Below are 199,785 nucleotides of genomic sequence, written 5' to 3'. Positions count from 1 at the left end.
ACAATAGCAAGAGTGAACCACCTGATCCCTTCCCGAACTCAGAAGTGAAACCTCTTTGCGCTGATGGTAGTGTGGGGTTACCCATGTGAGAGTAAGTCATCGCCAGCTCATTATTCGAAACACCCCCTGCATGAGCAGGGGGTGTTTTTTTGTGTATTTAAAATAATCAAGTTATTATTTAAATCTCAAGCTTTTCAAAAAATGATTGAGATATGTTCAAGTTTAGCTATTAAGATAGTTAGAATAGGACTAAGTGCTAGGTCTTTATTTAATAAATCCTGTGACAACTTTCTTAGGTGTTACTGGCATGATTTAGATATTAGAATAGAAATTGTTAGAGTAATTGATAAAGATAACTGATTATTTGCTGAGAGCAGTTCGGTATCGTTCAGATATTCATTAGCGAGTGAGTCTTTTCATAACATTTGGTGATTTCAGCGTCGTGGATATTCGTTTTAGTCGTTGGCCTAAAGCAGGTGTGTGGCAGAGAGTCTTTGAAGTGCTGTCACATGACAGTGACAATGAATAGCCATGTTCGACTCCACCATTGTGCTCATCAACACAGCGCTGGGGAAGAAATCAGGCGATCGGACGGAGGAAAGATAACTTAAGCACCAAAATGCGTGCTCATAATGATGTCTTAGGCAATCCAATAAAATTTTATCTTACTGTTGCTGGGCAAGTTCATGATTTAAATGTTGCTGATATATTGCTGGACTTATTATTCAGTCAAACTTAGCCCATAGGTAACCCCTAAAAGTCTAAAGATCGAATAATTGTTCCAATCCATAAAATTAATGCTTAAGGCGTGATACCCTCTAAAAATAACGCTATGAGTCAAGGTGATTATAAACCGATATCTTTATAAAGCACGATATTTGATCGGGAACTTTTTTTGCCAAGCTCAAGCAGTATCGTATTATTACCATACGTTATGATAAATTAGTTCAAAACTTTTTGTCAGCAATTTATCTTGCCTTAACAATAATTTGGCTTAATTGATGACAGATCATAGTTTCATAAATATAAATAGGATATAGCATTTAAAACCTAAATTTTAATTTTATATGCTGCAATATCAGTGCTAGCTTTTTTGGTTGCGTACAGTAGCTGACCCAGTAAAACTTCTTTGGAAGAAAGAATGACTATAAGCATTGGCTTTGTTGCACAAAGCTATTCTTGAGGGCTTCTTTAGCAATATAATTTCCAGATGAAGAAGCCTGCACCTAAAACTTACCGTACAACCAATTGGTCCTCGTATAACCAAGCTTTAATCAAGCGAGGAAATATTTCAATCTGGTTTGATCCTAAGACCCAATGGTATGCACAACCACAAGGCAAGCACGGACGAAATCAAACTTATTCCGATACAGCGATTCAATGCTGTTTAATGATCAAATCTCTATTCCGTCTTTCTTTACGTATGGTCACTGGCTTTGCTCAAAGCCTGATTAAACTCTGTGGCTGAGCAGCCCCGAATATCAGTGATATTCGTACTCCACCCTCTGTAGACGACAAAAGCATATTGATATTGCGATAAGCTATCAGAAAAGTCGTGATGGGTTACACCTACTCGTAGACTCTACGGGTTTAAAATTTTTAGGTGAAGGTGAATGGAAGCGTAAGAAACATCAGCCTGAATACCGTCGGCAATGGCGTAAACTGCATATTGGTATAGATGCTGAAACACTTCAAATACGTGCCGTTCAGCTTACGACAAATAATGTCAGTGATTCACAAGTACTAGGTGATTTACTGGATCAAATCCCACCAAATGAGCGAATAGATTCTGTCTATACCGATGGGGCGTACGACACGAAGTGCTGCAGACAAGTGATTTCAGATCGTCAAGCACATGCAGTAATTCCACCCAGGAAGAATGCCAAGCCCTGGAAAGATTCTAAAATCAGTTCAATAGAACGAAATGAGTTACTTCAAACGGTTAAGCATTTAGGCAGAACCCTATGGAAAAAATGGTCTGGTTATCACCGTCGAAGTTTGGTTGAAACCAAGATGCATTGCATCAAATTATTAGGAGATAAGCTGACGGCAAGACATTTTCAAAGTCAGGTCAATGAAGTTCATGCACGCATGGCAGTCTTGAATAAATTCACAGAATTAGGTCGCCCTCATACCCAAGTTGTCTCTTAAATTTGAGTAGCTTAAGGGAACTCAGCCTTTCAAACCTTTATGCAACAAAGCCGTTTTAAACTGATTCAAGCATTATGTTAAAGATAAATTAAATTACATTCTTCAGATCTTTTTTATGCTGTTTCACTTGTTGTGCATAACGTTTGCCTTGCTTACGCATTTTACGGTTTTTCTCATAGGCAGTCGGACCTACATTATAATAGCCCAGTGCTTTTTCTAAGCTGCCACTGGATTCATGATAACGAGAAAGAATATGGCTACCACATGAAATATTTATAGCTTCATTATATAAATCATCACCACAAGTCGCTTGCCAATATCTTGGCATAATTTGCATGAGGCCAACAGCTCCAGCATGTGAAGCCACTTGGCTACGATAAGTTGACTCCTGACGAATTACGGCTGCTACAAGTAATGGATCCAGACGATTTTTTTCTGCATTCTGAATAATCAAAGGTGAAACGCGAGTTGCGGTGGTTGCTGGAACACCGTAGGCTGTCTGAATTCCTTTAGACAGTTGAGCAGAACGTTTTTCTAAAGAATTGCCGCTAAGAGAAGAACAGGCACTAAAAAACACGGTACTTAGACCAAGCAGCCCAATTTTAAAAATTGTGCTATTGAATACTGGTAATAATAAGTTTTTTCTAACAGAAAATTTGCCTAACAACTTTCAGCTTCCATGTATTTTTAAAATTAAACTGATCTTAGGAAGATGTATAAAAATCGTCAAGAAATTATATGATTTGTTTACAAAGTCAAAGTAGATCTACTTGAATCATGGATGATTTATGAAGAGATGATCAAAGAAAAGCCGGTTGGAATAGATATTTATTTAAGGCTTTTCTTGGCGTTATGGATAAGATGAGGATCGACATCGATTAGGCTAGGTTTTTAAGCATCCAGACTTCACAGGCTTGACTATGGCCAGTGTCGCCTTCAGGCCGATCCAGATGCTCAAAACCTAAGTTCTCGTACAGCTTCACCGCTTGCCAAAGATTTTTGGTAGTTTCGAGATAAATCCGTTCAAATTTATGTTGTCGGGCAAAATCAAAGGCCAAATTCAAAATCTGTTTTGCAAAGCCATATCTACGAATGGCTGGTAGAAAATACATTTTCTGTATTTCTAGAATATTGTGGTCACCTTGTAGTGGAGCAATACCACCACCGCCATAAACCTGATCCTGTTCATCAACAATGACCCAATAGGCAGAATTTGGCTGTTGATATACGTCATACAGGTGATCCAGAATTGAATCACCTACAGCGAAACCGGACTCCGCTGCCAGACCAAACTCCATGGAAACGTCACGAATAATCTTGGCAATTTGAGCATTATCTTGAGGCTGAAGGGGACGAATAGAATACATAGCACATGACATAAAAGAAGATGGAATTTTTATAGTCCGAAAACTTTAAAAAATCCATCTTTTTCCTTCAATTTTTCTTCGATAAAGTTTTATTTTAGCTCACTCGAAGATTTACCCAGTTCGCGTCGAGCGATAATCAGTTGCTGAATCTGCTGGGTACCTTCAAAAATATCCAGAATCTTGGAATCACGTGCCCATTTTTCTAACAGTTCAGTTTCGTTATAGCCTACCGCAGCTGCCAATTCTACACATTTTAAGGTGATTTCATTCCCCATACGTCCAGCTTTGGCCTTTGCAATAGATGCTTCACGTGAATTCGGTTTATGATTATCTGCCATCCACGCCGCTTTGAGCATCAGCAAGCGCGCAGCTTCCCATTCTGCTTCCATACGATAGATTTGTGCAGCGATATTGGAGCTTTGTAAATAGGGCGTGACATAACTGGAATCCAGTTGATCCTTAAAAATTTCCTTGATACGTTCCAGCGAGGCTTTGGCACAGCCAATTGCCATGGCAGCGACCAATGGCCGGGTATTATCAAAGGTTTCCATTACACCGGCAAAGCCCTTGGCAACATCGATTTCTGCATGACCGAGCAAGTTTGCCGCAGGTACTCGACAATTGATCAGGCGAATCGTGGCAGTATCCGAAGCTTTAATTCCTAACTTATGTTCCAGTCGTTCAACCTTCATTCCGGGCGTACCTTTGGTCACCACAAATGATTTAATTGCCGATCGTCCCAGTTTTTTATCTAATGTTGCCCAGACCACAACCGCATCGGCACGTTCCCCAGAGGTCACAAAAATCTTCTCACCATTTAAAATATAGTCATCACCATCTTTGGTCGCAGTGGTGCGAATTGCAGCGGAATCTGAGCCGAAACCTGGTTCGGTAATCGCCATGGCTGCCCAAGTCCCATGAAAACGTTGTCGCTGTTCTTCATTTGCCACCGCTGCAATGGCTGAATTTCCTAAACCTTGACGTGGCATAGACAGCAATAAACCCGTATCGCCATAGCACATTTCAATAATACTCAGGGCAGTAGACATATTAATACCATTTTTATTGCTGCTGTCGGTCTCGCCCCGTTTATTCACTGCTGCGCCCGCATTCATACCTTCACTGCCTTGGTTCATACCATCTACGATGGAGGCCAGCATATCCAGCTCTTTAGGATAAGTGTGTTCAGCCTTATCATATTTACGCGAAATAGGGCGGAGTACATTGAGTGCAACTTCATGCGCTTGATCAATCAGGAGTCTGAATTTTTTTGGATTTTGTAGATTCATGATAGTTCTCTTTATTCTCCGATCAGGCATGTAGGCCAGAATGAACAATCGCAGTGGCTCTGAGGTCTCGATACCATCGTTCGACCGGGTGTTCTTTTGTAAAGCCATGACCACCCAAAATCTGCACGCCATCTGTACCGATTTTCATGGATTTTTCTGCGCAGAGTAAACGTGCCAGATAAGCTTCACGATGAAAAGGTTGGCCGGATTCAGCCAGACTGGCAGCATTGAAAATCAGCATCTGCATGGCATCAATTTCAATCGCCATATCGGCAATCATAAAAGCGACACTCTGACGATGGGAAATGGGCTCGCCAAAGGCAGTCCGTTCATTGGCATATTGTATGCAGTATTTTTTCATGGCCTCACAAGTACCGACGGCCATAGCACCCCACATCAAATTGCCTAAATCAACGAAAGTATGATAATCAAAATCATCATCACCCAAACGCTGCGCTGGTGTATTTTTAAATTGAAGTGTGACGCTTTCAGTTGCTTTTAGACCCATGGCAGGGGATTTTTTTGCAGTAATGCTATGGTCACGTTGTACCACAAAGACCTCAGGTGTTCCGTCTAGATCGGCACTGACCAGATAAAGATCCGCATTTTCTCCGAGCATGACCAAGGTCTTTTCACCACTAATCAGATAATGCGCCTGATGAGCAATCGCTTGAGTTTTTAGTTGATACGGATTAAATGCGGCGGTTTCTTCCTGTACCGCAAAGCTTGCTTTCAGCTCTGGATTTTCTGCGAAAGCACCAAGATATTTTGCCTGAATCTGCTCTGAACCCCAGCGGGTAATGGCATTGATCACACTAAAGCTAGACAGTAAACCGGCAGTCAAACTGAAATCTCCCCGAGCCAAATGTTGCGCAATTAAAATATTACTGACAATATTCTGTTCGGAGGCGACACCCCCTAACGCTTCAGGCAAGGCATAGAAATTCAGGCCGAGATCGGTGCTATATTGCCACAGTTCATGCGGAAATATTTCATGCTGATCGGCAGCATGCGCCAATGGATAAAGTACCTCTTGAGCAAATTTCTGCATCGCATCGCAGGTCAGTTGCTGTTCTGCAGACAGGTTTAGATCAAACAGTGCTTTAGATTGAGGGGGGAGACGCTGTTTTTGAATGTTCTGGCCAGATTTCAGGATTTTCTGGGTTTGACTCAGGGTTTTAAATCCTGCTTTGGAACTTTGATACAGGAATTTTTCTATAAATTTACGCAGCTTTAATTGATCTAATATTTCACTACCCGCAATTTTGGTCAGCATGGACAAGCCAAATCCTTGAGCTTTGTTCACCATATTATTCATTTTGATTATCCTATGGGTGTTGTCACGTTATTTTATTCATGCTGACATGCACGCCAAGAAAAAACCATGTCATCGCTGACATGAATGATTGACAATTTTTAAGTTATTAAAAGTTAACAAATGGTAAGCTAAGTTTATGAAAATATAATTAAAAACAAGAAGAGAGAAAATTATTTTTGAATAAAAATTGACCCGGATGACAAAATCATCCGGGTTTCTATGTAGCGTCTATTGGGGTATCAAAGGTGATTTTTGATCATGGCACGCATATTGGTTTTGGCATCAATCACGGTCATAAAGGTATATGCACCGATGAATTTACGGCTAATAAACATAAATTCCTTGGGTGGAACACTGAAATAACGTGAAGCCATAGATCTTGAAGCCTGTTGCATGACACGGCTATGCAATTGGCTTTTTTTCCAGTCATAACGATTATGTTGATCCATCACATTAGCTGGCAGCTCCTGATTATTCAACGGTGAGCTAAAAGCCTCAGTGGCCAGTAAAAAGACCTTGGCCATATCCGGCTTGATGCTTTGCGGAATTGAATCAAAAAACTCATAACCGGTCATGGCTTTGACCATCATGTCTGAGTCGTGATGATAACCGGCCTGAATCAGATTGCGCGCGACGCTGAGCAAATGCTGGTCAAACTGACGGATGGCACCAAAGTCGAGCAGGACAATCTTGTCAGGAATATCTTCGCCATTGCCCAGACGAACCAGATAATTCCCAAAGTTCGGATCGGTCTGCATTTCACCCCATTCAAAAATTTCACGTACGGCAATTTCTAACGATGCTTCACCCAACTGGTTGCGGCGTTCTTGTGGCAGAGACAACATTACTGGGCTATTGATCGGCACACCGCGTTCGAAAGTCATGCACAGCACGCGATCAGAGCAATACTCATCAATAATCATCGGCACGATATAGCGCGGATCGTCTTTTAAACGTGCCGCAAAACGCCGTGTGGTATCTGCTTCAATCTGATAGTCCACTTCACGATGCATCATCTCACGGACTTCATCGAACCACTGGTCGAACTCGCGGGTTTGCGGCACCAGACGCGTCAGTTTGAGCATGTTTTTAAATAGGCTCATATCTGAATCAATGGCTTCTGCCACACCGGGATACTGAATTTTTAAGACCAGTTCCATGCCATCAGATTTGCGGGTGGCGCGATGGACTTGGGCTAAAGATGCAGTGCCCAAAGGCTCATGATCAATGGTGAGATCATTCAGCTTTGCACCGAGCTGCTGCTGTAATTGTGTCTTGATCGCTGGCCAAGCCAGTGCCACGGTCTGGTTGTTGAGCGTATTTAAAGCCTGTGTGACTTCTTCTGGCAAAAAGTGTTCGCCATACAGCGCCATCATCTGGCCGATTTTAACGATTGAACCTTTGAGCTTACCAATTTCTGCAACCAGATAATCCGCCTGCTCTTTCATGGCCTTTTTACGTTTCTTTTCTTTTTCTTCTTCACTCGAAAATATGGAGCCTGCACTGGAAGCCGCCCAACGCGTGCCTGCCAGCAAGGATGCCTTTGCGATCGATAAGCGTCGATCCATAGAGGAGGTTTTCAGTTGTTTAAGCTTATCGTTCTGATCTGACATGTAAACTCAATCCTTTCATCATCAGCATGAAGCAGAATAAATCATTGTAGGGGATATTAGCGCTTCTGCACGTATTAAAAAAGTTTAAGCCGCTGAATTCATAGTAAAAGCTAGGCAAGCTTTCATTTATTCACCAGCCTGTATCAGTTTAGACAGGGCATTATGCCATTTGAAATTGGATTTTTAATTCAGATCGTTGTTGTAACTGTTGTTTATTTGTTTGAATATGTTGATGAATCAGGTGCTGGACACTGTCGTGCATAAAGCCCAAAGCATAGCCTTTTACAATCACAATACTTGGCAAACCAAAAAACAGATATTTGGCATCGTCCAGTGTGGCACTGCTAAATACACCATGCTGGATTAAAGTTGACTGCAAAAATACTTTTTCTTGCTGCACCTGACCGGAAACCTGGTCATTCCAGTAATTTTGGCGCATCGCCATAAGATTATTGTGCTTATAGCTCATAGGACCGGGCTCGTTTGAAGATTTAATTCGGATTATATGTGGGTGATAGGCTAGTTTTCAATTGCACAACTGTTTAATTTGCTGCCGGAGAAATACATAGGATTATTGCAAGGACTGCGTTAATATTCATGGATAATTTAAACAATATTGATTGTTAAACATTTATTGGAATTATACCAGTTTAGGTAAAGGGGATTTTATGCGTCTTGCATGGTTTTTGGTTGCAGTTTTTGCGGGTAGTGCAGTTCAGACTCAGGCTGCTGTAGGATATTCCAAGGAATATTCGCAGTGTATGAACTTTAGTTATGGTAATACCGCTAAAGCAGAGAAATGCCTAAAGAAAGAGCTGAAACTACACAACAAACGTCTGAAGAAAAGCTATAAAAATTATCTAAAGCTGAATCCGAATCAGACCGCGGCCATCCGCAGTCAGCATGTGCTTTGGGAACGTAAACTGTCGCAGCAATGTAATTTAAGAGTGTCTGGAAAATATGCCAAACAGCAACAAGGTCAATGTATGCTGGCCTTGATTATGGATCAGGCAAATCTTTATCAATCCCGCTCCTATGCACCAGGTTCACGATAAATCACCACATGAGGCATAGTTTGAATTGTCTGAACTTGCTCTGAAAAAACTAGAATGACAGGTTGAGGATTGGGTAAAAAAACACGAATTTTATCATTTTTATGAGCCTAGAGAATTCGTGTTTTTCATACTTTTAGCATTATAAAAGCAGGCAAAACAAGGTATCATAAGGCGTTTAAAAAAATGACCTTGGAGACGCCCTACGTGGATCGACCGACTATTAGCCCTGAACATATTCAGGAAGCCGCTGAAAACCTAAGCACAATTCGTGATTTTATCCGCTTTGGTGTGACAGCATTACGTCAATATGATGCGCACTTAGGCCAAGGTACAGAAGATTATTTTGCTGAAAGTTCAGCATTGGTATTACAAAGTATGTCATTGGAATGGAAAGCGGATGCTGAAATTCTCGAGGCAAAATTACTCCCAAGTGAAAAAGCTGAATTTTTAGGATTGTTGGAGCGCCGTATCAATGAGCGTATGCCAACTTCATATTTATTGAATTTAGCCTACTTTGACGATAAACCTTATTACGTGGATGAGCGTGTACTGATTCCACGTTCACCGATTGCTGAACTGATTCAAAATCGTTTTGCACCTTACTGTCTGGATGAAAATTATCAGGCGCGTGAAGGGGTAAACAATCTACCTGAAAATCCAGATCCAAAAATGCCTCGCCGTATTTTAGATATGTGTACAGGTTCAGGTTGTATCGCGATTGCTCTGGCTTATGCTTTTCCGGAAGCCGAAGTCGATGCCACTGATTTATCTAAGGATGCTTTAGAAGTAGCACAAATTAACTGTGAACATCATAACCAACAGTTTAATGTGGCCTTGCTTGAGTCTGACCTGTTTGAAAAAATTCCTGCTGAAAATCAATATGATTTAATCGTATCGAACCCACCATATGTGGATGCAGAAGATATGGCTGATCTTCCCGATGAGTTCCATCACGAACCTGAAATGGCATTGGCTGCGGGTCAGGATGGTTTGGACCTTGTACGTAAAATGTTGGCACAAGCTGCAGATTACCTGACTGAAGACGGTCTTATTGTCATTGAAGTCGGTAACTCGGAATGGGCGATGAAACAGAACTTCAATTCAGTCGATTTCTACTGGTTACAATTCCAGAAAGGTGGTTCAGGTATCTTTGCACTCACTGCACAGCAATGCCGTACTTACCGCGATTTATTCATTCAGTCTATTCAAGCATAAGGAGTCGTGTGACATGGCAGGTAATAGTATAGGGCAACTGTTCCGTGTGACGACTTGTGGTGAATCTCACGGTGTGGGCCTGATGGCCATCGTTGATGGGGTTCCACCGGGTATTGAGCTGTGTGAAGCCGATTTGCAAAAAGATTTGGACCGTCGTAAGCCGGGTACATCGAAATTTGCCACCCAGCGTAAAGAGCCGGATGAAGTAGAAATTATTTCTGGTGTGTTTGAGGGTAAAACCACTGGAACATCGATCGGGCTCTTGATTCGTAATACGGATCAGAAATCGAAAGATTATGGCAATATCGCGCAAACTTTCCGTCCGGGTCATGCAGACTATACCTATACCCAGAAGTACGGTTTCCGTGATTATCGTGGTGGTGGCCGCTCAAGCGCGCGTGAAACAGCGATGCGTGTGGCAGCGGGTGCCATTGCCAAGAAATTCCTGTTAGAGAAATTTGGCATTGAAATTCGTGGCCATGTCACACAAATTGGTACTGAAAAAGCAGAAAAACTGGACTGGAATGAAGTGCCAAATAATCCATTCTTCTGTGGTGATGCTGATGCCGTGCCACGTTTTGAAGCGCTCGTGACTTCACTACGTGAACAAGGCACCAGCTGCGGTGCAAAACTTGAAATTATTGCGTCTAAAGTACCTGTGGGTTGGGGTGAACCGGTCTTCGATCGTTTAGATGCAGATATTGCGCATGCCATGATGTCGATTAACGCGGTCAAAGGCGTTGAAATTGGCGATGGTTTTAGCGTCGCTGAGCAATTTGGTCATGAAACACGTGATGAGTTAACAACAGACGGTTTTCTGGCAAACCATGCCGGTGGTATTTTAGGCGGTATTTCTAGTGGTCAGGACATTCGTGTCGCGATTGCACTGAAACCAACGGCTTCAATCACTACTCCGGGTAAAACCATTAATATCGATCGTGAAGATACAGACGTGTTGACCAAAGGCCGTCATGATCCTTGCGTGGGCGTGCGTGCGACACCAATTGCAGAAGCGATGCTGGCGATTGTGCTAATGGATCACTTTATGCGTCATCGTGCGCAAAATGCCGATGTAGTTACGCCTTTTGAGCCGATTGAACCAAAATAATTCGCTTTTCATCTGAAGCGGATACGATTAGAGTCGGACTTCGGTCTGGCTTTTTTTATATTTATATAATGAAAAATAACAATATTCGCTTGGCAAAAACTACAGATATCCAGAACATTGTTGTATTGATCAATACAGCTTATCGTTCCAATCGTGGCTGGACACATGAACATAAGATGGTTGCTGGTCAACGGATTAATTGTGATCAGGTAATGATTCTCTTGGCACAGACTAATGTTAAGCTTTTTGTATTAGAGAATCATGATCAGATCATTGGCTGTATTGGGCTGACTGAATTCGATGACTCTATCGAAATTGGAAGTTTTGCCATTGATCCAGACCAACAAAACTCGGGTTATGGAAAGCAGTTACTAGATTTTGCCGAGTTTTATATTATTGATACGTATCAGAAGAAAGTGATTCGAATGTCAGTATTGAATGTCCGTACAGAATTGATTGCTTATTATCAGCGCCGTGGCTATCTATTGACTGAAAAAATTGAAGCATATCCACTAGATCAAAATGTCGGAGAGCCTTTGATTCCGTTACATTTACTGATTTTAGAAAAAATGATCAGATCAATATAATGAGTTGATGAAAATTCAAGCATTTTACTTCTTAAATTAATTGGTGAAACAGCCACTAAATATGCTAGTTTTTGTGCACCGTCTAAAGGGTATTGAAAAATAGACGGGAAACAGACCAGGATGGCACATGCTGCAAATTATTTTAACTTCTTTATTTCCTCTTATTGGCTTGATCAGCTTTGGCTATCTGCTTAAGCATGGGCAATGGTTGAGTGAAGACTTTTGGCGCGGTGCAGAAAAGTTAAATTATTATGCACTGTTTCCAGTGATGTTATTTTTAAATCTGGCCACTGCCAAGATTCAGATGAATGTGATTCAGGATGTGGTACTGGTGGTATTTAGTATCATGATCGTGGTCAGTATCGCACTGTATATGTTGCGCCATATGTACCAGATATCTTATGCGCGTTTTGGCGTCTATGTTCAGGGTTTGTTGCGCTTCAATACCTATATCGGACTTGCTGCGGTCAGTAGCTTATTTCATCAGCAGGGCATGACCATCTTCGCTGTGATCATGGTGTTGTGTATTCCTTTGGTGAATATCTTGTCGGTGCTGGCATTTACCCGCAGTCACGATATGCAGCTGAAAAAAATCATTCTGGATTTATCTAAAAATCCATTAATTTTAGGCTGTATTGTGGGTGGTGTGTTTAATCTTTCCGGTTTGGCACTCTGGGCCGGAGCAGAGCAATTTCTTAAACAGATTGCACTATGCAGTTTGCCACTCGGTCTGATGTGTGTAGGAGCAGCCTTAAAGTTTCAGGGCTTTCAGCGAGATGTATTGCCACTCAGTCTGATGACCTTTGGTCGCCTGTTTGGAATGCCGCTGATTGCATTTTTAGTCTGTAAAATTTTCCAGATTGATGCATTCACCACGCAAGTATTGGTATTGTTCTTTGCCTTACCTACCGCCTCAGCGTCTTATGTGTTAACCCGGGTATATGGCGGCGATAGCCAGTTAATGGCGAGCATTATTAGTGTACAAACCGTCGTAGCGGCGGGAAGCTTAATATTGGTACTTTCCTGGATTATTTAAAATTCCTTGATTCTCAAATAGATGATATAAGAACTAAATCCTGAATTTAAACTCTCTATGCTTTGAACCATTAAAATAGCCTAAGCAATAAAGGTTCTATTTAAGCGCCAAAATCAAATCAATCCTAAAATCTTATAAAGTTTAGAATCTGTTGTATCTCGCTGAATAGAGCAAAAGTGAAATCTAAAAATTTGGTAGATGGGCAATATCAGTCAGCAGCAATAACTCAGTTTAATTCGGAACAGTAATTACAAATTGATTCACGTGAACTCACATAAATAAAAACTGTCTTATTGAATAAAATGGTATATAAATTGCTCATGATAATAAAACATTATTGCAGGAGAGAAATGCTTCTGCATTCGCCGAAGGAGCAAGTTCCCAGGAAACTCTCAGGCAAAAGGACTGTGATAATGGATAAAAACTCTGGAGAGAAGTGTTCAATCACTCACCGAAGGGGAAGGTGCTCGCATTGATGTGCAATGCAGCGACCGAAGCTCTCAGGTACACATGACAGATGGGAAAAGACATCAATATAATCAAGGAGGTGTCTATGCGTCATGTCGTGGTGATTGGGGCGGGTATTACTGGGGTAACCACAGCGTATGAGCTTGCTTTGGCAGGCTATCAGGTGACTGTGATAGATCGACATCTCTATCCGGCCATGGAAACTTCTTTTGCCAATGGCGGCCAGCTTTCAGCCTGCAATGCCGAAGTATGGAACCAGAAAGCTACGGTACTCAAAGGTATCAAATGGATGTCTCAAAAAACTGCACCACTTTTGCTCAATCCTTCTTTTAGTGTGCATAAATATAGTTGGCTCATGGAATTTTTGGGAAATATCAAACATTATGAAGCCAATACCCGAGAGACTGTACGTTTGGCTTTATTGGCCAGAGCACGTTTGTATGAAATTGCCCAAACAGAACAGATTGATTTTGATCTGGAAAAACGCGGCATTTTACATTTTTATCATAACAAGACGGATTACGATGTCGCGATCAAGGTCAATGACCTGTTGTGTAGCGGCGGACTGGAGCGCAATGCCATTTCCAATGCGGAAATCAAGCAGATCGAACCTGCATTAACAGGCGATTACTATGCCGGATTTTACTGCCAGAGCGATGCGACCGGAGATATTCATAAATTCAGTACAGGACTGGCCAAAGCCTGCATGCAAAAAGGCGTGAAATTTGAATTTGGCCAAGATGTCTTTGCCGTCGATCATCAGGCTCAACATATTCGGGTGAAATGCAAACCCAGTACTGAAAATGTACATCATTCTACAGATGACATTCTGGAAATTAATGCAGATGCCATTGTGGTGTGTGCGGGTGTGGGCAGTTATCAATTGGCCGAGATTTTAGAGGAACGAGTCAATGTTTATCCGGTCAAAGGTTATTCAATTACCGTGCAGCTGAATGATGAACAGAGCCAAAACAATGCACCATGGGTCAGCTTGCTCGATGAAAGTGCCAAAATTGTCTTGTCACGTCTGGGTAAGGATCGTTTACGAGTCGCAGGAACCGCCGAGTTTAATGGCTATAACCGGGATATTCGTGCAGACCGGATTCAACCACTGATTGACTGGAGCAATCGTAACTTTGATCTGTGTACCGAGCATGTCGTACCTTGGGCTGGCTTACGCCCGATGATGCCAAATATGATGCCTGTGGTGCGCCGTGGTAAACATGAGCGGGTATTTTATAATACCGGCCATGGTCATCTGGGCTGGACCTTGTCGGCTGCAACGGCTGCACTGATTAGCAAGGAAATTGCTCAATACTATCCTGCTTAAATTGATGGCCCGCATGCGGGCTATTTTTTACATCAAATTTCTCATTTTATATAAGGTTAAGTTTTTAATATTTTTTAAATTGAATCAATCATATAAGCGATAAACCCCAGTAAAACGTTCACAACCTTTTTGCTGAGTGTTGACGGCTAGAATCGCTTTACTATAGTTAAACTCATAGCGGCAGTCATTTTCATTATCCATGATCTGTTCTTTTGCTGCAGGCGTGGTATAGGCTAAAAATGGAACAGTCTGCGTTTCGGCCCGGTTATTGGGATTGCGATAGGCCAGACCTTCAATCTTGATACGGTCTTTAGTCAGTTGATGAATCTTGATATGCACAGGCTGTTTGGCCATTTGTCCCTGCTCGAACTTAATATAATGCTGAGTTAGGCTTTGATTCAGTGAAATATAGATATTTAAATCATCGAGGCGCCATTCAAACTGCTGTTTAAAACAGTCCAGCGTTTTGCATTGCTGTAACCGATTTGCCCATAACTGTTGGGTGTCTTGCAATAAGCGAACGGGGGCATCAGTAATTAAAAAAGCGGTCAAGTATTGGTCAGCGAGTTTTTCCCGAGCTTCGGACAGCGCTACTGAGCAGACTTTATTCATGGCCGCTGTTTTTTTGCTGTCGTTGTTACAGTCGAGTGGGTTCGCTGAACTACCCGCAGATATCATCCCCAGGCCGAGCATCAGGCCAATTATTTTCAACATATTTATATCAGTTTTCAGTAGCATGATCGCTTATACTTTCACTGTGTTACGCTTGGTCTAACTATAGCGAAATAGAAAGCAAGTGTACAAGATTTCAATGGGCTATTTCTAAAGGATGTATAAGGTGATCGCACAAATTCGTATTGGTCAGGGTCTGGATGTGCACGCATTTGAAGAGGGTGAGTTTGTCACTTTGGCCGGCATTCAAATTCCGCATACGCACGGTCTGAAAGCACATTCGGATGGTGATGTGATTCTGCATGCACTCTGTGATGCATTGTTGGGCGCGTTGGCACTTGGAGATATTGGCCAGCATTTTCCGGATACCGATCCGGATTTTAAAGGTGCGGATAGCCGGGTATTGTTGAAGCAGGTTTATCAGTTAATTCTGGATCGTGGCTATCAGCTGAACAATGCTGATATTACCGTCGCCTGTGAACGTCCAAAACTGGCGAAACACAATCTGGCCATGCGTCAAAGTATCGCGGATGTGCTCAATGTCGATGTCACTCAAATCAGTATTAAAGCCACTACCACTGAGCAGCTCGGTTTTACCGGTCGTCAGGAAGGTATTTTATCTATGGCAACCGTGCTGTTGAGCCATAATAAATAGGCTCAGACAAAATAATTTGGATTAATCAGGGATCGTTCCAGTTCCTGGGTTGCTTTACGGCCTTGCAGCTGTAGGGCAACTGCATGCATGAGACCTGTCCAGGTTTCATTCGGTTCCCAGATTTGATGCAAATGTTCATGCGCCGTAGGAAGATCCACGTCCATATAGTATTGACGATATAAATACATGAGACAGCTGACATGATAGTTTTGTGAACAGTGTACCCAGACCATCTGTTCCTTAATCAGGTGATTGATCAGCTCGAGTACCAGTAAACATTGATTGTCTGAAGGGGTTTCCCATGAAATCGGTAACTGGATATAGTTCAGGCCCAGCTCAAGGCAAATTTTATCTTCATGTGGCAGATATTGGTCGTTATCTGTTAATGCTACATTGATGACCGTAGACACACCGTATTCTTTAATCAGCTGCAGCTGCTCAGTTGTCGGTTGACCGGATGTAAATAAATGGTCATGTATAAACTGAAAATTATCAATCTGGCTTAATGCTGTTTCAATATCATTCATCAGATAAAATTTCCTTGTTCAGAAATGCAAACGCCATCTTGGCGATGGCGTTTGTCAGATCATTTAACGATTAGCTAAAGTATCTTTTAATGCCTCATGCATGTCGAGTAAGACTTTTTCAGTCGTTTCCCAGTCGATACAGCCATCAGTGACTGATTGGCCATACTCCATATCACAAAGGTTCGTAGGAATGTCCTGACGACCGCCTTTAAGATGACTTTCTACCATAATACCAACAATTGACTTGTTTCCATCAAGAATTTGTTCGGAAATATTTTTGAGTACAAGCGGTTGCAGGTACGGGTCTTTGTTTGAGTTGGCATGGCTGGCATCAATCATGATTTTGGTGCTGACTTTGGCCTTGGCTAATGCGGCTTCCGCATCTGCGACCGAGCCGGCATCATAGTTAGGCTTGCCATTACCGCCACGCAGTACCACGTGGGCATACGGGTTGCCTGAAGTACGGATCACAGCGACCTGACCTTGATCATTTAGACCCAGGAAGCTATGACCATGTCTCACTGATTGCATCGCATTGGTGGCAACAGTCAAACCGCCATCAGTCCCATTTTTAAAACCGACCGGTGACGAAAGGCCTGAAGACATTTCACGGTGGGTTTGGCTCTCGGTAGTACGTGCACCGATGGCTGACCATGAAATCAGGTCTTGGTAATATTGCGGCGAGTTCGGATCAAGTGCTTCTGTGGCACATGGCAGCCCCATTTCATTCAGTTCAAGCAACAGCTTGCGACCGATACGCAGACCTTTTTCGATATTGAACGAGTCGTTCATATCCGGATCGTTGATCAGGCCTTTCCAGCCCACTGTGGTACGTGGTTTTTCAAAATAAACCCGCATCACGATGTATAAGCTGTCTTTAACTTTTTCGCTTAACGCTTTTAAGCGTTCAGCATATTCGTGGGCAGCCGCAGGATCATGAATAGAACAGGGGCCGATGACAACGAACAGGCGTTTGTCTTCACCATCCAGGATTTTACGAATCGTTTCACGACCATGCAGTACGGTTTGATAAGCAGTTTCAGTCAAAGGTAATTCTGCTTTAAGCTCAGCAGGGGTTACCAAAGGAATCATGCTGTGGATATTCACGTCATCAATATCTGATGCTGAAATGGGATTTGACTGTTGTGTATTCATTGCCGTCACTGGTTCGATCATACAAAAGGTTGTTTAATAGCCCGAATATAACATGAATGATGCGTCACTTTGTTATAAAAAAGATGAATACTTCTTTGAAAAAAAAGTGATGAATCGCATAGTTAAATTAAACGGACTGGGAATTCTGGCTCATGACTACCATCGCTGTTTCGGCAGGTTGAGCCGGTTTTGATTTTACAGGGTTAAGCATGAAATTCAGGCCGAGCCCAAATAAGGTAATGCCTAAAATTTTGCGAATCAGTTTTTCTGGCATCCGTGAACTGAGTAAAGTGCCGACAATAATCGCTGGAATAGAACCCACCAATAACCACATGAGCAGCATGAAATCGACATTGCCTGATGACATATGCCCCAAGCCTGCAACCAGCGTCAGTAACACCGCATGCACCACGTCTGAGCCAATGATACGAATCATCGGCAGATTCGGAAACATCACCACTAAAGCCATGATGCCAAATGCACCTGCACCGACTGAAGATAAGGTGACAAAAATACCCAAGATAACGCCCATAATCATGATGGCGATGCGCTTTTCCTTGGCTTGCAGTTTTACTTTTTCCAGATCCTGCGTCATATCTGGCAGTTCTTGTTTTCGGTATTTGTTGAAAAGATTTTCGATCTGGGTGCGAAACAGAATAGACAAGCCGGTAATGGTCAGCATAAAGCCCAATACCATGGTCAGGACGGCCTTGTAATGTGTCGATTGGCTTAAATAGTTGTCGAGTACCCAATGCGTGGCAAAAGATGCTGGAATACTGCCTACTGCCAGCCAGATCACAATTGGCCAGACAATATTCATTTTTTTGGCATGCACAAAAGAACCGCAGAATTTTGAAATCGCGGCATAGAGCAGATCCGTACCAATTGCAATGTGGGGTTCAATCCGGAATAGGCTGATCAGAATGGGTGTCATCAATGAGCCACCACCGACACCGGTTACTCCAACACAAAAACCTACCAACACACCTGCTAAAATAAACTCAATCGGACCAAACATGCATATATGCCAAAATCAAAAAACGTGGATATCTTATGACTTTTGGATATAAGTCGTTGTCTTGATTATTGATTTACTTATGCATAAAAAAGATAAAGCACTGGGCTTAAAATTAAATGAAGTTTCATGTTCATCCTCTCTATAGAAAATAACGTGAAAGACCGGTCACTTATTTTAAAGGACACTTTGATCTGCCTGAAAATGAAGATGAATCAGGAAAACCACTTCAATAGAAAAAATCATCAGGGAAGATCAGACGTCGGCTAAGTAATTCTAAAGCATACCTTTCTTAAAATATAAGATGCTCACTGCTTATTCAGGCATAAACCCAGCTTTATGTTAGAATTACGATTAAATACAGTTCAATACGGATCTGAGAGGGAACTCACTTGCTAAATCGAAAACTAAAAATTGGAATCGTGGTCGGTGAGGTCTCTGGAGATACGCTTGGCGCAAAGTTGATTCGCCGTTTTCGTGAGCAAGGGATTGATGCCGAATTTGAAGGCATCGGTGGTCCACAAATGATCGCAGAAGGCTTTAAAAGCTATTATCCGATGGATGTTTTATCGGTGATGGGCATTGTTGAAGTTCTCAAGGATATTAAAAAACTCTTTGCTGTACGTGATGGGCTGGTCGAAACTTGGACTAAAAACCCTGTCGATATTTTTATTGGTATAGATGCACCTGATTTTAACCTGCGCCTGTCGAAAACCATTAAACAAAAACAGTTGCCGATGAAGACCGTGCAATATGTCAGTCCTTCCGTCTGGGCATGGCGTCAGGGACGTGTGCATGGTATTAAGGCCAACATTGATCTTGTGCTGTGTTTATTCCCATTCGAAAAAACCTTCTTTAAAAAATGGGATGTGCCAGCCGCTTTTGTTGGTCATCCTCTGGCCAGTCAGTTGCCGCTTGAAAATCCGATTATCGATGCTAAACAAGAACTGAATCTTGATCCGAATCAGAAGCATATTGCACTATTACCGGGAAGTCGCCGCGGTGAGATTGAACGTTTGGGGCCTTTGGTTCTGGATGCAGCCAAGATTCTGCATCAGAAATATCCGGACTATACTTTCCTGATTCCGGCAATTAATGAGGCGCGCAAGCAACAGATAGAACGCTTGCTGGCGACTTATCCTGAAAGTCTAAAGGTTCAAATCCGCTTAATGGAAAACAGCGGTACCGAGTCAAAAATCGGCCGTCAGGTCATGAATGCCTCCAATATTATTGCGCTGGCGTCAGGTACTGCGACATTGGAAGCGATGTTATTACATCGTCCGATGGTGACTTTCTATAAACTGAATTGGTTGACTTATCATGTGGTGAAATTTCTCATCAAAATTCCTTATTATTCGCTACCAAATATCATTGCCGGCAAAAAAGTCATTCAGGAGCTGATTCAAGCCGATGCTACGCCTGAAAAGCTGGCGGCTGAAATTGAAAAACTGATGAATATTGAAACTGCACAAATTCAGGTGATGCAGCATATCACCATGCATAAGCAGCTATTGTCTGGTAATAGCGAAGACCCGGTCAAAGCCGTGCTCGCGCTAATCCAGTAATTTGACATTATTGTTCTGACAATTCAGCCGGTACTGGGTGGGCGTCTGTTCAAACTGTTTTTTAAAACTTTGACTGAAGGCCGTCTCGGATGAATAACCAACGCCATGTGCGATCTGCTGAATGCTAAATCCGCTATTTCGCAAATATTGTGCCGCCAGCCGAAGGCGATGCTGTTGCAAATAAGCCAGTGGCGGCTCACCGACAATCTGGGTAAAGAGCTGGGCAAATTTGGAACGTGACATATGACATTGCTCAGCCAGACTTTCTACGGTCCAGAACTGCTCAGGTTTGCCATGAATTGCAGCGAGTGCATTGGACAGTTCCGGATGCGAGAGCGCATTCAGCCAGCTCGAGGAATTTTCCAGATTTAAAATATAATCTCGCACACATTCAATCAGTAAAATACTGACCAGATGATCCAGAATCTTGTCACGTCCCGGCCGCATCTGCTGGGTTTCCAGCGCCAGAAACTGTAAACCGACCTGTAACCATTCCGGTGCGGTGTCGCCCAGAATATGCTGAATATGCAGGTATTTAGGTAAGGCACTTAGCAGAGGCTTTGCCATCTGCATATCCAGGCTGGAACGAATAGCCAGTATGAAACTATGCTCCGCCGAATTTTCCCGATTGAGATCAACACATTGCTGTGCATTGCTCTGAAAATAAGGATTAATCGCATGGTGCTCAGAAAAATCGGCATTGTCTGGGCAGGAAACATGATGGGCGGAACCAGCGGGTAATAGCACCAGATCACCTTGTTGTAGCTCGAGCAGATCACCATTCATGAACTTTAATTGCGCCTGTCCTTGTAATAGGATATAGGCCAACATAAAGGGTTCATGCTGATAGTCAAAGCCGCCCGGATGAAACACATTCAGATAAAGATATTCTGATTTTTCCAGATGAATATCATCAAAAATTTTACTTAAAGCATCCATGCCTAACTCTATTCTTCTGTTTTATTTCATTTAATTGACTATAAATTTTTTAACTTTGTGATTTTAGGCCAGAATTTGGCAGCATGTGCCAAAGACGCTGACATAGCTTTTCTGGACGTTGAATACTGTTCGCTACTGCTGAAATATTCAACTATAAGTGCAGAGTAACATAAAAAAGGAAGGTCGCAATGAATGCCCCTGCACAAATCCAGAAAGCGCAGTTTACGCAGGAAGCGTACGCACCAAAAGGTGTAAAGCTGGATAAAAAACGTTTTGGCTGGTTGCTCAGCCCAGGTCTGCCTGTGATCGGAATGGGAATTCTGGCCGGTTATCATTTTGGTCCCAAAGCCACTCAAAAAATCTTTGCGATGGGCGGGCCTTTATTACTGCATGTGATTATTCCGACATTAGATGCCCTGATTGGCGATGATGCCAATAATCCAAATGATGAGCAGATCAAGGCACTGGTTAACGATCCTTATTATGACCGCATTGTAAAAGCATTTATTCCCTTGCAAATGGCAGCCAATGCCTTTGCTGGCTATGTCGTAAGCCGACCAAATGTGTCTTTGCTGGATCAGGTACTGCTTGGAATTTCTATGGGTGCGATTAATGGTGTGGGCGTAAATACCGCACATGAACTCAGCCATCGTCCGCAGAAAAAAGACCATTACTGGTCTCATGCCAGCCTGATGCCTTTGGGCTATAACCATTTCCGGATTGAACATCCTTATGGACACCATAAACGGGTAGCCACGCCTGAAGATCCGGCATCTTCGAAAATGGGTGAATCTTTTTACCGCTTCTGGCCACGTACCGTAATAGGCGGATTAAAATCTGCAATCCAGATTGAAAAAAGACGGCTCGAGCGTAAGGGACTGAAATTCTTTAGTCAGGAAAATGAACTGTTTCATGGTTGGGCCATGAGTGCCGGCTATCATGCCTTGATGCTAAAGGCGTATGGCAAGAAAATTATTCCTTATACACTGACACAGGCATTTTATGGCGTCAGCCTGTTTGAGATTGTGAATTATATCGAGCACTACGGACTAAAACGCGGACAGAAAGCGGATGGCAGTTATGAGCGAACCTTGCCGGAACATAGCTGGAATAACAACAATATCGTGACCAATCTGTTTTTGTATCAGTTACAACGCCATTCCGATCATCATGCCTTTCCAAGCCGGCCATTTCAGGCGCTACGGCATTTTGATGAAGCGCCAGAATTACCGAGCGGTTATGCGACCATGTTGATTCCAGCCCTGATTCCACCTTTATGGTACAAAATCATGGATCAGCGAGTCTATCAGCATTATCAGGGCGATTTAAGCAAGGCCAATATCTTGCCTTCCAAGCGTGCCAAGCTTTTAAAAAAAATTGGTGTAAAAGACTCTGCAGCTTAATGAATTAAAAAATAAAAATGCGCCGATAAAGGCGCATTTTTTGATGAATTCTGCCTAGAACCAGTCGCCTTGCATATTCAGGCAAGTATCATCCAGATTCATCAGTAATTTGGCCTGATGTTCAATTTCAGGGAGTTCCCAGCGAATAAAATATTGAGCTGCCTGAAACTTGCCCGCCAAAAAGTCCTGATCTTCTTTTTGATCGGAATTGCCAAATTTAAGTTGTGCCTGCTGCGCCATGTCTAAGCAGAGCCAGGCAATCATGGTTTTTCCCATCATGTCTAAATAAAGCCCAGAGTTGGCTAATGCTTCATTGATTTGGCCTTGATGCAGAGCCTGACCTAAAACCTGGGTGGTTTTTTGCACGGTAGCCAGATGTTGTTGAAAGCTTTCTGCCAGTGCGACTAACTTGGGATTCTGAATCTCTGACAAGGTCTTCTGGATGCGCTGCATGAGCAGATTTAGCCCTTTGCCATTATGCTGCCAGAGTTTACGTCCCAGCAGATCCAGAGATTGAATGCCGTAAGTTCCTTCATGAATCGGATTGAGCCGGTTATCACGGTAACATTGCTCCACCGGATATTCACGGGTATAACCCGCGCCGCCCAAGACTTGAATGGCCAGATCATTGGCTTTCGGACCATAGGCGGAAGGGAAGGATTTCACCACCGGTGTGATCAGATCCAGCAAGAGGGCACTGTTCTCATCATGTGCTGCCTGATGTTCATCAATCAGACGCGCCGCAAATAAACACAGGGCCAGTGATCCTTCGACATAAGCTTTTTGTGCCAGCAGCATACGTTTGACATCACTATGCTCAATAATATTGACCGGTTTGGAATCAGGCGATTTTTCATGTGCAAGACGACCTTGCGGACGGTTTTTGGCATAGTTTAAGGATTCCAGATAACCGCGATAGCCAATCATGGCTGCGCCCAAGCCTACGCCGACACGCGCCTCATTCATCATTTTAAACATATATTTTAAGCCATGACCTGCTTCACCAATCAAATAGCCTAAGCAAGCATCATTTTCGCCAAAGCTTAAAACCGTTGAAGTCGTTCCTCTATAACCCATTTTGTGCAGTAAACCAGCCAGCTGTACATCATTGGATTCACCTATAGAGCCATCTGGATTGGTTTTAAATTTCGGCACAATGAACAGGGAAATACCTTTGACCCCTTGCGGTGCATCCTGAATCCGCGCCAGAACCAGATGAATAATATTTTCGGTAATATCCTGATCACCACCAGAAATAAACATTTTCTGGCCTTTAATGTTATAAGTTCCATCTGCCAGAGGAATAGCTTTGGTCGTTAGATCACCCAGAGAAGAACCGACATTCGGCTCGGTCATGGCCATAGTGCCGGCAAAGCGGCCGCTCAACATATGCGGTAAAAATAGCTGTTTTTGTTCTGGTGAAGCAAAGGCTTGAATCAGATTTGCCGCCGCCGCAGTCAGAAAAGAATAGGCAACAGTTGAAGGATTGGCCGCCATAAAATAGGCATTGCAGGCCATATTTAATAAAGTCGGGAGTTGCATACCGCCATGTTCATAATCATGCTGGGCACAGAGCAGGCCGGCCTCGGCAAACTGCTGCCACGCCGTTTTGACTTCAGCAATGGTTTTGACCTGCTTCCCATCAAAGCTCGGTTCATGCTGATCGGCTTTGGCATTATGCGGGGCAAAGTAATCGGTCGCGATACCCTTGGCTGTATCTAAAATACTGTCAAAGGTATTTTTATCATGCTCCTGATAACGTTCCAGTTTTGTCAGAGCTTCAAGTTTGAATACGTCATAAAGCTGGAAATGAAGATCTTTATCATTAATCAGTTGGGTCACGGTACTATCCTGAGTGTGCAATCCTTGAGATAGCATCAAGACTAGCAGTTGCTTTTATTGAGGAGGATTGTCAATAATGACATGAATCGGGTGAAAAGTGACAAATAGAAAAATATGCAACAGGTGGTGATTTTAGGCTTTGATGGGGCTCTGGCTTCAGCCATTACGGGCGTGGTCGATTTATTTGCCATGGCTGGCGTAAGCTGGAACCGGATTCAGCAGCAGGATGTACAACGCCTGTTTAAGGTCAGTATCGCCAGTCCAGATGGACACCCGATTCGTTGTATTAATGGTCTGGAATTACAGGTACATTGTTCCTATCAAGAGATTCAAACCGCAGATATTGTGGTGGTGCCCACCATCGCTGCACCGATTCAGGATGTATTGCAACAGAATCCAGAACTGATTCATTTTTTAAAATCTGCACATGCAGATGCGACCTTAATTGCTGGAAATTGCACCGGAAATTTCTTTCTGGCAGAAGCCGGTATTTTAGATAATCGCGTGGCAACGACGCATTGGGGCTTTCAAGATATTTTCCGGACGTATTATCCGCAGGTCAAATTGAATGCCGATCTGATGATTAGCCGCGACCAGAATATCTATTGCGCGGGTGGTGGCCTGGCCTGGTTCGACTTAGGTTTGCATCTGATTGAACGTTTTTATGGCTTTGAGGTGGCCATGCAATCGGCCAAATCTTTTGTGATTGATTATCGACGCGATAGCCAGCTGTCTTATTCCTTACTCAAGATTGGACAACCGCATCATGATGAACTGGTGCAAAATGTCCAGAACTGGCTGGAGCAGCATTTTCATGAGTCTTTTAGCTTGGATGATATCGCAACACGTTTTAATGTCACCACGCGTACCTTGATTCGCCATTTTAAACAGGCACTGGACTTGCCGCCGAATCAGTATCTGCAAGCGATCCGGATTGAAGCTGCACGCAAACGTCTGGAAGAAACCGATCAGGCGGTGGATGTGATCATGCAAAATATTGGTTATCAGGACCCAAGTTCATTTCGCCGTTTATTTCATAGAAAAACTGGCTTGACGCCGTTGGAATATCGGCGCCGCTTTAGCCGTCGCTTTTAGAAGTGTTTAATAAGAAGGTTGTATTTCCCCCGCTTTACGGCCATGCAACAGGTAATACCAGATCAGACAGCTGATGGTCAGTACAGCAGAGTACAGGTAAAGCTGACGATAACCGATCTGATCCAGAAGCATGCCGAGGAAATAAGGTCCAAAACCCAAACCTGCATCTAGCGCAATAAAGAAGGTTGAAGTCGCCAGCCCCATACGCTGCAAACTGGTACTTTTTACCGCAATGGTCTGACAGACGGACTGGAGATTACCAAAGCCAAAACCAAGCAGTGCGGCGCTGGCCAATAACATCGTAGCATTATGGGCCTGACTGAGTAATAAAATTCCTAAGGCCATAATCACAATGGCCGGATAGATGATGATGTTTTCACCTTTACGATCCATTAGCGGGCCGGTAAATGGACGTGAAAGCAAAATCGCAATGGCATACATCAGAAAGAAAAAAGAAGCCGTTTCGACTAAATTAATCTCTTTGGCATAGAAATGAATAAAAGATAAGACGCCGGAATAGCAGGTTGCCACAATCAGAACAATCATCGAAATCGGCAAAGCCTTGGGTTCAATATATTGCGCCAGTCTGCTAGATGATTGATTTTCTATATGATTGACTGGATTCGTTATTTTAATCTGTGGCGGCTGAATAAACAGGCTGCAAATCAGGCAGCTGAGTGCGACTACACTGGTAAAAACAAAAATCACCTGATAGTTAAAATTTGACATTAGCCAGATGCCTAAGAAGGGGCCAATCGCTGTGCCAAGTGTGCTGCTCATACTAAAATAACCAATGCCTTCACCACGTCGAGTCGCAGGAATGGTCTGGGCAATCACGGTGCCTAATACCGTTGAGGCCACACCCATCATAAAACCGTGCATCAGACGGATGCCCAGTAAAATTTCCAGCTTGGCCGGAATCAGATAGAGGCCAGAAAAAAGCAGAAAACCTGTCAGACCGGCCACAAGCGTAATTTTTAGGCCCAAACGGTTTAGCAGTTTCCCGATAATAAGACGGCCGAATAAGGTACCGACAATAAACAAGCCAGAAACCAGCCCTGCCTGTGCCGTGGTTGCACCTAATTCTGCTACCGAGTAGCCGACAATCACAATCACCAGCAAATAAAACACCAGCACCAACTGGAAATTCACCAGACTGATCAAAATAAAATTGGGAGTCCATAAAGGCGTTTGTTCTTGGCTCATTAAAGTCGATCCTGCGAAGCGGGTTGTAACTGCTGAATGATCTGCATCAAGATATTTTTACTACTTTCAATATCATCTGAGGCAATTTGCTCAAGCAACTGCTTTTCAAATGCCTCAATCTGTGTGGAACCCAGGGCAAAAGTCTCGACTCCTTGCTCACTCAGTGTGAATAGCTTCTGACGCTTGTCTGCAGTTTCGAGTTGGCTAATTAGACCGAGTTCCACTAAATTCTGGATACGTTTACTGATGCTGGGTTTAGATACGTTCAAATAATGAGAAATATCCATCAGGGTACATTGCTGATGCGTCTGAATCACATACAGCACTTGCCATAAGGAATAATTTAACTGTGAAGATAATAAAATCGTATTGATTTCATCACTGAGTAACCGTGCACAGCGTAATAACAAGGCGCGAAATGGAAGAGAGGCATAAGGCATATAGTTAACCTAGCTAACTAATTTAGAGCCAATTTACGCCTATTTGGGGGATTACACAAGTGGTCACCGTTCAATTAAATATTCACTTGCATATTTAATTAAATAGCGCTTACACATTGTTAACTTGAGTAAAAAATAACCGACAAAAGTCTACATATTGCTAAGCCAAATTAAGCCTAAGCTAAGACCAAGAAAAAACACTTCACTAATAAATCTAAGCAAGGCTCCTACAAATAATTATATATAGGTGAAATGTATGACCCTGGGTTTAACCGCATTAGAGTTAGCGCGAATACAATTCGCCTTTACTGTCTCTTTTCATATTATTTTTCCTGCAATCTCAATCGGATTGGCCAGCTTTTTGGCGATTCTGGAATGGCGCTGGCTCAAAACCCAAGACCCGATTTATCGGGATCTGTTTAAGTTTTGGGTGAAAATCTTCGCTGTAGCATTTGGGATGGGCGTGGTCTCTGGCGTGGTCATGAGCTATCAGTTCGGCACCAACTGGAGTGAATTCTCCCGGATTGCAGGTGGCGTGACTGGCCCATTACTGGCCTATGAAGTTCTTACCGCCTTTTTTCTGGAAGCGGGCTTTTTGGGAATTATGCTCTTCGGCTGGGGACGGGTGGGGCCACGTGCACACTTTTTCTCGACCTTGATGGTCGCGGTAGGCACCTGTATCTCGATGTTCTGGATTTTATCCTCCAATAGCTGGATGCAAACGCCGCAAGGCTTTGCCATCGAAAATGGTCTGTTTGTCCCCAAAGACTGGATCGCCATCGTATTTAACCCGTCATTTCCCTACCGTTTGGCGCATATGGCCATTGCTGCCTTTTTGGTTTCTGCATTGCTGGTGGCAGCCACAGCAGCCTGGCATCTTATTCAGGGCCGTCGTGATGCCTTGGTCAAAACTTCATTTTCCATGGCAATGTGGCTGATTCTGGTACTTGCGCCGCTACAGGTTTTGGTGGGTGATGTACATGGTCTAAATACGCTTGAACATCAACCCGCCAAACTGGCGGCAATGGAAGGTCATTGGGAAACCAATCATGATGGCGGCATGCCTTTATATCTGTTTGGACTGCCAGATATGCAGGCTGAGGAAACCAAATATGCCATCGCCATTCCTAATCTGGGCAGCTTGATCCTGACACATTCCATGGACGGTACTGTCACCGGCTTAAAGGATTTTGCACCTGAAGACCGTCCTAATTCGGCAATCGTGTTCTGGAGTTTTCGGATCATGGTCGGGCTAGGAATGTTGATGCTACTGCTGGCAATCTGGGGAGCATGGTCACGTAAAAAAGGCCGCTTTTATGAATCCCGAGGATTACATCGGTTTGCCCTGATTATGGGGCCTTCCGGTTTTATTGCCATGCTGGCGGGGTGGTTTACGACGGAGGTTGGCCGTCAACCCTGGGTGGTGTATGGCATCATGCGTACCAAAGACGCCCTATCGCCGGTATCGGCAGAGCAGGTAGGCTTGACCCTGATTATCTTTGTCGTGGTCTACTGTGTGGTCTTTGGCGCCGGTATTTATTATATGTTACGACTCATGCACAAAGGCCCGGAATTTATTCATTCTACACCCTCACATGAAATTGATAGTGATGTGATTCAGGCATCTCGCCGGCCATTGAGCAGTATTCGCGAGAGTATTGAGGATGGGGCCGATAATGCAGATCAGGAGAATAAAAAATGATTGATTTGTCATTGATTTGGGTGGTGATCATCGCCGTTGGTGTCCTGATCTATGTCATTCTGGATGGTTTTGATCTGGGCATTGGCATTCTATTTCCGTTTTTTCCGCATCAGGATGACCGTGATGTGATGATGAATACTGTTGCGCCTGTCTGGGATGGCAATGAAACCTGGATGGTATTGGGTGGCGCAGGTTTATTTGCAGCATTTCCGCTGGTCTATTCCACCGTATTATCTGCACTGTATATGCCGATCATCCTGATGGTGATTGCGCTGATCTTCCGTGGTGTTGCTTTTGAATTCCGTTTTAAGGCCAATCGCAGTAAACATTGGTGGGACAAAGCCTTTATTGGTGGTTCTGCGCTGACCAGCTTCCTGCAAGGGGTGATTTTAGGCGCTTATATTCAGGGAATTGAAACCCGAAATGGCATTTATGCGGGCGGCGGGCTGGACTGGTTGACACCATTTAGCCTGTTTACCGGTCTGAGTGTCATGGTGCTGTATGCTGCCTTAGGCTGTGGCTGGCTGATTTTTAGAACGGCCGATCAGTTACAAGACCGTATGTATCAGCTGATGCCAAAAATGATTATCGCCTTATTGATTATCCTGGGCGCTGTCAGTATTTATACGCCGCTGACTCATCCGCAGATTGCGGAACGCTGGTTTAGTCAGCCACAATTTATGTATCTCATGCCCGTGCCGATCTTAGTCCTGTTATTTACCTGGCTGGCTTTACGTGCCTGCAAACAACGTAAGGAACTTAGCCCATTCATGTACATGCTGGTGCTGGTTTTTCTGGCCTATACCGGATTTCTGATCAGTCTCTGGCCTTATATCATTCCACCGTCAGTGACCATCTGGGAGGCGGCAGCGCCAGAAAGTAGTCAATTATTTACCTTAATTGGTGCTTTATTACTTATTCCAATCATTCTGATTTATACCGGCGTGTCGTACTGGGTATTCCGCCATAAAGTGCGGGTCGGGGATGATGGCTATCATTAAGGAGCAACAATGAAAGGGAAGCAGATATTATGGTTTGTGGGCCTATGGATTTTAGGCTTCGTTACTCTGGCTTTAATTGCAGGCGCATTCAGGTTTTTTGTCCATCTGGCGTATTAATTTAAAAATTAAAAAGTGATCTGGCGAGCCGGATCACTTTTTAATAGCGAAGAGAAATCAGCAAAGATTAGGATTTTACCTGTTTTCGATACACACTTGGGCGTACAGGTCGGCTACTTTTCCAGAGTCCTTTTTTCTGTTTTTTGGCTTTGTTTTGCAAGTCCAGCATATAGCGTAAATGGTTTTTATCTTTAATATAATCTTCGTAGACCCATGCTGCGCCGCGTTTCACGATTTCTTCATTGATATTTTTACGATAGCGGTAAACGACGCCGACGCAGCGACCATAACGGTCAATATCTGTAATTTTCACGCGAACTATTTTGTTTTTCACCATGCTTTTAACTAGACGCTGTGACTCTTTGCCATAGCTTTGGCTGGATTCTGGCGCATCCACATAGGCAAAACGTAGTCTGGTTTCAGAACGTCTAATATTGAAACGGTAGCAGGTGAGGGTATCCCCATCGCTAACCGCCTTAACACGACACCAGTATTTCTGTCCTTTTTTAAAGGGACGAAATATATCCTTGAGGTAAATGGTGAGTTTGTGCAGCAAATAATAGGAAAAGCATAAGGCAAATAAACCCAGCACAATTTGCCAGGTGGGAGAAAGAGGCAACAAGCTAAAATCCAGATCATCAAAAGAAGCTGTAGAAGAACAACAGCAAGCAGATGCATGATTGTAGAGGAAAGCCCCAAGCACTAGAGTTCAAAAGCTAAACAGTCAGTGTTTCATTTTGTATTTATAAATAGCCTAAGCAATTTAGGTTGAGCCTGACATTTCAGGCTACAATACCAACCATTAGAATAGCCTAAGCAAAATTCATATCTACTTAAAATAGCCTAAGTAAAAATGTTATTAATTTCGCTTCGCAAAAATTGATGTCTCTTATTTTCCTGTAAATCTTTGTGCCAATACATTCCCATATTAATCTTAGGCAGTTGCACAGGCACTTCAAAAAAATTCAGAATTTTGGCTATCTGTAAATGTTCTAAGATATTGCGTGGCATAGTCAACATCGCTTGGGGATATTGCTCCAAAATTTGCAACGCAGTTGAATAATGCTGACAGCGTAAAAAAATCTGTCTTGAAAGCTGCTTACGGCTCAAATACAGATCTTCAATTAAGATACCTGTACGGCGAGACGATACGCCTATATGTGGGGAGGAAAGATAGGATTGTTCTGAAATTTTATTTTGCTGCGTACAGACGACAAATTCATCTTGTACTAAGGGTTCAAACTGAATTTTATCTCCCAGTTTTTGCTCAAGATCCATGACAAAATCGACCTGCTGCGCCGCCAGGTCAGCACTGATATTTTTACGATCCAGCTTGATGCTACTAAACTGAATATCCAGATTCATTTTCTGAAAATGTGCCACCAACTTTGGAAAAATCATTGGTTCAATTTCATCATGTACGGCAATTTTTAAACTTTGCACCATATTTGGTTGAAATTGTTGATGCTGAATAGAAATACTTTGAATCGTCATCAGGGCATTTTTAATGGCGGGATAAATCTGTTCAGCAAACGGCGTGGGTTGCATTTTTGCACCAAAACGTACGAACAGATCATCCTGCAACTGATTTCTGAGCCGCTGCAAAGCGTGACTAGCAGCAGATTGGGTGATACATAATCGCTGTGCTGCTTTAGAAATACTGTTCTGTTCAAAAATAGCGACAAAAAGTGGATATAAATTGATATCTATACGATGGAAAACACTCATATCCATCAGTGTTTTATTATGAATGCTATGCATGATGAGCTATGGATTAAAATCATTTTATTCATAATAGTTTTTAAGTTAAGGTCTTGTAAAGCAGAATACAAAATATCCAGAGGGAAATAGCCATGTTTGAGTTATCCGCACGCGCGCAAGACTATGTTGAACGAACTAAAAAATTTATTAAAGATGAAATCGAAGCTGTTGAAGCCGATTTTTGGCAGCAAGTGCATGAGTTAAATCAAGGCAGTGACTGGACCAAATGGCAATGGCCGACTGAACTGGAAACTTTAAAAGCCAAAGCCAAAGCAGCAGGGCTGTGGAATATGTTTCTGCCATGTCCTGAACTGGGCCAAGGTTTATCAGTCAATGAATATGCTCATATTGCCGAGCTTTCGGGCCGTAGCCTGATTGCACCGACCGTATTTAACTGTAATGCGCCAGACAGCGGCAATATGGAAGTCCTCTGGCGTTATGGCTCTGAAGAACAGAAACAGCAATGGCTTCTGCCATTACTTGAAGGCAAAATCCGTTCTGTATTTTGTATGACTGAACCGGCGGTGGCTTCTAGTGACGCGACCAATATGCAAGCAACGGCGGTCATCGAAGGCGATGAAATTGTTCTAAATGGCCGTAAATGGTGGTCATCAGGTCTGGGCGATCCTAATGCCAAAGTCATTATTTTTATGGCGCATACGCCAGATGAAAGCAAAGACCGTCATCATCAGCATTCCATGGTTCTGGTTCCTGTCGATACGGCGGGTGTGAAAATCGAAAGAATGTTATCGGTATTTGGCGACTATGATGCACCGCATGGTCATGGTGAAGTCAGTTTTGAAAATGTCCGCGTTCCAGTTGCCAGTTTTATTGGTGGTGCCGGTCAAGGCTTTGAAATTGCTCAAGGTCGTCTCGGGCCAGGCCGTATTCACCACTGTATGCGTTGTATCGGTGCTGCGGAAAAATCTTTGGAGCTGATGATTGACCGCGGTATGAGCCGGACTGCCTTTGGTAAAGAAATTTTAAAACTGGGTGGTAATCTGGAACGTGTTGCTGAAGCACGGGTCGCGATTGATCAGGCACGTCTTTTAACCTTGTATGCAGCCTATAAAATGGATACTTTAGGGAATATGGCGGCTTTGACTGAAATCTCGGCCATTAAAGTGGTTGCGCCAAGTGTATTAGAAAAAGTAGTGGACATGGCCATACAAATTCACGGTGGTGCTGGTGTCTCCCGTGATACGCCACTCACCGGATTCTTTGCTCAGGCACGTGCCCTACGTTTGGCGGATGGACCAGATGAAGTGCATAAAGGTATGATCGCAAAACTGGAACTGGCTAAACGTGGTTACAGTACACGCCATAAAAAATAAGCTTAAACACGATATAAAGTTTGAAGACATTTGAAAAAGAATTGAAGGAAAAATTATGGCAGTTATTGATGTCGGTGGATCGGTTCGTGCAGGTGAGGAACTGGATGTTCAGGCTGTAGGAAACTGGCTGATTGGGCAGGGAGTTCAACTTGAAGGTCCGGTCGAAGTTACTCAATATTCGGGTGGCGCATCGAACTGGACTTATCGTCTGAAATATACCAATGCCGATCTAATTCTGCGTCGTCCACCCAAAGGTACCAAAGCCAAATCTGCCCACGACATGGCCCGTGAATTTAAGGTTCAGCACGCACTTTCCGAGTTTTATCCGGTATTACCAGAGATGGTGGCACTTTGTCAGGATGAATCCGTGATTGGCTGCGACTTCTATGTGATGAAACGCATTGAAGGCATTATTCCACGCGCCAATTTACCCAGAGAACTGAATTTTAATGAAGCTCAGGTACGTGAACTGTGTATTAACGTCATTGATAAGCTGATTGAGTTGCATCAGGTGCCTTATGTGGGTACTGAACTGGAGAAATTAGGCAAAGGCGAGGGCTATTGTCATCGTCAGGTAGATGGTTGGGATGCACGTTATGCCAAAGCCAAGACCTTGAATGTGCCATCTTTCAGATATGTCCGTCAGTGGCTTAAAGACAATACCCCAGTGGATGCTAAAACCTGTCTGATTCACAATGACTGGCGTTTTGATAATGTCATTTTAGATCCAAACGATCCGACTCAAGTCATTGGCGTTCTGGATTGGGAAATGGCGACACTCGGTGATCCATTGATGGATCTGGGTTCAGCTTTGGCTTACTGGGTTGAAGATACGGATAATGCAATTTTTAAAGCCACACGTCGTCAACCCACCAACTTAAAAGGCATGTTTAGCCGTAAAGAAGTGGTGGATTATTATCTGGAAAAAACCGGATTAACCCCTGAAAACTGGACCTTCTATGAAGTCTTTGGAATTTTCCGTTTAGCGGTGATCGCGCAGCAAATTTATTATCGCTATTATCATAAACAGACCAATAATCCAGCATTTAAGGATTTCTGGATTGTGATTCATGCCTTGCATATTCGTGCCTTAAAACTGATTGGCCGCCAGAAAATTGAGGCCAATGATATTGCACAGAAATATATGACCAAATTTAAGGAGTTCATGCCGAAATGACGACGATTTATTTAATCCGCCATGGACAGGCGTCTTTCGGTGCAGAAAGCTATGACAAACTTTCTCCAAATGGTGAATTACAAGCCAAATTATTGGGCCGCTATTTTGATGAAATTTTAAAAGAAGCACCTTATGTGGTGGCAGGCTCCATGCAGCGTCATCAACAAACGGCGCAATTGGCCTTGGCTGAATGTTTTCCTGAAAGTGAGCCAGTTACAGATTCAGCTTGGAACGAATTTAATCATCAACAAGTCTTTGCTCAATATGAGCCACGCTTTAATCAGCCAGAACTGCTGAAAGAAGATGTATCGCAGCATGCCAATCCACGCGCCTATTTAAGTAAAATTTTTGAAGGTGCAATTGAGCGCTGGACTGGCGGTGACTATCACCATGAATATGAAGAATCCTGGCCAGATTTCAAACATCGGGTGGAAACGGCATTGCAGCATTTGTGTGATGATCTGGCTGAAAAGAAACCGCGCTATGCTGTAGTGTTTACGTCGGGCGGAGTCATTTCGGTTGCTGCGGGCAAAATTCTCGGTTTGTCTCCGAATAAAACTTTTGCTTTAAACTGGGCAATTACCAATACCAGCATGACCACGCTACGTCTGGTAGGCAACCAACCCCAGCTATTAAGCCTAAATGAACATCATTATATTAAAGCGCAACGTCCGGATTTATTGACCTGGATTTAAATCTATATTGCAAATCTGATTGCTTAGAAAAATAAAGGAATAAGGTAAAACACATGGCAAAAACAATTTTAATTACTGGTGCAAGTTCAGGAATTGGTGCAGGTATGGCACGCGAATTTGCTCAGAAAGGCTATAACCTGGCCATCTGCGCGCGTCGCCTGGATCGTTTGGAAATACTTAAACAAGAGTTGGAGAGTCAATACGGCATTCAAGTAATTGCTAAAACTTTAGATGTCACTAATTATGATCAGGTCTTTGACGTATTTCGTGCTTTTAAACAAGATTTTGGCACGATTGACCGAGTGATTGTCAATGCCGGAGTCGGTGAAGGCCGTCGTATTGGCAAGGGCAACTTTGCCATTAATAAGGCCACAGTTGAAACCAATTTCATTTCGGCCTTGGCACAATGTGAAGCAGCAGTAGAGATTTTCCGGGCGCAAAATTCAGGCCATCTGGTCATGATTTCTTCAATGAGTGCCATGCGCGGTATGCCTAAACATTTAACCGCTTATGGTGCAAGTAAGGCAGGTGTTGCACATCTGGCCGAAGGGATTCGTGCCGAACTGATTGATACACCAATCAAAGTCACCACAATTTTCCCGGGCTATATTCGTACCGAACTTAATGAAGGCGCCAAGAAACTGCCATTTGAAGTGGATGAAAAAACCGGATCGCGTTTACTTGCTGCTGAAATTGAAAAAGCGCCAGTAAAGGCTTATGTGCCAAAATGGCCATGGCTGCCATTGGGTCTGGCGATGAAAATATTGCCGCTGAAATTGGTGAATAAATTAGGCTAAGGTTTAAAATCTAAAAGCTCCATAAGGGGCTTTTTACTTTTCTAGAACTTCAGAACTTTTTTTGCTGGTAATTTCACTTGAAAAAATTGCTTTGCAAAGTCAACGCTAATGCTAGCGTTAGCAAAGTTGCAGATAAAAATGTGCCAAATACATGCACTATCCTGTGTAAAGAAAACAAAGCTCGTTAATTCGATTAATCAGGATCAGGTAGTTTGATAAGCTTTTAATAATGAAATATTTATTATTTCAAGGCAAACCAAGTTTAATTAATATAGAGATAAATTGCTGTTAAAAAACAGATTTTTTAGAGACTGAATCTCATAAAAAATTACGCATGATCTCCCTGTATTTTTATTCATCTTAGAAAAAGTGCCAAAATTGTCCAAAACTTGGACATACTCGCTCGGACAGTCAAAAGATCACTTCTCTTTTTTTTAATTTCCTTTAATGTGCAACTGTCCAGAAATTAAAGGTTCTCTATATGTCTACATCTTCAGAGATGACAGACCAGCAGCGTATCTCCAAAGTTAGAACTGTGGTGACACAGGCAGGTGAAGATTTACGTAACCGTTATCCAATATTGAAACATCAAAATTTTATTGGTGCCAGTATTCTCGGTTTTGCCTGGATCGGTATGGTTTTATGCGCATTGGCCTATGCCTATGGCTATCTTTCTGTATGGCTGACGATTCCTTTAATTGCAATTTTTGCTTCATTAACGCATGAATTAGAGCATGACTTAATTCATTATATGTATTTCAAAAAAACGCCCTGGGCACATCACTTGATGCTGGCTTTGGTGTGGTTGGCGCGTCCAAATACCATTAGTCCGTGGGCACGTCGTCGTTTACACCTGCATCATCATAAATATTCTGGAACTGAACATGATCTGGAAGAACGTGGAATCAGTAATGGTATGCCGTGGGGAATTCGCCGGATTTTGATCATCAGTGATCAATTGATGTCGGTTTATCTGCGTCCTTTTCAGATGTTTAAAATGATCCATCTTTTTCTGGAAAAACAGCCTGAAAAAGAACGTAAAATTGCCATGATTTCCCAGCTATTGGGCTTTGTGCCATTAAGCATTCTTTATTATGGCTTATTTTATTTATTTGTCGTGTTCCATGTTTCAAATGCAATCGTGCCTTTATTTGGCTATGAGATGCGCTGGTCGCAAGTCGTAATCGAAGCAATGCCAATCATTAATTTTATTGCAGTCATCTGGCTGATTCCCAATTTTATCCGTTCATTTAGCCTGCAATTTGTCAGCTCGAATATGCATTATTATGGCGATATTGATCCGAGGGATGTCATCAAGCAAACACAAGTACTGACGCCTTGGTGGATGATGCCATTTCAGTTGTTTTGCTGCAATTTTGGGGCCACGCATGCGATTCATCACTTTGTCGTTAAAGAGCCTTTTTATATTCGTCAAATGACCTCGAAAACGGCGCATAAAGTGATGAAAGAAGTGGGCGTACGTTTTAATGACCTGGGCACATTTAAACGTTTAAACCGCTGGAATGATATTCAAACAAAATAAAACTAAATTAAAAAAATCCTGCAAATGCAGGATTTTTTTATCTACTCTTTGGAATTTGCAAAGAAGTGCAGCAAAGCATCTTGCAATATCACCTGCCAAATTGCATAGGAATGTGCGCCTTCATAAACCTGATATCTGACCTCATGCCCTTTGGATTTTAAAGCTTGTGCCACGATGGGTGACGTTTCCAGAATACTTAAGTCATTGTTGGTACGCGAAGATTCATAACGATTCGCTGAAATATGAAAATACTGTTGAGGCTGATTCTTTAAGTTATGAATCAATTGATTCATACCATTAATTTTTGAGTGTGGTTCAGGTGACCACCAGAACGAGCCGGATAAAGGCACAGCATGACTAATGTGCTGCGGATTTTCCAAGGCAAGATAAGCTGCACTCAGCCCTCCCAAACTGGAACCGAGAAGAACTGTTTTTTGCTTATCACGTACAATTTTCTGATCGAGCCAAGGCAAAAATTCCTGATTAAAAAAACCTGAAAATTTCGGGTTTGGTGTCAGCTCTTTAGGACGAAGTTCACTATTCGGTGCATGTAAAAAAACCGCTTGAATCGGTGGAAGTTTGCCTTGTTCCACCAGAATATCCAGCACTTTTGGCACATCAACCAAATGGGCATATTCATTTCCATCAAAGAAAATAGCCGTGATATAAGATTGTTGTGCAGTTTTTTTAGATTGATAGATTTCAACGCGACGTTGATTTTTTAAAAACTGGCTGGATAGCTGATAACGTTTTAGTTCAGGCTGCGGATGATCTGGATAGCGTTTAGGATCGATAAAGGGAGGGGCTTGATCCAGGGCGATAATATTTTCATTCCTCAGTTTAGAGGCAGTATTTTCTTTAAGCCAGCGTTTTGGATTCAATGGATCAAGTTGTAATACCTGCAATACAGCACGGCGCTGCGCCCGGGGTTCTTTGAGTTCTGGGTTTAAATGTGCACAGTAATTCGATAGATAACCCTCCAAATTTGGTAAATCCACTGCAAAACTATAACTGCCGATATAGCGACGGTTCACAATATTTTCCTTAAACCAGATCTCGGTATCGGGCAGGCGAGTCAACCATTCATGATCATTACTCGGGCCACCGACCAGACGCACATTATGTTTGGCTGCTTTCCATAAAAAAATCAGTCGAACATGATCCTGATCAAGTGGCTCAATAATCGGTGTAGTTTGATTTTGCACTTTATCCCAGAATTGTTGGATTAATCCGGCTCGGTTTTCAGGAGACTGCTTTAATTGCTGCTGTAAACTTTTTAACAGGTCGCTTTCGGGTTGAACTGCTTCACACGCTGCAGCATAAGGTGCTTGCTCTATTGAAGAAGGTGAATCTGCCAAACTATGTAATGATAGTGCGCTTAGTAAGAGTGTGCTTAAGTATAAGTAGTTCAAATCATCCCCAATTAATTTTAAAAAATAGTAATGATAATTATTATCAATTATAAATACAGATTTGTCTTTCAATTATTTTTATATATTTATTCAATTATTTACATGATGTTTTATCAAAACTCATAGCATGACAGGTTACAATAAAGTTCTAATTCATTGTTTTATATTTAAAGTATAGATTTATGTGGCTGAAAATATCGACTCTTGCATTAATTCCAGTATTGGTAATTCAGGGCAATCGCGTCAAAAAAAACACTGTGCAACTCCCAGAACCGGAGGGTGAACGTGAAGGAACGTGCGGTCAAGGCCAGCCGCTTTCTATACTGATTGTCGGCGATTCTGCGGCTGCCGGCGTTGGGGTAGAGCATCAGGATGATGCATTGCTGGGCGCCATTTTAAAAGATTTGCAGCATGACTTTAAAATTCAATGGAAATTGCATGCAAAAACAGGGGATAGCACAGCTAAAGTGATTTGTGCCATAGAACAACTGGAGACAGAACATTTTGATGTGGTCATTAGCTCGGTTGGTGTAAATGATGTAACCAAGCTCATGCCGGCTGATATCTGGATTCAAAAACAGAAAAAACTATATGCCATGATTCAACAAAAATTCAGTCCTGAATTGGTCATTGCAGCAGGTGTGCCACCCATGAATATGTTCCCGGCATTACCAAATCCTTTGGCCTGGTTATTTGGACAATATGCCAAAAAAATGAATCAGCAACTGGCGAAATTCGTAGCAAGCCAAGACACCATGCAATGGATTGAATATGATATTGAAAAATATCGTGCCATGAATTTAGAAATGGCTGCAGATGGTTTTCATCCGAGTAAGGAAGTTTATACACTTTGGGGACAAGAAGTGGCTAGCAAGATTCGGCAGACACTCTAAAATAGTTGAAAGTTCTCAATTTAAGGAATTCTATGTCTGATATTGAAACGCATCCATTACCGCCTTTTTTACCGCCAAATGCCAAATTACTGATGTTGGGTAGTTTTCCACCACCAGCAACTCGCTGGAAAATGAATTTTTATTATCCAAATTATCAAAACGATATGTGGCGGATTTTTGGTTTAATTTTCTTTCAAAATAAAGATTACTTTCTGGATATTGAGAATAAAAAATTTCAGGAATCATTGATCCGTGAATTTCTATTGGAGACTGGAATTGCGATTTTTGATAGTGCCTCTCAGATCAGACGGCTGACGGGCAATGCTTCAGATAAGTTTCTGGAAATTGTGGTACCGACCAATTTAAAGGATTTATTGCTACAGATCCCAGAATGTACCTACATTATGACCACCGGTGATAAAGCCACCGATACCATGATGCTGTCTATGCCTGAAGATGCAGAAAAGCCCAAAATTGGAGAGCCGACGCAAACCAACCTGGAAGGACGCGAACTGCATTTATATCGAATGCCTTCATCTTCTCGAGCATATCCGGTTTCTCTGGAGAAAAAAGCCGAAAGTTACCGGATGATGTTTGAGCATGTGGGTTTGGTTTAATATTTAATCTAATAATCAGATAAAAAATGGTTAAAGAGGTTTTAGGTTGTAGATAAGAAATAAACTTACTATTTGTAAGTTAGTGGCTTTATTCATTCACATATTTGGATATTTGACCCAGCGATAGCTATTGATTTTAATCTCCCGGACATGATGAAAGCTGGACCAGATTAACTGGCTACCTTTGGTCCATTTTAAAGCTCGAATACGAGACTCCACCTGCTGTATTTCCTCTGGCGAGGCCGGACGTAAAGGGCCAATTTCTGCATATAAGCGTACTCCTGGATAACGCTTAAATTTACCTTTAAGCAACGAATGAATCCAAAACAGTTTGCTACTGTTGACGGCCTGTATGCAGGCCATGGGTTGATGCTGTAAATTTTCAGAAAAAGTAGTGGAATAAGTATCAAAAAAGAAACCCGCACTGGTCTTTTTGTTGAGAAATATGGTTCCAATCGGAGTAATACTAGGAAAACCTTTGCAATTGACTGTTGCAATAGAGCAATGCATGGCAGCCCGTTGTGCATCAGCGACCACTTGGCGTATCTGATGCCATTCATTATCAGAAATCATGTCTTGATTCTCTTATTATTTTTTATAAATTTTATAACAACTTACTTAGCTTGGCATTGTCTGAAAAAATTGAAGATAGGGCAATTAAATCAATCTAAAATGCTATTTACATCATAAAAAAAGAGCCACATGAGCTCTTTAAAAAATAGAAAACTCGGCGATTAACCATCATATTCCACATAGTCCCACAGGTTTAAACGGGTTTTAATTTCCTGACGGATCTCTGGCAACATCGGCAATAACGTCCCATCAATCCATAAACTGAGCGCCTGTGCAGAGAGCAATTGCTGTTGTTCATCGACTAGTTGTGCGCCTTTTAAGATCACGCAGGTTTCTTCAAGCGCTTCAGTTTCGACACCTTTGAATAATACCTGTAAATCATGACCGCTATCGTGAATCAACCACTCTAACTCGAGCTGTATATTTTCACTGGATTTTAGAACAACTTGACCCTGAATAATATCGGATTCAGACAGACAATCATGTTCTACCCGAATTTTGGCCAAATACCATTCTTGCTGAGATAAATCATGGAGAGTTTTTACAGGCGTCAGAATATCACTGAATTTAAACTGACGGCTTAAATCAAAAAATTGCATGGGAGTAGAGGGCGAAAAAATCGCAAAATATTGGAAAAGTTGAATTTTAAAGCAAGGCTAATCGCCTGTAAAACCCTTTAAGCGATGATAGCGCCAGATGACTTGACGCTACCATGCCCGGAAAATAGATTCTGTACGTTGTGTAATGCCAAATTAATTACAATGTCATTACATCAGCCATTCCCCGGGGAATTTTGTCACCAGATTCATCATAAAACGCTGAAATTTTGTGGTTTCAGGGTCATGTACATGCTGAATAGTACGGCCATCTTTTTGGTGCTCTAACCAGATTATTTCATCTTTTTCATTTAGTTTGAGCTGATAGGCCACACGCGGTAAAAATTGATTCATCGCATTAGAGATTTCCTTTTGAAAATCTTCCGATTTAACCACCAAACCGACTTCGGTGTTCAGATAAGCTGAACGCGGATCAAAATTAAATGAACCCACAAACACCATACCATCCAGATCAAAAAATTTGGCATGTAGACTCGAACTGTTTTTATTTTTGGCCGGGATGATGTCACCAGTCATAATTTCATACCAAGTCCGTTCTGGCCGGACTATATACGGTTTAAACTCCCAGAGTTCGATGCCATTTTTCAAGAGCTGCTGACGATATTGCTGATAATAAGCATGTACCACAGCTACATCATTGGCCTGAAAAGAATTGGTCAGGATTCTAATTTTGACACCCTGTTGTGCACGCATACTTAAATAATCTGTGCCTTTTTGTGTGGGAATAAAATACGAGGAGACCAGTTCCAGATGATTTTTCGGCTCGCCCATCAGTTCAAGCATATGGGTATAAATATAATCGCCATTTTTTGCATGAGGATGTGCTTTTGCGGGTGTATCCGCGACAAAATAAGCCTGTGCCCAGTAAATGGGTTGTTTCTTTAAGTGCTCTGCAACTTGTTTTTCGGCAATGCCTACTCGGCGTTTTAATTCAGTTTCATCCACTTCTTCGCGCGCAAAATCAGCTCTTAGCCTTTTTAACATTTCCGGATGACCTGAATCATTCAGAATCTGCCGAACATCATAACTCAGCTTATCATTCCAGAAGTTGATGAAGGTCTGATTGGCATTTTCTACGGCTTGACCTGCAAAGAAAATATCGACATCGGTAAACTGGAAATTTTCGCTGGCATCAAAGTATTCACTGCTGATATTACGGCCACCAGTGACAGCTGCGGTACCGTCTGCAATGATCAGTTTATTGTGCATGCGATGATTAATCTGTTTCATTCTAAAGCCATAATCCAGCGCACGTAAATGACGGAATTTATAAGGATTAAAAATCCGCACTTCAAAGTTTGGGTGTTGGCTTAAGGCCAGCAGTTTATCATCAAGCTGGGTGCCATTTTGGTCATCAATCTGCACTCGCACCTTGACACCACGATCTGCGGCTTTTAACAGCTGGGCCAGCATTATGTTGCCGATAAAATCATCCTTCCAGATGTAATATTGCAGATCCAGATGATATTGGGCTTTATTGATCAGGTGCAAACGTGCGGCCATACTCATAAAACCATCATAGAGCGGTAAAAAAGCGGTTTTTCCTTCATTCATCTGCTGTTTTGAAATTTGATTATCAATCCAGTGCGCAGGTCGAACCGGCGTGATTTCTGCTTGTTCAGCAGTATTTGCAGCCAGTTCGCAGCCAGAAAGAATCATGCTCAAAGTTAAAATGTTCAAACAAACAAAAGGTGAAGGGTTAGTCATTGATGTTCCATTGATTATAGGATTTTTTATTCCTTATCTTCTGATGTTAATAGTTGAATCTCCGAATAGAAAGAGGTTACTGTTAGTCATCTGTAAATCAGCAAAAAAGGATAGTTTTACATGAAATCACGTGCAGCGGTTGCGTTTGGTCCAGGTCAGCCCTTAAAGATCGTGGAAGTAGATGTTGCTCCACCCAAAGCAGGTGAAGTATTGGTAAAAATTAGCCATACCGGAGTGTGTCATACCGATGCATTCACGTTGTCTGGTGAAGATCCTGAAGGCGTATTTCCGGCGATTTTAGGCCATGAAGGCGCAGGTGTGGTGGTCGAAGTTGGTGAAGGTGTCACTAGTCTGAAACCGGGCGATCACGTAATTCCGCTTTATACTGCTGAATGTGGCGAATGCTTGTTCTGTCAATCTGGCAAAACCAACTTGTGTGTGGCTGTGCGTGCAACTCAAGGTAAGGGTGTCATGCCGGATGGAACCACACGTTTTTCTTATAATGGTGAGCCGATTTATCATTATATGGGCTGCTCAACCTTTTCTGAATATACCGTGGTTGCTGAAGTTTCCCTGGCAAAAATCAATCCTGAAGCCAATCATGAGCATGTCTGCCTGCTCGGCTGTGGCGTAACCACTGGTATTGGTGCGGTGCATAACACGGCTAAAGTCCAAGAAGGCGATAGTGTTGCAGTATTCGGTTTAGGCGGTATCGGTCTGGCTGTGGTACAAGGTGCACGTCAGGCCAAAGCAGGTCGTATTATTGTGGTAGATACCAATCCGGATAAATTTGAACTGGCAAAACAGTTTGGTGCCACAGATTTCTTAAATCCAAAAGAATTTGATCAGCCAATCCAGCAGGTAATTGTAGAAATGACGGGTTGGGGCGTAGACCATTCATTTGAATGTATCGGTAATGTTGATGTAATGCGTTCAGCGCTTGAATGTGCGCACCGTGGCTGGGGTCAGTCGGTGATTATTGGAGTCGCTGGAGCAGGTAAAGAAATTTCCACCCGTCCATTCCAGTTAGTCACAGGCCGTAAATGGATGGGGACTGCATTTGGTGGAGTGAAGGGTCGTTCACAATTACCAGACATGGTAGAACAATCCATGAAAGGTGAAATTCAACTTGAACCTTTTGTGACGCATACCATGCCGCTTGAACAGATCAATGATGCTTTTGACCTGATGCATGAAGGCAAATCAATTCGTACCGTTATTCATTTTGAATAAGTGAGCGTTTGATTTTGAAAAGACTGGTTTAATACCGGTCTTTTCTATGTGCGTTTCACTTAATTCAGGATACATTAGTGCATGAAAGCGTCACAGAGAATCACTTAAACAACACAAGCCTGCTAATGTCATTACATTCGAGATGCTTATATTAAATAGAGCGTATCAAAATACGTGATTAAACCATTTTAAAGAATAAGGATAAGCGCTATGTCGAATGATAATTTTGATCGTGATGTAATAAAAAACTCTCCTAAAGATGTGCGTGATGATTTAAATGCCGATCCAATTACCGGTGAACCGGGCGCACACCCTGTTGGTACAGGTGTAGGCGCTGCAGGTGGCGCAGCGGCAGGTGTAGCCATTGGTGCAGCAGGTGGCCCTGTAGGTGCAGCTGTGGGTGGGGTTGTTGGTGCTGTGGTCGGCGGTCTGGCAGGTAAGGGTGTCGGCGAAGCGATGAACCCAACAGAAGAACAAGCTTATTGGCGTGATAATTCCATTAATACACCATACTATTCAGAGGCTCGTACCACCTATAGCGATCTGGATTATGACCGTGATTATGATACGGCGTATCGGGTCGGTTATGAAAACCGCGGCAGCTATGATGCCAATACCCGTTTTGAAGATGTTGAACCTGAGCTTAGAGTAAAATGGGAACAGATGAAGGGCCAATCGCGTTTAAACTGGGAACAGGCGAAATATGCGGTACGTGATGCCTGGAATCGCGTTACACACTAATTTTTAATCTGTGTATTGAAACAAGTTTGATTGGCAAGACCTATATTAAATTTACAGGTTTTGCCAATTTTATCGATATTCAACACTATTCAGTAAATTGATAAATAAAAGTAGAAAAGTTAATAAATATTTTTTTATATTTAATGCTTGTCAAATGCGCAGAGACCGCGTATTTTAATTTTAGATTCACATTTTATGAAAGACATAACATGTTAAAGCAACCTATCATTTCAAACGCATATTTTTATTTCTGGCAGTTTAGATAATTGCCTGAATGCGTTTGGGCAATGAACAGGTTGCCCACCAGTTTATACCTGATCGGCAACCCTGATCAGGTTTTTTTATGCTTATCATTTTTACAAAACTTTGGAGACAGCCATGACAAACTTTAACTATTCATATTTTAACAACTTTTATTGGTCTTACTTTAGTCAGCTCATGACACTCTCGACCTCGTTAATTAGACCCATAACGCTCAAATAAAAGTTTGGACTGATTGCCAGTCCCAGGATTAAAGTCATGAATACCTTAAATACATCACAACAACATCACGCTGAAACCATTTTAACTTTACCTCAGCAACTGAAACAGCAATTGCCCCTGTCTGCGCAATTGGCTCATCAAGTCGCTGAACAACGTCAAACCATTCAAAATATATTAGAAGGCAAGGACCATCGTTTAATGGTGGTTACAGGCCCGTGTTCCATTCATGACGAAGCCTCGGCTCTAGAATATGCAGAAAAATTAAAACAGCTACAAGCCCAGGTGTCTGATCAAATTTTTCTGGTCATGCGTGCTTATATCGAAAAACCACGCACGACCGTGGGCTGGAAAGGTTTTCTTTACGATCCGAACCTCGATGGTTCTTCCAATATGCAATTGGGCCTGGAAAAATCCCGTGCTTTATACCTTAAAATTATTGAAATGGGCTTGCCAATTGCATCTGAAATTTTAAGTCCGATGGCAACTGCTTATTTTGATGATCTACTGGCTTGGGGTGCCATTGGCGCACGCACCAGTGAATCGCAAATTCACCGTGAAATCTCAAGTCACATGCCCTACAGCATCGGTTTCAAAAACGGCACTGACGGTTCAATCCAGATTGCTCTGGATGCAATCCAGTCTGCCTCTCATCCGCATCAATTCCTAGGCATGAGTCAGTCCGGTTTACCCTGTATTTTAAACTCTCAGGGCAATCCTAAAGCACATTTGATTTTACGTGGCTCAAACAGTGGGCCGAATTACCAGTGCTCAGAAATCGAGAAAATCAAAGCGAAACACTCAGCAGAATTGCCAGCACTGGTGATTGACTGTAGTCATGGCAACAGTGCAAAAAATCCAATGCTGCAAGCTAAAGTGCTGGAGCAAATCGTCGCAGAACGCCTGCAGACCAATGTTCGCGGCGTAATGCTGGAAAGTCACTTGGTGGATGGCAACCAGAAAATTTCTGCAGAGATGGTGTATGGTCAATCAGTTACTGATGGATGTCTGGGCTGGGTAAAAACTGAACAGTTGTTGCTTGGCATTGCTCAGCATTTATCGCTTCGCTGTCTAAAACGCAGTGCATAAAGCTTTAAAAGCACTTTCTCTGAACAGGTTTGGTGAAAGTGCATTTTATTTTAGAAGCTTAAAGTGCTTCCCAGTAAATTGACTTAACATGAAATACATCACACAAATAAGATGATAAATTTTATAAAATAAATAAAATCTGTTTGTGTCCTCTTATAAATCCCTACACAATTAAAAGACAATATATCCATTTGAATATATAACCTTTTTTTCAATAATTTAATGTCATGGCAGGTTGTTTGGGGATCTTGATGTTTGCAACAGAGCTCTTAGAAGAAGCACGAAAATTCATGCACCACATGCTGACCAAAGTGGTCGAATATGGTGGTTCAGATTTATTTATTACCGCCGACTTTCCACCGAGTATTAAACATCAGGGTTTAATGAAGCCTTTTGGACAGCAAGAACTGACGGCTGAAAAAACCAAGCTGTTTGCCTATAGCCTGATGAATGAAAAGCAGCGCAAGGAATTTGAAACGGAACTGGAGTGCAACTTTGCTATCACTGTGCCGGGTGTTTCGCGTTTTCGGGTCAACGTGTTCCAGCAACAACTCAATGTTGGCATGGTGATTCGTACTATTACCGCAGAAATTCCAAATTTCCAGAAGCTCAAACTTCCTGATTCACTTAAACATGTGATTATGGAGAAACGTGGTCTGGTGCTGGTGGTCGGGGGAACCGGCTCAGGAAAGTCAACCTCGCTCGCTGCGATGATTGACTACCGCAATGAAAATTCAGCCGGGCATATTATTACCGTGGAAGATCCGGTGGAGTATGTACATAAACATAAAAAATCCATGATTACGCATCGTGAAGTCGGCGTGGACTGTCATTCCTGGCACAATGCGCTGAAAAATACCTTGCGTCAGGCACCCGATGTGATTCTGATCGGGGAAATTCGTGATACTGAAACCATGGAACATGCGATTGCTTTTGCCGAAACCGGGCATCTTTGTCTGGGAACTTTGCACTCCAACAATGCCAATCAGACTTTAGACCGGATTATTAACTTCTTCCCGGAAGAGCGCCGCAATCAGTTATTGATGGATTTATCCTCGAATATGAAGGCGATTATTTCCCAGCGTCTGATTCGGACGCAGGATGGTAAAGGCCGTCGTGCAGCGATTGAAATCATGTTAAATACGCCATTGATTTCCGACCTGATTTTGAAAGGTGAGTTTCATGAGCTGAAAGCGATTATGGCAAAATCCCGTGAATTGGGGATGCAAACCTTTGACCAGGCCTTATTTGAATTGTATAACCAGGGCGAAATTTCTTATGAGGAAGCGTTACGCAATGCCGACTCCACCAATGAATTACGCTTACAGATCAAGCTAAAAAGTAATCGTCAGGATAATGCAGCAGTCGGAGAAAGTACGCAGTTTTCTATGCTACAAAAACCAAAACCTGAAGAAAAATCAGCAGAAAATCAAGCTGTAGCTGAATAAAGACTGTCTTGGGAAACAATCAAAACAGGTAGATTTGAATTCTGCCTGTTTTGGGTTAGCTATTTTTGACTGCTTTAGCCTGAACCACCAGATGAAAATATCCCATACTACTTAGGGTCAAGACGGCACAAATCACAAAAGCAGTTTGATAACTATAAGCGGCAATGATAGCACCGATCAGGACTGAGCCAATGGCAATACCCAGATCATAGCAGGTATAAAAAGTCGAAGTTGCGTAGCCAATCCGGTGTTTTGGTGCACGTTGAATGGCTAAGGTTTGAATGCACGGTTGCACACTACCAAAACCGACTCCGACCAGAACCGCAGCCAGCATAAATCCCCATAAAGTCTGAATCTGGCTCAGTAAAAACAGACCTAGACTAAAAGCCAGCAGTGCCGGATAAATCACGTATTGTGGACCTTTGCGGTCATAAATTTTTCCAGTGATCGGACGCAGGCTCATCATGGAAATTGCAAATACCACAAAGAATAAACCGGCATAGGCCATTAAATCCTTACTGGCTGCAAATGGCGCGATAAAAGACATGATGCTGGCATAAGAAAAGGAAATCAGCATGGCAAGTCCTGCCACAGGCAGTGCTTTCTTTTCGACAAAATCAGTCAGCCCTAGTGATGTTTTCTTGTCGGTGTGGTCGATCATTTTTTCAGGCTCTTTGACCGGAATCAGTAAACAGAAGATAAAGCCGATAAAAACCAAAGCGATCAACAAGGTGCTGACCTGAAAATAAGACCAGTATTCAATTAAACTCAGACCAATTAAAGGCCCCAGGACAATTCCCAGATTGACAGACATGACAAAATAACCCATGCCTTCGCCTTTACGCTGTTCTGGAATAAACTGGTTGACCACCGGCACACAGGCTGTGGTCAGAATACTAAACCAGATGCCATGCAAGAAACGGATGATAAACAGAATCGTGAGCTGATCAGCGAGCAGGTAAGCTAAGGAAAAAAGACTGAAAAATATTTCTGAGACAATTAAAGTTTTGCGTATGCCGAATTTTTCGATAATTAAGCCACTAAAAGGACGTACTGCAATGGCAGAGACCATAAATAAGGTCATGGCCAGACCAGCTTGGGTCAGATTACCACCTAATTCTTTTAAGATATAAATCGGCAAAATTGTGGTTTGCGCAAAATAGAAAATAAATAAAAACAGGTTGTTGGCCAGACACAGTACAAATGACTTGGTCCATAACGGCGCTACAATGGCATTCATGATTATCCTAAAATGATGGGTGATGAGACGCTGGTCTTAGAATGGAAAATTATTGTTATAAATAAGTGTGGCATATTCAGGAGTGCAGCGCGCCCTGTTCAGTACTTTAGGAAATATACGTGAAAAATACAATAATATTTTAATATGAATATATGTAATTGAAGCCGATTGGGAAAGCTGAACAATATCTATGGCATAAAAAAAATCAGCCCGCAGGCTGATTTTCTAAATATAAGCGGGTTTATAGGCCAGCTTCATATGCTGTATTGGAGAGCAGGTGTTCAACATCTGACATATTGTCTGGTTTGATTTTATAGATCCAGCCTTTGCCATAGGGATCGTCATTAATAAAATCAGGATCATCTTCAAGATCAGGATTGATTTCAACGACAATACCAGAAACAGGTGCATGAATATCAGACGCAGTTTTGACCGATTCAACTACACCGGCTTGCTGACCCGCAGTGATGTGTGAATCAAGATCTGGTGCCTCTACATAGACCAAATCACCTAATGCATCCTGTGCATGGTCGGAAATACCGGTCACAACAAGATCACCCTCAATGCGTACCCATTCATGCGTACTTGCGTACTTTAATTCTGAAGGATGATTCATTGATAACTCCTTAAAAATCTTTAGATCATTTTTGACATGTTTTATACATTCTTTTTGGCCAAAACAAAAGGCTTATGACCCTTTATAAATAAGGATCTTTGCGCCAGTTGCTCGGGCTGCGACCACTCCAGCGTTTAAATGCCCGGCTAAAATTGGCGACATCACTATAACCAAGTTCATCAGCAATCTGTTCCAAGCTAAAGTCGGTCCGGGACAATAACGACGTCGCATGCCGGTAGCGTACTTCATCGACCAGCGTAGAAAAAGAGGTACCTTCAGCCGCCAGCTGGCGTTTTAGGGTGCGGTCGGACATATGCAGACGATCTGCCACACTTTCAATACTCAGATAATGCTGCTCGGAATGGGTTAGAATATCACGGACCCGCATCGCAATCCGGTGGCGTTCCCCCAAGGCCGAGAGTTCAGTTTCACACTGGTTAATTGCAATCTGGCTGGCAATCGGGTCGGCATGTACCAACTTGTTCATCAGGTAGCTCTTATCAAAGCTCAAGATCAAATGCGGCTGTTCAAAGCGAAACTGATGATGTGGAAATTTGGCCATAAAGCGTTCAAAGCCTTCCGGTTTTTTGAAATCAAAATCGATTTCTCCAGCGGCATAATCAATTCCGGTAATGGCCTTGGCCATACTGATCATGCCAAAAATCAGTGCAATCGAGATTTCGGTGCGTAAGGGTTCTAACTGAATATCGGTTTGCAACTGGACTGTGGCTTTGGCACCAAAGGTCGAAAAGAATAGCTGTAAAAAGGGCATACGCAGCTGGATGAAACGGTTGGCCAGTACTAATGCATCGGTAATATCCTTGGCCGTCATGATTGCATAGCCAATAAAACCATGAATAGAAATCCGCATCTGGGTACCCAGATGATAACCAAGTGTCGGTTCACCGCTCAGCTTGAGGGCATGTTTGACCAGTTCATTGGCCACAGGTGTCGGGATGCGAAAATCAGGATCCGCCAGCTGCTCCGTACTCAGACCAAAGGACTTGAACAACGATTCGTCATTATATCCCCAGCGGGAAATGACATCGAGCAGCAAAAGAGCGTATACACCTGGAATTCCCTGATCTTGGCGTGGAGCAATTGTTTTCATGCGCGATCCGTTGCACTCACTTAAATTTTTTTATTTATGGTCTGATATTGGCATAAAACTGCCATTTTTTTCATTAAAATTGTTGGACAAAGTTTTGGCTATTGCCACAATCATTGTGGCAGATTAGCCTGAATTTCGCCTAAAAATCAATTTAAACCGGAGAAAATCCTCGTTTAAATACCACAATTTTAGTGGTTGAACTAAAAATCATTTTATGATGCTGGTCAAATGCCTGCGTCTGGTAGCTAACGATCCCACGATCAGTTTTGCTTCTGGAGGGCTGAATATCCATGATTTCGACTTCGACGTGAATTTCATCCCCGGGGCGGGTCGGACAAGGCCAACGCAGATGCGACTCTGAACCAATGAGCCCATAAGCCACAGGAAAACATTCAGTCCACAAGCGCATAACCACTGCCGCAGTATGCCAACCACTGGCGGCAATTCCCTGAAATACCGGATGGGCTGCAGCTTGCTGTTCATCAGTATGAAAGACTTGTGGGTCATAAGCCCGGGCAAAATTTTGAATTTCTTCCAGTCCCATATGATATTTACGGCTGCTAAAGCGGTCAGCGATATTCAAATCTTCCAAATACAGCATTATTCACGATCCTTCGTTGCTTTGATCTGTTGTTGTATCAGTAATCCGCCCGTTTGACGCTGCCAAAGCTGGGCGTAGATTCCATTTAATGCTACCAGTTCATCATGGGTACCTTGCTCGGCAATTTTGCCTTGATCCATTACAATCAGGCGATCCATCTGGGCAATTGTCGATAAACGATGCGCAATGGCAATTACGGTTTTGCCTTGCATCAGATCATCGAGGCTGTTTTGAATGGCCGCTTCGACTTCAGAATCCAGCGCACTGGTGGCTTCATCCAGAATCAAAATGGGTGCATCTTTTAGAAATACCCGTGCGATTGCAACACGTTGACGTTGACCACCAGAAAGTTTTACACCACGCTCACCGACATAAGCCTCATAGCCTCTTTTGCCGCGTAAGTCGGTCAGATGAGGAATAAACTCTTCTGCTTTGGCTTTACGTACCGCTTCATACATCTCTTGATCGGTTGCATCAGGACGACCATATTTGATGTTCTCTGCAACGGTACGATGCAGCAGCGAAGTGTCTTGAGTCACTAAAGCAATGTTCTTACGCAAACTGTCCTGCGTCACATCTTCAATGTTCTGCCCATCGATTAAAATACGACCTTGGTCAAGATGATAAAAATGCAGCAATAACTGAATCAGGGTCGATTTACCTGCGCCTGAACGTCCCACAATCCCGATTTTTTCACCCGGGCGAATGGTCAGGTTAAACTGGTCAATGACATTTTTATCATTATAGGCAAAGCTGACATTGTCGAATTTAATTTCACCATGCTGAAGCTGTAGCTCTTTGGCATTGGGTTTATCTTCAATGGCAATCTTGCGGCCTAAAGTTTTCATACCATCCTGAATGGTCCCGACATTTTCAAACAGGGCAGAGGTCTGCCACATCATAAACTCGGCAATACTGTTCAGTTTGAGTATCATGGCCGTGGTGGCTGCAATAATGCCCAATTCGGCCTGTCCTTCCATCCATAGCCAGATGGCCGTACCCAACACACCGCCATAGAGAATAATGCTCAGAAATAAAATACTGATTTCATACTGAGCCCCCAGACGCATCTGTTTGTAAACCGTGACCATAAATTCCTGCATGGAGGTTTTAGCATACTGGCTTTCCCGGCCAGCATGGGCAAACAGCTTGACAGTCTGGATATTGGTATAGGCATCGGTGACACGGCCGGTCATGACGGCACGCGCATCGGCCTGTGACTTGGAAATCTTGCTTAAACGCGGAATAAAGTACCAGGCCGCACAGATAAATAGTAGTAGCCACACCATCAAAGGGATAACTAAATAGGGAGAAATATTGCCTAAAACGATATTGATGGTGACGAAATAAATCAGCACATAGGCCAGCATATCTCCCAAAATGACCCAGAATTCCCGGATGGCCAGCGCCGTTTGCATGACTTTGGCAGATAGACGTCCGGCAAAATCATTATGGAAAAAATCCAGACTTTGTTTCATCAGTAAATTATGAAAGCGCCAGCGTAACCGCATCGGAAAGTTGCTATACAAAATCTGGTGCTTGATCAGGGATTGGGCACTGGCAAAGAAAATATTGGCCAGCAGGATAATGCTCAGCAAGGTTAGGTTGCTGGCATGTTGTTCCAGAAAAGTATCTGGCTGGCTTTTGCTGAGCCAATTTACCAGATCGCCAATTTTTGAGTAGAGTAAGGCTTCAAAGCTGGCAGCACCGGCCGTACACAGCACCAGAATCAGCAAATAACGGCGCACACCGTAGGCTGCCTGCCAGACAAATGGAAAAAACTTGGTCGGTAAAGGTTGATTCAGGTTTTTGGTGGGATAGGGATCAACCAGTCTTTCAAGCCATCGAAACATTATCGTACTCTTATCATGCATTTTGCTTTGTAGTGATTATAAAGGATTGAATTTTTTTAAGCCTAGGATTAGATGAAATAGCCACAAAATTATTATCCAAATCAGACTTTACTTTTCATGCCAGATACGTAATTCTAAATCCATAATTATATTAAGGTTTAAACCATTTTTCCTCATAAAAAGAATCAAAAACGAGAGAGCTTAAAGATGAGTATTTGGGTAGTGGCCAGCCGTAAACGAGGCTCAGGAAAAACCACGATTGCGATGTATATCACTGAGTTATTACGTGGGCAAGGCGCGACCTTGCTCATTGATGCCAATCTGGAACCGTATGGTTATGAATGGGCAAATCTGAAAAATAAACAATTTTCTTTCGAGCATCTGGATATCTTAAAACAAGATGGTCGTAGTCTGGATCATCGTCTGGAGATACTGAAACAGCAGTTCGCCTATATTATTGTTGATATTGACGGGCAGGATACATCTGCCTTGCGTTCAGTCCTGAAACATGCAGATAAGCTGATTATTCCCAGTTCCATCAATCCAGAAGATATCCGGCTTGAAACCGAACTGGTGCAATTGGCGATTGGGATCGCACAATATAATACTCAATTAAAAATTTATACGGTATTGAATAAGATTCCTGAACAGCAGCAACTTGCAGAAATGAAACAGACACAGCATCTGCTCAAGCATATGCCCGGTGCACAGTTTCTAAACACGGTGATTTATGAACATCAAAGCTATCATCATTTATTATTAAACGGCGAAAGGATCTGTGAAGAGCAGTTCGACTCAGAACATGATTTTTATAAAATGCTACAAGAACTGATGCAGCTGCAAGCGTCTGCAATCTCAGCCTGAGCATCTCAATACCCAATCTAATATTTGTTTAAGTTGTCGATTTTTATATTTTTATTTAATTAGACCAATTAAAAAGCCTGAAACTGTAGCCAGTTTCAGGCTTTTATTTTATTTGAAGATTGTCGCAGCTTTTCAGGAAACGCTAAAAGATTCCTTGAGGTCGAAACCTGAAGGTGCCTGATACACTTTTAGGCCAAATTCAGGAATAATCGCCAACAGGTGATCCAGAATATCCGACTGGATATTTTCATACTCGACCCAGACCGTGGTATTGGTAAATGCATAAATTTCCAGAGGCAAACCTTCACTGGTCGGTTGTAACTGACGAACCATCAGCGAGTGATTTTTACTAATTCCCGGATGCTGTTGCAGATAAAATTCCACATAGGCACGGAAAGTCCCCAGATTGGTCAGACGGCGTTGGTTATATTGCGAATGATGGCTGAGCTGCAAGTTAAATTGCTGCAGTTCTTCAGTTTTGGTATTTAGATATTGATCCAGCAGAATAAATTCTTTCAGCTTGTTCTGTTCCTCAGCTGACATGAAATGCACGCTGCTCTGATCGACATGAATGGAACGTTTAATCCGGCGCGCACCGGCTTCCTGCATGCCACGCCAGTTTTTAAAGGTATCCGTCACCAGTTTATTGGTCGGAATGGTGGTGACTGTTTTATCAAAGTTCTGCACGGTAATGGTGTGTAATGACATATCAATGACATCGCCGTCCGCATTTAAAGATGGCATTTCAATCCAGTCACCAATACGCACCATGTCATAAGAGGAAATCTGTACCGAAGCCACCAGCGATAGGATGGTATTTTGGAACACCAGCATCAGTACCGCAGCCATGGCACCAAAACCGGCCAGCAAGGTAAAGACATCTTTCTTGAGGAAAGTCCCCAGAATCATCAAACCACAAACGATGAAGATGATCAGCTTGACCAGTTGCAAATAGCCTTTAATCGGCTTGTTACGCGATTTCGGATTGCGCTGATAAATCAGGTTAAAAATATTCAGCAATTCGCCAATCGCCAGGGCAATGGTCAGGAAGATAAAGGCCTGCGCACCCATCTGGATAAAGGTCTCGACCTTGTCTGATAAATGCGGAACGGTGGTAATTCCATTCATAATCACAATGGCCGGCACAATATTGGCAATACGGCGGATCACGCTATGCTCAGCAATGATTTCATTATGTGCAAAAGGCATTTTGGAAATCAGTTTACGAATTCCGCGAACAACGACTTGTTTGGCAAATAAATTTGCAATAATTGCCAGTAAAATCACAATGCTCAATGAAGAGAGCATTTCTAGCCAGGGATATTGATCTGCCCACACTTGTATATTCTGGACAAGCTTAAACTGTTCCAACTTATCTTTTCTCACACTGTTAAAATTGTGAAAGAGTTTATAGCTTTAAGCTGAGTTTTTTAATTTTAATTAAACTTTTAATACATATCTTTAGAAAGTGTTTACCTGAAATAGCTTTTAGACTGTGATCTGATATAAAAAAACCGGCCTAAGCCGGTTTAGTATGATATCAAATACTAATAATAACTTACCACATCAGGTCATCCGGAATGACATAGGCTGCATACGGATCTTCTTCATCGGTAATTTGTTCATTTTTCTCTGAATTATTCACAATGATAAAGCCTTGCATCTTGGCATTAATACGATCTCCCAAAGCCTTAGGCAAGAACACATAACTGTCATTTTCACGTGCAATCACCAGACTGCCTGCCACCAGTGCATTATAGATCTGCTGGTTCAGGTAAACCTTCTTGATCTTGCTGTCATCAATAAACTGATACACCGCATCACCATCCGTATCGCGGATTTTGTGCTGGTTAATCATCTGGATGATCGCGGCTTTCAGTTCTTTTTCCTGTAAGGCCGCTTTTTTCTCTAACTCGATGGCTTGGTCTTTGGCCAGTTTCTGCTGCTTGTCTTGCTCAATTTTCGCCTTGATTTCAGCCTCGGTGCTATCACCGGTGCGTTTTTCATGTACAGCCTGTTTAGACAGTTTTTTGGCTTTTTTATTATCGACCAAACCTGCCTTTAACAATTGTGCCTGCAATGCATTTTTAACCATGAGAATGTCCAGAAATTAATCGTGTTGATGTCGATAACGTAAATAAATCACCCAGTAAATCAGACTGAGCATCAGGCTCAGCCCTGCCGGGATCAGGAATGCATTTAATTTTAAATAAGGATAAAGCCAGCTGGCAAGAATACCACCGCTTAAAAAACCGAGCAAAATAAGTATATGTAAAACGACTCGGCGTGGTTCTACATCTAAGCCGCGTAAACGGTAACCCATGGCCAAGCCAAGGTCGGTCAGTACACCAGATAAATGCGTGGTGCGAATAATGGCACCTTTATAATGGCTGACCATGGCATTCTGCAGACCCATCGCGACACAGGCCCATAACAGGGCATAACGCGGGAAATAGGGCAATAATAACCAGCAGATCAGAATAAAAAAAGCCACCAGGCTTAAAGGATAACCATAAAGTCGCCCCAAGCGAAAGTGACTATTTCCTAGAATCAGCCCGCTATACAGAGAACCAATGACATAGCAGATTGTGACCAGAAGCAGATATAGCATCATGTCTGGCTGCCAGTCCAGCAGCGCCATGGCCAGCATACTGACATTACCGGTCATATGTGAAACAGACTGGTGTAATACCGTCACCAGACCCAGGACGTTAATCATGCCGGCATTCACCGCAAGAAAGAACGCTCCTAATTGTATCCAGGTAGGTAAACGCTGTAATGGCATAACAACATCATTGGCAAAAAATATTGATTATTCAATATAAAATCAATTTGATGCGCGGTCTACTGCTGTGGTAAATAAAACATCCGTAGACGAGTTTAAAGCAGTTTCAGTAGAATCCTGCAATACACTGATTACCATACCAATCGCGACCACTTGCATAGCGATATCCGAAGAAATACCAAACAGACCACAGGCCAAAGGAATCAACAATAATGAACCACCGGCCACACCTGAAGCACCACAGGCCGAGATGGTTGCTACTACGGAAAGAATTAGCATGGTGGTGAAATCTACGCTAATGCCCAAGGTATTTACCGTTGCCAGTGACAATACGGTAATGGTGACCGATGCCCCAGCCATATTGATCGCAGCACCGAGAGGAATCGCGATACTTGCGGTTGATTCTTTGACGCCTAGACGTTTTGCCAGATCCAGATTGACGGGAATGTTGGCTGCCGAACTACGGGTAAAGAAGGCGGTAATGCCACTTTCACGCAAGCAGGTAAAGACGAGTGGATAGGGGTTGTGACGCGTCACTAAAGCCACCAACATTGGGTTAATTACCAGTGCAACAAAAGCCATCGTACCTAATAGTACCGCAAGTAAATGTGCATAACTGGTCAGCGTATCCAGACCGGATTCAGCAAAAGTCACTGCAACCAGACCAAAAATACCCACAGGTGCAAAACTGATCACTAAACGAATCACATAATTAACCGCAAAGGCGGCATCATTCAAAAGGGTCTTGGTGGTATCCGATGCATGACGGAAGGCGATGCCCAATGCCACAGACCAGGCCAGAACGCCAATGAAATTTGCTTCAGCAATAGCAACGACCGGGTTGGCGACAAAGCTAAGCAGCAGATTCTTCAGGATTTCTACCAGACTGCCAGGTGGCTGTAAGTCCGCTTGTGCAGCAATATCCAGAAACAGCGTACTTGGAAATAACATACTCGAAACGACAGCACTGAGTGCAGCAAGGAACATACCTACCGCATACATCATCATAATCGGTTTAATGGCGGTGTTGGATTGCCCCACTTTAAAATTTGCGATAGAAGCTAAAACTAAAATGAAAACCAGAATCGGTGCAACAGATTTCAAGGCTTTAATAAACAGGTCGCCCAATAGGCTTAATGAGGGAGTAGCTTCGGGAAATACCACAGCCACACCTACACCTAAAATAATGGCGATGATGATTCGAGAGACTAGGCTCATACGCATAAGGGCAGAAAACATAAGATTGCCTTGTGAAAATTACGAGGGCTAAATTTGGGAAAAAGTTGCGCTATTTTATACTTAATTTAAACAAGGCTTGAAATATATTTTTATATAAAAAACAAGTTATTGATATAATTGATTTATTCTAAAATTAATCAATATAAAAGAATACTTTTATTTGAAAAAACAATCTAAAGATGCTGAATAAATCATCTCTTTTAAAGTTATATTCATGAAATAAATATCAAAGTTAAATCGATAAATTCAAATTATATTTGAAAATTTAAAAAAGTTTGGCGTCATGACCGGTTTGAATCTCCGGCCATAAGTTTAACGATCTGCTGTCCTAAATCGTATAGTCTTTATGCTGCTCAAAGATTTCTGGAGCCAAGTCCCGAATTGCCTGAAAATGAGTCAGATAAATGTGGCCACTCAGATGAATCATCAGCTTCGAGGCTTGTAGCTTGTCCATCACCGGGCCTTTCACTTCGGCAAAATGCAGTCGAATGTTCAGTTTGGCCAATTCCGCATTTAAATCCTCCAGCATTTCCAAAGCGCTTAAATCAATGGCACTGATACTGGAGCAATTTAAAATCACATGTTGCAACTTGTCATTCAGGCTCATCTGATTGATCAGATAACCTTTGAAGCTATTGGCATTCAGAAAAGTCAGATTTTCATCAATCCGCAGTGACAGCACCCGATCGGAGGTACTGACTTGATGACGCTGAATATTACGAAAATGCTGTGTACCTTCGACCAGTCCGAGCACTGCAATATGCGGACGACTGATTCGCCATAACATCAGGATAAACGTCGATATGATCCCAATAATCAGGCCAGTGGAAATATCAATCAGCACCACACCCAGAAAGGTAATCCACATGGCAATACCATCGGCTTTAGAATAACGCCAGGCATCAAAGAAAGGCCGAAAATCGACCAGTTTCCAGATGGAAACAATAATCGTGGCGGCCAGAATGGTCAGGGGCAGATCTTCAAAAAATCCGGTAAAGAACAGGCTGACGAAAATAATCAGAATGGAGGACAAAACTCCTGCCATGGGGGATTTGGCACCGGCATCGGCATTGACCACGGTACGCGACAGACTGCCAGTAACCGGAAAGGCTGAACTGACGCCTGCACTGATATTGGCAATCCCCAAGGCAATCAATTCCTGATTACTGTTTAAATGACTGCGTTGTTGCAAGGCTGTGGCTTGAGCAATTGACAGTGATTCCACAAAGCTGATCATGGCGATCATGCTGGCACCCGGTAACAAGGTCATGACCAGTTCCCAGTTCCAGTGCGGAAAAGACAAGGGCGGAAAACCGGACGGGATTGCACCCACTGTTTTAATGCCTTGCCCCTTTAAATTCAGAAATACGATCGCTGCAATCCCGAGACATACCAGAATGAGAGGCACAGCCCGTACCAGAAAATCTGTAGAGCCGATCCGGCTTTGTACTGCCTGAGATTTTAGCAACTTGGGCAGATAGATCAGTAAAGCCATCGACAACAGGCCAAATAACAGGCTTGGTAAATGCAGGAGCGGCAGATACTCCAGAAGACTTGTTGTAAATTCTGGAATGTTATTGGCTTTTAAGGGTAGGTCGACCAAGAACTTCAATTGTCCAAAAGCAATTAATAATGCCGAGGCAATAATAAAGCTCTGAATGACCGGATGACTGATCAGCTGAATTAAGAAACCGAAACGGAATAATCCCAAGAGCAGGGAAATAATACCGACCATGAGTGCTAATAAGGTCGCAGCTTCGATATAGACCGGTGAGCCGACTTCAAACAGTGGATTGAGCGTGGCAAAAGTCATCATTGAAATGATCGCCACCGGGCCAATCGATAAAGTCGAACTGCCACCGAGCAACGCATAAATGATCATTGGCAGGATGCTGGCATATAAGCCCATGATCGGCGGTAAACCGGCCAGCATGGCATAAGCCATCCCCTGAGGAACCAGCATCGCCACGACAATCAGTGCGGCCAGCACATCGGATTTAAATTTGACCGGCGTATAGTCGCTTAACCATACCCAGGCAGGCAGTCTATGCAGAAGTTTAGACTTGGAATTTGGCATAAAAAGGTCTAAATCATAAATATAGATATATTATGCACAAATTCTGCTAAGAAATCTTAAGGGGTCGAATTTGTGATGATTTATGTTTTTAAAATAAATCAGCTAGGTCTGGCCTCCATTTTCTTGAAGCAGCTATAGCGATTTTCTACAAAGTCGTTATTTCTGCCAGATCAATGGGGTAGAGAAGTGTGTTTTGGCGTTAAATAGTGTTTAAAAATAAACTATTTAATTTGATTCGCACAATACAGCTGATAAAGCGTAGTCAATACCACAATCAAATTTTGATCTTTAATTGAATAATAGATCTGTTTACCATCCCGACGGGTATTCACTACATCACTTTTGCGCAGCATCATCAGTTGCTGGGAAAGCGTCGGTTGTTTAATGTCGGTAATATCTTCAATTTGTGAAACATTCAGTTCCGCTTGAGAGAGATGGCATAAAATAAGGAGACGGTCAGTATTGGCCAGAGATTTTAAAATGCCGACGACCTGTTCTGCTGAATCGCGCATAGTCGTGATTTCAAAATCGGTTTTCATCTCATATGTCCATTATAAAATTACAGCCCGCACATTATAAGGGGCTCGATGATTAATACATTGATATAATATTTAAATATTATCGGGTTTTAATCAGGTTAAACATTAGTTAAAGTTATATTTTAAACGTTGATAAATAATATAAAATCATCGAATTATTTAAAAAATATTTTGGTTTAAATTACTGCGATCAAGTGCAAATTCCATCAAACATCTACAAACGAAAAAAATGCTTGTATGATGTTTAAATGACTTGAACCAATAACATCAGGGATATCATCATGAGTACAGATTCAGCTTTTCCAACACTAAATAATTTAGGGATAGCGGTTTATAGTAATAATGCAGACGCAATTGGAAATACACCGCTAGTTCGTATTAATCGTGTAATTTCAGCTCCGGTAACTGTACTTGCTAAAATTGAAAGCCGTAATCCGGCCTTTTCAGTCAAATGTCGTATTGGTGCAGCATTAATTAACGATGCAGAAAAATCTGGAAAACTCAAACCCGGTATGCACATCGTTGAACCCACCAGTGGCAATACCGGCATTGCATTGGCCTTTGTGGCAGCCGCTAAAGGTTATGAACTGACGCTCACCATGCCTTCAAGCATGAGTATTGAACGCCGTAAAGTAGTCAAAGCTTTAGGAGCCAATCTGGTCTTGACCGATCCGGCCAAAGGCATGAAAGGGGCGATTGAAGCAGCCGAGAGTCTGTTGAATGAGAACCCGGAGCAGTATTTCCTGCCACAACAGTTTGAAAACCCAGCCAATCCTAAAATTCATGAAGAAACCACCGGCCCAGAAATCTGGGAAGCTACGGCGGGTAACGTCGATATTCTGGTCGCAGGTGTCGGAACAGGCGGAACCATTACCGGTATTTCGCGTTACTTTGAGAAAGTTAAAAATAAGCCTCTATATTCGGTGGCGGTGGAACCTGCTGAATCTGCAATTATTGGTCAGGCCAAACGCGGCGAAACGCTGACACCGGGACCACACAAAATTCAAGGTATCGGAGCCAACTTTATTCCGAGCAACCTGGATTTAGATCTGGTCGATGAAGTGATTGCCATTAATAGCGCAGAGGCAATCGAGTGGGCACGCAAAACTGCAGCTCAGGAAGGTATTTTGGTCGGCATTTCAAGTGGTGCGGCCATGGCGGCAGCGGCACAACTGGCTGCACGCCCTGAAAATGCCGGTAAAAATATTGTGGTGATTTTGCCAGATGGCGGTGAACGCTACCTGTCTTCGGTTCTGTTTGAAGATATTTCTGCCGAATAAAATTGATGCATTCAATATTTTAAACACTGCTATAAAAGCCCGAAGTCATCTTCGGGCTTTTATTTGGTTCTTGGATGAGCATCCAATCGCAATACCGCTTTATCTTTCCTAAAATATTTAAATGAAAGACTTGACCTTGCCATGCTGGGAATGTTTAAGCTATAGCATCGGCAGCAAGTTGATGCATGGAGATGGGCATGGCAGAACAAGACAGCATCCGGCTATATGAACAGCAGGTGCAGATTGGCGGTATGACCTGTGCATCCTGCGTGGCTCGGGTCGAAAAAGCCTTGAAAAAAATTGAGGGCGTGGTTGAGGCATCTGTCAACCTGTCGACTGAAAAAGCTTTTATTAAAAGCCAGCAGCCGATTGCTGCCGCTGTGCTAGTTCAAGCAATTGAAAAAACTGGCTTTGATGTACCGACGCAACAGTTTGCTTTGAATATTGAAGGCATGACCTGTGCATCCTGTGTGGCTCGCGTAGAAAAAGCCCTAAAAAAAGTAGAAGGTGTACTGGATGCACAGGTCAATCTGGCCACTGAAAAGGCGCATGTGAGTCTAATCAATTCTGTGCCATTGTCCAAGTTGACTCAGGCGGTACAAAAAGCCGGGTTTGATCTTCAGGCTGACCGGATTGAACTGGCTATTGAGGGCATGACTTGTGCCTCTTGTGTGGCTCGGGTGGAAAAAGCCTTATTAAAAGTCGATGGTGTCAGTACAGCACAAGTGAATCTGGCGACAGAAACCGCTTGGGTAAATGCATCACATCGTCAGCTTCCAGCCTTGATTGCAGCAGTGGAAAAAGCAGGTTTTAAGGCCACCGAGAAATCGAATAGCCAGCTTTCAGCCGATAACCAGCAGGCATTTCAGGACAAGAAAGCCGCTGAAACGGTGCAATTAAAACGTGACTTATGGCTGGTACTAATACTGGCGCTACCGGTATTCATTCTGGAAATGGGGTCGCATCTGATTCCGGCCTTTCACCATTTTATTGCGCATACACTGGGCACACAAAATAGCTGGTATCTGCAATTTGTGCTGACCACGCTGGTCTTGCTCTTCCCGGGACGTCGTTTTTACCAGCACGGGATTCCGGCATTATTCCGTTTCGCTCCGGATATGAACTCGCTGGTGGCAGTCGGCACCATTGCAGCTTATGGTTTTTCCTGTATTGCGACCTTTTTTCCGCAGCTGTTACCCCAGTCCACCGTCCATGTATATTTTGAAGCGGCAGCTGTCATTGTTGCGCTGATTTTACTGGGGCGGTATCTGGAAGCCAAAGCCAAAGGTAAAACCTCAGAAGCGATTCAGTATCTGGTCGGCTTGCAACCGAAAACCGCACGGGTACAGCAAAATGGCGCTTGGGTCGATCTGGACATTGCCGATGTACAGCAAGGTATGCTGATTGAAATTCGTCCGGGTGAGAAAGTCGCTGTAGATGGTGAAGTGATCAGCGGACAAAGCTATATTGATGAAGCCATGATCAGTGGTGAACCTTTACCTGTAGCCAAACAGGCAGGCGACCAAGTGGTTGGCGGTACAGTCAACCAGAATGGTACTTTGCAAATCAAGGCAACTGCGGTAGGTCAGAATTCCGTTTTGGCACAAATCATTCAGATGGTGGAGCAGGCACAAGGCTCGAAACTACCGATTCAGGCGGTGGTGGATAAAGTGACTTTATGGTTTGTACCTGCCGTCATGGCACTGGCGGCCTTGACCTTCATGGTCTGGTTCCTGTTTGGGCCTGAACCCAATCTGACCTATGCATTGGTCAACGCCGTGGCGGTGCTGATTATTGCCTGTCCGTGTGCGATGGGGCTGGCAACGCCGACCTCAATTATGGTCGGAACTGGGCGTGCCGCTGAACTGGGCGTGCTGTTTCGTAAGGGTGAAGCTTTACAGTTATTGCAGCAAACCCAAGTCGTCGCACTTGATAAAACCGGAACCTTGACTGAAGGAAAACCGTTGCTGACGGACTTTGAAGTCACAGCAGATTTTAATCAGCAGACTGTATTGCAACTGGTGGCTTCGGTTGAAGCCAAGTCAGAACATCCGATTGCCCATGCCATTGTTCAGGCAGCTCATGAGCAACAACTGGAACTGAGTGAAGTCACAGATTTTGATTCGATCACCGGCGCAGGGGTCAAGGCACAGGTAGCTGGTCAGCAGCTGCATATTGGGGCTGAACGTCTGATGCAGAACTTAGGTCTAAATGTCGATCTGTTTCGGTCTACTGCACAAAAACTCGGTGATCAGGGCCGTAGTCCCTTATATGTGGCGATCAATCAAAAGCTGGCGGCGATTATTGCCGTCGCGGATCCGATTAAAGCAACTACCTATAGTGCGATTCAGGCCTTGCATGAGCAGGGTCTAAAAGTAGCGATGATCACCGGTGACAATCAGCATACCGCGCAGGCCATTGCCAAACAGCTGAAAATTGATCAGGTAATTGCGGAAGTTTTACCGCATGAGAAAGTGGATGCGGTACGTCAACTCCAGCAGCAATATGGCGTACTCACTTTTGTCGGAGACGGAATCAATGATGCCCCGGCACTGGCACAGGCTGATGTTGGCATGGCGATTGGTACAGGCACCGATGTTGCGATTGAGGCAGCCGATGTGGTGTTGATGTCAGGTAATTTACAGCATGTGGCCACCGGAATTGGTCTGAGTCAGGCCACCATGCGCAATATCCGGCAGAACCTGTTTTGGGCCTTTGTCTATAATATTGCTTTAATCCCGATTGCTGCCGGTGTGCTCTATCCATTCTGGGGCATCTTGTTATCGCCGATGTTTGCCGCAGGTGCGATGGCATTGTCTTCCGTGTTTGTTGTCACTAATGCTTTGAGATTAAAAGCCTACAAATCGGTACAGTTCAAGGAGCAAGCAGGATGAATATTGGTCAGGCGGCAAAACGTTCCGGCATCTCTGCAAAAATGATTCGTTATTATGAAGACATCGGGTTGTTGCCTGCTGCGAAACGAAGCGATGCAGGTTATCGGGTTTATACTGATGCGGACATTAAAACCTTAAGTTTTATTCAACATGCACGCGAACTCGGCTTTTCTTCAGAGCAAATGAAAGAATTACTCGGCCTGTGGCTAAACAGCTCACGTCAGAGTAGCGAGGTGAAACAGCTGGCCGAAAAACATATCCAGTTTTTACAACAGAAAATTGCCGATATGCAGCATATGCTGGTGATATTACAGCAATCGGTGGAGCAGTGTGCCGGCAATGAACAGTCCGATTGCCAGATTTTAAAACAGATTGAACAGGGTGTCGTCCCTGAGCAGCACTGAGCTGATCTGCAGCTCAGGTTAAATATAGTCTACCCAATCACATTAATTGTTAAAGCGATCCTATGGAGCCAAATATGAAATTCCGTATTGAAAATATGACCTGTGGTGGCTGTGCACGCAGTGTGACTGCTACGATTAAAGATCTGGATGAAAATGCCACCGTTCATATAGATGTGGCGACTAAGCTGGTCGAAGTTGAATCGACAGTCACTGAGTCCGAGATTGTCGCGGCTTTAACCGAAGACGGATTTCCGCCAATTGCTGCTTGATATTTGTTAAGTCATTCAATTGAAATAAAATGCCGGATTCAATCCGGCATTTTTTATTATAGGGCTTAGACTGACGAGATTTTATCCGGGGTCATCAGCGCCTGATTAATATACAGTTTAATCAGACGTTCACGCGAACCAATCGCTTTTTGATAATTGGTTGAATTTAATAATAGTGAAGCTCCATAAGTCACGGTCCAGATATAAGACAAATAATCCCGAATCGACATGGCACTTTCTAAAGCCACCAGATAATCATGGGTCATGTCTTTAATCCGGATAATCCGTTCTTCGCGAATCCGATAAAGCTCCTGAAATAAATCTTTCAGGTTTTTTTCATTATTGGTTAAACGCTCTTCAATCACATGCAACAGGATGGTGCGATTGGAATTGAGCATGTGATAGAGCATATATTGCGAAACATAATTTTTAATATCGTTATTATATTTTTTTGATATTTCCAGGATTCTTTTTTCATTCAGAATAATTAGTTCTAAATATAACTGGTTCTTGCTTTTGAAATGCTTGTAGATCGTTCCTTTCGCGATGTCCAGTTCACTGGCAAGTTCACTCAGGGTAATGTCCTGATTATTGTCCAGTAGCAGGCTTTCAGCCATGCTCAGGATCTTCTCTTTACGAAGAAGGAAGTTCTGCTGTCTTACAGTCGTCATCTTCTTGGTCCATATTTTTCGAAAAAGAACCTTTCAAGAATATTCAATTTTACCCAAGATAGCTATAAAACTAAGGTCGTGATATTTATCTAATTTTGTATATTTATGCAGCAACTGCTGACAATGAAAAATATATATGGTGTCAGTCTGGAAATATTGTCAAGAAAACTGAACCCTAGAGATCAACTTTGCTAAATAAAATTCCATTTTCAGCATAATTATTTTATTGTTTCAGCACATCAAGTGAAATCATTATTCGGTTTAAGACCGTCCTGGCAAAGGATTATAGTGGTGAATAAAGAATCATTTTAAGCCTGCTTGGTTCAGTAAATAACGGTGACATAAAGCTTGGGTTTTTAAATTTTATGTCGCTTATTTAGTTGAATGAGATTTACTGCTGGATTAATTCGAGATGATGATTTTCGATTGATATGCATTGATTGAAGTAAAATCATAAAAAAGATTTTCATGAATCAATGATTATAAAACGCTCAGCAACAGAATTGAGTATCACCAGTTAAGGAATGTAAGAATGCCTATTTATAATGCGCCGCTAAAAGACATGGAATTTATTTTAAATGATGTGTTTCAAGCTGAACAATTTTGGCAAGGTAATGAAAATCTTGCACATTTAGATATGGCAACTGCAAATGCAATTCTGGAAGAGATGGCCAAATTTTCCAAGAATGTCATTCTTGACCTGAATCGTCCTGCGGATGAAGAAGGTGGTGCTCAGTTTAAACATGGTGAAGTGACCACACCTACAGGCTTTAAAGATGCCTTTAAGCAGTTTGCTGAAGGTGGCTGGGTAGGTTTAGGTGCCAGTGAAGAATGGGGCGGGCAGAATATGCCAAAAATGCTGACCGTGCTGGCCGATGAAATGATCTGGAGTACTAATCCATCATTTATGCTTTACCCGCTGTTAACCGTGGGTGCAGGCATGGCGATCAATGATCGTGCTTCACAAGAACAGAAAGAAACCTATTTACCAAAATTCTATACAGGCGAATGGTCGGGCACCATGTGTCTGACTGAGCCACATTCAGGTACTGATCTTGGCATAATCAAAACCAAGGCTGAACCCAATGAAGATGGCAGCTATAACATCAGCGGTACCAAAATCTTTATTACCAGCGGTGAACATGACCTGAGTGAAAATATCATTCATCTGGTGCTGGCAAAAACACCAAATGCACCCGCCGGTTCACGTGGCATTTCCCTGTTTATTGTGCCGAAATTTCTGGTGAATGCAGATGGTTCACTCGGTGAACGTAATGCAGTATCTGCGGGTTCAATCGAACATAAGATGGGAATTAAAGGCTCAGCGACCTGCGTCATGAACTTTGATGGTGCCAAAGCTTATATGGTCGGTAACGAAAATGAAGGACTGGCCGGCATGTTCGTGATGATGAACTACGAACGTCTGTCGATGGGAATTCAGGGCATTGGCGCGGCAGAATTTGCTTATCAGAATGCGGCACAATATGCGACAGACCGTTTACAGGGACGCGCCTCGACCGGTGCGAAATCACCGGAAAAACCAGCCGATTCGATTCTGGTACATGGTGATGTGCGCCGGATGTTGCTGAATGTGCGCGCCAACAATGAAGCATCTCGTGCCTTTGCTGTCTATGTCGGTCAGCAGCTGGATATCACCAAATATTCGACCGATGCTGAAGCGGTGCGTAAAGCGACCGACCGTGTGGCTCTGTTAACCCCAATTGCCAAAGCATATCTGACTGATAAAGCATTAGATTCTGCACTGGAAGCGCAAATGTGCTTCGGTGGTCATGGTTATATCCGTGAATGGGGTATGGAACAATGTATTCGCGATCTGCGCATTTCACAAATTTATGAAGGCACCAATGGTGTGCAGGCAATTGACCTGATTGGCCGTAAAACTACCAAATGTAAAGGTGCTTATATTGCAGAGTATATCGCTGAAATCCGCGAGTTCGCCCAAGGTCTGGATGATTCATTGACGATTAAAACGGCGACATTAGAGACCTGTCAGCAACTGGAAGACATCACCAGCTTTATCGTCGAGCAGTCTCAACTGAATCCGGACTTTGCTAACTCGATTGCGGTCGATTATCTGCATGCGGTGGGTCTGCTCAGTTTTGTGTATATGTATGCGCGTATCAGCAAAGCTGCAGCAACGAAAGACGATAGCTATTTCCAGAACAAATTGGTACTGGCGAATTATTATGTCGCCAAAGTTCTCCCGGATTTGAGTGCCCGAATTCAACGTATTCAGGCAGGTACAGAACTGGTCATGCAATTACCTGAAGACTATTTCACTGCACAGGCTTAAACCGGCAAGTATTGCGAAGGACAAACACTGCAGAGCTTCTGCTGTGCGGTGTTAAATAACAATGATGAAAAAGGATGAGATTAGAATGATTGTAATTGTAGAAGCTGTACGTACCGCAATGGGCGGTTTTCAAGGCTCACTTTCAAGCTGTACGGCGCCTGATTTGGGTGCTGTGGCGATCAAGGAAGCTGTAGCTCGTGCAGGTTTAACTGCAAACGATATTGATGAAGTCATTATGGGCTGTGTACTGCCGGCGGGTTTAAAACAGGGCCCGGCACGTCAGGCCATGCGTCAAGCCGGCTTACCGGATTCAACAGGTGCCACCACGATCAATAAAATCTGTGGCTCAGGCATGAAAGCGGTGATGCAGGCAGCAGATGCAATCAAAGCGGGTTCGGCTGAAATTGTGGTCGCAGGTGGCATGGAATCTATGTCTAATGCGCCATATTTGATGGACAAGGCACGTGCCGGTTTCCGTATGGGACATGGCAAAGTCACGGATCACATGTTCCAGGAAGGTCTGGAAGATGCAGAAACAGGTCTGTCGATGGGAATTCTGGCACAGGAAATGGCAGATAAAAAAGGTTATACACGCGAACAGCAGGACGATTATGCCATTGGCTCATTAAACAAAGCGGTGACGGCTGTTCAGCAAGGCTTCTTTAAAGATGAAATCGTAGCAGTCACTGTCAGTAACCGTAAAGGCGATGTAGTGGTTGAGCAGGATGAACAACCTTTAAATGCCAAAGCAGACAAAATTCCAAGCTTGCGTCCAGCCTTCAAAAAAGACGGAACCATTACCGCAGCAAATGCCAGTTCAATTTCAGACGGTGCTTCAGCACTGGTGGTCACCTCTAGTGAAATTGCTGCACAGCGTAACTTAAAACCGCTGGCTAATATTCTGGCCTATGCCAGCCATTCGCAGCATCCTTCGGAATTCACCATTGCACCTGTCGGTGCGATTGAAAAAGTCCTGAAAAAAACCGGTTGGGATACCGCCGATGTGGACCTCTGGGAAATCAATGAGGCTTTTGCCATGGTGACGATGCTAGCCATTGATGGCTTTGAACTGGATACTGCAAAAGTCAACATCAACGGTGGCGCATGTGCGCTCGGTCATCCACTGGGGTCTTCTGGTTCCCGTATTATTGTGACCTTGATTCATGCCTTAAAACGTACTGGTGGCAAGAAAGGCATTGCCGCACTGTGTATCGGGGGCGGTGAAGCAACTGCGATTGCAGTGGAACTGGTTTAAGTCCAGCCAAAATTCAATGCTCGAATTAGCAAAATTAATTATTGATTGATTTAGACGCTAATGCTCTTGGTTCACCAGGAGCAGATGCCTCTTTATTTTATATTTTTGAGATTTTTTATGAACGGTTTAGAGCGCATTCGTTTGCTCCCATTACAAGATAAAGTCGTATCTGTCGAAAAAGCACTACAACTGATTCAAGATGGCGATGTAGTTGGTTTAAGTGGTTTTGGGGGGGCAGGTGAAGCGAAAACTGTGCCTTTGGCCTTGGCTGAATATGCACAGAAGTATCCAATTCATATTACCTTGGCGACAGGTGCAAGTCTGGGGAACCGGATTGATGGAAAACTCAATGAAGCACATGTCATAACCCGCCGTTATCCTTATCAGGCAGATCCTTCTTTACGTAAAGCGATTAATGCCGGTGAAGTGATGTATGTCGATCAGCATCTCTCTGAACTGGCCGATAATATCCGTCATAAAAACCTGCCAGCGATTAATGTGGCTGTAATTGCTGCAACTGCGATTACTGAAGACGGTCAGATTATTCCGACAGGCTCTTGTGGAAATTCTGCAAATTTCATCGAAATGGCAGATTGGGTCATTATTGAAATTGATATGACGATTAATCCCGTGCTAGAAGGTGTTCACGATATCTATGTACCTCAAGCGCGTCCAAACCGCGGGCCAATTCCTCTAACCCAAGCCAGTGGCAAAATTGGAACAATCGGGATTCATGTTGCACCTGAAAAAATTTCTGCGATTGTCATCAATGAGATTCCAGACACGTCCTTTGGCATGGACGAACCGGATCAAGAAACGCTGGCGATTGCCAGTCACCTGATTCATTTCTTTGAACAGGAAGTGGCAGCAGGGCGTTTACCTGAAAATCTGGGGCCGCTGCAATCAGGTGTGGGCTCCGTGGCCAATGCGGTCTTTGCCGGCTTTGAACATTCCAATTTCAATAATCTGGAAATGTATTCTGAAGTCTTGCAGGATTGCACTTTCCAGCTTATCGATTCAGGCAAGATGACCTTTGCTTCAGGTTGCTCCATGACCCTGACCGATGACTGTGCCGCACGAGTGATGAACAATTTTGATCGATACAAAGATAAAATTGTCTTGCGTCCACAGGAACTTTCCAATAATCCTGAACTGATTCGCCGTCTTGGGATTATTGCGATTAATACAGCACTTGAGTTTGATATTTACGGAAATGTGAATTCAACCCATGTTACTGGAACCAAGATGATGAACGGTATTGGAGGCTCGGGAGATTTTACCCGTCATGCGCATATTGCCATCTTTGTGACCAAATCCTGTGCCAAAGGTGGTGCGATTTCTTCAGTCGTTCCCCTAGTCAGCCATACCGACCATACCGATCATGACGTTGATATTCTGGTGACTGAGCAAGGTTTAGCAGATCTGCGTGGTTTGGCACCGCGTGAACGTGCCCGCAAGATTATCGATATCTGTGCTCATCCAGATTACCGCGAAAGTTTAAATCATTATTTTGAGCGTGCCTGTGCGCGTGGTGGTCAGACACCGCATTTATTGAATGAAGCTTTGTCTTGGCATGCCCAATTTGAAGAAACCGGTTCAATGAAAACCGCTTAATACGTTTAATCACATTGATCGTCAAATAAAGCCCGTCGTATACGGGCTTTATTCATTTTATTACATTCAGTTTTTTGTCGTTTAGAGATCATTTGGATGATTTAAAAACTTTTTCCAGTACATGCCGATGTATAAATCGAAGCTTGTCTTTTACCGCTTCGGTCAGCTTGAATGGGTAGGCGTCTTCCAGACCCATACAACGGTTCAAGGCATTTAAATTAAAGGTTAAGGTAACCCAGTTTGCAAGAATATGTTCAACATCCTGTCCGCCAATTGGACATTCTTTAAAATCCATGCTGGCCAGATAGCCACCATTGCCAATAACGCGGATTCCAGCATAGTAAGCAGTTTCCAGTGTTTCCATCATATGCAGATAATGCGCCCAGGTTTCTGCCCAGTCTTCCCAGGGATGTGCGGTGGCATAAGCACTAATATAGTTTTCCTGCCAGTTGATCGGGGCGCCGTCATTATAATAAGTTTGCAGCGCCTCACTGTAATTTTGCCGCTCATCGCCAAAATAATGACGAAACTCTTCAATCAGTTCCGGATGTAAGTGTTGCATCAGTGCAAAATAGTAATGTCCGCTTTCATGGCGAAAATGGCCCAATAAAGTCCGGTAATTTTCTCCCATATTCACGCGTGTTGTTTCACGATACACCACATCCGCTTCAATCGCATTTAAAGTAATCACACCATTGGCATGACCAATCAAAACCGGCTGATCATCTTCAGGCAGTAAAAAATCAAAACGCAGGCCAAATGGATCATCTTCAGATTTTTTGGGGCGTGGCATCATGTTCATACGCTGCGCCAAATAAAGGAAGCGGCGTTTGGCCTCTTCCAGTCGAAACCAGTAAATCAGGTTCTCTGAATTTTCCAGATCAGGAATCACATGAGTGAGTTGACAGGACTCACAAAAATCTTCATCTTCATTACTGGGAATCATCCAGTTACATACCTGATAGTGCGTATAGTTATGACAGGGTTTATAACTGGCATGCTGATAACTTTTGGAGACTGGAATCCATTGATCAGCACTCTGCTTTTTAAATGCGCACAATTCTTTTTCCGAAGCGACATAGCCGATTGGTGACATACAATGATCACAGACTGATTTGTAAAAAAATAGCTGTTGCTGGCAGACGGCGCATTCAAAATGTTTCATCTAAACTCCCTGTAGGGAAGCAAACTGTCTAGAATATTTATCAGAAATAGATATAAGATCAGTCCAGAATGCCTACCTAAATTTCATCCTATTGTAATCACATCATAAAAATTTTAATAAAAACTCTATATGGCTGAATTGTAAATGGAGGATGCTTGGCATTATATTGTGAGCTAAATAACTCGTTATTTTTAATAGAAAAAGATTGCTTAGAGGAATACAAATTGACAGATGATCTGTTTTTGCAACAAAGCCAGGTTAAGGTGAAATTTAAAATAATATGAACATTAGAAAAGCTACTGTTCAGGATACATCTGCTATCGTAGAAGTCATTGCACCATTTGTAGAGGCTGTCACTACGGCAGAAGAGGGACGCTTACGTTTTAAAGCTGAAGCGATTCAAACCATTTTTGAACGGCCAGATATTTATTATTATGTGGCTGAAATTGACCGCAGAATAGTCGGTGTTGTGGCTTATATAGCGCCGGCACATTTCATGCATTTTTTCTTGAATAAGGCTTATCAAGGTCAAGGTTACGGTCGCCAAATGTGGCGCTTTTTAGAAAAACATATTCGTAGCCAAGGTCATCAATCTATTACTGTAAAATCCAGTTTATATGCTTTGGATATTTATAAACGCTTCGGTTTTGTTGAAATGGGCGAATACACTGAGGAAAATGGCATTCGTTTTATTCCCATGCGAAAAGACTACTTAGCTGAAATTTAAACCATCTAAAAACAATCCAAACTTTCCGCTATTCACCTTCACTCCATTTTTAATTAGTCATGCCTTTTACTTAGGCATAGAATTGGTTCACTTTTGTTATATATGCAAATCATTTTATGGCAATCAGCTGGATCTTTTTCACCTTAATGGCTGCATTTATGCAGGCATGGCGTAATGCATTTCAAAAACAGCTGAGCACTACGGTCGATGTTTGGGGGGTCACGCTGGCACGGTTTATCTTTGCCTTGCCCTTTGCAATAATCTATCTGTCCAGTCTTTATCACTTCAAGCCCGTTGAAAATATTATCCATTTTACTCCCAGGTTTTGGGTCTATATTGTGATTGCTGGTTCAAGCCAGATTTTAGCAACTGCATTGATGGTGAAGCTGTTTCAACAAAAAAATTATGCGATTGGGGTCGGTTTGGCTAAAAGTGAAGCCATTCTTGCCGCCGTCATTGGTGTCGTGTTTTTAGCCGATCATTTATCGGTACTGGCCTGGATCGGTGTGGTACTCGGTGCTTATGCTGTATTCCTGCTGAGTAAAGGCCAGCAGATCAGCGGATTTTCTGCCCAGACCTTAGCGATTGGAATCGGCAGCGGCTTAAGTTTTGCGATTACCTCACTCTTGGTCAGGGAGGCGAGTCTGGAGCTAAGCACATTGCCAACTGTCCATCGTGCTGCATGGGTACTGCTGATGGTCATCAGTTTTCAATGCATCAGTATGCTGATCTATCTGAGTCTATTTAGCCGCCAGACTTTAGTGGCCATGTGGCAACGCTTGAGATTAACCTTTAAAGTCAGCGTGTGCAGCTTTATGGCATCGCTGGGCTGGTTTACTGCCATGAGCATGATGAGTGTGCCCGTTGTCAAAACACTAGGTCAAATCGAGATTTTATTTAGTATGCTGATTTCTGCATATTTCTTTAAGGAGAAACTGGCACGTGCCGAGCATTGGGGGCTGGGCTTGGTGGTGATCGCTGCGATTTTGGTCATTTGGGCTTAATGCTGACTCCATCTTGATAAAAAAAAGCCACTGATGATGATCAGTGGCTTTTTTCTTTTTTTGAGCAGTTTAAGCTGCAATAAATGCCTGAACTGCCTGATTGAACGCTTCAGGTTGCTCGACATTGGAAATATGCGATGCATTGATTTCAAACAGTTGGCTATTGGCAATGCTGGCTTGCATCGACTGACCATCAGCAACAGTCGTTACAGGATCTTGCTGACCTGCCACAATCAATACAGGAACTGAAATTGTCTTTAACTGTTCACGTAAATCCGCTTTAGCCAAAGCTTCACAGCAACTCGCATAACCTTCCGGGCTGCCAGCTCCAAGGTCGTTTGAAAGTTCTGCAACAATTGCTGCGTTGCTTTGAATAAAGGGTTCGGTAAACCAGCGTGATGCTGCGGTCGATGCAATCGGTGCCAAGCCTTGCTCACGCACCAGTGCAGCACGTTCCAGCCAGGCCTGTTCCTGACCGATTTTGGCTGCCGTATTACACACAATCACTTGGTTAAAGCGTTCTGGGCGGTTAATTGCCAGCCATTGACCAGTCAGACCCCCCATGGAAATGCCACAGAAAGCAGCTTTCTGGATATTTAAATGATCCAGTAGATTCACTACATCTTGACCCAGTTGATCCAGGGTATATGGCCCTTGTGGTGCGCTCGAGCCACCGTGACCACGGGTGTCATAACACACCACGAAATAATCTTTCTGGAAAAATTCAATTTGTGGCTGCCACATGCTGAATTTGGTGCCCAATGAATTGGAGAACACAATTGCAGGCTTAGAGGTATCCCCAAAAGTCTGGTAATTAATTTGTGCATCGTTAGATGTAAATGTTGGCATTAAAATCCCTCCCGACCTCCCTTTAAAAAAGGGAGGGGAAATTTTTATTAAGTGATCGTGCTTTTAGACGCGTTCGATAATCAAAGCAATACCTTGACCGACACCAATACACATTGAACATAGTGCATATTGACCGCCAGTTTGTTCCAGCTGGTTCAAGGCAGTGGTCACCAGACGTGCACCAGAGGCGCCGAGTGGATGACCCAATGCAATTGCGCCACCGTTCGGATTGACTTTTTCTGAGCCGTCTTCAATGCCTAGATCACGGGTACATGCCAGTGCTTGGGCCGCAAAAGCTTCATTCAGTTCGATCACATCCATCTGCTCTAGCGTTAAGCCGGTTTGAGCAAGTAGCTTTTTGATGGCAGGTGCCGGACCAAAGCCCATGATGCGCGGCTCAACACCCACAACTGTTGAGCCAATAATTTTGGCACGTGGTTTTAAACCGTATTGCGCAATCGCTTCATCAGACGCGATCAGTAGGGCGGCAGCACCATCGTTAATGCCTGAAGCATTACCGGCTGTAACTGTACCATCTGCTTTGACCACAGGTTTCAGTTTTGCCAGAGCTTCTGCTGTTGTAGAGGCACGTGGATGTTCATCTTTATCTACGACCACCGGATCGCCTTTACGTTGTGGAATCACCACCGGAATGATTTCTTTATCAAAGAAACCTTTGGCTTGTGCTGCTGCTGTACGTTGCTGGCTGCTCAGGGCAAATTTGTCCTGATCTTCACGGTTAATCCCAAACTGTTCAGCGACATTTTCAGCCGTTTGCGGCATGGTTTCTACACCGTACATGTCTTTGAGTTTCGGGTTAATGAAACGCCAGCCCATGGTGGTATCTTCGATTTTCTGACTACGGCCATAGGCGGTTTCTGATTTGCCCATGACAAAGGGTGCACGAGACATTGACTCGACACCACCGGCAATGATCAGATGGGCTTCACCCGCTTTAATCGCACGCGCAGCCATGGAGATAGTATCTAGCGATGAACCACATAGGCGGTTGACTGTAGTTGCAGGCACTTGATAAGGCACACCTGCAAGCAGCGCTGACATGCGGCCAACGTTACGGTTATCTTCACCGGCCTGGTTGGCACAGCCATAGATCACATCATCGACCTGTTCCCAGTTCACCGATGGATTACGTTCTATTAAGGCCTTGATTGGAAGTGCACCGAGATCATCAGTACGAACAGGAGCGAGGCCACCGGCATAACGGCCGAATGGGGTACGGATGGCATCGATAATATATGCGTTTTTCATGTTTTTACTTTCCAAATCTTTGAATCCCTCCCAACCTCCCTTTACTAAAGGGAGGCGTTTTTCCCGGAATTTAAAGGGTGAAAGTCCCTCCTTTAATAAAGGAGGGATTTAGGGAGGATTTATGAATTAGTTTTGAGTCGCATCAATCAGCTTGGCGCCAGTCAATGACTGCAATTCTTCGAATGACAGACCTTCGACTTTCTCAATCACTTTCATGCCTTCGCTGGTGATATCAATCACACACAGGTCGGTATAGATACGATCCACACATTTCAAACCAGTCGCCGGATAAGACAGTTCAGCCACAATTTTTGGCTCGCCTTTCTTCGTGACGTGATCGGTGGTGATGAAAACTTTCTTGGCACCCACAGCCAAATCCATTGCACCGCCCACAGCCGGAATCGCATCCGGTGCGCCAGTATGCCAGTTGGCCAGATCACCATTTTCAGCAATCTGGAAGGCACCCAATACCGCGATGTCTAAATGACCGCCACGCATCATCGCGAAGGAATCACCGTGATGAAAGAAAGAACCGCCTTCCAGTAAGGTTACGAATTCTTTGCCGGCATTGATCAGCTCAGGATCGCGGTCTTCTTCAGCAGGAGGAGGACCGAATGCCAACAGGCCATTTTCAGAATGCAGGAATACATCTTTATCTGAAGGCAGGTAGCTGGAAATTTTGGTTGGCAAGCCGATGCCCAGGTTGACATAAGCACCATCAGGAATGTCTTGTGCCACACGTTCAGCGATCTGGTCACGGGTCAGTTTGGTATAGCTCATTATTTATCTCCGATGCCAATTATTGTGCAGGTTTAACTTGAACAACGTGTTGAACAAAAATTCCCGGGGTGATGATGTGCTCTGGATCCAGTGCACCGAGTTCCACGACTTCAGACACCTGAGCAATGGTGATATCTGCGGCCATCGCCATGATCGGGCCAAAGTTACGGGCAGATTTGCGATATACCAGATTGCCCCAACGGTCGCCTTTAGAGGCTTTAATCAAAGCAAAGTCCGCTTTAATTGGATTTTCTAAAACGAAGTCTTTGCCTTCGTAATTTAAAGTCGGTTTGCCTTCAGCCAGCAAGGTACCAAAACCGGTAGGCGTGTAGATTGGACCTAGACCCATACCAGCGGCCTGGATACGGCAAGCCAAATTACCTTGCGGCACCAGTTCCAGTTCGATCTTACCTGCACGGTAAAGTTCATCGAATACCCAGGAATCAGACTGACGCGGGAAAGAACAAATGATTTTACGTACAGCCCCGGCTTTCAGCAGTTTCGCCAAACCGTAGTCGCCATTGCCGGCATTGTTATTGACGATAATTAAGTCTTTGATACCCAATTCGATCAGACCATCAATCAGTTCAGCAGGCTGACCCGCTGTACCGAAACCACCAATCATGATGGTTGAACCATCTTTGATCTGGGAGAGTGCTTCTTTCAATGATAATGAACTTTTATCTATCATAATCTGGTCCTTTCATATCCTAAACTGATGGATGTCTTTAAACTCATTTTGAATCTGATGCTGCAAGCGGAACAGCATTACGGTCTTTCTGTGACAATACAAAGTGCGCCACCAAACCAATACAAATCCCCCAAAAGACTGAGCTCAGTCCCAGGAACTGCATACCAGATGCAGTCGCCAAAAATGTGATCAGGGCAGCATCACGTTGTGATTCTTTGCCCATGGCCACGGAAATATTGGTGGCAATTGCACCGAGCAATGCCAGTCCGGCCAAAGCCGCAATTAATTCTTTAGGCATCAGGCTAAAGAGCATAACGATGCTGCCGGCAAATAAACCGCCTAAAATATAGAAAATCCCATTCGCGATACCGGCGATATAACGTTTTTCTTTCAGCTCATGTGCGTCTTTACCCAAACATAAAGCAGCCGTGATTGAGGCCAGTACAATGGTAATACCGCCTACACAGGCCACCGCAAGCGAAGCAATACTGGTCACACTAATAATAGGTTTGGCCGGCATGTCATAACCGCTGAGCTTGATAATGCTCATGCCTGGTAAAAACTGGCCAGAAAGACTGACTAAAATCAACGGTAGTGCCAGATTCAAGGTAGAGTTCCAGGTCCATTCCGGGGCAATAAATTGTGGAATCGCCAAGCTAAAATCAGCGTTCACCGGGTTAATTTTACCCAGTAACAGACTTAAAACCACACCTGCCACCAATACCCAAACCATGGCATAGCGTGGGCTGAAACGCTTGGCCAGTAAAAATACTGCCAGCATGCCAAACACAATGTAGGGCATGGTATCGGTTGCCGTAAACAGACCTAAACCAAACTGCAATAAAATCCCGGCCATCATTCCGGCAGCCACTTCCTGAGGAATCCAGGACAGCAATTTGTCGAAATAACCGGTGATCCCAATGAAAAAAATCACCACGGCAGAGGTGATATAGGCAGCAACCGCTTCATTGAGCGAAATATCAGGAAAAAGCGTGACTAATAAAGCCGTTCCGGGTGCAGACCAGGCAGTCACCACCGGTATTTTGTATTTAATCGATAAGAAAATACCGGCAAGTGCAGCACCAATAGAAATTCCCCAAATCCATGAAATCATCATGTCTGGGGAAACTTGGGCTTGTTGAGCAGCCTGGAAAAAAATGATTAGTGGGCCTGAATAGGAAATCAGTACTGCTAAAAATCCTGCAACAGTTGCTGAAATTGACCAATCATTTTTTAATGTCTGAAACAGGGTGTTCATTGGTGATGTGCCTCCTTGCGTCAAACCATGATCCTGTTAAAAAAAAGTCATGATCAGGATTTAGCCCTGATCACCACCACCGACCGGTACGACGGTACCAGTCATGTACGATGATTCATCCGAAGCCAGGAATACAATGGCATTCACCTGTTCCTGAATCGTACCGTAGCGACCCATAAAAGTACGGTCAATGGTCTGATCAACCACTTGCTGCATCCAGTCTTTTTCTGATTCAGTCAGCGGATTGGCATTGCGTGGCACTTTACGCGGTGGTGCTTCGGTACCGCCAGTTGCAATCGCATTGACACGAATTCCATCTTTGGCATGTTCAAAGGCGAGGGAAGCGGTCAAACCGTTCACACCACCTTTAGATGCTGAATATGGAACACGGTTAATACCACGTGTGGCAATAGAAGATACGTTTACAATTGTACCTTTCTGATTTTTAATCATTTCTGGAAGAACTGCACGGCAGCACCACAGCGTTGGGAACAGTGAGCGGTTCACCTCCTTGATAATTTCCTCTTCAGAAAATTCTTCAAAAGGTTTCATCCAAATCGCGCCGCCAACATTGTTGATCAGGACATCGACACGGCCATAAGTTTGCAGCGCTTTGGCGACAACAGATTCTGCGCCGGCAAAGGTTTCCAGATTGGCTTTGACAGTAATCGCATCACCGCCAGTGGCTTCAATTTCAGCCAGAACTTCCTCTACAAAAGGGGAAAGATCCGCCATGACGACTTGTGCGCCTTCGTTTGCCACTTGCAGCGCCACACCGCGCCCGATGCCTTGGGCAGCACCGGTCACGATCACGACTTTATTTTCAAATCTTTTTGAACGGTTCATTCTATTCTCCGGTTCAGTCTGAACTTAGTTTGCAGAGAATTTTTCAAACAGGAAGTTTGCAGGTTTAACGCCTTCAGCATCTAACCAGCCGCGAACTGCTTCAACCATTGGCACAGGACCACACAGATAAATATCCACATCACCCGCATTGAGCCATTCTTTTTCGATATGACCGGTCACATAGCCTTTACGCTCATGATTAGATTCTGGATTCGCAATCACAGTACGGTATTCGAACCAAGGGAATTTATCCTGCAGCTCATTTAGTTTTTCAATCGCCACCAGGTCAAAATCATTGGTCACACCAAACACCAGACGCACTGGATGTTCTGAACCTTTTTCTTCTAAGACTTGCAGCATCGACATAAACGGCGCGATCCCTGTACCACCCGCCAGCATCAGCACTGGACGGGTCACATTACGCAGGTAGAAGCTACCAAATGGACCCGTGAAAGTCATTTTGTCGCCAGCTTTGGCATTGACGCTTAAAAATTCACTCATTTTACCGTTTGGCACGTTACGTACCACAAACCCGGTTAAACGGTTACCTGGTTTTGAACTGAATGAATAAGAACGGGTTTCAGTCGTTCCCGGGATACCGACATTGACATATTGACCTGCCAGGAAATGAATATCCGGTTGACCTTCATCTAACTGGATGTCAAAAGTAATGGTCGAGTCAGACAGGTTTTCGACACGCGCCAAAGTACCTTGGAAAGCGTGAATTTCAGTTTTGCAGACTTCTGAAGACGCCTGAATCTGGAACACTGCATCTGAAGTTGGTTTACATTGGCAAGCCAGAATAAAGCCTTCAGCGGCTTCTTCAGGCGTTAAAGCATCTTCAATATAAGTTTCTTCAGGCATGTCAAATGAACCTGATTCACAAAACGCACGACACGTTCCACAAGCACCATCACGGCAGTCCAAAGGAATATTGATCTTTTGACGGTAAGCTGCATCCGACAGTGTTTCACCATCTGAAACAGAAATAAAACGTGTAACGCCATCTTCAAATTGAAGTGCAACATTGTGGTTTGACATGGCTGAATATCCTATATAAATCTTTGTAACTGAGCCTTTCAGCCAATTTTCCATCTGACCGAAAGGCATAACCTAGCTGTAAAAACAGTCTTAGAGGTGATAAATGTCGATAACCTGGTTGATGTAATCGTTTTTCAGTACCACGTATTTGCTTAAAATTTGTGGTTTATCGCCTGAGAAATCGATTTCATAACGAGACATACCGAAATAGCTGTAGCTGTTTTTGTAACGGAAACTCAAAGTGTTCCAGTTAAAACGTACAGTCACTTTGTCACCCTCACGTTCTACAATTTCAATATTGCTGAGGTTATGGCAGGTACGTGTGTCCGGCATGGTTGCAGACGAACGTTCAGTCTTGATACGGAACACACGGTCTTCAAGTCCTTGACGGTCCGGGTAGTAAATCAACGAGATTTCAGACTGTGGATCTGTGGTCAGTTTGTCGTCATCATCCCAGGCTGGCATCCAGAAAGACGCAGTAGGGGCATAACAAGTTAACCAGTCATCCCATTGCTCATCATCTAAAAAGCGTGCTTCCTGATACAGGAACTGCGCAATATTTTCTAAAGTGATGTCGCTCATGCGTTTTCTCCTTCAGTCGATGCTGCAATTTCTTTCTCGGACGCAATACCTTTCTTGATCAGTTCTAACCAGTATTGATGCTGAGCCAGATACAGACCTTCATCTTCAGTTTTAATACCAGACAGTTTTGGTTTTAAACCGATTTCGTTCGCTGCATCGTCCGGACCATGGATCCAGTGTTTTGAACCGCGACACATATCGTTCCATTCCAGCGCGATACCGGCATAACCGGCCTGACAGGCACGGAATTCTTCAAGATCGTCTGGCGTTGCCATACCTGATGCGTTAAAGAAATCCTCATACTGACGGATACGACGTGTACGCGCTTCAGGCTCTTCACCGACAGGCGCGATACAGTAGATGGTCACTTCAGTCTTATCGACAGAAATCGGGCGCAGTACACGAATTTGTGAACCGAACTGATCCATGAAGTAAACGTTTGGATAGATACACAGGTTACGTGAACGTTCGATCATCCATTTCGCCATGGCTTCGCCATATTGCTCGGTGTATTCATCTTTCTTGGCAAAGTTAGGGCGGTCTTCCGGGTTGGCCCATTGCGTCCAAAGTAGCATGTGACCATGTTCAAAGCCGTAAGAACCACCGCCTTGTTTACCCCATGAACCTGCGCTCATGGCACGGATATTGTCACCCGCTTCTTTTTCTTTACGTTGCTGAGTCGTGGCAGCATAGTTCCAGTGTACAGCAGACACGTGATAACCATCGGCACCGTTTTCAGCAGTTAACTTCCAGTTGCCTTCATAGGTATAAGTTGAAGAACCACGTAATACTTCCAGACCTTGCTCAGACTGACCCACGATCATGTCAATGATTTTGGTTGCTTCACCCAGGTATTCTTCCAGAGAAGGAACATCCGGATTCAAACTACCAAACAGGAAGCCTTTATAGTTTTCAAAGCGCGCTACTTTTTTCAGGTCATGTGAACCGTCTTTATTAAAACAGTCTGAATAACCTGCCTCAGCCGGGTCTTTAACCTTTAATAACTTACCGGAGTTATTGAAAGTCCAGCCATGGAATGGGCAAGTATAGGTCGCTTTATTGCCTTTCTTGTTACGGCACAACTGTGCACCGCGATGCGAACAGGCATTAATCATTGCATTCAGTTCACCTTGACGGTTACGTGCAATGATAATGGGTTGACGACCCATATAAGTGGTATAGAAATCGTTGTTGTTTGGAATCTGGCTTTCATGTGCCAGATAAACCCAGTTGCTTTCAAAGATGTATTTCATCTCTAGGTCAAACAGGGCTTGATCTGTGAATACTGAACGGTGCAGTTTAAATTCACCAGATTCAAAATCATCCACCAGCAATTCGTCAATGCGATCTAAATGGCTGGTGTTAATTACGGGAATACGAGGCATGTCCTTTCTCCGACTTTCCTGGGGGGAAGTCAGCGGGATATATCTTTGAAACATACCCCGCTTCTATAGTTGTATTAAGCGCTAGCGCGGCGACGATCAACTTCAGTCGTTGGTGCAGCAGCTTGTTCTTTGACAAGTTCAATATCGAACTGGATGTGTTTGAAAGGACCTTTTAAGCCACGTTTTGCAATTTCAGCTTCATCAGTCACATCCACCGCAGTTGCCACCAGGCCTTCACGGGTTGCGAATGCAAAGTCATCCCACAGGTACTGGTCGCCTTCGATGTTGAATTGAGTGGTCAGCTTGCGGTAGCCCGGTGCAGATACGAAGTAATGCACATGCGATGGACGGTTACCGTGACGGCCTAATTTGTCCAGTACAAACTGAGTTGTACCTTCTGGAGGGCAGCCATAACCGACCGGCATTGTTGTGAGTGCAACGTATTTGCCGTCTTGGTCACTGAAGATAGAGCGACGTAAGTTGAAATCAGACTGTGACTTATCAAAGAATGAATAGTTCCCTAGGCTGTTGGCATGCCAAATTTCAACTTTAGCGCCTTCGATGATATTGCCTTCAGTATCCGTCACTGTCCCTTCAATGATCAACGTTGGGATTTTGTCTGATTCAGAACCATCATCCATACGTGCAAAGCCAACTGACTCTGGTGCACCTGAGACATAAAGTGGGCCTTCAATGGTACGTGGTGTACCACCGCTAATTCCTGCTTTTGCATCTGCTTCATCAGCACGTAGGTCCAAGTAATGCTCTAGACCCAAACCTGCAGCCAATAGACCTAGCTCGTTTGCTTGGCCTGCATCAGTAAAGTATTCAAGACCTTTCCACAATTCAGTTTGTGAAATATCAAGATCTTCGATCGCCTGGAAAAGATCACCGAGTAAACGTACAGTAATTTGCTGTACACGCTCATCTACAGGACCTGTCGCAGTGTCGACATTCATTTGTTTTACTAATGCATCAATTTCTTGGCGATTCATACTATTACTCCTCAGTATATCTACATTCTTTTATGTGGCGCGCTGTTTAGCTTGCTCTGGCTGGCTAAATCTTGCTGGCCACAATCCTTGTTTGGTTACCCTCTGGTCTTGCTGTGGGAAGGGGAATAACGTTATTCCCCAATTCCCATATTCTTAATTAGCTGTCGTCATCACGAATAGAAGAAGGGTGACGATTCAATGCCATCACTTCGATCTTCATATAGGGATAGAGTGGCAGGCCCTGAAGCAGGCTGTGCAATTCTTCATTGCTTTCAACATCAAAAATACTGATGTTTGAATACTGGCCAGTGATTCGCCAGATATGGCGCCATTTACCCTGACGTTGCAAGTCGTGGGAATAGGCTTTTTCAATGGCCTTGATTTCATTGGCCTGTTCCACTGGCATATCCTGTGGAATGTTCACGTCCATCCGTACATGGAAAAGCATGGGTATCTCCTCGAATTATTGACGACGCAAGTTGTCAATCTTGTTTTCATCCAACTCAATCCCCAGACCAGATCCTTTCGGAATCTCAAGTTCAAAGTTTTGATAGTTGAGTGGGGTTTTCAAAATATCTTCAGTCAGTAGCAAAGGACCAAACAGTTCAGTACCAAAAGCTAATGTTTCAAAGGTTGAAAATACATGTGCCGAAGCAATCGTGCCGACCGGACCTTCCAGCATGGTGCCGCCGTACAGATCGATTCCTGCAAGTTTGGCAATATTTCCGACTTCACAACCTTCGATCAGACCACCTGACTGGGCAACTTTCACTGCAAAAACAGATGAACCGTTTTGTTTTGCAATTTCATAGGCTGAATGTGGGCCCATTAAAGATTCGTCTGCCATGATGGCAATATCAAAACGTCGGGTGAGACGGCGCATTGCATCGAGGTTATCAATCGCACATGGCTGCTCAATCAGATCAACACCGCCGTCTTGCAGCAACTGAATTCCTTTAATGGCGTCTAATTCTGACCAGGCACGGTTGACATCGACACGAATCGAAATGTCTTTGCCCAGGGCTTTTTTAATCGCCAGCACATGCTCAACATCTTCTTCAACTGGACGGGAACCAATTTTGAGTTTGAAAATGTTATGGCGTTTTGCTGCAATCATTTTTTCTGCTTCAGCAATATCTTTTTCTGTATTGCCTGAAGCCAAGACCCAAAGCACTGGAATACTGTCACGTAAGCGGCCACCTAAGACTTCACTGAGCGGCTGCTGCATGCGCTGTGCCTGAATATCTAGCAGGGCAGTCTGAATCGCGCATTTGGCAAAACGGTTACCATTAATATTCTTTTTGATCGCTTGTAATGTTTGTGCAACATTTAAACCGGATAATGTCTTTAAAAGGGGGGCGAAATAAGTTTCAATATTGACTTTAACGCTTTCCGGGCTTTCATCACCATAACCTAAGCCGCCGATCGTCGTTGCCTCACCCCAACCGATATAACCATCTTCAGTGGTGATTTTAACTAAGACCAGGGTCTGGGTTTGCATCGTCGCCACAGCCATCTTGTGAGGGCGAATGGTCGGGATTTCTACCAGCAAGGTTTCAACTGACTTATACATAATACGGATTCACATTCTTGCTTTAATGCTTCGATTTGATATACCTTAAAAGAATAATGTTGATTGGTCTAAGATCGATTTAGCATTTTTTTATACTTTAAAGGTATTCTAGATCATGGAACTTAGACATTTACGCTATTTTGTTGCAGTGGTAGAAGAGCAAAGTTTTACTAAAGCGGCAGAAAAACTATTTATTGCTCAGCCTCCTTTAAGCAGACAGATCCAAAACCTTGAAGCAGAGCTGGATATTCAGTTATTTGAGCGTGGTAGCCGTCCATTGAAGACCACAGAAGCAGGTCAGTTCTTCTATCAGCACGCTGTTAAACTTTTGTCTAATGCGGAAGAGATTAAGTCGATGACCAAGCGCATCGGCATTGCAGATCGCACCATTACCATCGGTTTTGTTGGTTCTTTATTGTTCGGTTTGCTGTCGCGTATTCTGTTTTTGTTTAAACAGCAGCATCCTTATCTCAAAATCGAGATGATGGAAATGAATACTTATGAACAGATTCAGGCCCTCAAAGAAGGCCGTATAGATGTCGGTTTTGGCCGCTTAAGAATCTCGGATCCGGCCATAAAGCGGGTGTTGTTGCGTGAAGAGCGTCTAGTGGTGGCAGCGCATGCCAGTCATGTATTGGCTCAACGTGAGAGCCTACATTTATCTGAACTGGTCGATCAGCAGTTGTTTTTATATCCGAATACGGGAAAGGCTAATTTTGCCACCCAGGTGCGCGGCATATTTTCTGAGTATGGATTAGAGCCTAAAAATCTGCGGATTGTACGCGAATTGCAGCTGGCACTCGGTTTTGTAGCGGCGGGAGAGGGTGTTTGTATCGCGCCGGAAAGTGCACAAAATATTAAATTGGCCCATCTCAACTTTATACCTTTAGCAGATGCATTTGCTGTGAGTCCTGTATTTATGGCCATGCGTAATATGGATGAAAGTGAATATATCCGCTACCTATTTGATGCTGTCTATCAAGTCTATGATCTTGAAGCATTAAAGTATGATCGTTCGGTGTTTTAAGTCCAATCAATCCTCTCAAGAGGAACAGCAATCAGCAGCTCTTGGCAAGTTTATCGGCCTATGTTAAAAAATATTCCACGATTCAATAATATATTTTTTAATTAATTTAAATGCTTAGCCTGAATCAGACTTTATAGGTATAAAGGCATGCCTATTGAGTTTTGGACATTCTGCTGCATCTTCTTCATTGTGGCATTCATTGAATGAACTTCACAATATGGAGGTGGAGATGTCTACAAATAAGGTGAATATAAATACGCTGATTGATGAAGCTAAATTCACTCCCTTTCATTGGGGCGTCCTAATCTGGTGTCTGCTGATCATTATTTTTGATGGTTATGACTTGGTGATCTATGGCGTCGCATTGCCTCTGTTGATGCAAGAATGGGGCTTAAGTGCAGTACAAGCAGGTCTGTTGGCCAGTACCGCACTTTTTGGCATGATGTTTGGTGCCATGACTTTTGGAACCTTGTCCGATAAGTTAGGTCGTAAAAAAACCATTATGATCTGTGTGGCTATTTTTAGCGGATTCACTTTTATTGGGGCGTTTGCGACCTCTCCGGTTGAATTTGGGATTTTACGTTTCTTGGCGGGCTTAGGTATTGGCGGGGTGATGCCAAACGTGGTCGCACTGATGACCGAATATGCGCCTAAACGTATCCGTAGTACCCTAGTGGCTTTAATGTTTAGTGGTTATGCGATTGGTGGAATGACGTCGGCACTCTTAGGTGCATGGCTGGTGCCACAATTTGGCTGGAAAATCATGTTCTTGCTTGCTGGTATTCCATTATTGCTTTTACCGCTTCTATGGAAATATTTGCCAGAATCGCTGATGTACCTGACCAACAAAAATCAGACCTCCCAAGCGCACGATATTATTCAAAAAATATCTCCGGAACAGGTCATTACCCATGATACTCAATTTGTACTGAATGAAGTGCAGAAAGGTGATGAAGCGCCATTAAAAGCACTTTTCCAACAGGGCCGCAGTTTCAGTACGTTCATGTTCTGGCTAGCGTTCTTTATGTGCCTGTTAATGGTATACGCATTGGGCAGCTGGTTGCCAAAACTGATGATTCAGGCCGGTTACTCGCTTGGTGCCAGCATGATCTTCCTGTTTGCCTTAAATATTGGTGGCATGATCGGTGCAATCGGTGGTGGATATCTGGCAGATCGCTTCCATATCAAGAAAGTACTGACCATCATGTTCTTATGTGGTGCGCTGGCCCTGATTCTGCTTGGCTTTAACAGTCCGCAATTCGTCCTATACACCCTGATTGCTGTGGCGGGTGCTGCAACAATTGGCTCGCAAATTCTACTCTATACCTTTGTTGCACAATATTATCCATCGACTGTACGTTCTACAGGCATGGGCTGGGCATCAGGTATTGGACGTATTGGTGCGATTGTTGGTCCGGTATTGACTGGTGCTTTATTAACCATGAATTTACCGCATCAAATGAACTTCTTTGCTATTGCGATTCCTGGTGTGATTGCTGCACTTGCGATTTTCCTGGTCAACTTAAAGACCTCAGTAGATGCGCAAGCCCTTGCAAGATCTAGCATGAAGCCAAATCCTGTGGCTGAGAACGCGACCCAATAAGTTAAACTTCAATTAATCAATATAATATCGTCAATGATATAGATCGCCATCGTAACGGGTGGTGATCTGTTGCTAGAATCTAGTCGAACAATAAAAAGCGAGTTTAGGATGAACACGACACTATTCACCACAACAATCAATAAGCCAACACGAAAACACACGCTTTTGATGAGCATGATTGCAATCAGTATGGGGAGCATGAGCTTATCGGTTCAAGCACAAACCACGCAAAGCAGTCAGCAGGAAATTGAACAACTGCGCCAAGAAGTTCAGGCTCTACGCGCACTGGTTGAGCAACAGCAAAGACAGACGGCTGTGGTCACTGCACATGTTGCAGCAACACCTGCTCCAGCTAGCAAACCTGTCATGAAAATTGCCAGTGGTGCCGAATTTAATCTTTATGGAAATATTCGTGCCGATGCCTCTTATCAGGCTGAAGGCGGTTCATCTGCACGTATGTATAACCAGATTAATACTGTTCCACTTGAAGGTGTAGGCGAGCGCAGTGATGAGTTCAAATCAACACTTTCTGCTACCCGTTTAGGCATGGACTTTAAAGCACCGGTTGGTGCTGGTGACAAAGCCCTGAGCGGTAAAATTGAGGTAGATTTCCTTGGTGGTGATAAATTTGATAATTTACGTATCCGTCATGCTTATATGAGCTATGCCAACTGGTTAATTGGTCAAACCTGGTCAAACTTTGCAGTGCCGGATTATTTGCCAGAAACTGTCGATGCTTTGGCTTATGCTGGGGGTTCGATTAAACGTACGCCGCAGGTTCGTTATACCAGCACATTCAGTCCAGCAACCAATCTGGTACTGGCAGTAGAAGATCCAAAAGATGCAACCATTACGGGTATTAAACAGCGTTTGCCTGCTTTAACAGCGCGTTTAAATCATAAATTTGCGGATAATCTGAGCGTCAGCGCCCGTGCGATGGGGAATGAAAAGCGCGTGAATGAAGATGAAGAAATGGCGTGGGGCGTGGGGCTGGGGGCGAAATATGACATTGTGCCGGGGACGACTTTAAAAGCCGACTACTATCATGTCAAAGGCGATAGTAGCTTTATCTCGAATGCCAATACGGGTGTAATTACAGCTGTAAATGGTGATCTGTTACAAAGTGAATTCGATTCGATTTCGGTGGGCTTAACCCAGCAATTTAATGACAAGTTGCGCGGTACTTTAGGCTATGGTTATATGAGTTTTGATGATGATCAACGTTATACCGATGCGCTTATTGCTTCGACGCCAGCTGATGCAGCGCAATCTAATGCAACTAGAGCCAACAAAGACCTCTGGCAAGCGTGGGCAAACGTGTTCTATAGCCCAACCAAGCCACTCAGTTTTGGTCTGGAATATGTCTATGGTGAACGTACAGCTTTAGCTCCAGCTACAAATGGCAGTGACAAAGGTGAAGACAACCGAATCAATGCGGTTGCCATTTACAACTTCTAAGATGCTTGTAAATTCGGGTATCTTGACCTAAAAAAAGCGTGGATGAACTCATTCACGCTTTTCTATTTCTGCTGAATGGTATCTGCTAAAAGATTCACTGCATTTTCTATCTCGGCGGTCCATTCAAAAGAACAATTCAGGCGCATATAATGCTGACTGGCATGATCCGGTTTAAACAGCAGTGCAGGGGCAATTGAAATATGCTGCAGCAGCAACTGTTCATAGAGCGCCTGGGCATCCAGTTGTTTCGGCAATTCAATCCAGAGAAAATAACCACTAGAATAATAGTAAATTTCACAGATGCTTCCCAAACGTGCTTTAAGTTCCTGATAAAATTTCTTTTTATATTTTTCCAGATTATATCTTAGCTGTCGTAAATGTTTTTCATAATGATGATGCGAAATAAATTCTACCAGCGTGTTCTGGAGTAAGGGACTGACCGTTAAAGTGCTCATGAGCTGCAAATGCTGAATGGCATCGGAAAATGGACCGGCATAGACCCAACCGACGCGTGCGCCCATGCCTAGTGTTTTGGAAAATGAAGCACAGTGCAGCACCATCTGATGCTGGTCAAAATATTTAACCGGTAGCGGTTTGGATGAACCATAATTCAATTCCTGATAAACATCATCTTCGATTAAATAGACCTGATATTCATACAAAAGTTCAGCAATTCTCTGTTTAATTTCCGAACTAACAGTAAAGCCAATCGGATTATGCGCGTTCAGCATTAGCCAGCACACCTTGATCGGATACTGTTTCAAAGCCTGTTCAAATGATGCTAGATCAAAACCGAATTGCGGATGCTCAGGGATAGTAATCACCTGTAGCCCCAAACGCTCGGCTGCCTGCCAGGCCCCATAAAATATGGTTTGTTGCAGCAGGATAAAATCACCGAGTTGGGTCAATGCCTGTAAAGACAGATTCAGTGCTTCTAATGCTCCAGATGTAATGACAATGTCATCTGCATGGCAAGCAATGCCTTGTAACTGGTAACGATTAGCAATCAGTTGGCGTAAATCCTGATTGCCAGGCGGCATATGATTCTGGTTGTTATAACTGCTTTTTCTTTTGGCCTGCTGCGCCAGAATCTGCATAAATTTGGCGTTATATAACAGCTCTGCATTGGGAAATGCGGAACCAAAAGGCACAATTTCTGCTGCTTGGATCGATTTTAAATAATTAAATACCACAGAGTTGATTTGAACTTTTGGGCTTAAACTAATCTGGATTGGTTGTTTGCTGTTGACCAGATCTGTAGAACGCTCTGCAACGTAATAGCCGGATTTATCTCTGGCATAAACCAGACCTTGCGCTTCAAGTTCCTGATAAGCATTGAGTACCGTCATCAGGCTATAGCCAGACAATTGGGTCTGTTCGCGGAGTGAAGGTAATTTTTCATGTACCCTCCATACGCCGTTTTCAATCATCTGACGGATATTCTGCGCCAGTTTTTCAGACTTATACATACACTTGCTTGAACTAAGACTGTTCTAATTATTTTGATTTATAGCATATTTCAAGATGCTCAATATAACAAATTAAGGTTAATGTGGTTGTCAGTCTATTTTCAAGCTGGCGTTCTATCGATCTGCTGTACTGTTCTTCTAAGATCAGTATCCAAGTAAATATTTCCATTCAAATGGGATGGTTGTATTAATCGGGTCGACATGAACTCAATACATGATCATTAAATTGAATATCAGGTCTCAACCTTTCTAGGGAAATTCTCTACCTCTCCATCAATCGTATTCTAATTTTTATACGCCTGAGTCACTTCTCTTAATTTGTCACAATTCGATACTTACAAATTCAGATTTACTTGCTAAATTCAGTCCACATGATGATAAAAACTATGTCACGGTCTTAGACCGAACCATCATGTATATATAACAACGATACGAATACACGGACCAATAACAAGCACAAAGGAGTGGACAATGCTCGGAAATATGATGTTTCAGCCTTTACTGATCAGCAGCATGATTGAACATGCAGGACGCTATCATGCCGATACCGAGGTAATTTCCAAAAATACCGACACCAGCATTAAGGTGACCAACTGGGGCGAAATTCATCAAAACTCGAAACGTTTTGCCAAGGTATTGCAACAACTCGGCTTGGAACAGGGAGATCGGGTTGCCACCATTGCCTGGAATAATCATCGCCATTTAGAGTCCTGGTATGCTATTTCTGGCAGCGGTCTGGTCTGTCATACCATTAATCCGCGCCTGTTTCCGGAGCAGCTGATTTTTATTATGAATGATGCGGCAGATCGTGTGGTCATCTTTGATAAAACATTTGTACCTTTAATCAAAGCGGTAAAACCGCTGCTGACCTCAGTCGAGCATTTTATCTGTCTGGATGCTGCCGATCCGAGCGTCACTGAAGCCATTCCAGAAGTACAATTTTATGATGATCTGATTTCCAGTCAACACACAGAATTTGAATGGCCAATCATTGATGAAAACTCAGCCAGTTCACTGTGCTATACATCAGGAACCACGGGCAACCCTAAAGGCGTGCTATATAGTCATCGCTCTACTGTATTACATAGCTATGCCATCATTTTACCGGACTCACTAAATGTCTCGGCTGCCGATATTATGTTGCCAGTGGTGCCGATGTTCCATGTGAATGCATGGGGCACGCCATACGCGGCGGCCATGGTGGGATGTACGCTGGTACTGCCGGGGCCAGGTCTTGATGGTGTTAGTCTGGTGAATCTGATTGATACGTATAAAGTTTCAGTGGCGCTTGGCGTGCCAACCATCTGGCAGGGTTTGATTGCCGCAGCAAACCAGTCAGGTTCCAAGCTGGAAAGTCTGAAACGTAATGTAATCGGAGGATCGGCCTGTCCACCGGCAATGTTACGAACTTTCAAAGAGCAGTTTAACTGTGAAACAATTCATGCTTGGGGCATGACGGAAACAGGTCCAGTGGCTACTGCCAATCAGCTCAAAGCCAAACATTTGCAGCTATCAGATGAAGAAAAACAGCAGATTCGTCTGTCTCAAGGCCGACCGCCATTTGGGGTTAGTGTACGTTTAACTGATGTAGAAAAATGTACGCATGAAATTGAACGAGATGGTGAAACTATCGGAAGTTTACAGGTGAAAGGGCACTGGGTTATTAATAAGTATTTCGGTAAGCAAGAATCTCCATTGACTGAGGATGGTTGGTTAGATACAGGGGATATTGGCACGCTGAATCAAGATGGTTTTGTAAAACTCAGTGACCGTTCCAAAGATTTAATCAAGTCTGGCGGCGAATGGATTTCATCGGTGGATCTGGAAAATATTGCCATGGGCCATCCGGAAATTGCGATGGCGGCGGTGATTGCCGCCCAGCATCCAAAGTGGGATGAACGTCCGGTATTGATTGCCATCAAGAAACCAGAGAGTCAAATTAGTGAAGCTGATCTTCTTGATTATTATCATGATAAAGTCGCTAAATGGCAGGTTCCAGACAGAGTGGTTTTTGTAGACTCAATTCCACTAAGTGGAACTGGAAAGATGCTGAAAAAAGATTTGCGGGAACTCTATGGCGCTATTCTCATGGAACAAGCAGCAGGCTAGAGTTTTACATTGAATCTGATAATCAAAGTGAATGATTGAAACTGACTTCTATACAGGAGTCAGTTTTTTATATAGAGTTAGCAGAATTAACAGATATAAAAATCCCTTTTTCTAAAAAACTACAGTTTCAGCAGATGCTTTTGCTTCATATTGTCCGACAAAAAGCTCTATTATGTTTGATAAGCACATAATTTGACCTGTATTGATATGGTCTGAATTATAAAACGCTTTATGCTGACAATATAATAAATAGACAGTTGTACATTAATATTACTGTCTGCGGATAAGGGGATAAAAATGACAAGTATGCCGACCTATCAGCCGCATTGGGTTCGTGAAGATTTCATTGATTTTATTGGTGAAAAAATCCATCCAACCTGGGCGTTTAAAAAAGTTAAAGCGGCCATTATGGGCATTCAGGCCATTAGTCCTGACTTTTTCAAGATTCACTTGCGCCCGAATCATAATTTTAAAGCCAGGTCATTTCAGGCTGGCCAGCATATTGCAGTAACAATAAGACTCGATGGTGTACGTCATCAGCGATATTATTCTGTGGTGACGGTATTAAAAAATGGTGATTTGATTATTGCGGTGAAACAGCAAGGCAAAGTGTCACGCGCCTTGAGCCAGATGCAAATCGGGGCTGTCATTGAAATTTCGCAGCCGCAAGGTGACTTTATACTGCAAAACTCTAGCCAGCCCACTTTATTTCTGGCATCCGGCAGTGGTATTACTGCAATATATTCCTTGCTGCAAAAAGCAGTGATCCAGTCCCTGGAACAGATCGACCTGATTTATTTTACTCGCGATGATGCCTTTCATGCTGAATTGAAAACCCTGGCTTTAATGCATCCAAACTTGAAATATCATCATTTTAATACACGGGAACAGCAACAGCATCTGAATCAAAGATTATTGCAAAAACTGGTGCCAGATGTTGCAGAACGAAAAATATATGCCTGTGGCTCTGCTGGGATGATGAAGGCTGCACTTAGAATTGTAGAAAAACTGGATTTGAAATCCAATTTTCATTCGGAATATTTCCAGATTGTGGTCGATGAAAAAATTAAGGCGCAGCCAGTACAGTTTTTAAGATCGCAGCAAGTGTTTCAGGCTCAGTCCAACTTGCTGGAAAGCGCTGAAAATTCAGGCCTGCGTCCTGCTCATGGTTGCCGGATGGGAATCTGTAATACCTGTTCCTGTACCAAAGTCAGTGGCTCGGTGCGTAATGTCCTGACCGGTGAGGTTGATCATGGCAATAACACCCAGATTAAACTTTGTATTTCCCAGGCGATGAGTCCAGTCGTTATTAATTTATAAGCCAGTATTAAACGAATAAAAAGGTGCTCCCATGAATATGCAAATTGATTTTAAACGACACAGTAAGTCGCAATTTCTCAGTCCGGAACAGATTGAGGAGTTTGGTGCTAAAGTCGATGCGATCCGCCGCGAGGTCATGGACGATCTGGGTGAAAAAGACGCCAATTATATTTATAAAATCCGTAATTTTGTCCGTTATAGCGAAATTGCATCCCGAGGCATGTTGATGTTTGCTGGCTGGTTGCCACCGGTATGGCTGGCAGGGACAGGTCTGCTCGGTCTTTCCAAAATCGTGGAAAATATGGAACTCGGCCACAATGTCATGCATGGCCAGTTCGACTGGATGAATGATCCGAGTCTGAACGGAGCGACCTATGACTGGGATACGATTTCAACCGGCGATGACTGGAAATACACGCACAACTATATTCATCATACTTATACCAATATTGTCGGGATGGATCATGATGTGGGTTATGGGCTGATTCGAGTCAGTGAATCGCAAAAGTGGGAACCACGCTTTCTGTTCAATATTCCACTGGGCATTCAGTTAATGGTATTTTTCGAATGGTATGTTGGCCTGCAACGCCTGCATCTGGAAGATGTGATTGCCTATAAAACCAAGACCTGGAAAGAAGTCTGGGAAGAAGCAGCACCTTTACGCCAGAAAATGCGACGTCAGGTGTTAAAAGATTATGTATTTTTCCCGCTCATTGCCGGCCCAAACGCCATTCCGGTATTTACCGGAAATGCTGTAGCCAATGTAATTCGTAGTCTGTGGGCGTCTGCGGTGATTTTTAATGGTCATTTTACGGAAGATGCTGAAACTTTTGAGATGGACAATACCGACAATGAAACCCGTGCTGAGTGGTATTTACGCCAGGTTCGTGGTTCGAGTAATTTTACCGGGACGGACTGGCTGCATATTTTGAGTGGTAATTTGAGCCATCAGATTGAACATCATCTATTTCCGGACATGCCAGCCAATCGCTATGCGCAGGTGGCGCCGAAAGTAAAAGCGCTGTGTGCTGAATATGGCATTCATTATAATGAAGCGAGCTTTATAAAACAGTTTTCTACTGTTTGGGTGCGTCTGGCCAAATGTTCATTGCCGAATCACTGGACTGCACAGATTATTGAAAAAACCCACTCTGCTAAATCTGTATTGAGCCACTTTAAATCTAAAATCATGCCCTAATTTTTAATGTGTGGTATTCACCCGTTTGCTACGCCTCAATAGATTTACATGGTCTATTGGGGACTTTTTTGCTTTTTTGTCGTTTTAGTAGAAATTGAATCATCCATTTTTATGAATGAAGTATGGAGAGATATTTCAAAAAAATCACCAAAGAAAAACAGATACGGTACTGCTGAAACGCTTTGCCTACAACAACCTGCTTAAGCTCTAGAGGGTTGTCCCTATAATGGCCGCGTTGTCACAATCAAGGTCTCAGTTTTGAAATATCTTCAATTTTTTTCAGGCATCTCATTATTACTGCTTTTAACTGCTTGTAACCTCACAGAAGCACCAGCTCCAGATTATCAAGGAAACTGGAAAAATACGCTGGAAAATCCAAAACTTGAAAATGTATTGGTCATTTCGAAAAATGGTGAAAATTACTTCATTACTAACACCATAAAAGACAAAGAAACTGGTAAAACCGAAGAGAAAAATCCGATGCCGGCAGCAGTGAGCAAAAATGGCTTACTTCAGTTAAATGCAGGTGCAGGTATGGTTGATTTTGCAATCGATGAAAAAACAGGAAATCTGGTCGGTTCAGGCTCAGTCTATGAGAAAGCCAAATAACGTTTTCTTCTCAGGTCAGAGATCTGCAGAAAAAAATGTCATGAAATACAATGATTCATGGCATTTTTTTTATTGGGCTAAACTTAATAACTCAGTAAAATCTTCTGCAAAATAATTTGCTTGGACCTTGATCAAATCTATTTCATGAACAGAGTATTGATCATAAACTGCAATCACATCGATTCCTGCATTGTTGGCCGCTTCAACGCCAATTAATGAATCCTCAATAATCAGGCAATCTGCGGCTTGCACCTGAAAATGCTGAAGGGCATTGAAATAGACTTCAGGATGCGGCTTGATGTTCTGCACATTTTCACGGGTCAAGAGCAGGGCAAAGTCATCATTAAAGCTGATTTTTTTGTTAATGTTTTGATTATTGTCCTGATAACGCTGCACATTGAACAAACTGGTGGTTGTGGTCAGGGCGATCTGAATCCCTTGTTGTTTCAGGGCTTGAATGAACCGTTCAGCATGTGGTTTTAGCTCGACCACATGATCGAGAAAATGCCGTGAAATTGCATAACGGCGGTTTTTTACTTCTTCTTTATTCGGCGCAAATCCATAAAGCGCTTTTAAATAAGCACAATATTCCAGATAGGGATCCGGCCGATGTTTAAATTTTTTGAGCTGAAGATCGCGCTGTTGCTGGATCTGACTTAAGTCGACTTCAATATTTGCCAACTCCTGAATCAGCGCAGCATCGACCTGATTCCAGACTCCCACAGAATCAATCAAGGTGCCATCCAAATCAAAACACACCAACTTTTTGCCTTGGAACATATGATATTTCTCTTAATTTGCATCGTTAATTCTGTGGGCTTGAGTATATAGCATGAAGCTTGCGTGTTTAAGTTGACCAAGGAAAAACAGAAGTGCATATTTACAACAGAACTACTTGTAACGAGGCTCCACATCAGAGAAAAGTAATTTTTAACACCACATGGAAATTGACTGATCCTAGAAATCGTTGCAAAGTGTTATATTTGAACATTGGCAATTGATAAAATGATGTCGATGATATCTTCGTCAAAATTATTAGAAAGTTAAAGGAAATGTGTTTCTGTGTTTGAACTTGACTGTAAATTGCTCAGTATTTTTTATTATGTCTATAAATTTAAAAACGTATCTCAGGCAGCTGATCATTTAGACATGAGCCAGCCAGCGGTGAGCAATCTGCTGAATAAAATTCGCCAGCATTATGGTGATCCTTTATTTTTACGTATTGGCAATGAAATGCTGCCGACAGATTTATCTAAGCAGTTGTTTCCCTTGGTCAGTGAAGCACTCAGTAAAGTTGAAGCGATTAATAATTTCACCATCAATTTTGATCAGGTCACTTCACAGCAACGTTTTACACTGGCGATGACCGATGTATCGCATCTGGTGTTATTGCCAAAAATTTCACAGTATCTCAAGCAGCATGCATCACATATCCGCCTGAATGTGCGTCCGATTACCTCGGAAACCAGTTATCAGATGGCCAATGGCGAGATTGATCTGGCTTTGGGCTTCTTGCCAAATCTGGAGAATGGCTTTTATCAGCAGAAACTGTTTGAACAGTATTATGTGGTGATCGCAGCGAAAGACCATCCGCGACTAACGGGTGACAGCATCACGACCGAAGAGTATTTACGTGAAACCCATATCGATATTGATGCCGGGATGGGGCATTACCATATTGAAAATGAATTGCTGAATCTGGAACTCAAGCGCGACATTCTAATGCGTCTGCCCAGCTATTTAGGCGTGGGACTGGTGGTACAGGAAACCGATGCGATTGCGACCGTGCCTTATTATTTGAGTGAAGTCCTGTTATCACGTGGCAATCTCAAGATTTTTGGGGCACCGATTGCTTTCCCGACCTATTCTGTAAAGCAGTATTGGCATATGTCCTGTCATCATAAAACCAGTCATCAATGGCTACGCAATATGTTGCATGAAATCTTAAGCAAATAGCATTTCAGCATACATGCATTGTGCTGCAATCTGCTTTTTCTCTATCTCAGAGATTTCGACACCATCCCATTTTTCAATCTGCTCGATTAACCAGATAAAATCGGCAAGCTGCGGTTTCGCACTTGCACCAACAAGATTGCGGATGATGTTTTGAATTTTATGATAGTCACAGACATGACGCTGTGCAGAGCATTCAAACTGGATAATCTGATAATCAACCAGCATGTCCCAAACTTGGGACAGATCAGCACGCTGTTTTAAATCCGTTTGGGCTTTCTGGACAGCATTGACTAAAGCCTTCACCGTGCATGGATGTAATTCTGCCCATTCCTGAGTCATGGCCAGAACCTTGTCGGCAACTTTAGGAATGACATTCTGGCTTGCAGCGACAATTAAACTATAGCCTTCAAGCTTGGCCTGAATATTCCAGGGTTCTCCCACACAAAAGCCATCAAAGACCTGTTCCGAGATTCCTTTTACCATCGAAGCTGGTGGTGAGGTCATGAGCTGAATCTTGTGGGCAATATTGAAATCTGTCAGGGCCAACCATTCTTTTATACAGTAATGATGAATTGAATGCTTATAGACATAGGCAAGATTCACTTTCTGATGATGTTGCAAGGCCCGCACCAATTTCTGAGAACTGCTTTTTTCATCATCTTCTGCATCAATTCCCAATTCATAACATAGATCTTGACGCAGGCTGATATAAGCCTGATTGATACTCAGCACCAAAGGGGTTTGCAAAGCCACCTGTAACTGGTCTGTGCCCAGGGCAGCAGCAGGCAGCATGGCAGACAAGCAATGTGCAGTATCCAGAAAACCGTAGGCCAGACGGTCACGCAAACTTGACCAGGAGGCTTCACGGATTAAATTGATTTTTAATCCCTGTTCGGCAAAGTAGCCCTGTTTTTCGGCCCAGAGAATGGCCACACAATCAAGCAAAGGAATATAACCAATATTGAGTTCAGTTTTTTCTAATGTGGACATATGCTTTTCCTTATTGGCCCAATAACAGCTTCTGTGCATCCAGTAAGCGTCTGGCCATTTCACCAATGGTGATCCGGTGACTCATGGCATTTTTACGTAATAAAGCAAAAGCCTGTTCTTCTGTTAAGGCATGTAGCTGGATGAGCAGGGCTTTAGCTTTATCGATATCTTTACGGTCAATGAGCTTGTCTTGGGTTTCTTTTAAATCATTTAGCAGCTTTTTATGCTTACGGAACTGTTCAATCGAAATTTCCAGAATGCTTTCTAGTTTGGTGGGATCAATACCATCGACGATATAAGCCGTGATTCCGGCATCAATGGCACTTTTGATGGTGTCTTTATTGGAGTTTTGGGTAAACAACACGGTGGGAAGTTCATATTGGCTGACACAGCTTTCAATAATATCCCGATGCGGATGATCCATATTCAGCAGGATCACATCTGCATGAATACCCTTAACATGTACCATATTCAGGTCATTCAGGATTAAACAGGCCACCACCTGAAAATCATGTGAAAGTAAGGATTCCTGGATGAATTGGGCGCGCTCCAGATCATCATCAATAAGAGCAATTCGTAATTTGGACATGGAATATTTTCAAGTAAGGCCTAAGGAATATTCAAGCAGGAGTAAAGCAAAAAACATGCCATTAAATTGGTGCATAAAATTCTATTTTTCTGTTCAATTTGGTGCATAGCTTTAGGGATTTCAGCTGATAGCTGATCAAAATGAAGCATTTAGGTAGATCATCTGCCTGGAATAAGGCGTTTTCTTGTTGGAAAAGTTGGCACGATTTCTGCATTTATTAAATCGTCAAAGATGACTTTCAATACTAACAACGGCCAACGATGTCCGTTCTGATCGTAATTGCACTTTCAAGGAGTGTGATTGGTATTTCGTTCAGCACAGGATAAATGACATGGTCAGTTGTTCAGCAATACAAAACGCACAAGCGTTTCAACCCTTCCTCCAGCATTACAAAGCGCTGGGTTGCGGTATTTACAACATATTCAATCAGCAGACATATCAATGCCTAGACGTGATATGCGGCTTTTTATCATCTTTAAAAAAACAATAGTTGGAGTGCAGATATGAAAATTCTCATGATTGGGCATGGCATGGTGGGGCATAAATTCATCGAATCTGTACTGGAACAGGCCGGTGATGACATTGAGCTGACCATTTTGGCAGAAGAGCCACATTTAGCTTATGACCGGGTACATTTGACTGAATATTTCAGCGGCAAGTCGGTCAAGGATCTGAGCCTATGCCGTAGTGATTTTGCCGATGCCTATGGCATTGATTTGCGTCTTAATACCAAAGCAGTTGAAATTGATCAGCTGAATAAAACGGTAACGACTAATCACGGTGATGTGCTGAGTTTTGACAAGTTGATTCTTGCCACCGGCTCTTATGCCTTTGTACCGCCAATCCCGGGCAATGACCGTCAGAATTGCTTTGTTTATCGTACCATTGAAGATCTGGACGCGATTCGTGCCGCCAGCCTGAATGCAAAAACCGGTGTGGTGATTGGTGGCGGCTTGCTCGGACTGGAAGCAGCGAAGGCATTACGAGATCTGAATCTAGACACCCATGTCGTAGAATTTGCTCCGCGTCTGATGGCGGTGCAGATTGATGATCTGGGCGGCCGGGTACTGCGCTCTAAAATTGAAGACCTTGGTGTCAAGGTACATACTCAAAAGGCCACGTCAAGTATTGAAGATGGTGACAGCACTCAGCATGTAATGAAGTTCGGAGATGGTTCGGTGCTTGAAACCGATATCATCCTGTTCTCGGCCGGCATTCGTCCGCGTGATGAACTGGCGCGCCAAAGTGGTTTACTGATTGGTGAGCGTGGCGGCATCATCATTAATGATTATTGCCAGACCTCACATCCGGACATTTATGCCATTGGTGAATGTGCACTTTGGGACAATAAAATTTATGGTCTGGTTGCACCGGGCTATGACATGGCGCGTATCGCGGCAAAACATGTACTGGACCAAGAGAGCCATACATTCGCTGGTGCCGACATGAGCACCAAGCTCAAACTGATGGGAGTGGATGTTGCTTCTATTGGTGACGCACATGCCATGTCACCTGGTGCCTTGAGTTATTTCTATGCTGATGAAGCCGCGCAGGTTTATAAAAAAATCGTGGTGTCAGCAGATAAGATCAAGCTGCTGGGCGCGGTGCTGGTGGGCTGTGCCAAAGAATATAGCGATCTTTTACAAATGATGCTGAATGGTCTGGCGGTACCGGAGCAACCGGAAAGCCTGATCATGCCGGGTTTTGATCAGGCAACTTCCAAATCAGGTGGCAGTGGCATCGATTTATTGCCTGACAGTGCGACCATCTGTTCCTGTAATAACGTTTCCAAAGCTGATATCTGTTCAGCCATTGATGGCGGTGCAACTTCATTGGGTGCACTGAAAAAATGCACGCAGGCTGCAACGGCGTGCGGTGGCTGTGCGCCACTGGTGACGCAGGTTCTCAAATCCGAATTACAGCGTCAGGGTGTCACGGTGAACAATCACCTGTGCGAACATTTTGCCTATTCGCGTCAGGAACTGTATCACCTGGTACGCGTGCATGAAATCAAGACTTTCTCTGACCTGATTCAGCAACATGGTCATGGGATGGGCTGTGATATCTGCAAACCGACTGTGGCCAATATTCTGGCATCCTGCTGGAATGATTTTGTTCTGAAACCAAGTCATGCCGGTTTGCAGGACAGCAATGACTATTATCTGGGCAATATCCAGAAAGATGGTTCCTATTCGATTGTGCCACGTGTGGCAGGCGGCGAGATCACCCCGGATGGCCTGATTAGCATCGGTCAGATTGCCAAAGATTATGGCTTATATACGAAAATCACGGGTGGACAACGGATTGACATGTTTGGTGCGCAGGTACATCAATTACCAGAAATCTGGGGAAAACTGATCAATGCCGGTTTCGAGTCCGGACATGCCTACGGCAAATCCTTACGTACCGTGAAATCTTGTGTGGGCAGTACCTGGTGCCGTTTTGGCGTCGATGATTCTGTCGGCTTGGCGATTTTTCTGGAAAACCGTTACAAGGGCCTGCGTTCACCGCATAAAACCAAAATGGCCGTATCCGGCTGTACCCGTGAATGTGCCGAAGCACAAAGCAAGGATGTGGGGGTGATTGCCACGGAAAAAGGCTGGAATTTATATGTCTGCGGCAATGGCGGTATGAAGCCGCACCATGCAGAACTGCTGGCTTCAGATCTGGATACTTCCACACTCATCAAATATATCGACCGCTTCTTTATGTTCTATATCCAGACGGCGGATCGTCTACAGCGCACCAGTGTATGGCGTGACAATATGGAAGGTGGGCTGGATTATCTGAAAGATGTCATTGTGCACGATTCGCTTGGCATTGCGGCTGAACTGGAAAGCCGTATGCAGCATGTGATTGGCACTTATCAGGATGAATGGTGCACCGCGATTGAAGATCCAGAAGTACGCAAACGCTTTAAAACCTTTATCAACGCCAAAGCAGCCGAGCAGAATGACCCACATATTCAGTTTGCACCTGTACGTGGTCAGATCCGGCCAAAGACTGACGCTGAACGTGATCTCAACCGTATTCCAGTGGTTGAAGCCTAAACACCACAGTCAGGGAGAATGAAAATGACAATTTTAAAAGACATGAACGAACTGAACTGGTACGAAGTCTGTCATCTGGATGAGATCACCCCGAATACTGGTGTTGCAGCTTTGATTGAAGATCAACAGATTGCAATTTTTCGCGTGGGTCAGGAACAGCGGGTGTATGCGCTCAGCAATCAGGATCCGTTTAGTCTGGCCAATGTCATGGCACGTGGCATTCTGGGCGATCTGCAAGGTGAGCGTGTAGTCGCATCCCCAATTTACAAGCAGCATTTCAGTCTGGTGACCGGCCGTTGTCTGGAAGAGCAAGATCAGAAATTACTGGTATTTCCAACCCGAATTGAAAATGGCACAGTCTTTATCAGCCCAACTGCACAAAAGACCTATATTTCCAGTAATGGTCAAAACACAGAGCGTTTAAAACTGGTATTGGTCGGGAATGGGCTGGCGGGTATGCGCTGTCTGGAAGACTTGCTGGATATGGCGCCAGATCGTTATGACATTACCGTGATTGGGGAAGAGCCATGGGGCAATTACAACCGCATCATGTTGTCACCGGTATTATCTGGTGAGAAAAGTTTTGCCGAAATTATGTTGCATTCAGTCGACTGGTATACTGAAAAAGGTATCCGTTTTATTGGCGGAGATGCAGCACTCTCTATCGACCGCTCACGCAAACAGGTGCATACCGGAAAAGGCGAAATGGTTGCTTATGATCGTCTGATCCTCGCCACTGGTTCCAAACCCTTTATACCGCCAATTCCAGGTGCTGAACTTGAAGGCGTGATGAGCTTCCGGGATATTCAGGATGTTAACCGCATGCTGGATTACTGCAAAACCAAGCAAAATGCCGTCGTCATTGGCGGTGGTCTGTTAGGACTGGAAGCCGCATATGGCTTAAAACAGCGAGGGATGAATGTAACGGTGCTACATCTGATAGACCGTATTATGGATCGTCAGCTGGACATGAAAGCCAGTCAAATGCTGAAGAAATCAATTGAAGAAAAAGGTATTAGGATTATCACCGAAGCCAATACCGAAGAACTACTCGGTAGTGATGGTCACGTGACTCAACTGCGCTTAAAAGACGGGACAATGCTGGATGCTGATTTGGTGGTATTCGCCGTCGGGATTCGACCAAATAAAAGTCTGGCCGAACAGTCTGGCCTGCGCTGTAACCGCGGCGTGCTGGTGAATGACACCATGCAGACCTATGATCCGAGTATTTATGCAGTGGGTGAATGTATTGAGCATCGTGGTCAGACCTTTGGATTGGTTGAGCCATTATGGGGACAGGCCTTTATCTGTGCGACTCATCTGGCTGAACATGGCCGACTGACCTTTAAGGCACCGACTGTTCCGACCCAGCTTAAGGTCAGCGGATGTGACGTATTCTCGGCAGGTAATTTTGAACCGACTAATGATTTTGAAGATATCGTGCTGAATGATGAGAAGCGTCAGATTTATAAACGGATCATCATTCAACAGGACAAAGTCATCGGTGCGGTGTTGTTTGGCGATACTGAAGATGGGGCATGGTATGCCGAACTGATTGCAGATCAGACACCAATTAGTAATATCCGCAGCAAGCTGCTTTTTGGTCGGGATTTTGCATTAAGGAAAGTAGGCTAATCGGATAAAGCTCTCCAGCCCTTCTTTAGCAAAGGAGGGTTGGGGAGGATTAAATTTTAGGCTTGCTCATTCAGAAATTATATTGCTGGATAAGCCTTCAATTGTAGGTTGGTGCAACAAAGCCAATTACATTTAAAAATATGGCATGCTATTTGCTTTTCTATTAGATAAATATGGCAACGGCGCCATGACACGATTGATCTGTTTGAATGAAACAAGGCAAAGATGCCTAAGGTTGAAATAGACCTTAGGCATCTTTTTATTTCATAACAGTTAAAAAGTTTTATATAAAGGGGATATAAATATGGCTTATCTTGCTCCTGCAGAATTTGCAAAAAAAGTAGTCGATGCTGGTGAAGCAAAACTGCATATGGCAACACGGGATGTTTTAATTCGTGCGTTTATGGCCGGCGCGATTCTGGCACTGGCAGCAGTATTTGCGGTGACGATTGCCGTACAAACAGGGGTGCCTCTGATCGGTGCGCTGTTATTTCCAGTCGGTTTTTGCATGTTGTATCTACTGGGTTATGACCTGCTGACCGGGGTGTTTGTCTTGACGCCTTTGGCCTGGTTAGACAAACGTCCGGGAGTAACATGGGCGCGTATTTTAAAAAACTGGGGGCTGGTTTTTTTAGGTAACTTTGCCGGATGTTTAACTGTCGCAGTGTTGATGGCCGCGGTCTATACCATGGGTTTCGCTGCTGAGCCGAATGCAGTCGGAGTGAAAATTGCCCATATTGGTGAAGACCGGACTTTGGGCTATGCTGAATATGGCTTTGCTGGCTGGATGACGATCTTTATTCGCGGCATGCTATGTAACTGGATGGTCTCACTCGGTGTCATTGGTGCCATGATGTCGACCACAGTCAGCGGAAAATTCATCGCAATGTGGATGCCGATCATGCTGTTCTTTGCCATGGGCTTTGAGCATTCCGTCGTAAATATGTTCCTGTTCCCATTTGCCATGATGATGGGCGGTGACTTCTCGATTAGCGACTATTTTTTGTGGAATGAACTACCGGTAGCACTGGGCAATCTGGTGGGTGGTTTAGCTTTGACAGGTCTAGCGCTATACACCACGCATGTACGCACTGGCGACAAAAAAGAATTTTAATTTGAGCATGATATTTATGTCTTGAAATTGAAGGGATCGATTCGATCCCTTTTCGAGTGTCTACAATGAATAAAAAATTAAAAATCAGTATCGGACAATATTCTTCCGCCGGAATCAAAGCACAAAATCAGGATTTTCATGGCATTTATATTCCTGAAGGCCATGCGCTGAGCAGCAAAGGTATTGCCTGTGCCATTGCAGACGGGATTAGCAGCAGCAATGTCAGCCATATTGCGGCAGAAACGGCGGTCAGTAGTTTTTTATCCGATTATTATTCAACTTCGGATGCATGGAGTACCCAAACTTCAGCTGCTCGGGTGATTCGTGCGACCAACTCCTGGCTGTATGCGCAAACCCAACAGAGTCAGGGACGCTTTGATAAAGATCATGGTTATGTCTGCACCTTGAGTGCACTGATTTTGAAACAAAACAGGGCACATATTTTTCATGCAGGTGATGGCCGTGTTTATCGCATTCAAGCCCAAAGCATTGAACAGCTGACCATTGATCATCGGGTTCGTTTATCTTCAACCGAGCATTATTTAAGTCGTGCTTTAGGTGTAGATCATCGGATTGAAGTCGATTATCAACAACTTGAATTATGTGAAGATGATTTGTTTCTCTTGATGACCGATGGTGTCTATGAATTTATCGATATACAGCAGATCTCGGATATGCTGCAGCAAAAACAAAATCTGGATACTATTGCCCAATCTATCGTCGAACTGGCCTTAAAGCGCGGCAGCGATGACAATCTCACCATTCAAATCATCCGAATTGATGCATTAGCTCAAGAGAAAAGCTTTCAGATTCAGGAAAATATTTTATTTCCACAGCAACTCAGTCATGGTGATTTGTTTGAAGGTTATCGCATTCATAAAATCCTGCACCAAAATCATCGCAGTAGCCTTTATTTGGCGCAGGATGCAGCCACACAAGCTCAGCTGGTCATTAAAACCTTGTCTGTCGATTTGCAGGATGACCTGAAAGCAGTGGAACAATTCCAGCTGGAAGACTGGGTATCCAAGCGTTTAAAACATGAAAACCTGATGCACTACTATCCGCATACAGGCAGTAAAAAGTTTTTATTTCAAAGTTATGAATACTTGCAAGGGGAAAGCTTAAACCGATGGCTACATCGTCAAAAAACTGCTTTAAGTTTAAAACAACTGATTCCGATTATTGAACAGGTGGCCAAAGCACTGAATGCCATGCATCGACTTGAAATGCTGCATCAGGATGTACGGCCAGAAAATGTCATGCTGCTTGAACCGATTGATGCTTTGAAAGTAAAACTGATTGATTATGGATCGACGGCAGTTAGAGGGCTGGTCGAACTGAATCCTAAACATGCAGATGTGCCTTTGGGAACGTTGGCATTTATGGCACCAGAGTATTTTATAGGGCGCTCACCCTCGGTAAAATCAGATCAGTTTTCACTGGCAGTGATGAGCTATTATTTATTGACCCGGCAATTGCCTTATGGGACAGAGCTGGCGCGCTGCAAGACCGAAAAAAAATTAAAAAAGGTACGCTATCATTCACTGTCTGAATATCGTCCGGATTTGCCCAAGGGTTTGGATGCGATTTTTAAAAAAGCACTGTCAATTCGTCCAGAGCAACGTTATGAGGCACTTTCAGCATTTATGTATGACTTGAAACAGCCTGATCTTGAATTAAAAAAATCTGTTTCACGTCCTGTGATTGAGCGTCATCCCCTGACATTCTGGAAATGCTGCACCGCGATTCTGTTTATCTTATTGCTCTTGGTCTTTTCCTTATATTTTATGAAATAAAGCTCTTTAACAGGATTTGAATTATATTTTTTGGATTGTTAGCAACAAGTTCGGGAATGTTTGGCATATTATTCAGTCCAAATATCTGCTTATTCTATGTGCAGGTTTTAATGAAACAGTTGCTGTTTGCATCACTTTATGTTCACGCGGTTTTCACCCTTTTTCTGCTCAATGAGTGAATAATTTTTGAATATGAGTCAGGTTGAGTCTGATCCAAAATTTATCCTTTAGCCCAGATCCAAGACCCAGTGCTCAGTAATTTTCTCAAAATATATAAACGACTGTGGGCTCGATCCAAGACGATGCTATGAGCTAATTCAAATCGATATGCTACTCAATTTCAGTGAGCTTTGAATATGAAGTAACTGGTTTAGTCCACTATGAATTTAACGCAGTATTACATTATGCCAACTGGAAATACATGTGTGCAGAATTAAATAGCATATTATTTAATATCAAATACTTAATTATTAAGTTCTTGGAACTTGTGAGGATGTGGTGGCTATCTTGCAAGTTGTATAATCAAAAAATACCAAAATTACATCAAAAAATATACGCTGATCAGTCAGTTTTTTGGCAGAAAATAATGCCTTGATTCGGCATTGTTCATTTATGCTACAGCATAATTTTTAAAACCAGAATCCCTCTAGGATTAGGATCATGTATACAGGATTGTATAAACCCGATATGAGCACGAGAACAATTCCGCTGAACAAAAAACCGCTAAGCTTGATGATCCTTTCAGTTCTTTCCAGTGCTGTCTATGCTGAAACATCTCGCAGCCAGCATCCTGTGCAACAACTCAACACCATCGTGGTCAGTGCTGAACAGACAGATCCGCAGCAGCAATACCAGACCGAGCTTGCGCAAACCTCAGGTGGAACCAATTTTATTCCAGCCCAGCAGCTTGAACATCAACATATTGCAAATAATGCCGATGTATTTCGTCTGCAACCCGGTATCTATGCTCAATCCCCGGGCAATGAAGGCGCCAAAGTGTCTATCCGTGGCTCGGGTATTAACCGGACATCAGGTGCGCATGCCTCTGGTACCTTTGTGCTGATTGATGACATTCCATTTACCGGGCCGGGCGGCACCGCTTATGAATTACTAGAGCCTTGGTGGATTGATCATGTTGGCGTCTATCGCGGTGCAAACGGTTTTAAACAGGGGGCGCTGGCGCTAGGCGGAGCGATTAACTATAAAAGCAAGACTGGTGCCGAGCAGAATGGTTCTGAACTGAAGTATGAGGCAGGCAGTCATGGTTATCAAAAATATCAGTTCAGTACCGGCCGTAAACTGGATCAGCTGGATTATTATCTGGCGCTAACAGGTAACCAGTTTGACGGAATTCAGGATCATGCCAAAGGTGATGGCAAAGGCCTGGCTTTTAATCTCGGCTACCAGATTAGCCCGAACATTGAAACCCGTTTTTATGCCCGTTACCGCGAAAGCAAACATCTGACACCGGGGCGTATTACCCAGGAACAATTAAAAAACAATCCTGAAGTAGCTGATCCTAATTTTGTAGGAATTGATGCCAAACGTATCCAGCCGGGCAGTACCTGGCTCGCCAACACCACCACCTGGAATTTGCAGGATGATGCAAAATTGACTGCTAGTCTGGCATATCATCATTATCCGTTAGACTTACGTGAAAGTCGCTATCGTACCAATGTCGATTATGAAGATATTACTGCACGTATTCAGTATGAAAAGCCCTATCAATTGTTAGGTCTGGAACATCAGGGGCGTATTGCCTTACGCAGTACCACCCATCGTCCAAACAGTGGTGTAACGGAAACTTTAAGATTTAATACAGAAATTGGTAATCAAACATATCCGGCAGATACGGTCACACGCCGTTATACCTATCGTGGTTCAGACAATGTATTGCAATTTGATCAGCAGACGGCGCTCAATGACCAGCTCTCCCTAGATCTGGGGCTTGCAGCAGTCTATGCCCATCGTGAAAGTGAAGTGACTTATCCAGTTGCCAGTTCTAAGATCAATCAGTATGAGTGGGATTTTGCCCCACGTCTCGGGATGACTTATCAACCGAATGAGTCTGTGCAGTGGTTTGCCAATTTAAGCCGCAGCATTGAACCGGCTCATCCTTGGGCGATGGCATGGTCATCTCCCTATTATTTTGATGAAGGAATTGCTTCAGGTCGGGTACGTGCTCCGATTCAATTAAAAACCCAGACTGCAAATACATTGGAATTGGGTGGACGTGGCCAATCAGGCTTTGGCGATTGGGCGCTCAGCTATTATTATTCTAAAGTTAAAAATGAACTTTTAACGTCTGAAATGATTAAGGATTATGGAGAGGGTTCAAGCAAAAATGAAAGAATCAGTGTAGAAGCAAATGCCACGCCAACCATTCATCAAGGTGTCGAACTCGGTTTTGATACACCATTGCATGAATTTAAACACGGTGAGTTACGCTTGCAACAAGCTTATACACTGAGTGATTTCCAATACAAAAATGATCCACTTTTTGGCGAAAATCAGTTGCCGGGAATTCCAAAACATTTGTATCAGGCACAGCTCAGTTATGCCATGCATAATGGTTTCTATATTGGTTTGAATACCGAATATGCGTCCAAAATGCCGCATGATTATGCCAATAGCCGCTTTAGTGATGATTACCAGATCTGGGGCATTGATCTGGGTTATGCACCTGAACACCAGTCCTGGAAAACCTGGATCAACTTCAAAAATATCACCGATGAAAAATATGCTGCTGTGGTGATTCCCGGTCTAAATGATCAAGGAAAGGATGTGGCGCGATCTTCACCAGGCGAAGGATTCTCGACTTATGCTGGCGTATCTTTCAAGTTTTAAACTTGAAACTGTTACAAGCGTAAAGAAAAGAGCGGAGATTAGTCCGCTCTTTTTTATATATGATTAATTCAACCATTAACTTTGGATAATTCCATTGACGCCCGTGACGATCATGTCTATCGCAATGGTACCGATCAGCAGCGCAGCAACACGGCCAACAATATCCACATATAAATCTATGTAGTTGGAGTATTTATGCTGTAAATGATCATGCAGATATTTCATTAGAATCAGCAGGCTGCAGGTCAAAAACAGGGTAAGAAAAATCACCAGCATGGTTTGCCATAAACTGAGCTGAATTCCGGTAATCACCGCCGCTGAAATGGTGCCCGGGCCAATCATAAATGGCATGGCAATGGTGCCTGCCAGATGATGAGGCGCCCCACGCATCACGCCAATGGTATCGGCGCCTTCAAAGACATAGCGATAACCAATCACCAGAAAAATGATACCGCCAAAAATCTGGAAAGATTCAAAGCGTACATGCAGCACTTCCTGAAAGAAGGCTTCACCAGTCTTGGCAAAAATGATAAAGACGATAAAACTGATCAGGCTGCCCTGAATCAATGCCATATTAAAGACTTTGGCCTCGGAATTACGGATAATTCCGAGCATATAAATACTCATCAAAAATGGATTGAGTAAAGAGAAGAACAGGGCAAAGGCATGTAAGCTTTCTGACATTATCGATTCCTTCTAGGGCCTTGGACGGTATTAATTTTCACGGTCTGGAAACAGCGGGCGTGTACCCGGACTGATACGGTTAATATGCAGATACATCATATGACGTTCATATTTATCCAGAATGTCGTTAATGACCTGTTCCTTGCTATAACCGACCAGATCATTGCCTTGCGAACCTTCAAACAGATAGCTTTCCAGACGATAGTAATAACGTTTGGCACGTTTCCCGCGCGAACTGAAGTTTGGGGTGTCATAACGCACCGGCCAGATTTCATAAACAAAATTTTCTTCTTCATCGAGCTGAATAATCAAATCCAGATGATAGAGTTCCGGTTCATCCTCTACCGGTTTTTCCTGTACATCAACATGCACACCTTTAGTGATGAGTTCGGCTGCAACAGCCTCGATAGCCGGTTTGCACACCTCATTTAGCATGCTTCGGGTCTGGGACAGGCTTGGATGTAACATCACCCGACTCAGCCGTTTTTTCCAGTTAAAGATGTCCACGTTTCCGACCACAGGTGCCGCATTCATACTGGTACTGGCCTGACGGAAATCTTCCAGACGCAGGGATTTATACAGGCCCGCCATGACAAAGAAAATCACAAAGCTAAAAGGCAGTCCCATAATAATGGTGGTGTTTTGCAAGGCTGTAACACCGTTGGCCATCAGCATCGCCAAAGTCAGCAAGCCAATCGCAATGGCCCAGAAAATACTCAGCCAGCGCGGTGAATCATGCTCAATATTGGTAAATTTAGTGGTGAAATTCCCCAGTACCAAAGCGCCAGAATCCGCAGAAGTGACATAGAACAACAAACCGGTAATGGTCGCGATCCCTGCGATAAAGCTAAAGCCAGGATATTGCGCCAGCAAGTCATAGAAACCATGTGCCGGATTTTCCAGGACTGTGGTCGCCAGTTGAGTATTGCCATCAAACATGACGCTATGGAGTGCACTATTACCAAAAATAGATAACCAGGTCAGGGTAAATAATAGGGGAATAATCAAGGTGCCGGCGACAAACTCACGGATGGTTCGTCCACGTGAAATACGCGCCAGAAACAGCCCGACAAAAGGAGACCAGGCAATCCACCAGGCCCAGAAGAACAAAGTCCAGCTATTCATCCATTCTTTAGGTTGCTCAAATGGAAAACTGGTTAAGGACAGCTTTGGAAACTGACTGATATAGTCACCAAAGTTCTGAATCAGGGCGGCCAGCAAGAATTCGGTATTGCCCATCATTAAAATAAACAGTAACAGGCCAATCGAGACATAAATATTAATTTCTGAAAGGACGCGGATGCCTTTATTGACACCGGATGCAACAGAAATAATGGTAATAATCACCGCGACGGCGATTAATCCGGTCTGTACCCACAGGTTTTCCGGTAAATCAAACAGCACATGCAGGCCGTAATTGAGCTGGACCACACCAATACCGCAGGTGGTCGCAATACCGAAAATCGTGCCGAGTACTGCCGCAGTATCGACCGTATGCCCAATCGGACCATGAATCTTTTTACCAAAAATCGGATAGAGTGCTGAACGGATGGTCAGTGGCAGGTTATAACGATAACTGAAATAGCCCAGGGCCACACCTATCAGTGCATACATGCTCCAGCCAGTTAAACCATAGTGGAACAGGGTCCAGACCATGGACTGGCGAGCCGCCTCGAAAGTCTGGCCTTCACCGACGGGTGGATTCATATAATGCGAGAGAGGTTCCGCCACCGAGAAGAACATCAGGTCAATCCCGATTCCGGCAGAAAACAACATGGCTGACCAGCTTAATAAACTAAATTCAGGCTTGGAATGTTTAGGCCCTAATTTAATTTCCCCATAACGTGAACAGGCAATAAAAATAATAAACACCAGATACAAAGTGGCAGCCAGCAGGTAATACCAGCTAAATGTACGACTGACCCAGTTCAGAATATTGGTGATGACCAGATTGGCCTGTTGATTGAATAAAATCGTGACGAGAGAAAAAAGCAGAATAAGTGTTGCTGAAACATAAAACACCACTTTATTCAGACTATCCTGCACTTGTTCAGTTTTCTTTTGCATAAATCTGTGACCGTAGTTTTATTGTCATGTGATTTACAGCGCAGTTCGATTTGACACAGGGTTCGACACTTAAAGAGTCAAAGTCGAATCAATTACAAACATTTGCAAATCCAAAACAAACTGCGCTGTACATCTGAGGTTGCTAGGCACTATAATTTTTATTAATTGATCGTTCAATTAAAAAAACGTTTTTTAATGTTACCTCATTCTGCTATTGCAGCATGAGTCCGATTTATAGATTCGTTATTCAGGTTAGTCTTATGCCAAAAGTTGGTATGCAACCGATCCGCCGTCAACAGCTTATTGACGCGACCCTAGCTGCTGTAAATGAACTAGGTTTTGCAGAAACCTCAATCAGCCAGATTGCACAACGTGCCGGTGTTTCGACCGGCATCATAAGCCATTATTTTGGCGGGAAAAATGGCCTCATTGAAGCAACAATGCGTTATTTATTGCAGCAGTTAGGTAAAACCGTGGCAGAGATGCAGACCCAGGTGAATGCCACATCTGAGCAACGTTTGCTTGCCATTGTACGGGGTAATTTTGCTGCACCTCAAACCAATAAGGCCGCTATGAAAGTCTGGCTGGCATTTTGGGCGAGCAGCTTGCATCAACCGGACTTGCATCGGTTGCAACAGGTTAACCATTACCGCTTACATTCCAATCTCAAGCACGAATTTATGAAAGTGCTGTCCAAATCAGAAGCAGAAAAAGCGGCACAAGGGCTAGCTGCACTGATCGACGGATTCTGGTTACGCGGCGCACTGATCAGTGGCGAGATTGATCCAGAAATGCCGATCGAACTGTGTAGCCAGTTTATCCAGCAGCAATTGAAATCACACAAATAGGCGAGGGAATTACAGTGACTACCTATCATTTACAGCGTCCTTATATTCACGGCCAATATGTCGATGCAACATCGCATCGCAGCTTTGAAAGCATCAACCCTGCAACTGGTGAGATCCTGGCGGAAATCCAGATCTGCAGCAAAGAAGACATTGATCGTGCCGTCGAATCTGCACAAAAAGGGCAGAAGGTCTGGGCTGCAATGACGGCGATCGAGCGCTCCCGGATTTTAAATAAAGCAGTCGCTATTTTACGCGAACGTAGTGATGAACTGGCGCGTATTGAAAGTCTCGACAGCGGTAAAGCCTGGAGTGAAACCTCTACGGTAGATATTGCGACTGGTGCAGATGTCCTCGAATATTATGCCGGCATCTTGCCAGCCCTCGAAGGACAGCAGATTCCACTGCGAGAGACTTCATTTATTTATACCCGTCGTGAGCCTTTGGGTGTTGTGGCCGGCATCGGGGCCTGGAATTATCCAATCCAGATTGCATTATGGAAATCTGCACCAGCACTGGCGGCAGGCAATGCCATGATTTTTAAGGCCAGTGAAACCACGCCTTTGACCGCACTGAAACTGGCTGAAATCTATACCGAAGCCGGTGTGCCGCACGGGGTATTTAATGTCGTGACTGGCAGTGGCGAGATTGGCGCTTATTTAACTGCACATCGGGATATTGCTAAAGTCTCGTTTACCGGTGGTGTTGCCACGGGTAAAAAAGTCATGGCGCAAGCCGCAGATTCCAGCCTGAAAGAAGTCACCATGGAACTCGGTGGGAAATCTCCCCTGATTATCTGTGAAGATGCCGATCTTGATCTTGCCGCTGACATTGCCATGATGGCCAATTTTTACAGCTCAGGTCAGGTCTGTACCAACGGCACCCGGGTATTCATTCCCTATACCTTAAAAGCGGCTTTTGAAGAAAAAATCTTGCAGCGTATTCCTCATATCCGTATAGGCGATCCGCTTGATCCGGAAACCAATTTTGGGCCAGTTTCCAGCTTTGCGCATATGGAAAAAGTATTGAAATTCATTGAGCAGGGCAAAACCGAAGGTGCACGTTTACTGTGTGGCGGTGGTCGTGCCACACAAGCCGATTTAGCCCAGGGTGCCTATGTTTTGCCGACAGTATTTAGTGACTGCCGGGACGACATGACTATGGTTCAGCATGAAATTTTTGGGCCAGTCATGAGTATTTTAAGCTATGACACTGAAGAAGAAGTCATTCGCCGTGCCAATGCGACCGAATATGGGCTGGCTGCAGGTGTGGTGACTCCTGATCTTGCCCGCGCGCATCGTATCATTCACCAGATTGAAGCCGGAATTTGCTGGATTAATACCTGGGGCGAATCTCCAGCGGAAATGCCGGTCGGTGGTTATAAACACTCGGGCGTAGGGCGTGAAAACGGAATTATGACCTTGCAGCAATATACCCAGACCAAATCGGTTCAGGTGGAATTGAGCCCATTCCAGTCCGTGTTTAGCGCATAAGGAGGTCTCCGCTTGATGAATTACGATTATATTATTATCGGGGCAGGCTCGGCCGGAAATGTGCTGGCTGCTCGATTGACTGAGGATCCGGATACCAAAGTCTTGCTATTAGAGGCGGGCGGGCCGGATTATCGTCTGGATTTTAGAACCCAGATGCCGGCAGCCTTGGCTTATCCTTTACAGGGACGCCGTTATAACTGGGCCTATCTGACCGATCCTGAACCACATATGAATAATCGCCGCATGGAATGCGGACGTGGTAAAGGCCTTGGTGGCTCATCGCTGATTAATGGCATGTGTTATATCCGCGGCAATGCCATGGATCTGGAACAGTGGGCCAGCTTGAAAGGTCTGGAACACTGGAGCTATGCAGAATGTCTGCCCTATTATAAAAAGGCGGAAACACGCGATATTGGCGGCAATGACTATCATGGCGATGCCGGGCCAGTTTCAGTCGCAACACCAAAAAATGATAATAATGAGCTGTTTCATGCCATGATCGAAGCTGGTGTACAGGCCGGTTATCCACGAACAGATGATTTAAATGGCTATCAGCAGGAAGGCTTTGGCCCGATGGATCGTACCGTGACGCCAAAAGGTCGTCGTTCCAGTACCGCGCGCGGTTATCTGGATATGGCCAAAGGGCGCGATAATCTCACCATTATTACCCATGCCATGACCAATAGAATTCTGTTTAGCCAGAAGCAGGCGATTGGCGTGGAATATTTTGAAGGGCAAAATGCCTTACAACCCATTCAGGTCTTTGCCGATAAAGAAGTTCTGCTGTGTGCCGGGACGATTGCTTCCCCGCAAATTTTGCAGCGTTCAGGTGTGGGTCCTGCCGCATTATTAAAAAGTCTGGACATTCCGGTCGTTCAGGACTTGCCGGGTGTGGGCGAAAACTTGCAGGATCATCTGGAAATGTACCTGCAATACCAGTGTAAAAAACCGGTCAGTCTCTATCCCGCCTTAAAGTGGTATAACCAGCCGATGATTGGTGCTGAATGGTTATTTCTAGGCACAGGTATTGGTGCCAGTAATCAGTTTGAAGCAGGTGGCTTTATCCGCTCCTCCGACGAGTTCGACTGGCCCAATATCCAGTATCATTTCCTGCCGATTGCAATTAACTATAATGGAACCAATGCCATTCATGAGCATGGTTTTCAGGCGCATGTCGGTTCGATGCGTTCACCCTCCCGCGGGCGTATACAACTCAAATCCAAAGATCCGTTTGAGCATCCAAGTATTTTATTTAACTATATGAGTACCGAGCAGGATTGGCGCGAATTCCGGGATGCCATCCGGATTACCCGGGAAATTATGCACCAGCCGGCACTTGATCCTTATCGGGGTGAAGAAATCAGTCCGGGTCAAACTGTACAGACAGATGCCCAGATTGACGAGTTTGTGCGTAATCATGCTGAAACCGCCTATCACCCATCTTCTAGCTGTAAAATGGGCGAGGATGATATGGCAGTTGTGGACGGTTATGGCCGGGTACATGAAATGCAGGGTCTCAGAGTCATTGACGCTTCCATCATGCCCTTAATTATTACCGGAAATTTGAATGCCACCACCATCATGATGGCCGAAAAACTGGCAGATCATATTCGGGGAAATCCGGCTTTAGCTGCATCGACTGCGCCGTTTTATCAGGCAGCTCGAGTCTCAAGCCAAGCTTGAAATTTCTATTTTACAGGTGGAAATAGGCATAAACTTATATTAATTATGCGTTAAAATAAGCTGTATATTTTGATATTAATCAATCTTTAAGTAGGGCTGCATCATGTGTTCAGCCCTTTTATTTACCTAAAAAGAATTTTATATTTTATGAGAATCTTAAATCAAACCTTGCTCTTCGGCTGTGTCACATTTTCCAGTATTTGTAGTTTTGCAAATGACGTTCAAAACAATCAAATACAAGCAAGTGGCAACCTGAGCGTGGTGTCTAAATATGTATCACGCGGTTTAAGCAATGCACCGGAAGACGATAATATTGCACTACAAGCAGGGTTGAATTTGGCCTATGGCAACTTTTATGTGGGCTATTGGGGTTCCACATTGGGTTATTCCTATGCTGAGGTACAAGGACGCAGAGGGCATAGCACCGATAAATTCGAGCATGATTTTCTGGTCGGTTATACGCACAGCTCGGAACATTATGATTGGGATTTCTGGAATGCCACCTACTATTATCCAGGGGGTGAAAACACCACCGGTAATGAGTTGGGTTTAAATGTCAGCCGTACGCTGAATGAAAAAACCAGTATTGGCGCGAGCGTATCGACCTATCTTTATGATGTGGCCTATGCCAATCAGGGCGATACCTTTTATACGCTGAATCTGAACCATCAATTGAATGATCGTGTGAATGCCAGTCTGACTGCTGCAGGTAGCTATTTTAATGATGAAGGCAAATATGAAGGTGGAGAACTGGGCGATACCCAAAAACAGCATGCCTTCCGTTATGCGTCTGCCGGACTGAGTTATGCAATCTTGCCTCAATTAAGTGTGTCAGGCGAATATCTGCTGGGGGGCTATGACCGCTACGGTGACAAGCAGCGAAATCTGGCTTTATTCGGTTTAAGCTATGATTTTTAAGGCCTTAAAGCTTAGAAGATGAAATTATTGTTAATCTGTCTATACATATTTTAAAGCTACATCAGAAGCGCTCATTCGATATTAAAAGCAACACATGGATCGTCACAAATTTTAAATGTGTTGATTCATGTTGTTCCTATTTCTTAGCTTTATAGAAAATATCGCGGAAAAACTCACAAACGTTATCAATTTCATCAAATGACTCTATAATAGCGCCCATTCTTAAAGGGTTCGCCGTAGTCTCATGACTACGTTATTACCCTGATTTATTTTTAAGTCAAGTTCTCCTGCGTGATTCGGCTTGTACATTCAGATTCAGCATCTTATCTGTCCATGCGGCACATAAGAACATTTAGGTGTCCACATGGAAATCAAGGTCAATTATCTCGACAATCTCCGCCAAGAAGCCAAATTTGATGACTTCACGGTAATTGCCGATCAACCGATTCGCTACAAAGGCGATGGTTCCGCTCCCGGCCCATTCGATTATTTTCTGGCCTCATCGGCGCTTTGTGCAGCTTACTTTGTCAAAGTATATTGTGCAGCACGTGATATTCCGACCGAAAATATTCGCCTGTCACAAAACAATATTGTCGATCCTGAAAACCGTTATAAACAGATTTTTAAAATTCAGGTTGAGCTGCCGGCTGATATTTCAGAAAAAGACCGTCAAGGCATTTTGCGCTCGATTGATCGCTGTACCGTCAAGAAAGTGATCCAGACTGGCCCTGAGTTTGTGATTGAAGAAGTCGAAAGCATTGATGCCGATGCGCAAGCCTTGTTAATGCCAAGTCTGGCCTCTGAAAACAGCACTTTTATTCCGGGCAAAGATCTGCCTTTGGAAGAAACCATTGCCAATATGTCTGCCATTCTGGCCGGTCTGGGCATGAAGATTGAAATCGCATCATGGCGCAACATCGTACCAAATGTATGGTCATTGCATATTCGTGATGCACAGTCGCCAATGTGCTTTACCAATGGTAAAGGGTCAACCAAGGAAAGTGCGCTGGCATCTGCACTGGGCGAGTTCATCGAGCGCTTGAACTGTAACTTTTTCTATAATGACCAGTTCTGGGGTGAAGACATTGCCAATGCAGAATTTGTACATTATCCGGATGAAAAATGGTTTAAGCCGGGTCCAAATGGCGAACTTCCGCAGGAAGTCTTAGACGAATATACGCTTGAAATTTATGATCCTGAAGATGAGTTATTGGGTACGCATCTTTATGACACCAACTCGGGCAATACTGAACGTGGTATCTGTTCACTGCCATTTGTACGTCACTCCGATGGTGAAACGGTTTATTTCCCATCGAATCTGATTGAAAATCTATACTTGAGTAACGGGATGAGTGCAGGGAATACCTTGCCTGAAGCTCAGGTGCAATGTCTGTCTGAAATCTTTGAACGTGCAGTCAAGCGTGAAATTATTGAAGGTGAACTGGCTTTACCAGATGTACCTGAACAGGTGCTGGCGAAATATCCAAAAATCGTTGAAGGTATTAAAGGTTTAGAGGAACAGGGCTTCCCGGTGCTGGTCAAAGATGCCTCATTAGGCGGTCAATTCCCAGTAATGTGTGTGACCTTGATGAACCCGCGTACTGGCGGTGTGTTTGCATCTTTTGGCGCGCATCCAAATTTTGAAGTGGCACTTGAACGCAGTCTGACTGAATTGCTGCAAGGTCGTAGCTTCGAAGGTCTGAATGACCTGCCGAAGCCAACTTTTAGCTCAAATGCCGTGACTGAACCGAACAACTATGTCGAACACTTTATCGATTCGAGCGGTGTGGTGTCTTGGCGTTTCTTTAGTGCCAAAGCAGATCATGAATTTGTGGAATGGGATTTCACCAACCATGGTCAAAACTCCAATGCAGATGAAGCTGCAGCTTTATTCGGCATTCTGGAAGAGCTCGGTCATGAAGCCTATATGGCGGTTTATCAACATTTAGGTGCAACGGCTTGTCGTATCCTGGTGCCAGGCTATTCTGAAATCTATCTGGTCGAAGATCTGATCTGGGATAATACCAACAAGGCTTTGGCATTCCGTGAAGATATCCTGAACTTGCATCGTCTGGATGAAGAACAGCTTGAGGCGCTGGTAGAGCGTCTGGAAGAATGTGAGCTGGATGATTATACCGAAATCAAAACCCTGATCGGGGTTGAATTCGATGAAAATACCGAATGGGGCCAATTAACGATTTTAGAATTAAAATTGTTAATTTATCTTGCGCTGCAACAATTTGAAGAAGCCAAAGATCTGGTTGAGCAGTTCTTGCAGTTCAATACCAATACCGTTGAACGTGGCCTGTTCTACCAGTGCATGAATGTCGTACTTGAAGTATTGCTTGATGACGAGATGGAACTGGAAGATTATGCACATAACTTCCGCCGTATGTTTGGTGATGCACGTATGGACGCGGTTATGGCTTCAGTTGAAGGCACAGTACGTTTCCATGGTTTGAGCGAAACCAGTATGAAGCTTGAAGGTCTGGATCGTCATTTACGCCTGATTGATAGCTATAAAAAACTGCATGCTGCGCGTGCCAAGTTTGTGGCTCAGCAATAATCCATAGATGAATGACTAAAATTTTTCGTCATTTGTTTTAAATCTTAAAGATGGCTTACTCGGTTTCGAGTAGGCCATTTTTATCTCTGACCCTATATGCAATCTTTTCTATCTTTCTATCTTTCTATCTTTCTATCTTTCTATCTTTCTATCTTTCTATTTTGAAAATTTATTAATCCCAGCTCCCTCGGGAACTGGAATTACCTAAAAAATTAAAGTGAAGAGTTAGTACGAACTGCTTCAAGATTGGGTAAGTGAATCAGAGAAATAGATATATTTTTTTAATTCACAAGAACTATCCAAATTACATATTTGGATAGTTTGGACCACCGCCACCTTCCGGTGTTACCCAGGTGATGTTCTGAGACGGATCTTTAATATCACAGGTCTTGCAGTGCACACAGTTGGCTGCATTGATCTGGAAACGCTTGGAACCGTCATTATTTTCCATGATTTCGTATACACCTGCCGGGCAGTAACGCTGTGCCGGCTCATCCCATTTCGGTAAGTTCACTTCCACCAGAATCGAAGCATCAGTCAGCTTTAAATGCGCAGGTTGATTTTCTTCATGTACGGTATTCGATACGAATACTGAAGACAAACGGTCAAAGGTCAGCTTGCCATCCGGTTTTGGATAGTTTGGTTTGAAGTTTACTGCATCCACGGTTTTCAGAGTTTTGAAGTCTGGCACCAAGTCATGTAACGTAAACGGCACTTTAAATACGTTCTGGTCGATGAAGTTAAATGCACCACCCATCCATTGACCGAACTTGTGCATTGCCGGGCCAAAGTTACGCGAGCTGTACAGCTCTTCTTTCAGCCAGCTATGGTTGAACTTGTCGGTATAAGCAGTCAATTCTTTAACAAAGAAATCTTCGCCTTCCACTACACGTGCAACCGCCAGATCACCACCTTGTTGTACACCGGCAGCAATCGCCTCAAAGACCGCTTCACCGCAGAGCATGCCGGATTTCATCGCAGTATGTGAGCCTTTAATCTTGGCAAAGTTCAGGAAGCCTGCATCATCACCAATTAAAGAGCCACCCGGGAAAGTAAACTTTGGCAGCGAGTTAAAACCACCTTTGGTCACGGCACGGGCGCCATAAGAAATACGCTTGCCACCTTCCAGATACTGCTTGATTAAAGGATGGGTTTTCCAGCGCTGCATTTCCATAAATGGATACATGTGCGGGTTAGTGTAAGACAGATCCACGATCATGCCCAAGGTTACCTGGTTGTTTTCAGCGTGATATAACCACCAGCCGCCTGAAGAACTGGTTTCAGAAAGCGGCCAGCCGGCACCGTGCATCACCAGACCTGGTTTGTGCTTGGCAGGATCGATTTCCCAAAGCTCTTTAATGCCGATACCGTAATGTTGTGGATCCGCATCCTTGTCCAGGTTGAACTTCTGGATCAGACGTTTACCTAAATGACCACGACAGCCTTCAGCAAAAATCGTGTATTTGGCATGTAATTCATAACCCGGGGTAAAGTTATGCGTTGGTTCGCCATCTTTACCGATACCCATATCACCAGTCTGGATGCCTTTTACTGAACCATCTTCATGATAGAGGATTTCAGCTGCAGCAAAGCCTGGGAAGATCGACACTTCCAGTTCTTCGGCTTTCTGGCCTAACCAGCGCACCACGTTGCCGAGCGAGATGACATAGTTGCCATCGTTATGCATGCTTTTAGGCACCATCCAGTGGGGTGCTTCCTGTGATTTTTCATCTGACAGCAGGAAGAAGGTTTTATCTTCAGTCACCGGGACATTCAGCGGGGCACTCTGTTCTTTCCAGTCCGGGAACAGCTCGTTCATGGCACGTGGTTCAAGCACAGCACCAGACAGAATATGTGCACCGACTTCGGAGCCTTTTTCTACGACACAAACAGACAGATCGTTTAGGTTGTTTTCAATTGCAAGCTGACGGATTTTGATCGCAGCAGAAAGACCCGCAGGGCCTGCGCCTACGATCACAACGTCAAATTCCATTGATTCTCTAGCAATATCTTCCATAATAAGAAATCCTGTTTCGCTTAGCGGTATTTTACCACAGTGAAAAAGTTTTTAAATAAAAAATTGACAATTGATTATGAAAAAAGCCTCCGAAGAGGCTTTTTAAAGAGAAATTATGATTTTTGTGGATCGTACTGTTTTTCTTTGATGAACAGGGAAGGAATTACACCACAGATGAAGTAAGCTGCACCCATTACCACGAAGCCCATACCGATTGAGCCACCTGTAGCCAAATAGCCGATTATCGCTGGGGCGATCGCTGCACCGAGACGACCAACGTTATATGCGCCACCGATTGCTGTACCACGTACTGATGTCGGGAAGCTCTCTGTCATATAGGTTGCATTTACACCATATGGAATACCATATAGGAAACCGAAGACCACTAACAGGTACAAAATGTTTTCTGGTGAGTTGTAGAAGACAATTAATGGGAGGAAAATTGCAGTACCGATCGCACCAAAAGCGTAGGTGAAACGGCGGCCCATTTTGTCAGCCATGTAACCGGCAAGTACTTTACCTAGAATCATCGCGGTATACGTACCGACCATATAGGCAGTCATTTCTTTAAACTTCATACCGAGTTCGCTTTCCAGGTATGAAGGCATCCAGTTATTTACACCATAGTAGCCAAACTGAAGGAAGCCAGCGGTCAATGCCCATAAGATAAACATATTGCGGTTGCGCTTATCTTTGAAAATCATTTTCCAAGTAGATTCAGACTTGGCAATGGCTTCCGCCTCAAGTTTCTTGTGACGGTTTTCTTGCCATGCAGCTGGTTCAGGTACCAGATAGTGCATTAAGATTGCCATACCAATTGGAAGAGCAGCCACGTAGAACAGCATACGCCAGCCGTGATCTGGAATTAACCAACCCGCAAGCAGGGTAGCCACAATATAACCTACAGTCCAACCGGCCTGAAGCGTACCCAAGATTGTAGTACGGTATTGAGTCGGTACGTATTCTGCCATTAATGTATTACAAGCAATATAGAGTGAACCCAGACCCAGTGCTGCCAGAAAACGTAAAATACCAAATTCCCAGAATGAGTTTGTAAAACCTAGACCACAGGTTAAAACCGAGAATAATAAAATTGAAATTACTACGGTGCGCACACGACCAAACTTGTCACATGCCCAACCCCCATATATACCCCCAATCGCCATACCCGCAAGAGTAAAGCTGCCGAGCATCCCAGCTTCGACTGGTGTCAGACCAAATTCAGCTTTAATACTATTTAAGCTGTAGGAAAGCAGCATTAAATCTGCACCATCGACCAATAAGGCGAGGAATGCAAAAATAAATGCAATTTTCCAGGTGTTTGGGCCAATTTTAGAAATTGTATTCGTTATAGCCATAATCCATTACCTATAAAAAAGGCTTGACCGCAAGGAGATTGGATCAAGCCAAACTTGTTATTGAGTCGCTTCGCGAATCATATTGCGGGCAATAATGACTTGCTGGATCTGCGTAGTACCTTCGTAAAGACGGAATAAACGCACATCGCGGTAGAAGCGCTCAATTGCATATTCACTGATATAGCCTGCGCCACCGTGGATTTGCACACCACGGTCTGCTACACGACCACACATTTCTGTTGCAAACATTTTTGCGCAAGATGCTTCAGTACTTACGTTCTGACCGGCATCACGACGACGCGCTGCATCAAGCACCATACATTTCGCTGCATAAATTTCAGCTTTAGAGTCTGCCAGCATGCCTTGGATTAACTGGAAGTTGGCAATGGCCTGACCGAACTGCTTACGTTCAACCGCATATTTCAGCGAGTCATCCAACATACGGGTTGCAGCACCAACACTGAGTGCAGCAATGTGGATGCGGCCTTTATCCAGAACTTTCATCGCTGTTTTAAAGCCAACACCTTCCACACCACCAATTAGAGCTGAGGCAGGGATACGGCAGTTTTCAAAGATCACGTCACAGGTATGCGCGCCTTTCTGGCCCATTTTCTTGTCACGTTTACCTAGTGAAATACCCGGCAGTTTGCTATCGACAATAAATGCAGAAATAGCTGCAGAACCTTTGAGTTGAGGATTAGTACGAGCCATCACTGTGAATACACCTGCATGTGGTGCATTGGTGATAAAACGCTTGGTACCATTCAGGATGTACTCATCACCATCTTTTACTGCAGTTGTTTTAAGTGATGCAGCATCAGAACCAGAATCCGGTTCAGTCAGACAGAAAGAGCCAATGATTTCACCGCTAGCAAGTTTTGGCAGGAAATGCTGTTTTTGCTCTTCTGTACCATCGATGATCAGGCCAGATGCACCGATGCCGTTGTTGGTACCAATCAATGAACGGAATGCAGGAGAGGTACGGCCTAGTTCAAAGGCGATATAAACCTCTTCCTCCATGGTCAGGCCAAGACCCTCATATTCTTCAGGAATGGTTAAACCAAATAAGCCCAACTCTTTCATTTGTTGCACGATTTCTGCAGGAATTTCATCCGTTTCTGCAACAGTTTCTTCATTTGGGATTAATACGCCTTCTACGAACTGGCGAATCATATCCACCAACTGGTCCAAGGTTTCCTGATCACGAATCATGTCCTAACTCCGTATCTAGGATTTCGTTCCGTCCACATCTTGTCCAATGTGAATAAAAACTCATCACTAAGCTAAATTTATGCGGATACTAATTAAAATTAAAATCATGATCAATATATACGAAAGTATATTTCGCTGTGCGGTATTAATGTTTTACATTAAAATTGGATTTAAATAGTTGATTTAACTTGATTAATGCTGTTTATAGGATGTTGGAAAATATTTTTTGCACAAATTTGAATAGTTTACTTTGAGTGAAATCTATGTATATTGTTAACTAAATACCGCTGTGCGAAATGAGAAGATTATGGAAAGCACTGAAATTTTAAAATTGACTATACAGGAAGATGGGGTAGCGATTGTTGAAATCCATCGCCCGGAAGCACGTAATGCCTTGAACCTGGAATTACGTCAACAACTCTCTGAAGCATTTCAATACCTTTCAAAATTAGATGCTGTAAAAGCGATTGTTTTGACCGGCGGTGAAAAAGTTTTTGCTGCGGGTGCAGATATCAAAGATTTTACAACAGCAACTACTGCTCAAATGTATTTGCGCCATACTGAGCAGTACTGGCAGAGCATTACTGACTGCCCAAAACCGATTATTGCCGCAGTCAATGGCTATGCACTCGGTGGTGGTTGTGAACTGGCCATGCATGCCGACATCATCATTGCAGGTGAAAATGCCAAATTTGGTCAACCTGAAGTGAAACTAGGCTTGATGCCAGGTGCGGGTGGAACACAACGTTTACTGCGTGCGATTGGTAAATACCAAACTATGCTCTGGGTGTTGACCGGTAAGCTGGTGAAAGCTACTGAAGCTGAACGCATGGGTCTAGTATCTGAAGTGGTGGAAGATGAAAACACAATTAACCATGCCATTGAAATTGCGAAAACGATTGCTTCTTTCTCTCCAATCGCAGTTCAGCAAATCAAGGAAGTGACCAACCTTGGCCAAGATCAAAGCTTACAAGGTGCTTTAGCACTTGAGCGTAAAGCCTTTCAGATTCTGTTTGATACCAAAGACCAGAAAGAAGGCGTGAACGCGTTCTTTGAAAAACGTCCTGCACAGTACACTGGAGAATAAGACATGACCATTCAATCTATGGCGCTGATCGGTACTGGTGTAATGGGCATGGGCATCGCGCAAATCGCAGCGCAAGCGGGTCTGGAAGTTCGTTTATTTGATGCTAAAGCAGGTGCTGCTGAAGCTGGTCTGGCTAAACTCAAAGCTACCTTAGAAAAACTGCAAGCAAAAGGTAAGTTTACTGAAGCAGTGCTGCATGAAACTTTGGCACGCTTTAAGATTCTAAATAGTATTGAAGAAGTGGCTGGTGTTGATCTGGTCGTTGAAGCCATCATTGAAAACCTGGACATCAAGCAAAGCCTGTTCAAACAACTTGAAGGCATTGTTTCACCAAAAACTATTCTAGCAACCAATACATCTTCACTTTCAGTGACTGCGATTGCATCCAATCTTGAGCATCAAGGTCGTATGGCAGGTTTTCACTTCTTTAACCCTGTGCCACTGATGAAAATTGTCGAAGTGATTGCTGGCCTTGCAACTGATGAACAGGTGGTTGCGGATCTGTTAGAACTTGCACAGCGTATGGGGCACTTTGGGGTACGTACCAAAGACACACCAGGATTCATCGTCAATCATGCCGGACGTGCTTACGGTACTGAAGCGCTAAAAGTCTTAGGTGAAGGTGTTACATCAGTTTCTGAAATCGACCGTATTCTGCGTGAAGGTGCCGGTTTCCGTATGGGTCCGCTGGAATTATTCGACCTGACTGCACTCGATGTTTCTCATCCAGTGATGGAATCGATTTTTAATCAGTACTATCAAGAAGATCGCTACCGTCCAAGCACTTTAACCCGTCAAATGCTAGCTGGTAAGAAAGTCGGCCGTAAAGTCGGTGAAGGCTTCTATAAATATCAGGATGGTCAAAAGACCAATGAAGCACCAGCACAAGTTACGCCTGAAGTAACTGAATTCAGCCCAATCTGGATCAAGGCAGACCATGAAGCTGATGCGATCATCCTGCGTGACTATATCCGTGAGCAAGGCTTGGTTATCGACAGTGCTGAAACTCCAGCGGCTGACAGTCTGATTCTATTGGCCACTTATGGTGAAGACACCACAACAGCTGCATTACGTTTTGATGTGGATGCGGCTCGTGCTATCAGCATCGATATGCTGACTGACTTTGCCAAGCACCGGACCATCATGCCATCAATTGCAACTCAAAAAGCATATATTGATCAGGCACATGCATTGTTTGCTAAAAATGGTCATGGCGTATCGGTGATTGCTGAAAGTATTGGCTTTGTTGCACAGCGTGTATTGGCGATGGTCGTGAATCTGGCCTGTGATATTGCCCAGCAGCAAATCGCAACCGCAGCCGATATCGATAAAGCAGTGAAACTCGGTTTGGGCTATCCGCATGGTCCAATTTCATGGGGCGATGTTTTAGGTGCAGAACGTATCTTGCTGATCCTGGAACGTATCCTGGCGAATACTGGTGATCAACGTTACCGCCCAAGTCCGTGGTTACAACGCCGCGCCCGTTTAAAACTTTCTCTTCTTCACACTGCTGCAGTTTAAGGAACCTGACTCATGTTAAATGCATATATTTATGATGGATTACGTACGCCATTTGGCCGTCATGCAGGAAGCCTGGCGAAGATCCGTCCAGACGATTTAGCTGCACATGTGATTAAGGCATTGGTAGCAAAGAATAATCTGCCTGCTGATATTTTTGATGATGTAATTTTGGGTAATACCAACCAGGCCGGTGAAGACAGCCGTAACATTGCACGTCATGCAACATTACTTGCAGGTTTAGATGTCAAAACACCGGCACAAACCGTGAACCGTTTATGTGCTTCAGGTTTGGCTGCGGTGATTGATGCGGCGCGTGCCATCACTTGTAACGAAGGCGATATTTTCCTTGCAGGTGGTGTCGAGTCGATGTCTCGTGCACCGTTTGTGTTTGCCAAATCTGAAACGCCATTTAGCCGTGATTTTAAAGTATTCGACTCAACCATTGGTGCACGATTCCCGAACCCACTGATTGAAAAGCAATTTGGCAATGACACCATGCCACAAACCGGTGACAACGTTGCAGTAGCATATGGCGTAACTCGTGAAGATGCAGACCAGTTTGCTGCAGCATCTCAAGCGAAATATGAAGCTGCTAAACAAGCTGGTTTCTTTGCAGACGAGATCATCGGTGTTGAAGTGCCACAAGGCCGTAAGTTACCACCAAAACTGGTAGATCAGGATGAACATCCACGTCCATCTTCTAACTTGGAAGCCCTACAAAAACTTCGTCCACTGTTTGAAGGTGGTGTGGTCACTGCAGGTAATGCATCAGGTGTGAATGATGGTGCTGCAGCTTTAATTATTGGTTCCGAAGCTGCTCAGGAAAAACTGGGCATCCAGCCAATGGCGAAAATTATTGCTTCTGCAGCTGCGGGTATTGAACCGCGCATCATGGGTGCAGGTCCGGTTGATGCAATTAAATTGGCATTAAAACGCGCCGACCTGACTTTGGATGACATGGACATCATTGAAATCAATGAAGCTTTTGCATCTCAAGTATTGGCTTGTTTGAAAGGTCTGGATGTGGCATTTGATGATGCACGTGTCAATCCAAATGGTGGCGCGATTGCAGTGGGTCATCCACTCGGCGCATCAGGTGCTCGTTTAGTGCTCAGTACTGCTCGTGAATTGCAGCGCAGCGGCAAAAAATATGCTGTGATTAGTTTGTGTATCGGTGTTGGACAAGGTCTAGCATTGGTCATCGAACGCGTATAACAAAGGAAAAACACATGGGTGCATTAGAGGGTATTCGCGTACTGGATTTAAGTCGCGTACTTGCAGGTCCTTGGTGTGGTCAAATCCTCGCGGATTTAGGCGCTGAAGTGATTAAGGTTGAACGTCCTAAAACGGGTGATGACACCCGTATGTGGGGACCACCTTGGATGAAGAATGACCAGGGTGAAAATACACGTGAAGCGGCGTATTACCAGTCAGCCAACCGTAATAAAATGTCAGTGGCGATTGATATTTCGACACCTGAAGGCCAGGAGCTGGTGAAAGCACTGGCAGCTGATTCAGATGTGGTGATTGAAAACTACAAAGCTGGTTCATTGAAAAAATACGGTCTGGATTATGAAAGCCTGAGCGCGATCAATCCAGAACTGGTGTATTGCTCGATTACTGGCTTTGGTCAAACAGGCCCTCGTGCACCTGAACCGGGTTATGATTTTATCATTCAGGGGATGGGTGGTTTAATGTCTGTCACTGGTGAAAAAGATGATCTACCGGGCGGTGGACCACAAAAAGTCGGTGTGGCTTTTGCGGACTTGACCACTGGTCTATATTCTACGATTGCCATTCAGGCAGCCTTGCTAAATCGTCATGTGACAGGTTTAGGTCAGCATATTGATATGGCATTATTAGATGTCCAGGTTGCATTACTGGCAAACCAGGGTATGAACTACCTGGCTTCAGGTAAAGTCCCAGGTCGTTATGGTAATGCACATGCCAATATTGTGCCTTATCAAGTATTCCGTGCTGCCGATCAGGACTTTATTATTGCTTGTGGCAATGATAAACAGTTTATCGCATTAAGTGCTGCCATTGGTTTGCCTGATCTACCACAAGATCCACGTTTCATGACCAATGCGCTGCGTATTCAGCATCGTGCAGAGATCACAGAGCTGTTGGCGAAGCACTTCCTGAGCAATACTGCAAAGCACTGGGTTGAAGCAATTCATGCAGTGAAAGTGCCGGTAGGCTTGATCAATAACCTTGAGCAAGCTTTCCAGGAACCACAAGTGCAAGCGCGTAATATGCTGGTGGAAATTCCACATCCGTTAAAAGAAAAATTAACGGTAATTGGTTCGCCAATTAAATTATCGCGTACACCGGTTGAATACCGTAAAGCACCACCTATGCTGGGTGAGCATACGAATGAGATTCTTTCGCGTGTCGTAGATGAAGAAAAACTGGAAACGTTAAAAGCCCAAGGTATTGTTGGTTAATAAACAAGAAAACCCATAAGTCCAATAAAGAAGCAACTTAATCAAAGTTGCTTCTTTGCTATATACAAGATAATTATTTATAATTTCGCAATGCGAAACACATATTATGAAATTGAAGGACGGTGAAGACATGTCTGATGATGTACCTGAAACCGATCAGTCGGAAGAAAAGTTAATTGCGCCTTTGCGTCATGAGTTATTGCATCCAATTGAAGACATGCAGGATGAAAATGACCGTCAATTTATTACTGCTTTGGCACGTGGTTTAGAGTTACTGCGTTGTTTTAGTCCAAAGCATCAGCACTTAGGGAATCAGGAACTGTCACAAATGACAGGCTTGCCTAAACCAACCATTACCCGTTTAACCCATACCTTGTCCCGTTTAGGATATTTAAAGCAGGTTCCGAATTCGAGCAAGTTTCAGCTCTCAGTCGGCGTACTGTCTTTTGGTTATTCGATGCTGTCGAATTTATCCTTACGATCGGTTGCTCATCCATTAATGAAAAATCTGGCGGACTATGCTGAAGCTGCTGTTGCCATGGCGACCCGTGACCGCCTGAACATGATTTATCTGGATGTCGTGCAGGGCAAGGGCAATGTCACCATGCGTCGCCAAGTCGGAACACATTTGCCAATCCATCTTAGCTCAATGGGACGTGCATGTTTGGCTGCTATGCCTGAAGATGAACGTGATTTTCTGCTGGATGCAATTCGCCGTAAACATGCTGAAGAATGGCTGAAAATCAAAGAAGAACTAGAACAGGCATTTAAAGACTATCAGGATTATGGCTACTGTTTCTCAATGGGTGAATGGCATAAGGATGTCAATTCGGTAGCGGTGCCTTTTGTGCATGAGCAATATGGTCTGTTGGTCTTTAACTGTGGTGGACCAAGCTTCCTGCTAAATCAAGAAAAAATCCAGAATGATATTGCACCGCGTTTACTACATATGGTGAACAATATCAGAAATGAGCTAGGCTAAAATTCAAAACCAATATTTGATTTGATTAAAATCAAAAAAGAGCGACTTAATGTCGCTCTGATGATTAATTTTTTATATGTTATTGAGATTCATCGCAATATTATTCACCATGTGAATCAGACGTGGTCCAATTTCATTTTCCAGTTTTTCTTGGTTTAACAGATAACTTGGAGCACCACAGTTAAATGTTAAAATTCCATGTTTGGGATGAACTAGTGGAACTGCCACGGAATTCACATCTTTTGCCCAGTCACCTAGAGACAGACAGTAGCCATAATCCTGATAATCACGGATTGCACGTTCCAGATTACGCTTGATGGTTAGCCACTGACCTTCGTTTCTTTTCTTGATCGCGTCAAATAAATATTCGCGTTCCTTTACATCCATCGCTGCCAGACAGGCGCGTCCCATGGCACTGCTATGAATCGGTAAAGTCGAACCGACAGGGCGGCGCATGGTCAGCGTCGATTCTGTATGTACCACTTCCAGATAAATCATGCTCAAACGGTCACGGGTAGCCATTGCCACAGGGGCTTGGGAATAGCGTGACATTTCTTCCATAAACGGATAAGCCTGAGTCCGTGCAGAAATATTACTCAAAGCTGCATAGCCTAAAGCCAATACGCCAACATCCAATAGATATTTCGTGGTATTTGGCAGTTGTTTTAAATAACCTAAAGAAACCAGGGTGCTGGTAATACGCGCTACAGTCGGCTTGGGCAAGTTGGTTAATTGTGCAATTTCCTGATTACCAAGCAATTGATTGGTCGCAGAAAAGCATCTTAGAATCTCAAGGCCACGCGCAATAGACGCAATAAATTGGGGATTGTTTTCGCGATGAATATGCGAGATTGGATCTAAGCGAATTTCATCAAAATTAGGTATTTCACCTGTTTTATTTTTAGTCATGGTCTACATAAATAGAGAAGTAAATTAATGAATATCATAGCAACTTAGTTTCACGATACAAAATAAAACAATTTAAATTGTAGATGAATTATATGAGTAACGACTAAATATTATTCTATCTCATGTCTAAATGCTGCTATACATAATAAATAACTGCAAAAAATAGTGGAGCTATTTTTAAAATAAAGCCTTTAAATAAACAATAAACTTTATCACTTTTTAAGCTTTCATCTCTGGTCAGCTCCTTATAGAAAGCAGCGTTAGTAAAGCGAAATTTAAAAAGCAATAATTTCGTATTGTGAAATATTATTCTATATTAAATCCATTTTAAAGCCAGATAAATTTCGTTTTTTTATAAAAAATAAATTTTTTGACGAATTTGCTTGCTGAATTTTTATTTTTATGGTTATTTATTTCGTAATACGAAACTAAAAATAAAACGGTAAAGGAATTTACCCAGACCATATACATGGAGATTCATATGATTCGCGATCCGGAAATGCTCGATCAACTTCTGTCTACGATTCGAGATTTTGTAAAAAATGAACTGGTTCCTCTCGAACATGAAGTAGAAGAGAACAATGCCATTCCTGAACATATTGTGGAACAGATGAAAGAGCTGGGTTTGTTTGGTCTGACGATTCCAGAAGAATACGGCGGTTTAGGCATTACCATGGAAGAGGAAATTCTGGTTGCGATGGAATTGGGCCGAACATCGGCTGCATTCCGTTCTCTAATCGGGACCAACAACGGTATTGGTTCAAGTGGCATCGTCATTGATGGTACAGAAGAGCAAAAACAGAAATATTTACCGCGTTATGCAACCGGCGAAATCATTGGTTCTTTCTGTTTGACTGAGCCAGATTCCGGTTCAGATGCTGCATCTTTAAAAACCAATGCGGTAAAAGATGGCGATTATTATGTTTTAAATGGCACCAAACGTTTTATTACCAATGCGCCACGTGCAACGACATTTACAGTCATGGCACGCACCAATCCAGAAATCAAAGGCGCCAGTGGCATTTCAGCATTTCTGGTAGAAGCGGGCACACCAGGCTTGAGCCTAGGCAAAATTGATAAAAAAATGGGTCAACATGGTTCTTATACCTGCGATGTTATTTTCGATAATTGCCGGGTGCATAAAGACCAGCTGATTGGTGGTGTTGAAGGCGTTGGTTTCAAGACGGCCATGCGCGTTCTGGACAAAGGCCGTTTACATATTGCCGGCTATAGCGTGGGTATGGCAGAGCGTATGCTGGAAGATGCCTTAAACTATGCGGTAGAACGCAAGCAGTTTGGTCAGGCTATTGCAAATTTTCAGCTGATTCAGGGCATGTTGGCTGACTCTAAAGCTGAAATTTATGCAGCCAAATGTATGGTACTGGATGCAGCCCGACTGCGTGATGCCGGTCAGAATGTGACGACGGAAGCCTCTTGCGCCAAAATGTTTGCCACTGAAATGTGTGGTCGTGTCGCTGACCGCTGTTTACAGATTCATGGTGGAGCAGGCTATATCAGTGAATATTCAATTGAACGTTTTTACCGTGATGTGCGTTTGTTCCGTTTATATGAAGGAACGACACAAATCCAGCAAATTATTATTGCACGTGAAATGATTAAACAGGCCACAGCCTAAACATATATTTTTTAAAATAGGGAAATATTAAAATGACGACAAAAATTAGATTTGATTGGCAAGACCCATTTTTAATCGAACAGCAATTGACCTCAGAAGAGCGCATGATTCGTGATGCTGCAGCTGCTTATTGTCAGGATAAGCTGATGCCGCGTGTATTGGAACAGTTCCGTCATGAAAAAACCGATCCGGCTATTTTCCGTGAAATGGGTGAACTCGGTTTGCTGGGCCCAACCATTCCTGAACAGTACGGCGGTGCCGGTTTAAATTATGTTAGCTATGGTCTGATTGCGCGTGAAGTCGAGCGTGTCGATTCAGGTTACCGTTCGATGGCCAGCGTACAAAGCTCCTTGGTGATGGTGCCGATTAATGAATTCGGTTCTGAAGAGCAAAAACAAAAGTATTTACCAAAATTAGCCACCGGTGAATATATTGGCTGTTTCGGTCTGACTGAGCCAGATCATGGTTCTGATCCAGGCAGCATGATTAGCCGTGCCAAAAAAGTCGATGGTGGTTACCGTTTAACTGGCGCAAAAATGTGGATTACCAATAGTCCAATAGCCGATGTATTTGTGGTCTGGGCTAAAGAAGTCTCTGCTGAGGGTAATGTCGGTGACATTCGCGGATTTATTCTGGAAAAAGGCTGGGAAGGGCTGTCTGCACCTGCGATCCATGGCAAAGTCGGTTTACGTGCCTCGATCACCGGTGAAATTGTGATGGATAACGTCTTTGTACCGGAAGAAAATGCATTTCCAGAAGTGCGTGGCTTGAAAGGTCCATTTACCTGCCTGAACAGTGCCCGTTACGGGATTGCCTGGGGTGCCATGGGCGCAGCAGAATTTTGCTGGCATACCGCACATCAATACACCATGGACCGTAAACAGTTTGGCCGTCCATTGGCAGCAAACCAGCTGATTCAGAAAAAACTGGCCGATATGCAAACTGAAATTGCCCTTGGTTTACAGGTAGCATTACGTTTTGGTCGCATGAAAGATGAAGGTATCGCGTCAGTTGAAGGGACTTCACTGATCAAGCGCAATAACTGTGGTAAGGCCCTGGATATTGCACGTCTAGCACGTGACATGATGGGCGGTAACGGGATTTCTGATGAATTTGGTGTAGCCCGTCATCTGGTTAATCTGGAAGTCGTGAATACCTATGAAGGTACTCATGATGTACATGCCCTGATTTTAGGACGTGCACAAACCGGCATCGCTGCATTTTGTAACTAAGTCTAGCTATAACATCTAGCCAGCACATGCTGGCTAGAGCGCCGACTATTTGTTGCCGTTTGTTTACAAATACCAGGTTTTCAATAAGATACCCAATTAAAAATCAAGTGGAAACATGCACATAAATTAAATACCCGATAGGCAGATGATAGGATTATCACCCTGGTTCACTATATCTTTCATATAAATAATTACGTGAAAGATAAAAGTTATAAAAGCACCGGAATGCTCAAAAATATTTTAAGGACGCCATGAATACGATCAGTGCGCAACACCCTCATTTGGAAAATGATAACCAACCCAAGAAAAAAGTCTGGATTCTGGCCTTTGTGTTCTCATTTTTGGCATTACTGGTCGATGGAGCAGATATTGCGTTATTGGCCTACAGTCTGACCAGTCTGAAACAGGAATTTTCATTAAGCAGTATGCAGGCAGGGGCGCTAGGCAGCTGGACATTGGCAGGTATGGCGATTGGTGGATTTTTTGGTGGCTGGGCCTGTGACCGGTTCGGGCGGGTTCGAGTCATCGTGATCGCCATTGCACTGTTTTCTTCATTGACTTTCTGGCTAGGATTTGCCGAAAGCTATGATCAGTTTAAGTGGCTGCGTTTTACTTCTGCGATTGGTCTAGGCGCCTTGTATATTGCCTGTAATACCCTGATGGCGGAATATGTGCCAACCAAGTATCGCTCGACAGTATTGGCCACACTGATGACCGGTTGGACCCTGGGCTCGGTCGTCGCCACTGTTTTGGCAGGCTGGTTATTGCCCGAATTTGGCTGGCGATATCTGTATTATATTGCGATTATTCCTATTGTACTTTCTGTCGCAATGTACTTTTTAGTGCCTGAACCCAAAGCCTGGTTAGATGCACGTCAAGCGCGCCTCGATGCCAAAGCCAGCGGGATTGTTCAGGAAAAACCTAAAAACACTTTTAAAATGGTTTTTGAAGATGCACTTAGCCGTCGCATGTTCATTCTCTGGTCATTCAGTACCGCATTTTTACAGTTTGGATATTACGGCGTCAGTAACTGGTTACCTGCCTATCTAGAGTCGGATCTGGGCATCAAGTTTAAAGAAATGACCATGTATATGATTGGTACTTTCCTGATCATGATGTGTACCAAAGTCATTGCCGGTTTTATTGCCGACCGTATTGGCCGTCGTGCAGTGTTCGCATTTGGCACCATGGGCACCGCAATTTTTATTCCGGTGATTGTGTTTGGTAATACCCCGGACAATATTCTCTGGCTGATGCTGTTTTTCGGATTTCTTTACGGTATTCCCTATGGCATTAATGCCACCTACATGACGGAAAGTTTCTCGACCAAAGTACGTGGAACTGCGGTTGGTGGTGCATATAACGTGGGCCGTTTAGGTGCTGTTTTTGCCCCACTGACGATTGGTTATTTTGCTCAGGGTGGATCTATTGGAACCGGTTTATTGATCATGGGAATTGCCTATTTTCTTTGTGGCTTGATTCCGGCTTTCTTTATTAAAGACCGCTTATTTGATCCGCAAAAAGCCGATTGATCTACCAATCAAAATATATAGAAAAGATGCTAGGAAGCAATATGATGAATAAAATCACGCAGGATATCGAAACAGTTCTCAAACAGATTCCTGATGGTGCACACATTATGACCAGTGGTTTCGGTCTGGCAGGCCAACCGGTGGAACTGATCGAAGCACTGATTGATCTGGGCCCGAAAGATTTAACCATTATCAATAATAATGCAGCCTCTGGAGATCGTGGACTTACCAATTTACTGTTATCGGGACTGGTCAAAAAAATGATCTGTTCCTTTCCACGCGCCAATAACTCTACTGTATTTGAAGACCTGTACAAGGCTGGAAAAATTGAACTGGAACTGGTTCCGCAGGGCAATCTGGCCTGCCGTATTCAGGCAGCAGGTGCCGGCTTAGGGGCAGTTTTCACGCCGACTGGCTTCGGCACCAAAATTGCTGAAGGCAAAGAAACGCGCCACATTAATGGCAAGGATTATGTGCTGGAATATCCGATTCATGCCGATTATGCCTTGATCTATGCCAATCAGGCAGACCGCTGGGGCAATTTGACCTACCGCAAGGCAGCGCGTAATTTTGGTCCGATCATGGCCAAAGCGGCGACAACCACTATCGCTCAGGTACATCAGATTGTGGAGCTGGGAGATCTTGATCCAGAGATTATCGTAACGCCGGGCATTTTTGTACAGCATGTGGTTCAGGTCGGAGATATCAAATAATGACTATTCAAAAACGTACTCGTGAACAGATTGTGGCAAAAGTCGCGCAAGATATTCCAAGCGGTTCTTTTGTCAATCTGGGCATCGGTTTACCGACCCGTGTGGCAGGTCATTTAAAACCGGAACAGAACGTGATCCTGCACTCTGAAAATGGTGTTTTGGGTTTTGCGGCCTTGAATGATCCTGAACAGGCAGATGATGACCTGATTAATGCCGGCAAGGAACTGGTGAGCATGCTGGAAGGCGGCAGTTTTATGAACTCTGCAGATTCCTTCGATATCATGCGCGGTGGGCATCTGGATATTTGCGTCATGGGGGCCTTTCAAGTGGCGATTAATGGTGATCTGGCCAACTGGCATACCGGTAATGCCGCTGCTGTACCTGCCGTAGGCGGCGCCATGGATCTGGCCGTCGGTGCCCGTTGTGTTTATGTCTGTATGGAACATGTCACCAAAAACGGTGCAGCCAAAATTGTTGAAGAGCTGACTTATCCGATTACCGGCAAGCACTGTGTAAACCGTATTTATACCGATTTGTGTGTGATTGAGCTCAAAGACCAGCAGGCCCGGGTCATTGAGATGGTGGAGGGGTTAAGCTTTGAGGAACTGCAACAGCAGACCGGATGTAAATTGCTGGATCATCGGCAGCAGTAGACAGCGCAGAGCTTCACCTTGTATAAATTACAGTATGCCTGTAACTTGTAAATCGTAGCTTAGGCTGCGATTTACGCATGTTTAAATGCTGAGTATTACATATAGATTTTGAATATCTGGAATAAGGCCGATCTTTACGCAATTTGAAGATATAAATACAAATTTTTGCTAGGGCGTGTCATCAATTAAGCCAAATGATTGTTGAAGCCAGGTAGATCGCTGATAAGAAGTTTTGAGCCAATTTATCATAGCGTGTGGCAATAGCACGATACTGCTTGAGCTTGGCAAAAAAGTTCTCGATCAGATGTCTTGCCTTGTAGAGATTTCGATCATAATCACGCTGATCAATAGAATTACTTTTCGCTGGCATCACAACTTGACCCTTCGCCTCTAAAATTGGATCAATGACTCGATCCCTGGAGTTGTAGGCTTTATCCATAAGCCAGGTCTGGCTCAACGATAAGTCCAGCAACACATCTGAACCGTTTAAGTCATGGACCTGCCCATCAGTGAGATAAAATCCTGTTGGGTTGCCTAAAGCATCAGTACGGGCATGAATTTTGGTGCTTAAGCCCCCTTTACTGCGTCCAATCGCCTGATTTTTTCCCCCCAGCGCTGTGTTGATGAGCACGTACAATGGTGGAGTCTAACATGGCATATTCATTATCACTGTCATGTGACAGTACTTCAAAGACTCTCTGCCACACACCTGTTTTAGCCCAACGACTAAAACGAGTATGCACGACTCTAAAATCACCAAAGCGTTCGGGTAAGTCTCGCCACGGGATACCTGAACGATACCGATACAATACCGCTTCAACAAATAGTCGGTTATCTTTGGCCGTTACTCCAACAGTACCCATTCGTCCAGGTAACAGATCTTTAATCTGTTCCCACTGCTCATCTTTTAATGCATAGCGTTTAGTCATAAAAGTATAATGGGGACAAGGCGGTTTTCCTCAAGCTAATTGATGACACGCCCTAATTGTTTAGTCCCAGCTTTTTATCGTGGATGAATACAAGATTCATTTAAGTGCCAGTATTGGTATTGTTGCAGATGACAGTTCGATTCAGCATTCTTCTGAGCTGATTTATCAGTCTGTTCTGGCGATGCAGGAAGCCAAAAGACAAGGCCGAAATATCTGGCAATGGTATGAAAAAACCAATATGAAACCTGCACCAGAAATAGATTATGCAAATCTGCGTATGGAACTGATGCAAGCGATCAACCAGAAACAGTTTAATCTTTTCTATCAACCGATTATTAATCCTGCAAATGGTCAGGTGACTGGCGTAGAAGCTCTGATTCGCTGGCAGCACCCGCAGCAGGGTTATATTTCTCCTGCGGTTTTCATTCCGCTTGCAGAACGAACAGGGCAAATTATCGGTGTAGGCCAGTGGGTTCTGGAAAAAGCCTGCGTAGATATTGCTGCATGGAACAAGCAGCACAATCGTCAGATCACCGTATCGGTCAATATTTCTCCGCTCCAATTCCGCAGGGCAGGTTTCCTGCAAATACTTAAACATGTCCTTGCAAGCAGTCAATTGCCTCCGGAACTGCTCAAAATTGAGATTACCGAAGGGGTGATTATTAATGGCGCAGATCGCACCATTGAAATTTTGAAAACGGTACGTGCTTTAGGTGTTCAAGTCGCGATTGATGACTTTGGGACCGGCTATTCAAGCCTGAGTTATCTACGGCGCCTGCCGATCAACCAGATCAAGCTAGATCGGAGTTTTATCGAGGAACTGACACTGGATGATCAGAATGCTGCAATTGTTCAATCCATCATTCATCTGGCCCATCAGCTTGATTTAGATGTTGTGGCTGAAGGTGTGGAAACCTTGAATCAAGCCCAATTACTTTATCAACAAGGCTGTGATTTACTACAAGGCTTTTTTTATGCGAAACCTGCGCCTTTAACTGAATTAAAGCCTCTTTATTTATCCATGGAATCTGATCATCCGCAAAGAAATTAAAAATTCAAGGTGAAAGTACAGTGATTAAGGTCTGGGCTGGATATTCACCAAATTGTGTTTTTGATTCAGGTCATAATAATTAATTACAAACATCAGCAAGGCAAATAGAAAACCGAGTGCTACACAGGCCGGCCAGCCATAGATTTTCCATAAACTTAAAGACAGAAATGCACCAAGCCCGGCACCAGAAAAATAACAGGTCATGTAGATGGCATTAATACGCGAGCGGGCTTGGACTGAAAGCCGATAGACCAGATTCTGGTTGAGTACATGTAAAGATGAAATGCCAAAATAGGCAATCATCAGGCCCAGAATATATAACCATAAACTGCGCTGTGCAAAAGCCAGAGGAATCCAGGCCAAAATCAGTCCAGCTGTCGCGAGCTGTGCCAGCCACTTCTCCCGATGGCGGCCAATCATTTTCCCCGTCCATTGTGAAGACCAGATCCCGATTACCCCCACGACGCCCATCAGACCAATCTGGAAGTCATTAAAATGGTAGGGTGCTTCTGCCAGAATAAAAGTCATGGTGGTAAAAATGATGCTCAGCATTCCAAAACCCAGACCGCCGATAAGACTCCGTCGCATCAACATCGGTTCGGTCTTGGCAAAGGTAAATAAGGAATAATAGATCTGTAAAATGCTCATCTGTAACTGGCTTTTCGCTTTGGGTAACTGATACCACATCGCAATACTTAAAAGTAAAATGGCGCAACCACTTAATAAGTACACGGCATGCCAGGACCATAAGGTAGAAATCATTCCTGATACAGTTCGGGCAAACAGGATGCCGACCAATACACCACTCATCAGCAGACCGACCACTTCAGAACTTTTTTCTCGCTGAGACAGGTTGGCAGCAAAAGGAATCAGAATCTGGGTGCTAATAGAACAAAATGAGGCAAGCAGGGTAAAGCCATACAGCATCTGCAAATTACTGCTGGCAGACAGTCCGATCAGTGCCAGGCCGGTACAGCACATCAGGCTACAGATATATAAACGCTTTTCAAATAAATCACCCAGAGGCACAAACAAAAACAGACCGGCTGCATAGCCAATCTGAGTCAGGACCACTGTCCAGCCAGACTGCGCCACACTTATATTTAAGTCCTGGGCAATCGAATAAATTAGTGGCTGATTAAAATAGTTACAACCCGCGCAAAGTGCGCAGGTCATAGCCATCATAAACATAAATTTTCTTGAAATTTGCCCTTGGGCTGACATCCTTGTCTCCTAAGGCTTTAGAAACTATAAGTCGCTGATAAATTTACACGAGAAACGTCTGCTTCTTGATTATCAAAAGTTTCACGCTTGCCTTGATGATATTCAGCACCCAGATTGATATTTGGCACTGGAGAATAAATCACGTTAGCAACATAATCCGTTAAACGTTTATTGGTTGCGGGATTTGCACGTGCATAATCACTAGAATCATCAAAATCAACAATGCTGGCATTAATGCTACTACGCAGTTTTGGTGTGAATTTATGCGTGAAGCCGATATTTAGACTATTAAACTCATTCAGTAAAAGTTCATTGTTTGTTGGATCGACAGAATAGTCTCCACCCAAAGCTGAACCATCAGCAGTTGAACCTTGGATTAAAAAGGCTGCAATACGTTGGTCACCGACCATATGGAAATAGTTACCCTGGATCGAGTTTTGATCATCGAAACGGTAGCGGCCACCTAGACCCACACCCCAACCTACTTTGTCGATATCACCCGCTGTATCAGTTTGCGCCTGCTTTTGATTGACAAAGCCTTGAGCTAATACATGCAGCGGACCTGATTGATGAACATATTTAGTGGTTAAAGCAGGCAAGGCAGAAGAACGATCACCACCGGCCATGTACTCCAGACCGACATTCCAGGTATTTTCCGGATCAAGTTTGAAAGCATAGCTGACTTGAGGCGTACGTAGAACTGATCCACCTAGCAATAAACTGTAGTCGACAGCTTCAGTACTAATTTCCGGTGTCGACATTAATGACCAGGCCTGACCAAAAGTCCAGTTATAATATTTTAAATGGGCATGACGAACACGTAATCCACCGTCACCTTTACCATTGCCGGTCCAGAAGTCAGCTTCTAAACGAGCTGAAACATTAGGATTGCCACCTAGATCTTTGGCCAGGAAACCGATACGGCTGGCTGCTGCAGTAAAATCGGAACGTACAGAGCCTGAATCAACAAGATCTTTATTAATTTGGTTAATGGTACGGCCACGATCTTTGGTAGTACTCTTAAAGTCAATCGCACCATCAAGACGGATCAAGCCATAAACATCGACATTATCCACCATCGAACTCAAGGTTTTAGAGTCTTGTGCTTTGGCTTCTTCCTGCTGGTTCTTTAAGGCAAGTTGCGCTGCTTTTTGCTGTTCCAGTTCGGCCTGGATTTGCTTTAACTGTGATTCTAAAAACTGCATCCGGTCTTCAGATGCTTCTGCTGAAAATGTCTGTGCTGAAGCAATGCCACATAGTGTCGCTAAAACTAATTTTTTCATTTCTTAATCCCTAAAGAAATTTTCTGATATCTAAAAAGGAAAATCTTTCCTTGTCGTTGCTCTTATTGCTAAATGCAGAAATTTTGACTTTTAAATAGTGAATACGCGATCAGTTCAACCCGACACATCCTGATCAGATCAAAGCATATGGATTCGATATTAAAGTCATGAAATTTGGATTCAGGAGAGCCGTAAATACACAGCTCTCCTGATTTAAAACTTATTCTGCTTTTTGCGGATCGTATAAACGGTCTTTAATAAACAGGGCTGGAATCAAGCCGCACAGGAAGTATGCTGCACCCATCACCATCAAGCCTGTACCAATCGAACCTTGCATCGCCAGATAGCCAATGGTAATTGGCGCGAAGATCGCACCGATACGGCCAATGTTGAACGCACCGCCTACGGCAGTACCACGAACGCCAGTCGGGAAGCTTTCAGTTAAATACGTTGCATTAATGGCATAAGGAATACCATACAGGAAGCCGAAGATCAGCATGAGAACGCCAATGTTATCGGCGGTATGCATATACACTACGACAGGAATAAATAGCGCTGTTCCCATGGTGCCGAAAGCAAATACGATACGGCGACCAATTTTGTCAGCCACATAGCCTGCAATGATTTTGGCGAACATCATGGTGATAAAGGTACCTACCATGTATAACGCCATTTCTTTAAACTTGATGCCTAGTTCAGCTTCAAGATAACTTGGCAACCAGTTACTTACACCGAAGTAACCGAATAGCAGGAACCCGGAGCTGAAAGACCAAAGGATGAACATCTTGCCATGGGTTTTATCTTTAAGAATGGTGATATATGGATTGCCTTTTTTGGCATCATTATCCACGATCTGACCAGTTCTTTTCATTTCACGGACACGTTTCCATGACTCTGGTTCTGGTACCATGAAATGCATGAGGATACCTAAAGCCAATGGAGCAATCGTGATCCAGTACAGCATACGCCAGCCGAATTCAGGAATAATCCAGCCTGAAAGCATGGTGATGACCAGAGAACCTAAAGTGAAACCGGTCATTAATGTTGCCAGTACGGTGGTACGGTATTTAGTCGGTACGTATTCTGACATCAGGGTATTACAGGCAATATATAAACAGCCTAAACCCAAGCAAGAAAGGGTACGTAGAATTGAGAATTCGGTATAAGACTGAGCAAAACCTGAATAGGCAGATAAAATTGAGAAGGAGATGGTTGCTAATACGATGACACGTACGCGACCGAACTTGTCACAGGCCCATCCACCGACAAAGCCACCAATTCCCATACCCAAAAGAGAATAACTTCCCAAGGTGCCAGCCTGTACAGAAGTCAATCCCCATTCCGCTTTCAGACTGGTCAAACTAAAAGCCAGAATACCAATGTCTGCACCGTCACATAGTAAAATCAAAAAAGCAAAGACAAAGGCTGTCATCCACAGGCGTTTAGGTGCCTGTTTGACAGTGCCGTCGGAGGAGACTCCCGTTTTAGTTTCCTCAGCTACGATGGTATCGCTTGTCATTCTTATATCCTCTATAAATTAAAAGTAGCATTTCCTCTGCTACCGCTAAATCCATTTTTCTTCCTCTCGGAAAAGTGTTTTTCCTGATCTAAAGTGTCCGTTTCTGTTCGGTTCAGCCAACTCAACAATCAGGTTAAATCTGATTTTTCAGTCCTATACGGGTAAAAAATCATTGAACGACGAAGTATCTTTATTACGTAAATTAATTTTTAGTTTCGCTATAAGGTTAATAATTACTTAAATGAATAGCCAAATTTAGCCTTAAATAATTAATTCCGTATTGCGAAATCAATTAATCATAAAATAACCAACTGAACAAGAGTTTTTACTCTATTTTTAGTAAAAAATAACTTTTTTGAATTTTGGAGTTAAAAATCCTTGATTTATGCCCTTAGAAACCGTAGTTTTATATAAAATAAAATTTCGCTATACAAAATAAATGGAGATTTTAATGGAACAGGTAGTTCAAGTAGAGCAAATCTCGACACATGTGGCGATGGTCAAGATCCATCGTCCAGAAGCTAAAAATGCCCTGAATACAGAAGTACGTCAGAAACTGGCTGCGGCTTTTCTGCAATTGAATGACGATGAAAATATCCGTGCCATTATTCTCACTGGTGGTGAAACCGATTTTGCTGCAGGTGCTGACCTTAAAGAATTAGCCAATGCAGAAACTATCCAGATGATGCAGCGTCGTACTGAGCGTTACTGGCAAGCCATTGCACAGTGTTCAAAGCCGGTGATTGCAGCAGTAAACGGTTATGCATTGGGTGGTGGCTGTGAACTGGCAATGCATGCAGACATTATCATTGCCGGAAAAAGTGCCCAGTTCGGTCAACCTGAAGTCAAAGTAGGGGTGATGCCAGGTGCTGGTGGTACACAGCGTTTATTCCGTGCCGTGGGTAAATTCCATGCGATGCGTATCATCATGACGGGTTGCCTGGTTCCTGCGCCAGAAGCTTATCAGATTGGCCTGGTGTCTCAAGTAACTGAAGACAGCGAAACCCTTGCAACAGCAATCAATATGGCTGAAGGTTTGGCAAAAATGCCGCCAATCGCGCTTGAACAAATCAAGGAAGTGGCTTTACTGGCTGAAGATGTGCCACTCAATGCCGGCTTAATGCTAGAACGTAAATCCTTCCAGATGCTGTTCTCTTCAGAAGATCAAAAAGAAGGTATGCAAGCCTTTATTGAAAAACGTAAACCAAATTATCAGGGACGATAAGCATGAGCATTCAAATTCAGAAAATCGGTATTATTGGCGTAGGTACCATGGGTGCAGGCATTGCCCAGATCGCAATTCAGTCCGGCCATGATGTGGTGTTGTTTGATGCCAAAGCGGGTGCTGCTGAACAGGCACAGGAAAAGCTGGCTAAAACATTAAATACCCTGGCTGATAAAGGTAAATTCAGCCATGAAAAAGCTGCTGAAGATCTTGCTCATTTATCCATTGCTCATCAGATCGAAGACCTGAAAGATTGCGATTTAATCGTTGAAGCGATTATTGAAAATCTGGAAATCAAGCAAAAACTGATGCAGCAACTGGAAGGTATCGTAAAACCGGAAGCAATTCTGGCATCCAATACATCTTCACTGTCAATCAGTGCGATTGCTGCCAATTGCAGTCAGCCGGAACGCGTTGCCGGTTATCACTTCTTTAACCCGGTTCCACTGATGAAAGTGGTTGAGGTCATTGAAGGCTTTAATACCCGTGCTGATATTGTGGATGCGCTCACTCAGTTATCTACGAAAATGGGACATCGCCCGGTAAAAGCCAAAGATACCCCAGGGTTTATTATCAACCATGCTGGCCGTGCTTTTGGTAGTGAAGCGTATGCGATTCTAAATGAAAATGTCACGCCATTTTATGACATTGACCGTATTTACCGTGACGGGATCGGTTTCAAGATGGGACCATTCGAGTTAGGCGATCTGACCGGCATGGATGTATCGCATCCAGTAAGTGAATCGATTTATCACCAATATTATGAAGAAGCGCGTTACCGCCCAAGTGTGATTACCCGCCAGCGTTTTATTGCCAAACAATTAGGCCGTAAAACTGGTAAAGGTTTTTATGATTATACCTCGGGTAGCAAAGTAGGTGATGTCGCTCCAACACTGGTTGAAAAACTGGATCAATATCCATCGGTTTGGCTAGGTACAGAATATAGCGAAGACCGTCAAGCGCTTGAGCAATATCTACAGCAGTTCAACATCCAGATCGAGCAGACTGACGCACCTTCAGCAGATGCTTTAATTTTAATTGCGACTTATGGTGAAGATGCCACTTCAGCCGCAGTCCGTTATCAAGTGTCTCCGCAGCAAGTAGTCTGCATTGATCTGCTTTACGGCTTAAATAAACACCGTACTTTGATGCCAACGTTTGTGACCAAAGCTGAACTGGTTCATGCAGCACAATCGATTTTCAATCTGGATGGTGTGACCGCGAGCACAATTCAGGAAAGCGTCGGCTTTGTGGCCCAACGTGCTTTGGCTATGATTGTGAATCTTGGCTGTGATATCGCCCAGCAAGGTGTAGCAACCGTAGAAGACATTAATGTTGCCGTGAAATTAGGCCTTGGTTATCCATACGGCCCAATTGAATGGGGCGATGTATTAGGCGCTGAAAAAATTCTGAAAATTTTAGACCGCATGACTGCGATTACTCGTGACCAGCGTTACCGTCCAAGTCCTTGGTTGCGCCGCCGCGTTCAGCTCGGTTTACCTCTTGTTCATACTACACATTAATTAAAAAGTTAAAGGAATAACACTCATGTTAAATGCCTATATTTATGATGGTTTACGTTCTCCAATCGGTCGCCATGCAGGAAGCCTGGCAACTGTACGTCCAGATGATCTGGCAGCAACAGTCATTAAAAATCTGCTAGAAAAAACCGGTATTCCGGCAGCAGATGTAGAAGATGTGATCTTTGGTAGCACCAACCAAGCCGGTGAAGACAGCCGTAATGTGGCTCGTTTTGCAGCATTGCTTGCAGGTATGCCAGTGACCGTTCCAGGTCAAACTGTAAACCGTCTTTGTGCTTCAGGCCTGGGTGCTGTGATCGATTCAGCACGTGCCATTACCGCAGGTGAAGGCGAACTGTATATTGCAGGTGGTGTAGAAAGCATGACGCGTGCACCGTTTGTAATGGGTAAAGCTGAAAGTGCGTATTCACGTGATGCCAAAATTTATGACACCACCATTGGTACACGTTTCCCGAACCGTAAATTCACCGATCAGTTTGGCGCGCACAGCATGCCAGAAACAGGTGATAACGTCGCTGAAGAGTTTGGCATTACGCGTGAACAGGCAGATACTTTTGCTGCTGCATCACAAGCGAAATATCAAGCTGCAAAAGAAGCAGGTTTCTTTGAGGGTGAAATTACCCCGATTGAAGTTTCACAAGGGCGTAAATTACCGCCTAAATTAGTGACTGAAGATGAACATCCACGTCCATCTTCGACATTTGAAGCATTATCCAAGTTAAAACCGCTTTTCGAAGGTGGTGTTGTGACTGCAGGTAATGCATCAGGTATCAATGACGGCGCTGCAGCACTGATTATCGGCAGTGAAAAAGTTCAGGAACAGTATGGTTTAAAACCTTTAGCACGTATCCTGTCTTCTGCAGCCGCTGGCATTGAGCCACGCATCATGGGTGCGGGTCCAATTGAAGCGATCAAAAAAGCCGTAAAACGTGCGGGTTTGACGCTAGATGATATGGACATTATCGAGATCAATGAAGCATTTGCTAGCCAGGTATTATCTTGCCTGAAAGGTCTGGATGTGGCTTTTGATGATCCGCGTGTGAATCCAAACGGTGGTGGTATTGCGATTGGCCATCCATTGGGCTGTTCAGGGGCGCGTTTGGCCTTAACCGTTGCGCGTCAATTACAGCGTACTGGTAAAAAATATGCTGTGATCAGTCTGTGTATCGGTCTGGGTCAAGGCCTGGCGATGGTGATTGAAAACCCTGAAGCTGCATAACAGCTTTAGTCATCGTATTAATGCCATGTATAGATGATATGCATGGCATTTTTTATTGGCTATTTATATAGAAATAAAAATCCCTGCAAGTGCAGGGATTAATTTAATCAGCTTAAGGATTATTTACGGCTAGTGACCAATAAAGTTGCGGAGCCAAAAGCATAAATTTTACCGTCTTTATCGACAATTCGTCCTTCTGAGGTTAGCACATTGCGTCCGATCCGGATTACTTCACCAATGGCAGTATAAGTTTCACCATTTTTCATGGCTTTGAGCATTTTGACGTTCAGGTCAATAGTGGAAAAACTCACGCCAGCATCAACTGTGGTATGCACTGCTGCACCGGTTACGCTGTCCAGAACAGTGGCGCAGAATCCACCATGAATACCACCTTGCAGGTTGAAATGACGTTCATCTGGATAAACTTCATATTCCACATAGTTTTCACGGACTACACTGAGTTTCATGGGAATGAGTTGTCCCATCGCTGAGCCAGGTAATTCGCCATTTTTAATTGCGGTTAGATATTCAAGTCCATTCATTTGTGCTGTAGTCATATAGCTTCCCTTTAATAAAATATTTCGCTTTATGAAATAATATTCTGTTTTTCTAAAATTATGATATAACAGATAGTGATCGAAATGCTATATTTTTCCAGGATGGAATGATGACAATAAAAAATCTCGTTACAGCTGCTGAATGGCAGGCACGCTGTGAACTGGCTGCGCTTTATCGCATTATTGCGCATTATCGGATGACCGACTTGATTGATACCCACATCAGTTTAAGAGTCCCAGATCAACCAGACTGCTTTCTGATTAATCAATATGGTGTCGCATTTGAAAAAATGCGTGCCTCAACGCTGGTAAAGATTAATCATGAAGGGCAAGTGGTAGAAAGCTATGAACAAGACAAGCCAGTCAATATGGCGGGATTCGTGATTCACTCTGCAATTCATGAAACACATCCTCATCTGAACTGTGTCATTCATACGCATACCGCGGATGGAATTGCTGTTTCTGCACAGAAACATGGACTTCTCCCAATTTCCCAGCACGCCATGAAGTTTTATCAGCATGTGGCCTATCACGAATATGAAGGCGTTGCGCTTTCAACTGATGAGCAGGAGCGTCTGATTCAGGACTTAGGCAGCCATCGCGCCATGATTTTACGTAATCATGGCCTGTTAACGGCTGGGGAAACCATTGCACGAGCTTTTCATGAAATCTATTTCCTGGAACGCGCCTGTCAGGCACAGGTCAAGGCCTTAAGTGGCGGTGCTGAATTGCATTATCCAGCAGAAGAAGTCCGAATTAAAACAGCTAAGCAGTTCGCCAGTCCTCTTATTGAACCGATTTTACAGCGTGCCTGGCAGGCCGCTTTGTCCCTGATTGAGCATCAATATACGGAGTATGCATCATGATTGTTATTTCCAGTTCTGTACCAAATATTGAAGCCATTCTGGTCAAGTCTTTTCAAAAATATGCGCCTGCTGGAAGTTTCTGTACAGTGGACAGCCCTGAAGCTGAACAGGCAACCACAGTTGCTGCCTGGTTTCCAGATCTGGAAAAAGTGCAGCAGCTACCAAAGCTTGGCCTGATTCATTCGATTGCTGCTGGGGTAGAACATTTAAACTTAAATGCTGTACGCCCGGATCAAGCCGTTTGCCGGGTACTGGATCCGCATCATCAAAAAGGCATGTTTGATTATCTGCTTTGGGGCGTGCTGTATTTTCAGCGTTATTTTGACCGCATGATCCAGCAGCAAAAGCAGCAGCTATGGAAGCAGTATCGCCAAAGCTATAGCCATCATATCCAGGTCGGGATTATGGGACTGGGGCATATGGGCGGATACGTAGCAGAACGCTTTGCTGACATGGGCTATCAAGTCTCTGGTTGGTCGAATTCCCCAAAAGATATTAATCAAGTTAAAAGTTATGTGGGCCAAGAACAACTTTCCGAGTTCCTGGCTCAAAGTCAGATTCTAATTAACCTGCTACCACTCACCGAAGAAAATGCCGGGATTCTTTCTGCTGAATTATTTCAGCAACTACCTGAACAGGCAGCTTTGATTCATGTCGGGCGTGGCCAGCATTTAATTGAACAGGATTTATTGAATGCACTGGATTCTAGTCATCTGCGTGGTGCAATTGTTGATGTCTTTGAGCAGGAACCATTACCTGCTGACCATCCATTCTGGCAGCATGAAAAAATTGTGGTGACACCACATGTTGCCTCACATGCCCCAATGTCTGTGGTGGTAGAGCAGATTCTGGAAAATGACCGCCGCTTAAATCAAGGCCTGGATTTGTGTCATCAAGTGGATGTCAATAAAGGCTATTAATTGTAGGGATACAGACAAAAAAATAAGGAAATTGATGATGTGGGAAATGATTCAAACCCAGATTCAGCAAGGCGTCGCGACTTTAAGTTTTAACCGTCCAGATTCACTGAATAGTTTCAACCGGCAAATGCATGAGGAAGTCCAGCAAGTACTGAAAAGCTGGAATACGGATTCAGGTATTCGGGTGATTGTGATTCGGGGTAATGGCCGGGCATTTTCAGCAGGACAGGATTTAAAAGAACGTGCCGGACAGCTCGGCAATGTACCTTTGCCTCCCGAAGGTTCGCTAGCCAAATATTATAATCCTTTGATTAATCTGATTCGTAAAAGTCCCAAACCGGTGATTGCAGCGGTAAATGGTGTGGCTGCCGGTGCAGGGGCCAATATCGCACTGGCTTGCGATCTGGTCATTGCCAAGGAAAGTGCCAAATTTATTCAAGCCTTTTCAAAAATTGGCTTAATTCCCGATGCCGGCGGTACCTGGATGTTGCCGCGTTTAATTGGTTATGCACGCGCTATGGCATTAACCTTACTCGGTGAACCTGTGCATGCCAAAGAAGCAGCTGAAATGGGCATGATCTGGAAAATGATCCCTGATGCAGAATTTGATGCTTATATCGATGAACTGGCACAGCGACTGGCACAACAGCCGACCTATGCACTGGCCTTAACCAAACAGGCTTTGCAACGCAGTGCTGAAAATAGCATGGATCAGCAACTGGAGCTTGAACAAAATCTGCAATACTTGGCCTTGAGTAGCCAAGACTACAAAGAAGGTGTGCAGGCCTTTGTCGAAAAACGCCCCGCACAATTTACCGGACGCTAAGGAGAGCATTCATGAACATTCAAACACGTATTACCGAGCTTTTAGGCATTCGCTATCCGATTATTCAAGGCGGCATGATGTGGGTCGGTACCGCAGAAATGGCCAGTGCAGTCTCCAATGCGGGTGGCTTGGGAACACTGACTGCATTGACTCAGCCCACACCTGAAGCGCTGACCAAGGAAATTGCACGTTGCCAAGAAATGACCGATCAGCCTTTTGCGGTGAATCTGACTTTATTACCCGCTGTAAACCCACCGCCGTATGCTGAATATCGACAGGCCATTATTGAAAGTGGGATCAAGATAGTAGAAACGGCAGGCAACAAGCCGCATGAACATATTGAAGCCTTTAAACAACACGGCATCATCGTGATTCATAAATGTACCTCGGTCCGTCATGCACTTTCAGCACAAAGAATCGGTGCGGATGTGATCTCGATTGATGGTTTTGAATGTGCTGGTCATCCGGGTGAAGATGATATTCCTGGGTTAATCCTGATTCCTGCAGCCGCTGATCAACTTACTGTACCGATTGTGGCCAGTGGCGGTTTTGCTGATGGACGCGGTCTGGTGGCAGCACTTGCTTTAGGTGCTGAAGGCATCAATATGGGGACACGCTTTTGTGCTACTCAGGAAGCGCCGATCCATCCAAACATTAAGCAGTTTTATGTCGATAATGATGAACGGGCAACGCATCTGCTTTATCGTCAGTTCAGGAATACGGCCCGTGTTGCGAAGAATACCGTATCTGATCTCGTCGTTAAAATGAGTGAAAATCCAAATCTGGAATTTGAGCAGATTCGCCCTTATGTCAGTGGCTTAAAAGGCAAGCTGGCTTTGGAAAATGGTGATATAGATGCTGGTGTACTGACTGCAGGTCAAGTGATGGGGTTGATCCATGACATTCCAACCTGTCAAACGCTGATTGACAATATCATGCAAGAAGCAGAACAGATAGTTCAGCAACGTTTGGCTCAGTTTTTCCCGCGCTAGATCGATTTATTTTGATCATTTAATAAAAAGCCATTCATTACCGAATGGCTTTTTTATACCAAAGTTTTAATTTTTTAAATGTGATTTTTTATGTCATGACTAGATTTTATCCATGAACTTATATTATATTTGACCTAAAACATAATTTCGTATTATGAAATTAATTGTCATAAATACACAAATTAGAACTCATACAAGGGAATTACGATGAGAAATTATATTGCGCCATTAAAAGACATGAAGTTTGTCCTGAAAGATCTGCTCAATGTTGAACAGAAATACGAAGGCTATGCAAAGTTCGCAGACAAAGTTTCTATGGATATTATGGAACAATATCTGGAAGTCGCTGCGGACTTTTGCCAAAACGAACTTCTACCAATTAATGCCACAGGCGACCAGCAGGGCTGCCGTTTGCAAGATGGCGTCGTAACTACACCGGATGGTTTTAAAGCTGCTTATGACAAATATGTAGAACTTGGCTTTACCTCATTAACTGGTGATGAAAAATATGGTGGCCAAGGCTTCCCGACTTTATACCGTATTGCCATTTCAGAAATTATTACCGCGACCAACTGGTCTTGGGGCATGTATCCAGGACTGTCTCATGGTGCGATGCGTACCTTAGAGCATCATGGTAGCGACGAACAGAAACAGAAATTCCTGGTACCTTTAATTGCAGGTCGCTGGACCGGAACCATGTGTTTAACTGAATCACATGCCGGTTCTGATCTGGGCCTGATCCGTACTAAAGCGGTGCCAAATGAAGATGGCAGCTATAGCATTAGCGGTGAGAAAATCTTTATTTCTGCAGGTGAACATGACCTGGCTGAAAATATCGTGCATATTGTATTAGCACGTTTACCGGATGCGCCTGCCGGCACCAAAGGTATTTCACTATTTATCGTGCCTAAATACAATCTGGATGAAGCTGGAAATGTGGCTTCTCGCAATGGCGTGGTGTGTAGCGCGATTGAACACAAGATGGGTATTCATGGCAATGCGACCTGTGTACTGAATTTTGACAATGCTAAGGGTTTCCTGATCGGGCCTGAAAACCGCGGCTTGAACTGCATGTTTACCTTCATGAACTCTGCGCGAATTGGTACAGCCATTCAAGGTTTGGCTGCAGCTGAATCTTCTTATCAGGGTGCACTGGCTTATGCCAAAGATCGTCTGGCGATGCGTTCACTAGAAGGTGCGAAAGAGCCAAACCTGCCTGCAGATCCAATCATTGTGCATCCAGCAGTGCGTAATATGCTACTGACTCAAAAGGTATTTGCAGAAGGTTCACGTGCCTTGGCTTATTATCTGGCGACTTATGCTGATATTGCTGAAGCAACAGATAATCCTGAAGAGAAAAAAGCCGCAGAAGACCGTCTGGCATTATTAACCCCAATTGCCAAAGCCTTAATGACCGAAACAGGTGTAGAAGCAGCTAAACACGGTATGCAGGTCTTTGGTGGTCACGGTTACATTGCTGAACATGGCATGGAACAGATTGCTCGTGATGCACGTATTGCCAGCCTCTATGAAGGCACCACTGAAATTCAATCAATCGATTTACTGGCGCGTAAAGTGCTGGGTTCGAAATTAGGTTTGTTGACTGCCTTAACTGATGAAATTCAAGGTTTTGTGAAAGAGCATCAGCAACATGCCCAGTTTAACCAGCAGGTTGCACAAGTGAGCCAGCTGACTGAGCAATGGTTAGAATTAACCAAAACCATTCAGGCCCAGGCACAACAGTCTGCCAATGAAATCGGTGCGGCATCTGTCGATTACCTATATTTCTCTGGTTATGTAGTGTCTTCATATTTATGGCTGAAAATGGCAATTACGGCGCAGCAAAAAATTGAAGAAGGCAATACTGATCCCTTCTATGCAGCGAAGATCAAAACGGCACAATTCTTCTTTGCACGTGTTTTGCCAAGAACTTCAACTCACGTTGCCAATATTCAGGCCGGTGGTGAGAGCCTGTTCTTGCTTGCACCAGAAGAGTTTAAATTCGATTAATCCTTTTACCCACGATCAATCTCTCGATCGTGGGTCTTTTTAAATTTCTACTTTTTTATCCTGCACAATATTCAATATCGATGGGTACTTTTCAGTATTGCATCGGCCATAAAACAACAAGATCAGGAGTCTATATGGATTTAGACACGATTACTCGACAATGTCCTTATGGTGATCTACAACTGCCTTATCATGAAGTTGGACAGAAATCCTTATATCCCACCATTATTCTGATTCATGGTACGGGTGGAAATACCGACAAGCATTTCAGCTATATTTTCCCCATGCTCGGTATTCATCAGCGGGTTTTATCAATTGATTTACATACTCCAGATAAAACCGATCTGGCAGTGACTGATTTTAGTCAGCAAGTTGAAGCACTGATCCAGCATGCAGTAGCAGCTGATGAAGCGATTACTGTGGTGGGTTATTCACTCGGTGCCGTAATTGCTGCACAAGTAGCCGCGAGTCTCAAACAGCGTGTAGCACGTTTAATCCTGTTGGCCGGTTGGGCAAAAACCAGTTCGGTGCAACAACTACGGACCACGATCTGGCAACAGTTATTTAATGATCAATCTGCGGCATTGCCACATTTTGTGAATTATTGCCTGTATAGCGATGACTATCTGTCAGCCCGTTCTGAAAAACAGGTGCTCGATCTGGCACGCTTTGTAAAGCTTTCCCAAGATGCAGCCAAACAGCGTGAACTGAATTATCGCATTGATATCACTGCCATCCTGCCGGATATTTCTGCGGAGACTTTGATTGTGGCTTGCCGTGAAGACCGTATGGTGCCTTTAGCCCAAGCAAAATTACTCTTTGCTTCGATTCAGAACAGCCGCTATATCGAAATTTCTTCAGGACATGCAATTCATATTGAAGCACCAGCGGAAGTGGTGCAATTGATCAACCAGTTTAGCCAGCATCCAGAACAGTATCCAGCGAATCAAAAAATCCAGCCCATGATGCCTTAAAAAGGAGAAAAATAATGCAAGCTCAAGGACAGCGCAGCAAGATTTTAATTGTAGGCAGCGGTTTTGGTGGCCTAGGAATGGCGATCCGTCTTAAACAGCAGGGCATTCACGATTTTAAAATCATTGAACGTGCCGCAGAAGTGGGCGGAACTTGGCGTGATAATACCTATCCCGGCGTCGCCTGTGATGTACCGTCACATTTATATTCTTTCTCTTTCATTAAAAATCCCAACTGGTCTCGTGTCTTTCCGCAAGGGGCAGAAATTCAGCGTTATTTGATTCAATGCTGCGATCAGGAAAATATTCGGCCACATATCGATTTTCAGACTCAACTGGAAAAAGCTAGCTGGAATACCGAAAAACGTAGCTGGAATATTCAGACCTCTAAAGGTGTTTATGAAGCGGAATTTTTAATTACAGCAACCGGGCATCTGGCAGATGAACATCTTCCGCAAATTCCAGGACTGGAAGAATTTCAAGGTCAGGTGATGCATTCTGCACGTTGGAATCACGAAGTTAATCTGGATAATCAGCGCGTGGTTGTCGTAGGTTCAGGCGCTTCTGCTATCCAGCTTGTACCGGAAATTGCCAAAATAGCAAAAAATCTGACAGTTTTGCAACGCAGTGCACCGTATATTTTGCCGCGACCAGACCGACCTTATTCTGAGTCAGAAAAACAGCTTTTCCGCAAAGATCCGGACAGTATGTCAACCTTAAGACATTCCTTGTTTTGGGGTAATGAATACAATTTTGCCCAGCGCCGTAATCTGAAAAGCCAGATTGAGCGGGTCAAGAAAAACTGCCTGCAATTCTTAAAACATCAGATTTCAGATCCTGAATTACAGCGCAAACTTACGCCGGATTATGAACCTGGTTGTAAGCGCTTATTGCTTTCTAATGATTATTATCCGACTTTTCTAAAACCAAATGTCACACTTGAAGACTCAGCATTGGCAGAAGTTACGAAAGACGGGGTATTAAGTCAGGATGGAAATAGATTTTTTGCAGATATCATCGTATTTGCCACCGGATTTGAAGCGGCGCGTCCACCCTATGCCGCAAAGGTAGTCGGTAAACAGGGTTTAAGTCTGGAACAGCAATGGTCCAGCGGTATGCAGGGTTATCAGTCAACGACCGTACACAACTTTCCAAACTTGTTTATCCTGAATGGTCCCAACACCGGAAGTGGGCATAATTCAGCGCTTTATTTTCTGGAAACCCAGTTTGATTTGATTCTAGATGCCTTGCAGTTTTTTGAGCAGGAACAGATTCAGGTCTTTGAAGCGGATCAGAATGCTGAAAATAGCTATATGCAGGAGCTACAGCAGCTTTCCCAAGGTAGTGTCTGGTTATCGGAAAGCTGTAAAAGCTGGTATCTGGACCCGGTCAGTCGCAAGCTGACTTTGGTCTGGCCGGATTATGCTCATTCATTTAGGGATAAAAATCAGCATTTTATTCGTAGCGGTTATCACTACCAGTATGTTGAATCGAGACAGCAGAAAGTGGTTTAAAATATTTAATTAAAATCAAAATCTTATGGTTTAAATGATACAAAATAAATGTAAATCCAGGATAGGAGTATAGTCATGAGCAGTCAGCCATGGATGGAAGAATATAAAAAGTGGAATATCAATCCGGAGTTTACCCGGCCAGATCCTGAGAAAACCCTGAGCACGACAATTGCTGAGAATTTGGTAAAATTTCAGGATAAAACCGCATTTATCTATCTGGATCGTAAATTCAGCTATCACGATATCGATGTGTATAGCCAGAAACTGGCAAGCTATTTACAGAGCCTTGGGCTGACTGCTGGCAGCCGTATTGCGGTGATGCTGCCTAATATTATTCAATATCCAATTGCTACTTTTGCCATTATTCGTGCGGGTTATGTGCTGGTCAATGTCAATCCCATGTACACCCAGCGCGAGCTCTATCATCAACTACAGGATTCAGGTGCAGAAGCCTTGATTATCCTGGGACAGACTTTAGAGCAATTAACAGCACTAGATGAATGTCCTGAACTCAAATATGTCATTTCGACGCATCCGCTGGATTTTATTCAAGAGCAGCCAAGTGCTATTTATAGTCAGGCAGCACAATATCCAGATAAACAGTTTTCTGACTTTAAACAGGCAATAAATCAGGTAGAGATTATTGAGTTTGAACCGCCTGTACAGCATCAGGAAGATACGGTCATTCTGCAATACACGGGAGGAACCACAGGTGTTTCTAAAGGTGCTGAACTGAGTCACCGTAATATTCTATTTAATATTGCCCAAAACAGTACCGTATTTATCAGCCATTTTGGTGACCGCTATGCCGCTGAAAATGAATATGTATTCTGTGCTTTGCCACTGTATCACATTTATGGATTTACCATCTGCCTGTTCAGTTATGGTTTAAGCCGTGGTTTTGCCAATGTCTTGATTCCAAATCCGAGAGATCTGGATGCTTTGGTGGATCAATACCAGAAACATCCACCGACCGTTTTTCCGGGTGTGAATACCATGTTTAATGCCTTGGCCCATCATTCACGTTTCCGTGAGCTGGATCATTCACGCCTGAAAACTACAACGGGCGGAGGGGCATCTATTCTGAAAAATACGGCAGAGTTATGGCATGAGGTCACAGGCTGCCAGATTTATGAAGGCTACGGACTTTCTGAAACCTCACCAACTGCAACTTTTAACCCGCCTTTAAGCCGGCGATTTAGTGGCACGATTGGCTTGCCATTGGCAGGAACTGAAATTCTGATTCTGAATGATGAAGGAAAACCTGTAGAGCTTAATCAGGCTGGAGAAATAGCCATACGTGGTCCACAGGTGATGAAAGGATACTGGCAGCAACCCGAAGCAACAGCACAGGTATTTACCAAAGATGGATTCTTCTTGACAGGTGATATCGGTTGTATGGATGAGCAAGGCTATATCACCATTCTGGATCGCAAAAAAGACATGATTCTGGTGTCCGGATTTAATGTTTATCCCAATGAGCTGGAAGGCGTACTGTCCAAACATCCTAAAATACTGGAATGTGCAGTGATTGGTATTGATGATGAAAAATCTGGACAGGTACCCAAGGCATTCATTGTGAAACAGGATGCCAGCCTCACCCAAGATGAAGTCTTGACTTATCTAAAGCAGCAACTGACCAGTTATAAACTGCCCAAATATATTGAGTTTGTGCCTGGATTACCAAAGTCTGCGGTAGGTAAAATTCTACGCCGTGAGTTGCCTCGTACTGTTCAGTCGAGTGCAAAAGCCTGCTAAGGAATGATCTAATGCATTAGATTTAAAAAAAGTGGTGGTTCAATTGGCCTAGGCTTCCTGATTATGGGCGGTGCCTATTTCTTATGTGGAGCAGTGTCCGGGATTTTCATTAAAGACCGCCAATACGATCCACAAAAGGCATAATTTCAACTTCAAAAAAAGAGCCTGAATACAGGCTCTTTTTTTATATTCATCAATTAAAGTTGTATTTCTATTTGTTTATTCCTGATCTGTTTCTTTATGCAGATGAATACTTTTTAAACCATCATTTACTTTATTGAGCAGATGAATCAGGGTAATCACATCATCAAAGGCCAGCTTATTTAAGGCTTGACCATAAAAATCAAAGAAATCAGCTTGCAAGTTGTCCCATGTTTCCAAGCCTTCAGCCGTCAGCGCAACAATTTTAGCGCGGCGGTCCTGTTCACTAATGACCCGCTCTACCAGACCATCACGTTCCAGACGTTTTAATACTGCGTCCAGGTTTTGCCGACTCACGCCCATTTAGCACGTGTAGTCGGTGAGAAAAAAGCCCGTGAAATCTGGTATATGTGCCGTCGCTATACGGGCCAAGAAGCGGTTGCAATGGGTCTTGCCAATAAATGTGTACCCGCCGATCAACTTGATGCTGAAGTACAGGCTTGGGCCGAAGAAATCTGTCGGCGTAGTCCGACAGCCATCGCCATTGCCAAACGTAGCTTCAATATGGATACCGCACATCAGGCGGGGATTGCCGGCATGGGCATGTATGCACTGAAACTGTATTACGACACCGAAGAATCACGTGAAGGCGTGAATGCACTCAAAGAAAAACGTCAGCCTGAATTCCGTAAATTTTATAAATAAGGAGCATAGATCATGTCAAAAAATCCTTATATCACCGAAGATTTAGAATTCTTAGCTGAAACCGTTGAAAAGTTTGCACAAAAATATATTGCTCCCGGTTTTTTAGAGCGTGATCAAAGCCGCGTCTTTGACCGCGAGCTGGTCAAGAAAATGGGGGAGATGGGCTTTATTGCACCGGAACTTCCAGAACAATACGGCGGCCAAGGCATGGGACGTCTGGCTGCGGGGGTGATTCATGAAGCGGTGGCCAAAGCAGATTTAAGTTTCTCCTACATTAATTTGCTGGCTTCTTTAAATGGTCAGATTCTGGCAGAACATGGCCAACCGGACGTGGTTGAGCCTTGGCTCAGAAAACTGACCGCGGGTGAAGCCATTTTTTCAATCGCACTGACCGAGCCACGTGGCGGTTCAGATGCAGCCAATTTACGTTTAAAAATCGAACGTGATGGTGATGAATATGTCATTAATGGCGAAAAGACGTCCATTTCTGCGGCAGATCAGGCCGATGCGTCGGTGGTGTTCGGTCGTACCGGTTCAATTGAAGATGGTGCACATGGCGTAACGGCTTTACTGGTACCGATGAATTTACCAGGCATTAGTACCACACGTTTTGACTGTCATGGGCAGCGTGCGATTGGTCGCGGTTCAATTTTCTTTGATAATGTTCGTGTTCCGGTTAATCACCGTCTGGGTGATGAAAACAAAGGTTTTGTGCAAGTCATGCAAGGTTTTGACTTTTCACGTGCCCTGATTGGTTTGCAGGTTTTAGCCGTGGCACGTGTCAGTCTGGATGAATCCTGGGAATATGCAGCACAGCGTGAAGCTTTTGGTCAGCCACTTAGCGCATTTCAAGGGGTGTCACATCCCCTGGCCGAATATGAAACCCAGGTTGAAGCCGCGCGTTTACTCTGTCTGCAAACCTTATGGCTCAAAGACAACCATTTGCCGCATACCTCTGAAGCTGGCATGTGTAAATGGTGGGGGCCAAAACTGGCCTATGATGTGATTCATCAATGTTTACTGACCTTTGGTCATGCTGGTTATGACCGTGGTGTAATGGAACAGCGTATGCGAGATGTACTGGGCTTCCAGATTGGTGACGGAACAGCTCAGATCATGAAAACCATTATTGCGCGTAAAAAGGCCGGACGTAAAGCCGTTCCTACCTGATGTAAACAGATCATGTGGGTGCGTGATCAATCGTGCAGATGATTCAAATAGAATTTTGTGTCATCTGCATCGCAGAATTTAGATCTGCAATGTTTGAGTTGATGACTAGTGTTCGGTCTGACCAAAAGAACAGGTAGATAATGATAAAATTGGAGTTATGGAATGGATTTCGATGCGGTTCTTTTACCCCCACGCCGGGAAAAAATGTTGCAACAAGGTTATTGGTTAAATAAGACCATTCTTCAATCATTGAATGAAGCTGTACATCAACATCCTGATAAAGTGGCCTTGGTCAGTTATAAAACTGAAGATCAGTCTGAAACAAGCTTTAGCTACCGGGAAATGCTGCATACAGCCAATAAAATCTCTTTGGGACTGAAGCGTTTAGGCGTGCAGAAACAGGATATCGTTTCTTGCCAGTTACCCAATTGGTGGGAGTTTACGCTATTGTATATTGCGTGTCGCCGGATTGGTGCCATCCTGAATCCGCTGATGCCGATTTTCCGAGAGCGTGAGCTTTCATTCATGCTGAAACATACGGAAAGTAAGGTCTTTATCGTACCGAAAGTATTTCGTAAGTTTGACCATGAAAAACTGGCCGATCAATTACAGAAAAATATTGAGAGCCTGGAACAGATTATTGTCGTCGGTGGTGAAGGCGAGAACAGTTTTGAAAACTTATTGCTTAACCACGGACTGGATCAAGATCCACAAATCCTGAATACCCTGAATGATGTCACCATCACAGCTGATGATATTGCTCAACTGGTGTTTACCTCCGGTACCACTGGCGAACCCAAAGGGGTGATGCATACTGCGAATACCTTATTTTCCAATATCGTGCCTTATGCCAAGCGTTTGCATTTAAACCAGAATGATGTGATTTTCATGGGATCACCGATGGCGCATCAAACCGGTTTTATGTATGGCCTGATTATGCCTGTGCTGTTAAAAGCCAAAGCGGTATTGCTGGATGTCTGGGAGGTCAATACGGCCATCGAGCTGATGCATAAGCATCAGGCGACTTTCACTATGGCTTCGACACCATTTTTAAATGACTTGTCTGAAGCGGTACTCAATAGTCACAAATCTTTAGATAGTCTGAAAATATTCCTGTGTGCCGGTGCACCTATTCCAAGCACGCTGGTGCAAAAAGCACGTCAAAACATCGGTGTGAAAGTGATTTCCGCTTGGGGGATGACCGAGTGTGGTGCGGTGACTACAACTCGTCCGGAAGATGATGATGAGCGTTCATTTAATACTGACGGTCTGCCGCTGCCTGGCGTTGAAGTCAAAGTGGTAGGCGATGATGGCGAGGAATTGGCACCACATCAATCCGGCACGCTAATGATCCGGAGCTGTTCGAATTTTGGTGGTTATCTGAAACGCCCACATTTAAACGAAACCAGTGAGGATGACTGGTTTGATACCGGTGATATTGCTTATGTAGATGAGCAGGGTTATATCCGGATTGCCGGGCGTAAAAAAGATGTGGTTATTCGCGGTGGTGAAAATATTCCGGTGGCCGAAGTTGAATCTTTGATCTATCTGCATCCAGATGTGGCAACCGTGGCCTTAATTCCTTATGCAGATGAACGACTGGGTGAAAAAGCCTGTGCCATTGTGAAGCTGAAAGAAGGTGCGCCGCACATGGCATTAAAGGATCTGGTCGATTTCCTGAAAGCCCATAATCTGGCAATCCAGTATATTCCGGAACGTTTAGAGGTCTGGGAAGAAATTCCGATGACCCCATCCGGGAAAATCCAGAAATTTAAACTTCGGGAACTGCTGGCTCAACATATTGCTTCCGCCAGTTAAATCTCATTTCTCTCAACATAAACTCCTGAAAAATCCATTCAGGAGTTTATTGGTTTTATTCCATTTAGACATCAACGATTAAGAGGGCGTTTAGCTGTTATTTCGCGAATTTCAGTAAGGCTTTTGCGGTTGCAGCAGAAGATGCCGGATTTTGTCCCGTAATCAATAAACCATCTTGCTGGACATGCACCTGCCAATCCTCCGCTTTAGAGTATTGGCTGCCATGTTCTTTCAGCATGTCTTCCACCAGAAAAGGTACAATATCCGTCAAGCCAACCGCATCTTCTTCGCTATTACTAAAACCGGTCACGGACTTGCCTTTGACCAGCGGCTGACCATTATGGCCTTTTACATGTCGTAGCACACCGGGTGCATGACAGACCAAAGCCACCGGTTTATTGGCCTGTAAACTTTGCTCGATCAGCGCAATTGAATCTCTGTCTTCGGCCAGATCCCATAAGGGTCCATGACCACCCGGATAAAATACCGCATCAAAATCGGCAATCGAAACTTCACTCAGCTTTCGGGTCTGAGACAGATCCTGCATCGCTGAGGTATCTGATTTAAAACGCTCGGTCGCTTTGGTCTGGGCATCCGCTTCATTACTTTTTGGATCTAACGGTGGCTGGCCACCTTTGGGAGAGGCCAAGGTGACTTCAGCACCTGCATCGACAAACGTATAATAAGGGGCGGCCAGTTCTTCCAGCCAGAAACCGGTTTTCTTGCCTGTGTCGCCCAAGCTGTCATGTGAGGTCAGCACGATCAGAATTTTCATATGATTTTCCTAAATTGTTCTAAAATTATTCGACTCATCGGCTGTTAATTTAACAAGGGTCTAGGGAAAATAATGTTGTGATACGTTCATTTGCTGTATCGATACGTGTTTAGCTCAAAGAAGTGATCTAAATCTAAGCGCCCATTAACAGCTCTTGCTGGACATCGGCCTGTTTGCGCAGAAAGTCCCAGACCAGTTTGATTTTTGGTTCATGCTGTAAATCGACCAGCGTGAGCATCCAGAAAGTATGGGTAAAATTCACCTGATCACTCAAGACTTCTTCCAGCTCAGTTTTATCATGCACCAGAAATCTCGGTAATATCGCCAGTCCGGCACCGGCACTGACCGCAATCTGCTGGGCCAGAATACTGTTACTGCGAAAACAGGCCGTCACTTGCAACGGCAAACGTTCCAGCGAATACAGGGCCGAGCTATAGACCAGATCATCAATATAATCGACAAAACGGTGCTGCTTGAGGTCTTCCAGTTTTTTAATTTGCGGATTTTTCTGTAAATAATGCTGACTGCCATACAGTTTTAGACAGTAATTCGACAGACGGGTAATGATATAGGGGCCCGATTTGGGCCGGTCAATCGCAATTACAATATCGGCTTCACGATGCGAAAGTTTGATCGCTTTCGGCACCGGAATCAGGTCAATGGTCAGTAAAGGGTAGTGCTGGGAGAACTCGGCCAGTAAGCGCGCTAAAAATGCCGTACCAAAACCTTCTGGCGCACCAATCCGCACCCGGCCTTGCAAGGGATCGTTGCGTTTGTCAATCTGGATAAAGGATTGTTCCATCAGTTCCACACGCGGCACCAATGCCAGACCTTCCGAGGTCAGCTCATACCCTGTCGCTTCGCGTTTAAACAGTTGAGTACCCAAGGTGTTTTCCAGCGCCTGAATCCGCCGTGCCACGGTACTGTGTTCCACCCCAATCAAGCGTGCTGCATTGGTGAGCGTTTTGGCACGTGCCAAAACCAAAAAGAAACGTAAATGATCCCAATCTACTTTCATCTTCTATTTAACATCCTGTTAAATCCCTGTGCATATTTGCACATCTATCGTGCATCAATTTCTATTGGTGGTCAAAGTGTTCTTTGTTAGTCTACTGAAACAGCGTAAAAATAATACGTTTAAAACAGCCAGTAAAGGCAGACACAACGACAATAACAAACCAGCACGGAGCGACCATGAACGCCATTCATCATCCACAGCAAAGTACCGGATTCACCACCGCAAAACTCCTCATTAATGGTGAATTTGTCGAATCAAAAACCAGTCATTGGCAAGATATTATCAACCCTGCCACTCAAGAAGTTTTGGGTCAGGTACCATTTGCAACTGCAGAAGAAGTCAATGCCGCGATTGCTGCCGCACAAAATGCCTTTGCCAGCTGGCGCCAAACCCCGATTCAGGCACGTATGCGGATTATGTTGAAGCTGCAGGATCTGATTCGTACTAACTTAAAAAGTATTGCCCAAGTATTAACGGCGGAACAGGGCAAAACCCTGGCTGATGCCGAAGGTGACATTCAGCGTGGCTTAGAAGTGGTGGAGCATGCCTGTTCTATTGGTTCACTACAAATGGGTGAATATGTTGAAGGTGTGGCACGTGGGGTCGATACCTATACCTTGCAGCAACCACTCGGTGTTTGTGCGGGAATTACGCCGTTTAACTTTCCGGCGATGATTCCACTGTGGATGTTCCCGATGGCGATTGTCTGCGGTAATACCTTTGTCTTAAAGCCCTCGGAACAGGATCCGCTATCGACCATGATGCTGGTGGAACTGGCAATTGAGGCAGGCGTACCTGCTGGTGTGCTGAATGTAGTGCATGGCGGTAAAGAAGTGGTGGATCTGCTGTGTACCCATCGTGACATCAAAGCCATTTCCTTTGTCGGTTCAACCGCTGTGGGTACGCATGTCTACAATCTGGCCGGCCAGCACGGTAAACGTGTACAGTCGATGATGGGCGCGAAAAACCATGTCGTGGTGATGCCGGATGCCAATAAAGAACAGACCTTAAATGCGTTGGTCGGTGCAGCATTTGGTGCAGCCGGTCAGCGTTGTATGGCGCTTTCGGTGGCCGTGATGGTCGGGGACACCAAGCACTGGGTCGATGAACTGGTTAATAAAACCAAAACTTTGAAAGTTAATGCAGGCCATGAACCGAATACTGATGTTGGGCCAGTGATTTCGACCCGTGCCAAAGCCCGTGTCATAGACTTAATTAACAGTGGCGTTGAACAGGACGCTGAACTGCTGCTGGATGGCCGTGATGTAAATGTTCCGGGTTATGAAAAAGGCAATTTTGTCGGGCCAACGATTTTTAATCAGGTCACGACCGATATGCGCATTTATCAAGAAGAAGTCTTCGGTCCGGTACTGGCGATCATACATGTTGATACTTTAGAACAAGCGATTGAGCTGATTAATGCCAATCCATTCGGTAACGGCGTTGGACTCTTTACCCAAAATGGCAATACTGCACGCACATTCCAGCATCAGATTGATATCGGTCAGGTCGGTATTAACATTCCAATTCCTGTACCTGTGCCGTTCTTCAGCTTTACCGGTTCGCGTGGTTCAAAACTGGGGGATTTAGGTCCTTATGGCAAGCAGGCAGTGCAGTTCTATACCCAGACCAAAACCATTACCAGCCGCTGGTTTGAAGATGATCAGGAAACCACAGGTGTCAATACCACGATTAGCCTGCGCTAAGGAGCATCAGCATGAAGATTGCATTTATTGGTTTGGGCAACATGGGTGGCTCGATGGCGCAGAACCTGCTCAAGGCAGGGCATCAGGTTTTTGGTTATGACTTGAGTGAAGTCGCTTTACAGCATTTTGCCGAAGCGGGTGGTATCGTTTGTGACAGTCCACAAGCGGCCGCAAAACAGGCAGATTTTGTGGTCAGCATGTTACCTGCAGCCAAGCATGTACGTGAAGTTTATCTCGGTGAGCACGGTATTCTGAACGTGCTTCAGGCGGGCAGTTTGTGTGTCGACAGCAGTACCATTGACCCGCAAACCATTCAGGAAGTTGCTGCAGCAGCGCAGGCCAGACAGATTCGCGTCTGCGATGCGCCAGTCTCTGGCGGGACTTTGGGCGCCAAAGACGGTACCTTGACCTTTATGGTGGGTGCAGACGATGCCACCTTTGAGGCCGTAAAACCGGTCCTTGGCTGTATGGGCAAAAATCTGGTGCATTGTGGTGCGGTGGGAACAGGACAGGTTGCAAAAATCTGTAATAACCTGATTCTGGGGATTTCCATGACTGCTGTTGCAGAAGGCATGGCACTTGGGGCCAAACTGGGAATTGATCCGCAAGCACTAGCCGGGGTAATCAATAGTTCCACCGGACGTTGCTGGAGTTCTGAAATCTATAATCCCTGGCCGGATATCTGTGCCAATGCACCGTCATCACGGGGTTATACCGATGGTTTTGCAGCACAGCTGATGCTTAAAGATTTGGGCCTGGCTGTCGATGCAGCGCAACAGGTGGACCAACCGGTGGTTCTGGGTAGCATGGTGCAGAAACTCTATCAACAGCTTTGTCAGGAAGGGGATGCGCATCTGGATTTTTCCAGCATCATGCATCAATACACCACGCCACCTGCTTAAAACTTAAAATATCCAGATGGAGCAAGGATTCGCTTCATCAACAATACCTTGTCAGTAATAACGATAAATTCAGGCTGAGGTTTAACATGTTAGATTATCAAAAAACAATTGAAAATTTTGATTTAGATGCAGTGGCAAAGCAGTATCTGTCCGGTTCGATGCAGGCGCTGAACGCCTGTTATGAATGTTGCGACCGCCATGCTGACTCCGATGCAATTGCTTTACACTGGTACGGTAAAGATGGCCGCAAAGAACAGTATAGTTTTCGCGAACTCAAGAAATATTCCAGCCAGTTTGCCAACTTTTTAAAATCTCAAGGCATTGGCAAAGGCGACCGCGTTTCCGGATTATTACCGCGGACTCCAGAGCTGATCATTACCATTTTAGCGACCTGGCGGATTGGTGCAGTGTATCAACCTTTATTTACTGCCTTTGGTCCCAAAGCCATTGAACATCGCATTCAGCTGGCGCAAAGCAAGCTGGTAGTGACTGATCTGGCGAATCGGGAGAAACTATCCGATCTTAGCGCTTGTCCCACGATCGTCACTGTACATGTTGAAACCGAGGCAGAGCGTTATCCACAGGACCTCAGTTTTTGGACTGTGTTAAATCGCCAGGCTGAAGGTTGTGAACTGGAAATGCTCAGTATCGATGAGCCATTTTTATTGATGTTTACCTCTGGAACCACTGGACCGGCCAAGCCCTTAAAAGTTCCACTTAAAGCCCTGATTGCTTTTGCCGGCTATATGCACAATGCCATCGGTCTAACCGAAAATGATGCTTTCTGGAATATTGCTGATCCGGGCTGGGCTTATGGCTTGTACTATGGGATTACCGGCCCGTTATTGCTCGGACACTCGACCCTGTTTTATGAGGGTGGTTTCAATGCCGAAAGTGTCTGCGACATTGTCAAGCAATATGGCATTACCAATCTGGCCGGTGCGCCGACCGCTTACCGCATGATGATGGCAGCAGATGCTGAACAGATGGCACAGCTACGGGGCAAGTTGCGCGTGGTCAGCAGTGCTGGAGAACCTTTAAACCCGGAAGTGATCCGCTGGTTTAAAGAGGTGCTGGATGTGCCAATTTATGACCATTATGGCCAGACTGAAGTCGGGATGGTGGTGTGTAATCATCATGCGCTACAACATCCGGTCCGTTCAGGTTCGGCAGGCTTTGCCAGCCCGGGTTACCGGATTGCAGTCGTCGATGAACAAGGTCATGAATTAACGGCTGACGTTCCGGGCGTCCTGGCAGTGGATATCAGTCAATCCCCAATGATGTGGTTCTCGGGTTATGAAGAAAGCCGTAAATCGCCCTTTGTTGGACATTACTATTTAACCGGTGATACCGCGGAAATTCATGCTGATGGCAGTATGAGCTTTGTTGGACGTAGTGATGATGTCATTACCACCTCAGGCTATCGGGTTGGCCCATTTGATGTGGAAAGTGCCTTGCTAGAACATGATGCGGTGATCGAAGCCGCCGTCATTGGCGTGCCTGATCCTGAACGTACCGAAGTGATTAAAGCCTTTGTGATTCTGGCGAATAACTTTGCAGCTTCATCTCATCTGGAAGAAGAACTAGGCCAGTTTGTGAAAAAGCGTTTGTCTGCGCATGCCTATCCGCGCCTGATTGAATTCGTCACAGAATTGCCAAAAACCCCGAGTGGCAAGATTCAGCGTTTCTTACTGCGTAATCAGGAAATCAACAAGCAGCAGGTAAAGACCGCATAACTAGCCAAAGCCAGCAGATTGAATAAAAATATTAAATAAAGAGATTGAAGGAAGCATCCATGCAATTTACGGAAGAGCAACAACTGATTCAGGATATGGCCAAAAGCTTCGCTCAGGAACAGATTAAACCTTTTGCCGGCGAGTGGGATCAAAAAGGCATATTTCCTAAACAGACCTTGTCTCAAATGGGTGAGCTAGGTTTTTTAGGCATGCTGATTCCAGAAGAGTGGGGCGGTTCAGGTACAGGCACGCTGGCTTATGTACTGGCCCTCGAAGAAGTGGCAGCGGCAGATGGTGCAACGTCCGCCATCATGAGCGTACACAACTCGGTGGGGTGTGTGCCGATTCTGAAGTTTGGAACGGAACAGCAAAAGCAGCAGTTTCTAAAACCTTTGGCTCAAGGGCAAATGATTGGTGCCTTCGCCCTGACCGAACCGCATACCGGATCGGATGCTGCAGCGATTAAAACCCGGGCCGTGAAAGATGGCGATCACTACATTATCAATGGCGCCAAACAGTTTATTACCTCGGGTCATAATGCCGGGATGATTATTGTCTTTGCCGTGACCGATCCAACTGCGGGAAAAAAAGGCATGAGTGCATTTTTAGTGCCGCGCGACACGCCCGGTTATGAAGTGATTCGGGTCGAAGAAAAACTCGGTCTGCATGCTTCGGATACCTGTCAGATTGCTTTAACCGATGTCCGCGTTCATGAAAGTTTAAGACTCGGTGCAGAAGGTGAAGGCTTAAAAATTGCCTTGGCCAATCTGGAAGGTGGACGGATCGGCATTGCCGCACAAGCAGTGGGTCTGGCCCGCGCTGCATTGGAAGAAGCGACTGTTTATGCACATGATCGCGTGGCCTTTGGCAAACCGATTTTTGAACAGCAGGCGATTTCGTTCAGGCTGGCCAGCATGGCCACCGAAATTGAAGCGGCGCGACAACTGGTCCATTTTGCTGCACGTAAAAAGGAAGCAGGTGAAAGCTGTTTAACCGAAGCCTCTATGGCCAAACTCTTTGCTTCGGAAATGGCAGAACGTGTCTGTTCCAAAGCGCTGCAGATTTTTGGCGGTTACGGTTATCTGAAAGACTTTCCGATTGAACGCATTTATCGCGATGCGCGTATTTGTCAGATTTATGAAGGCACCAGCGATATTCAGCGTCTGGTAATTGCACGTAGTTTATAATTTTAAAGGGATTTTTATCATGCAATGGCAAACTATTTTACTCGAACAGCGTAACGGGGTCGGGCTGATTACTTTAAATCGTCCACAAGCCTTAAATGCCTTGAATAATCAATTGATCGTTGAAGTGAATCAGGCGCTGGATCAGCTGGAAAAAGACCCGCAGATTGGCTGTATTGTCATCACTGGTTCGGAAAAAGCCTTTGCTGCAGGTGCAGATATCAAAGAAATGGCAGATTTAAACTTTCCGCAAATTTATCTGGATGATTTTTTCAGTCTGGCCGACCGGATCGCCCAGCGCCGTAAGCCCTTAATTGCTGCGGTGAGTGGCTATGCCTTGGGCGGTGGTTGTGAATTGGCCTTAATGTGCGATTTTATTTACTGCGCTGATAATGCAAAATTTGGTTTGCCTGAAGTCACTTTAGGGGTATTGCCCGGCATTGGCGGAACGCAACGTTTAACCTTGGCGATTGGTAAAGCCAAAGCCATGGAAATGTGTCTGACTGCACGTCACATGGGCGCGCAAGAAGCCGAGCAAAGTGGGTTAGTGGCACGTGTCTTTGCCAAAGAAGAGTTACTAGAACAAACTCTGCAAGCTGCCGAAAAAATTGCTGAAAAGTCGCTTACGGCCGTGATGATGATTAAAGAATCAATTAATCGGGCTTTTGAAGTCAGTCTGGCCGAAGGTCTACGCTTTGAACGACGGATATTCCATTCCATTTTTGCCGGTGCTGATCAAAAGGAAGGCATGCAGGCTTTTGTCGAAAAACGCCCAGCCAAATTCACCCATCAATAAAACAAAAATAGGAAAATAAAATGAGTGATGAAAATAATTTAGCGATTCGGGTACAAGGACGTTTAGGCATTATCAGCCTGGACCGCACCAGTCATTTAAATGCCTTAACCCTGCGGATGATTCAAGGGATTCAGTCACAACTAGATCAGTGGCGCCATGATCCAGCGGTGCAAGCGATTCTGATCAATTCTAACAGTCCCAAGGCATTCTGTGCCGGAGGAGACATCCGTTATCTGTATGACAGCTATCAGGCAGGCAATACCCAATATCAGGATTTTTTTGCCACTGAATATAGCATGCTGAGCACACTGCGCAATTTTCCAAAGGCTGTCATCGTGATGATGGATGGTTATGTTCTGGGCGGTGGCTTTGGTCTGGCTCAAGCCTGTCATATTAAAGTGAGCAGTGAAAAATCACGCTTTGCCATGCCAGAAACCGCGATTGGATTTTTCCCGGATGTGGGAGCCACCCACTTTCTCTCCCGACTGGATGATGTAGGCATTTATATGGCGTTGACAGGGGAGCAGATCAGCAGCAGTGATGCGCTATATCTGGATCTGGTCGATTATCATGTACCGAGTGAAAATTTTGCTGAACTGGAAACCGCATTGATTGCTGCACCGGTATTAAATCAGATTGAAATCCAAAAAATCATCAGTGCGTACATTACCCATCCGGTAGAAAGCGAGTTGCAAAAACGTGCAGATCTGATTAGTCAGCATTTTGGCCATCCAAACCTCGATGAGATCGAACAGAGTTTGGCACATGCAAGTAGTGCTACCAATCAGGAGTGGGCCAATAAAATGCTGGTCATCTTGCAGCAACGTCCAGTCATGGCCAAGCAAACGAGTCTGAAGTTACAGCAGGCAGGACAAAATTTATCGCTGGAAAAATGTATGCAACTGGAGCGAGATCTGCAGGATGTCTGGTTGGAGCAAGGCGACTTTATTGAAGGTGTACGTGCACTGATTATTGATAAAGATAAAAATCCACAATGGCAAACCGATAATTCGAAATTTGAAAAAACGCTGGAAAAACTCTGGCCGGTTTGGACTCAACAGCGCGTAGAAAATACATATTAAAGATTCAGATTAAAAACCCTCTCATACGCAGTAATGAGAGGGTTTTTCGCCGAGCTTTCAACATAGGATTTTACCCTAAATTTCTATTCTTAATGGGATTTTTTCCTTTTCTTGCCACCGCCATCTTGCTTGTTGACAGTAGACCAGGCAATACGTTCGGCTTCCTCCTCAGAATGACCGCGTTCTTGTTCGCTTTCTTCAATATGTTCGGCCTGCCGTTTTTGTTTATCGGTATAGGCTGATTTGTCACCTCTAGGCATATTGCTGTCCTCATCAAGGTTGGCTGAAATTACTATAACAATGACCTGTTTCTATGGCGGTAAATATCTGTCATGTATTTGTTGAAATTATTTTATAAAACCAGCATCTTTTAAGTGATAGAAAACCTGAAGAATAAATGAATGAAGATAACGGTTCTCACTGACTGTTATCTTCAAATTCTAATTAACCGTTAATGATACTGCCTCCATTAACATGAATGACTTGACCGGAAATATAACTGGCTTCTTCACTCGCTAGAAATAAATACGCTGGTGCGACTTCACTAGGCTGGCCCATCCGACCCATGGGTGTCTGTTTACCGAACTCTTTGAGCTGTTCTTCATCAAAACTGCTTGGAATGAGGGGAGTCCAGATGGGGCCGGGTGCTACGCCGTTGACCCGGATCCCGGTTTTATTTTTTAACAAACTGGTGGAAAGACTGCGGGTAAATGTGGTGATGGCACCTTTGGTACTTGAGTAATCAATCAGTTCATCATGTCCATGATAACTGGTAATACTGGTGGTATTAATAATGCTGTCACCTTCTTGCATGTGCGGAATCACAGCCTGAGTCAAGTGAAACATCGACAGAATATTCACATTAAAGGTCTTAAAAAGTTGCTCAGGAGAAATATCGCTAATACTTTTTTGCGGATATTGAACCCCGGCATTATTGACCAGAATATTAATGGTTTTAAATTCCTGAAGCGTCTGCTCAACCATTTTCTTGATTTCATCTTGATCTTGTAAATCACACTTGATCAGTAAACAACGCCGTCCTGCATCCTCTACCATCTTTCTGGTATCTTGAGCATCCTGATCTTCATCCAGATAACAAATCACAATATCAGCACCTTCACGGGCAAACAAGACCGAGACTGACCGACCTATACCGCTATCGCCACCTGTGATCAGGGCGATTTTACTTTTAAGTTTATCGCTACCTTTATAATTCGGTTTGATGACTTCCGGTGCAGGATCCATTTTGGTTTGCACACCAGGTTGATGATCTTGAGTTTCAGTTGAAGCAGGGGTTTCAGGATAGTTATTCATGTTTTCCCTTTTTCTGTACAAAGTTTAGAAATATCTTAGAGGCTTTCTAGCTTTATGCATTCGGTCTCAACATTTAATAACAGAATGCATTCGAGATTTATCAATTATTCATAGAGCTGTGATTGACATGATTTTAAGTAAAACTAGATACCGCCATTGTCTAAATCTTAATAGAACAGAATACCGCCTATGGTTTACAGCATTCTATCTCTCACATTTTGAGCAACCATTTCTATCAGAGTTTTTATGTCCTTTTAGGATATGGCTCTAGATTTAATTAAGCATCTAAAATTATTGAATAAATTAATAATTATGATATTCATCAAAATTTATCTGATTAATAAATAGCAGAAAAATGCTTTAGATAAGGATAGGCCTTTACCAAGTTTGGCAGGGTCAATAAATATATTAGCAAGAAGATACACCAGTAAAATTACATGAAGGTGTTGAAGCAGCCAAACTAACATGATCACACTAAATGTAATAGCTAACGTAATAGCGTATGAGAAATTTCATTTGAAAAAAAGGAAATATGAGATTTACCTCATTAAGATTTTGAGGCATATCTCTATAAAGAAATGAGCTGTTGACATTAAAAAGTAATGAAGCTGAAAATTTCAAAATTAACTTTTATGAACAGTAGAAGATAGATGAACTTAAAGTATCATGTACTCAATTTAACATAATATACATTATACGAAATCAGTCTTGTTACTCACCATTCAAAATGTCTATATTCTCACCAATAAAAATGTCTAGTTTATGATGGTTTAAACATCATGGACTGGATATGAAATATAGATGCTGATCACTATGTCTGACAAAGAAATTCAACGTCTTGCTGTTCTGCAAGACGTTCGAGATCATCGTATTACACAAGTCCGTGCTGCTGAAATCCTTAATCTTTCAACCCGTCAAATTACCCGGTTATTACAGAAGCTCAATCAAGATGGTGTTTCAGGTATGGCGCATGCCAGCCGTGGTCAACCTGGCCATCGTCGCCATGATGATTTATTAAAATCAAAATGTCTTTCCATTATTTCCGAACATCTGCTGGGATTTGGACCTACCTTGGCATTTGGATTGGCTGCAGATATTGCCTTTAAACGGCATGGCAAAGTAGTCATTACAGAACGTGATCCTTGGGCCATGCGCGGTTATGAATTATATGGTCAGGTCGCTGAATCGGTGGGTTTGACCTGGGGCGGCCGCTGGAAATCCATTAAAGATTTCGGACATACTGAATATCGTATGCCCGGTTTAAAGAAAACTGCTGAGATGGCGCATCAACTGATCCATGAAGGTCAATTACAGGTACATACATTACATCCGTAAATATTACTTAATTAAGGAATGCTTGCATGTATTTAATGACTTCATCTGGTTTTTCACCATGTAGCCAATGACCGGTATTTTCAATAACTTCAATTTTTGCCTGAGAAAACTGTTCATTAATTGCTGCAAAATGTTCTGGTTTTGAGATATAAAAAGAATCACCACCACGCAGAAATAAGGCTGGCCGATTAATTTTTTCGACCTTTTCCCAAGCCATAATATCTGGATAATGATCAAATAAAGCCTGAACATTAAACAGCCACTGCCCTTTATTAAAGGATTTTAATAAAAATTGAATCACCATTTCTTCATGAATATATTTACGCATAATTTTTGCTGCTTCCAGTCGTGAAGCAACATTTGCTTGCTGTACTGCAAATAAGGCTTTAAAAATTTCAGCATGATGATTTTCATGATATTGGATCGGTGTAATATCAAGGACGACGAGTTTTTCAGTCTGTTCACGAGCTAAATCTGCCAGTTTCATAGCAATTTTCCCACCCATGGAATGTCCAACAACGACAAACTTATGAACATTTAAACTGGATAAAGTTTCCAACACGTCTTCTGCCATGAGCTGATAGTTAATATCAGAGCTATGACCAGAAAGACCATGATTACGCACATCAATTTGGATCACGGTTCTCTGTTCAGAAAAATGTCGAGCCAATACTCCTAAATTACTCAAACTACCAAATAAACCATGAATAAAGAGCATTGGAGATACTGTTGAAGTTTCATGATGGTGTAATTGATAGTTAAGGATCATTTGAGAATTCCGTGATTTCTTGATTTAAATGTTAATAGTGGGTTGATATTGAAAATTAATCAATTGCCAAATTTTTAAAATAAAAAATTTGCTTAGGCTATTTATAGCAGATTGATCAATTTTGCTTAGGCTAAATTCATCATCAGATTAAAAGTGTTCAAAGCTTAATTATTAATTTGAATTAAAGAAAAATGCCCCATCAATATAAAAGACGATCTAATACATTTTTAAAATAGCCTTGGGATTAAGAGAAATCGCACCCATATTTTATTTTTAATTTCAGAATAAGGATGATACTAGAACAAATAGATTACCCTTCCACTACTTTTTCAAAGTTAGCCCATTATTTTGTATAACAGAAATTTGTACATACATTCCTTTTTTCGTTTTAGAACATGTAATAAATTAACAGGGATATTTGCCGCTAAAATATATAAAATACTTAGGCTATTTTATAAATACAACAGGATTAGTTTTGTAGCATAAATATAAGATATAACTTCACTACCCTGCTTGGAGTACCATTCATTTATGTATGAAGACAAAATTCACGCTATTCGTTATGAAGTCATTTCTATAATGCTTATGTGTGACATGATCAAGCAACAATATTATGCAGTATTAAAAGATCTCTCGACAAAGCTTAGAAAAATATTAAAGTTTAATTGTTAAATTATAGTTATCAATTTTCTTATTTCCCGGATATATCCCCGGGATAATGAGTAACAATCATGTCTATACTTTAGTTTAACTTTACAAAAAACCCTACAGATAGATGCATCTTATTTAAGATGATATTTTTTGGTCAAAATCCAGCCAAGATTAAAATAATAATATTCTCTTTATTTTCATTAATGCGTGATGAAAAGCTGTGCTTAGAAGAAGTACCACTTACCCTATTCAACATCCCTATTTTTACAGAATACGGTGGTGGTCATTCCTGATTTACTCAGGCTCTGATCTTGTCGATCAAGAAAACTTTTGGCGACCATAGCCATCATGGGCGCCATATCCAGACTGTTATTTTCTTCAGAAACTTTTTGAATGTCCTGATAGGCTTTCAGTCGATTACAAAAAGCCTGACGTTGGGTTTTGGCATCGGCCTTTGGATCATCTTCATCTAAAATGTGCTTGGTTTCATTGACGATTTTAGTCTGTTCTGAAATAAACTGGTCATACGCACTTTGTGAAAGTGGTTCTGCAAAGACCATGCTATTCAGTAAGAATAACAATCCTGCACAAATGAAAGATGATTTTTTTAGCATTTAGATTTCTTCTTTCCAGACATCTTCATAATCATCGGCATCAATCATGAAACGAAAACCTGTTTCCAGAGCCAGATATGGTAATACTTCTGGTGCGATGTCCTGTAATTCACGTACGGTCATCGTTTCAAAAGCATCTTCACTTGAAGGTTCTCCGCCATAAATATACCAGCTGATATTTTCCGCTGTCTCAGGCTTTTTACGAATACCAACTATCGGATCCTGCTTTAAGGTATGTACGGCCACAGCAACAACATCATCACCCGTGACTTCAACATAAGCTGAGCCTACTTCTTCACAAAGTAACTTTTGCTCTGCGATCAGTTCTTGTAAAGGTGATAGATTTTGCGTGTTTTTCGACATTCGATATTACTCATTTATTTGCATTAGCACGCTATTTTAACTGAATTTTAGCAATGCTGATGAGGATTTCGTCGAGATGTTAAAATATCTGCGCTTAAAATTGTTTAAGCGCAGATATGAATTTCAGGCTTATTTGAAAATTTTAAAACGCTCTTCGTCCGCAAGATAATCTTTGGCATGTGTTTCGCCTTCGATTGAACCAAAGACCAGCTGTGCGCGAAGCTTCCAGTTGGCTGGAATGTTCCACTCAGCATGCACCTGCTCATCTACGATCGGATTATAATGCTGTAAAGATGCACCTAGGCCTTCAGTATGTAATGCTGTCCATGTGGCAAATTGCGCAATCGCAGTAGAATGCTCTGCCCAGATGGGAAAATTATCAGCATAAGACGGAAATTGTTGCTGCAAAGCTTGTACTACGGTTTGATCTTCAAAAAATAGTACGGTGCCTACACCAGCAGCAAAGCTGTCCATTTTAGCAGTTGTTTTTGCAGCGCTCTCTTCGTCTTTGGCATAGCTTGTTAATTTATCTGCAACGATACCCCAAAACTTTTCATGTTCTGAATTGAATAAAATCACGGCGCGTGAAGACTGGGAATTAAAAGACGATGGGCTTTGCTTGATCGCAGTTTGAATCAAATCGCTTAAATACTCAGGAGATTGTTCTACATTCTTGCCAATAGCATAAATAGTACGGCGTTTAGTAATTAAATCTAAAAACTGATTCGACATTTTCTAAAATCCTGGGATATATCATCGGGAAAATTTGAACCTTCAACTATTTTTGTGAAGGAAAGCTAATCAATTTAGCTTTTACTTTATTTAAGCATAAAGTCCATCTACCTTAAAAAATAATGACCTGAATTACCAAGCTATTTATTTGATATTTTTATATATTTTAAGATAAAAATGGTTTGACTTATCTATTTTTTGAACAATTGTTAAACTTACTGGCGTTATAGGAGTATCTGAACAGAAATAGTGATTGATCACACCCTATTGCTGATAAATTTTTATAAATAATTAAAGTAAATACTGATTTATTGAAAACCCCTTATTGCTTAGGCTATTTCTAGAAATCATACTTTTAAGAAGGAAATCTTATTTCTCCCACAAAATTAATCCCCCAAAACTGGAGGACTAATTTGTTCAATCAAAACTCTAAACTTAAATTAAAATTTTGCATTCAAGACTTGAGAAGTAACTTTACTTTTCCACAGCTCACGCAATGTTGGTAAATAGAATTTCTCACCCAGCTCGACCAGTTCTGCATCAATCAGCGCATGCATTTCATGCATAAACAGATAATCAAGCTCAACAGTCGTCAATTTCGCCTGCTGTTTTTGATAGTCTCTGCGTTTCTGCTGGGCCTGTTTAACCAAACGATCGGCAAATGCCTTATCTTTAAACTGGGTGATCGCCTTTAAGCGCAGTTCGATAATGCCCCAACCGGTTAACAACATCTGGAAGGTCTCAAAATCACTACTGGTCGATTCCCAAGACATTTCTTCCAGATTTTCATCATCCGGTAGAACAGGTAAAAGAAGTTCCATGACGCTCGGAAAAATCTTTTTAAAATTCAGAATAAATTTAACAGGATGCTCACCTGGATAATCCTTGAATTGCACCTTTCTTTGAACATCTGTTAAATAAATATCAAGCATAAAACAATCATCAGTGGTTAATCTCATCTCGTGCTATTGTACGCAACTCTGCACGAGATAAAAACCACTGCTGACGATTCCATGATAAAACAGGCTTAAAGATTGAAAATAAAAGCATTAACAGCTTTATTTGGCATTCGGCGAAACCATATTTTCAGGTCTTACCACCTCATCGAACTGCTCTGCTGTCACCAGGCCAAGCTCAACAGCCACCTGTTTTAAGGTTTTACCTTCTTTATAGGCCGTTTTCGCAACCTTGGCTGCATTCTCATAACCAATCACCGGGTTCAATGCAGTGACTAGCATTAATGAGTCATGCAAGAAATGTTCAATTTTCTCATGATTCGGCTCAATACCGACGGCGCAGTGATCATTAAAACTATTGCAGGCATCACCTAAAAGCTGAATCGATTGCAACAGGTTGTATGCAATCACTGGCATAAACACATTCAGCTCAAAGTTACCCGATGCACCTGCCACATTAATCGTGGTGTCATTTCCAAGCACTTGCGCCACCACCATGGTCATGGCTTCACTTTGCGTCGGATTGACCTTACCCGGCATAATGCTTGAACCTGGCTCATTTTCAGGAATACGCAGTTCACCAAATCCACAACGAGGCCCACTGGCTAACCAACGAATATCGTTGGCAATTTTATTTAGGCTGACTGCAAGGGTTTTTAATGCGCCTGAAGCAAATACCGCAGCATCACGGCCGGCCAAAGCTTCAAATTTATTTGGAGCAGTGACAAATGGTAGACCTGTCAGCTTCTCCAGTGTCTCTGCGGCCTGAACTGCATAATCAGGATGGGCATTTAGACCTGTACCAACAGCCGTCCCGCCCAATGGCAACTCATACAAACCCAGTAAAGCTTGCTGTAAGCGAATCAAGCCATGATCAAGTTGGGATACATAACCACTAAATTCCTGACCTAGGGTTAAAGGTGTCGCATCCTGTAAATGCGTCCGGCCAATTTTGACAATATCGGCAAAGGCTAAAGATTTTGCATGCAAGGTATCACGTAGACGGGTAAGCGCTGGAATAAGAAGTTGATTAATCTGCAAACTCGCTGCGACATGAATCGCAGTCGGGAAAGAGTCATTGGTCGATTGGGCACGGTTGACATGATCATTTGGATGAACCGGTTTTTGCGCACCTAAATGATTGCCCAATTTTTGATTGGCAATATTAGCTATCACCTCATTACAGTTCATATTACTTTGCGTGCCTGAACCGGTTTGCCAGACCACCAGTGGAAACTGGCTATCCCACTGCCCGCTAATTACCTCATCTGCTGCATCCACAATATAGCCCGACAGCTCTTGAGGAATCTGATCCAGTTTAGCATTGGTCAAGGCTGCAGCTTTTTTTACCAGTCCCATTGCACCAATCATTGCCCGTGGCAAGCGTTCATTGCCGATCTTGAAGTTTTGCAAGCTACGCTGGGTCTGAGCGCCCCATAAAGCCTCACTCGGTACGGCCACTTCGCCCATGGTGTCATGTTCAATACGTGTTTGCATGTTCAACCTCAATTTTTTACATATCGCTGATTTTAAAAGCATCTATCACGATACTTTGCTAGATTAATTAAAAGTAATCGATTATATTAAATATGTAAATGATAATTATTATCAAATATTTTTTACTTATCTCATTTACTGTCCTCTCAGTATATTTTGATAAAATAGCCATTCATCCTCAAGCATCTTTTTCAGTGAACGCTGCGGTTGCCAATGCAAAATCTGCTGTGCCTTTTCAATATTCGCGCCTAGCTGGTCAAGCTCTGCATGAGGATAAGGCAAGGCATCGACTGTTCTAATTACAGACTGGGTCACTTCTGCCAGTTGATCCAACAAATCCTGTATCGAAATGAGCGTTCCAGCAATATTGAAGGCTTCACATTTTAATTCCTGTTGTTGCCATAGCCACTGCAAGGATTTAATCACCGCATCACAACTGTCTGCCACATGCAGAAAACTCCGCTCTACTGTTCCATCCGCAGTATAAGCCTGACGGCGTAATTCCAGATATTCGCGCTGCTGCGCAGCGACCTGCATTGCCAAAGGCACAATATTTTTCGGTAAAGGTGGCACCGCCTCGCCTAGGACACCATGCTCGAAGGCGCCGCTAATATTAGATAGTCTTAAGATGGCAATGCGCCACTCGTTATCTGTTTTGACAGTATCCCGAATAATTTCCTCAACCATCTGTTGCGATTTAATATAGGGATTGGGGTAAGTATAGTTAAAAGGTAGATCTTCATTGAGATCCGTACCGGATTGTCCATAGACTGCCAGACTGGATAAATGCACCAGATGCCGTACGCCGGTACGTTGCATGGCGCGCATTAAGCTCATAATACAGCTGACATTATCATTATAATATTCAAGGGGTTTTAATACTGATTCTTCTAGCGACTTAAAACTGGCAGCATGTACTACAGCCTGAATCGAATGCTGTTCAAATACTTTGTTTAATGCAGGCGTATTGCGAATATCAATTTTGATAAAAGGCACATACATCCCGGAAATATATTCAAGTCGCTCCAGCGTCTGCAAGTTGGCATTGGCCAAATTATCGACCACAATGACCTCTAATCCTTGTGCTAACAGACTTAAAGCAATATGTGAGCCTAAAAAGCCTAATCCACCCGTCACTAAAATCATTGTATACTACCTACTTTCTGATGAAGCCCAGATCAAGCTGTTGCTATTGATCAAGCCTGTAGTGAATTTCGATGAGCACCTTAATTCTTGTTACCTCCGCACCAACTTCTATTTATGCCTGGCATGCCCTTGGTTTGGCGCAGGCATTACACAACAAAAACCAAGAATTCCGCGTATTCTTTTATCAGGACGGCGTGTCGGTCGCAAATGCACTGCAATGGGTGCCCGACGATCAACGTCATCTTACACATGCCTGGCAAGCACTCAATATTCGCCTACCGGTCTGTGTAAGTGCAGCACTGGCGCGAGGGATTACAGATCAGGACAATGCTCAACGTCACAATATTCAGCAGCATAATCTGGCGGATGCCTTTGAATTGGTCGGTTTAGGTGAACTTGCCGATGCTGTTCAATCCTCACAACGTCTGATTCAATTCTAGATGTTCCATTTTTTAGAATGTGTTGCTTTTCCAAGGAATCTTGTGTGAAATCTGTACTTGTTATATTAACCCAAGCCAATCTGACCAGCCTGCAAGTGCATGAAAGCCTGTCTGCGACCATGGTTTTGGCGACATTTGGTGCGGAAGTGAAAGTTCTGCTACAAGGTGCAGGCCTTAGTCTTCTACGCTCAGAACTGCAATTTGATCAGTTACAACATGCCTTTAAACTGGCATCGAATATGGTCGACAGTTTTGAGTTTTATGACCTCACTCCAATTCTGATTGAACAGAAAAACCAGAACTCGCCCTTTGTGGCTCAGAACGAACAAGAGATTGAATTTATTGAGCTAAGCCCAGCGTTTATTCAAGGCTTTGATCATGTGCTGTATTGGTAAGGAATAAAGGATATATAAAATGTCAAATCACACACTTTATCTGATCCAATCGAACTATGCGGTAACGGCGAAGATTCTGGAACAACTCGCTCAAATTTATACCCCAGGTGATCAGATCGTACTGATGGGTGAAGCCGTATTACAGCTGGAGCATTCATTTCTACAAAATTTGCCGCAAATTTACATGCTGGAAAATGATGCAGAGCTTTTGACACAGCCTTTGCCGGATCAGGTCAAGCTTCTCGATTTTGCCGATTTTGCCGATCTTTGCCTCGGGTTTAATCGCTGTATTTCAATGAAATAATCAATGAGTTAAATATGAATTTAGAACTGGATCAAGATGGTCATCTGATCGATTACACCATTTGGAATGAAGAAGTCGCGCAAGTCCTGGCCAATAACCTGGAACTAAACTTAACCCCGTGGCATTTTGAAATTCTGCAAGCAGTGCGTCAGTTCTATCAGCAGTTTGGCCATTCACCGGCCACACGTCCCTTAATTAAATTCCTAATGAAAACGGTTAGTGCTGACATTAACAATGCCATGCTTCAGGAAAAGTTTAATACGGGTCTGGTCGCGCGGCATTTAAGCCGTTTGGCCGGCGTACCCAAGCCTGCGAATTGTTTATAAAAGTACGCTGTCTTCACTACTTATATCTAAACGCCTGAATTCTCATTTGGGCTTTTTTATGAAAGCAATTTTCACATCTAAAATAATAAAAGATATTCGTGGCTTGAATTCCTCAACTTCGGATTTGTTCTAAGGTTCGCAAAGCCCGATGCAATTCATGATCCATTTCTGGCAGAACTTTCAGCAGAAACTCAATTTGTACTTTCGCCTCGTCTCGAGTCACCAGTTTAGCTTCTACCAGCGTCTGCTGTAGACTAACCAGCAAACTGACCTGTCTAGGATCTGGTTGTTGCCCCTGACCTAAAGCACTGATGATTTGAGCAAAGTCTAGATATAACTGTTGTTGTTGCTTTAACAATAGGCTTTGCTTTGTAGCTACATTATTTGGTTCAGCCTGTGTATTTTGGCTATTGCTCTTAAAACTCAGAGACATATAGCTGGATGATTTTTCAAGTCGGGCAACCTGATCACGATGGGCTTGGACTTGATTGGCAAAATCAGTCCGATAGATGTCTTGTCGTATCTGGTAAGCAATAGCCACCAAAATGCCGAACAAGAGTAATCCGATGATGAGATATAAAAGAACGGTCTTATCTTTCATCTTGATCTCCTCAACCCAATAAAGACAGCTCTTATCAAAACGCTGCCTATATCGTTGCTCGACTACGGCGTTGACCAGTCTATTGGTGCATAGCCGATCCGGACACGTTGTGGATGATTCCCAACTGGTACACTGAGCACTTTATCCCCTGTGGCAAAATCAATCACGGTCACCACATCGGTTTCACTTTCGGAAATCACACAGCTTTTACCATCTGGACTACGCGTTGCCCAATAGGGTTTGCCGGCAGGAATCAGTTTGCCGGCAGTCAGCGTCTTGCGATTTACAATTGTGGCATAGTCATCCATGGTTCCTGCAACACAGAGCTTTTCACCATCAGCACTGATTGACAAACCATGATGACGCGAATCATTGACCCATTTTGTCCGGTCTTTCGGGATACTATCACTACCAGGGAGCTGTCCGATCCGGCTAATCTTGTTCTGATTCAGATCGTACTCAATCAGACCATTAAAAAATGAAACCTGGGCATAAAGTTTCGTTTCATCCTTGCTAAATACCATTGGGCGAACTGAATTGGATAAATCCTTGCGACCAAATGCATCGAGTGCAGGTCTGAAATCAATTTTTCTCAGCACTTGATGGGTATTGGCATCCGCGATGCTAATGTAGCGTTTTCCTTTGGTGAAATCCTGCCACTGTGCATCCATTGACGTTTCAACATTGCCAATCGCGGAGTTCAGGATTTTGTTACCATCATCGAAGTAGATATTTTCATGCGGTTTATCACCCGTAGCAAAACGCCCTAACTCTTTGCCAGTGTGAATATCCAGGACATGTACCACATTGCCTGAAGATGCTGACACCGCCACGCGTTGACCATCTGGCGAAACCGCCATGTGATCGGCGCGAAAACCTTCAACCGGTGTACGCCAGTTCATCTTGCCTGTTTTGATATTAATAGAGACCACATCGGCGAAACTTGGACGCGATGCCACGATGGACTGACCATCTGGCGTCGAGTACATATCATCTACCAACTGATCATTACCTTCACCCGCTGTGGCCTGAATATAGGTATAGGCAATCAGCTTGATAGGATTGAGATGAATTTCTTTGAGACGCTCTTTACGGTCAGGAATCATGTTAATGACGCCAATTTTGCCAAAATCACCCGATGGACGAATCACAGTCACTGTGCCATCCCAGTTGTTTCCGACAAAGAAAACCTGCTGTGAATTGGCAGGTGCAGCTGAAGGCGCAGAAGCGGCCTGTACACTCGGAAACGCAGACAGTATCGCCATCGCAGATAATGCCAGACAGAACCGTGGCCATTTTTTATTTTGAACTTTCATCCTTTATGCTCCGCATAATCATTTTTATTATTTTTAATTCTTTATTGCGCACATTTCCGCTGTGCTTATTCGTGACCTAATATACAAAGGTATAAAATGATTTGCTGATTTTTCCGACCAAAAAAAGATCACTTCAAACGCTATTCATATAAATCTTCAGGGGAATTTGACCTTATACATCCAGCACATCGACAAACTGTGCATTCAGCACTTTGGCAAGATCAGCCGGTTTCAGTCCGATATCCAAGCCTCTTTTACCGCCACTCACATATATTTTATTGAGCTTTTCTGCTGATACATCAATGACTGTTTTTAAACGCTTCTTTTGTCCGATTGGACTGATTCCACCGACCAGATAACCGGTTAAACGTTCTGCATGTTTCGGATCTGCCATTTGCAGTTTCTTACAACCACAAGCTGCCGCTACTTTTTTTAGATTAAGCTGATGATTGACTGGTAACACGGCAACGAAATACTGTTTTTCATCCGTTACCAATAGCGTTTTAAAAACTTCTTCGACTTGTAATCCTAATTTTTCTGCAGCCTCTAAACCAAAGCTTTTCGCATTGGCATCATGTTCATATTCATGAATACTATATTCAATTTTTTGAATTTTTAAGAGTTTACATGCAGGTGTCATAATACTTCTGGCTCAAGTCTGATCGCCTTAGTATATAAATATTCGCTCAAGAAGTTAATGTTTTTGCCCCATACCTCTGCTCCATATGCATGACTACAAGCTGTTTCTGAGATTTTTTACAAAGAGAGTGACGTGCAAAATACCAACAAAGATATGCGTTTTTGCCACTATCTAGATATCAGATGCGCCTGTGCCTAGCGATTTAGAATGCTTTGAAATGAACATATTCGTCATTTCATCAAGATATCGACAATCTAAATTTTTCCAAACCCTTCGCTATAAATCTCTTTAAATTCGATGTCTGTTTCTTAGTCAGCTTTATAAATTTAGAAACAGAACATAAAACTGATCTCTAAATTGAAGTAACTCATTTTTATCTGGTATTTTGTAATAAAATGCATATAAAAACACAGACTAAAATATTAAAATAAGCTTATTAACATATTGTCTTATCTTGCCTTTTTAAGTATTTCTCCATCTTTTCAAGATGAGATTTTGACATTAAGGGAAGCACGGTTAAAGGCAAAGTTAGGCTAGTCGTCCTCTCACGCAAGTCAAGGATCTCTCGATTGAATGTCCTAATCGTTTTGGCCAGACATGAATTTTTGCAAGATTAAAATATGATCAAACAGCAGAGCTGATCCTTAACATGAAGATACAGTTACATAAAGGATATTAACTGTTTTTGCCAATTGGGTTTACAATGAAAACAATCTGAATACCCTGCGAATTGTAATTTTTTAACATTGCCAAATCTCTGCAAAGTTTTCATTATAGCGCCACTGTTTAGGATATGCTTTCTACGTCAATTCAAAGAAATTATAAATAGTCATGTAGAAAATCATGCAATAATAAGCAGAGTTTGCAGCTATCTTGCAAACAAACCTCGATACTTTTTAATTGGAGCATGCTGGATGAGTTCGACCATTTTGGTTATTCATGGACCGAATTTAAATTTGCTTGGAAAGCGCGAACCAGAAGTTTATGGTCATCTTACGCTTGGCGATATTAATCAGCAACTGACTGCTCAGGCTCAACAGGCCACATTACAACTCGATACCTTCCAAAGCAACTGGGAAGGCGCAATCGTTGACCGAATTCATCAAGCCCAACTCGACGGCGTACAATATATCATTATCAATCCGGCAGCATTGACACATAGTTCTGTTGCGGTTCGCGATGCCCTGCTTGGTGTCGCCATTCCTTTTATTGAAGTCCATTTGTCAAACGTCCATGCACGCGAGGCATTTCGACATCATTCGTACTTGTCCGATAAAGCCATCGGCGTGATCTGTGGTCTGGGTGCAAAAGGCTATGCTGCTGCGCTCGACTATGTCATTGAAAAAATACAATCTTCTACAAAATCTTAATTAGGAATACTGTCTCATGGATATCCGTAAAATCAAGAAACTCATCGACTTGATGATTGAATCTGACTTACAGGCGATCGAAGTTAAAGAAGGCGATCAATCGATTGCATTAACTCGTCGTAATCCAGTGGTTGCAGCAGCTGTTCCTGCAATGCCTGCACCTGCAGCTGAAGTACCTGCGGCGAAGTCTCCGCGCGGTGCTGTTGAAACATCTCCAATGGTTGGGGTGTTTTACTCTGCACCAAGCCCAGGCGAAGCGACATTTGTCAAAGTGGGTCAAACCGTTTCTGCTGGTGATACCTTAGGTATTATCGAAGCAATGAAAATCATGAACCCGATTGAAGCAACTCAAAGTGGTGTGATCGAAGAAATTCTAGTGAAAAATGGTGAAGTGATTCAATTCGGCCAACCACTTTTCCGCTACCGCGCTTAATCACCCCGGGGATTTATAATGTTGCAAAAAGTTTTAATTGCAAACCGTGGTGAAATTGCTTTACGCATCACCCGGGCTTGCAGAACTTTAGGGATCAAAACCGTAGGTGTCTATTCTGACGCAGACAAAGACCTGATGCATTTGCGTTTCTGTGATGAAGCCGTTTGTATCGGTCCGGGTGCGAGCAGTGACAGCTACCTGAATATTCCTGCGATTATTACAGCTGCTGAAATTACTGGCGCAGATGCCATCCATCCTGGTTATGGTTTTCTCGCTGAAAATGCTGAATTTGCTGAAATCGTAGAAAATTCTGGTTTTATCTTTATCGGTCCACGTCCAGAACATATTCGCTTAATGGGGAACAAGGTTTCTGCCATTATTGCCATGAAAAAAGCGGGTGTACCAACTGTACCGGGCTGCGACCATGCCGTAACCATTCACAATGCACTCGCTGAAGCGAAAGAGATCGGTTTCCCGCTGATTGTCAAAGCTGCTTCTGGTGGTGGTGGTCGTGGTATGCGTATCGTCGAAAATGTCGACACCCTGCTGGAATCTGTTCAGGCTGCACAGCGTGATGCAGAAATGTGGTTTGGTGATGATACGGTCTATATGGAACGTTTCCTGCAAAAGCCACGTCATGTTGAAGTACAGGTACTGGCTGATGGTAATGGCCATGCGATTCATCTCTATGATCGTGACTGCTCGCTACAGCGTCGCCATCAAAAAGTACTGGAAGAAGCGCCAGCACCGAACTTACCAGAGCAAGCACGTGCCGATATTCTAGAAGCCTGTGTCAATGCCTGTAAACTGATGCAATATCGTGGTGCAGGTACATTCGAATTCCTGTTTGAAGATGATGGATTCTTCTTCATTGAAATGAATACGCGTGTTCAGGTTGAACATCCGGTAACTGAAATGGTAACCGGTATTGATATTATCGAACAGCAATTGCGTATTGCTGGTGGCTTAGGTCTCGATATTCAGCAAGAAGATGTCAAGGTTTTAGGACATGCGATTGAATGCCGTATTAACGCAGAAGATCCATCAACCTTCTTGCCTTCACCCGGCAAGATTGAGAGCTTCTATGCACCAGGCGGCGCAGGTATCCGCTTAGACTCGCACATCTACCCAGGCTATAGCATTCCGCCGTATTATGATTCGATGATCGCCAAACTGATTTCGCATGGCAAGGACCGTGAGACGTCTATTTCTCGCATGAGAAATGCCTTGGAAGAAATGATTTTGACTGGTGTTAAAACCAACATTCCTTTGCACAAAGATTTAATCCTTCAGGATAAAAACTTCTGCAAACAGGCGATGGACATTCATTATCTGGAAAAACATTTGTTGAAACAGCTAGAAGGTGCTGAAGACAAAACTCAATAAGCTTAAAGCTTATAAAAAACCGCTGAAATTCAGCGGTTTTTTTATGTTGATGATTCATTTATGGTAATACACGTCTGAGCACGGCAAAGCATTGCTCGGCCTTGTCATTGGCACAGAAATTAATCGTGTACGGATTTTGCCATTTCACAAAATACTGGGAAATTTCACCGGATTGATCAACCTGATTGCCTGAGCAGTCTTTTTCATTATTATCATATTTAACCTGAAGAATCAGTGCGGGAATCTGAACGGTCGGATCCTGTGCAGGCTGATAATCATATAATCCTGAAGTCCACTCTTCACCACTTTTAATTACGACATTATTATTGCTTTTAAAATTATAATATTCGATACATTTTTTATTATCCGGAATTTCCATCCCCCACAACCCCACAATTTCAGGCCGGGTTTTCACGGTAAATGTATTTGGGATTTCAGCAGCTTTAGCAGAAACTTCCGCTGGTTTTTTATTTTCTGTCGCCATTAGCCAAGGTGAGCTCATGAGTAAGATAAGGCTAAGACATATTTTTTTCATATTTACCGGCATCGTTTTAACAATTGATTCTAAGTTAGCATATTTTTTCAGAATCGTATCCCACTCTGGAGCAGTTTAAATCTGAGTCCATAAAGTTTTTATCATATTGTTTAAAAACATGGATTTCTTTTCCAGTTTATTTTGTATATATTTCGTATATAAGAATCTTAATAGTTCGTATTAATAACAGATTAATCAAACAATAAAATTATATTTTGGGTCAAACTTAGTTGCTGAACAAAGTGATCATTCACACTTAAAAATTTGAATAGGATTTTAAATTTGCAATTAGCTCGAATAACAGAACAACAATTAAATCATGAAACCTATGCTTATTTTGTCATTGTTTTCGCTGTTTTAGTCTGTTGTTTTATTGGGATCGCAACCAGACCGATTGAGTACCTGGCCTTATTGTGGCCGGCCAATGCTGCCTTGTTAGCCCTGTTCTTACGCTTTCCACATTTAAATAATATGGGCGGTTGGCTCGGTGCATTCAGTGCTTTTATGTTTGCAGATCTGGTCACAGGCAACAGTCTGCTGCAAAGCCTGTTTCTTACCCTGTCTAATCTGATCAGTACTATTGTCTCGATATTTTTTATTCGATATTTCAAGATTAATTACAAATACTATAATACCGGTTATACCTTCGTTCATTTATTTGGCATCTTCGCTTTTGCAGGCTGCCTGGCCAGTGCGACTTTTGCAGTTATCACCTTGCCCAATCTACCCAATTCATTCATGACCAAAGAAAATTTATGGATTGATTTTGGTCTGTGGTGGACCGGTGAAATGGTGAATTATATTGTGTTTCTTCCTTTAATCTTGGCATTCCCAAGAATAAAAGACATGCAGTACTTATTTAAAAACCGTCGTCAAAAACGTAATTACTTCAGCTATTTTTTACCTGCATCTTCAGTCGTGGCCTGTGTCATCATTACCAATATTTTTGCAGGCCCGGGTGCAATGCTCTACCCTCTGGCTGCACTGATCTGGGCTGCGTTGACCTATCGCCTGTTTACCATGACCATGATCAACGCTTTTGTGATTATCCTGACCTATTACAGCCTGACGCGGTTTTATGCCACAACGCATGACACCTTGGCAGATTCTACGATTTATATTTCGCTCCGGATCGGGCTGTTTATGCTGGCCTTATCGCCGCTTATTCTTTGTATTATTAGTCAAAACCGCAATGAGCTGTTTAAACGGGTTCTCTATCTGGCCAATCATGACAGTCTGACCCGCACCATGAACCGTCATTTTTTCTTTCAGAAAGGTGAATATTTACTGCAATATGCCAACAGAATGGAATTTTCGGTCATCATGCTGGATATTGATCATTTCAAACGTCTGAACGATGATTTTGGCCATCATGTCGGTGACAAAGTGCTGCAACATTTTGCGGAAATCATTCGCTGCAATTTACGTGCTGAAGATCTGTTTGCACGAATTGGTGGGGAAGAATTTGTGCTGTTACTCTGGAACACCGAGCCTTTTGAGGCTCAGGATATTGCAGAACGCATACGTAAACGTGTAGAAAAAACCCCGATGCATCAATCAGATGGTTCAGATCTCTACATTACCGTGAGTGTAGGGATTACCCATCAAAATGAACCACAATCACAAGACCTGCAACACCTGATCAATATTGCGGATCAAGCCTTATATCAGGCCAAACATCGTGGACGTAATCAGGTGGTACTTGCATCTTAAACTAAAATCATCTACAACCTTGAACAGCATTAACGCTAGGGAATGGCAATGAAATTAGAAGAATATCTACAATATGACGGTTTAGGACTGGCTGAACTGGTCGCCAATAAACAGGTACATTCCAGTGAACTTTTATCTGCTGCCTTAGAGCGTAGCTCAATTGCCAATCCCGAACTGAATGCTATTATTATTCCCATGCATGAGCATGCATTAAAACGGACCCAGCAGAATTTATCCGGACCTTTTGCCGGTGTGCCTTTTCTGGTCAAAGACCTGTTTCAGGAATATGCAGGTTATCCAACCTCTTATGGCTGTCAGGGCTTAAAACGGATCGGTTATATTGCCGAAACCAATGCCGAGATTGTCAATCGTTGGGAAAAAGCTGGAATTGTCACTTTTGGCCGTACCAATACACCTGAATTTGGCATTAAAGGGATTACCGAACCAGATGCCTGGGGTAGCTGTAAAAATCCATGGAATTTACAACATAATAGCGGCGGCTCATCGGGTGGCTCGGCTTCTGCTGTGGCTGCCGGCATTGTACCAATTGCGGGTGCAGGCGATGGCGGCGGTTCGATACGTATCCCCGCTTCATATTGCGGGCTGTTTGGTCTAAAACCAAGTCGTGGCCGTACCCCCTGGGGGCCGCAAATGAGTGAGGCCATGCATGGTGCAGCGATTCAGCATGTCCTGACTAAAACAGTGCGGGACAGTGCTGCAATGCTGGATGCCACGCATGGTGAAGATCACAGCTCGCTATTTAAGATTCAGCGTCCACAGCATCATTATCTGGATGTGATTCAGCAACCACCGAAAAAACTGAAAATTGCCTTTAATCCCCATTCTACCATTGGCACGCCTGTCTCTCCGGATGCTGTGAAAGCCATCGAACAGACGGCCAAACTGCTGGAATCTTTGGGACATGAGGTGGTTGAAGACCGTCCGGCCATCGATGGCATGCAACTGGCCAAGGATTTTATTACCACCTGGTTTAGCCAGTTTTCATTTATGCTGGATGAAATCCAGAAAGGCTACCCGTCTAAAGCGAAGGATTTTGAACTGGACTCTTTAGCACTGGCGGCTTTTGGAGCTAAAACCAGCGCACTTGATTATATCCAGAACCTGAATAACTGGGGCCAGTACGTGACCCAGATGAATCATTTCTTTGATGATTATGATCTGTATCTGACGCCTGCAACCGCAACCGTCGCACCGAAAAATGGCGAAGTCAAAACACCTGCATGGCAGAAGCCAATTTTAAAGGCTTTATTGGGTGTGGGTAAGGCCCATCTGCTGGCACAAGGTAAACTGGTCGATCAGATTGTCAAAGAAAACCTGAAATGGGTACCTTTTACTCAACTTGCCAATATTACCGGGCTTCCAGCCATGTCAGTACCCTTGTACTGGAATGAACAAAACCTGCCGCTCGGTTCGCAGTTTATTGCACCCTTTGCCCGTGAAGACCTGCTATTGCAATTAGCTGCTCAACTGGAACAGGCACAGCCTTGGGTTCATCAGTACGCCAAAATTCGGATCTAAATTTTAAGCATCAGAGGCATCATGAAGATATCTTTGATTGCTCAACTTTATTGGGCAACCCAAAAATCAATAACAAACCAAACAAAGTCGATGCGGCGGCAAACATAAAGATGGTTTCTCCGCCAATTTTATCCCAATAATAGCCCGCCAGAATGCTGCCACTTGCTACGCCTAAGCCCCACATGGTGCTATATAAAGCCTGTCCACGGCCTTGCTGTGCAGCAGAGAAATTCTGGAAAATAACCCGCATGGCGATCATGTGAAATAAACCAAAACTCAAGGCATGAATCGTTTGGGCAAAAAATTGTGCCACAAATGCAGATGGAAATACGCCTACAATCAGCCATCTTAAGCCAGTCATCAACAGGCAAAGTATCACCAAATGACGCCATGACCAGCGTGTCAGAAAGAAGGTAGCATAAGCAAACATAATAATTTCGGCAATAACCCCAATGGACCAAAGCAATCCGATCTGACTGCTACTAAATCCCGCCTGACTAAGATAATTACTATAAAAACTATAAAACGGCGCATGTGAAAACAGCATGATCAGTTCAATCAGAAAAAAACTGTATACAACCGGGCGCTTGAAAATCGGCCAGAGGGCTTCCAGTTTTTTCTGTGCAGTAGGCGCCGCCGTAGGTTCTTTAATGCTAAAAGACCAGAGAAAAGCCAGAAATGAAATACACAGCAATAAAACTGGAAGCATGCTAATGCTGATAATTTCAAAGATGGCGCCCAAGCCGAATACACCGATAATAAATCCAACCGAACCCCATTTCCGGACTTTGCCATAAAGTTCTGCTCTTTTTTCCCCGAGCCAGAATAGAGTCACGCCTTCAAATTGTGCCAAAATCGCATTTTGAAAAAAGCTGAAAATCAGCATCAGTAAAGCCACTGACTGAAAGCTGTTAGGAATGATAAACATCATCAACCAGATACAGGCTTCCATCCAGGTGGCAATCCGTACCAGCAACATGCGCTTACCAGATTTATCTGCAATCCAGCCCCAAATAAAAGGCGCAAAAAACCGAGTGAGAATCGCAATAGAAGATAAAATACCGATTTCCTGATAGTTAAAGCCTTGATCTTCCAGATACAGACTCCAGAACGGCATGAATGCGCCCACAATCGCATAGTAGAAAAAATAGAATCCTCCCAGTCTGGTACTGATTGCAAGTGCTTGCATTAAATTGTATTCCCTTGCATCTTCAATGGCTTATAAATACTAATAGTTGCGTCATATTGCATTGAATTGCCCTTACTTGCTGTTCAAAGGTCTACAAATCCACAGAAAATATATTTTAAAAAAATTTGTAGAGTGCACCCTAAGGCACGAAATTTTCGTAAGTTTATGGCTAAATGTGGCTAAAGTAAAAAATCAATATTGAAAGGCATTTACAATGCGTAAAACATGAATCTATTTTTATAGAGCAACCTCGGATAAAAATGGGAATATTTTTAAGAAGGAGTTATTTCAATTCACCTTTGATACTTAATAAAGCAAAGTTACGGGAATATTGAATACTTTTGAAATAAAAACACGCTTTAAATCTTCTCTCCAAATAGCTAAGCCACTGATTTAAAATCTTCAATCCTCTATTTAAGAGGCCTATTTTTAGAACTAAAATACTCATTGTGGAGTTTAGGTATCGAAGCAATATCCGATAATTCCACTGACTTCGCACTTTAGTAGACAAATCATCTACCTGCACCATGATTCAAAAATATGCCGAAATATGAATAAGATATAAATCTCGGAATCCTACATATCGCTACACTCGCATCTCTAAATCATCTCATTGTAAGTGCTTTTAATATACCATTCTAGGCAGGTCGAATCTTCGACAATTAAAATTGAGAAACTTATGTTAGTTAATACAAATACTGCTCAAAAAGCGTCTTTCAATCAATTTTCTAATAATGCGACTGAGAACAAACCCAAGCAAAATGAGCAAGAGCAAAAACCGAATCAAGGAGAGCCAGCTCCTATAACCAAAGAGCAAAATGATCAAAAAGATCAGGCGGATAAGAAAAACTCATAATATTATGTTGAATTAATAAAAGAAGCCTATCTCCCTGATAGGCTTTTTGTATTCAAAAGATAAACATTTTCCATAAAAGCCTGAGAAATAAAAAAGCCCATCCTATGATGAGCTCTTTAATCCAATAGATCTAATTCTTACGAAGCTGCGAATTCTTGCAGTACAAATCGTTTTACACTTTCATCAAAATTTGGTCTGGAAAGAGCGAGCTTGCCATTTTTCATAGATTTATAACAATAGCTTGCGGCTACGCCTACACCAAACAAAGTCAACAACTTCATTGCTCACCTCATTAACTGTCAGATTTGAATACAAAAATTAGCATTCAAACGTGTAGTTTTCCAACCCACTTTAGAGTGTTTTTTGTACTCCATGTTAATTAATGTATGGGTAGAAAATAACAAAGCTGACCATTGGATAAGCTGTTCTAACGTCAAAGCCTAATTGTTGATGTGCATATCAACCCAATTAAGGAAGCTGTTTTTATCTGTAAATTTAGGTGCAGAACTTATGCTCAGTATTTCTTTATTTCCAAATTTACCACTAATGTTATGGAATGCTTGGACTTTAAATTCCTGAGGCTCTCCTTCGTGCAGCGTTCTAAAATACTCTACTGACTTATCAAACTCACTTTTCTCTTTAAAGCCAGGACGTTCTTTTAAAAACTCATAAACTTGTTCTAGAGCGGGTAAATAATTATTTCTAGGCATTCTGTATTCTCTAAAATTATGAGTTTTATTGTGAATGCCTATTCTGAATTAATAGTGATAAGAATGTTTAAGCTTTTCTTACCGTTTATGTAACCCTTTCTTCTTTCAAGCAGTCACGACATACTTTCGCTTCTTTACCATCCGCTTGGCATTCGATTTCTGTGACACCATGAAGACCGAATAAACAAAAGATAAAATGCAGCATGACCTTTCTGCGCAAAAGATAGCTCCTTCAGGCAAAGGAGGCAAAACTGGAAATAAAACTATAGCAATGGAATCTGGGCGCTCATTTTATCGAAGATTATTTTTCATCCATTGGCGAAAAATTACATTCATATTCACCATAAAAATTCCGTTTCCAGACCCAACTACATTTACGATTTCGAATTGTTTTGAGGTCATCATTCTTATAGTTTAATTGTTATCGCAGATCAGAATGCTAAGCAAAGAGGTCGGTCATGTGTTCAAACTATGAATTCCCCTCAAAAAGTCAGCTCTCTTTATTAGATCTTCATGCAGAACAACTTGAATTGAACATGAAATCACATGTTTACCCCTTAGCACCTGCTCCTATCATGATGCGAGGTGCTGAGGGGTTTGAGTTAGATATTGCACGTTTCGGACTGATTCCCTCTTGGGCGAAAGAATTAAAATATGGTCGACATACTTACAATGCCCGAACTGAAACAATAGCGTCCAAGCCAAGTTTTCGACATGCCTGGAAAAATAACCAGTTTGCTTTAGTGCCCGTGGATACTTTCTATGAACCTAAATATATCGATGGAAAACCGCACTGGTTTGGTATTTCACGTGAAGATGGCAACCCTTTTACCGTTGCAGCCATTTATGATGATGTGCTCATTGAGGGTGAAAAAATCAGGTCCTTTTCGATGCTGACTATAAATTCCGATCAACACCTATTGATGAAACAGTTCCACCATCCAGATGACGAGAAGCGCTCGATTATTGTGATTCCTGAAGAATCACGCCATGATTGGTTATGCTGCGATCATGAACAAGCTCATGAGTTTTTCTTTGAAATGAGAGATGAGTTTAGAGCGAAACCCAGAGATCACCGGTTGTCGAAAAACTAAAAGCCCTAAAGCAAGTTAGGGCTTTTAAAATGTGAAAGAGCTATTTTTGTTCTCTCAATGGATTTTCCGGTTCTGCATTGGGTTTTTTCTCTGGCTTCACGCCCTTATACGAATCCTGATTGCCTTTATCATCATTAGATTCTTTTTGCGGATTTGATTCTTGCTCTGATTTATTGGTCATGTGTATCTCCTTTATCGATCCATTAAGAAATAAATATGACATCTGATCCTAAACATCAATATTATTTATGTTTCACATTCACTTTTTAGAAAAGCAAACTTTTCTGGAGGCGCTCTCACCTTTCACGACACTTGAAATTTAAATAATCAAATGAGCAGCGCTACCTGATTAGACAGCACAGCATGGAAATATCAGCTTAGGCGGGCATCGATTAAAAGAAAGTATCTGCCGATACATCAAAGCGCTCAGACAAGGCCTTGATATGACGGATATTCAGCTGACGTTTGCCATTCAATATTTCTGAAATTACTGATTGTGTCGCGACATCAGACAAGTCTGCTTGACTAAGCCCGTGTTGCTCCATCAACAAGGCCAAGGCCGTTCGTCCATCACCTTCTGGCATGGGTAGATGTTCATGCTCATACGCTGAAACCAGATCACCCAGTTGATGAATAAGCCCCATTAAAGGATGTGATTCATCATCGCCGACAATGTCCAAAAGCTCATCCAGGGCTTCAGTTAGTGTATGAAAGTCATCCTCATTTTCCGGCTTGCTGAGCAATGGTGCAACATAACGCCAGTGATCAACGGCCTGTTTAATCATTGCATTCATTCTAACCTTCCTTCCAATGACCTTTATCATATTCATGGTGAGACAAGACATGGCGAATATAAACGCGTTTTGCCTGATACATCACCACAGCAATCAGCCGAATCTTGTTTCCACCGATATCGAATACATGAAACTTTCCAACCTTATCTACTGCTGGAAAGAGTCTCTTCATTTCAGCAAAATCCTTAGGATGATTGGCCTTCATCAGTCGATACCAACCATCTAATGCCGTTCCAGCCTGTGGCCACTTTTGCGTTGCTTCAAGAATTCGAGCGTGGGTGATCACATGCATATATTTTATCGCATTTTGCTATATTTCTAGTATATATAAATTATCGCATTTTGCAATATATTCTTATCCGACTATTTTAGTTCTCAATTTTAATCATTTATCGGCATGTAATCCTATTTAAATCATAATATTATAAAGTATAGATTGTGACCCGTATCATTTAAATCCAGTTGAGTTCAATCGTTATCTTGGATTTTTATTATAAAAATTTCACCCACAAACAAAACCCCCGCCAAGTGATGATTGAACGGGGATTGAGCTTCATTAATACATCCGGTGAATTGGAACATTATTCAATATCTTTCAAGCAATCACGACACTCTTTCACCTCTTCATGATCACAGGTGTAATTGATTTCAGTCGCACCATGAAGGCCAAATAAACAAAATATAAACTGGATCATGCTTTTCTCCTGAATGTAACAAGCTTAATCAGTGATTAAGCTTGTATTGATTTTAAGACTCAATAACTCGATACGGAATAATCGGATCACGACCTGAGTAATAACTTAACCGCCTGAATACATTTCACAATTCAAGCAAAGTTAAGTTTTTGGCATTTAAGTTCGTGCAGGCTCTTCACTTTTAGTCTTTTGATCCTTCTTACAATGATCATTGCCCATCATATGACACATTTTTTCTTTGCAAGATTTAAAACAACAACCTACCATCACGCCCATGCCAAATGCACATATACATCTCATCATAGCTTTGCCCTGTCTTTTTATAAAAAGAGATATATAAATACCATCTATTCATGTTTCACTCTTGAGAGAATTTTCAGGCTTTATGTTGTATATGAAAACTTATGTGAAAGAGAATAATTAAAGTAAAAAGCTCTCATTGAGCAATCCGTGTTTATAAACAAGAAAAAGCCTGCTTAACTCTCCTAAATTAAGCAGGCTTTATAATGTGCTGATTTTCTAATTATTTTCATTAAGTTCTTGGAATGAAGCCAAGATATCACTGGCCCAGCAGTCAATCTGTGTGTGATATATAGAGGCTATGTTTCTAAATGTGCAATAAGCGTTACTTTTCTTAATTGAATGGCTTTAATTTAGGCAAAATATATTTTATTCGTTAAATTTTATGCTTAAGAGAAAACAGATGGACACTTTAGATCAATATGCATAACAATAAATTTGTTCATTTTTTAGGATAAAATTCCCTGTTGCTGTACTGTATGTGAATATCAGGAATTTTTGACTTCTTCTAAAGTTGGTAGATGACTGCTTTCTTTTTGGCTATTTCTCTCTATAATTTTTGATATGACAAATAACAAGATTTTGACATCATGATAAATCGTATACTGATTACTTTATTGATAAGTCTGACAATAAGTGGCTGCCAAAAGCAGCAAGCCGACAGTTCAGCGGAACCTGATCAAGCCCTCAAAGCCCAATTTGAACAATCAGATAATCAACTCAGTGCTTATCTGGACAAACTAGATTCTTCCAGTATTAGTCCAGAAGAAAGAACACGCATACTCTGTGAACAATATCCTAAAGAATATAAAACTCGTTATATGCCGGCTTTATTAAAACTTATGCCTCAGGAATATACAGAAAAAGGACTGCTTACAGATTTAGACAATGCCTTAAGCTTTTATAAGCAGAAAGCCAATATCCAGTGTTAATTCATACTGATTAACGTCTATAACCAAATTTTTACCCTAAAAAAACCGCCTGATTCAGGCGGTTTTTTTATGAACGTACAGCTTAAACAGAATTAACGCTACAGTTTTGGCAGATCTTATGAATCATACCCACGCTGCTAGTTAATTCTATTATGGCTGCTAGTTCTGTTGATTATTCCAGATCTTGTTGAGATTGCTGGTTTTTTTGCTGATTACGCTGTGGCTGTTGTTGCTGCTGATCGCGCTGTTGTTGGTTATTTTGTCCCTGCGGCTGTTGTTGCTGCTGGTTATTTTGTTGCTGGTTTGGGTTTTACTGGTTATTTTGTTGCTGGTTTGGGTTCTGCTGGTTGTTTTGCTGACGCTGTTGATCTTGCGTGCCTTGTTGGTTTTGCTGTTGTTGCTGTTTCTGTTGGTCTTGCTGTTGATTATTAGCCATGGTGTAACTCCTTACTATTTGCTTTAAATTAATTAAAAGCCGATAGAGTTTCGACTTAATATCTACTCTACGCATTTTTCAGAATTCTCCAACCTATAACCTGTTACAGATTAATTCAATGTAAAAAATGGTAAGCCAAGTAGTTGAAATCAAGATTAATAAGCAACATAAATTACTTTATCCAATAAAATAGACACATGATGAAAGATAATATTTTTCGAAATTTTTATTATTCAATAAAAGGAATAACTTAACCTGAGTAAAATATATAAAAAAGACATTTAAAATATTTTAAAAAATAACAATATATTATCAAGTAAAATATATTAAAAATCTATGCTCATGATATTTATGATTAAATTCAATAACTCAGCCTAAGTATTAATATTTTTAAAAATGGAATAAAACATGCAAAAGGTAATTGTTCTAAACAGTTTTTTAATAAACGAATATACGATACGTAACATTGAATCACGTATAACGACTAAGTTGTTTCCAATTTATCTTGACTTTAATAAAAGATATTTATCAATCAGACTGACATTAATTTTGGTAATTTTTTATTTTTAAAAAGCTTTTATTAACTTAATGTTAGCCAAATAATAAACCTCTTAAAAAAAGAGGCTTATTCACTTTAAGGTTTATCTTAGATATTCACAACTTTAACAATAATCGTTTGGGTATCTTCCTGCTCTTCAGCCAGATGTAAACGTTTAAGCTCTTTGCTTTTTACTTTGAACTGTAAATTCTGATAAGAAATCGTGCTTGGAATCTGATCAAAATATTGACCATCAGCATCAATTTCTTCCTGAAATAATGGTGTACCCAATTGGTAGTCAAGACTTTTTAAGACTACATATTT

At 43.3% G+C, this 199,785-nt stretch carries 176 protein-coding genes, 1 rRNA gene, 6 pseudogenes and 1 riboswitch (1 of these 184 only partly in view); of the genes and pseudogenes, 100 read left to right on the top strand and 83 right to left on the bottom strand.

All coding sequences use genetic code 11. From position 1 onward, the window contains the following. A 5S ribosomal RNA gene (rrf, locus tag FTU87_RS02955) occupies positions 1-108 on the top strand; the annotation flags it as partial. 798 nt (positions 109-906) lie between these two features. After that, a pseudogene (locus FTU87_RS15280) lies at positions 907-1,002 on the top strand (IS5/IS1182 family transposase); the annotation flags it as partial. Positions 1,003-1,050: 48 nt separating this feature from the next. Here the strand turns inward: FTU87_RS15280 and FTU87_RS15275 are convergent. Then, positions 1,051-1,158 (bottom strand): annotated as a pseudogene (locus tag FTU87_RS15275) (roadblock/LC7 domain-containing protein); the annotation flags it as partial. A gap of 52 nt (positions 1,159-1,210) precedes the next feature. Between FTU87_RS15275 and FTU87_RS02945 the strand changes: the two are divergent. Next, positions 1,211-2,151, top strand: a pseudogene (locus FTU87_RS02945) (IS5 family transposase). 88 nt (positions 2,152-2,239) lie between these two features. Here the strand turns inward: FTU87_RS02945 and FTU87_RS02940 are convergent. From FTU87_RS02940 to FTU87_RS02915, 6 genes are all read right to left on the bottom strand, one after another. Continuing rightward, positions 2,240-2,818 (bottom strand): transglycosylase SLT domain-containing protein, encoded by a 579-nt coding sequence (locus tag FTU87_RS02940; RefSeq protein WP_180096654.1) that lies wholly within the window; start codon positions 2,816-2,818, stop codon positions 2,240-2,242. Positions 2,819-3,029: 211 nt separating this feature from the next. Further along, entirely contained in the window at positions 3,030-3,518 is a 489-nt protein-coding gene (locus FTU87_RS02935) for a GNAT family N-acetyltransferase (RefSeq protein ID WP_034608493.1), read from the bottom strand. A gap of 89 nt (positions 3,519-3,607) precedes the next feature. Further along, positions 3,608-4,807 (bottom strand): acyl-CoA dehydrogenase family protein, encoded by a 1,200-nt coding sequence (locus FTU87_RS02930; protein WP_005097053.1) that lies wholly within the window; start codon positions 4,805-4,807, stop codon positions 3,608-3,610. Between the two features lie 22 nt (positions 4,808-4,829). Continuing rightward, a complete protein-coding gene (locus FTU87_RS02925; RefSeq protein ID WP_180096653.1) occupies positions 4,830-6,125 on the bottom strand; it encodes an acyl-CoA dehydrogenase family protein in 1,296 nt (431 codons plus the stop codon). A 239-nt stretch (positions 6,126-6,364) separates the two neighbouring features. Continuing rightward, positions 6,365-7,738 carry an AarF/ABC1/UbiB kinase family protein gene (locus FTU87_RS02920; RefSeq protein ID WP_180096652.1) on the bottom strand — a complete coding sequence of 458 codons (1,374 nt, stop codon included), beginning with the start codon at positions 7,736-7,738 and terminating at the stop codon, positions 6,365-6,367. Positions 7,739-7,898: 160 nt separating this feature from the next. Continuing rightward, positions 7,899-8,207, bottom strand: a complete 309-nt coding sequence (locus FTU87_RS02915) for a hypothetical protein (protein ID WP_005097049.1) — start codon at positions 8,205-8,207, stop codon at positions 7,899-7,901. A 199-nt stretch (positions 8,208-8,406) separates the two neighbouring features. Between FTU87_RS02915 and FTU87_RS02910 the strand changes: the two genes are divergently transcribed. The 6 genes from FTU87_RS02910 to FTU87_RS02885 all read left to right on the top strand — a co-directional run bounded on the left by FTU87_RS02910 (position 8,407) and on the right by FTU87_RS02885 (position 14,537). Next, complete coding sequence (locus FTU87_RS02910; protein ID WP_005097047.1) at positions 8,407-8,793, top strand: hypothetical protein; 387 nt, start codon at positions 8,407-8,409, stop codon at positions 8,791-8,793. A gap of 204 nt (positions 8,794-8,997) precedes the next feature. Next, complete coding sequence (prmB, locus tag FTU87_RS02905) at positions 8,998-10,008, top strand: 50S ribosomal protein L3 N(5)-glutamine methyltransferase (RefSeq protein ID WP_034609000.1); 1,011 nt, start codon at positions 8,998-9,000, stop codon at positions 10,006-10,008. A gap of 13 nt (positions 10,009-10,021) precedes the next feature. After that, positions 10,022-11,116 carry a chorismate synthase gene (gene aroC / locus FTU87_RS02900; RefSeq protein ID WP_074382718.1) on the top strand — a complete coding sequence of 365 codons (1,095 nt, stop codon included), beginning with the start codon at positions 10,022-10,024 and terminating at the stop codon, positions 11,114-11,116. Between the two features lie 68 nt (positions 11,117-11,184). After that, complete coding sequence (locus tag FTU87_RS02895) at positions 11,185-11,703, top strand: GNAT family N-acetyltransferase (protein ID WP_074382719.1); 519 nt, start codon at positions 11,185-11,187, stop codon at positions 11,701-11,703. A gap of 127 nt (positions 11,704-11,830) precedes the next feature. Next, positions 11,831-12,739 (top strand): AEC family transporter, encoded by a 909-nt coding sequence (locus FTU87_RS02890; RefSeq protein ID WP_180072756.1) that lies wholly within the window; start codon positions 11,831-11,833, stop codon positions 12,737-12,739. A gap of 330 nt (positions 12,740-13,069) precedes the next feature. Next, a riboswitch (glycine riboswitch) is annotated at positions 13,070-13,157 on the top strand. A 135-nt stretch (positions 13,158-13,292) separates the two neighbouring features. Further along, entirely contained in the window at positions 13,293-14,537 is a 1,245-nt protein-coding gene (locus FTU87_RS02885) for a D-amino acid dehydrogenase (RefSeq protein WP_074382721.1), read from the top strand. Between the two features lie 84 nt (positions 14,538-14,621). Here FTU87_RS02885 and FTU87_RS02880 read toward each other — a convergent pair whose 3' ends face one another. Beyond that, complete coding sequence (locus FTU87_RS02880; protein ID WP_005097039.1) at positions 14,622-15,275, bottom strand: hypothetical protein; 654 nt, start codon at positions 15,273-15,275, stop codon at positions 14,622-14,624. Positions 15,276-15,375: 100 nt separating this feature from the next. On the opposite strand from FTU87_RS02880, the gene ispF reads away from it, so the two are divergent. Beyond that, the gene (ispF, locus tag FTU87_RS02875; RefSeq protein ID WP_005170695.1) at positions 15,376-15,864 is read left to right on the top strand and encodes a 2-C-methyl-D-erythritol 2,4-cyclodiphosphate synthase; all 489 of its coding nucleotides are present in this window, start codon (positions 15,376-15,378) and stop codon (positions 15,862-15,864) included. A gap of 2 nt (positions 15,865-15,866) precedes the next feature. Here the strand turns inward: ispF and FTU87_RS02870 are convergent, their stop codons facing one another. The 3 genes from FTU87_RS02870 to FTU87_RS02860 form a co-directional block, all read right to left on the bottom strand. Next, positions 15,867-16,391 carry a protein tyrosine phosphatase family protein gene (locus FTU87_RS02870; RefSeq protein WP_100535153.1) on the bottom strand — a complete coding sequence of 175 codons (525 nt, stop codon included), beginning with the start codon at positions 16,389-16,391 and terminating at the stop codon, positions 15,867-15,869. Positions 16,392-16,454: 63 nt separating this feature from the next. Beyond that, positions 16,455-17,546 carry a 3-deoxy-7-phosphoheptulonate synthase gene (locus tag FTU87_RS02865; protein ID WP_180096651.1) on the bottom strand — a complete coding sequence of 364 codons (1,092 nt, stop codon included), beginning with the start codon at positions 17,544-17,546 and terminating at the stop codon, positions 16,455-16,457. A 127-nt stretch (positions 17,547-17,673) separates the two neighbouring features. After that, positions 17,674-18,564 (bottom strand): sulfite exporter TauE/SafE family protein, encoded by an 891-nt coding sequence (locus tag FTU87_RS02860; protein ID WP_005097034.1) that lies wholly within the window; start codon positions 18,562-18,564, stop codon positions 17,674-17,676. Positions 18,565-18,953: 389 nt separating this feature from the next. Between FTU87_RS02860 and lpxB the strand changes: the two genes are divergently transcribed. Next, positions 18,954-20,126 (top strand): lipid-A-disaccharide synthase, encoded by a 1,173-nt coding sequence (gene lpxB / locus FTU87_RS02855; protein ID WP_180096650.1) that lies wholly within the window; start codon positions 18,954-18,956, stop codon positions 20,124-20,126. On the opposite strand, the gene FTU87_RS02850 is transcribed toward lpxB, so the two are convergent. Further along, positions 20,115-21,065, bottom strand: coding sequence for an AraC family transcriptional regulator (locus tag FTU87_RS02850; RefSeq protein ID WP_100328572.1), 951 nt, complete (start codon positions 21,063-21,065; stop codon positions 20,115-20,117). The genes lpxB and FTU87_RS02850 overlap by 12 nt on opposite strands. A gap of 188 nt (positions 21,066-21,253) precedes the next feature. Between FTU87_RS02850 and FTU87_RS02845 the strand changes: the two genes are divergently transcribed. Beyond that, entirely contained in the window at positions 21,254-22,468 is a 1,215-nt protein-coding gene (locus FTU87_RS02845; RefSeq protein ID WP_180096649.1) for an alkane 1-monooxygenase, read from the top strand. A 54-nt stretch (positions 22,469-22,522) separates the two neighbouring features. On the opposite strand, the gene FTU87_RS02840 is transcribed toward FTU87_RS02845, so the two are convergent. Continuing rightward, complete coding sequence (locus FTU87_RS02840; RefSeq protein ID WP_180096648.1) at positions 22,523-24,346, bottom strand: acyl-CoA dehydrogenase; 1,824 nt, start codon at positions 24,344-24,346, stop codon at positions 22,523-22,525. 78 nt (positions 24,347-24,424) lie between these two features. Here FTU87_RS02840 and FTU87_RS02835 point away from each other — a divergent pair, with 78 nt between their 5' ends. Further along, entirely contained in the window at positions 24,425-25,405 is a 981-nt protein-coding gene (locus FTU87_RS02835; RefSeq protein WP_180096647.1) for a GlxA family transcriptional regulator, read from the top strand. A gap of 6 nt (positions 25,406-25,411) precedes the next feature. Here FTU87_RS02835 and FTU87_RS02830 read toward each other — a convergent pair whose 3' ends face one another. Both FTU87_RS02830 and FTU87_RS02825 read right to left on the bottom strand, forming a co-directional pair. Then, positions 25,412-26,611: an MFS transporter gene (locus tag FTU87_RS02830; RefSeq protein ID WP_005097026.1), complete on the bottom strand. Its 1,200-nt coding sequence runs from the start codon at positions 26,609-26,611 to the stop codon at positions 25,412-25,414. Continuing rightward, positions 26,611-27,051: a MarR family winged helix-turn-helix transcriptional regulator gene (locus tag FTU87_RS02825; RefSeq protein ID WP_180096646.1), complete on the bottom strand. Its 441-nt coding sequence runs from the start codon at positions 27,049-27,051 to the stop codon at positions 26,611-26,613. Before FTU87_RS02825 ends, FTU87_RS02830 begins: the two co-directional genes overlap by 1 nt. Before the next feature lie 256 nt (positions 27,052-27,307). Here FTU87_RS02825 and FTU87_RS02820 point away from each other — a divergent pair, with 256 nt between their 5' ends. Genes FTU87_RS02820 through FTU87_RS02810 form a run of 3 tightly spaced genes read left to right on the top strand, consistent with a single transcriptional unit; the run spans position 27,308 to position 29,871 of the window. Then, positions 27,308-28,753 (top strand): cytochrome ubiquinol oxidase subunit I, encoded by a 1,446-nt coding sequence (locus tag FTU87_RS02820; RefSeq protein WP_180096645.1) that lies wholly within the window; start codon positions 27,308-27,310, stop codon positions 28,751-28,753. Next, positions 28,750-29,754 (top strand): cytochrome d ubiquinol oxidase subunit II, encoded by a 1,005-nt coding sequence (gene cydB / locus FTU87_RS02815; RefSeq protein ID WP_005097023.1) that lies wholly within the window; start codon positions 28,750-28,752, stop codon positions 29,752-29,754. Before FTU87_RS02820 ends, cydB begins: the two co-directional genes overlap by 4 nt. A gap of 9 nt (positions 29,755-29,763) precedes the next feature. Then, positions 29,764-29,871 (top strand): DUF2474 domain-containing protein, encoded by a 108-nt coding sequence (locus FTU87_RS02810; RefSeq protein ID WP_100328576.1) that lies wholly within the window; start codon positions 29,764-29,766, stop codon positions 29,869-29,871. Positions 29,872-29,938: 67 nt separating this feature from the next. On the opposite strand, the gene FTU87_RS02805 is transcribed toward FTU87_RS02810, so the two are convergent. Together FTU87_RS02805 and FTU87_RS02800 are read right to left on the bottom strand one after the other, a co-directional pair. Then, a complete protein-coding gene (locus tag FTU87_RS02805; protein WP_005170726.1) occupies positions 29,939-30,493 on the bottom strand; it encodes a thermonuclease family protein in 555 nt (184 codons plus the stop codon). Between the two features lie 221 nt (positions 30,494-30,714). Further along, the gene (locus FTU87_RS02800) at positions 30,715-31,632 is read right to left on the bottom strand and encodes a LysR family transcriptional regulator (protein ID WP_074382731.1); all 918 of its coding nucleotides are present in this window, start codon (positions 31,630-31,632) and stop codon (positions 30,715-30,717) included. Positions 31,633-31,724: 92 nt separating this feature from the next. On the opposite strand from FTU87_RS02800, the gene FTU87_RS02795 reads away from it, so the two are divergent. The 5 genes from FTU87_RS02795 (at position 31,725) to FTU87_RS02775 (ending at position 37,178) form a co-directional block, all read left to right on the top strand. Next, positions 31,725-32,966 (top strand): acyl-CoA dehydrogenase family protein, encoded by a 1,242-nt coding sequence (locus FTU87_RS02795; protein ID WP_100357631.1) that lies wholly within the window; start codon positions 31,725-31,727, stop codon positions 32,964-32,966. 55 nt (positions 32,967-33,021) lie between these two features. Further along, a complete protein-coding gene (locus tag FTU87_RS02790; RefSeq protein WP_005097016.1) occupies positions 33,022-34,143 on the top strand; it encodes a phosphotransferase family protein in 1,122 nt (373 codons plus the stop codon). Further along, positions 34,140-34,838 (top strand): histidine phosphatase family protein, encoded by a 699-nt coding sequence (locus tag FTU87_RS02785; RefSeq protein WP_005097015.1) that lies wholly within the window; start codon positions 34,140-34,142, stop codon positions 34,836-34,838. The genes FTU87_RS02790 and FTU87_RS02785 overlap by 4 nt, the downstream gene beginning before the upstream one ends. A gap of 53 nt (positions 34,839-34,891) precedes the next feature. Beyond that, positions 34,892-35,635: an SDR family oxidoreductase gene (locus FTU87_RS02780; RefSeq protein ID WP_005097014.1), complete on the top strand. Its 744-nt coding sequence runs from the start codon at positions 34,892-34,894 to the stop codon at positions 35,633-35,635. Positions 35,636-36,116: 481 nt separating this feature from the next. Next, the gene (locus FTU87_RS02775) at positions 36,117-37,178 is read left to right on the top strand and encodes a fatty acid desaturase (RefSeq protein ID WP_074382733.1); all 1,062 of its coding nucleotides are present in this window, start codon (positions 36,117-36,119) and stop codon (positions 37,176-37,178) included. Between the two features lie 41 nt (positions 37,179-37,219). Here the strand turns inward: FTU87_RS02775 and FTU87_RS02770 are convergent, their stop codons facing one another. Beyond that, positions 37,220-38,590, bottom strand: coding sequence for an alpha/beta hydrolase-fold protein (locus FTU87_RS02770; protein WP_257220454.1), 1,371 nt, complete (start codon positions 38,588-38,590; stop codon positions 37,220-37,222). Between the two features lie 182 nt (positions 38,591-38,772). Here FTU87_RS02770 and FTU87_RS02765 point away from each other — a divergent pair, with 182 nt between their 5' ends. Both FTU87_RS02765 and FTU87_RS02760 read left to right on the top strand, forming a co-directional pair. Then, complete coding sequence (locus tag FTU87_RS02765) at positions 38,773-39,483, top strand: SGNH/GDSL hydrolase family protein (protein WP_074382734.1); 711 nt, start codon at positions 38,773-38,775, stop codon at positions 39,481-39,483. A gap of 32 nt (positions 39,484-39,515) precedes the next feature. Beyond that, positions 39,516-40,100, top strand: coding sequence for a uracil-DNA glycosylase family protein (locus FTU87_RS02760; protein WP_005097010.1), 585 nt, complete (start codon positions 39,516-39,518; stop codon positions 40,098-40,100). Positions 40,101-40,196: 96 nt separating this feature from the next. Here FTU87_RS02760 and FTU87_RS02755 read toward each other — a convergent pair whose 3' ends face one another. The 3 genes from FTU87_RS02755 to FTU87_RS02745 form a co-directional block, all read right to left on the bottom strand. Further along, complete coding sequence (locus tag FTU87_RS02755; protein WP_005097009.1) at positions 40,197-40,673, bottom strand: hypothetical protein; 477 nt, start codon at positions 40,671-40,673, stop codon at positions 40,197-40,199. Between the two features lie 161 nt (positions 40,674-40,834). Further along, entirely contained in the window at positions 40,835-41,272 is a 438-nt protein-coding gene (locus tag FTU87_RS02750) for a hypothetical protein (RefSeq protein ID WP_005097007.1), read from the bottom strand. 168 nt (positions 41,273-41,440) lie between these two features. Continuing rightward, positions 41,441-42,997, bottom strand: coding sequence for a phospholipase D family protein (locus tag FTU87_RS02745; RefSeq protein WP_180096644.1), 1,557 nt, complete (start codon positions 42,995-42,997; stop codon positions 41,441-41,443). Positions 42,998-43,117: 120 nt separating this feature from the next. Between FTU87_RS02745 and FTU87_RS02740 the strand changes: the two genes are divergently transcribed. From FTU87_RS02740 to FTU87_RS02725, 4 genes are all read left to right on the top strand, one after another. Further along, positions 43,118-44,230, top strand: a complete 1,113-nt coding sequence (locus tag FTU87_RS02740) for an S-(hydroxymethyl)glutathione dehydrogenase/class III alcohol dehydrogenase (RefSeq protein ID WP_100354801.1) — start codon at positions 43,118-43,120, stop codon at positions 44,228-44,230. 210 nt (positions 44,231-44,440) lie between these two features. Next, the gene (locus tag FTU87_RS02735) at positions 44,441-44,971 is read left to right on the top strand and encodes a hypothetical protein (RefSeq protein WP_005097004.1); all 531 of its coding nucleotides are present in this window, start codon (positions 44,441-44,443) and stop codon (positions 44,969-44,971) included. A 519-nt stretch (positions 44,972-45,490) separates the two neighbouring features. Beyond that, positions 45,491-46,540: a 3-deoxy-7-phosphoheptulonate synthase gene (locus FTU87_RS02730; RefSeq protein ID WP_074382738.1), complete on the top strand. Its 1,050-nt coding sequence runs from the start codon at positions 45,491-45,493 to the stop codon at positions 46,538-46,540. Positions 46,541-46,791: 251 nt separating this feature from the next. Next, positions 46,792-47,988, top strand: a complete 1,197-nt coding sequence (locus FTU87_RS02725) for a PilT/PilU family type 4a pilus ATPase (RefSeq protein ID WP_074382739.1) — start codon at positions 46,792-46,794, stop codon at positions 47,986-47,988. 55 nt (positions 47,989-48,043) lie between these two features. On the opposite strand, the gene FTU87_RS02720 is transcribed toward FTU87_RS02725, so the two are convergent. The 5 genes from FTU87_RS02720 to FTU87_RS02700 all read right to left on the bottom strand — a co-directional run bounded on the left by FTU87_RS02720 (position 48,044) and on the right by FTU87_RS02700 (position 53,409). Beyond that, on the bottom strand, positions 48,044-49,228 hold the full coding sequence (locus FTU87_RS02720; protein WP_074382740.1) for an MFS transporter: 1,185 nt from the start codon (positions 49,226-49,228) through the stop codon (positions 48,044-48,046). Between the two features lie 241 nt (positions 49,229-49,469). Next, the gene (gene gcvH / locus FTU87_RS02715; protein ID WP_005097000.1) at positions 49,470-49,844 is read right to left on the bottom strand and encodes a glycine cleavage system protein GcvH; all 375 of its coding nucleotides are present in this window, start codon (positions 49,842-49,844) and stop codon (positions 49,470-49,472) included. An 82-nt stretch (positions 49,845-49,926) separates the two neighbouring features. After that, the gene (locus FTU87_RS02710) at positions 49,927-50,955 is read right to left on the bottom strand and encodes an AraC family transcriptional regulator (protein WP_005096998.1); all 1,029 of its coding nucleotides are present in this window, start codon (positions 50,953-50,955) and stop codon (positions 49,927-49,929) included. 151 nt (positions 50,956-51,106) lie between these two features. Then, a complete protein-coding gene (locus FTU87_RS02705) occupies positions 51,107-51,556 on the bottom strand; it encodes a MaoC/PaaZ C-terminal domain-containing protein (protein WP_005096996.1) in 450 nt (149 codons plus the stop codon). Further along, positions 51,556-53,409, bottom strand: coding sequence for an ABC transporter ATP-binding protein (locus FTU87_RS02700; RefSeq protein WP_005096995.1), 1,854 nt, complete (start codon positions 53,407-53,409; stop codon positions 51,556-51,558). Before FTU87_RS02700 ends, FTU87_RS02705 begins: the two co-directional genes overlap by 1 nt. Before the next feature lie 207 nt (positions 53,410-53,616). On the opposite strand from FTU87_RS02700, the gene FTU87_RS02695 reads away from it, so the two are divergent. Next, the gene (locus tag FTU87_RS02695) at positions 53,617-54,273 is read left to right on the top strand and encodes a hypothetical protein (protein ID WP_074382742.1); all 657 of its coding nucleotides are present in this window, start codon (positions 53,617-53,619) and stop codon (positions 54,271-54,273) included. A gap of 132 nt (positions 54,274-54,405) precedes the next feature. On the opposite strand, the gene FTU87_RS02690 is transcribed toward FTU87_RS02695, so the two are convergent. From FTU87_RS02690 to FTU87_RS02665, 6 genes are all read right to left on the bottom strand, one after another. Further along, positions 54,406-55,644, bottom strand: a complete 1,239-nt coding sequence (locus FTU87_RS02690) for a mechanosensitive ion channel family protein (RefSeq protein ID WP_005096993.1) — start codon at positions 55,642-55,644, stop codon at positions 54,406-54,408. 187 nt (positions 55,645-55,831) lie between these two features. Beyond that, positions 55,832-56,368, bottom strand: a complete 537-nt coding sequence (locus FTU87_RS02685) for a DUF2058 domain-containing protein (RefSeq protein WP_005096992.1) — start codon at positions 56,366-56,368, stop codon at positions 55,832-55,834. 15 nt (positions 56,369-56,383) lie between these two features. Further along, positions 56,384-57,058 (bottom strand): YoaK family protein, encoded by a 675-nt coding sequence (locus FTU87_RS02680; protein ID WP_159515737.1) that lies wholly within the window; start codon positions 57,056-57,058, stop codon positions 56,384-56,386. A 42-nt stretch (positions 57,059-57,100) separates the two neighbouring features. Next, positions 57,101-58,297 carry a serine/threonine transporter SstT gene (gene sstT, locus FTU87_RS02675; protein WP_005170774.1) on the bottom strand — a complete coding sequence of 399 codons (1,197 nt, stop codon included), beginning with the start codon at positions 58,295-58,297 and terminating at the stop codon, positions 57,101-57,103. A gap of 328 nt (positions 58,298-58,625) precedes the next feature. Continuing rightward, on the bottom strand, positions 58,626-60,374 hold the full coding sequence (locus FTU87_RS02670) for a SulP family inorganic anion transporter (RefSeq protein WP_180096643.1): 1,749 nt from the start codon (positions 60,372-60,374) through the stop codon (positions 58,626-58,628). 221 nt (positions 60,375-60,595) lie between these two features. Continuing rightward, positions 60,596-60,913 carry a helix-turn-helix transcriptional regulator gene (locus FTU87_RS02665; protein ID WP_005170781.1) on the bottom strand — a complete coding sequence of 106 codons (318 nt, stop codon included), beginning with the start codon at positions 60,911-60,913 and terminating at the stop codon, positions 60,596-60,598. Positions 60,914-61,194: 281 nt separating this feature from the next. Between FTU87_RS02665 and cysK the strand changes: the two genes are divergently transcribed. The 4 genes from cysK to FTU87_RS02645 all read left to right on the top strand — a co-directional run bounded on the left by cysK (position 61,195) and on the right by FTU87_RS02645 (position 65,760). Further along, positions 61,195-62,193, top strand: coding sequence for a cysteine synthase A (gene cysK / locus FTU87_RS02660; protein WP_180096642.1), 999 nt, complete (start codon positions 61,195-61,197; stop codon positions 62,191-62,193). Positions 62,194-62,384: 191 nt separating this feature from the next. Continuing rightward, the gene (locus FTU87_RS02655) at positions 62,385-65,087 is read left to right on the top strand and encodes a heavy metal translocating P-type ATPase (protein ID WP_180096641.1); all 2,703 of its coding nucleotides are present in this window, start codon (positions 62,385-62,387) and stop codon (positions 65,085-65,087) included. Continuing rightward, complete coding sequence (gene cueR / locus FTU87_RS02650) at positions 65,084-65,491, top strand: Cu(I)-responsive transcriptional regulator (RefSeq protein ID WP_005096982.1); 408 nt, start codon at positions 65,084-65,086, stop codon at positions 65,489-65,491. Before FTU87_RS02655 ends, cueR begins: the two co-directional genes overlap by 4 nt. A gap of 74 nt (positions 65,492-65,565) precedes the next feature. Continuing rightward, positions 65,566-65,760 carry a heavy-metal-associated domain-containing protein gene (locus FTU87_RS02645; RefSeq protein WP_005096981.1) on the top strand — a complete coding sequence of 65 codons (195 nt, stop codon included), beginning with the start codon at positions 65,566-65,568 and terminating at the stop codon, positions 65,758-65,760. Positions 65,761-65,825: 65 nt separating this feature from the next. Here FTU87_RS02645 and FTU87_RS02640 read toward each other — a convergent pair whose 3' ends face one another. Next, positions 65,826-66,431 carry a TetR/AcrR family transcriptional regulator gene (locus FTU87_RS02640; protein WP_005096979.1) on the bottom strand — a complete coding sequence of 202 codons (606 nt, stop codon included), beginning with the start codon at positions 66,429-66,431 and terminating at the stop codon, positions 65,826-65,828. A 532-nt stretch (positions 66,432-66,963) separates the two neighbouring features. Here FTU87_RS02640 and FTU87_RS02635 point away from each other — a divergent pair. The 3 genes from FTU87_RS02635 (at position 66,964) to FTU87_RS02625 (ending at position 71,614) form a co-directional block, all read left to right on the top strand. Continuing rightward, the gene (locus FTU87_RS02635) at positions 66,964-68,745 is read left to right on the top strand and encodes an acyl-CoA dehydrogenase C-terminal domain-containing protein (protein ID WP_180096640.1); all 1,782 of its coding nucleotides are present in this window, start codon (positions 66,964-66,966) and stop codon (positions 68,743-68,745) included. Positions 68,746-68,824: 79 nt separating this feature from the next. Then, positions 68,825-70,000 (top strand): thiolase family protein, encoded by a 1,176-nt coding sequence (locus tag FTU87_RS02630; protein ID WP_180096660.1) that lies wholly within the window; start codon positions 68,825-68,827, stop codon positions 69,998-70,000. A 117-nt stretch (positions 70,001-70,117) separates the two neighbouring features. Next, positions 70,118-71,614 carry a succinate CoA transferase gene (locus FTU87_RS02625; RefSeq protein WP_180096639.1) on the top strand — a complete coding sequence of 499 codons (1,497 nt, stop codon included), beginning with the start codon at positions 70,118-70,120 and terminating at the stop codon, positions 71,612-71,614. Positions 71,615-71,702: 88 nt separating this feature from the next. Here FTU87_RS02625 and FTU87_RS02620 read toward each other — a convergent pair whose 3' ends face one another. Next, positions 71,703-72,779: a putative zinc-binding metallopeptidase gene (locus FTU87_RS02620; protein WP_005096974.1), complete on the bottom strand. Its 1,077-nt coding sequence runs from the start codon at positions 72,777-72,779 to the stop codon at positions 71,703-71,705. A 280-nt stretch (positions 72,780-73,059) separates the two neighbouring features. Between FTU87_RS02620 and FTU87_RS02615 the strand changes: the two genes are divergently transcribed. Both FTU87_RS02615 and FTU87_RS02610 read left to right on the top strand, forming a co-directional pair. Continuing rightward, the gene (locus tag FTU87_RS02615) at positions 73,060-73,506 is read left to right on the top strand and encodes a GNAT family N-acetyltransferase (protein ID WP_180096638.1); all 447 of its coding nucleotides are present in this window, start codon (positions 73,060-73,062) and stop codon (positions 73,504-73,506) included. A gap of 116 nt (positions 73,507-73,622) precedes the next feature. Next, a complete protein-coding gene (locus tag FTU87_RS02610; RefSeq protein WP_180001388.1) occupies positions 73,623-74,510 on the top strand; it encodes a DMT family transporter in 888 nt (295 codons plus the stop codon). A 69-nt stretch (positions 74,511-74,579) separates the two neighbouring features. Here the strand turns inward: FTU87_RS02610 and pcaD are convergent, their stop codons facing one another. The 12 genes from pcaD to FTU87_RS02550 all read right to left on the bottom strand — a co-directional run bounded on the left by pcaD (position 74,580) and on the right by FTU87_RS02550 (position 85,779). Then, the gene (pcaD, locus tag FTU87_RS02605; protein ID WP_005096968.1) at positions 74,580-75,359 is read right to left on the bottom strand and encodes a 3-oxoadipate enol-lactonase; all 780 of its coding nucleotides are present in this window, start codon (positions 75,357-75,359) and stop codon (positions 74,580-74,582) included. A gap of 63 nt (positions 75,360-75,422) precedes the next feature. Beyond that, positions 75,423-76,628, bottom strand: a complete 1,206-nt coding sequence (pcaF, locus tag FTU87_RS02600; RefSeq protein WP_005096966.1) for a 3-oxoadipyl-CoA thiolase — start codon at positions 76,626-76,628, stop codon at positions 75,423-75,425. A 126-nt stretch (positions 76,629-76,754) separates the two neighbouring features. Next, positions 76,755-77,408 (bottom strand): 3-oxoacid CoA-transferase subunit B, encoded by a 654-nt coding sequence (locus FTU87_RS02595; RefSeq protein ID WP_100354809.1) that lies wholly within the window; start codon positions 77,406-77,408, stop codon positions 76,755-76,757. Between the two features lie 19 nt (positions 77,409-77,427). After that, positions 77,428-78,099 (bottom strand): 3-oxoacid CoA-transferase subunit A, encoded by a 672-nt coding sequence (locus FTU87_RS02590; protein ID WP_005096964.1) that lies wholly within the window; start codon positions 78,097-78,099, stop codon positions 77,428-77,430. 43 nt (positions 78,100-78,142) lie between these two features. Continuing rightward, the gene (benE, locus tag FTU87_RS02585; protein ID WP_100328593.1) at positions 78,143-79,357 is read right to left on the bottom strand and encodes a benzoate/H(+) symporter BenE; all 1,215 of its coding nucleotides are present in this window, start codon (positions 79,355-79,357) and stop codon (positions 78,143-78,145) included. Positions 79,358-79,417: 60 nt separating this feature from the next. Further along, a complete protein-coding gene (gene benD / locus FTU87_RS02580) occupies positions 79,418-80,203 on the bottom strand; it encodes a benzoate diol dehydrogenase BenD (protein WP_074382751.1) in 786 nt (261 codons plus the stop codon). A 24-nt stretch (positions 80,204-80,227) separates the two neighbouring features. Next, positions 80,228-81,244, bottom strand: coding sequence for a benzoate 1,2-dioxygenase electron transfer component BenC (gene benC, locus FTU87_RS02575; RefSeq protein ID WP_180096637.1), 1,017 nt, complete (start codon positions 81,242-81,244; stop codon positions 80,228-80,230). A gap of 90 nt (positions 81,245-81,334) precedes the next feature. Then, positions 81,335-81,826: a benzoate 1,2-dioxygenase small subunit gene (gene benB, locus FTU87_RS02570; protein WP_100328595.1), complete on the bottom strand. Its 492-nt coding sequence runs from the start codon at positions 81,824-81,826 to the stop codon at positions 81,335-81,337. After that, complete coding sequence (gene benA / locus FTU87_RS02565; RefSeq protein WP_074382752.1) at positions 81,823-83,211, bottom strand: benzoate 1,2-dioxygenase large subunit; 1,389 nt, start codon at positions 83,209-83,211, stop codon at positions 81,823-81,825. The genes benB and benA overlap by 4 nt, the downstream gene beginning before the upstream one ends. 74 nt (positions 83,212-83,285) lie before the next feature. Next, positions 83,286-84,206, bottom strand: coding sequence for a catechol 1,2-dioxygenase (gene catA, locus FTU87_RS02560; protein WP_005170822.1), 921 nt, complete (start codon positions 84,204-84,206; stop codon positions 83,286-83,288). Positions 84,207-84,363: 157 nt separating this feature from the next. Next, a complete protein-coding gene (gene catC, locus FTU87_RS02555) occupies positions 84,364-84,654 on the bottom strand; it encodes a muconolactone Delta-isomerase (RefSeq protein WP_005170825.1) in 291 nt (96 codons plus the stop codon). Positions 84,655-84,669: 15 nt separating this feature from the next. Continuing rightward, complete coding sequence (locus FTU87_RS02550; protein ID WP_005170827.1) at positions 84,670-85,779, bottom strand: muconate/chloromuconate family cycloisomerase; 1,110 nt, start codon at positions 85,777-85,779, stop codon at positions 84,670-84,672. A 115-nt stretch (positions 85,780-85,894) separates the two neighbouring features. Between FTU87_RS02550 and FTU87_RS02545 the strand changes: the two genes are divergently transcribed. The 3 genes from FTU87_RS02545 to FTU87_RS02535 all read left to right on the top strand — a co-directional run bounded on the left by FTU87_RS02545 (position 85,895) and on the right by FTU87_RS02535 (position 89,867). Continuing rightward, complete coding sequence (locus FTU87_RS02545) at positions 85,895-86,806, top strand: LysR family transcriptional regulator (protein ID WP_005096953.1); 912 nt, start codon at positions 85,895-85,897, stop codon at positions 86,804-86,806. Positions 86,807-87,035: 229 nt separating this feature from the next. Beyond that, positions 87,036-88,409: an aromatic acid/H+ symport family MFS transporter gene (locus FTU87_RS02540; protein WP_180096636.1), complete on the top strand. Its 1,374-nt coding sequence runs from the start codon at positions 87,036-87,038 to the stop codon at positions 88,407-88,409. A 108-nt stretch (positions 88,410-88,517) separates the two neighbouring features. Continuing rightward, positions 88,518-89,867: a DcaP family trimeric outer membrane transporter gene (locus FTU87_RS02535; protein WP_180096635.1), complete on the top strand. Its 1,350-nt coding sequence runs from the start codon at positions 88,518-88,520 to the stop codon at positions 89,865-89,867. A gap of 62 nt (positions 89,868-89,929) precedes the next feature. On the opposite strand, the gene FTU87_RS02530 is transcribed toward FTU87_RS02535, so the two are convergent. Continuing rightward, the gene (locus FTU87_RS02530) at positions 89,930-91,336 is read right to left on the bottom strand and encodes a PLP-dependent aminotransferase family protein (RefSeq protein WP_180096634.1); all 1,407 of its coding nucleotides are present in this window, start codon (positions 91,334-91,336) and stop codon (positions 89,930-89,932) included. Positions 91,337-91,807: 471 nt separating this feature from the next. Between FTU87_RS02530 and FTU87_RS02525 the strand changes: the two genes are divergently transcribed. The 4 genes from FTU87_RS02525 (at position 91,808) to FTU87_RS02505 (ending at position 96,572) form a co-directional block, all read left to right on the top strand. Next, positions 91,808-93,445 carry a long-chain-fatty-acid--CoA ligase gene (locus FTU87_RS02525; RefSeq protein WP_180096633.1) on the top strand — a complete coding sequence of 546 codons (1,638 nt, stop codon included), beginning with the start codon at positions 91,808-91,810 and terminating at the stop codon, positions 93,443-93,445. Positions 93,446-93,742: 297 nt separating this feature from the next. Beyond that, positions 93,743-94,765 (top strand): flavin reductase family protein, encoded by a 1,023-nt coding sequence (locus tag FTU87_RS15005; RefSeq protein WP_005096945.1) that lies wholly within the window; start codon positions 93,743-93,745, stop codon positions 94,763-94,765. A gap of 31 nt (positions 94,766-94,796) precedes the next feature. Continuing rightward, the gene (locus tag FTU87_RS02510; RefSeq protein ID WP_180096631.1) at positions 94,797-95,963 is read left to right on the top strand and encodes an acyl-CoA desaturase; all 1,167 of its coding nucleotides are present in this window, start codon (positions 94,797-94,799) and stop codon (positions 95,961-95,963) included. A gap of 258 nt (positions 95,964-96,221) precedes the next feature. Further along, on the top strand, positions 96,222-96,572 hold the full coding sequence (locus FTU87_RS02505) for a hypothetical protein (RefSeq protein ID WP_074382760.1): 351 nt from the start codon (positions 96,222-96,224) through the stop codon (positions 96,570-96,572). Between the two features lie 69 nt (positions 96,573-96,641). Here the strand turns inward: FTU87_RS02505 and FTU87_RS02500 are convergent, their stop codons facing one another. Beyond that, positions 96,642-97,352: an HAD family phosphatase gene (locus tag FTU87_RS02500; protein WP_005096941.1), complete on the bottom strand. Its 711-nt coding sequence runs from the start codon at positions 97,350-97,352 to the stop codon at positions 96,642-96,644. 282 nt (positions 97,353-97,634) lie between these two features. Between FTU87_RS02500 and FTU87_RS02495 the strand changes: the two genes are divergently transcribed. Further along, the gene (locus FTU87_RS02495; RefSeq protein ID WP_005096940.1) at positions 97,635-98,528 is read left to right on the top strand and encodes a LysR family transcriptional regulator; all 894 of its coding nucleotides are present in this window, start codon (positions 97,635-97,637) and stop codon (positions 98,526-98,528) included. Here FTU87_RS02495 and FTU87_RS02490 read toward each other — a convergent pair. Beyond that, complete coding sequence (locus FTU87_RS02490; RefSeq protein WP_180096630.1) at positions 98,517-99,518, bottom strand: CmpA/NrtA family ABC transporter substrate-binding protein; 1,002 nt, start codon at positions 99,516-99,518, stop codon at positions 98,517-98,519. The genes FTU87_RS02495 and FTU87_RS02490 overlap by 12 nt on opposite strands. A 10-nt stretch (positions 99,519-99,528) precedes the next feature. After that, positions 99,529-100,107, bottom strand: coding sequence for an ANTAR domain-containing response regulator (locus tag FTU87_RS02485; protein ID WP_004280362.1), 579 nt, complete (start codon positions 100,105-100,107; stop codon positions 99,529-99,531). 503 nt (positions 100,108-100,610) lie between these two features. On the opposite strand from FTU87_RS02485, the gene nirB reads away from it, so the two are divergent. From nirB to FTU87_RS02460, 5 genes are all read left to right on the top strand, one after another. Further along, positions 100,611-103,157 carry a nitrite reductase large subunit NirB gene (gene nirB / locus FTU87_RS02480; protein ID WP_218944820.1) on the top strand — a complete coding sequence of 849 codons (2,547 nt, stop codon included), beginning with the start codon at positions 100,611-100,613 and terminating at the stop codon, positions 103,155-103,157. A 24-nt stretch (positions 103,158-103,181) separates the two neighbouring features. Continuing rightward, positions 103,182-104,792 carry a nitrite reductase small subunit NirD gene (nirD, locus tag FTU87_RS02475; protein ID WP_100535117.1) on the top strand — a complete coding sequence of 537 codons (1,611 nt, stop codon included), beginning with the start codon at positions 103,182-103,184 and terminating at the stop codon, positions 104,790-104,792. Between the two features lie 304 nt (positions 104,793-105,096). Continuing rightward, positions 105,097-105,906: a formate/nitrite transporter family protein gene (locus FTU87_RS02470; protein WP_180096629.1), complete on the top strand. Its 810-nt coding sequence runs from the start codon at positions 105,097-105,099 to the stop codon at positions 105,904-105,906. A gap of 65 nt (positions 105,907-105,971) precedes the next feature. After that, positions 105,972-107,702, top strand: coding sequence for a bifunctional protein-serine/threonine kinase/phosphatase (locus FTU87_RS02465; RefSeq protein WP_180096628.1), 1,731 nt, complete (start codon positions 105,972-105,974; stop codon positions 107,700-107,702). A 687-nt stretch (positions 107,703-108,389) separates the two neighbouring features. After that, positions 108,390-110,549, top strand: a complete 2,160-nt coding sequence (locus FTU87_RS02460; protein WP_180096658.1) for a TonB-dependent receptor domain-containing protein — start codon at positions 108,390-108,392, stop codon at positions 110,547-110,549. 75 nt (positions 110,550-110,624) lie between these two features. Here FTU87_RS02460 and FTU87_RS02455 read toward each other — a convergent pair whose 3' ends face one another. Both FTU87_RS02455 and FTU87_RS02450 read right to left on the bottom strand, forming a co-directional pair. Beyond that, the gene (locus FTU87_RS02455) at positions 110,625-111,233 is read right to left on the bottom strand and encodes a MarC family protein (protein WP_100328614.1); all 609 of its coding nucleotides are present in this window, start codon (positions 111,231-111,233) and stop codon (positions 110,625-110,627) included. Positions 111,234-111,263: 30 nt separating this feature from the next. Further along, positions 111,264-113,300, bottom strand: a complete 2,037-nt coding sequence (locus tag FTU87_RS02450) for a choline transporter (protein WP_005170883.1) — start codon at positions 113,298-113,300, stop codon at positions 111,264-111,266. A gap of 260 nt (positions 113,301-113,560) precedes the next feature. On the opposite strand from FTU87_RS02450, the gene betI reads away from it, so the two are divergent. The 5 genes from betI (at position 113,561) to FTU87_RS02425 (ending at position 120,805) form a co-directional block, all read left to right on the top strand. Next, entirely contained in the window at positions 113,561-114,148 is a 588-nt protein-coding gene (betI, locus tag FTU87_RS02445; protein WP_180096627.1) for a transcriptional regulator BetI, read from the top strand. Between the two features lie 14 nt (positions 114,149-114,162). Further along, a complete protein-coding gene (gene betB, locus FTU87_RS02440; protein WP_180039920.1) occupies positions 114,163-115,638 on the top strand; it encodes a betaine-aldehyde dehydrogenase in 1,476 nt (491 codons plus the stop codon). 15 nt (positions 115,639-115,653) lie between these two features. Beyond that, positions 115,654-117,321 carry a choline dehydrogenase gene (gene betA / locus FTU87_RS02435; RefSeq protein ID WP_180096626.1) on the top strand — a complete coding sequence of 556 codons (1,668 nt, stop codon included), beginning with the start codon at positions 115,654-115,656 and terminating at the stop codon, positions 117,319-117,321. Positions 117,322-117,468: 147 nt separating this feature from the next. Then, positions 117,469-118,239 (top strand): hypothetical protein, encoded by a 771-nt coding sequence (locus FTU87_RS02430; protein WP_100354825.1) that lies wholly within the window; start codon positions 117,469-117,471, stop codon positions 118,237-118,239. Between the two features lie 364 nt (positions 118,240-118,603). Next, positions 118,604-120,805 carry an OsmC domain/YcaO domain-containing protein gene (locus FTU87_RS02425; RefSeq protein ID WP_180096625.1) on the top strand — a complete coding sequence of 734 codons (2,202 nt, stop codon included), beginning with the start codon at positions 118,604-118,606 and terminating at the stop codon, positions 120,803-120,805. A 304-nt stretch (positions 120,806-121,109) separates the two neighbouring features. On the opposite strand, the gene FTU87_RS02420 is transcribed toward FTU87_RS02425, so the two are convergent. The 3 genes from FTU87_RS02420 to FTU87_RS02410 all read right to left on the bottom strand — a co-directional run bounded on the left by FTU87_RS02420 (position 121,110) and on the right by FTU87_RS02410 (position 125,392). Then, positions 121,110-122,822: an electron transfer flavoprotein-ubiquinone oxidoreductase gene (locus FTU87_RS02420; protein ID WP_180096624.1), complete on the bottom strand. Its 1,713-nt coding sequence runs from the start codon at positions 122,820-122,822 to the stop codon at positions 121,110-121,112. 113 nt (positions 122,823-122,935) lie between these two features. Further along, complete coding sequence (locus FTU87_RS02415; RefSeq protein ID WP_180096623.1) at positions 122,936-124,180, bottom strand: MFS transporter; 1,245 nt, start codon at positions 124,178-124,180, stop codon at positions 122,936-122,938. Positions 124,181-124,237: 57 nt separating this feature from the next. Then, positions 124,238-125,392 (bottom strand): acyl-CoA dehydrogenase family protein, encoded by a 1,155-nt coding sequence (locus FTU87_RS02410; protein ID WP_180096622.1) that lies wholly within the window; start codon positions 125,390-125,392, stop codon positions 124,238-124,240. Positions 125,393-125,699: 307 nt separating this feature from the next. Here FTU87_RS02410 and FTU87_RS02405 point away from each other — a divergent pair, with 307 nt between their 5' ends. The 5 genes from FTU87_RS02405 to FTU87_RS02385 all read left to right on the top strand — a co-directional run bounded on the left by FTU87_RS02405 (position 125,700) and on the right by FTU87_RS02385 (position 131,429). After that, positions 125,700-126,479 carry an enoyl-CoA hydratase gene (locus tag FTU87_RS02405; protein ID WP_180096621.1) on the top strand — a complete coding sequence of 260 codons (780 nt, stop codon included), beginning with the start codon at positions 125,700-125,702 and terminating at the stop codon, positions 126,477-126,479. A gap of 3 nt (positions 126,480-126,482) precedes the next feature. Beyond that, positions 126,483-128,000 (top strand): 3-hydroxyacyl-CoA dehydrogenase, encoded by a 1,518-nt coding sequence (locus tag FTU87_RS02400; RefSeq protein ID WP_180096620.1) that lies wholly within the window; start codon positions 126,483-126,485, stop codon positions 127,998-128,000. Between the two features lie 12 nt (positions 128,001-128,012). Beyond that, positions 128,013-129,215, top strand: coding sequence for a 3-oxoadipyl-CoA thiolase (locus FTU87_RS02395; RefSeq protein ID WP_180096619.1), 1,203 nt, complete (start codon positions 128,013-128,015; stop codon positions 129,213-129,215). A gap of 14 nt (positions 129,216-129,229) precedes the next feature. Next, positions 129,230-130,447 carry a CaiB/BaiF CoA-transferase family protein gene (locus tag FTU87_RS02390; RefSeq protein WP_180096618.1) on the top strand — a complete coding sequence of 406 codons (1,218 nt, stop codon included), beginning with the start codon at positions 129,230-129,232 and terminating at the stop codon, positions 130,445-130,447. Positions 130,448-130,577: 130 nt separating this feature from the next. Beyond that, positions 130,578-131,429, top strand: a complete 852-nt coding sequence (locus FTU87_RS02385; RefSeq protein WP_180096617.1) for an IclR family transcriptional regulator — start codon at positions 130,578-130,580, stop codon at positions 131,427-131,429. Positions 131,430-131,501: 72 nt separating this feature from the next. Here FTU87_RS02385 and FTU87_RS02380 read toward each other — a convergent pair whose 3' ends face one another. Then, complete coding sequence (locus FTU87_RS02380; protein WP_180096616.1) at positions 131,502-132,338, bottom strand: IclR family transcriptional regulator; 837 nt, start codon at positions 132,336-132,338, stop codon at positions 131,502-131,504. A 481-nt stretch (positions 132,339-132,819) separates the two neighbouring features. On the opposite strand from FTU87_RS02380, the gene FTU87_RS02375 reads away from it, so the two are divergent. The 5 genes from FTU87_RS02375 to FTU87_RS02355 all read left to right on the top strand — a co-directional run bounded on the left by FTU87_RS02375 (position 132,820) and on the right by FTU87_RS02355 (position 138,104). Beyond that, positions 132,820-133,974 (top strand): acyl-CoA dehydrogenase family protein, encoded by a 1,155-nt coding sequence (locus FTU87_RS02375; protein WP_074383164.1) that lies wholly within the window; start codon positions 132,820-132,822, stop codon positions 133,972-133,974. A 32-nt stretch (positions 133,975-134,006) separates the two neighbouring features. Further along, entirely contained in the window at positions 134,007-135,206 is a 1,200-nt protein-coding gene (locus FTU87_RS02370) for an acyl-CoA dehydrogenase (protein ID WP_159515765.1), read from the top strand. Between the two features lie 251 nt (positions 135,207-135,457). Further along, positions 135,458-136,738 (top strand): MFS transporter, encoded by a 1,281-nt coding sequence (locus tag FTU87_RS02365; protein WP_005170902.1) that lies wholly within the window; start codon positions 135,458-135,460, stop codon positions 136,736-136,738. A gap of 41 nt (positions 136,739-136,779) precedes the next feature. Beyond that, on the top strand, positions 136,780-137,451 hold the full coding sequence (locus FTU87_RS02360) for a 3-oxoacid CoA-transferase subunit A (protein WP_005170906.1): 672 nt from the start codon (positions 136,780-136,782) through the stop codon (positions 137,449-137,451). Beyond that, on the top strand, positions 137,451-138,104 hold the full coding sequence (locus FTU87_RS02355; RefSeq protein ID WP_005170908.1) for a 3-oxoacid CoA-transferase subunit B: 654 nt from the start codon (positions 137,451-137,453) through the stop codon (positions 138,102-138,104). The genes FTU87_RS02360 and FTU87_RS02355 overlap by 1 nt, the downstream gene beginning before the upstream one ends. 181 nt (positions 138,105-138,285) lie before the next feature. Here the strand turns inward: FTU87_RS02355 and FTU87_RS02350 are convergent. Further along, positions 138,286-139,033 (bottom strand): IS5 family transposase gene (locus FTU87_RS02350; protein ID WP_373684755.1). Its coding sequence is split into 2 segments (ribosomal slippage): positions 138,286-138,703 and positions 138,702-139,033, totalling 750 coding nucleotides; the frame shifts between segments, so codons are not numbered across the junction. 64 nt (positions 139,034-139,097) lie between these two features. Between FTU87_RS02350 and FTU87_RS02345 the strand changes: the two are divergent. Then, a pseudogene (locus FTU87_RS02345) lies at positions 139,098-140,084 on the top strand (putative bifunctional diguanylate cyclase/phosphodiesterase); the annotation flags it as partial. Between the two features lie 24 nt (positions 140,085-140,108). Here the strand turns inward: FTU87_RS02345 and FTU87_RS02340 are convergent. From FTU87_RS02340 to FTU87_RS02330, 3 genes are all read right to left on the bottom strand, one after another. Further along, complete coding sequence (locus FTU87_RS02340) at positions 140,109-141,308, bottom strand: MFS transporter (protein WP_180096615.1); 1,200 nt, start codon at positions 141,306-141,308, stop codon at positions 140,109-140,111. A gap of 17 nt (positions 141,309-141,325) precedes the next feature. Then, the gene (locus FTU87_RS02335; RefSeq protein WP_180096614.1) at positions 141,326-142,591 is read right to left on the bottom strand and encodes a DcaP family trimeric outer membrane transporter; all 1,266 of its coding nucleotides are present in this window, start codon (positions 142,589-142,591) and stop codon (positions 141,326-141,328) included. Positions 142,592-142,811: 220 nt separating this feature from the next. Next, entirely contained in the window at positions 142,812-144,110 is a 1,299-nt protein-coding gene (locus FTU87_RS02330) for an MFS transporter (protein ID WP_180096613.1), read from the bottom strand. 451 nt (positions 144,111-144,561) lie between these two features. On the opposite strand from FTU87_RS02330, the gene FTU87_RS02325 reads away from it, so the two are divergent. Genes FTU87_RS02325 through FTU87_RS02315 form a run of 3 tightly spaced genes read left to right on the top strand, consistent with a single transcriptional unit; the run spans position 144,562 to position 148,095 of the window. Beyond that, positions 144,562-145,335 (top strand): enoyl-CoA hydratase, encoded by a 774-nt coding sequence (locus FTU87_RS02325; RefSeq protein WP_180096612.1) that lies wholly within the window; start codon positions 144,562-144,564, stop codon positions 145,333-145,335. 2 nt (positions 145,336-145,337) lie between these two features. Beyond that, positions 145,338-146,858: a 3-hydroxyacyl-CoA dehydrogenase gene (locus FTU87_RS02320; protein ID WP_180096611.1), complete on the top strand. Its 1,521-nt coding sequence runs from the start codon at positions 145,338-145,340 to the stop codon at positions 146,856-146,858. Positions 146,859-146,883: 25 nt separating this feature from the next. Further along, positions 146,884-148,095 carry a 3-oxoadipyl-CoA thiolase gene (locus FTU87_RS02315; protein WP_005235695.1) on the top strand — a complete coding sequence of 404 codons (1,212 nt, stop codon included), beginning with the start codon at positions 146,884-146,886 and terminating at the stop codon, positions 148,093-148,095. Between the two features lie 119 nt (positions 148,096-148,214). On the opposite strand, the gene FTU87_RS02310 is transcribed toward FTU87_RS02315, so the two are convergent. After that, positions 148,215-148,652, bottom strand: a complete 438-nt coding sequence (locus FTU87_RS02310; protein ID WP_125278511.1) for a PaaI family thioesterase — start codon at positions 148,650-148,652, stop codon at positions 148,215-148,217. A 110-nt stretch (positions 148,653-148,762) separates the two neighbouring features. On the opposite strand from FTU87_RS02310, the gene FTU87_RS02305 reads away from it, so the two are divergent. From FTU87_RS02305 to FTU87_RS02270, 8 genes are all read left to right on the top strand, one after another. Continuing rightward, entirely contained in the window at positions 148,763-149,518 is a 756-nt protein-coding gene (locus FTU87_RS02305; RefSeq protein ID WP_180039939.1) for a class II aldolase/adducin family protein, read from the top strand. Further along, positions 149,515-150,438, top strand: a complete 924-nt coding sequence (locus FTU87_RS02300) for a glyoxylate/hydroxypyruvate reductase A (protein WP_180039941.1) — start codon at positions 149,515-149,517, stop codon at positions 150,436-150,438. Before FTU87_RS02305 ends, FTU87_RS02300 begins: the two co-directional genes overlap by 4 nt. Positions 150,439-150,475: 37 nt before the next feature. Beyond that, positions 150,476-151,264, top strand: a complete 789-nt coding sequence (locus FTU87_RS02295; RefSeq protein ID WP_180096610.1) for an enoyl-CoA hydratase-related protein — start codon at positions 150,476-150,478, stop codon at positions 151,262-151,264. Between the two features lie 11 nt (positions 151,265-151,275). Beyond that, positions 151,276-152,256 carry a nitronate monooxygenase family protein gene (locus FTU87_RS02290; protein ID WP_100328628.1) on the top strand — a complete coding sequence of 327 codons (981 nt, stop codon included), beginning with the start codon at positions 151,276-151,278 and terminating at the stop codon, positions 152,254-152,256. Positions 152,257-152,463: 207 nt separating this feature from the next. Then, complete coding sequence (locus FTU87_RS02285; RefSeq protein ID WP_180096609.1) at positions 152,464-154,266, top strand: acyl-CoA dehydrogenase C-terminal domain-containing protein; 1,803 nt, start codon at positions 152,464-152,466, stop codon at positions 154,264-154,266. Positions 154,267-154,400: 134 nt separating this feature from the next. After that, a complete protein-coding gene (locus FTU87_RS02280; RefSeq protein WP_180039949.1) occupies positions 154,401-155,240 on the top strand; it encodes an alpha/beta fold hydrolase in 840 nt (279 codons plus the stop codon). 14 nt (positions 155,241-155,254) lie between these two features. Beyond that, positions 155,255-156,751, top strand: coding sequence for an NAD(P)/FAD-dependent oxidoreductase (locus FTU87_RS02275; RefSeq protein ID WP_180039951.1), 1,497 nt, complete (start codon positions 155,255-155,257; stop codon positions 156,749-156,751). 75 nt (positions 156,752-156,826) lie between these two features. Then, the gene (locus tag FTU87_RS02270) at positions 156,827-158,509 is read left to right on the top strand and encodes an AMP-binding protein (protein WP_180096608.1); all 1,683 of its coding nucleotides are present in this window, start codon (positions 156,827-156,829) and stop codon (positions 158,507-158,509) included. A gap of 219 nt (positions 158,510-158,728) precedes the next feature. Here the strand turns inward: FTU87_RS02270 and FTU87_RS02265 are convergent. Further along, positions 158,729-159,013: pseudogene (locus tag FTU87_RS02265) on the bottom strand (MarR family winged helix-turn-helix transcriptional regulator); the annotation flags it as partial. Between FTU87_RS02265 and FTU87_RS02260 the strand changes: the two are divergent. The 3 genes and pseudogenes from FTU87_RS02260 to aliA form a co-directional block, all read left to right on the top strand. Beyond that, positions 159,008-159,355: pseudogene (locus FTU87_RS02260) on the top strand (enoyl-CoA hydratase-related protein); the annotation flags it as partial. The pseudogenes FTU87_RS02265 and FTU87_RS02260 overlap by 6 nt on opposite strands. A 12-nt stretch (positions 159,356-159,367) precedes the next feature. Next, positions 159,368-160,525 (top strand): cyclohexanecarboxyl-CoA dehydrogenase, encoded by a 1,158-nt coding sequence (gene aliB, locus FTU87_RS02255; RefSeq protein WP_180096607.1) that lies wholly within the window; start codon positions 159,368-159,370, stop codon positions 160,523-160,525. Positions 160,526-160,687: 162 nt separating this feature from the next. Continuing rightward, positions 160,688-162,343 carry a cyclohexanecarboxylate-CoA ligase gene (gene aliA, locus FTU87_RS02250; RefSeq protein ID WP_100535100.1) on the top strand — a complete coding sequence of 552 codons (1,656 nt, stop codon included), beginning with the start codon at positions 160,688-160,690 and terminating at the stop codon, positions 162,341-162,343. Between the two features lie 97 nt (positions 162,344-162,440). Here the strand turns inward: aliA and FTU87_RS02245 are convergent, their stop codons facing one another. Both FTU87_RS02245 and FTU87_RS02240 read right to left on the bottom strand, forming a co-directional pair. Further along, on the bottom strand, positions 162,441-163,118 hold the full coding sequence (locus FTU87_RS02245; RefSeq protein WP_180096606.1) for a type 1 glutamine amidotransferase domain-containing protein: 678 nt from the start codon (positions 163,116-163,118) through the stop codon (positions 162,441-162,443). Between the two features lie 133 nt (positions 163,119-163,251). Next, positions 163,252-164,136 (bottom strand): LysR family transcriptional regulator, encoded by an 885-nt coding sequence (locus tag FTU87_RS02240; protein ID WP_100535098.1) that lies wholly within the window; start codon positions 164,134-164,136, stop codon positions 163,252-163,254. A 176-nt stretch (positions 164,137-164,312) separates the two neighbouring features. Here FTU87_RS02240 and FTU87_RS02235 point away from each other — a divergent pair, with 176 nt between their 5' ends. The 6 genes from FTU87_RS02235 (at position 164,313) to FTU87_RS02210 (ending at position 171,542) form a co-directional block, all read left to right on the top strand. Beyond that, positions 164,313-165,842 (top strand): CoA-acylating methylmalonate-semialdehyde dehydrogenase, encoded by a 1,530-nt coding sequence (locus FTU87_RS02235; RefSeq protein WP_180096605.1) that lies wholly within the window; start codon positions 164,313-164,315, stop codon positions 165,840-165,842. An 11-nt stretch (positions 165,843-165,853) separates the two neighbouring features. Beyond that, entirely contained in the window at positions 165,854-166,744 is an 891-nt protein-coding gene (mmsB, locus tag FTU87_RS02230; protein ID WP_005170983.1) for a 3-hydroxyisobutyrate dehydrogenase, read from the top strand. Between the two features lie 86 nt (positions 166,745-166,830). Further along, entirely contained in the window at positions 166,831-168,480 is a 1,650-nt protein-coding gene (locus tag FTU87_RS02225) for an AMP-binding protein (protein WP_180001365.1), read from the top strand. A gap of 59 nt (positions 168,481-168,539) precedes the next feature. Next, positions 168,540-169,667, top strand: coding sequence for an acyl-CoA dehydrogenase family protein (locus tag FTU87_RS02220; RefSeq protein WP_005096876.1), 1,128 nt, complete (start codon positions 168,540-168,542; stop codon positions 169,665-169,667). Between the two features lie 19 nt (positions 169,668-169,686). Continuing rightward, positions 169,687-170,460 (top strand): enoyl-CoA hydratase, encoded by a 774-nt coding sequence (locus FTU87_RS02215; RefSeq protein ID WP_005096874.1) that lies wholly within the window; start codon positions 169,687-169,689, stop codon positions 170,458-170,460. A gap of 20 nt (positions 170,461-170,480) precedes the next feature. Next, positions 170,481-171,542, top strand: coding sequence for an enoyl-CoA hydratase/isomerase family protein (locus FTU87_RS02210; protein ID WP_180096604.1), 1,062 nt, complete (start codon positions 170,481-170,483; stop codon positions 171,540-171,542). Between the two features lie 89 nt (positions 171,543-171,631). On the opposite strand, the gene FTU87_RS02205 is transcribed toward FTU87_RS02210, so the two are convergent. After that, positions 171,632-171,802 carry a hypothetical protein gene (locus FTU87_RS02205; protein WP_180096603.1) on the bottom strand — a complete coding sequence of 57 codons (171 nt, stop codon included), beginning with the start codon at positions 171,800-171,802 and terminating at the stop codon, positions 171,632-171,634. 184 nt (positions 171,803-171,986) lie between these two features. Beyond that, the gene (locus tag FTU87_RS02200; protein ID WP_074382801.1) at positions 171,987-172,856 is read right to left on the bottom strand and encodes an SDR family oxidoreductase; all 870 of its coding nucleotides are present in this window, start codon (positions 172,854-172,856) and stop codon (positions 171,987-171,989) included. Positions 172,857-173,657: 801 nt separating this feature from the next. Here FTU87_RS02200 and FTU87_RS15075 point away from each other — a divergent pair. Beyond that, positions 173,658-174,191 (top strand): M15 family metallopeptidase, encoded by a 534-nt coding sequence (locus FTU87_RS15075; protein ID WP_257220451.1) that lies wholly within the window; start codon positions 173,658-173,660, stop codon positions 174,189-174,191. A 7-nt stretch (positions 174,192-174,198) separates the two neighbouring features. On the opposite strand, the gene FTU87_RS02185 is transcribed toward FTU87_RS15075, so the two are convergent. From FTU87_RS02185 to FTU87_RS02155, 7 genes are all read right to left on the bottom strand, one after another. Continuing rightward, positions 174,199-174,960 carry an alpha/beta fold hydrolase gene (locus FTU87_RS02185; RefSeq protein ID WP_180096602.1) on the bottom strand — a complete coding sequence of 254 codons (762 nt, stop codon included), beginning with the start codon at positions 174,958-174,960 and terminating at the stop codon, positions 174,199-174,201. An 896-nt stretch (positions 174,961-175,856) separates the two neighbouring features. After that, complete coding sequence (locus FTU87_RS02180; protein ID WP_100535088.1) at positions 175,857-176,225, bottom strand: hypothetical protein; 369 nt, start codon at positions 176,223-176,225, stop codon at positions 175,857-175,859. Beyond that, a complete protein-coding gene (locus FTU87_RS02175; protein ID WP_005171032.1) occupies positions 176,226-176,588 on the bottom strand; it encodes a hypothetical protein in 363 nt (120 codons plus the stop codon). A 129-nt stretch (positions 176,589-176,717) separates the two neighbouring features. Then, positions 176,718-177,320 (bottom strand): nitroreductase family protein, encoded by a 603-nt coding sequence (locus tag FTU87_RS02170; protein ID WP_180096601.1) that lies wholly within the window; start codon positions 177,318-177,320, stop codon positions 176,718-176,720. Between the two features lie 440 nt (positions 177,321-177,760). Further along, positions 177,761-178,252, bottom strand: a complete 492-nt coding sequence (locus tag FTU87_RS02165; protein WP_100328659.1) for a hypothetical protein — start codon at positions 178,250-178,252, stop codon at positions 177,761-177,763. 126 nt (positions 178,253-178,378) lie between these two features. Beyond that, positions 178,379-179,773, bottom strand: coding sequence for a class II fumarate hydratase (fumC, locus tag FTU87_RS02160; RefSeq protein WP_180096600.1), 1,395 nt, complete (start codon positions 179,771-179,773; stop codon positions 178,379-178,381). 135 nt (positions 179,774-179,908) lie between these two features. Then, on the bottom strand, positions 179,909-180,919 hold the full coding sequence (locus FTU87_RS02155; RefSeq protein ID WP_159138133.1) for an NAD-dependent epimerase/dehydratase family protein: 1,011 nt from the start codon (positions 180,917-180,919) through the stop codon (positions 179,909-179,911). A gap of 71 nt (positions 180,920-180,990) precedes the next feature. On the opposite strand from FTU87_RS02155, the gene tusD reads away from it, so the two are divergent. Genes tusD through FTU87_RS02135 form a run of 4 tightly spaced genes read left to right on the top strand, consistent with a single transcriptional unit; the run spans position 180,991 to position 182,384 of the window. After that, on the top strand, positions 180,991-181,359 hold the full coding sequence (gene tusD / locus FTU87_RS02150) for a sulfurtransferase complex subunit TusD (RefSeq protein ID WP_005096839.1): 369 nt from the start codon (positions 180,991-180,993) through the stop codon (positions 181,357-181,359). A gap of 44 nt (positions 181,360-181,403) precedes the next feature. After that, positions 181,404-181,754 carry a hypothetical protein gene (locus FTU87_RS02145; protein WP_074382816.1) on the top strand — a complete coding sequence of 117 codons (351 nt, stop codon included), beginning with the start codon at positions 181,404-181,406 and terminating at the stop codon, positions 181,752-181,754. A gap of 19 nt (positions 181,755-181,773) precedes the next feature. Beyond that, positions 181,774-182,058 (top strand): DsrH/TusB family sulfur metabolism protein, encoded by a 285-nt coding sequence (locus tag FTU87_RS02140; RefSeq protein ID WP_180096599.1) that lies wholly within the window; start codon positions 181,774-181,776, stop codon positions 182,056-182,058. Between the two features lie 14 nt (positions 182,059-182,072). Next, on the top strand, positions 182,073-182,384 hold the full coding sequence (locus tag FTU87_RS02135; RefSeq protein WP_005096835.1) for a TusE/DsrC/DsvC family sulfur relay protein: 312 nt from the start codon (positions 182,073-182,075) through the stop codon (positions 182,382-182,384). Between the two features lie 112 nt (positions 182,385-182,496). On the opposite strand, the gene FTU87_RS02130 is transcribed toward FTU87_RS02135, so the two are convergent. From FTU87_RS02130 to ybaK, 3 genes are all read right to left on the bottom strand, one after another. Continuing rightward, positions 182,497-182,985: a hypothetical protein gene (locus FTU87_RS02130; protein WP_180096598.1), complete on the bottom strand. Its 489-nt coding sequence runs from the start codon at positions 182,983-182,985 to the stop codon at positions 182,497-182,499. A 62-nt stretch (positions 182,986-183,047) separates the two neighbouring features. After that, positions 183,048-184,301, bottom strand: a complete 1,254-nt coding sequence (locus FTU87_RS02125; RefSeq protein ID WP_180096597.1) for a YncE family protein — start codon at positions 184,299-184,301, stop codon at positions 183,048-183,050. A gap of 172 nt (positions 184,302-184,473) precedes the next feature. Beyond that, complete coding sequence (ybaK, locus tag FTU87_RS02120) at positions 184,474-184,941, bottom strand: Cys-tRNA(Pro) deacylase (RefSeq protein WP_180096596.1); 468 nt, start codon at positions 184,939-184,941, stop codon at positions 184,474-184,476. 914 nt (positions 184,942-185,855) lie between these two features. On the opposite strand from ybaK, the gene aroQ reads away from it, so the two are divergent. From aroQ to accC, 3 genes are read left to right on the top strand one after another with little or no spacing between them, the layout of a single operon-like run. Further along, the gene (gene aroQ, locus FTU87_RS02115) at positions 185,856-186,311 is read left to right on the top strand and encodes a type II 3-dehydroquinate dehydratase (protein ID WP_005096831.1); all 456 of its coding nucleotides are present in this window, start codon (positions 185,856-185,858) and stop codon (positions 186,309-186,311) included. 16 nt (positions 186,312-186,327) lie between these two features. Further along, positions 186,328-186,744: an acetyl-CoA carboxylase biotin carboxyl carrier protein gene (gene accB, locus FTU87_RS02110; RefSeq protein ID WP_005096830.1), complete on the top strand. Its 417-nt coding sequence runs from the start codon at positions 186,328-186,330 to the stop codon at positions 186,742-186,744. An 18-nt stretch (positions 186,745-186,762) separates the two neighbouring features. Further along, the gene (gene accC, locus FTU87_RS02105; protein ID WP_005096829.1) at positions 186,763-188,130 is read left to right on the top strand and encodes an acetyl-CoA carboxylase biotin carboxylase subunit; all 1,368 of its coding nucleotides are present in this window, start codon (positions 186,763-186,765) and stop codon (positions 188,128-188,130) included. Positions 188,131-188,188: 58 nt separating this feature from the next. On the opposite strand, the gene FTU87_RS02100 is transcribed toward accC, so the two are convergent. Continuing rightward, positions 188,189-188,632 carry a hypothetical protein gene (locus tag FTU87_RS02100; RefSeq protein WP_005096827.1) on the bottom strand — a complete coding sequence of 148 codons (444 nt, stop codon included), beginning with the start codon at positions 188,630-188,632 and terminating at the stop codon, positions 188,189-188,191. 315 nt (positions 188,633-188,947) lie between these two features. Between FTU87_RS02100 and FTU87_RS02095 the strand changes: the two genes are divergently transcribed. Together FTU87_RS02095 and FTU87_RS02090 are read left to right on the top strand one after the other, a co-directional pair. Beyond that, complete coding sequence (locus tag FTU87_RS02095; RefSeq protein ID WP_180096595.1) at positions 188,948-190,378, top strand: diguanylate cyclase; 1,431 nt, start codon at positions 188,948-188,950, stop codon at positions 190,376-190,378. Between the two features lie 48 nt (positions 190,379-190,426). Continuing rightward, the gene (locus FTU87_RS02090) at positions 190,427-191,917 is read left to right on the top strand and encodes an amidase (protein WP_159515793.1); all 1,491 of its coding nucleotides are present in this window, start codon (positions 190,427-190,429) and stop codon (positions 191,915-191,917) included. A gap of 19 nt (positions 191,918-191,936) precedes the next feature. Here FTU87_RS02090 and FTU87_RS02085 read toward each other — a convergent pair whose 3' ends face one another. Next, on the bottom strand, positions 191,937-193,106 hold the full coding sequence (locus FTU87_RS02085; RefSeq protein ID WP_180000457.1) for an MFS transporter: 1,170 nt from the start codon (positions 193,104-193,106) through the stop codon (positions 191,937-191,939). 679 nt (positions 193,107-193,785) lie between these two features. On the opposite strand from FTU87_RS02085, the gene FTU87_RS02080 reads away from it, so the two are divergent. Then, positions 193,786-193,962 carry a hypothetical protein gene (locus FTU87_RS02080; RefSeq protein ID WP_180075819.1) on the top strand — a complete coding sequence of 59 codons (177 nt, stop codon included), beginning with the start codon at positions 193,786-193,788 and terminating at the stop codon, positions 193,960-193,962. Between the two features lie 440 nt (positions 193,963-194,402). Here the strand turns inward: FTU87_RS02080 and FTU87_RS02075 are convergent, their stop codons facing one another. After that, positions 194,403-194,672, bottom strand: a complete 270-nt coding sequence (locus tag FTU87_RS02075) for a hypothetical protein (RefSeq protein ID WP_074382825.1) — start codon at positions 194,670-194,672, stop codon at positions 194,403-194,405. A gap of 458 nt (positions 194,673-195,130) precedes the next feature. Here FTU87_RS02075 and FTU87_RS02070 point away from each other — a divergent pair, with 458 nt between their 5' ends. Then, positions 195,131-195,766, top strand: coding sequence for an SOS response-associated peptidase (locus FTU87_RS02070; protein WP_180096594.1), 636 nt, complete (start codon positions 195,131-195,133; stop codon positions 195,764-195,766). Between the two features lie 40 nt (positions 195,767-195,806). On the opposite strand, the gene FTU87_RS02065 is transcribed toward FTU87_RS02070, so the two are convergent. The 3 genes from FTU87_RS02065 to FTU87_RS02055 form a co-directional block, all read right to left on the bottom strand. Next, on the bottom strand, positions 195,807-195,947 hold the full coding sequence (locus FTU87_RS02065) for a hypothetical protein (protein WP_005096816.1): 141 nt from the start codon (positions 195,945-195,947) through the stop codon (positions 195,807-195,809). A gap of 211 nt (positions 195,948-196,158) precedes the next feature. Beyond that, positions 196,159-196,560, bottom strand: coding sequence for a type II toxin-antitoxin system HigA family antitoxin (locus tag FTU87_RS02060; RefSeq protein ID WP_005096813.1), 402 nt, complete (start codon positions 196,558-196,560; stop codon positions 196,159-196,161). Position 196,561: 1 nt separating this feature from the next. Continuing rightward, positions 196,562-196,852 carry a type II toxin-antitoxin system HigB family toxin gene (locus tag FTU87_RS02055; protein ID WP_005096812.1) on the bottom strand — a complete coding sequence of 97 codons (291 nt, stop codon included), beginning with the start codon at positions 196,850-196,852 and terminating at the stop codon, positions 196,562-196,564. Positions 196,853-198,145: 1,293 nt separating this feature from the next. Here FTU87_RS02055 and FTU87_RS02050 point away from each other — a divergent pair. Both FTU87_RS02050 and FTU87_RS02045 read left to right on the top strand, forming a co-directional pair. Further along, positions 198,146-198,487, top strand: coding sequence for a hypothetical protein (locus tag FTU87_RS02050; RefSeq protein ID WP_005096809.1), 342 nt, complete (start codon positions 198,146-198,148; stop codon positions 198,485-198,487). A 168-nt stretch (positions 198,488-198,655) separates the two neighbouring features. Next, complete coding sequence (locus FTU87_RS02045) at positions 198,656-198,919, top strand: hypothetical protein (protein WP_180096593.1); 264 nt, start codon at positions 198,656-198,658, stop codon at positions 198,917-198,919. A gap of 650 nt (positions 198,920-199,569) precedes the next feature. On the opposite strand, the gene FTU87_RS02040 is transcribed toward FTU87_RS02045, so the two are convergent. Beyond that, positions 199,570-199,785, bottom strand: partial view of a hypothetical protein gene (locus FTU87_RS02040; RefSeq protein ID WP_004280185.1) — the 3' portion only. 15 nt of this gene lie beyond the right edge of the window; the window shows 216 of its 231 coding nt (coding positions 16-231); the start codon falls outside the window, past its right edge; it ends in the stop codon at positions 199,570-199,572.

The organism is Acinetobacter sp. YH12156 (genome assembly GCF_013418235.1).
Taxonomy (GTDB): domain Bacteria; phylum Pseudomonadota; class Gammaproteobacteria; order Pseudomonadales; family Moraxellaceae; genus Acinetobacter; species Acinetobacter pseudolwoffii.
The sequence above is the reverse complement of the archived record's forward strand: the minus strand, read 5'-3'. Positions and strand labels throughout refer to the sequence as shown.

Bases quoted from the DNA above. Each gene is read 5' to 3' on its own strand.
- FTU87_RS02935 (WP_034608493.1), bottom strand. From the start codon at position 3,518: ATGTATTCTATTCGTCCCCTTCAGCCTCAAGATAATGCTCAAATTGCC.
- FTU87_RS02930 (WP_005097053.1), bottom strand. From the start codon at position 4,807: ATGAATCTACAAAATCCAAAAAAATTCAGACTCCTGATTGATCAAGCG.
- FTU87_RS02925 (WP_180096653.1), bottom strand. From the start codon at position 6,125: ATGAATAATATGGTGAACAAAGCTCAAGGATTTGGCTTGTCCATGCTG.
- FTU87_RS02920 (WP_180096652.1), bottom strand. From the start codon at position 7,738: ATGTCAGATCAGAACGATAAGCTTAAACAACTGAAAACCTCCTCTATG.
- FTU87_RS02915 (WP_005097049.1), bottom strand. From the start codon at position 8,207: ATGAGCTATAAGCACAATAATCTTATGGCGATGCGCCAAAATTACTGG.
- FTU87_RS02910 (WP_005097047.1), top strand. From the start codon at position 8,407: ATGCGTCTTGCATGGTTTTTGGTTGCAGTTTTTGCGGGTAGTGCAGTT.
- aroC (WP_074382718.1), top strand. From the start codon at position 10,022: ATGGCAGGTAATAGTATAGGGCAACTGTTCCGTGTGACGACTTGTGGT.
- FTU87_RS02895 (WP_074382719.1), top strand. From the start codon at position 11,185: ATGAAAAATAACAATATTCGCTTGGCAAAAACTACAGATATCCAGAAC.
- FTU87_RS02890 (WP_180072756.1), top strand. From the start codon at position 11,831: ATGCTGCAAATTATTTTAACTTCTTTATTTCCTCTTATTGGCTTGATC.
- FTU87_RS02885 (WP_074382721.1), top strand. From the start codon at position 13,293: ATGCGTCATGTCGTGGTGATTGGGGCGGGTATTACTGGGGTAACCACA.
- FTU87_RS02880 (WP_005097039.1), bottom strand. From the start codon at position 15,275: ATGCTACTGAAAACTGATATAAATATGTTGAAAATAATTGGCCTGATG.
- FTU87_RS02870 (WP_100535153.1), bottom strand. From the start codon at position 16,391: ATGAATGATATTGAAACAGCATTAAGCCAGATTGATAATTTTCAGTTT.
- FTU87_RS02865 (WP_180096651.1), bottom strand. From the start codon at position 17,546: ATGAATACACAACAGTCAAATCCCATTTCAGCATCAGATATTGATGAC.
- FTU87_RS02860 (WP_005097034.1), bottom strand. From the start codon at position 18,564: ATGTTTGGTCCGATTGAGTTTATTTTAGCAGGTGTGTTGGTAGGTTTT.
- FTU87_RS02850 (WP_100328572.1), bottom strand. From the start codon at position 21,065: ATGGATGCTTTAAGTAAAATTTTTGATGATATTCATCTGGAAAAATCA.
- FTU87_RS02845 (WP_180096649.1), top strand. From the start codon at position 21,254: ATGAATGCCCCTGCACAAATCCAGAAAGCGCAGTTTACGCAGGAAGCG.
- FTU87_RS02840 (WP_180096648.1), bottom strand. From the start codon at position 24,346: ATGCTATCTCAAGGATTGCACACTCAGGATAGTACCGTGACCCAACTG.
- FTU87_RS02835 (WP_180096647.1), top strand. From the start codon at position 24,425: ATGCAACAGGTGGTGATTTTAGGCTTTGATGGGGCTCTGGCTTCAGCC.
- FTU87_RS02830 (WP_005097026.1), bottom strand. From the start codon at position 26,611: ATGAGCCAAGAACAAACGCCTTTATGGACTCCCAATTTTATTTTGATC.
- FTU87_RS02825 (WP_180096646.1), bottom strand. From the start codon at position 27,051: ATGCCTTATGCCTCTCTTCCATTTCGCGCCTTGTTATTACGCTGTGCA.
- FTU87_RS02820 (WP_180096645.1), top strand. From the start codon at position 27,308: ATGACCCTGGGTTTAACCGCATTAGAGTTAGCGCGAATACAATTCGCC.
- cydB (WP_005097023.1), top strand. From the start codon at position 28,750: ATGATTGATTTGTCATTGATTTGGGTGGTGATCATCGCCGTTGGTGTC.
- FTU87_RS02810 (WP_100328576.1), top strand. From the start codon at position 29,764: ATGAAAGGGAAGCAGATATTATGGTTTGTGGGCCTATGGATTTTAGGC.
- FTU87_RS02800 (WP_074382731.1), bottom strand. From the start codon at position 31,632: ATGCATAGCATTCATAATAAAACACTGATGGATATGAGTGTTTTCCAT.
- FTU87_RS02795 (WP_100357631.1), top strand. From the start codon at position 31,725: ATGTTTGAGTTATCCGCACGCGCGCAAGACTATGTTGAACGAACTAAA.
- FTU87_RS02790 (WP_005097016.1), top strand. From the start codon at position 33,022: ATGGCAGTTATTGATGTCGGTGGATCGGTTCGTGCAGGTGAGGAACTG.
- FTU87_RS02785 (WP_005097015.1), top strand. From the start codon at position 34,140: ATGACGACGATTTATTTAATCCGCCATGGACAGGCGTCTTTCGGTGCA.
- FTU87_RS02780 (WP_005097014.1), top strand. From the start codon at position 34,892: ATGGCAAAAACAATTTTAATTACTGGTGCAAGTTCAGGAATTGGTGCA.
- FTU87_RS02775 (WP_074382733.1), top strand. From the start codon at position 36,117: ATGTCTACATCTTCAGAGATGACAGACCAGCAGCGTATCTCCAAAGTT.
- FTU87_RS02765 (WP_074382734.1), top strand. From the start codon at position 38,773: ATGTGGCTGAAAATATCGACTCTTGCATTAATTCCAGTATTGGTAATT.
- FTU87_RS02760 (WP_005097010.1), top strand. From the start codon at position 39,516: ATGTCTGATATTGAAACGCATCCATTACCGCCTTTTTTACCGCCAAAT.
- FTU87_RS02755 (WP_005097009.1), bottom strand. From the start codon at position 40,673: ATGATTTCTGATAATGAATGGCATCAGATACGCCAAGTGGTCGCTGAT.
- FTU87_RS02750 (WP_005097007.1), bottom strand. From the start codon at position 41,272: ATGCAATTTTTTGATTTAAGCCGTCAGTTTAAATTCAGTGATATTCTG.
- FTU87_RS02745 (WP_180096644.1), bottom strand. From the start codon at position 42,997: ATGACTAACCCTTCACCTTTTGTTTGTTTGAACATTTTAACTTTGAGC.
- FTU87_RS02740 (WP_100354801.1), top strand. From the start codon at position 43,118: ATGAAATCACGTGCAGCGGTTGCGTTTGGTCCAGGTCAGCCCTTAAAG.
- FTU87_RS02735 (WP_005097004.1), top strand. From the start codon at position 44,441: ATGTCGAATGATAATTTTGATCGTGATGTAATAAAAAACTCTCCTAAA.
- FTU87_RS02730 (WP_074382738.1), top strand. From the start codon at position 45,491: ATGAATACCTTAAATACATCACAACAACATCACGCTGAAACCATTTTA.
- FTU87_RS02725 (WP_074382739.1), top strand. From the start codon at position 46,792: ATGTTTGCAACAGAGCTCTTAGAAGAAGCACGAAAATTCATGCACCAC.
- FTU87_RS02720 (WP_074382740.1), bottom strand. From the start codon at position 49,228: ATGAATGCCATTGTAGCGCCGTTATGGACCAAGTCATTTGTACTGTGT.
- gcvH (WP_005097000.1), bottom strand. From the start codon at position 49,844: ATGAATCATCCTTCAGAATTAAAGTACGCAAGTACGCATGAATGGGTA.
- FTU87_RS02710 (WP_005096998.1), bottom strand. From the start codon at position 50,955: ATGAAAACAATTGCTCCACGCCAAGATCAGGGAATTCCAGGTGTATAC.
- FTU87_RS02705 (WP_005096996.1), bottom strand. From the start codon at position 51,556: ATGCTGTATTTGGAAGATTTGAATATCGCTGACCGCTTTAGCAGCCGT.
- FTU87_RS02700 (WP_005096995.1), bottom strand. From the start codon at position 53,409: ATGTTTCGATGGCTTGAAAGACTGGTTGATCCCTATCCCACCAAAAAC.
- FTU87_RS02695 (WP_074382742.1), top strand. From the start codon at position 53,617: ATGAGTATTTGGGTAGTGGCCAGCCGTAAACGAGGCTCAGGAAAAACC.
- FTU87_RS02685 (WP_005096992.1), bottom strand. From the start codon at position 56,368: ATGGTTAAAAATGCATTGCAGGCACAATTGTTAAAGGCAGGTTTGGTC.
- FTU87_RS02680 (WP_159515737.1), bottom strand. From the start codon at position 57,058: ATGCCATTACAGCGTTTACCTACCTGGATACAATTAGGAGCGTTCTTT.
- sstT (WP_005170774.1), bottom strand. From the start codon at position 58,297: ATGTTTTCTGCCCTTATGCGTATGAGCCTAGTCTCTCGAATCATCATC.
- FTU87_RS02670 (WP_180096643.1), bottom strand. From the start codon at position 60,374: ATGCCAAATTCCAAGTCTAAACTTCTGCATAGACTGCCTGCCTGGGTA.
- FTU87_RS02665 (WP_005170781.1), bottom strand. From the start codon at position 60,913: ATGAAAACCGATTTTGAAATCACGACTATGCGCGATTCAGCAGAACAG.
- cysK (WP_180096642.1), top strand. From the start codon at position 61,195: ATGAGTACAGATTCAGCTTTTCCAACACTAAATAATTTAGGGATAGCG.
- FTU87_RS02655 (WP_180096641.1), top strand. From the start codon at position 62,385: ATGGGCATGGCAGAACAAGACAGCATCCGGCTATATGAACAGCAGGTG.
- cueR (WP_005096982.1), top strand. From the start codon at position 65,084: ATGAATATTGGTCAGGCGGCAAAACGTTCCGGCATCTCTGCAAAAATG.
- FTU87_RS02645 (WP_005096981.1), top strand. From the start codon at position 65,566: ATGAAATTCCGTATTGAAAATATGACCTGTGGTGGCTGTGCACGCAGT.
- FTU87_RS02640 (WP_005096979.1), bottom strand. From the start codon at position 66,431: ATGACGACTGTAAGACAGCAGAACTTCCTTCTTCGTAAAGAGAAGATC.
- FTU87_RS02635 (WP_180096640.1), top strand. From the start codon at position 66,964: ATGCCTATTTATAATGCGCCGCTAAAAGACATGGAATTTATTTTAAAT.
- FTU87_RS02625 (WP_180096639.1), top strand. From the start codon at position 70,118: ATGAACGGTTTAGAGCGCATTCGTTTGCTCCCATTACAAGATAAAGTC.
- FTU87_RS02620 (WP_005096974.1), bottom strand. From the start codon at position 72,779: ATGAAACATTTTGAATGCGCCGTCTGCCAGCAACAGCTATTTTTTTAC.
- FTU87_RS02615 (WP_180096638.1), top strand. From the start codon at position 73,060: ATGAACATTAGAAAAGCTACTGTTCAGGATACATCTGCTATCGTAGAA.
- FTU87_RS02610 (WP_180001388.1), top strand. From the start codon at position 73,623: ATGGCAATCAGCTGGATCTTTTTCACCTTAATGGCTGCATTTATGCAG.
- pcaD (WP_005096968.1), bottom strand. From the start codon at position 75,359: ATGCCAACATTTACATCTAACGATGCACAAATTAATTACCAGACTTTT.
- pcaF (WP_005096966.1), bottom strand. From the start codon at position 76,628: ATGAAAAACGCATATATTATCGATGCCATCCGTACCCCATTCGGCCGT.
- FTU87_RS02595 (WP_100354809.1), bottom strand. From the start codon at position 77,408: ATGAGCTATACCAAACTGACCCGTGACCAGATCGCTGAACGTGTGGCA.
- FTU87_RS02590 (WP_005096964.1), bottom strand. From the start codon at position 78,099: ATGATAGATAAAAGTTCATTATCATTGAAAGAAGCACTCTCCCAGATC.
- benE (WP_100328593.1), bottom strand. From the start codon at position 79,357: ATGAACACCCTGTTTCAGACATTAAAAAATGATTGGTCAATTTCAGCA.
- benD (WP_074382751.1), bottom strand. From the start codon at position 80,203: ATGAACCGTTCAAAAAGATTTGAAAATAAAGTCGTGATCGTGACCGGT.
- benC (WP_180096637.1), bottom strand. From the start codon at position 81,244: ATGTCAAACCACAATGTTGCACTTCAATTTGAAGATGGCGTTACACGT.
- benB (WP_100328595.1), bottom strand. From the start codon at position 81,826: ATGAGCGACATCACTTTAGAAAATATTGCGCAGTTCCTGTATCAGGAA.
- benA (WP_074382752.1), bottom strand. From the start codon at position 83,211: ATGCCTCGTATTCCCGTAATTAACACCAGCCATTTAGATCGCATTGAC.
- catA (WP_005170822.1), bottom strand. From the start codon at position 84,206: ATGAATCGCCAAGAAATTGATGCATTAGTAAAACAAATGAATGTCGAC.
- catC (WP_005170825.1), bottom strand. From the start codon at position 84,654: ATGCTTTTCCATGTACGGATGGACGTGAACATTCCACAGGATATGCCA.
- FTU87_RS02550 (WP_005170827.1), bottom strand. From the start codon at position 85,779: ATGTATAAGTCAGTTGAAACCTTGCTGGTAGAAATCCCGACCATTCGC.
- FTU87_RS02545 (WP_005096953.1), top strand. From the start codon at position 85,895: ATGGAACTTAGACATTTACGCTATTTTGTTGCAGTGGTAGAAGAGCAA.
- FTU87_RS02540 (WP_180096636.1), top strand. From the start codon at position 87,036: ATGTCTACAAATAAGGTGAATATAAATACGCTGATTGATGAAGCTAAA.
- FTU87_RS02535 (WP_180096635.1), top strand. From the start codon at position 88,518: ATGAACACGACACTATTCACCACAACAATCAATAAGCCAACACGAAAA.
- FTU87_RS02530 (WP_180096634.1), bottom strand. From the start codon at position 91,336: ATGTATAAGTCTGAAAAACTGGCGCAGAATATCCGTCAGATGATTGAA.
- FTU87_RS02525 (WP_180096633.1), top strand. From the start codon at position 91,808: ATGCTCGGAAATATGATGTTTCAGCCTTTACTGATCAGCAGCATGATT.
- FTU87_RS15005 (WP_005096945.1), top strand. From the start codon at position 93,743: ATGACAAGTATGCCGACCTATCAGCCGCATTGGGTTCGTGAAGATTTC.
- FTU87_RS02510 (WP_180096631.1), top strand. From the start codon at position 94,797: ATGAATATGCAAATTGATTTTAAACGACACAGTAAGTCGCAATTTCTC.
- FTU87_RS02500 (WP_005096941.1), bottom strand. From the start codon at position 97,352: ATGTTCCAAGGCAAAAAGTTGGTGTGTTTTGATTTGGATGGCACCTTG.
- FTU87_RS02490 (WP_180096630.1), bottom strand. From the start codon at position 99,518: ATGTCCACATTAGAAAAAACTGAACTCAATATTGGTTATATTCCTTTG.
- FTU87_RS02485 (WP_004280362.1), bottom strand. From the start codon at position 100,107: ATGTCCAAATTACGAATTGCTCTTATTGATGATGATCTGGAGCGCGCC.
- nirB (WP_218944820.1), top strand. From the start codon at position 100,611: ATGAAAATTCTCATGATTGGGCATGGCATGGTGGGGCATAAATTCATC.
- nirD (WP_100535117.1), top strand. From the start codon at position 103,182: ATGACAATTTTAAAAGACATGAACGAACTGAACTGGTACGAAGTCTGT.
- FTU87_RS02470 (WP_180096629.1), top strand. From the start codon at position 105,097: ATGGCTTATCTTGCTCCTGCAGAATTTGCAAAAAAAGTAGTCGATGCT.
- FTU87_RS02465 (WP_180096628.1), top strand. From the start codon at position 105,972: ATGAATAAAAAATTAAAAATCAGTATCGGACAATATTCTTCCGCCGGA.
- FTU87_RS02460 (WP_180096658.1), top strand. From the start codon at position 108,390: ATGAGCACGAGAACAATTCCGCTGAACAAAAAACCGCTAAGCTTGATG.
- FTU87_RS02455 (WP_100328614.1), bottom strand. From the start codon at position 111,233: ATGTCAGAAAGCTTACATGCCTTTGCCCTGTTCTTCTCTTTACTCAAT.
- FTU87_RS02450 (WP_005170883.1), bottom strand. From the start codon at position 113,300: ATGCAAAAGAAAACTGAACAAGTGCAGGATAGTCTGAATAAAGTGGTG.
- betI (WP_180096627.1), top strand. From the start codon at position 113,561: ATGCCAAAAGTTGGTATGCAACCGATCCGCCGTCAACAGCTTATTGAC.
- betA (WP_180096626.1), top strand. From the start codon at position 115,654: ATGAATTACGATTATATTATTATCGGGGCAGGCTCGGCCGGAAATGTG.
- FTU87_RS02430 (WP_100354825.1), top strand. From the start codon at position 117,469: ATGAGAATCTTAAATCAAACCTTGCTCTTCGGCTGTGTCACATTTTCC.
- FTU87_RS02425 (WP_180096625.1), top strand. From the start codon at position 118,604: ATGGAAATCAAGGTCAATTATCTCGACAATCTCCGCCAAGAAGCCAAA.
- FTU87_RS02420 (WP_180096624.1), bottom strand. From the start codon at position 122,822: ATGGAAGATATTGCTAGAGAATCAATGGAATTTGACGTTGTGATCGTA.
- FTU87_RS02415 (WP_180096623.1), bottom strand. From the start codon at position 124,180: ATGGCTATAACGAATACAATTTCTAAAATTGGCCCAAACACCTGGAAA.
- FTU87_RS02410 (WP_180096622.1), bottom strand. From the start codon at position 125,392: ATGATTCGTGATCAGGAAACCTTGGACCAGTTGGTGGATATGATTCGC.
- FTU87_RS02405 (WP_180096621.1), top strand. From the start codon at position 125,700: ATGGAAAGCACTGAAATTTTAAAATTGACTATACAGGAAGATGGGGTA.
- FTU87_RS02400 (WP_180096620.1), top strand. From the start codon at position 126,483: ATGACCATTCAATCTATGGCGCTGATCGGTACTGGTGTAATGGGCATG.
- FTU87_RS02395 (WP_180096619.1), top strand. From the start codon at position 128,013: ATGTTAAATGCATATATTTATGATGGATTACGTACGCCATTTGGCCGT.
- FTU87_RS02390 (WP_180096618.1), top strand. From the start codon at position 129,230: ATGGGTGCATTAGAGGGTATTCGCGTACTGGATTTAAGTCGCGTACTT.
- FTU87_RS02385 (WP_180096617.1), top strand. From the start codon at position 130,578: ATGTCTGATGATGTACCTGAAACCGATCAGTCGGAAGAAAAGTTAATT.
- FTU87_RS02380 (WP_180096616.1), bottom strand. From the start codon at position 132,338: ATGACTAAAAATAAAACAGGTGAAATACCTAATTTTGATGAAATTCGC.
- FTU87_RS02375 (WP_074383164.1), top strand. From the start codon at position 132,820: ATGATTCGCGATCCGGAAATGCTCGATCAACTTCTGTCTACGATTCGA.
- FTU87_RS02370 (WP_159515765.1), top strand. From the start codon at position 134,007: ATGACGACAAAAATTAGATTTGATTGGCAAGACCCATTTTTAATCGAA.
- FTU87_RS02365 (WP_005170902.1), top strand. From the start codon at position 135,458: ATGAATACGATCAGTGCGCAACACCCTCATTTGGAAAATGATAACCAA.
- FTU87_RS02360 (WP_005170906.1), top strand. From the start codon at position 136,780: ATGATGAATAAAATCACGCAGGATATCGAAACAGTTCTCAAACAGATT.
- FTU87_RS02355 (WP_005170908.1), top strand. From the start codon at position 137,451: ATGACTATTCAAAAACGTACTCGTGAACAGATTGTGGCAAAAGTCGCG.
- FTU87_RS02340 (WP_180096615.1), bottom strand. From the start codon at position 141,308: ATGTCAGCCCAAGGGCAAATTTCAAGAAAATTTATGTTTATGATGGCT.
- FTU87_RS02335 (WP_180096614.1), bottom strand. From the start codon at position 142,591: ATGAAAAAATTAGTTTTAGCGACACTATGTGGCATTGCTTCAGCACAG.
- FTU87_RS02330 (WP_180096613.1), bottom strand. From the start codon at position 144,110: ATGACAAGCGATACCATCGTAGCTGAGGAAACTAAAACGGGAGTCTCC.
- FTU87_RS02325 (WP_180096612.1), top strand. From the start codon at position 144,562: ATGGAACAGGTAGTTCAAGTAGAGCAAATCTCGACACATGTGGCGATG.
- FTU87_RS02320 (WP_180096611.1), top strand. From the start codon at position 145,338: ATGAGCATTCAAATTCAGAAAATCGGTATTATTGGCGTAGGTACCATG.
- FTU87_RS02315 (WP_005235695.1), top strand. From the start codon at position 146,884: ATGTTAAATGCCTATATTTATGATGGTTTACGTTCTCCAATCGGTCGC.
- FTU87_RS02310 (WP_125278511.1), bottom strand. From the start codon at position 148,652: ATGACTACAGCACAAATGAATGGACTTGAATATCTAACCGCAATTAAA.
- FTU87_RS02305 (WP_180039939.1), top strand. From the start codon at position 148,763: ATGACAATAAAAAATCTCGTTACAGCTGCTGAATGGCAGGCACGCTGT.
- FTU87_RS02300 (WP_180039941.1), top strand. From the start codon at position 149,515: ATGATTGTTATTTCCAGTTCTGTACCAAATATTGAAGCCATTCTGGTC.
- FTU87_RS02295 (WP_180096610.1), top strand. From the start codon at position 150,476: ATGTGGGAAATGATTCAAACCCAGATTCAGCAAGGCGTCGCGACTTTA.
- FTU87_RS02290 (WP_100328628.1), top strand. From the start codon at position 151,276: ATGAACATTCAAACACGTATTACCGAGCTTTTAGGCATTCGCTATCCG.
- FTU87_RS02285 (WP_180096609.1), top strand. From the start codon at position 152,464: ATGAGAAATTATATTGCGCCATTAAAAGACATGAAGTTTGTCCTGAAA.
- FTU87_RS02280 (WP_180039949.1), top strand. From the start codon at position 154,401: ATGGATTTAGACACGATTACTCGACAATGTCCTTATGGTGATCTACAA.
- FTU87_RS02275 (WP_180039951.1), top strand. From the start codon at position 155,255: ATGCAAGCTCAAGGACAGCGCAGCAAGATTTTAATTGTAGGCAGCGGT.
- FTU87_RS02270 (WP_180096608.1), top strand. From the start codon at position 156,827: ATGAGCAGTCAGCCATGGATGGAAGAATATAAAAAGTGGAATATCAAT.
- aliB (WP_180096607.1), top strand. From the start codon at position 159,368: ATGTCAAAAAATCCTTATATCACCGAAGATTTAGAATTCTTAGCTGAA.
- aliA (WP_100535100.1), top strand. From the start codon at position 160,688: ATGGATTTCGATGCGGTTCTTTTACCCCCACGCCGGGAAAAAATGTTG.
- FTU87_RS02245 (WP_180096606.1), bottom strand. From the start codon at position 163,118: ATGAAAATTCTGATCGTGCTGACCTCACATGACAGCTTGGGCGACACA.
- FTU87_RS02240 (WP_100535098.1), bottom strand. From the start codon at position 164,136: ATGAAAGTAGATTGGGATCATTTACGTTTCTTTTTGGTTTTGGCACGT.
- FTU87_RS02235 (WP_180096605.1), top strand. From the start codon at position 164,313: ATGAACGCCATTCATCATCCACAGCAAAGTACCGGATTCACCACCGCA.
- mmsB (WP_005170983.1), top strand. From the start codon at position 165,854: ATGAAGATTGCATTTATTGGTTTGGGCAACATGGGTGGCTCGATGGCG.
- FTU87_RS02225 (WP_180001365.1), top strand. From the start codon at position 166,831: ATGTTAGATTATCAAAAAACAATTGAAAATTTTGATTTAGATGCAGTG.
- FTU87_RS02220 (WP_005096876.1), top strand. From the start codon at position 168,540: ATGCAATTTACGGAAGAGCAACAACTGATTCAGGATATGGCCAAAAGC.
- FTU87_RS02215 (WP_005096874.1), top strand. From the start codon at position 169,687: ATGCAATGGCAAACTATTTTACTCGAACAGCGTAACGGGGTCGGGCTG.
- FTU87_RS02210 (WP_180096604.1), top strand. From the start codon at position 170,481: ATGAGTGATGAAAATAATTTAGCGATTCGGGTACAAGGACGTTTAGGC.
- FTU87_RS02205 (WP_180096603.1), bottom strand. From the start codon at position 171,802: ATGCCTAGAGGTGACAAATCAGCCTATACCGATAAACAAAAACGGCAG.
- FTU87_RS02200 (WP_074382801.1), bottom strand. From the start codon at position 172,856: ATGAATAACTATCCTGAAACCCCTGCTTCAACTGAAACTCAAGATCAT.
- FTU87_RS15075 (WP_257220451.1), top strand. From the start codon at position 173,658: ATGCTGATCACTATGTCTGACAAAGAAATTCAACGTCTTGCTGTTCTG.
- FTU87_RS02185 (WP_180096602.1), bottom strand. From the start codon at position 174,960: ATGATCCTTAACTATCAATTACACCATCATGAAACTTCAACAGTATCT.
- FTU87_RS02180 (WP_100535088.1), bottom strand. From the start codon at position 176,225: ATGCTAAAAAAATCATCTTTCATTTGTGCAGGATTGTTATTCTTACTG.
- FTU87_RS02175 (WP_005171032.1), bottom strand. From the start codon at position 176,588: ATGTCGAAAAACACGCAAAATCTATCACCTTTACAAGAACTGATCGCA.
- FTU87_RS02170 (WP_180096601.1), bottom strand. From the start codon at position 177,320: ATGTCGAATCAGTTTTTAGATTTAATTACTAAACGCCGTACTATTTAT.
- FTU87_RS02165 (WP_100328659.1), bottom strand. From the start codon at position 178,252: ATGCTTGATATTTATTTAACAGATGTTCAAAGAAAGGTGCAATTCAAG.
- fumC (WP_180096600.1), bottom strand. From the start codon at position 179,773: ATGCAAACACGTATTGAACATGACACCATGGGCGAAGTGGCCGTACCG.
- FTU87_RS02155 (WP_159138133.1), bottom strand. From the start codon at position 180,919: ATGATTTTAGTGACGGGTGGATTAGGCTTTTTAGGCTCACATATTGCT.
- tusD (WP_005096839.1), top strand. From the start codon at position 180,991: ATGAGCACCTTAATTCTTGTTACCTCCGCACCAACTTCTATTTATGCC.
- FTU87_RS02140 (WP_180096599.1), top strand. From the start codon at position 181,774: ATGTCAAATCACACACTTTATCTGATCCAATCGAACTATGCGGTAACG.
- FTU87_RS02135 (WP_005096835.1), top strand. From the start codon at position 182,073: ATGAATTTAGAACTGGATCAAGATGGTCATCTGATCGATTACACCATT.
- FTU87_RS02130 (WP_180096598.1), bottom strand. From the start codon at position 182,985: ATGAAAGATAAGACCGTTCTTTTATATCTCATCATCGGATTACTCTTG.
- FTU87_RS02125 (WP_180096597.1), bottom strand. From the start codon at position 184,301: ATGAAAGTTCAAAATAAAAAATGGCCACGGTTCTGTCTGGCATTATCT.
- ybaK (WP_180096596.1), bottom strand. From the start codon at position 184,941: ATGACACCTGCATGTAAACTCTTAAAAATTCAAAAAATTGAATATAGT.
- aroQ (WP_005096831.1), top strand. From the start codon at position 185,856: ATGAGTTCGACCATTTTGGTTATTCATGGACCGAATTTAAATTTGCTT.
- accB (WP_005096830.1), top strand. From the start codon at position 186,328: ATGGATATCCGTAAAATCAAGAAACTCATCGACTTGATGATTGAATCT.
- accC (WP_005096829.1), top strand. From the start codon at position 186,763: ATGTTGCAAAAAGTTTTAATTGCAAACCGTGGTGAAATTGCTTTACGC.
- FTU87_RS02100 (WP_005096827.1), bottom strand. From the start codon at position 188,632: ATGAGCTCACCTTGGCTAATGGCGACAGAAAATAAAAAACCAGCGGAA.
- FTU87_RS02090 (WP_159515793.1), top strand. From the start codon at position 190,427: ATGAAATTAGAAGAATATCTACAATATGACGGTTTAGGACTGGCTGAA.
- FTU87_RS02085 (WP_180000457.1), bottom strand. From the start codon at position 193,106: ATGCAAGCACTTGCAATCAGTACCAGACTGGGAGGATTCTATTTTTTC.
- FTU87_RS02080 (WP_180075819.1), top strand. From the start codon at position 193,786: ATGTTAGTTAATACAAATACTGCTCAAAAAGCGTCTTTCAATCAATTT.
- FTU87_RS02075 (WP_074382825.1), bottom strand. From the start codon at position 194,672: ATGCCTAGAAATAATTATTTACCCGCTCTAGAACAAGTTTATGAGTTT.
- FTU87_RS02070 (WP_180096594.1), top strand. From the start codon at position 195,131: ATGTGTTCAAACTATGAATTCCCCTCAAAAAGTCAGCTCTCTTTATTA.
- FTU87_RS02065 (WP_005096816.1), bottom strand. From the start codon at position 195,947: ATGACCAATAAATCAGAGCAAGAATCAAATCCGCAAAAAGAATCTAAT.
- FTU87_RS02060 (WP_005096813.1), bottom strand. From the start codon at position 196,560: ATGAATGCAATGATTAAACAGGCCGTTGATCACTGGCGTTATGTTGCA.
- FTU87_RS02055 (WP_005096812.1), bottom strand. From the start codon at position 196,852: ATGCATGTGATCACCCACGCTCGAATTCTTGAAGCAACGCAAAAGTGG.
- FTU87_RS02050 (WP_005096809.1), top strand. From the start codon at position 198,146: ATGATAAATCGTATACTGATTACTTTATTGATAAGTCTGACAATAAGT.